The organism is Campylobacter showae, from assembly GCF_900573985.1.
GTDB classification, from domain to species: domain Bacteria; phylum Campylobacterota; class Campylobacteria; order Campylobacterales; family Campylobacteraceae; genus Campylobacter_A; species Campylobacter_A showae_E.
In genome coordinates this window covers 113,479-344,164 of record NZ_UWOK01000001.1, presented here as the reverse complement: position 1 = coordinate 344,164, position 230,686 = coordinate 113,479, and the positions used below count along the sequence as shown (strand labels likewise).

Below are 230,686 nucleotides of genomic sequence, written 5' to 3'. Positions count from 1 at the left end.
GGCAAGCACGCGGACTTCGGCAAGATAAAGATGGCTAGAGACGGCAAGCGCTCGGGCGTGAAATACGCGGAAAACGACGAGCAGGTAAACACCGTCTTTGCCAAAACTGAGTGGGCGATAACCGACGAGCATGCTTTGGAGGCTAGCGTATTTAACTACCACGAAAAATTCTCCTCTTCGCCTTGGCAGTCGCTTTTCTGGAGCGAGGACGCGGAGCTGCCTACCTCGGGACGGCTAAAACAGCGAGACTATAGCGTGATATACAAATACGCTCCGCTAAATAACAGATGGATAAATTTCTCCGCTCAGTACTACAACGCAAAAGCCCTAAATCACAGGATTAGAACAGGCTTTAGCAGAGGCAATCCCGTCTACATCGACTACAAAAACAAAGACGACAGATGGGGCGTTAGGCTCAAAAACGAAAGCCTCTTTGAAACCGGCATGCTAGAGCACAGGCTAGTTACCGGTATCGACTACGAACATAGAAAAGAGGACGCGATATTTTGGCACAACGGTGCGCTTAGCGACTTTGGCTCATTTCCGAATTTTTACAAAGATCTCGGTATCTACGCGCAGGATGTATTTAGCGTAGGTAGATTCGAGTTTACTTTGGGCGGCAGGTTTGATAAATTTAAACGCGGAGTCAAAAGCGGCGATCATAACTCATACTCGGAGTCTAGATTTTCCCCGAAACTCGGCCTTGCGTACGAAGTTTTTGACGGTATAAATTTACTCGCAGGCTACGCAGAGACATTTAGAGGACCGACGCCAAACGAAACGTCATCGGCCGGCCCGCTAAATCCGCACTACTGGTACATACCAAACCCAGACCTAAAACCTGAGATCGCAAAAGAGTACGAAGTGGGCTTTTCTGTCGACAAGCAGGGACTTTTGGGCGATGATGAGCTGTATTTTAAGGCTACCTACTACGACGGCAACATCAAAGATATGATAAATCTAAAAGCAAGACCAGATAAAGGCAATCCGCCGTTTGACGCCGAAGCGCCGGGCAGACGCTACGGTATGTACGAAAACGTCGATAATGCAAAGCGCCGAGGCGTCGAGATCGAGTCCAAATACGCGATAAACAACCTTACATTCTCGCTCGGATACGACCACACGAAAATTTACGACAAAGCGACCAAAAAGATACTCACCGTCTATGCTGATAAGCTAACTTTGGGCACGATGTATAGATACGAGCCGTGGGGGCTTAGTCTGGGCGGCGATATGACGCACTGGTTTAGACCTAACAACGACGAGAAATATTACGTCGTACGCGGTCAAAAATACGAATACGTAGACGAAACCTTTACTATCGTAAATTTTAAAGGTAGATGGGAACCGAAGAATTTTGACAGCTATCTGCTAAACAAAGGGCTAAAAATCAGCTTTGGCGTAAACAATATCTTTAACAAAGAGTACATTTTCGCAAACGGATTTAAAAATACGACCAGAGTGGGCAAAGGCAGGAACTTCTACGTAGATTTTGAGAAGACGTTTTAGCTTAACTCGGCAAGCGGACTAAATTTGGCTAAAACTAGCTTAAATTTGGTCCGCTTTAGCCGTTAAATTTACCATTTTTGACGGTTCGTTTTTGTCTAAATTTGAGTTTGCGAGAGCAGGGCGCTAACATCAAATTTACCTTTTCTTGCCTACCCAAATTTAACCCGCCCGCTCCCGCAAATCCGCTTCTTAATTTAAATTTGACTATAATGCCTTAAAATTTAAAAGGAGCAAATTTGCAAAATTTCGCCTTGAAATTTCGTCCGACGAGCTTAGACGAGATCTGCGGACAGCGCGAGCTGGTGGGCGTTTTTAAAAAATTTATCGAAAATAAAAAAATCCCACACAGCATATTTTACGGGCCGGCAGGCTGTGGCAAGACTAGCTTTGCTCGCGTCGTAGCGCGGTCGATGGAGTATGATTTTTACGAATTTGACGGCGGAAATTTAAAGATCGAGGAATTTCGCAAAATCCTAAAAAACCACGAAAACGCGCTTTCTAAGCCGCTATTTTTCATCGACGAGATCCACCGCCTCAGCAAAACGCAGCAAGAAGCCCTGCTGATACCGATGGAAAACTACCGCGCCGCTATCATCGGAGCTAGCACGGAAAATCCATATTTCACGCTAAGCTCAGGCGTCCGCAGCCGCTCGATGCTCTTTGAGTTTAAGCCGCTTGCGAGCGAGGATTTTGAAAAGCTACTTGAGCGCGTGAGGGGCGAGGTCAAATTTGATATCTCAGACGATGCCAAAGCCTATCTCGTAAAAAGCAGCGGAGGAGATGCGCGCGGGCTGCTAAATTTGCTCGAGTTTGCCGTGAGTCTGGGCGAGGAAATAACGTTAGAGAATTTAAAAACGCTGCGAGCTAACGCCGTTAGCGAAGGCGTTAGCGATGACGATGTGCATTACGGACTGGCAAGCGCATTTATAAAAAGCCTGCGCGGTAGCGACGAAAACGCCGTCATGTACTATCTAGCACGGCTTATCGACGCCGGCGAGAGCGCTGATTTTATCGCGCGAAGGATGGCGATATTTGCTAGCGAAGACATCGGTAACGCCAACCCTAACGCGTTAAATTTAGCTGCTAACGCGCTTGCCGCCGTTAGCAAGATCGGCTTTCCAGAAGCGCGTATAATCCTGGCTCAATGCGCGATGTATCTGGCTCACTCGCCAAAGTCAAACTCTAGCTACAAGGCCATAAATGCGGCGTTAGCCTACGTAAAAACTGAGCCGCCGCTAGCCATCCCGCCATATCTCATCAACACCGCGCCCGAGGCCAAGGACTATCTGTATCCGCATAGCTTCGGCGGCTGGGTAGAGCAAAAATACCTCGAAAAGCCACTTAAATTTTACGAGAGCAACGGTATCGGCTTTGAAAAAACGCTGGACGAGTGGCTGGTTAAAATAAAATCTAAGGGCTAAATTTGGAATGTTTGCGTTAAATTTACGCCGACTCAAATTTGCCCTGCCGGCTTATCAAATTTTACAAAAAGTATTGCAATTAAATTTGCTGCATTTTTAGTTTTTGGGTTTTATAGACTTGTTAAATTTTTCGGAAAAATCTCGTAAAATCGCCGCCAAATTTGCAAAGTCCCGTTAGAAGCCCAGCCCCAAAACAAAACCCGCCCCCCCCAAATCAAGAATATCCTTTAAAACCGCTCGCCTTGCCAAATTTAACTCAAATTTTACCTATATTTTTAAAATAGGCTAAAAAATTTTTATTATTTATTTTAGTTTTATATTTTTTTAAATATACTTGAAAAATTTTAAAAAATAAAGGCAAATCCATGCTCACCGACCTCGTAAGCTCTATAAATTCATTCCTTTGGGGGCCGTATTTCCTCATCGCGCTACTTTGCGGCACGGGGCTTTACTTTACGATTAGGCTTCGTTTCGTGCAGATTTTTAAGTTTAAAATGGGGCTTAATAGGCTTTTCGGTAACTTCTCATTGCACGGCGAAGCGGCGGGAAAATCGGGCATGAGTTCGTTTCAGGCGGTCGCCACGGCCGTCGCGGCGCAGGTGGGCACCGGTAACCTCGTGGGTGCCACAACCGCACTCATCATGGGCGGGCCGGGCGCGATATTTTGGATGTGGTGCGCTGCGTTTTTGGGCATGGCGACGAATTTTGCAGAGATCTGCCTCGCGCAAATTTACCGCACCAAAGACGACAGCGGCCATATGATCGGCGGGCCGGCGTTTTATATCAGTCGCGGGCTAAAGAGCCGCTATGCCAAGGTTTTGGCGGCATTTTTTGCGCTGGCTATTATTTTGGCGCTCGGATTTATGGGAAACATGGTGCAGGCCAACTCGATCTCGGACGGATTTAAGGGCGCGTTTGGCATACCGCAGTGGGCGAGCGGGCTGTTTTTGGCGGCGATTTGCGCTATGATCTTTATCGGCGGCGTCAAAGCCATCGCCAGAGTCGCTGAAAAGATTGTACCTATTATGGCGATCCTCTATGTGGCGGTCGGACTTGTGATCATTTGCTTTAATCTTGATAAAATTCCCGGCGTCATAGCTCTTATATTTGAAGCCGCGTTTAATCCGTCCGCAGCTTGGGGTGGCGCGACCGGAGCCACGATAGCTACGGCGATGAGATACGGTATCGCGCGCGGTCTGTTTTCAAACGAAGCGGGCATGGGCTCGACCCCTCACGCGCACGCTGCGGCCAACGTCAAACACCCCGTCGATCAAGCGGTGCTAGGCATCATGAGCGTGTTCGTCGATACATTTATCGTGCTAAACATCACTGTTTTTGTCGTGCTTAGCGCCGACGTGATACATTTTGAAAACGGCAAAGCCGTGCTAACGGGCATCTCGCTCGTGCAAGAGGCCTTCTCGACGCATGTTTTGGGACATGCGGGCGGCTATGGATTCGTGGCGATTTGCTTGTTTTTCTTTGCGTTTACGACGATTTTGGGCTGGTACTACTTCGCCGAGATCAATGTACGCTATCTTTTTGGAGCCAAATTCGTGCGAATTTTACAGATATTAGTCGTTGGATTCGTCTTTGCGGGCAGCTTGCTTAAGATAAATTTCGTCTGGGAGCTGGCCGATATGTTTAACGGTCTCATGGTGCTTCCAAACCTGATCGCCATCATCGTGCTTAGTCCAGTCGTGGTTAAGCTCCTAAAAGACCACGACGAAGGTAAAGAATACGATCCAAACGAGTATATAAGGAAGGCTTGAGCGCCGTTTAAATTTTACGGCAGTTGATTGCGCCGTAAAATTTGCTTCTTTTTAGCGGGAGAGAAATTTCCCGTGTTTATTTATGCTTCAAATTTGATCTACCGACAACTTTTACGGTATCAAATTTGAGCCAAATTTAAACCCTTTCCGCCGCTTCTAAAACCACGCTTTTTAGCAAATTTACCCCGTTAGCGATATCGCTCCAGCTGGAAAATTCTGCCGGATTGTGGCTGATACCGTCTTTAGATGGGATGAAAATCATCGCAGTCGGACAAAGTGCGCTCATGTGCATCGCGTCGTGCCCAGCGCCGCTTGGCATGATTTCAAAGCTAAGCCCGAGCTCTTCGGCTTTTTTGGCGGTTAGCTTGATGAGGCGGCCATCTAGCGCGCACGGCTCGTCGAAGGCTAGCTGCTTGATCTCGCATTTGACGCCGCGTTGAGCCTCGATGCGCGAGATTTCGGCCAGGATCTGCTCGTATGCCGCCTCGCGCGTGGCTAGGTCGATGCCGCGCAGGTCGATTAGCAGCGTCGCCTCGCCCGGCACGACGTTCATGACGCCCGGTTTTACCGTGCAGTTGCCTGCGGTCGCTACTACGCCGTTTACCGCATTTTCGCGCGCAACATGCTCGACAGCCAGCACTATCTGTGCCGCCGCGCAAAGCGCGTCGTGACGGTACTTCATCGCGGTCGTGCCGGAGTGCTGAGCCTGGCCCTGCACGTGCACGCTAAATCTGTGCGGCGCGGCGATGGCGCTTACTACGCCGATTTGGATATTTTCGTTATCCAGTAGCGGTCCCTGCTCGATGTGCAGCTCGAAAAAACTCTCGTAATTCGGCGTCAAATTTTTAGCCTTTTCGATGCTAGCTAGATCGATGCCAAACTCCGCAAAAATCTCGCTGATAGCTCGCCCCTGAAAGTCGCGCACCTCTTTAAGTTTTTCAAAACCAAGCTTGCCGCACATTACCTTGCTGCCAAGCGTCGCGATGTTAAATCTGCTTGATTCCTCGCACTCAAAGACGATCAGCTCGAGCGACCTTCGCGTCTGCACGCCCTCGTCGTTTAGTGCTCTAATCAGCTCTAGCCCGCCCAGGATGCCGAGAATCCCGTCAAATTCGCCGCCGTTTATCACGGTGTCTAGATGCGATCCAAATGCTACTGCTGGTAGTTCGGGCTCTGCACCCTCGCGCCTAGCAAAGATATTTCCGATGGCGTCTATGCGCACTTTTAGCCCCGCCTCTTTACAGCGCGCGATAAATAGCTCTCTGGCGGCCTTATCCTCGCGCGTATATGCTAGGCGGCTCATTCCCGCGCCGAATCCCTCGTCGTTGATCGCGTTTATCTCACTAAAAAGCACCTTAAGTCTATCTAAATTTATGATCATCGCCCGTCCTTCGTATTTAAAATTTACCAAATTCTAGCCAAGAAGCATTAAATTTATACTTTAATATTTTTATTTAATACAATATTTAATTTTTTGGATTTTAGATAATGTTTGGGATCTAAGAGCTAACAAATGCTAACGTTAGTTTTATTAAAATTTAGCGTTAAAATCGGCTTTTGCATATAAAATTTACAAACAGATAAAGTAAAAACTTTATGCTATAAAATACTAAATTTTACTAACAAATTGCCCGGTTTGAGATATAAATTCGCAGAAAACATAATAGTCAAATTTAAACAAAAGCAGTGGTTTTTTGAGGAGTACGGCCAACAACATAAATTTACCGTAAAAAAACTTTGGCTCACAATGTATTTACGAGCCAAAGTTAAATTTGCCTGCTTAAACTAGCTGTGCACCCCCGCCTTTTACGATCTCGCCGATGACGTAGCCGTCGGTATTTGCCAGCACAAAATCAGCGTTTTCTTTCGGAGCTACGATGATCATACCCACGCCCATGTTAAACGTCCTCATCATCTCGGCGGGCTCTACCTTTTGCGCGATGATTTTAAAGATTTCGGGCGTGCGGATCGCGGCATGCTCGATCTTCGCACCTAGTCCCTCCGGAAATACGCGCGGCAAATTTTCCACGATACCGCCGCCCGTGATGTGCGCGAGCGCGTGGATCTTGTCTTTTAAATTTAAAAAGTCGCCGACGTAAATCCTAGTCGGCTGCAAAAGCACGTCGATGAGCGCGCGACCGTCCACTTTGTCGTCAAATTTTAACCCCAGCTCGGCGATCACTTTTCGCGCGAGCGAGAAACCATTTGAGTGTAGGCCGCTGCTAGGAAGCGCGATGAGCACGTCGCCCTCACGGACGAATTTTGAGCGGTCGATCTCGTCCTCTTCGGCGATACCCACGGCAAAGCCTGCAAGGTCGAAGTCGCCTTTCTCATACATCGAGGGCATCTCCGCCGTTTCGCCGCCGATCAGCGCGCAGCGGGCGAGTTTGCAGCCCTCAGCGATGCTTTTTACGACCTCTTTGGCATCCGCGATCTCGAGTTTCGCCGTCGCATAGTAGTCGAGGAAAAATAGCGGCTCAGCAAAGTTGCAGATGAGGTCGTTTACGCACATCGCGACGAGATCCTGGCCTACGCCGTCAAATTTGCGCGCGTCGATCGCGAGTCGCAGCTTTGTGCCCACGCCATCGGTGGCGCCTAGGATCGCGGGCTTTTTGTAGCCTGCAGGCAGCCTCACCGCGCCGCTAAACGAGCCGATGCCGCCTAAAACGTGCGGAGTTTGCGTCGCTTTGACGAACGGTTTTATCGCGTTTACGAAGTTATTTCCTGCGTCTATATCGACGCCAGCGTCTTTGTAGCTTATCAAATTTTATCCTCCAAGATGGTATAATTTCGCAGATTTTAGCTAAAATCGAATAAAAACGCTATAAAGGCCCACCTTGAAATTTAAACACGCCGTCGTCATCACGGGCAGTATCGGCAGCGGCAAAAGCACGGTTTGCGAGCTACTGCGCGAGCGGGGATTTAAGATCATCGACGCGGACTCAATCGCTCATGAACAGCTAAATTTATGCGCGAGAGAGGTTGCGGCGGAGCTTGGAGACGAGATTTTAAGCGGCGGCAAAATAGATAGAAAAAAGCTCGGCGCGCTAGCGTTTAAGGATGCGGAAAAGCTAAAAATTTTAGAGCAAATTTTGCATCCGAAGATCAGGCTTGAAATTTTATCTCGCGCGGCAAGGTTAGAAAGCGCGGGCAGGACGTATTTCGTAGATATTCCGCTATTTTTTGAGGGTAAGAGGTATGAGTTTTTTGACAAAGTAGCGGTCGTTTATGCACCTAAAGATACGCTGATCGCACGCGTGATGAAGCGAAACGGGCTGGATCGCGCCGCCGCAAAGCACCGCGTGGAGTTGCAAATAGATATCGAGCAAAAGCGTGCCGTGGCGGATTTTGTTATAGATAATAGCGGAGATTTGGAAAATTTAAGAGACGAAACCAGGTCTTTTTTGGAAAAATTAGCTTAAATTTGCATATATAAGACTTTAAAAATAGCTTACCTTGCTATGGCACGGTATTTTTTGCTATTTGAACACTGCTTTAGTCGCTTGGCAACGGCAGTTTGTCGTCATGTCTAGCCCTGCTGCTACTTGTGACGCAAACTACGTTGATTATTTTGGTTTATTTGCAGTCTTTGCTTTCAAGTTTTACCCGAGTAAGCTCTTTGTCTTTTATATAATAAACAAAATCGACGCCGTCAGCTATCTCTCGTACCGCCTTTAACCGCGTATCTTCGCAAAATTCTTTTTTGAGTTCCTTTGTTTGCTCGTCTTTTAGCTCGGCTATATCTTTATCATTTAGCGCGTTTTCATCCATTTCTAGCCCTTTTCCAAGTGCATATTGATAAATGATGCGACGATTTTCACAGCTAATTTTTTCGAGCGTATTTATCTCATCTAGTTTTCTCGGGAGACCTGAATTTAGTCGCGCCAGCATTTCTTGCACATTTGATGCTTCGCATAGATTTTCTTTCATTTGTTCTTTTGCGTATTCTACTTTACTGCCTATAAAAACTTCTACGCCGATCCAGATCGCGACAGCGATGCCTAAGATAATAAATAAAAATTTGTTGAGTTTGTTTAGGTTTTGATTTAGTTTTTTTATATCCATTTTTGCTCCTTAAATTTGAGGCGGTATTTTATCGGAAAAAACGAAAAACAAAAATTAAAATTTGGAGCGGAATTTGTTTTATTGTGATTTTTTTGGGGGGGGGCGAACGATCAAATTTAACTAAAATAAATAATCAAAGAAAAAGGAGCGGAAGTCGCCCCTGGGTATTATAAAGCAGCCTTTGCTTTTGAAGCTAGCTCGCTGAAAGCTTTTGCGTCATTCATAGCTAGATCGGCTAAGATTTTTCTATCAAGCTCGATATTTGCTTTTTTAAGTCCCGCGATAAAGCGCGAATAGCTAATGTCGTTTAGGCGGCACGCAGCATTTATGCGCACTATCCACAAGCGGCGGAAGTCGCGTTTCTTGCGGCGTCTGTCGCGGTATGCATAGACCAAACTTCTTTCTAATTGCTCTTTAGCTTTTCTAAAGTGTTTGTGTCTAGCACTGAAAAAACCTCTAGCTAGTTTTAAAACTTTTTTATGGCGTCTTCTTCTAACTACGCCTGTTTTTACTCTTGCCATATTTATCCTTTACAAATCGGCGCTCACTGAGTGAGTCTTGCCCCAAATTTGGGGGAGTTTGGAATGACTTTTCGTCAAAAACTTAAATTCCGAGCATCGCTTTGACGCTTGCGACGTTTGTGCTGTCTACGTATTGAGGCGAGCGTAAATCTCTCTTGCGGTTGCGAGATTTTTTGGTCAAAATGTGGCTTCTAAAAGCAGAGCCTCTTTTGATCTTGTTTTTGCCCACTTTAAAACGTTTAGCAGCGCCGCGAACTGTCTTCATCTTAGGCATACTAATCCTTTTAAAATTTCTTTTACGCCTTACGCGTAAGAGTGGGATTATACCCAAAATTCCTTTAAGAAATTTAAATTTGATAGAGTTGGCAGCAAAACACAAAACAAATTTACAATACAATCTTGAAAACAGCTTAAATTTTAGATTTAATTAATATTTTTAGTCCTATAATTTCACTTAGATTTATTATCTCAAATCAAGGAGTAACGATGAAGATAAAGTTTCTCGCCTCTGCGGCGGTAATAAGCGCGATGTTTTGCGCAAACGCGTTAGCTTGCACGACTATTTTGGTTGGAGAGGGAGCCTCAGACGACGGCTCGATGCTGGTAGCTAGGAGTGCCGATAGCAAGGCGATAAAGGCGCAGGTATTTTTGATACACCCAAAAAAAACCAATCAAAAAGGCGTCCACAGCTCAAAGGCGCACGACGGAGCAAATGATTTTACCTATCCGCTGCCAAAAGAGGGCATGAGATACACGACGATAGCAAACTCCCACACCAAGCTTCACGGCGCGGTCGGCTATAATGACGCAGGCGTTGGTATCAGCGGCACCGAGACCATATATGCTAAAGACGAACTGCTAAAAATCGATCCGTATAACGAAGCGACCGGCATCACGGAGGACGATATCCCAGATGTCTTGCTGCCTCGCATGAAAAGCGCAGCCGAGGGCGTGAAGCTGCTCGGCGAGATCGTGGAAACTACGGGCGCGGGAGAGGGTTTTGGCGTAGTGTTCGTCGATAAAAACGAGCTTTGGTACTTTGAAACTGGCACCGGTCATCACTGGATGGCGGTTAAACTACCAAAAGACGAATACTTCGTCTCCGCAAACCAAGGCAGACTACAAAACTACAAAGAAAACGATCCAAATTTCATGGGATCAAAGAATTTAATCAAATTTGCCCAAGATAACGGCGCCTACGACCCGGCAAAAGACGGCGAATTTCAGTTTACGAAAGCCTACACCAGGGACGACGAGAGGGATATGACATACAACTATCCGCGCGTTTGCTGGGTGCAACAGATGTTTAATCCCGAGCTAAAAGACAAGCAGACCCTCGACGGCGGCAACTATCCGGTATTTTTAAAACCGGCTAAAAAGCTAAGCGTGCAGGATCTAAAAACCGCGCTCAGATCCCACTATGACGGCACCGCCTACGATAACTACTCCAGCAAAGACGAAAATCAAAAAAATATCTACCGCGCCGTGAGCGTCTTTAGAACCTACGAGTCGCACGTAATGCAGGTGCGCCCGTGGCTACCGCAAGAGATCGGCAGAGTGACCTACGTGGCTCTGGGTATGTCTGATCTTGGCGTTTATTTGCCGTATTACTATGGCCTCGACAAATTTATCGACGGCTACGACAAGGGCTCGTATAAAGCCGACGACGAGTCGATTTATTGGACATATAGAAAGCTGCAAACTCTCGTGATGATGGATTACGATAAGTATTCGCCGGTAGTAAAAAAGGCCTACAAGGAGTTTGAGGACGCGCTAGCGGTCAAACAGGCTAAATTTGAAGACGAATACGTCAAACTCTACAAAAAAGACAAAGCCAAAGCAAACAAGCTGCTAAACGAATTTTCGATAAATATGATGAAGGAAGCCAAGGCTTTAACGCAAAATTTGACTAACGAAATCTTCACGATGCTAACGGACGACACTGACGCCAAGCTAAAATCGCTAAACAAAGGCAAAAAAGACTAGGCAAATTTAAGAGGCGGGCTGCGGCCTGCCTCAAATTTAGCCCGAATTTGATAAAAACTTCTTGATTTATTTTTTAAAAATCTTTATAATACGGCTCAAATTTGACCCCAAAGGATGAGCTTAATGCCTTGCCCCATGCCTGAGACTCTTTAATCTTAGCAAAAAAACCGCAAACGACTTTAAAAAAACAGCCAAATTTTTAAATAATTTCACGTTTTTAAACATTAATATAAATTTATTTCTATCGCCGCGAGGGGCGCATTGTAATTGCATTTTTAAAAACAAAGCGAAGCAGCATCTGAAATTTGGGCGAAATTTATTCAGTAGAGTTTTTTATAAATTTTATTTTAGTTTGAGAAAAAGCGGTTGCCACCCGCCTTTTACTTGCGCTCTCTTGGACGATTTTGACGGAGGCTTAAATTTGCTACCCGCGGCAGGCTACGTGCCTAGCCTTGGTCGCAAATTTGGGCGCCAACCGCCAAACTCGCCTCAAGATAACGCAATTAAAATTTAAATCCAAAAATCACAAAATTTAAAAAAAGGAAAAGAGAATGATAAAAAGTTATGTTACGGGTTTCCCGCGAATCGGAGAAAAAAGAGAGCTAAAACGCGCACTTGAGGGTCTTTGGGCCGGCAAAGAGGGCTTTAGCGAGGAGAATTTACTAAGCGTCGCTAAAACGCTAAAAAACAGACACTGGCAGTACCAAAAGGACGCCGAAATTTCGGCCATCAGCGTAAATGATTTTTCATTTTACGATCTTATGCTTGATAGCATCATAGCATTTGGCGCCGTACCGCCTAGATTTGCAAATTTGAGCGGACGAGAGCAGTATTTTGCCTGCGCTCGCGGCAACAAAACGGGCGTAGCGATGGAGATGACGAAGTGGTTTAACACAAACTACCACTACATCGTGCCTGAGCTTAGCGCCGAGACGTCGTTTAAGCTTGATGCATCAAAAATCCTTGCCGAATACGAAGAGGCAAAGGCTGCGGGCGTAAAAGGCAAGGTAAATTTGATCGGCCCTATCACGTTTTTGGCGCTTTCAAAGACCACCGACGGCAGCTGCCCGTTTAAAAATCTAAACGCTCTAGTCGCCGAGTACAAAAAGCTTCTTGAGCTACTTTCGACGCTTGATGACGAAATTTTGGTGCAGTTTGACGAGCCGATTTTTGTGACAGATAAAAACGAAGAAATCCTACTTAGCGTCATCGCCAAAGTATATAACGATCTAGCCGCAGCCGCAAGCAACGTCAAAATCGTGTTTATGACCTATTTCGAGCACGCGCTAAAAGCGGTCGCCGAGGTAGCGAAAACTAAAATTTACGGCATAGGACTTGATTTCGTTCACGGAAAAAGAAATTTCGAAGCGCTTGAAACTATCAAAAACAGCCACTTAACGCTATTTGCAGGCGTCATCGACGGACGAAATATCTGGAAAAGCAACATCGACGAAAAGGTAAATTTAGTCCGCGAGATCGGCGAGAAAATCGGCGGCAAAGATTTCTACGTCGGACCTAGCTGCTCGCTGCTCCACGTGCCATATACCCTAAAATACGAAGAAAAACTAAACTCCGAGGTCAAAAGCTGGCTGAGCTTTGCCGTAGAAAAACTAGACGAGATAAAAATCATAACCAAGCTAGCTAACGGCGTAGCGCTAAATGCGACGGAGAGCAAAATTTACGAAGAGAACAAAGCCGCGGTTAAAACGCGTGCGACGTCAAATTTGATCCACTCCTCAAGCGTCCAAAACCGCGTGAAAAATCTAGTCAAATTTGAGCGCGAAGATAAATTTGAAGATCGCATCAAAATCCAACGCGAAAGCCTAAACTACGGCATCCTGCCGACTACGACGATAGGCAGCTTCCCCCAAACCGTCGAGCTAAGAGTGCTTCGCCAAAACTTCAAAAAAGGTGAGATCGACGCGGCTGCATATGAAGCCGGCATCAAAAAATACATCGACGACTGCGTAAAATTTCAAGAAGATATCGGCCTAGATGTGCTGGTCCACGGCGAGCCTGAGCGTAACGACATGGTTGAGTATTTCGGCGAGCAGATCGAGGGGTATGCATTTAGCGAGAACGGCTGGGTACAAAGCTACGGCAGCCGCTGCGTGAAACCGCCTCTACTTTTCGGCGACGTGAGCCGCCCAAAAGCGATGACGGTCGAGTGGATGAAATACGCCCAAAGCCGCACTAGTCGCATAATGAAGGGCATGCTAACGGGTCCTGTAACCATGCTAAACTGGAGCTTTGTGCGCGACGACCTACCTCGCAGCGAGGTGGCTAAGCAGCTTGCGCTTTGCATATTTGACGAGATCGCAGACCTGCAAGACGCCGGCATCCGCATCATTCAAGTGGACGAAGCGGCGTTTAAAGAGGGCTATCCGCTACGCGCCGAAAACATCCCTGCGTACGAGAAATTCGCGGTCGATTGCTTTAAGCTCTCCGTTAGCTCGGCTGAGTCTAAAACGCAGATCCACACGCATATGTGCTACTCCGAGTTCAACGATATCATCAAGACGATCGAGGCGATGGACGCCGACGTCATCAGCATCGAGACCGCTCGCAGCGGCAACGAACTGCTAAAGATCTTTAAATCCGTCGGCTACAAACAAGAAGTCGGCCCAGGCGTCTACGACATCCACAGCCCGCGGGTTCCTAGCACCGACGAGATCGTGCGCCAGATCCGCGCGCTGCTTGAGGTTCTGCCAAAAGAACAGCTCTGGATCAACCCAGACTGCGGCCTAAAAACGCGCAAATGGGAAGAGGTCGAGCCGAGCCTAAAAAATATGGTCGAAGCCGTCAAAATCGTAAGAAATTCATAATTTCGACCGCTTGCGACTCGGCTAAATTTGCCGCTTTTGCCGTTTAAATTTGCGGTGAGAGCGGCTTTGCTAGCTCAAATTTTGGTTGGTTTAGAAAACCCGCTCAAATTTGACGCGGAGCAAATTTGTCGGTCGCGGCGAATAATTTATCCTGCGCACGCGCCGTCGCAGCGTAAATTTAACCGCAAACGGCGCTGTTTTCTACATTTTAATTTGGAAATTTCATGCTAAAAGAAAAAATTTTAAACAAAGAAAAGGGGCTCGTGCTCTACGGGCTAACGCCACCAAAGGCTGAATTTGACGAGGCTAAGCTGCGCGACATCTCGGATCGCTGGACGGGCAGGATAGAGAGCATAAACGCCGACGGACTCGTGCTCTATGAGGTGCAAGACGAGAGCGAGAGAAACGAAAGCGAGCGGACTTTTGAGTTCAGCGGCACGCTAAGCCCGGAAATTTACTACCGAGACTACCTAAACGTCGCGACGCCGAGCGTTTTTTACCGCGTAGCTAGCGGCTACGCCGAGGACGCATTTCGCGCGGCGATTGCGGCTCAAAGCTCAAATCTAAACGTGCTAGTCGGAGCGACGTCCAGCTCGCAAAAAGTGCGGCTAAATTTGGCTCGCGCGTACGAGATCGCTGGCGAATTTGAAAATTTGGCTGTCGGCGGAGTGTGTATCGCCGAGCGTCACGCCAAAAAGGGCGACGAGCCACAAAGGATGCGCGAAAAGATCGCGGCTGGGGCGAAGTTTTTCATCTCGCAGGCTATTTTTGACGCGGATATGACGCGTAAATTTTTAGAGGGCTGCGCGGCCGCAAAGATAACCGAGCCGATATTTCTCACGTTTTCAACGGCGGGCAACCCAAAAACGCTAGAGTTTATCAAGTGGCTAGGCGTTAGCGTGCCAAGCGCAGTCGAGGCGCGTCTAAACGCTGGCGAGGACTATCTGGCGCAAAGTTGCGAGATAATCAAAGAAATTTGGCGCGAGCTAAAGAAATTTGGCGACGAAAACGGGCTAAATTTGAGCGCGAACATCGAAAGCGTGATGGCTAAGCGCGCCGAGATCGAGGCGAGCCTAGAGCTAGCTCGCGAGTTTAGACTTCTTTAAGGCGAGCGCGGCGGTAAATTTGAGCGACAAGCACGCGAAATTTAGGTGTAAAGGTTGCGCCGCAAAGCAAATTTTACCTTCGCGCAGGTTTGTTTAAATTTGGGTTCATTTATTAAAATCCTAAATTCCCGTAAGGCGCTAAATTTAAAAGAGCGAAATTTAAACAAAAAAGGGCGACAATCGCGAGAAAAAAGCGCGGGTCGTTTAAATTTACAGGCAAGCGGGACAAAACAAGGCAGCGGATGGCTTAAATTTAATCAAAAATACGAAATCAAAAGCGGAGTAAATTTAAGCGCGAATGCGGACCGCGCGGCCTGGATTTAATTGTCGCGCCGAAATTTAACCGGGGCGGCTTTGGTTTGCGAGCCAAAAAGCCGTAAAAATAAGCGGCCAAACGCGTAAAGGAGTTAAAACGGAGACTTTATTTACCTTTATTTTCGTCGGCGCCATAGCCGTGCTTTTCGCGCTTCCCGCGGCTTCTAATCTTTTTGCGGCCTTAGGCGAAAAACCCGCCCGAGGTTTAAGCGAAAACGGCCAAAATACAGCCCAAAGCAATCTTTCGTCCGAGCTAAAAGAGCTAGAAAACGAGCGCATAAATTTAGTAGCCGCCGTCAAAAAAGCAAATTTGATCGGCATTGGCGTCGGCATTTGCGTGGGCGCGGCGATAGCGTATCTTTTAGACGCGATTTTTGGCGTGACGCTGGGCGCGATCTCATATGCTGCGACGACCGGCCTTTTGACTGCGTCTAAAAGGCGTGAATTTAGGGCGAATTTTAAGCGTCAGATCATAGAAAATATCGTAAAAAAACACGGTCTTAGCTACGATAAAGACCGCGGGCTAGGGCTTGATGATTTTTTTACGATTTACGATTGCAGGGTCGATGAGTGGAGCAGCGAGGATCTCGTTGAGGGCGATATAGATGGCGTCAGTGTCAAATTTAGCGACTTTTACGCGGCCAAAAAGGCGAAAAAGAAAAACAGCACCGAGACGGTCGTGCAGTTTCAAGGCGTGCTTTTTAAGGCCGATTTTAATAAAACCTTAAGCTCCATAACGCAAATCGCACATGTAAATTCAAGAAATTTAGCAATCTACGGCAAAAAGGCGAATATGGACGACGTGAGATTTGAGAAGATATTTGACGTCTATACGACCGATCAGATCGGCGCCAGATACGCGCTTAGCCCGGCGCTAATGGAAAATTTTACCCATCTTTGCCTAAGACTAGACGCGCCGGTAAACGCCGTTTTAAAGGATAGCCAAATCTTTATCGCAGTAGAGACCTGGCGCGACGACTTTGAGCCAGATATCCGCAAGTCCCTAATAAACAACGAAACCATAGCGCTTTACGAGAGCGAGATAGCAAGCTTTACCCAGATAGTAAAAGAGTTAAATTTAAACCGCAAAATTTGGTAATTTTGAAATTTGGACAGCTTTGTGGCTCGCGGCTCAAATTTGAATGCAATGATAAAATTTTACGTAAATTTAATCACGATATAGCGTAAATATTTTCTAAACATTAAAGCGTTTTTGTAGTATAATCGCTTTATAAATCCACACAAAGGAGTCGTCATGAAAAAGTTGATTTTAGCGATCTTTTTGGCGTGTTTGGCGTTGTCTTCGGCACAAGGAGGCCAAGAGTACGGTGATGGATTGAGAGCCGTATCCAGAGGAGAGTGGGCTAACGCAGTGCAGTATTTCACGGCAGCTTGTTATAACTATAACGATAACGAAGCAGGCTCTTGCAAAGAGCTTGGCGTGATATACGAGTACGGCAAGGGTGGTGCTGGTCCTCAGAGAGTGAAAAAAAATGACGCTCTCTCAAAACAAGCTTACGCGCAATGCTGCAAAAAGAGCGGTGGTCTCATGAGAGAGTGCTGCAAAAAGGTCGGCAAATAATCGCGGCTCGTTCTGGGCACTAGCTTTAAGTATGCGGTCGCTTTGGGCGTGGAATTTAGCCTTGGGCGGCTCGCATACGAAATTTACGTTTAGCGATTTTGGCTCAAATTTATCAAATTTACTTTTTTGGCGCCATTTTGTGCGCCAACTTGCAAATTTTATATTTGAGGGTTTAAATTTACCGAGCTTTTGGGCTTTTACTCGGTCAAATTTTGATCGGCGATCTGAAGTACTTTTTCTAGCTTTTTATTGTTTTTGCCATCTTTTTCAAGATATAGTCGCTGTTGTTCTTTTAGGGCTTTAAAAATTTGTGCTCGCTCTTCGCCGCCCGTTATTTCAAGTAGCGCTTGCGCCCAGTTTGCGGGATAGCCAAAGCCGTATTCGCCTATACCGGCAAGAGTTTTTTGCATTCGCTTAGCGTCGCTTATTAGATTATGAACGGGGTAGGTTGGGGTGATTTTTAGCGTTTCTCGCTCCGCTATTTCGCAGGAGATCAGTTCTTTTGCTAGCTCGATACGTATTTTTAAAATTTCTTTGATCTGATCGTTTGTGTAGCGATTTGACTTGCGCGAGTTTGCTTTTTGCATATTCGTTTTATCTATCTTTTCTTCAACATATTTTGCTAGCTTTACGCCCTTATTTATCTCTGCAAAATATGACTTGTTAACTATGGAGCCATCTGGAGATTTTGCATACTTAATGATTTCATTTGCACTTATTTTATTTGATAATATTTGCTTGCTAAATCTTATACCAAACAAATGTATCATGGCTACTCTTTCGCCGTCTTTTGCTGTAAAATACATATTTGCCAGCTCTTTTCCTAGCTCTTGTGCAGTCATAAATTTCCTTTGGTGGAATTTTAGGATAAATTTGAGCGATTTCTCGCCCAAATTTATTAAATTTTACCTCTTCGGCGTTACCAACATATTGACGTAGCGGCCTTCTAGCAGTGGCTCTTTATCGCGGTCGGAGACGTCTTTTACCATCTCCCAGACCTTTTGTAGCATCGCGACGCCCGCTTCCGGATTGCTCATCTCGCGACCTTTTAGAAATACGCGAAATTTGACGTGTTTGCCGTCCTCTAAAAACTCAAGCGCGTGCTTGACTTTGTAGTTGATGTCGTTTTGAGCGATTTTGACGGAGAGTTTGATCTCTTTTACTTCGATCGTTTTTTGCTTTTTCTTGGCCTCTTTTTGCTTTTTTTCCTGCTGGTAGCGGAATTTGCCGTAGTCCATTATTTTGCAAACGGGAGGTTTAGCGTCAGGCGCGATTAGCACCAGATCAAGCCCCATTTTCTCGGCGATTTTCAAGGCCTCTACTCTTGGGATGACGCCGTATGCTGTGCCGTCGTCCCCCACGCATCTTACTTCGCTCGCTCTGATATCTTCGTTGAGCAACACTTCGTTTTCTTTAGCCAATTAGTTTTTTCCTTTAAGTTGAAATTTGTTGATTATATCCAAAAATATTGTGTTTTTATTGTATTTTTCGTAGAAATTTATTGCGCCGTGACAATTTTTGCGGATTTTGGTAAAAGCCAGGCTTAGCATAAAGCCGCGCCTAGCTCAAATTTAGCGGATTTTCGCTGGGATTTCAAAAACTTACCTCGGCGAGTTTTGATTTTAGCAGCTCGACGAATTCATCCAGCTTCATATCTTTTTGCTCCCTGGTCGTGCGGTCGCGCAGAGCGATGGCGCTATTTGCCACTTCGTTGTCACCAAGTACCGCAATCATCGGCACGCGCTGTTTTTCTGCGGTGCGAATGCGTTTGTTTAGGCTCTCGTTTTTGCTCGCGATTTCGCTATCTACGCCGATTTTGCGAAGCTCTTTGGCGACGGTTTTGGCGTAGTCTAGGTGCGCGTCGCTAATCGGCACGATGACTACTTGCGTCGGAGCAACGAAAAACGGTAGCTCGCCGCCGGTGTGCTCGATCAAGATGCCGATAAACCTCTCAAAGCTTCCCAGTAGCGCGCGGTGTAGCATGACGGGCTGCCGGCGTTCGTTATTTGCGTCGATGTAGCCCAGATCAAAGCGCTCAGGCAGGTTAAAATCGACCTGGATCGTGCCGCACTGCCACTTGCGTTTTAGTGCGTCGGTGATTTTTATGTCGATTTTTGGACCGTAGAATGCGCCGCCGCCCTCGTCGATACCGTATTTAAATCCGTTTTCGTCAAGCGCTTCTTTTAGGGCTTTCGTTGCTGTTTCCCAAATTTCGTCCCCGCCGATCGCTTTTGCAGGCTTGGTCGAAATCTCCATCTCGTAGTGGAAGCCGAAATTTTCCATTATTTTGCCGGCAAATTTTAAGATTTCTAGGATATTTTCTTTTATTTGACTTGGCATACAAAAGATGTGCGAGTCGTCCTGGGCAAATTCGCGCACCCTAAAAAGTCCGTGCAAAACGCCGCTTTTTTCGTGGCGGTGCACGACGCCGTATTCGAAAAATTTAAGCGGCAAATCGCGGTATGAGCGGATGTCTGACTGATAGACCTTGATGTGGCCGACGCAGTTCATCGGTTTTATGCCGTATTCGGCCTCGTCGATCGTCGTAAAGTACATATTTTCTTTATAGTTTGCGTAGTGGCCGCTCTTTTTCCATACGTCGGCTTTTAGTAGCTCTGGTCCGCGCACTGGCTCGTAGCCGCGGTCGCGGTGCGCTTTGTATAAAATTTGCTCTAGTTTGGAGCGCAAGCGTCCGCCGTTTGGCAACCAGATCGGTAGGCCGCCGCCGACCTCTTCGTCGAAGGTAAACAGCTTCATCTCGACGCCAAGCTTTCTGTGGTCGCGTTTTTTGGCCTCTTCGATGATGCGGATGTGCTCTTTTAGGCTCTCTTTATCGGCAAATGCCGTTCCGTAAATGCGGTTTATCATCTCGCGCGTCTCGTCGCCGCCAAGATACGCTCCAGCTACGCGGGTTAGTTTAAAAAATCTTAAAAATTTGGTATTTGGCAAGTGCGGTCCGCGGCACAAATCCTCGAAATTTCCTTGCTTGTAGCTGCTGACTTCGCCTTCGGGGATACGTTTTAGCACCTCTTGTTTTAGCTCGTCGTCTTTAAATTTATCGCTCATAAAGGCTTTTGTGGAGCTTGCTTTGACGATATCAAGCTTCGCTTCGGCTAGCTCTTTCATCTTGGCTTCTATCGCCTCTAAATCCTCGTCGCTAAGCTTGCTGTTAGCCTCATCGACCTTAAAATCATAATAAAATCCGTCCTCGACATTTGGTCCGACGAAAAATTTAGCCTGAGGATAAAGCTCTTTGATCGCTTGCGCCATGAGGTGAGCACAGGAGTGTCTGATGACGTTTAGCGCGTCGGGGGAGTTGTCAAAATAAATCGGCTCTGCGGCGTTTTCTCGCCCGTTGATACTCTGAGTATCGACTATGTTTCCATCTAGTTTGTATGCGATGATATCGCTCATTTTATGTCCTTTTTATCGAAACATCTTTCTTACGCTGAAAGAATTGGGCTTGATTTTAGCTAAAATGTTTTTAAGCTTTACTTAATGTTTTATTTGATTTGGGTTTAAACGGCGGTCAAATTTGAGTTTTGAATATAGTAGAATATATTGATTAAAATTTAAATATTGTTAAATCGATAATATTCTCAATATAGTTTATTATATTTTAAGAAAACTAACGCTAATATTTCATCGAATGAATCATGCATTTATCTCGTCTTTGCATTGTTTTGATTCATTTTTCTCCCAAAATTGCGCAAAGGAGTGGTTGCCTTTGCGCTTTAATCTTTAAATTTATTCCCAAAAAACCTGCACAAATTTGACGCTATCGAGTTAAAATTTAGAAAATAAATACATTTTGGCTTTAGCTGGCAAATTTGACGTTTGGATTTAGGGTGCGAAATAAGTAAAATTTGATGAAATTTGAATCAAAAGAAGCGAAATGGTGGCCCCGAATGGACTCGAACCATCGACCACTACCATGTCAAGGTAGTGCTCTACCAACTGAGCTACGGGACCGAAAAATGGAAATTTACCCAAAATAATATTGAAATTAGCTTAAATTTTGCTATTTTTCGTAAAAAGCAAAATTTGAACGCAATCCTATTTCGTCAAATTTGCCCCTGCCTGGCGATCCTAAAATAAAAATACATAAAGATTAGAGTTTAATAGAAAAGTCTTGATAAATCTTAAAAATAAAATCTCATAAATTCATATCTTCTCGGTCAAATTTGCATTAAATCCCCTAAATTTAGGGATAGCTTTGGTAGAGTAAATTTTTAATAAAACTCACAGCAAACTCACGATAATATAATTATAATGCCATCATGATATTTCATTCAAAGGAGAATGTATGCAAGAGCAAATGTCAAGACGCGACTTGTTAAAGCTAGGTATGGCGGGTGCGGGCGCGCTCGCGCTAGGTGCGGTAAATGCGCAAGCAAGCGTGCTAAACGCAAAGGACGTCAAATTTGACGAAGAGTGGGACGTGATCATCATTGGCTCGGGCTTTGCGGGACTTGCGGCAGGCTTAAAAGCGGCGCAAAAAGGCAATAAGGTACTAATCCTAGAAAAAATGGGTCGCATCGGCGGTAACTCCGTAATCAACGGCGGCGGCATGGCGGTCGCAAACAACCCGGTGCAAGCAAAAACTAACATCAAAGATAGCAAAGAGCTATTTATCGCCGACTGTCTAAAAGCCGGTCTTGGTATCAACCACACAGAGCTTTTGGAGACTTTGGTCGATCGCGGTATGGACGCGTATAACTTCCTAGTTGAAAACGGCGTTCAGTTTAAAGAGCACTGCGCGCACTTCGGCGGTCACACGGTCGCTCGCTCGCTGCTAACCACAAACGACTCGGGTTCGGGCTACATCCAGCCGATGCTTGAGAAATTCGAAGCGCTAAAAGACAAAGGCTGCGAGCTTCGCCGCCGCGCCAAATTTGACGACTTCGTGCTAGACGACAGCGGCCGCGTCGTGGGCGTGACGATCAGAGAAGAGTATAGGTTCGACGATAAGCTTTACAGCGACGACCTAGAAAACACGAGCGGCACGAAAAAAACGCTAAAGGCAAACAAAGGCGTCGTTCTAGCAGCCGGTGGATTTTGCCGAGATAAGGCGTTTAGAAAGCTCCAAGACCCGCGCATCCCTGATGACGTCGATAGCACGAACCACCCCGGAGCTACTGCGGGCGCGCTGCTAAAAGCATTTGAGATCGGCGCGTATCCGGTGCAAGTAGACTGGATACAGTTTGGTCCATGGGCGAGCCCGGACGAAAAGGGCTTTGGCACCGCTCCGATTTTGACGCAGCAAGGTACCTTTAAATACGGTATCGCGGTCGATATCCGCACCGGCAAGCGCTTTATGAACGAGCTAGCCGACCGCAAAACCCGTGCGGACGCCGAGTTTAAAATTTTACGCGAAAAACCGGGCGCGTATCCGATAACCTTCGCCGACACCAAAATGGCGTTTAAAGACCTAAGCGAAGAGATCATCCAAAAAGGCATGGGTAGCGGCAAACTAGTGGGCGAGTGCGCTACGCTCGATGATATCGCTAAAAAATACGGCGTACCTGCCGACGCGTTAAAAGAAACCGTAAAGAAATATAACGAAGGCGTAAAGGCTAAAAAAGATGAATTTGGCAAACAAGAAAGCGCGCTAAGCGAGATCAACGAGGCAGGACCGTTCTACGTCATCCGCCTATCGCCGAAGCCTCACCACACCATGGGCGGCCTAAAGATCAACGCCAAAGCCGAGGTCATCTCAAGTAAGACGAATAAACCGATCCCTGGCCTATATGCCGCAGGCGAGATCACCGGCGGTACGCACGGCGCGAGCAGACTCGGTACGGTTGCGATAACCGACTGCATAGTGTTTGGGATGATAGCTGGAGAAAATCTAGCTTAAATTTGGTAAAACGAAGTTCTCGCGAGCGCTTTTAAATGATTTCGTAAATTTCGCCCTGCGACAGACTATATGTCTAGTCTTGGGACGAAATTTACTTCAAAACATTTAAAATCATCTCGCGATAATCCGTTTTAATTTCGTATCGCAGGTTAAATTTAAGATTAAATTCGAGGATTCGGCTTGCGATACTTTTAAATTTGATGGTAAATTTATAAAATTTACTTCCCAAACTGCGACGCTTTGCGTCAGCAAAGCTATGTCGCCACCTTAAAAGCGTCGTAGGGGGAGGGGGATTAAAGGGGGCGGGGAGCTCTTTTGCATCGCTACGCTTGCAACTGCAAAGCAGAGCGCAATTTAAGCCCCCACCCCCTTTACAACAAAGTAAAAAACAACCGTTTGAGGTTGTTTTTTACTTAAAGAGTTAAATTTAAAAACCAAATTTGCCCCTCAAATTTAAAGGTAAAAGAGTATATCTCTTTAACTCCTCATAGAAAGGAATTCGCATGAAACACAAAGCGTTTCTCGCCTTGTGCGCATCTATGCTACTATGCTCTTTTGCATTTAGCGCAGGAGCCCCAAGCGCAAAGATAACGTCTTTAGTCGATCTTAACGTCACCGACGAGCTGCGAGCCAAACACCCTTTAAAGCCTCATCACGAAAAACTAAGCTTCACCTGTCTTGATTGTCACGAAGGACAAGGAAACGACGCTAGTAAATTTAAATCTATCGGCGATAAAGGCTGTTTGTCCTGTCACGGCGACAAGAAAAAGATAGCTAAAAGACTAGAATACATGGATCTGCTAAAAGCAAATCCTCACAACTCGGTTCACGACGGCCCTACGCTATACTGCGACGAGTGCCACAACGAGCATAAAAAATCAACCAATATGTGCACGGAGTGCCACGAACACGAAGTTCCGCAATGGATGGGGGTAACGCCATGAAAATTTCAAAGAAAGTACTAGCGCTTATTATATTAGTAAGCGGCATTATAGGGTTTTTAGTCGTACTTCCCGTGCATTACGCCCTAGAAGAAACTAGCGGAGAGAAGTTTTGCGTAGTGTGTCACGAGATGGATCCTATGGTTATAGCTTATAGTAACGACGTACATAGCGGCAAAGGCAAAAGCGGAGTAAGGGCTAAATGCGTAGACTGCCACATACCTCACGACAACCTAGCTAAATACGTCCTAGTTAAAGCTAAAAACGGATTGATGGAGGGATATATTCATTTCTTTAAAGACCCTGAGGCTATAGACTGGCATAAAAACAGAGAGAAAAGAGAGCACTTCGTATTTGATAACGGTTGCGTTAGCTGCCATACGAATTTGGTGGATAATAAGCTAACCTCAGCCCAAGCTCAAAAGATGCACGCTCACTATCAAAGCTTGCTAAATACGGATAAGCAACTAACCTGCGCTAGCTGTCACGCCGAGGTAGGCCACAGCGGGCTAAACAATATGCTAAACTACTGGAAGCCTGAATACAAAATCTACGAAAAGAAAGCCGCAATCAAAAAAGAAGAGATAAAGAAGGCATATTTCGGGGAGGATTATGTGGGGCCGAAGGTAGAAAATAAAGAAGGCAATGCCACCAAAAAGTAGGCTAAAATGAAGAAAATTTTGCTCGTTAGCGACGACGTGGAGATGCAACTAAACCTCAACGCCGCGCTTTACCGCTTTAACATCCGCATAGTTCGCTTTGAAAATTTAAGCGAGCTAAAAGAGGATTATTACAACGGCAACCGCTACATCTTTTACGTCATCGACGTAAAGACGAAGGATCTGGCAAATTTTGAGTCGGTCAAATTTCTGCGAGATAACGGGAGCCTAACTCCCGTTATGATCCTCGTAGATAAGGCTATTCCTGCGCTTTACAAGAAAATTTACTACGCCAAATACGACGACTTTATGGTAAAGCCTTTTTTGCCGGAGGAGTTTTTGTTTCGCGTGTTTAGAAACTGCCGAATTTTGCTTGGAAGCAAATTTGAGCTAAAAAACGGCGCTATCTACGACAAAAACAGCCTCACGCTACACATAAACGGCACAAGTATAATGCTGGGCAAAAAAGAGGGGTTGTTTTTAGAAATTTTGGCCAAAAATGCCCCGCACGTAGTAACGATCCAGGAGCTTGAGTGGAGTATCTATAAAGACGAAAACGTCTCGTCCGATCGCCTGCGCTCGCTCGTGCGTCAGCTACGTGCGAAGCTACCGTTTGAGCTAATAAAAACCGTGCGCAGTATCGGGTATAGTTTAGAAGAGTAGCTAGAGCTTAGGCAGGATCACTTCTTTTTGCGCGAGCCTCTCAAAGGTGCAGACGTCGCCGTAAATTTCAGTCAGCAGCTCGTCGTTTAAGACCTGTGCGACGCTGCCTTTTGAGACGATCCGCCCGTCGCGGAATACTATCACTTCGTCGCAAAACCAAAGGATGTGGTTTGGCTCGTGCGTGCAGATGACGATCGTCTTGCCGCCCGCAGCGATCTTTTTTAAAATTTTCCAAAGCGTGATCTGATTTTTAAAATCAAGCGCAGACGTCGGCTCATCAAGCAAGATGAGCGGCGTATCCTGCGCGAGCGCCCTGGCGATAAAAACGAGCTGCCGCTGCCCGCCGCTAAGCTCGTTCATCTTTTTATCCGCCAGATGCGAGATACCGATAAACTCCATCGACTCGCTCACCGCCCTTTTGTCGTCTTTACTAAAGCCAAATAGGCTCTTTATGTGCGTGGAACGCCCCATCAGGACGATGTCTCTTACGAAAAACGGAAAATGCAGCTCGGTGTGCTGCGCGACGTAGGCGATGTTTTTAGCCATCCACGCGGGGCTTTTGTGCTTCGTGTTTTGCGAACCAACGTAAATTTCGCCGCCTTTGATACTTAGAAATTTCATACAGCAGTTAAAAAACGTGCTCTTGCCGCTGCCGTTAGTGCCCAAAAGCCCGCATATACTGCCTCTTTTGATCTCGATGCTTACGTCTTCGAGCCCAAATCCTCCGTAGCTGAAGGATAAATTTTTGGTTTGCAGTATCATTTTAGCAGCTCCTTTGCCTTGCTTCTTAAAAGTGCGATGAGAAAGGGCGCGCCCACCAAAGAGGTTATGATGCCTACGGGTATCTCAGCCATCGCTACCGTACGCGCGAGCGTATCGCATACGAGCAGATACAGCGCGCCTATGAGCCCCGATAGCGGCAGCACCCATCTGTTATCAGGGCCGCTTATGAGGCGCGCGACGTGAGGCATGATGAGCCCGATCCACGCGATGATGCCCACGTTTGCCACGCACACTGCGGTCATCAAGGTAGCGATCGTTATAAATATGAGCTTGTATTTTTCGGGATTTATGCCGAGGCTTCTTGCCTGATCGTCGCCCAGGCTTAGTAAATTTAACTTCCATGCAAGCGTGCAAAGTGCTACAAAGCAAACTCCCGTGACCGAGGCGATCTCGCCTAGGCTTTGCCATTTGGAGTAGTATAGCCCGCCCATCATCCAAAAGGTGATCTCTCTTAGCTGCGCGTCCTCGCTGACGTATTTTACGATCGATACGCACGCCGAAAATATCGAGCTTACGATGACGCCCGACAGGATAAGTCCCACCACGGGCACTATGCCGCCGTTTTTTGCGAGCGTATAGGATAAAAACACCGCAAAAAACGAAAAAGCAAACGCGCTTAAAGCGATATTAAAAAATATGCCCGAAAACAGTATCGCTAGCGCCGCACCCAAAGCCGCGCCCGAGCTAGCCCCCAGTATAAAGGGCTCAACGAGCGGGTTTTTAAAGCAGGCCTGATATATCGCGCCCGCGTTTGAAAGCGCGAAGCCCACTATCACGGCGGTTAAAATTCTAGGCATTCTGATTTTAAAGATGACGGTTTGATCCATTTTTGAGATGCCTGCGGCGGGGATGTCAAAAATTTTCAAATTTAAAACGTCTAAAATTTTAGCGATCGAAATTTTATAATCCCCGAGCATGAGCGCCGCGATCATACAGAGCAAAAGCGCGCCCAAAAGAACGAATAAAAATAGTAAATTTGACTTAAAAGCGCCGGGCTTAAAAGTCATTCTCTACCGTCCAGTCTAAAATTTGCTCGCTTCTAAGCGCCTTTGCCTGCTCCTCGCTCACGCCGTAAACGTCTTTGTAAAAATCAAGGACGAATTTATGAACCTTGATGTCAGAAAAGAGCTGCGGATAGGCCGCTTTTGCGATTATTAGGATATCTATCGGATACTCCACGCGGCGCGCGCAGTTCATCGGCGACCACGGCATGGCGTAAACGCGCTTGTTTTTGATTGCTTTTAGCTCCTCTAGCTTTTCAAAATCTGCTGAATTTAAAAGCTCGCTTGCAGGATGGTAGCCGTTTGAGGTCGGTAGCACGATGACGTCGGGATCTATCGCGTAAAGCTGCTCGGTACTTAAGATCACGTTTGAGCCGTCGCCTCTAAAGGCGTTTTTAGCGCCTGCGATATTTTCGATAATGAAGGATTCGGGGGTATTTACGCCGTAAGCACTCGCCACGCCGCCGTTTTTGCGGATGTTTGGATTAAGCCCCATGTAAAGCATGCTGACCTTTTGATCCTCTTTTAAATTTGCCGTGCGCTCCTGAACGAGTTTTTGGGTTTTGTCGAGGTATTCAAAGAGCTTTAACGCCTTGTCCTTTTGCCCGAATATCTCTCCCAGCACCCGCATCTCCTCTTGCATCGTTGCGATTTCAGCGCCTCTTGGAGCATAGATCACGGCAAGCGGGATGCCTAGAGCTTCGATAGTGGCGATCGTTTTTTCTACGGCGTCTTTATTTGAGCCGCGCAGCGTGCAGTCTCCGATACGAAGGATCACTAGCTGCGGGTTTTCGTTTGCTAAAGCCTCGAAATTTACGACGTTTCCTTGCGGAGAATTTACGCAAGGCAGGTCATTTAGCCACGGATGTAGATACTTCATTACGTTCCATCCGCGAAGAGTGTAAGCTTCGCCCGCTTTGGTGGTGAAGTCGTATTTGTAGTCTCTCTTCATAGACCACGAGCCGATGAGCTTGACCTTGGCGATCACGCCAAGATGCGTCATGACGCTCTCTACAAACCCGTCGTCGATCGTAGCGACCCTCTCAAGCGGAGAAGCGATCTTGACCTCCGCGCCGCGCATATCTTTGACGCTAAACTCGCTGCCAAACGCCAAGCCAAGCGCAAGCAAAAAGCCGAGTAGAAATTTCATAAAAGCTCCTTTTTAGAAGGTAAATTTATCTTTGTCATTATAGCCTAGTATGATGAAATTTAAATTAATATTACCGACGAGCTACAAAAACATAAAATTTAAAATAAGCCGTTTTCGATATAATTTTCAAAAATTTCGGAGCGGAAAATGGGTAGAAAAGAGCTTCTGGGCGGCGCAAAACGTATCGTCGTAAAAATCGGTACCTCAACGCTTACCAATGCGGACGGTTCGCTAAATGAGCGGCTCATCAAAAGTCTAGTCGCGCAAATTTGCAAGCTAAAAGATGCGGGCTTTTGCGTGGCTTTGGTAAGCTCGGGCGCCGTGGGCGCGGGCATGGGGCTGCTCGGTATCGCGCAAAGACCTAAAATTTTAAGCCGCAAGCAGGCTCTAGCGGCGGTCGGACAGGTCGCACTGATGCATCTTTACGAGCGGCTATTTTGGGCGCATGACCGCATTATCGCGCAGCTGCTGTTAAGCCGAGGCGATTTTAGCGACAGGGTGCGCTATCTTAGCGTGCGAAACGTCTGCGCGGAGCTACTCTCGCGCGGCATCGTGCCGATCATAAACGAAAATGATCCCGTCGTAGCAGATGAACTGAAAGTGGGCGACAACGACACGCTAAGTGCGCTAGTAGCGGGGCTAATCGATGCTGATCTGCTCGTGATTTTAAGCGATATCGACGGGCTGTACGACAAAAATCCGAGTGAGCACGCGGACGCAAAACTTTTAAGCTTTATCGAAAAAATCGACGAGCACGTCGTCAAAATGGCAGGCGGCGAGGGCAGTAAATTCGGCACGGGCGGCATGGCGACCAAGATCGCGGCGGCGCAGATGGCAAATCAGATCGGCACTAGCCTGATCATCGCAAACGGGCGTACGGACGGAATTTTGCTTAAAATAGCGGCGGGCGAGGAGGTAGGCACCCTCTTTAGCGCGGGCGCGGCGCGGCTTAGCTCGCGTAAATACTGGCTCGCATACGGCGCGATTAGCAAAGGCGCGGTGATTATCGACACGGGTGCGGCAGAGGCGATAAAATCGGGCAAAAGCCTGCTTGCGGTCGGGATTGCCGAGGTGCGCGGCGAGTTTGAGCGCGGCGAGATCGTAAACGTCTGCGCGACTGACGGCAAGCTGCTGGCGCACGGCATTAGCAACTATTCAAGCTGCGAGCTTGCGCGCATAGCGGGGGTAAAAAGCGATGATATAGAGCAAGCTTTGGGCTACAAAAGCGACGATGACGCGGTCCACGCGGATAATATCGCGCTGCAATGAAATTTTAGCCGTGTTCGCGCGTTTAAAATTTTAAACGGGGGACGTAGATGAAAAAGATTATATTTTTTGCGCTACTTTTGACGGGCGCGGCGTGGGCGTACAAAGAGGCAAATCCCGCTAGAATTTTTATAGCGGCTAACGACGAGGATCAAGGCGGCACGCTAAACCGCGCCGAGCGGGAGAAAGCGGTAGCCCCAAAGAATATTAAGTTTAAATTTTCGGCGCAAGGCGCGGCGTGGACGGCAAAATTTGACGAACCGGACGCCGATAAAAACGGCAAACTAGACGTTCTTGGGCTGTGCGGATAGGAGCCGGCGGATTGCGTAAAAGCACTATGCGCGAATTGGAATGAGAAGGTTGGGCATAATGCCGAGAAATAGCTAAAGAAGGGATTTATGGCATGAGTTTGGCTGATAGTAAATTTACAGCATAGGGAGAAATCTTTGAGAAAATGAATAAAAACATACTTTACAATACTGCCACAAGTACGGCAGTGGCGATATTCTTTGCTAGACTAGCCCGCGTAGCTTGCGATTTTTTATAAGTCAAGGAAACAAAATGAGTGAAATTTTGAATGAAAATATAGAATTTGGAGTGTCTTTCCTTTCGGATACTCACTTAATTCATAGCGATGAGACCTCCAAATTGGTACCATTATAACAAAAGATGATTAAATGTATCTTGAAAGTGTAATCTGTAAAAAACTATGTGAAAACTTAGACTGTGATGCAACGAAAATGCCGGGCTTCGGTAAACTTAAAAATTCTATTGCACTGCTTCACAATAAATATTTGTTGGGTGCTTGCAAAGAAGCTGCCGTCATTATTAAAAAATATGCCAAAAATAATGTTGACATCTTTGATTTAGTCATTTCAATCTATAATAAACGCATAAAATCGCACCACGAAATGTTTTTAATCATCCATATTTTTGAAACGGCATTGCGTTCTAAAGTTGCACTAGTACTATCTGAAATTTATAGTTCAAATTCTAACGCCGACGACTGGTTTTTATACGGAAAAAATGCGAAGCTAATAAAACAAGCTGCCCATATAGCGCAGACCAAAAAGGTTAATCTAACAGAGCAAATGAATAGCTTTGATGTGCTTGATTTATTTACGCTAGGTGATTTGCAAAACATCATAGACTCGAATTGGAGCGATTTCAGAGATATTTTTGCAAGCGTGTGCGAATACAAGGGGCAAAAGTTGCCAGAATACGGCACAAAAAATAGTCTTTTAAATGTATTTTCTATGATTCGTAAGTCACGCAATGATATCTTTCACAATAATCCGCCAAAAACCAAAGCAAAATCAATAACTGTAAATATTGAAATTTTGCTATTACGACTGGGGTTTAACCTAAATGATGCATTTAAAAATATATCAAATTTAAACCATATGGTAAACTTAAAATATAAATATGATTAAGGAGTAAAAATGAATGAAATTTTAGATATCTGTAAGCGCGCGAAGGCCGCTTGCAGCGAGCTTTTGAGACTTGATAGCAAGGCTAAATTTGAAATTTTAAACGCCGTGGCAGACGAGCTGCTCGCGCAAAAGGACGCGATAAAAGCGGCAAACGCCAAAGACATTGCAAACGGTGAGAGATCGGGGCTTAGTGCGGCGCTGCTGGACCGCCTAAGGCTAACCGACGCCCGTATCGAGGCTATGGCGCAGGGCGTGCGCGAGGTGGCGGGCTTCGCCGAAGTCGTGGGCGAAAATCTAGGCGGCTGGAGCCATCCAAACGGTATGCAAATCAGCCGTGTGCGCGTGCCGCTGGGGGTGCTCGGTATCATCTACGAGAGTCGCCCAAACGTCAGCATCGACGCGGCGGCTCTGGCGCTAAAAAGCGGCAACGCGGCGATCCTGCGAGGCAGTGCTAGCGCGCTAAATTCGAACATCTTTTTAGTAAATTTATTTAACGAAGCGGGGGCAAAATTTGGCCTTCCAAAAGGCGCGGTGCAGCTTATAGAAAGCCCTGAACGCGAAGTAGTGGCGCAAATGGCGAAAATGAGCGAGTATATCGACGTTTTGATACCGCGAGGCGGCAAGAGCTTAAAAGATTTTATCGCGCAAAACGCGACCGTGCCGATCATCATGACGGGCGCGGGGGTGTGTCATATCTTCGTCGATGAGAGCGCGAATTTAAAGCAGGCCGCGAGGATAGTCAAAAATGCCAAAACCCAGCGCCCAAGCGTTTGTAATGCCGTAGAGTGCGTGCTTTTGCACGAGCGCACAGCGGGCGAAATTTTACCTGAGCTTGTGCGCGAGATGCTGGGGGTCGAGTTTCGCGTGAGCGAGCAACTGCTAGATGCGTGCGAGTCGGAGTTGTGCGGTTTGGTAAACGTCAAGGCTGCCGACGAGAGCGACTTTGGCGCGGAGTTTTTGGATCTCGTTTTGGCTGTACGCGCCGTGCGGGACGTAAGCGAGGCGATCAGCTTTATAAATGCGCATTCTAGCGGGCATTCGGACGCGATTTTAAGCGCCGATTACGCAAACGTCGAGCGATTTTTGAACGAAGTCGGTAGCGCGGTCGTCTACGCCAACGCCTCGACTCGTTTTAGCGACGGTAGCGAGTTTGGATTCGGCGGTGAGATCGGCATCAGCACGCAAAAGCTGCACGCCAGAGGGCCGATGGGGGTGAGGGAGCTCACGACTTACAAATATATCGTCCGCGGAGGCGGGCAAATTCGTTAGCGGCTTGTCTTTTTGTCATATACTTCGTTTGATTTCGCTGCGGGCTGCAGTCACGTATTATATATACGCTCCTTTGCCCTTGCTTATCCGCCTCGTCTATGACGAAAATACTTCGCCTTATCGTTTTACGTTCAAATTTGGAGTCAAATTTAAAGCCGAATTAGTATTTTTTCGGTGCGGCAAAACATCGAAATTTGCGATACCCGCGGCGACTTTTTCGGCGATGAAATTTGACCCGTCGCAGGTCGCCGCTCGGGCGTAGAAAGGCGAAATTTATGCTAAAATCGGCGCAAAATTAAAGGGAACCGATGAAAAAACTAAAATTTATCATTGCTCTTGCCGCGGCGTTTATTTTTAGCGGTTGCTACGAGACGACGCTGCTTACTCGCGTGCCGATCTCTGCGCTTGTTTCGGACAAAGGCGCGGACGTGAAATCCACTCTCGTGCTAACGGACGTAACACCGCAGACACACGACGAAAAAGTAGTAACGGATAACGTGCGTGTTTTTGTTCCCGACGCAAAATTTAAGGATTTCCCGACCGGGCAGACCGCCTACGAGATGAGCGTGAGCGTCGGTATGGGCGACAAAGGCGGCAAAAACTCGGACAAGCGCGCCGTACGCATCTATCTGGACGAATTTGGCGGCATCTACGGCAAGCTTAGCAAAAATGTACTCGAGCAGTACGCGGGCGCGGCAAAACAGGGTGAAGCGCCGACGCTAAAAGCGGCGATAAAATTTGAAAACGACACTAAGGATACGTACGAGATGATCTTGGGCAACGACTTTAAGGCTAGCGATGAGACCGAGACGGGCGGCGTTTATATCTTGGCGCCGGGGCAGGTCACGGGTGCCATCTGGGCGGAAAATATCGCGATACGCGAGGCACTTGCCGGCAAGGCGGTCAAAATCGGAGCTCTAAGAAAGGCGGCAAAATGAAAAATCCTAAAATCGGCTTTATCGGCGGCGGAAATATGGGTGGCGCGATGATCGCAAATTTGGCGCAAAGGCTGGGCGGCGAGAGTGTGTTCGTCTATGCGAGGAGCAAAACGGCGGATCTGCGCGAAAAGTGCGGCGTAAGTGTCTGTGAGAGCGAGGCTGCGGTCGCGTCGGCGGCCGATATCACGGTGCTAGCGACCAAGCCCGCGGCGTATGTGGATATATTAAATTTGATAAAAGACTCAGCGCGAGGCAAGGTTGTAGTCACGCTCGCGCCGAGTTTTAGCCTAGAGCAAAGCGCACAAATTTTGGGTGCGCAGGCCAAGATCGCGCGCGCGATGCCAAATACTCCGGCCGCTATCGCAGAGGGCGTAAGCGCGCTGTGCTTTAACGAAAATTTAAGCGCGGACGAGCGGGCGGCGGTACGAGAGATTTTTGAAAATTTCGGCGCCGTTTATGAGCTCGAGGAGGCTAAATTTGCCGCATTTACGGGTATCGCGGGTAGCTTACCGGCCTATGTTTTTATGTTTATCGAAGCAGCGGCCGATGCCGGAGTGCTCGAGGGGCTGCCTAGAGCATTGGCGTACGAAGCGGTCGCGGCTAGCGTCGCAGGCTCTGCGCGGCTCATGCTAAAAAGCGGCAAACATCCAGCAGCCTTAAAAGACGAAATTTGCTCACCCGGCGGCACGACGATAGAGGCCGTAAAGGCGCTGGAAAACGGCGGGTTTCGTGCGGCGGTGATGGATGCAGTGGGTGCGTGCGTGAAAAAGGCGCGCGGGTAGTTTTGGCGGTTTTATCTTTTGCGTTTCTAAAAAGCATAAATTCACCGATCGCTTACGCTGCGCCCGCGGTAAATTTGCCTGAGCTTTAATCGTCAAATTTGAGCGTTTGAAGTTTTGATCCCGCCGATCTTTGCGGCGCCTTATGGAGTCCAAAAGGCTTGGTTAAATTTGCGAATTTTATCGTGGCAGTAGATTTTTGTATTTTTGGGAGTAAATTTGACTGTGCGGTCCCGAGGCAAAGCAGGTTCGCTCCGCCTCGGGGCGCGTATTTATCGCGGTTAAAACGGCTTATACACCATCATCCAGATGATGATAACCATCGCGATGGTCGGCACTTCGTTGTAAGCGCGAAAGAACATGCCGCTTTTCTTACAGCGTTTCTCGCGCAGCTGCACCATATAGCGGCCAAGATCTAGGTGAAATACCGCGAGGATAACGACGACGGTGAGCTTGACGTGCACGTAGCCGCTACGCAAAAGCTCAGGCATCGCGACGATGATCAAAATACCCGTCAAAAACGTGCCGATCAGCGCGACCCAGCCGATGTAGTGGTACATCTTGTACTCCTGCACCTCGACGACGCGTACGAAATCAGGCTTGTCCATATTCTCCGCGTGATAGACGTAGAGGCGCGGCTGATAGAACAAAAACGCCATCCACGAGATGAAACACAAGTAGTGGAAGTACTTGATGAGGTTGTAATACTCTGACATTTTTTCTCCTTTTAGTTTTTTATTTTAGCGGCTTGTCTCGCGAGTGCTTTTCCGAGATTTTGCAAAATTTTCGCTCCGCAGGCTATATGCCTAGTGCACGCTCAATTTTGCTTCTTCTGCTTGCAGCTGCGAGCCTACGAAGCAGAAAACTCGAAAAATCATCTCACGATACTTCGCCTTATCTTTTTACGTTCAAATTTGAAGTCAAATTTGCAAATTTGATTCACCGAGACCCGCGTCTTGAAAATGCTAAATTAAATTTGCTGCCCAGAAAGGACGCTTTTGCGCAAAGAGTTAAATTTGAATATATCAAATTTAACCGAGCCTCACCCTAGCAAAATTTCTTTTCTAGCTTCAAATTCCTCTTTGCTTATCGCGCCGCTCTCATAAAGCTCGTAGAGGCGTCTAAGCCGCTCCTCGAGGTCTTGTGCGCGCAGTTTGTCTTTTAGCGCTTCTTTTTTCTGATTTTTCTCGACGGCCGCGCCGGTTAAGCGCAGATCAAAGAGCCACCACGCGCCCCAAAGCGCCCAAAATACGTAGCCGACAAGCGCCCACGCCAGGCTATATCCGATGAAAAACAGCGCCATCATCGCAAAACCGCTCACGAATTTACCCAAATAAAATCTGTGCCCGCCAAACCAGCCCGTAAGCAGCCAAAGCGCGTAGGCTATATAAACGTTATCGCCCATTTTTAGCCCCTTTTCGCCCCGCGGCAAAGCTCTGCCAGAGTATGAGTACGACTCCGACGTCGATCATAACGTCTGCGAGGTTAAAGATCGCAAACTCAAACCACTTGTGCCAGTAGACGTAGTCCACGACGCCGCCGTGAACGAAGCGATCGAGCAAATTTGAGCTGCCCGCGCCTAGGATTATACCCGCTCCTAGTGCGTGCTCCTCTAAAATTTCCTTTTTTTCGCCGTTTACGCTCAAATTTGGCTCCGTTTTAGCCACGATCTGCGCGTCAAATTTACGCTTTAACCGCCAAAGTAGATAGCCGCAAACGCCAGCAATCAGCGCTAGCTGGATAAATTTGAGCCACTGCCCAAGAAACGCAAACATCGAAAACGCCACGCCGCGGTTGTATGCAAGCGCTAGCGAAAAATACTCGCCCTGCCACGAAAATCCGCCCAAAAATATCTGCTTGACCGCCTGATCGAGCGCGAAAACGACGAAAAACGCCGCAAAAAAAACGCCTAAAATTTTAGCCATTTAGCGCTTTTACGAAAAATTTCTCGACCTCGTCCATGCGGGTTTTTAGCGCGTCGGCGCACTTGCCTTCAATCAAAAGCCTGATGAGGTTTTCGGTGCCCGAGTAGCGAAATAGCGAGCGGATACCCTCTTTTGCGAGGCTTGCTTCAAGCTCTTTTAGTCCGGCGATGCTTTCAAGCGGCTTTTTCTCGGTTATCTTTAAATTTAGCAAAATTTGCGGGTACGGTTTTATCTCGCTTAAAATTTCGCTCGCTTTTTTGCCTTTTTTTAGCACCAGTGCCGCAAACTGTAGCGCCGCTACGAGCCCGTCGCCAGTCTTTGCATAGTCGCTAAATATGATGTGACCGCTCTGTTCGCCGCCAAAATTCGTGCCGTTTTCTTTCATCTTTTCAAGCACGTATTTGTCGCCGACGTTTGCTCGCAGGAGCTTGATTTTGTGGGATTTTAGATAGTCTTCGAGCGCCGCGTTACTCATCACCGTAGCCACGACCGCGCCGCCTTTTAGGGCTTTGTTTTCCTGTAAAAATGCGGCCATGACGCCTAGCAAACTATCGCCGTTTGCCACCTCGCCGCACTCGTCGACGACTACGAGCCTATCGGCATCGCCGTCAAACGCAAAGCCCAGATCGGCCCTTAATCGTACGACCTCGGAGGCTAAATTTTGCGGATAGAGCGCGCCGCAGTTTAGGTTTATGTTGCTGCCGTTTGGCTCGTCGTTGATGACGATGGTTTCAGCTCCTAGCTCGCTAAATATAGTCGGAGCGACCTTGTACGCCGCGCCGTTTGCGACGTCTAAAACTACGCGCAGTCCGTGCAGGCTTAGGTTTTTAGGAAATGAGTTTTTGATCTGCACGATATAGCGGCCGATGACGTCGTCGATGCGCTTTGCGGCGCCGATTTCGAGCATTTGCTTTTGCGATCTTTCGATAAGCGCGTCGTCAAAATAAATCTTTTCTATTTGCGCTTCGGCTTCTTCGCTCAGTTTGTTGCCTTCGCTGTCAAAAAATTTGATACCGTTATCGTAGTATGGGTTGTGTGAGGCGCTGATCATGATGCCCGCGTCGCAGCGCATATCTTCGGTGAGAAACGCGATCGCAGGGGTAGGCATCGGGCCGATCTGACGGACGTTGTAGCCCACGGCCGTGAGCCCCGCGACGATGGCAGTCTCGATCATATAGCCGCTTCTGCGCGTGTCTTTGCCTAGTAAAATGGTGTTCGTATGCGACGCAAACTGCCTAAAATATATCCCCGCAGCCATAGCAAGGCGCATGGATGTGACGGCGGAGAGTTTTTCGCCGGCTTTGCCGCGGACGCCGTCGGTGCCGAATAGTTTCATTATTTTTCCTTTTATGGCTTATATCGGCTTGTCTTTTGAGTGTTTTTAAACTCATTCAAATCCATCTCAAAATACTGCACCGCAGAATTTGCCAGACAGCTTTTGCTTGGCAAATTCCATAAATTTATTAAATTTTCGACCTATTCTATCAAAAAATATCCAAATTTAAGTTGTAAATTTCCTCGCTTTAAATTTTACTTAAATTAAGCGGATTTTAAAACTGATTTTTATATAATCACGGACTAAAATTATGACAAAAGGGACATTATGGCAAACCATAAATCTTCTGAAAAAAGAGCCAGACAGACTATTAAAAGGACTGAAAGAAACAGATTTTACCGCACTAGGCTTAAAAATATCACTAAAGCCGTGCGCGTAGCCGTTGAGGCAGGCGATAAAGAAGCCGCGCTAAACGCGTTTAAAGTGGCAAACAAAGATTTCCACAGCTTCGTTAGCAAGGGCTTTTTGAAAAAACAAACAGCTTCTCGCCGCGTAGGACGCCTCGCAAAACTCGTAAACAAACTATCTGCTTAATCTAAATTTTAATGTTAGCCGACAAACTGCAGCCTTTTTTGGATCGCTACGACGAGCTCTCTCGTCTGCTTAGCGATCCGTCTATCACAAACGATATCGCAAATATGACCAAGCTCTCAAAAGAGCAATCAAATTTAGAAGATATCGCTTCGGCTGCAAAGTCCTATCTGCAAACTCTCGCAGACATAGAGGAGAACAAAGCTCTACTCGATGACGCCGAACTTGGCGAACTAGCCAAAGACGAACTAAAAAATCTCGAATCCCAAAAAGAAAATCTCGAAGAAGAGATCAAAATTTTACTCCTTCCAAAAGATCCAAATGACGATAAAAACGTATTTTTAGAGATCCGCGCGGGCACCGGCGGAGACGAAGCTGCGCTTTTTGCTGGCGATTTGTTTAATGCCTACGCCAGATACGCCGAGCTTCGCGGGTATAAATTCGAGATCGTTAGCCAAAGCGAGGGCAACACGGGCGGCTTTAAAGAGATTATTTTACTGATAAAGGGCAAGGGGGCGTACTCGAGGCTCAAATTTGAGGGCGGCACACACCGCGTCCAGCGCGTACCCGAGACTGAGAGCCAAGGCCGCGTGCACACCTCGGCCGTCACGGTCGCTATCATGCCCGAGGTCGAAGATAGCGAGATCGAGATAAATCCAAACGACCTTCGTATCGACGTCATGCGCAGCTCGGGCCACGGCGGACAGTCGGTAAATACGACGGACTCGGCGGTGCGAATTACTCATATCCCGACGGGCATAGTCGTCACGAACCAAGACGGCAAAAGTCAGCACAAAAACAAAGAAGCCGCGATGAAGGTGCTAAAAGCGCGCCTTTATGAGATACAAGAAGAAGAGCGCCTAGCCAAAGAAACCAGCGAGCGCAAAAGCCAAGTCGGCACGGGCGACCGCTCGGGACGTATCCGCACCTACAACTTCCCGCAAAACCGCATCAGCGACCACCGCATAAATTTGACGCTTTACCGCCTCGACGCGATAATGGCGGCGGGACTTTTTGACGAGATTATCGAACCGCTGATTGCGCATTATCAAGCCGAAGCGATCTCGGACGCCGATCTATAAATTTTAAAATTCACTCAAATTTCGGCATTTTTAACGCGATATTTTCGTTAAATTTGGATGCAAATTTTGCTGCAGACGGAGTCGTCATGCAGGTTAAATTTGAGAACGACTTATCTTTGCTTTTTAGGTAAAATTTCTGAAAAATAGTTGCAAATTCGGATCTGCTTTTTTAAATTTAGCTTTAAAAATATCAAATAAAAAACCAAGCCGAAATATATAAACCGATAAATTTTTAGTCGCCTTTAACCCGTCCAAATTTATCAAATTTTTAGCCCGCCACGCCGTCAATATGTAAAACAAAAACTGTTTGTCAAAGTCAATCGGCGCTCGAAATCGGGTTTTATTAAAATAGCAAAACCCGTAAATTTCTCAAATTTAATAAACAGACACAAGGCGTCTAATTTATTGCAAGCGGCTTTGTAAAATTTAAGTGAAGTTTTGTAGCAAATTACCCAAATTTAATAACTAGAAATAATTTAAAATTTCACGCCGAAACTAAATTTAACATCGCACCGGCGTATCCGTCATGCGCAAAATCCGTCTTTATTCGACTAAAAAACAGCTTTATTTCGCTAGTTCAAGTATATTGCACGCTCGTTTGGAGCCCAGCTCGCAGGCCTTTTTGAGTCGCTCGCCCGATAGCTCGAAGCTCTGCTCTGCGATGTCGCCTTTTAGATAAAACACCGACTCCTCGTAGCAGCTCTCCGCGCTCCCGGCGGCGCAGGCGTCTTTGTAGATCGCAAATGCCTTCGTCCCGTCCTTGTAGCCCGTTAGCCCTTTGGCGTAAAACTCCGCGGAAAAATAACAAGCCAGCGCGTCGCCGCCCGAGCAGCTTTTTTCTAGCGCGGCGAGCGTTTTTTCGCAGCTTGCGGCGTCGCCTTTGTTTATGCAGGCATTTAGTCCGGCCTCGTTTATAGCGGCATTTGCGAGCACAACTGCGACGGCTAGTATCCAAATTTTCCTCATTTTTTATCCAACTCTTTTAAATTTTTAAATCTATAAATCCCGTTTTTCACTCGCTCGAAAATTTTGCGATTTTCAAGCAGCTTGATGGTCTGCGTGACTGTGGGCTTGCTGGCGTCCGTCTGCTCGCAGATATCTGAAATTTTAACTGTTATGAAGCCGTTTTCATCCACATTTTGGGCTAAAAACAAGATGATCTCCATCTTTTTCTCGCCCAAAATTTGACCGAAAATCTCCCTCTCTAACTCCGTCATCGCGCTAAATTTACTTGTATTCTAGCAGTTTAAAGTATTTTTTCGCAATAGGATCGAGAAAAAAGGCATCGTATTTATTGCCCGGATCCTGCCCCATAAGTTCCGGTCTCATGTTGTATTTATACATTTCTCGACCATTTTCATTTTCGTCTTCATGATAAACGTAAAACGCGCCGTCTAGGACGACTTGTCCAAATTTACATTTTTTGCTCTCGCTTTCTTCATTAGGCCATTCGTATTCCCATTTGTATATTTGCCCAAAATTTGAATTTCCGACTTTTAAAAATATATTTTTGAGGTGATTGCTGTTAGGCTCGTCCAGCATTAGTTCGCCGTATTCAATGCCTGTGTTTACATCTCCGTCATATCCTTCGCCAAAGTCGTAATTTTTTCCTTCGTAGGTTATTTTGCTGCCGTCCGCCATAACGAAATTTTCGCCCAGACGACTATAGTTTTCGTCCTCTTTACGCTTGCTTGCCTCGGCTTCTAAGTATTGCATACTGTTTTCATTGACGCAGTAGCTGAGTTTTAGCTTTACGATATCGTTTTTATTCTTTTTTAAAAACGATTTTAACGCGTGCATAGACTTGACGTCTGACAAAAATATCTTGGCAGTATCTATCTCTTTCGCACCCAAAAACGCGGCAAGCGCAAGCGATAAAACGATGACTTTTTTCATTTTTTACTCCTTAAAATGATCCTAATTTTACTAAATTTTAGCTTATTTTACGGCTCTTGCGATACAATACGCCAAATTTAACAAAGGATCAAATTTGAAACTAATCAGCTGGAACGTAAACGGACTGCGCGCCGTCGCCGCTAAAGACGGTTTTGCTTGGCTGGCGCAGCAGCAGCCCGATTTTTTGGGACTTCAGGAGATAAAGGTGCGCGAGAGCGACGTGCCCGCCGAGATTTATAAGCTCGGATTTAACGAAATCAGCGTAAATTCGGCAGCTCGCGCTGGGTACTCGGGCGTGATGAGCCTAGCTAAATTTAGCTCCGTTACGCAAAAGGCGGCGTTTTTTGACGACGATGAGGGGCGGGTTTTGGAGCATAGATTTGGCAACGTCGTACTTTTTAACATCTACTTTCCAAACGGCCAAAAAGACGACGCGCGCCTAGCCTACAAGATGGATTTTTACGCTAAATTTTTAGCCTACGCGGACGAGCTCGTAAAGCAGGGTAAAGACGTGATATTTTGCGGCGACGTGAACACCGCGCACCGCGAGATCGACCTCAAAAACCCAAAAGCAAACGCGAAAACCTCGGGCTTTTTGCCTATCGAGCGCGCATGGCTAGACGAGGTCGTCGCACGCGGCTTTATCGACACATTTCGGCACGTACGCGGCGACGAGGCGGACGCGTATTCGTGGTGGAGCTACCGCTTTAACGCCCGCGCCAAAAACGTCGGCTGGAGGATCGATTATTTTTTCATTTCGGCAAGCCTCAAAGACCGCCTAAAAGACGCGTTTATCCTGAGCGATATCACGGGCTCCGATCACTGCCCCGTCGGTATCGAGATCGATCTGGACGGGCTTATTTAAATTTGTTTTTTTAGCGGCGCAGGCTAATTTTGACTAAAATTTACGCTTTTTACTGCGAGCAAAACTGGGGTCAAATTTGACTCGCCGCGCGATTTGCCAAATTTAAGTCCAAATTTTACGCCCGCTTTTTAAAAACCAAACGCTTAAATTTAAGCCGCGATATATGCGTATATAATTATAATATCTAACGAAAAAAGCGACAAATAGGCGAGCCAAAAGGCTTTTACGTAATCAAATTTAAAGGAAAAACATGATGAACAAAACTATCTTATCGGCTATTTTAGCCGGAGCTACCGTTTTAACCCTAAGCGGTTGTTTTGATTCGGGAGCTAGCGGAAGCAAAGAAACCAAAGTCGATAAACCTAGCGGAAAGATAGCAAAGAGCCTAAAAGAGGTTTGCGATAACCCAAATACTAAATACGACGCTTTAGTAGCGGATTTAAAAGTAAAAATGCTTGACATAAATGATAAAGCCGATAAATGGGTATTCTTTTACGATAAAGATAGCCAAGATTTTAAAATTACGGCAAGAACTACGACAACGGATTATCAAATTCAACACCTAGTTATTCCACGTATAGAATTTTTAAACGTCCATTTAGAAATGCAAGAACCTGAATGCAGAAACGAATCAAATCCGTATAAAGAAAAAATACTGAAAGATAAAGACATAACGCACAAAGAAGCGGCGGAATATGAAAAAGTAATTCCAATAAGAAAAATAATACAAGCAAAAGAAATATAACTTATCTAAAAATAGGAAATTCATGCAAGAAACGATACAAGTTACGATAAATTTAACGCCTTAAGCTGCTTGCGTTGTCTGTTTTGCCTTGCGGTTTGCACGAACGGCAAATTTAACAAAACGGCGCTTGCCGCAAGGCGCCGTCAAATTTAGCTCAAAAACCCATGATCTAAAAGGTGCGTGATTAGGATTTTAAAACCTAGTGCGATGAGGATCGCGCCGCCTAAAATCAGTGCCTTTTGCTCCAAAAACTCTCCAGCGAATTTACCGACGTAAAACGCCGCGACGCTAAGCGCGAAGCAAACTATCCCGATCACGGCGGCGCTAAAGTAGATGTCAGCGGCCGCAAAGCTCAGCGTCACGCCCACGGCTAGCGCGTCGATGCTGGTGGCAAATCCGCCTGAGAGCAGCATCTTCGTATCAAGGCTCACGGCCTGCGCAGGCTCGTTTCTACAGGCTTCGCGGATCATCTTTACGCCCAAAAAACCCAAAATCGCAAATGCGATAAAATGATCGATCTGTGCGATAAATCTCGCAAACGCAGCACCGAAAAAGTAGCCCGCAAGCGGCATAGCCGCCTGAAAAAATCCAAAAACTGACGCGATAAATAAAATCTTTGATAGCGCGAGGTTTCGGTATTTCGCGCCGTTTGCGATGCTAAGCGCAGCCGCGTCCATAGCAAGCGCGATAGAGAGAAGTAAAAGCTCCATTTTGCCTTTTCAAAAAGGCTAATTTTAACTCAAAATTTGCCTCTTGCGGTTAATCTCGTTCAAATTTGCGGCTAAATTTGACGCCCTAAATCGCTCGCCAAAAAGATGATCGCAACTTATAAATTTGAGCTTAAATTTAGCCCTTAAATCACGGCTCAAATTTGCGATTTAAATTTTGCAAATTTAATCCTCCGCGCCGTAAAAATGCGGGTAAATTCGCTCTAAAAAGGACAAAATTTACCCGTTTAAAAGCCGAGTTTTAATATCATAACCGCCGAATTTTACTTTAAGGAAAAATCGATGAAGAAAAGTTTGATCTTATGCGCGGTTTTACTCGCCGCTTCGGCGCAGGCGGCAGGCTGGCAAGAGACTCTAAATCAAGGCGCGCAGGTACTGGGCGCGGCAAACTCGGGCGACTACAAAAGCGCGGTTAGTTCGGCTCTAAACGCGGCCGTTAAGGAGCTGTCAAACGGGGGATTTCTAAAAAACGCCGCGGCTAAAATCCCGCTGCCAAAGAGCCTGGAAACGGCTGCAAATTTGGCTAAAAAAGTAGGCGGCGAAAAGTGGGCGAACGAGCTCGTAACCTCGATAAATAACGCCGCGAGCGCAGCCGTGCCGGGAGCTGCGGACGTATTTTCGGGCGTGATAAAAAACATGAGCGACGCGGATGTGAAAAAGGTGCTAGAAGGCGGCAAGGATAGCTTTACAAAGTTTTTGCAACAAAACTCGAGCCAGAAGCTGCAAGCCGTATTTAAACCGATCATCACCAAAATGATGAGTGACAATACCTTTGCCACCGCATATAACGGGCTAAATTCGCTCGTCGCGGGTAGCGCGCTGGCAAAATCAGACGCCGCAAAGCAGCTAAAAGGCATCGCAACTAGCATGGGCGCTGGCGAATACATCCCGCAAGAGGACGAGGATCTAAACGACTACATCACGCGCAAGACGCTAGATGGGCTCTTTAACGTGATGAGCGAAAAGGAAAGCTCGCTACGAGGCGGTGCGGTCGAGCAGGGCACGAAGATCCTGCAGGGCATTTTTAAGTAAAAATAAGGGAGAATAGTGAAAAATAGTTTGGAATTTCGCGCCGACGTAGGCATGATATTTGTTGCGATAGTCTTTGGTCTAGGCTATCTGCCTACCTCGCTCGCGCTTGCGACTAACGGAGTTTTCGGCGTTTTGTTTTGGAGATTTTTGCTAGCGGCGATCATAGCCGGGGCGATTTTTTACAAAAAGCTAAAAAACGTAAGCGCGTCTGATATAAAACCCGGCGTGATTTTGGGTCTGTTTTTGTTCGCGGGATTTGTGAGTCAGACTTTCGCGTTTAAGTACGCCGACACCTCGTCCGTGGCCTTTATCATCGGGCTAAACGTGGCTTTGGTGCCTTTTATTGCGGCGGGGCTTTTTAGGCATAAAATTTACTCTTACGCATATGTGGGCGTGGCATTTGCGGTGGCGGGACTTTATATGATAGGCGATACGAAGGTGGGCTTTGGTCTAGGCGAAATTTTGGCTCTAGTTTGTGCCTGCGCATACTCCTTTCACATCGTGCTAACGAACCGCCTAGTGCAAAAATGCGACCTCGTAAATATGGTCTATTTTGAAATTTTAACCCTAGTCGCGCTTTGTTTTGTAGCTATTTTGGTTTTTGAGGACGCTAAAATCGCGCCGGTCGTGGACAAGGCATTTATCATAGCGATGCTGGTCGTGGGCGTGCTGGGCACGGCGTTTGCGTTTTTCGCGCAGGCGCTTATGCAAAAATTTACCACGCCGGTTAAAACGGCGATATTTTTCACCCTAGAGCCCGTAACCGCAGGAGCGATGGGGTATTTCATCGGCGCGGAGGACATCAGCGCGTACAGGCTTTGCGGCGCGGCGCTCATCTTGGTCGGAGTTTTGATCAGCGAGATAGGCAGCTACCTGCGCGCTAAAAAGGAAAATTTAGCCTAAATTCGGGCGAGTTTTGCTTGGCGTTTTGCTCAAAGCGCCGACCCGCTGTAAAATCAAATTTATAAAATCGCCTCTAATTTTACTCTCGCGGCGATTTTGACGCAAATCTTTTAAAATCGCCTCTTAAATTTAGCTTTAAATTTATCGCCGTTTCGCTCGCTAGCAAGACGGCGACGACTTTTAAATTTGACGCAATAAAGCCCGAATTTAGTCAAATTGCGTTAAATTTGCCCCTTAAATTTAGCTAAAGAAATCAGATGAAAAAATCAACCGAATTTAAGGCCGACTTTGCGCTATTTGTGATCGCGGTGGTCTGGGGCGTGACGTTTTTGCCGATGGCGCAGACGCTAAAGACCAACGGCGTTTTTACGCTTTTGTTTTGGCGGTTTTTGATCTCGGCCGTCTTGATGGCGCTCATAAGCCTCAAATTTACGCGCAAGATCGATCCTAATTCGCTAAGATTCGGCGCGTTTTTAGGCGCGCTTTTGTTCGTGGCCTTTACGCTTCAGACCTTTGCCCTAAAATACGCCCCAAGCTCTACCGTCGCCTTTATCACGGGACTAAACGCGGTTTTTACGCCGTTTATCGCGCTCGCGTTTTTCGGGCAAAAGGCCGCCAGTTACGCCTTTATCGGCGCGTTTTTGTCGGCGGCGGGGCTTTATTTGCTAACGGGCAGCGAGCTGGGTTTTGGTATCGGCGAGGGGCTTAGTGTCGTTTGCGCGCTAGGCTTTGCGCTGCATATCATTTTCACGGGTGTTTTGGTGCGCAGGTGCGAGCTGTACTGGATGGTGAGTGCGCAGTTTGCGGTCGTGGCGGCGCTTTGTCTCGTCGCGGCGCAGATTTTCGAGCCTCGCGGCGTCGTACCCGTTTTGGACGAGGCATTTTTCGTCGCGGTTGCGGTGACGTCAGTCTTTGCGACGGTTTTAGCGTTTTTCGTGCAGACGGCGGCGCAGCGCTACACGACGCCCGTTAAAACTTCGCTCATCTTTACCTTTGAGCCCGTGAGCGCCGGGATCGTGGGGTATTTTTTTGGCGGCGAGATACTAAGCGGCGTGCAGATAGCAGGAGCTGGACTCATACTCTTTGGCATCGTTGTTAGCGAGGTGGGCAGCTACTATAAAAATAAAAGATCTCGGGAAAATTTGAGCTAGCGGTTTTTGCATGCTTAAATTTGGGGCGGCCGAATTTTACGGTTAAATTTAAGGTTTTAACGGCGAGTTTGAGTGCTAAATTTTGCTCAAATTTGTGCGCATCGAAAGCAAAGTTTGACGTGCGCGGCCCAAGCTTGCGTTTAAATTTATTTCGGCGTAAATTTGACCGCAAAAAGGAAGGGGAAAATGAACGAGGATGAAAATTTAGCGGCGCCAAAGTGGATGGAGCTTGACGCCGACGAGAAAATTTTGTGCAAATTTGAGCTCGCGCACACCATCCACAAAGAGGTTAGGATGGCGCTTTGTCTTTTGATACTGCTTTTATACGCGGACGACAAGGACTTTGACGTAGGCGTCTTTTGGGTCGCCATGACGGCGGGCTGCGTGTTTTTCTTTTTTATTTTCGCACGGCAAAGCGTAAAGACTGCCAAAGTAAAAAAATTATACGTCACAAACAAGCGTTTTATAACTGAATGCGGCGATACGGTGGGTATCGGCGACGTGTATTTTAGGTATCTAGAGACTAGCGGCGGCGATATCATAGCCTTTAAAACCCAGATTTATTTTTATGAAAATAAAAGATTTTTATTTTATTGCGTTGTGGACAAGGAAAGCGACGAATATAAAAATTTGATAAAAACGATATACGATATTTCAAAAAACGAGCATATTTTAGGGGAAAGACTGCCTTATTTTGTAAAGCGAAAGCTAGTTAATCCCTAAATTTAGCCAAATTTGGGAGGCCGCGCAGTCTGTCGCCTGCGGGGTCACAAGCCAAATTTGATCAAATTTAACCCAAAAACGCCGAATCTACCGCCTTTTTATCGCCGTAAATATAAAAAAGCAAATCGAAGCGATGAGAATGATACTTGCGCCGCTGGTTAAATTTGCCTCAAAGCTCAGCCACAACCCGCTCACGCAAAACGCGGCCGAGATGAGCGCCGCGTTTAGCATCATCGTGCCTAGGCGGCTCGAGACCGCGCCCGCGATATATGGCGGGATCGTGAGTAGCGCGATAACCAGGATGAGCCCGACCGCGCGTATCGTCATCACGACGCTTAGCGCCATCATGCACGTTAGCGCGTAGTAGAGCAGCGTCGTGCGCACGCCGCGCAGCCTGGCAAACTCCGCGTCAAAGCTAAGCGCCTCAAACTGCCTGTAAAATAGCGCGACGGACGCGAGTATGACGCAGTTTGCGATCGCCATGAAAACAAGATCGCCCTGCGGCACGGCCAAAATCGAGCCGAAAAGATAGCTCATTAAATCGACGTTGTAGCCAGGCGCTAGGTCGGTGAGGATGATGCCAAACGCCATGCCAAACGCCCATAGCGCGCCGATAACGGAGTCCATCTTGCTTTTGTCTTTGAGCGTTATCGTAGCGATGAGTAGCGCCAAAAACAGCGAAAACAGACTCGCGCCCAGCAGCGGTTCGAGCGAAAAATAAAACGCGATGCCAAGCCCGCCGTATGCGCCGTGAGCGATGCCGCCTGCGATAAAAACCATGCGGTTTATGACCGTGAGCGTGCCGATCACGCCGCAAGCGATGCTAACGAGGATGCCCGCCAGCAGGGCGTTTTGCATGAAATTTAAGCTAAGAGCTTCTAGCATTTGTTTCCTTTTTTTACTTTTTTCGGCGTTTTTGGTGTTACTATGCGAAACCCGCACCTTTAAGGTGTTAAATTTGGTTTGGTTAAATTTAGCGTTGCGCACTAAATTTAATCTTTCTTGTTAAGGGGGAAGGGGCTTGAATTACGAGGTCGCTCCCTTCCCCCTTAACAATCCCCCATCCTCTACGACGTGAGAGGTTGCTGCACTGCGTGCAGGTTTATTTGGCGCTGTCGCGCCGCAAATTTAGATTTACATTTTTGCGGTGCGGGTCTCGGCGACTCAAATTTAAAAATTTGACTTCAAATTTGAACGCAACAATGATAAGGCGCAGTTTTTTTGAGATGATTTTTGGGGTTGCACAGGTAAAATTTAGCGTAGGCTAGACATATAGTCTGCCGAGCTAAATTTTAGCCAGCTCCGCAAAAAGCGCTCAAAAGACAAGCCGCCGCCAAATTTAGTGACGTCCGCAGCCGCACTCTTTCAACGCCACCTCCACATCGCAAAAATGCCTATGATCTCTCGCCAAATGCTCGATAAAATCCTGCTTTGAGCCGTGCGAGATCTCGTGCATAAAAAGATCGTGATTGACGTAGGCGACTTTGGTGGCGAAATTTAGCGTCAAATTTACGTCGTGGCTGATGAGCACGACGCCCGTGCCCTCGGCGTTGATCTGTTTTAGCAGCTTATAGACGTCCGCTTGGCCTTTCGTATCGATACTGGCGGTTGGTTCGTCTAGCATCAAAATTTTAGCCTTCGCGCAAAGCGCGCGCGCGATATAGACGCGTTGGCGCTGTCCTCCGCTTAGCTCGCCGATCTTTCGCCTCGTAAATTCGCCCATCCCGACGCGCTCGAGCGCCGCCTCGGCCTCTATCTTGTCGTCCTTGCCGTAAAATCCAAACAGCTTTTTATCTATCCGCCCCATCAAAACGACCTCGAGTACGCGCATCGGGAAGCTTTGATTTATTGGGATATTTTGCGGGACGTAGCCCACGGCCTTGCTCACGCTAGCGGGCTCCTGCCCAAACACTTCGATCGTCCCGCCGCTTGGCTTGTTTAGCCCTAGCAACAGCTTTAAAAGCGTACTTTTGCCGCCGCCGTTTGGGCCGATGATAGCTAGAAAATCTTTGCAATCGTATTCTAAATTTATACCCTCAAACACGAGGTTTTCATCGTAACCAAAGCTCAAATTTCGCACCGAAACGTCGCTCATAAAACGCTCACCTTACCCGAAATATAAAACATAAAAACGCCAAGCCCGAGCATAACCAAAAGCGCGGCAAACTCGCAGAAAGTCCGCAGCGCGCGAAATCTCATCGCGCCCTTTAGCTTAAAGCCGCAAACGGCCGCCAGAAATATCACCGCGCCCATGCCAAGCCCCATAAATACGCCGCTAGCAAGCCCCGCCGCGTAGCTGTTTAGGCTAAATGCTAGCACGAAAACTAGCAGCGTACCTGGACACGGCACTAGCGATCCGGCTAGCACCACGAGCCACTCGCTAGCAGTTTTTGGCATCTCGGTAGAAGCCCTACAGGCTGCGCAGCCGCACTCGCTCTCGTGAACGGTAGGGCTAAATTTGACCGATTTTGCGCTCAAATTTGACGCGGAGGCTAAATTTGAGCCAAAAACTTTACTCGCTCCATTTGCGCCTTTTTCGCCAGAAACGGACGCGCTAGCAAAGCTAAATTTAGGCTTTAGCGCCGTTTTTTTAAGCTTAGCGTAGATCATATAAAGGCTCACGCAAACGATCGCTACGGCCGAGATTTTCGTCATCGCGCCCGCTATGTCGCTGACCTTGTCCGTCAAAAACGCGTTTAAAAAAACGTAGCTAAAAAGTACGAGCAAAAACGCCCCCGCCACGTGCGCGAACCCGACCTTCATCGCAAAAACTAGAGCGCGCGAGTAGCTGCCGCCGTTTGCGACGAAGTAGCTGGCCGTCAGCATCTTAGCGTGACCCGGACCCGCGGCATGCAAAAAGCCGTAAAAGAAGCTAACCGCGGCTAGCAGGGCGAAATTTAGCGCGTTTAGCTCGGCGCTATTTATCTTGATGAGCTCTTTTAGACGCTCTAAAAACTGAAGGCTCATGCCCGAAACCGAGTCAAATTTAGCCTTATCCGCCGCGTCGATTTGCTCTAAATTTTGCTTATTTTGCGCCTTAACTAGCGAGCTTAGCTCGGGTTTTGCGGGTTCTATTTTAGGCGCTTTTGATGTCATTTCAAAAAATGCCGCGCTCAAATTTACGTTTGGCACGAGATAAATTTTATCGGTGAGCGCGTAGGGCTCGGGCGAGCTTATTTTAAAGTTAAAAAATCCCTCGTGGTCAAAAACCTCGACCGTGACGACGCGGCCGTCCTTGACCGCCAAATTTAGCTCTAAAATATACTCGAAATTTAGCCTGCCCTCATCCAGATAAACCCGCTGCGAGAGCGTTTTGGCGTGCAAATTTACGGTCTCGCCCGCGCCATCGTAGTAGCCCACGCTAGTTAGGTAGCCGCGCGGCACGATGTAGTCGAGTAGGGATTTTTGCACCTTCCACGCTTCGTTTTTACTAAGCGCTTTGTCGGCGTTTTCGTCGTAGCTTTGTAGCGTGAGTTCGGTGAAATTTTCAGAAAATGTCCAGGTTACGGCGACCGTTTTGATCGTCTCGCCTTGCAGGTTAAATTTAATGTCGGCATGCGCGGTCGGAGTGTAAAGCGCGCAGAGCGCACAGGCATGCGCAAAGCTAAAAAAGGACGCAAGAAGCGCTAAAACGGCGAGTATGCGTCCAAATTTCATTTATAGGCTCTTTGCGAAAATTTGCGCCGTTTTGCGTAGCTCGGCGTCCCAATCAAGCGGCAGTTGATCGATCTCTACGACGCTAGCGCCGCTTTCTTTGGCGACGGTTTGCGCGGCTTTTTTAGAAAACTGCGGAGCGACGAAAATCACCTTCACGCCGTGCTCTTTAGCCTCCTCGATGAGTTCTTTTAGCTCGGCCGGTTTTGGTTCTTTGCCATCCACTTCGATCGCGATTTGCTCTAGATCGTAGCGTTTAGCAAAGTAGCCCCAAGACGGGTGATATACGATAAATTCGCGGTTTTTGACGTTTGCTAGAGTGCTTTTGATAAAGCCGTCAAGCTCGTCGAGCTTAGCTTCAAATTTAGCCAAATTCGCCTCGAAAAGCGCCTTGTTCTCAGGATATTTTTCGCTTAGTGCGGCGGCGATATTTTTAGCTTGGATTTTTACGGAAACGGGATCTAGCCAGATGTGCGGGTCAAATTCGCCGTGGTGATGCTCGTGATCGTGGTGATCGTGACCTGCGTGCTCGTGTTTATGATCGTGGTGAGCGTGTTCGTGCTTAGCGTCATGGTGATGATCGTGGTCCGCGTGCTCGTGGTGACCTTCAAATTTGATCTTTTCCACGCCCTCATCGGTTTTTACGATTTTGAGATTTGGATAAGATTTTTGAAATTTCGGCAGCCAAGCATCTTCAAATTCGATCCCGATAGCAAAATAAAGGTCGCTTTTTTCAAGCGCGGTCATTTGTTTCGGTTTTGGTTCGTACGTGTGCGGATCGGCTCCCTTGCCCACCATTACGTTTACCTCGACCGCGTCGCCCGCGATTTGCTTGACGAAATACTCCTGCGGCAAAATACTGACGCTAACTTGTCCTTTGGCGTATAGCGCGACTAAGCCCAAACATAAAAACGCGAAAATTTTTCTCATTTTTATCCTTTCCGTGTTAAAATTTGGGCGAAATTATATCAAAAGCAACTTAGTTGCAAATTAATTTTTCTCAGGGTATAATACCCTAAAATTCTTAATGCGGAGGAAAAATATGAGCGAAAATTTGGAAGAAAAAGCCGGTTTTGAGGAGCTTTTAACGAAAAATGATATCAAAATCACTCCGCTTAGACTTGAGATTTTACACATTTTACACGCCGCCGCCGCACCGCTTAGCTATGATGAAATTTTAGCCCAAATAGGCGCAAACAAAACCACGTTTTACCGCTGTATGGACCTTTTTGAAGCTAAGGGTATCGTGCTAAAAAGCGAAAATAATCGCAAGAATTTCTACGAGCTTGAAAGCGGAGCAAAGGCGTATTTCGTCTGCGACGTCTGCCACAAGATGACAAATATCGACATGCCGCGCCTAAAACAAAATCACGTAAAAAGCGTCGTGGTTAAGGGCGTTTGCGATGACTGTTTTTAAAATTTACGCTCAAATTTGATGGTAAATTTGCAGCTTAAATCCGCTTGCCGAGCAAATTTTATAAAAATACGATCTACTAAATTTAAAGCGACCGCTGCGTCAAATTTAAAAACTCAAATTTGACGCGGGCGCTATAAAACTAATCCTCGTAAAGCTTTGCGATCTCCGGCGGTATCGCGATCGGACGACCGCGCGCGAGATTATAAAATACGTAAGTCGTCACTGCGCTAGCAACTGGCGCTCCATCTTTACTAAACTCGTAAAAACGCTTCGAGCAGCTTCTTTTTTCGGGCTGCGTCCAGGTTTTCACGCGCACCTTATCGCCCAAAAATAGCTGCCCCAGATAGTCTATCTCGTGTCTGCGCACCATCCACGTGCGGTTTTGCGCGAGATTTGTCTCGATGAGATCGCCCACGGCGTTTGAGTGCGCGTTTGCCGCTTCTTGCATCCAGATGACGTAGTGAGCGTTATTTGCGTGATGGTTCACGTCGATGGCATCCTCGCCCACGATAAATTCGTAATAAAAAATTTTCATTTTCGCTCCTAAAAACGCTAAAATTGTAGCAAAAATTTAAAGGCAAACAAAATGAAAGAGATGTGGGACAAAAAGGCGTCGAGCTATACGAGATTTACGGGCGAGCCTAGCGTTTTTCAAAGGCAGCTATACGCTAAGATCGAGGAATTTGGCGTCAAATTTGACGGTAAATGCGTTGTAGATATCGGCTGCGGCACGGGCGTGCATACGCTACTTTTAGCGCAAATTTGCCGCGAGATAACCGGCATGGATATCTCGGGCGAAATGCTAAAAGTCATGCTTGAAGACGCGGCGAAATTTAATATTTCAAATTTAACCGCCGTTCAAAGCGATTTTAAAAACTTTAATCCAAACCGCGTTTACGACGTTGCTTTTAGCACGATGAGCCCTGCGATCGCAGACGAGGAGGATTTTAGTAAATTTATAAATTTGGGCGAAAAAAGGGTCTATCTTTGGTGGAACAAACCGCGTTATTCAAGCGTTTTGGAGCTTTTTTACGAAGGCTCGCAGAGAGGGTGCTTTAAAGAAAAGGCTAATTTTTTCGAAGAGTACTTGCGCCGCGAAAATATCATTTTTAACTCCTGCGTGCTCGAGGAGTCTCGCGAACAAAAACGCACGCTTGAGGAGATGACGCAAAACGCGCTTTGGCATTTACAGATAGCAAATTTTGCACACGAGGAAAACACGGTCAGATCGCGGCTAGAGAGTATCGCACAGGACGGCTTCGTGACGGAAAAAATCGTCTCTTCAATGAAGCTTTTAGTTTTTTAAGATATAATCGCGATATTTATTTAAAATTTAAAAAGGATTTTAGTTGCCGCGAGCGTTTTTGCAGATATTTTCGTGCGTTTTATGCTTCTTTTGCGTTCAAGCTTTCGCCGCTTCGCACGTTTTATCTCCGGTCGCTCAGCCGAAATTTGACGAACAAAAAGCCAGACTAGGCAAGGAGCTGTTTTTCGATGCCTCGCTAAGCCCCAGCGGAACGCTATCTTGCGATAAATGCCACAACCTTTACTGGGACTTAAGCGGTACGAGTAAAAAAACGTAAAAATCTCCGCCGACGAGGAGATTAGCCCGCCAACTGCGCTAAATTCGGCGCTAAATTTTATCTTTTTTAAAAACGGCGAAGTTAAGGATATAGCCGAGCAGGTAAAACAGAGCTTGACCGGCAAAAATCAGCTTGCTAGCGAGCCGAAATTTCTAGTCCAAAAGGTAAATCAAAACTCCGTTTATAGGAATAAATTTGAAGAGCTTTATGAGGATGGAGTAAGCTTTGAGGGTATCGTCGATGCGCTGGTAAATTTTGAAAAGGCCCTCGTTACGCCAAATGCCAAATTTGATAAATTTATCAGCGGCGACGAGAGCGTTTTTAACGAAGAGGAAAAGCGTGGATTTGAGTTTTTTAAAACAATCGGTTGCATAAACTGCCACAGCGGCGCAAATATAGGCGCAAATCTCTACTACGAGCTAAAATTTGACGCAGACAGCAACAAAACCGGCCGCTACAAAGTACCCAGCCTGCGAAATATCGAAAAAACTGCGCCGTATCTTTATAGCGGCGAGCTAGCCGATCTAAAAGAGGCGCTAAAAATGATCGCTAAAATGCGCATAAGCTACGATTTAAGCGACGAGCAGACGCACGCGCTTTATAAATTCTTGCTGACTTTAAGCGGCGAAAAACCGGAAATTTTAAAATGAAACACAAGATAATCTTTCATAAAATTTTATTTTTTACTATCGTTTGTATCGTATTTTTTGGAACCGTGATGACCTATAAGGCCACCAAGGACCTAGTAACCGCTTATGAGTGGAAGGGCACGATAGAAAAGGTGATGGACGCTAACGACGAAGCGAATTTCTTGCTCGAAAAAAGCCTTCTAGAGGCCGACTACGACGCGATCATGCGCTATACGGCGGAGTTTCAAAAGGCTCTAAAAAAGCTTGATTCAAGCAATCTAATATCCTTTGAAAAGCTAGCGTTAAACGAAAAAACTTTTAGCGAGCTAGAGGAAGCGGTTGAAAAAAGAGTCGAGCTAACGGATAAATTTAACTCCGTGACGATAATGGCAAAGCTCGTTTATAACGAAATAATCTTAAAATTCGAGGCTTTAGACGGGCTGTATTTTAACGAGCTAATGCCGCAAATTTTGATGTTTAGATACGACTTAAACACTGATCTAGCGGCACCTAAAAAGCTTTTAAACGAGTATTTAAAGAACCCAAAACTAACTAAAAACGACGCAGGATTTTTATCTAGCGCGCAAAAACTGATCGGCTACTACGAGCAGGCGCAAAAGCTTTACCGCGATATAATTTCGCTCGGAATTTACAATAAACTATCCGACCTCAAAGAAAGTAGCGAGCGCTACATACAAAACGTTCTGTCGAATTTACGCGGCACGATGGCCTTAGTTTTCGTATTGTTTGCGCTTGCGTCGGTATTTGTTTATATTTCGTATTCGAGGGCTAGAAACAACATCAGACTACTAAGCCGCTTTGAACAAGCCGTCGATAATAGCTTTAACGCCATAACCTTTACCGACTTGGATAGAAGGGTAAAATACGTAAATAAAATTTTCGAGCAAAATTTCGGATATAAATTTGAGGAGCTAAAAGATCAAAATATAAACATCATCAAGTCGCATCAACACTCAAATGAATTTTATCAAGATATGCTAAAAACGATAGAATCGGATCAAATTTGGCGAGCCGACGAGCTGGTGAGTAAAACAAAAAGCGGCGAACTCATATACGAGCAGGTTATTTTCTCTCCGCTTTTTAACGAAAGCGGCGACAAAGACGGCTATATGTCGATCAAATTTGATAAAACCAAAGAGATCGCGATGACAAAAGAGCTCGAAAACAAAAACAAAGAGCTGCAAAACGAAGCGCTAAAAGACAAGCTAACGGGACTTGGCAGTTATTTTGCTCTGACGCAAAGGATGGAGCAGGGCTCAGGCGGCATGATCATCTATATAAACATCAACAACTTTATGGATTTTCGGTTTTTTTACAAAACAAAGACCGTGGACGCCATCATCGCTTCATTTGCGACGACGCTTCAGCTTTGTATCGACACTTATAAGATTGATGCGAACATTTATAGAGTGCAGTTTGATGAGTTTTGTATCTGGTACGGCGGTGACGATGCAGAGCGGGTCGTACGTAAATTTATTGATTATTTTAAGGCAAATAATCTCTATATCACGGTTGAGGGGGCACGCGAGTTTATCCCTAATATCAAAATAACCATCGGCGTTAGCCTGCCTCAAGACACTCCGCAAACAAACCGCCTAACTCAAGCCATGCTAGCTCACCACGAAGCTAAGCAAAACGGCGAAACGGTGCAGTTTTACACCGAAAACAGCCACATAGAGCAGCAGTATTACCACAACCAAATCATGTCGCGCACCATCGAAAACGCGCTATATAACGATACCGTGATCGTCGAGTGTCAGCCGATCTACGACGTATCTGGCGAAACGGCGCGGGTCAAATACTACGAAGTGCTCGTGCGCCTCATCGACGAAAACGGCAAGATCCGCTATCCGGGCGAGTTTTTGGACATAGCAAAGAAAATTTCGCTTTATAACGAGATAACCAAAAAAGTCGTCGAGCACGTATTTAGGCTCGTCGAGAAGTTTACGAACACGAGCTTTTCGATGAATCTTTCCAGTAGCGACATCACAAACGAGAGCATAAGAGAGCTCATCGAGAAAAAGCTACGCGTCTGCTCAAGGCCCGAGCACGTGTATTTTGAGATATTAGAGAGCGAAGGCGTGGATGATTATAAGATCGTAAATGACTTCATCAACAAGATCCGCGCCTACGACTGCAAAATTTCGATCGATGATTTCGGTAGCGGCTACTCGAACTACTACCGTATATTGGAGCTTGATATCGACACGATCAAGATCGACGGCTCGATCATCAAAAAGCTGCCGTACGACAAAAATGCTAGGTATCTGCTGCAAACTATCATCGACTTTGCCGGAAGACAAGGCTATAACGTCGTAGCTGAGTTTGTGAGCTCAGAAGAGATCCTCGCCGAAATCAAGAAATTCGGCATAAAATACGCGCAGGGATTCTTGCTAGGCAAACCGACCTCGCCGAGCAATATCGAGGAGTAAGCGGACGCGGCTTTGAGCTGCTAAATTTAGCTCGTCTTAGTCAAATTTATCCGCTCAAATTTGACTACTCCTGCATCCAGACCGCCAAAAATCCGAGTAAAACTATAATCAAAAACAAACCCGCCTGAAAATAGAAATTCTTTTTTAAATTTTCGTTTATCAGAGCGCAAAGCTCGGAGATAAAGATGTATAGCTCGCTCACGCATATCCTTTGGCCTCAAATTTTACGTCAAATTTGCTGCTACTGCCTAGTCAAATTTGAGTGAACCGCTAAAAGCAGCTCAAATTTAGCTTGGATTATAAATTTGAGCTTGGCTCGTCTTTAAATTTCCTTCTAACAAAAGCGGTGCAAACCGCAAACGAAACCGCCGTCAAAGCGTAAAATATATAGCTAAAAATAGGATTTGCGCGCGTTTCGCTATCTTTTAGCTTTTTAACCGAAACGGCGTTTCTAAACATATCAAACATCGCGATGCGCCAGCCGTAGTATTTGATCTGCGCCCTGCCTTCGCCCACTAGACTCTGTGCGGCTGCTTGGACGTCGGCGGAGTTAAATTTAAAATAAAGCGGCAAGCCCCAGCCCGTGTCCTCATTTCGATACGGCATCACCTTCGTGCCGTTTAGCTCCCGCGTATAGATAAAGTACACGTCGCGCGTCGGGCCGTCGGCGGGATTTTGCGCGTCGATGAAGCCGTCTTTGTCCATGCGCTTGACCTCGCCGCCCGTGATGATCGCCTCGTCGTAGTGCGGAAAAGCGTAGTTTATCGCCGCAAACGCTAAGGCGTGCAGAGCAAACAGAAAGGTAATGATGGAAATTTGAAAGTATTTTTTAAATTTTTGCATTTTCGTCCTTTGGGGCGAATTGTACAAGATAGAAGTTTATAATAAGCTAAGCCCCTAAAGCAGGGGCTTAGAAGGGTTAGGCTTTGGCCTTGCAGCCGCAGCTTCCCGCGATAAATTTAAGAATCTGGATAAAGAAGCAAACGCCGCCGATGATAAAGATCGTATCGCCGATCATCCTTAGCCAGCGTAAATTTTGCAAGTGATCCATCTGCAAGAACTCCGCGCTTCTAGCGTACCACATGCCCACATCTATCGCAGCGACTGCCTGATAAAGACCGATCGGAAGTAGCGACGCCACGATCATCAGCATTAGTCCCGCGTTTAGCGACCAAAAGCCTACTTTCATCAGCTTGTCGTTAAACTCTTGCCCTTTGAAAAGGTAAAGCGCCACGAGCCAAACAAAACCTAGCGCCAAAAATCCGTAAACGCCAAACAGCGCCGCGTGTCCGTGCACCGAAGTGGTGTTTAGACCCTGGATGTAGAACAAAAATAGCGGCGGGTTGATAAGGAAGCCAAACACGCCCGCGCCCAGCATATTCCAAAACGCAACCGCGATAAAGCAGTAAAGCGGCCATTTGAGGTTTTTCGCCCAGCTTTGCGCAAACTGAAGCGAATACTGATGAAAGGCCTCTGCTCCAAGAAGCACCAAAGGCACGACCTCAAGCGCAGAAAAGCTAGCGCCCACCGCCATGATCGGAGTGGTAGTTCCCGCAAAATAAAGGTGGTGGAAGGTGCCAGGAATACCGCCGATAAGAAATAAGCTAGCGCTTGCCAAGGTTGAGTAAGTCGCAAATTTTTTACCCACTAGACCCAAAGAGGCAAACACGAACGCAAGCGACGCGGTCGCAAACACCTCGAAAAAGCCCTCGACCCAAAGGTGAACGACCCACCAGCGCCAGTATTCCATTACAGGTAGCGGGCTTCTTTGACCGTAAAATAGTCCCGCGCCGTAGAAAAGTCCCACCGCGATAGCAGAAGCCGTAAAGATAGCTAGCAGGTTTTTATCCCCATCAGCCTTAAATCCGCCGACGAATCCGCGAAGCACGAGCGCCATCCAGATAACAAGACCGACAAACAAAATAAGCTGCCAAACCCTGCCAAGCTCGATATACTCGTATCCTTGGTGACCAAGCCAAAAGCTAGTAGACGTTTCCATCTTACCCGCTATCGCCATGTACTCGCCGATAAAGCTACCCACGACTAGGAAAAGCAGTGCGTAGAAAAGCAAATCCACGCCTAGTTTTTGAAATTTAGGATCCTTGCCGCCGTTGATGATAGGCGCTAGGAAAAGCCCGGCCGCCAAAAAGCCCGTCGCGATCCAGAAAATGCTCGCCTGGATGTGCCAAGTGCGCGCCAAAGAGTACGGGATGTGCTCGGATAAATTTATACCGTAAAACTCCTGCCCCTCGACCGTGTAGTGCGCCACGAAGCCGCCTATCATGATCTGGAAAACAAATAGCGCGAGTGCTACGAAAAGGTATTTGCCAAGCGCCTTTTGAGACGGAGTTAAATTTAGCTTTGAAAGCGGATCGGCGTCGATAGGAGCGAGTTTCTCGTGATCTTTTTCGCCGTAGAAATTTGAAAACCAAACTAGTAAACCCACGCCCGCAACCAAAATTGTAACGCTAATAATCGTCCAAAATACGTTTTCTTGCGTCGGGACGTTGTCGATTAGCGGCTCGTGCGGCCAGTTGTTCGTGTACGTAGCTTCGCTATTTGGGCGATTCGTCGCCGTAGCCCAGGTCGCCCAGAAGAAGAAATCGTTTAGCTGCTCGCGGTTTTCCTCTTTTGCCAGCGTGTTGTTTTTCATCGCGTAGTTTTCGCGTAGCTTCTGGTATTTCGGATCGTTACCGAAAAGCCCGTTATACTCATCACGCACTACCTTTGCCGCCGCGATCCTCTCGTCGCTGATCGTTATAACGCCGTTTTTTAGCGTATTCGTGCGGTATTCGCTCTTTGTTAGAGCCTTGATGTTTGCTTGTTGCTCGGCGCTTAGAGCGTCAAATTTGGCTCCGTAAAGCTGATTTGCCTTTATATCCATAAACGCGACTAGCTCTTTATGTAGCCAATCAGCCGTCCAGTCAGGCGCTTGATACGCTCCGTGTCCCCACACCGAGCCCACCTGCATACCGCCGATGCTTTGCCAGGCCTCTTGGCCTTTATAAATTTGCTCTTGCTCGACTATTATTTTGCCGTTTTTATCGGCAAAACTCACTACCGGCGGCGCTTCGCGATAAACCTCTACGCCGTAATAGCCGAGTATCCCGAAGGCGATAGTAACAACAGCCACTAGCGCCCACCAATACTTCTTGTATTCACGCATACTTTGTCTCCTTTTGAAAAATTCGGATAAAGTTTATCCAAAATAAATTTTCGCAAAAATGATGTATATCAATAAAAGGATTAAATTTGTCCTTAAAATATGCCTTATATTAAAAAATGTATAATTTCAAAAATATATTTTAGGGGATTTTATGTTTAAATTTGAGATCGTTTATAAATTTTGCCTCATTTGCATGCTGATTTTGGGACTTTGTCTGCTCGCGTTTTCGGGGGTAAATTTCGCGCTCGGAGAGTACGGCGAATTTTGGATGGGCGCACATAAATTCGCGGGCTTTTTGGTTGCGCTCGCGGCCGTTTTGCACGTGATAAATCGCAAAAAAAAGCTCATCAAACTCGCAAATGAATTCATAGACGTCGTCACTCGCCGCAAAAACCCGAGCATGTGCAACATGGACCGCATCATCGCATCGCTCGAGCCCTATACGATCGCTGAGATCTCGCAAAGGCTTGGTTTTGACGAGACTGAGTTTTGCCGCACCTTGCGCGAAAACGGCGTCAAATTTAACGGTGCCGATCAAACTTTGCGCCAAATCGCTTTTTTAAACGACGAAAAGATATTTTTCGTGCTAGTTCTTATAGTCGAGGCGAAATTTGGCAAGAGATTTTGCGGCGAACTCAAATTTAAAGGCGCTAAATTTAACGGTGGTAAAAATGCGGCTTAAGCTTGGCCGCAAGCGACGCAGGGGTTAAATTTGCATTTTTGAAAGGACTCAAATTTTAAAAATAACCGAAATTTTAATCATAACTTTTAACATCTTGCTTTTTGGCGGGATTGCTTGGACGATATTTTGGCGCAACCCTAGCAAACTTAGCCGACGCCAACTCGCCGCCGTAAACGAAATCGGCGAAGAGGGCGCAATAAAAAGGCTTTCCGTGCGGCCGTTTTTGCTTTGGTTGGAGAGGTTTTTCATCTCATACGAGAACCTTTGGTTTGATCAAAACTACATCTACGTTTTTAGAGGGCAGGAGCTTGCGGCGAGGTATAAATTTGAGCAAATTTTAGCGCTTGAGGGCACGAAAACGCGCATCAATAGCGCTAGAATTTGGCGGATTTGTTTTGCGGACGAGTTTGAGCAAGACGGTTCGGCCGAATATAAATTCGCGCCCGCCGTTTCGATTTTTATGCCGAATTTTAAAGAGTTTTTGCAAATTTTACGAGAGAAAAATCAGGACGCGATCAAAACGAAGCCAAGATTTTGGGAGACCGTTTAGGCTAAATTTCGCTTTTAACTTAACGAAACGATTTGCATTTTGTCGCGTAAATTTGAGGGCAAATTTGAAATTTCACTTGCCAAAGCCGATATCGATAACCTTGTCAAAGATAAATTTAAGCTCCTCTTGGTGCGTAATCATCAGCACGCCAAGACTCGGAAAGTCGCGCTTGAGATTAACAAGAAGCTCTTTTGCCAGTGCGCCATCAAGCGCCGAAGTGGCCTCGTCAAGCAGTAAAAATGCAGGCCTAGCAAAATAAACCCTCGCAAACGCAAGCCTTTGCGCTTCGCCGCCGCTTAAAATCTTGCCCCAGTCTTTAACTTCGTCTAGCTCAAAGATAAATTTCTCTAGCCGTACGCGCCGTAAAATCCCCTCAAAATCGGCATCGGCGCCTTGCAAATCGCTAGGATACGCGATAAGCCGCCTTAGACTCATGCGCGCTAAAAACGGCTTTTGCGGTACGCTCATAGTCCCGCACGGTACGCAAACCTCGCCCGAGCCGTGACCCCAGATGCCCGCGATATACCTAAATACGCTGCTTTTGCCCGTTCCGCTAGCTCCGCGTAGCAGCACCCATTCGCCGCTTTTTACGCTCAAATTTAACCCGCAAACCAACCTTTCGCCGCTCGGGGTAAAAATTTGTAAATCTGTACACCTTAGCTCGTTTTGTTCGCAGTTCTCGTCAAATTTAACGCTCTTAAATTTATCTTGTGCCAAATTTGCCGCCGTTGCCTGGGCGGATTCGTTCACTCCGTCAAGGTTGCTGTTTTGCTCTCTAATTTTAGCGCCAAATTTGACCTTGGAGTCCGCTGCCTGCGCGATCTCGATGAATTTATACACGCGCTCTACGCTTGCTGCCCACTCCATGATCTGTTTATAATAGTCCATAAACCACGCAAAGCCGTCCTGCACGCTATAAAACGCCGAGCGCGCCCGCATCATATCGCCAAATGTCATCGCGTGCGCAAAGTAAAGGGGCAAGCAGGCGAAAATCGGGATGAGATTCGTGACCTTTAGATAGCTTGCCGAAAAGCACTCGAGGCGAAACTCGGTGTTCATGATGACGCGCCAGTTGCGCACGACCTCGCTAAAGCTCGCTCTAAAGCGCGATTTTTCAGCGCCGGCACCATTCATCAGCGCGACGGCTTCGGCATTTTCGCGAGTGATGAGCAAATTTGCGCGGTAGTCGGCCTCAACCTGCTGTTTTTCGTAGTTTAGGCGCTTTAGGCTGCGGCCTATGAGGTGCGTGATTAGCGAGCTAATGAGCGTATAGATGAGCGCGACGTAGACCAAAAAGCCCTCCAGCGCAAACTCGAGTCCAAACGCGCTAAAGTGCAGTACCTTTGATGCTTCCCAGAGGATAAAGGTGAAGGCAAAAAGCTTGGAAAGGTTGTAAACCATGGATTTTATTAGATTTACGCTTTTGTCGGCGAGCAGGAGGCTGTCCTCGGCGATACGCTGGTCCGGGTTATCAAAGCCCGCGACCGCGGATAAGCGGTAAAAATTTGCGTTTTTTAGCCATAAATTTTCCATCTCTTCGCTTAGACTTTTGCGCCACGAGATTACGAGTAGCTTTTTAAACCAGTTTCCGATCACGATAAAAAGCACGATAACGGCGGTATAGACGAGAAATTCGCCCACAAGCGGGAGCATGAGATCTTTTTCAAATTTTTCGATCGCGTCATAAAATTTTTTATCCCATGCGTTCATTAGCGTCGCGACTTTGACGATGGCTAGGCTAGCTCCCAGCGTCACGACCAGCATCGCCCACGCCGTTAGCGAGCGCTTGCCCGTCCAAAACCAACCCGCGATGATGAAAAATTTCTTTAAAATTTGCAAATTTAGCCTTTTTTTAATTTTATGTTCGTCTGCCTTGCTTGACGGCGCATTATGACTTTTGCGCAGAAATTTATCTTTCGAATTTTACCGCAAATTTAATCGCGCTTTACGGACGAGTAAATTCGTATTCCGCAAGCCGAGAAAGGTTAAATTTGAGCAAATTTAGCTCCGTAAATAAGCAAGACAAATTTACGCTAGAGGCTCGTATTTATAAATTTTACGAGCCTAGCTAAGTCCGAAAAGCAGGTGCGCAATAGCCTGATTAGTATGCGTAATTAAACGTCACCATAAAGTTCCTAGGCTCACCGTAGAAGTTATTTTGTCCGGCCACGCGGTTATTTTGATTGATAAAATACTTCTCGTCGGTTATGTTTTTGACGGATAAATTTACGTTAAAGTGCTTGTCGTAATAATACGCGATATTCGCATCCCATAGCGCGTAGGCCTTTTGGTCCGGGATGTCGTTAGCCGGATAATACGCGCCGGTCGTGATATTGTATCTTGAGTACATGTTGTTGGTCTTGGTCTGATAGCGTACGCCCGTGCCAAAGACTAGCTTTTGCTGCGCGACTAGAGGCAGCTCGTAGCTTGTGTAGACCTTGACAATATGTTTTGGTATCCAAGGCTTAGCATTTGCGCCTTTGCGGTAGTCGACACTTGTAGGATTGTGCGTTTCGTCTTTCATGTATTCGCTTTTATTATACGTATATCCGCCGAAAATTTTCCATCTATCGGTGATCGCGCCGTTTGCTTCGATATCAAGGCCGCGGCTTCGTACTTTACCCTCGGCTACGCTTCTGTTTTTATTCGTGGCGACGTAGTACTCGTAGTCTTGTATCGCGCGATTTTCTTGCTCGATCTGAAACAGCGCTACAGTCGTGTTTAGCGCGCCGTCAAAAAACTCGGACTTTAGACCGATCTCGGCGTTGTAGCCCACGATAGGCTTCAGTATCTCGTCATTTCTATCGGTAGCAGTTTGGGGCTTATATATCTCGGTGTAGCTGGCGTACAGCGAGTGATCTCTGGCAAAATCCCACGTAAGGCCGATATACGGCGTTAGTTTGTGCTTTTTGACCTCTTGCGCGACCGTATGCGTGCCTCGGCGGTAGTTATCGGTAGTGCTATTTCTCTTTAACCACGAGTATCTAGCGCCAAGGAGTAAATGCCAGTCGTCGCTAAAGTTATACCTAGTGCCGATCGTAAACATTTGTTGGTAAATTTTAGTGTTATAGTGTAGATTGTAGCAGTTGGTACCCAGCGCGCAAAGAGCCGTCATATCTCCCCAGTTTGGTTCGTTATTTATGAGGCCTTTGTTGAAGGTATTATAGGTGAGATTTGCCGCGCCCGTAAATACATCTCTGTCGTGCTGCGTGAAGGTCTCGCGAGACATCGTAATGCTGGTGAAAAAGTCGTGATTTTGACCAAATAAATCATAGTTTGCGTCGATACCGGTTTTAAAGCTAAATTCTTTACTTGCGTTGTAGTATCTGTCGTAGCCGATATATCTGGTAATCGGATCGCGATTTACTCCGTGCCAGCCGCCGAATTTGAGAGTGCTTTTGCTATCGGTATAGTTAAATTTGGCATAAGCCTTGATGCTGTCGTTAAAATAGTGCTCAAGATCTAAAAATAGGTTATATTTTTCGTAGATCGCGCGACTCCAGTCTGATATAAAGGTCGTTTTGCGGTTTAAATTTAACTCCTCGCCATTCTTGCCTACAACCGGTACGCCAAACGGATCGTAGACGCCTCTACTTTTTTGGTAGATTATCCCGGCAAGCGCGTTCGTGGAGTCGCCTATGTCGGTTTCTATCATCGCAGAGACTGCGCCTCTTTTGTTGCCTTTCATATCCCTAAACGACCCATCCTTGCCAAGAGTGCCGATTACTCTGCCTCGGACGGAGCCGTCGGAGTTTAGCCCGCCCGTCACGTCTGCTACGCTACGGTATGTATCCCAGCTGCCTATACCTAGGGATAAATTTGCTCCGAACGTCTTTTGCGGACGCTTTCTAGCTAAATTTATCGTGCCGCCGGGCTCGCCGTTACTCTGTGTCAGACCCGCCACGCCGCGAAGTACCTCCACGCGGTCATAAAACGCCATGTCGGTATGCTCTTTGGACTGGCCATAGAGCCCCTGCGCAGCAAGCGCGGTGGTGGACTGCATGCCGTCTTCTTGGATGTTATCGATGTTAAAGCCTCTAGACATCGGTAGATTCATGCCAAACCTGCTCGTAGTCGTAATGCCCGGCGCATAGCTTAGCGCCTTATCTACGTCGTTTAAATTTAGATCTTTAACGAGCTGATCGGGGATAATGGTGACGGTTTGCGGCGTTTCGCGGATAGTTAAATCAAGACCCGTCGCAGTGTTCATGTTTTGCGTCGTATATGAGCCCGTACCCTCGGTGGCTGAGATGTCTGTTTTACCGTAGGCGGTCACCTCGCCGAGGTTCGCATCGACTGCGTAGAGTGAGCAAGCAAGGCACATAGATAAACCTACAAATTTGCATTGAGCGTTCAAAATTTTCTCCTTAATATTGATAATGATTAGGCGAATTATATATCAAAATATTTAAGAAAAAATAAAGAGCAAACAAGCGCTAAATCAGACAAAACAGGGGTTAAATTTGAGCGGATAAATTTAGTATTTTGGGTTAAGCGATATAAATTTGGATCAAATTTTAAATAGCGAGCGCCATAAAACGCTCGCTACTGAAAGAATTAAGCACCTATAATAATATGGCTAGCTTTGATGATAGCAGTTACTTCATCACCTGCTTTTAGAGCTAGGTTTTTAGCAGACTCGTTAGTGATGATAGCGCTTAGCTTATCTCCGCCAGCTATCTCGATATCTACTTCAGCGTTTACCGCACCCTCTACTACTTTTACTACCTTACCTTTTAGTTGGTTAGTAGCGCTTAGTTTTAGACCGTTCTCGCCTTTAGCTACTATGATAGAAGAAGCTTTAAATAGATAAACTACCTTTTTACCCGCTACTAGATCTAGAGCCTTTTGGCTATCTACGGTTACGGTTGCTTTTACAGTCTCTCCACCTTGTAGCTTTGCTACTACTAGAGAGTTTACCGCTCCCTCTCTTACCTCTGTGATTTGTGCTGACAGTTGATTTCTTGCGCTAAACATTATGTTTTCCTTTGTGATTAAATTTGATTTCGTATTAAAATCTGAGCGAATATTAACAACTTATACTTTCATAAAACTTAAAAAACAAATATGCAAAAATACAACTTTATTACTAAAAACGCATACATTAACGATTATCGGAATTTTAGGTATTTTGATAAATGAAGTAGAAAAAATTAATTTCGTAAATTGGAATTCGGGGCAAATGGGTTTTGGGGTAAATTTGAGTGAAAATAGAGCAGGGCGGCTAAATTTAACCGCCCGAATTTAATGCAAATTTGAGCCCTAAGCCGCGTCAAATTTGCCGTCTAAAGCAGATCAGATAGGTAGGACGCGGATATTTGGGCTGAGGTTTTCTTGAAGCACGTTTTCGATCGCATATAGCGTGCCGGTCGCACCGCTCGTGCAGCCGCTGCAAGCACCCATATATCTTATATAGACGTCAAATTTACCCTCGGCGTCTTTTTGCAAATCGAGGATTTCCATATTACCGCCGTCCATCATCAGCATCGGGCGAATATCTCTATCTATGACGCTCTCGATGGCCTTTAGCTGACCCACGACGGTCATGCTCTCAAAGCTCACGTCATCAAATTTGCCCGAAACCTGTGCGTCGATGACGGCTTGCTTTTTCTCCTGTTCCATCTCGGCTCTGGTGTCTGCGAGGATATCGACGAGATAATACTCGCGCTTTTCGTGTCCGCCCGGGCGCACGCAGGACTTGCAAAAGGCGCCTGCTTTGGTGTATTGCGTGATCTCCTCGACCGTGTGTAGATCGTTTAGGCGGATGACCTCTTTGATCGTGCCTAGGCTCACGCGCGCGCACTCGCACACGATGATCTCGTCCTCGAAATGCTCCGGATCTACGCCCTTGTACTGCGCCGCCGCGGCCTTAATGACGTCGTAGGCCATGACCGAACAGTGCATCTTTTGCGGCGGAACGGCTGGGACGTCTGGGGTATCGCGCATGGCTTTTTCTACGTCGATGTTTGTGATTTTGACCGCTTCGTCCACGGTCTTGCCGATGCAAAGCTCAGCCATCGTATCTGAGCTAGCCACCGCCGTACCGCAGCCAAAGCTCTTAAATTTAGCGTCCATGATGCGGTCGGTTTTCTCATCCACGAGCCAATACAGCCTCACTGCGTCGCCGCAACTCTCCGCGCCAAAATCCGCCACGATAAGCTTGCCGCCTCTTGCTTTTGCCTCGTCCTGCGTTATCTCACCCATAAATTTGGGATTGTTCATGCGGTTTTGGACGTTTTGAGAATACTCATCCCAAATCGAACCGCCTATTAGATTATTTTTTGCCATTTTATTCCTTTTTTGCGCTTCGTCTTTTGAGCGCTTTTTGCGGAGCTGGCTAAAATTTAGCTCGGCGGACTATCTATCCAGCCTACGCTAAATTTTATCTACGCAACCCCAAAAATCATCTCAAAATACTTCAGCTTGCACTTTTTATTTAACTCAAATTTGAACTTCTAAAGCTCAAATTTCAATCAAATTTAACCTCAAATTTGAATGTAAAACGATAAGGCGCCGTATTTTTTCTTTAGACGAGGCGGAAATGAGCCGAGCGAGGGCGCGTATATGAAATACGTAACCGAGCTTCGGCGAAATTTCTAACGACGTATAAAGGAAAAGACAAGCCGTTACTTGCCGTTAGGGTTATAGGCGTACGTGCTTGAAATACCCCTTAGCCTCACCACCGCCTTTTTGATATGCTCTATCGCATACTCGATCTCTTCTTCGGTATTAAACCTCGACAGCGACAGCCTTAGCGCCGTATGCGCCAGATCGCTGCTAGCTCCGATTGCTTCCATTATCGGATTGCTCTCTAGTGTCTCGGACGCGCACGCCGAGCCCGTAGACGCCGCGATACCTGCCTGATTTAGATCCCACAGCATCGCCTCGCCCTCGACGCCTTTTATGGCGGCCAGGATGGTGTTTGGCAGCCTGTGAGCGCGCTCTCCCACGACCGAGACGTCGGGTAGCTCTAGCAGCGCGTCCTCGAGCTTGTCGCGCAGACGTCTAACGTGCAGATTTTCAAACTCGATTAGCTTGTTGCTGTTTTCCAGCGCTTGCGCCATGCCGACGATGCCAGCGACGTCAAGCGTCCCGCTGCGTCTGCCGCCCATGTGTTCGCCGCCGTGAAGCAGGCTTGTTAGCTTTTGCGAGTCCTTGATATACAGGCCGCCTACACCCTTTGGTCCGTGAAATTTATGCGCCGAAAAGCTCATAAAGTCCATGCCCATCTCGCGCACGTTTATCTTGATCTTGCCGACGGTTTGGGTCGCGTCGGTGTGAAATAGCGCGCCGTGCTCGTGAGCGATCGCCGCACACTCTTTTATCGGGAAAATAGTGCCCGTTTCGTTATTTGCCCACATGATGCTAACGAGCGCGGTTTTGTCGTCGATGAGCTTTCTTAGGTCGTTTGGATCGAGCAGGCCGTTTTCGTTGACGGGCACGCGGCTCACGCGCACGCCGTACTTTTTGAGAAACTCGAAAGTCGCCGAGATCGCCGGATGCTCGACGGCGCTAACGATGACATGATCTTTGTCTTTATTTAATATATGATCGAAAAATACGCCCTTGGCCACCCAGTTGTTGCTCTCGGTAGCGCAGCCCGTGACCACGATGTCGTCGTTATCGCTCGCGTTTATGCCAGCATAGAGCTGATCCATCGCGCGGCGAAGCGCTGGGTGCGTCTCGGAGCCGAACCTATGAAGCGAGTTTGGGTTACCGTATTTTTCGCAGAAAAACGGCTTCATGAGCTCGAAAGCTTCGGGATCGACCATCGTCGTGGCATTGTTGTCTAGATATACTCTCACGCTTGACCTTTATCAATTAGGATATATTTTATCCCTTTTATTTTCGTGACGATAATATAACAAATTTTATAAATTTTTGATTAAAATTTTAGCTTAGTTTTTTCAAATTTAAGCGGTTTTTGATAGAGTTTATATATTGAAATTCCTTATCAAATAAGCAAAACATCGCCGTTTCGGCCAAATTTGATATAAAAAGATAAAATATATCCTAAACTTAGTTTGATTTCTTAAGGTTTTAGAAAATTTAAAAATTAAAATTTTCGCATCTTGAGTGAAAATTTGGCGAAAATAATCCAAATTTTGCACCGACTCGGGATAAATTTGTATCTTTGCTCAGTTAAATTTGACGCGTGATAAAGACGAGAACAAGCGTCAAATTTAAATCTGTTGAATGTTTCTGGCATCGTAAAATTTGATCGTCCAATGCGCGTCCGCGATATCGGAGCCCAGTTTCGCCCTAAAATACTCCCGCACCGCGGCGTAGTCTGATTTTGAGATGAAATAAATATTTATAACGCTCGTTTGGCTAAACAGGGCAAGGTTGCAAAAGTAGCTTAAATTTACGTCTTTGTCAAAGGCTCTGAGCACGCATTTGGCGAAAAAAATCAGTGCATAAAAAACAAATGCGGCCAAGACGAACATAAACGGGATCACTATCGAGGAAAGCGGATTTTTCGGTATCGTTCCTAAAATTTGATAGGGCGATTTTCGCATTTCGCGGACATCCGTCAAATTTATCGTTACTCCCTTTTTGGTTTGGAAAATTTTATCTTCGTAAAGGTAAACGAGCGAGGGATTTTTGAGTTTTTTGATTAGGTCGGCGGCTAAAATATTCATAAGAATACCGCTACCAAACATCGAAGCAAACCTAGGGTCTCGCATTGCCTCTGCCCTAAAAACTTCCCAAAATGAGCCGCTTTGCCAATCTACCATGCCGCTAAAAAATATCAGAAATATCAAATGATAAATAAAAATGCGCAGCCGACCGCGATGCGGTAAAAATCATCCTGTAAAATCAGCGGGTTTGCGTCGTAGTTTCTGTTCAAATTTGATCCTGTATCGCTTGCGCAAATTTTATCTTAAATTTAATGCTTTTTAATCTGCCAGATTAGATCCGGCTCGTTAAATTTGACGAAAACGGATACGCTTAAATTCATTTTGGCGGGGCAAATTTTACGGCAAAAGCATAAATTTGAGCTTCAAATTGAGCCGCAGACCGCCGCGCTTGGATAAAATTTGGAGCAAATTTATAAAAATCTCGGCAAATAGGTCAAATTTGAGCTACTCGTAAATTTGACTAATTTATCCCGCTTAATAGCTCCTGCGTCTGCTCGAAGCTAAAGCCCTCTTCGGCGTCTTGTTTTAGGAAGTTATCTATAAATTCTTTTTTCGAGATGGCAAGGTCTAGCTCTTTGTCGCTGCCTTTTTGATACGCGCCGATGCGTAGCAACACTTCGTTTTCTTTGAGGAGCGAGTAGAGGCGCTTTAGCTTGGCGGCGTTTGCCCTGTGCTCTTTGGTCGCGATGTCGCTCATTACGCGCGAGGCGGAGTTTAGGATGTTTATAGGCGGGTAGATACCAAAGTCCGTCATCTCGCGGCTAAGCACGATGTGGCCGTCTAGGATCGAGCGACTCTGGTCGGCTATCGGATCGCTCATATCGTCGCCGTCTACAAGCACGGTAAAAAAGGCCGTTATGCTGCCCTTGCCTTCCTCTTTGCCAGCGCGCTCCATCAGCTGAGGTAGTAGCGTGAGTACGGATGGCGGGTAGCCCTTGGACGTCGGCGGTTCGCCTAACGCCAGCCCGATCTCTCGCTGCGCCATGGCAAACCTCGTCACGCTATCCATGATAAAAAGTACGTCTTTGCCTTGGTTTTTGAAGTATTCTGCCACGCTCATCGCGCAAAAGGCGCCGTATTTTCGCATCAGCGGGCTATCGTCGCTAGTGGCTACGATGACGACGGTTCCGCTTAGATCGCCGCGTAAATTTTTCTCTATAAACTCCGGCACCTCGCGGCCGCGCTCGCCGATGAGGGCGACTACCTTGATCGGAGCTTGCGAGTTTTTTACGATCATGCCCATGAGCGTGCTTTTACCTACGCCAGAACCCGCGAAAATGCCTAGTTTTTGGCCTTTACCGCAGGTTAGCAGCCCGTCGATGCTTTTAACCCCGACGCTAAAAATTTCATCTATCAGCCCGCGCTTCATAGCATCGATCGGAGCGCGCATTATCGGTGCGTACTCGGTTGCGGCGATCGCGCCTTTGCCGTCTTTTGGGTTCATAAAAGGATCCACCACTCGGCCCAAAAGAGCGTCGCCCACGGGGATTTTCATGCCTTGGTCGCTTTGATAGACGAAGTCGCCGATTTTGTAGCCCTCTACGAAGCCAAAGGGCGAGATGAGCGCGGTATTTTGCCGCACCTCGGTCACCATCGCTAGCCCGCTTTTGCTCTTGTCTTTAGCGCAAATTTGCACGATATCTCCGATGCTAGGGCGCAGTCCCGAGATCTCTATCGTCGTAGCAGAAATTCGCTCGATCACGCCAAAGACGCTAGAAAGAGATAAATTTGCCCCCAGTTTTGATTTTAAGCTATCTAAATTCACTAAAATCTCACTTCTTTGTGCGAATTTATAAGGGAGAAAAACTCACGTCTAGTCTCGCTACTCTTTAAAAAGCAACCTCGCAGTGCCGACGTGGTCGTGGTCGAGTTGATCTTGCCCACGCCTCGCATCTCAACGCACATGTGGCGCGCCTCGATGACGACGCCCACGCCTTTTGGCTTGATGACGTCTTGCACGGCTTCGGCGATCTGCTCGGTGAGCTGCTCTTGGATTTGCAGGCGGCGAGCGAAGATATTTACCATACGCGGGATTTTGCTAAGGCCTACGACCTTGTGATTTGGGATGTAGGCCACGTGCACGCGCCCGAAAAACGGCAACAAATGATGCTCGCAAAGGCTGTAAAATTCGATATCGCGCACGAGTACCATTTCGTTATTTGAGCTATCAAACAGCGCGTCGTTTAGCACGACTTTGGGGTCTTGCGAGTAGCCGCTCGTTAAAAACTCATAAGCTTTAAAAACGCGCTCGGGAGTTTTAACCAGCCCCTCTCTGTGCGGGTCTTCGCCGACTAAATTTAGCATCTGCTCGACGCAGCTTTCAAACTTTTCTTTTTTTAAATTCTCATTTTTTAAATTTTCTTGCATTTGCGTTCCTGATTAATTTCGTTATTTAAATTTGATAAACGATTTTACTGAAATTCGCCTTTCGCGCGCTTAAATTTATACTATGAATAAGGAAAATTTTGCTACACTCTAGGAAATTTTTATTTTTTAAAGGAATTTAATGCAAATCAAAACCAAGGCGATCGACGCCGTAAACGCTTCGCTAAGTGCGAAAATACCGAGCGCGGACGTACAATCCAAACTCGAAAACGCTGCTAAAAAAGCTGCGAAAAATATGAAAATAGACGGATTTAGAGCGGGCAAAGTGCCTGTAAACGTAGTTCTAAAACGTTACGAAAAAGAGCTAACCGCCGATGCCGAGCAAGACGCGCTAAAAGACGTCATAGACGCTGGACTAAAAGAGCTAAATAGAAAATTTGAAGAGGTTATCGGCGAGCCGATCGTGACTAAATTTGATAGAGGCGAAAACGAGATAGACGCGGAGATCGAGCTATCGTTTAAACCGGTTATAAACATCGACGGCTACGAGGAGTTGATAGAAAGCGTCAGCACTCCGCGCGTAACTAAAAAAGAGATCGACGAGAGAAAAAACGAAATTTTAAAAATGATGGCTCCGCTAGAAAAAGTGGAAAAAGAGGCGCTTGAAAAGGGAGATTTTGCTAAATTTGACTTCGAGGGCTTCGTAGACGGCGCTGCGTTTGAGGGCGGCAAAGCCGAAAACTACCTGCTAGAAATCGGCTCAGGTCAGTTTATACCGGGCTTTGAGGACGGCATGATCGGGCTAAAAGTCGGTGAAGAGCGTGACGTGAAGGTTAAATTCCCGGCCGAGTACGGCGCTGCACACCTTGCGGGCAAAGACGCGACGTTTAAAGTAAAGCTACACGAAATCCAAGGCAAAAAAGTGCCTGAAGAGATCGACGAAGAGACGCTAAAACGCATCATGCCGGGCGAGGAAAAGGTAAGCGTCGAGCTATTTGAAGAGAGACTAAAAGAGCAGATCAAAGCCGAGAAGCACGCTAAAAACGTAAACGAGGAGCTAAAGCCTAAATTTGCTGACGCGATCGTGGCTAAATTTAACTTCGACGTGCCGAAAAACATCGTAGAGCAAGAGATGGATATGCAGTTCCGCGGTGCTTGGAGCAGCTTTACGCCTGAGCAGATGGCTAAATTTAGAGAGGATAAAGACGCTCTAACTAAACAGCGCGAGACATACCGCGACGACGCCGTAAAAAGCGTGAAGCTGACGTTTATAATAGACGAGCTAGCGCGCCGCAGAGATATCAAAGTAAGCGATCAAGAGCTGATCCAGGCGGTGTATTTTGAAGCGTATCGCTCGGGCGTAGATCCGAAACAGCACCTTGAAAACTATAAAAATCAAGGAATTTTACCTGCGATCAAAATGTCGATGATCGAGGAGAAGCTATTTAACGAGATGTTTGCGCTAAAGAGCGATAAGAAAGAGAAAAAGGCGGAGTAATGAGCTACTACATCCCCTACGTCATCGAGCGCACGAGCAAGGGCGAGAGAAGCTACGACATCTACTCGCGCCTGCTAAAGGACCGCATAATAATGCTTAGCGGCGAGATCGAGGACGGCATGGCGTCTGCGGTCGTGGCTCAGATGTTGTTTTTAGAGGCTGAAGATCCGGATAAGGACATATATCTATATATAAACAGTCCGGGCGGCGTGATAACGAGCGGATTTAGCATTTACGATACGATGAACTACATCAAGCCCGACGTCTGCACGATCTGCATCGGTCAGGCAGCGTCTATGGGCGCGTTTTTGCTTAGTTGCGGCGCGCAGGGCAAGCGTTATGCGTTGCCAAACTCGCGCATCATGATCCACCAGCCTTTAGGCGGCGCGCGCGGACAGGCGACGGATATAGAGATCCAGGCGAAGGAAATCTTGCGTATGAAAGAGATTTTAAACGCGATCCTAGCTAAAAATACGGGTCAAAAACTAGCTAAAATCCAAAAAGATACCGACAGGGACTTTTTCATGAGCTCTGCAGAAGCCAAAGAATACGGGCTTATAGATAAAGTTTTGGAGAAAAGCTTTAAGTAAAGAGTAGAATTTGATAAAGTTAGACAACAAAAAAAGCGAAAACGTAGCGGCAAATAACGCGTCTACTCAAAAAGTAGGCGCAAAAGCTAAAAAGGACGAGTTTAACATTTACGGTTTTTCCGAGGCGATCATAAAAGAACTAACCGAGGAAAATATCCCATCGATCCCGAAAAACTACACCGTTTTTTTTGAAAAGATGCTTGAAAAGCAGTCTGACGACTTTAAGAAAAAAGTCGGCGAGATCATAAAGATCGAAGACGAGATCGGCAAACTCGAGGACGATAGACAAATCAATATCGAGCGCGAGGTCAAAAATAGCTTTATGCAGATAAAAAGCATGCTACAGGCCGTTGCGCTCATATATAAAAATTTGGGAGTTTTAAAAACTATTATTAAAAAACGCTCGGAAAGCCTAGATCCAAATGTAAATTTAATCACGATCCAAAGCGTTTTTAACTCCTTTAACGAAGACTTAAGCAAACTAAATTCGCTAATGGATAAACATGTAGAAGTTATTAAAACGAGCTACGAAGAGATTAGTAAGGTTTTTAAGCTGGTTGAAGAACAGTCTATATATGATGAAAAATTTGACGTATATAATAGAAAATTTTTCCTCAAGACGCTCGGTATCGAGTCTGAAAATATAAAAAAATACGACTATAAATCCTCCGTAATGTTGCTAAAACCAAAGGATAGCGCGCTGGACGGTATCGGATCAAAAGGCAAGTTGGCCGTTTTAAAAAATATCTCTCGCATGTTGCTTCGTACATCGAGGCGCAGCGATATCTTGTCGCATTACGGTGGCGGATGTTTTGCTATGCTGATGAAGCATACCGACATAAGCGGTGCACAAAAAGCCTGCAAGCGTATAACAGATATGTTTTACGACACCTCTTTCATGCTAAATGGAGAGAAATACGAGTTTGATATGGAAGTAGTCACTTTTGATCTAAACATGACAAAAACTATCGAGGAGATGCTATCCTTGGCGCTTGATTCGCTTGTAAACACCGGCAGAGACGGCGAACACTTTTTTGTACTAGAGGACAAGACTGAAAAATGATACTAGAAATCCTAACCTATCCGAACAAAAAACTCTTCGTCAAATCGCTTGAAGTGAAAGTTTTTGACGAAAATTTGCATAAATTTTTAGACGATATGTATGAGACCATGATCGCTAAAAACGGCATCGGACTAGCTGCTATCCAGACGGGCGAGGCTAAGCGAATTTTGATCATAAATTTAGTCGACGAAGAGAGCAAAGAGCAGCGCAAAGAGGATCTGCTAGAAATCATAAATCCCAAAATTTTACGTAAAGAGGGCGAGATAATCTATCAAGAAGGCTGTTTGAGCGTACCTGGATACTACGAGGACGTAAAAAGAGCCGAGTTTATAACGCTAGAGTATCAAGATCGCTTCGGCGAGCGCCAAGAGCTCGAGGCTGACGGGCTTTTGTCGGTCGCGATCCAGCACGAGATGGATCATCTCGACGGGCACCTTTTTATCGAGCGTATCGGCTACAACAAACGCAAAAAATTTGACAAAGAGTATAAAAAGCAAAAAAACGCATGAAAGCCCTAAAATGCGCCACTTATAATGACGAATTACGGCTTGTGGACGTCGAGTCCAGCTTTAACCGCGGTTTGCCCTCATTTAATATCGTGGGTCTTGCGGGTGCCTCGATAAAAGAGAGCGCCGAGCGCGTAAAATCGGCGCTTTTGTCGTTAAATTTCTCCTTCCCTGCGCAAAAAATCATCATAAATTTATCCCCATCCGATATGCCAAAATCAGGCAGTCACTTTGATCTGCCTATCGCGCTTTTAATAGCCTTGCAAAAAGAGCGCGACTTTGAGCCTATTTTTGTATTCGGCGAGCTTGGGCTTGACGGCGGCGTCAAAAGCACGGCGAGCCTGTTTTCTATCCTGCTTTTTTTGAGCGCGAAAGCGCCCGGCTCTCGCGTGCTGATCCCGCAAGAGATAGCGCAAAAAGCCGGCGCGATACCGAATTTAGAAATTTACGCCGTTTCAAATTTAGCCGAGGCGATCAAATTTTTTCTCGAGCCAGAGTTTGCCGCCTCGCGCAAGGTCGGCGCCGTTCATCCGCTTTTTTCAAATTTAATCAAAATCGGCGAAAAAAGCTTCGTAAAAAACCAAAATTTCGAGCTAAATTTTAGCGACGTAAAAGGCCAAAGCAGAGCAAAAAGAGCCTGCCTGGTGGCTGCTTGCGGTATGCACAACGTTATCTTTGAGGGCAGCCCCGGATGCGGCAAGAGCATGAGCGCCAAGCGCCTGCGCTACATTTTGCCGCCGCAAAGCTTGGATGAGATTTTGCTCAGCTGCGCTTATAGCTCGCTAAATCAGCAGGAGAGCGAATTTTCCGCCCTTCGCACCTTTCGTTCGCCTCATCACACGAGCACGCGCAGCTCTATTTTTGGCGGCGGATCGAGCTCGGCTAGGATCGGCGAGGTTGGGCTGGCTAACGGCGGGATACTATTTTTCGACGAGCTTCCGCACTTTGCGCCGCAAATTTTAGAGAGTCTGCGCGAGCCGCTGGAGGATTATAAAATCAACATCTCGCGCGTAAATTCAAAGGTCACGTATGAGACCAAATTTATGTTCGTAGCCGCGATGAACCCGTGCCCTTGCGGCAATCTGCTTTCTAAAAATCTAGAGTGTAAATGCTCGGAGTTTGAGATCAAACGCTATAAATCGCGCATCTCGGCGCCCGTGCTAGACCGCATCGACCTTCACGTACAGATGGACGAGGTGGCCGCAAGCGACAAAAGCGACGTCACGAGCGAATCTATGCAAGATACCGTGCTACGCGTCTTTGAGGCGCAAATCTCGCGCTCTCAAAGCGAGCTAAACGGCAAGCTTAGCGACGAAGAGATTGCTAAATTTTGCATTTGCGACGACGAGGCGAGCGGCGTGCTAGATAATGCAACGCAGAGGTTTTCGCTCAGCCGCCGCGCTATCAATAAAACCCTAAAAGTCGCTCGCACGATCGCCGACATCGAGGGCTCGCGCATCATCAAAAAACCACATATTTTGGAGGCTTTGAGCTACCGAGTGAAGCAGGAGGGCGCATGAAAAAGCTATTTTGGGATACGGCAGAGCTCGACGCTAGAGCCGTGAGCGAGTTTGGGCTTAGCACCGAAGTTTTGATGCAAAACGCCGCTAATGCGTTAGCTAACGCTGTGCGAACCAGGTTTAAAAAATCCTCAAAAAAACGACGTAAAATTTTAGGCGTTATCGGTAGCGGAAATAACGGTGCAGACGTACTTGCTGCGCTTCGGCTTTTGCAAGGCAAATTTGATTGTTTTGCTTTGTTAGCGAGCGACAAACAAAACGAAATCTCAAAAATAGAACTAACAAGGGCGCTAAAATGCGGCGTAAATTTGATCTCAAATTTGACGGAAGTAGGCGAATTTGACTGCATCATCGATGGGATTTTCGGAACCGGACTTGGCCGCGAGTTAGACGATCGGACGATAAATTTGATAAATCTACTAAACGCAAAGCCCGGCTACAAGCTCGCCTGCGACATCCCAAGCGGACTTGATAAAAACGGTTTGTCGCAAGGATCGGTTTTTAAGGCTGACACGACCGTGACGATGGGCGCGCTAAAGCTGGCGCTTTATAGCGACTTTGCAAAGGATTTCGTCGGGCGCGTAAAGGTCGCAAATTTGGGCCTTCCCCGCGAGCTGTACGAGACGGGGACGAGCTTTTATAAACTCGGTAAGAGCGATTTAAATTTGCCCTTTCGCACTAAGCAAAACGCTAACAAGGGCGACTTTGGCCACGTGTTTGTCGTTAGCGGCGAAAAGGGCGGAGCGGCGCGTATAGCGGGACTTGCCGCGCTAACTATCGGTGCGGGACTTGTTAGCGTCGTGGGGAAAAATTTAAATATTGAACCCGTTTTAATGCAAAGCGAGCGCATAACGCCCAAAATGCGAGTCGGAGCCGTCGGCATGGGGCTTGGCGAGCTTAACGAGGCGCAAAAGAATGAGCTTTTTAGCGAGCTAAAAACAAAAGACGCGCTCGTTATCGATGCCGATCTTTGCCACGAGCCGCGCACGCTTGAGCTTTTAAATAGCAAAAACGTCGTGATAACGCCGCATCCAAAGGAGTTTGCGAGTTTGCTAGAGCTTGCAAATCTTGGCAAATTTGACGCTAGCGAAGTGCAAAAAAATCGCTTCAAACTCGCTCAAATTTTTAGCAGAAATTTTAAATGTGTGCTTGTGTTAAAGGGCGCAAATACGCTAATCGCGCAAGGCGGCGAGGTTTACGTCATGACGCACGGTAGCGCCGCACTCGCAAAAGGCGGTAGCGGAGACGCGCTAAGCGGTATCATCGCGGGGCTACTGGCGCAGAGTTACGACCCGCTAAATGCCGCGATCAGCGGGACGCTGGCTCACGCGTTAGCCGCCCGCGAAATCAAAATCAACGACTACGCGCTCACAGCCGCGGACATCATCAAAGGACTCAAATGCTTACGAAAAAAATAGCGGTTTTATTTAGTGGCGGCGGCTCAAATTTGGAGGCGATTTTAGAGAATCTGCACGGCAAAGTTTTTGGCGAAACCAAGATCGAGGTCGCGCTAACGCTAACAAATAAAGCTAACGCAGGCGGCATAGCAAAAGCCGCAAAATACGGCCTGCAAAGCGTCGTTACCGAGCACGTTAATTTTGCCTCGAGAGAGGAGTTTGACGCCGCGGTCGTAGAGGAAATCAAGCGCGCAAACGTCGATCTAACGGTGCTTGCTGGCTTTATGCGCATCCTTACGCCCGTTTTTACGAGGCAGATTCGCGCGATAAATTTGCACCCGTCGCTGTTGCCGCTTTTTAAGGGCGCGCACGCGATAAAAGAGAGCTTTGAGAGCGATATGAAGGTGGGCGGCGTGAGCGTGCACTGGGTGAGCGAGGAGCTAGACGGCGGCAAAATCATCGCTCAGCGCGCGTTTGAAAAGAGCGCGGGGATGAGCCTTGAGGAATTTGAAGCAAAAATCCACGCGATAGAGCATGAAATTTTACCTGAAACTATCGTGCAAATTTTGACGGGTAAAGAGTAAAATTTAACGACTAAATTTATGAGCATTTTAAGTCTTGCTAAAATTTAAAATTTTGCACTCGTTTTTACACTGCGTCAAATTTAAGAATGTAAATTTGCGAAATCATCGCGCGTTGCAAATTTTGCTTGGCGGTTAAAACATCAAAAACGTTAAATTTGGCCGATTTTGCTCTAATACAGTATTTTAGCGGCGCTTGCTAAAATTAAAAATCAAATTTGGCGGCGGGTGTTTGCGCTAAATTTGATCTCGAAATACGTCTGCAAATTTGATCGCAATTTGCCTTCTTGCTTGCAAGTATTGCTAAAAAACCGTAAATTTTAAGCGACAAATTCGTAAAATCCGCAAAATGTGTACTCTGGAAAAAATGATGTAAATTTGACCGACTTTGCGCGTCGCTCAAATTTGAAACAAATTTACGTCTTTGAATACAAATAATTTATCTAAGGGTTGCGTCGTACGCCAATAGAAAAATCAAGCACAAAATTTGAAGTAAAACAAGTAAAATTTAGCCGAAACAACAGCTAAAATTTAAAAGAAAGAGGCGGAGAATCTCCGCCAAAAAGTAAAATTATTCGGCTTTAAATCCGCCGCCAAATGCCTTGTAAACGTCCACGACCGAGTCGATGAGGCTCAAATTCGCCGCGATGTCTTGGAGTCTAACCGAGAGTAGGTTGCGCTGCGCGTCGAGTAGCTCCAGGTGCCCCGTATAGCCTTCTTCAAACTGATCCTTGGCTAGCTTATAGATTTTTTCTTGCGAGTTCAGGAGTTCTTTGACTTGATTTAGCGTTAGTTTGGCGTTTTTACGGTTGTTTAGCGCGTCTCTAACTTCTCCAAGAGCCTTTTTGATCGCAGCTTCATAGGCTACGGCCGCGATTTGTTCGTTTGTTTCTGCTATGCGGACGTTGTTTTTGGTTCTGCCGTAGTCAAAAATTTTCTGCACCAAAGAGCCGCCTATGCTCCACGTGTTGGCGTTGCTGATAAAGATATTTTCAAAATCCACGCTAGAAAATCCAAAAAGCCCCGTTAGCGATATGGACGGTAGATAGTCGGCCTTTGCGACGCCGATTAGCGCGTTGGTGGCGTTTAGATCGGCGTATGCTTTAGCTACGTCGCTCCTTCGCAGTAGTATGTCCGCACTCACGCCAGCACTCACTTCAGGCTCTTTAGGTAGCATTTTAGCGCTCTGCACGGCGCCGCTTAGGATCTCGTCGTTTGATTTGCCCGTTAGTATCGCTACGGACGTTAGAGCCTGAGACAGCGAGGTTTGCACTTCTAGCAGGCTTACTTTTGCGCTTTCGACGGCAGCCTTGCTTTGCAGATAGGTCGTCTCGTTTATGCCACCTAGATCAAGCTGCGTTTTGCGAAGCGCTAGCGTCTCCTCGTAGGTTTTTAGCGTATCTTTTAGCACGGCTTCGCGCATATTTAGAGCCACGAGCGCGAAGTAGCTTTTAGCCACGCTAGAGCTTATGCTAAGACGCGCGGTGGCATAGTCGAGCTTGGTCGCGTTTAGGCTGGCTTTAGCCGACTCGATGCTGTTTCTCACCTTGCCCCACAGGTCTATCTCGTAGCTTAGGCCTAAATTTACCTCAGAGTTTCGGTAGCGCGTTTGAGGCTGTTTGGTGTAGGTTTCGCCACTGCTTTTTGCTTTTGTGTAGCCGACGTTTAAATTTACGCTAGGAAAAAGATCGGCTTCCGAGATGCCTAGGCTTGCGGCGGCTTTTTGTAAATTTAAATAAGCCGTGCGAAGGTCGGTATTTTTTTCTAGCGCGCTAGCTACGAGGGCGTTTAGATTTTCGTCGCCAAATTCCTTCCACCACTCGTCTCTGATGTCGCTAGTTTCAAATTTATACGTAGATTCAAATTTCGTATCGACCTCGGGTATCTCGGGGCGAAACGAGCAACCGGCTAAAAATAGCGCCGCGGCTAAAGTTAAAATTTTATACATTTTTGATCTCCTGTGCTCCGCTTGGTTTTTTATCCCAGACTTTGTTGTTTAGCTTTTCTAGCAGATAGTAAAACATCGGTATGAAAAATATCGCTATCGTAGTGGCCGCTATCATGCCGCCGATCACGCCCGTGCCTAGCGAGTGGCGAGACGCAGCGCCAGCACCCGTGCTGATAACCATCGGGAAAACGCCCAATGTAAACGCGAGTGAGGTCATGACGATCGGACGGAAGCGAAGTTTGGCTGCATTAACGGCCGCGTCAAACACGCTCTTGCCTGCCTGCCTTTCTTGCATCGCAAATTCGACGATAAGGATCGCGTTTTTAGCCGATAGACCGATGAGAAGCAGTAGTCCGATCTGGAAGTAGATATCGTTTGTTAGCCCTCTAGCCCAAACGGCGACTAGTGAGCCAAAAACCGCGAACGGAACGGCCGTGATAACGGCTAGCGGGATGAGCCAGCGCTCATACTGCGCCGCTAGGATCAAAAATACGAAAATCATACCGAATATAAACGCCGTCGCACCCGTACCTTGCGAGCTAACCTCCTGATACGCCGTGCCCGCCCAGCTGATGGAGTATTCTTCCATATTTAGCGTCTGCTCGACAACCTCTTGTATCGCTTTTATCGCATCGCCCGATGTGTAGCCAGGTTTCGGGTCGCCTTGGATCTTAGCCGCCGGGAAAAGGTTAAATCTATCCACGATATCCGGGCCTAAAATTCTAGTTAGAGTGGCGACAGAGTTTAGTGGTATCATCTCGCCGCCTTTTGAGCGGACGTAAATTTTACGCAAGTCTTCGGGGTTGTTTCTAAAGCGGTCCTCGCCTCTGGCATAGACGCGGTAGGATTTACCGAAAAGGCTAAAGTCGTTGATATAGTAAGAGCCGAAAGTCGAACCTATCGCGCTAAAGATTTCGCTCTCGCTCACGCCAAACATCTGGGCTTTTTGCCTATCGACGTCGATTTTAAACTGGCGGTAATTAGTCTCTAGCGTCGAGCGCACGCTGGTTAGATCCGGGCGAGCGTTTGCCGCGGCGACTACTTTTTTTACGTCGGCTTCGATCTGGGCGTAGGTTTTGCCGCTTTTGTTTTGCAGATACATCTCAAAGCCGCCCGTCATCGAAAGACCCATGATAGGCGGGACGTTTACGACAAAGCTCATCGACTCCTTCGAGCCCCAAAGCATACCGTTAAAAGGCCCAGTTAGCGCGCCTGCTTGGCTATCTGGCGTTTTTCTCTCGCTCCAGTCTTTTAGCTTGATAAAGCTGATGGCCGAGTTTTCTCTAAGCGCACCCGCAAGCATATCGTATCCCGCAAAACTCATCATAAACTCGACATTTGGGTTGCTAAGGATGGCTTGGTTGATATTTTGAACTTCTTTTTTGGTTTTTAGCATATTTGACGACGGCGGGAGCGAAGTGATAACCATCAACGCTCCTTTATCCTCGGACGGTACGAGGCCGCTTGGGACTTTTTTAAACAGCTCGTAAGTCGCAAAACCCATAACGCCTATCAAAATAAGGCTGATGATAACGTGGCGAAGTACCGTTGCGACGCCTGCAGTAAAAATTTTCGTGCTCCAGTCGAAAAAGTCGTTAAATTTCTGCACGAACCAAAACGGCTTGCTCTCTTGTTTTTTTAGCATAACGCCGCAAAGCGCAGGAGTAAGCGTAAGCGCCACAAAGCCCGAGATACAAACTGAAGTAACGAGCGTAAGCGCGAACTGGCGCTGGATCACGCCGACAAAGCCCTCCATAAAAGAAACGGGGATAAAAACGGCCGAGAGAACGAGTACGATCGAGATGACGGGCGTTTGCACCTCCTCCATCGCCTTGTAGGTTGCTTCTTTGACGGTTATATTTTTATCCTCGTGTAAAATTCTCTCCACGTTTTCGATAACGATGATGGCGTCGTCCACGACGATACCGATGGCAAGTATGAGCGCAAAAAGCGTGATCAAATTTATACTAAATCCCATCGCGTATAGTCCGCCAAACGTGCCGATGATAGACACGGGAACGGCTAGTATCGGGATGATAGTGGCACGGAAGCTCTTTAAAAACATATACATAACGATGATAACTAGGATCATCGCCTCGATGAAAGTTTTTATAACTTCTTGGATAGAAACTTCGATAAATTCGGTCGGGTTATATGCGATCGTGTGTTTAAAGCCTGCGGGGAAATTTTTACTTAGCTCGTCAAGCTTTGCGTTTACTGCTTGCGCGGTGGCTAGGGCGTTGGCGTCGTTTTGCATAAAGATTAAAAGCGGGATGGCGTCTTGGCCGTTTAGCATCGAGTCAGATGCGTAGTTAGCCGCTCCTAGCTCCACGGTCGCTACGTCTTTTAGCTTTAGCACCGCTCCGTCGGCGCTTTTGATTACTATATCGCCAAACTGCGCCGCATTTTTTAGACGGCCGTCTGAGCGAACGGAATAAACGTAAGGATTGTCGCCGTCTGAGGGCTGCTCGCCTATTTTGCCGGCGGCGTATTGGCTGTTTTGGATTTTTACTTGAGCGATGACGTCGCTAGGAGTTAGCTTGTAGTAGGCTAGTTTGTCCGGTTTTAGCCAAATTCTCATCGAGTACTCTTTACTGCCGATTAGCGCCGTGTCGCCCACGCCGTTAACCCTTTTGATCTCGTCCGCGATGTTTAAATTTACGTAGTTATACAGCTCGACTAAGTCCATGTTTGAACTCGTAAAGCCGACTACCTCTAGGATCGAGCTGCTGCGTTCGCGCACGGTTACACCCATGTTTTGCACCTCTTGAGGCAGTCTTGAGAGTGCGGCTTGGACGCGGTTGTTTACGTCGATCGTGGCTTGCTTAGCCGAGGTGCCGATTTTAAAATAAACGTTGATATTTAGCGAGCCGCTCGAGCTTGAGGTGCTTTGCATATAGAGCATGTTTTCTACACCGTTTATCTGATCCTCGATCGCGCTGGCTACGGAGTCGGAGATGGTTTGAGCGTCGGCGCCCGTATAGACGGCGCTAACGGAAATTTGAGGCGGAGTTAGCTTAGGATACTCCTCGATAGGAAGCCCCTTTATCGCCATCGCGCCCGCGATAACTATGATGATAGATACGACGGTGGCGAATATCGGGCGATTTATAAAAAATTTAGAAAACATCATTTAGCCTTTTCTTGCTCGTTTTTAGGCTCTAAATTTGCGCCTTTTCCAAAGCTTTCGGTTAGGTCCTTATCTATCTCGACGGGTGCACCCACGCCGATTTTTAGGAAGTTGTTCATTATGATTTTATCGCCTTCGTTTAGCCCTTCGCTAACGACTGCGGCGTCTTTGGTTTGGTAGGTGATTTTTACGTCCTTGGAGGCTACTTTACCATCCTCTACGACTAGTACGTAGGTCTTGACGTCGGTTTGTTGGAGTGCTACTTGAGGGATTTTAAAGCCGTCTTTTTGATAAAATCCACCCATCGTCACGTGGCCGAACATGCCGGGTAGCAGCTTGCCTTCGTCGTTGTTAAATTCGGCCTTGGCTAAAACTGTGCCCATATTCGTATTTACGACGTTATCGATGAAATTTACCTTGCCATTAAACTCTCCCGGGCCGACTTTAAGCACGGCGTCCGAGTTTGTTTGCGCCCAGAGGCCGCTTTCTTGCATTTTGACGCGGTTTAGGTTATCGACGTCGGAGATGTGGAAGTGGGCCTCGATCGGGTTGATTTTGGTTAGGCGCACGAGCTGAGTCGTGTTTGCTACGACTAGCGAGCCCACGTCTACTAGGTTATCGCCCAAAACGCCGTCAAAAGGCGCGATTATGCTTGTGTAGCCTAGATCTATTTTGGCGTTTTTAGCGTTTGCTCTAGCGCTTAGTAAATTTGCATTTGCGATCTCGAGCGCCGAAACGGCCGCATCGTACTCTTTTTGCGAAACGGCGTTTTTCTTATATAAATTTGAGATTCTGTTAAATTCGGTCTGAGCGTTTTTTAAATTTGCGTTTGCTACGCCGATAGCGGCCTCAAGCGCGTCGTAGCTGGCTTGGTATTTTTCGGGATCTATCAAAAATAGCTTGTCGCCTGCTTTTACGTTGTCGCCTGCTTTAAAAAATTGCTTGGTTATCGTGCCGCTTACTTTTGGATATATGATTACGTCTTGCTGGCTCGTTAGGGTCGCGGTGTAGTCAAAGCTGATCGGCACGTCTGATTTTTTGGCTACGAATACATCAACCTTTGACGGCGGCATTTGCCGTTGTTGTCCGGCTACGGCCGCACTTTTTTTATCGTTACTATCAAAGCATGCCGTAAAAAGCAGCGACGCCAATAACAAAACAGAGATATTTTTAAAATTTCTCATAAATTTGCCTTTATTTTTTAGTTTTTATACGAAATTTAACTTGTAATATTTGTTACAAGTAAAGTCGGCTATTTTACTCTTATTTAAATGAAAAGTCAAATTTTTGAGGGACGAATTTAGTGTTTTTTTACACCGTGCAAAAACATATCTATGCGCGTTTTTACATGCTCTTTGCGCTCTTCTGCGCTTAGCGTTATGTCCTCGTTTAGCAAAATAGCATTATAATGATAAGGCTCTCTAACGACTGCGGCAAACGCCTTGGCTGCGACGTAAGGAGAGATACATGGATTTAGTTGGACTCTTATGTCTTCGCACTCGAAAAAATCGATTAAAATTTTATCGATTTTGCTTAAAATTTGATCCAAAAACTCTTTACCTAAAAGGCCGTCGTTTTTCGCGCCTTCGCTCATCATTACTCTTGAGATTAGCGTGGTTTTCTTTTCACAGATTATGTCGAAAAATATCATCGCAAATTTGGTTAAAAAATCATCCAGCTTATGCGGCAAATTTAGATCGATTTTTTCGTCTATCTGCATTCTAAAGTCGTCAAATCCGCGCTCTACGATAGCGCGAAAAAGCCCTTCTTTGTTTTCAAAAAATTTGTAGATGCTCGCTAGCGACCCGCCGCTTTTTTTGATGATATCCGTTAAACTCGTGTTTTCGTAGCCGTTTTCGAGGAAAATTTCAAGCCCGGCCTGAATGAATTTCTCTTTTCTCTCAGCGCTTCGTTTCGTCGGTTTCGTATCCATTTTTATAGCCCCCAAATTTTAAAAAATCTTAAAGTATGATTATACTATAAAAAAATAATTTTTTACTCGCTTGGATGGGCAAAAATAGTCCGTCTCTTAACATTTATTTTTTCTTTGTTATCCGCTGCGTAGGCTGAGATTTCTATCTTTGTTGTTTGTTCGTTTGTGCCGGCAAATGCCGCTTTAGGCGCGCTTAGCACGACTACGACTCTCTTTTTTTCGCCTGCTTTTAACGAAATTTGAGTCTTTGGGCGCTCGATTTTTATCGGCGCTTTAGCTCTGTCCGCGCTAACGTCAAAGTAAAACTCATGCGCGTGCGCGTCGGTGTTTTCAAACAAAAATACGTAAGCGTTTTCGATTTCGCCGCTTCTATTTACCTTATATAGCTCGCTTGTGCGGTTAATATTTAGCAGCATACTCTCTTTTTTGGCGCTCATTAGCGTTAGCGCGGTTGCAGCGATAGCGATGATGGCACAGTAGCCGATGGTTTTAAAGCGAAAATACCGCACTTTTTGCTTGGTTTTTAGGGAATTTGAGCTAGTCCAGCTAATTAGGCTAGGCAAATTTAGCCCCGACATTGTTTTCGTGCAGGCATCCACGCACTCTAGGCAGTTTATGCACTCTAGCTGCATGCCTTTTCTAATGTCGATGTGCGTCGGGCAAATTTTCACGCAGGCTTCGCAGCCGGTGCACTCGTTTTGTGGATCGGGCGGCTTTTTCCAGAGTTTGGTTTGCCCGTCGTAAATTTTACCGCCGCGCGCCTCGTCGTAGATCACCTGCACGCTGTCAGAATCGATCATCACGGACTGCACTCTGGCGTACGGGCAGACGTAAACGCAAAAATTTTCGCCCAAAAACGCGACGTCAAATATCAAAAACGCCGCGATAACAAGCCAAGCTCCGAGTAAAATTTTATGCTCGGCAGGGTTTGAAATTTGAGCGAAAAAATCTTGCGGCGGGACGAAAAACCAGAGAAAATTCGCCGCCGCGACAAAGGCTAAAACGCTCCAGATTGCGACTGCAAGAGCCTTTTTGGCGCCGCCCTCGGCTTGCGTTTGCTTATTTGAAACGCTTTTGCGAATTTTTAAAATTTTAGTTTGTATGAGGTCGCGGTAAATCGCGCGAAATATCGTCTGCGGACAGCTCCAGCCGCACCAGACGCGGCCGCCCAAATTCGTCATAAAAAATATAAAAATAAAAAAAATGATGAGCACGAAAGGCATCAAAAATAGCTCTTGGACGTTAAATTTGGCAAAAAGCAGATGTAGCTCGCTGCGCTCAAAGCTTAGCAGGAAAAACTGATTTCCGCCGATAGATATAAATGGTAAAACGAGCGCGGTACAGGTAATCAGGATGTAGGCGATATAGCGTTTGCTAGCAAATTTGAAATAATTTTTATAGTCTTCTTTTGTCATAATTCATCCTGATTACAAAGTAGTGATAATTTTTATAAATTATAGAGTTAATGCTATTAATTTTTTATAAATTCTCAAATTTACTAAATTTCTGCTATAATCGCCGTCTATTTTAATTGAAAGGTGGTGAGGACGTTGCCTGGTATTAAGGTACATCCTAACGAGTCTTTTGACGAAGCTTACAGAAAGTTCAAAAAGCAAACCGACAGGAACCTTGTCGTGACTGAAGTTCGCGCAAGACGCTTTTTCGAGCCTATGACCGAGATCCGCAAAAAACAAAAAATCGCGGCTCGCAAGAAAATGCTTAAACGTCTATATATGCTTAGACGCTACGAGTCGAAGCTCTAACCAAAAGGGTCGCTTCGGCGGCCTTTTCTTTTTTCAAACTCCCGTTTAACTCGCATCAAAGCCAAAATTTGCCATAATCTACGCCAAATTTAACGATCAAAGGAAAAATATGTCCAAAGTGCCCGTGAGCGAGGCCGCGGAAATCTTAGGCGTAACCAAGGAAGCCGTCTACAACCGCATTCGTCGCGGAACGCTAAAAACCTTTGAAAAAGACGGCGTAAAATACGTGGTTTTAGAAGGCTACGAGCCTCAAACCGCACCCAAATCAGCGCCCAAAACTTCAAAATCCGCTAAAAGCTCGGAGTCAAAAAAAGCTGCGAAAGCGGGCGAATTTGACGTGAATCAATTTCTACTCTCGCAAATTGGCGAACTAAAAGAACAAAATCAAAATTTGCAAGCCGATAAAGATAGGCTTTTTCGCGAAAAAGAGCAAATTTTGCTAAACAATAAAACCGAAATAGCTCAAATTTACCGTGAAAGAGACGAGAAGCTAAGAGGATTTTTAAGTATGCTCGAGCGTCCGCTACTGGCTCGCCAAAATGGCGAATACGTAGCGCCCATCGACGTAGAATTTGTCGAGAGCAAGCCTGAAAACGAGGGCAAATGGACGAGCCTGGCCGAGTTTTTAAAATCGCAAAATTTAAGCGGCAAGAGCCTCAAAAAAACGCAAAATAAAATCATAAAAAATATCGGAAAATCAAAATTTATCAAATTTAAAAAAGGCGTGATAATGGTAAAAAGTAAGAAAATTTCAAAGGAGCTAGATAAAAAATGAGAGTTTTTAAAGGCATAAAAAAAGTAGCAAGCTACGCTGCTGTGGGCGGCTTTGGCGCGGTCGTGATGGCGGGATTGGCCGGCTGCGGTAGCAGCGATAACGGCGGAGCAAATAACAATGACGGTAGCGCTCTAAAAGAAGCGGCGCAAAAAACGGGAGCCTTCGTCATCATCGAAGAAACCGCGCCCGGCAAATATAAAGTTCTAGAAGAGTATCCGAGCAGCGAAACGCGCGTTGTGCTAAAGGACATCAACGGCACCGAGCGCGTGCTAAGCAAAGAGGAGATGGATAAGCTAATCGCCGAAGAAAATGCCAAAATCGACGCCGGAACGTCGAATCTAACCGGCTCAAACGCTCAAAACGCGCAGCTAAGCAGCGGCGGTATGAGCCTTGGCGAGACGCTTCTAGCCTCGGCTGCGGGCGCGATCATAGGCAGTTGGATAGGCAACAAACTCTTTAACAATCCCGGCTATCAGTCGCAGCGCCAAAGCGCGTATAAAAACCCAAGCGCGTATTCAAGGAGCGTAGATAGCTTTAACAAAGCCAAAGCCGCTAGCTCGGCTAGTAAACCAAGCGGCGGAAAGAGCGGATTTTTCGGCGGATCAAGCTCAAGTTCAAGCTCAAGTTTCGGAGGATAAAATGATAAATTTAAAAAAAATCGAACCGCTAAATAGCGAATTTTTAGGCGAGATCGGCTTTACCTGGCACACCGATCCGGACGGCAGCGACTACGTAGCAGACGAGCTAGTCGAGGTTAGCGAGGCACAGGCCGAGGCCTACTACAACGCCGCAAACGAGCTATATGATATGTTCGTCGCGGCCGCCCAGTACGTCATCGACAACAACCTCTACCACGAGGTCGGCATCCCGTTTAACCTCGTAGATCTAGTGCGCGAAAGCTGGGAAAACGACGTGCACTGGCATCTTTACGGTAGATTTGACCTTGCAGGCGGGCTAGACGGCAAGCCGATAAAACTCATCGAATTTAACGCCGACACCCCGACGGCCGTATTTGAGACGGCGATCATTCAGTGGGCGGCGCTTAAATTTAACCGCATGGACGAGAGCGCGCAGTTTAACGACCTTTATGACGCTTTGAAGCAAAATTTTAGGCGCCTCGTGACGCTAGATGAGGAGACCGAGAGCTTTAACGAGCACTACGAGGGCTGGAAAATTTTATTTAGCTCGGTTGCGGGTAGTAGCGAGGACGAGCAGACCGTGAAGCTACTGCAGTATATCGCCGAGGAGGCGGGCTTTCACACGGCGTTTGCTTACGTCCACGAGGTCGTATTTAACGACGAGGAGGGCGTGTTTTTTGACGGAGAAAACTACGAATACTGGTTTAAGCTCGTGCCGTGGGAGGACATTGCCGTAGAGGAAGGCGAGCTAGCCATCATCCTAAAAAACATCGTCCAAAATCAAAAAGCCATCATCCTAAATCCCGCATACACGCTGCTTTTCCAAAGCAAAGGTATCTTGAAAATTTTATGGGATCTCTATCCGAATCACCCGCTTTTGCTCCAAGCTAGCGATAAGCCGTTAGCTGGTAAAAAGTGCGTGAAAAAGCCGGTTTTTGGGCGAGAGGGCGCAAACGTGAGCGTAATAGAGGCGGACGGCAGCATTAGCTCGCAAAACGGCGGCGACTACGGAGCAAACCGCGCGATCTATCAGGAATTTTACGAATTTAACAAAGACGCCGCCAATAACAGCTATCAAGCCGGCGTATTTTTCGCCTACGAGGCGTGCGCGCTAGGATATCGCAGAGGCGGCGAAATTTTAGATAACTACTCCAAATTCGTGGGGCATTTTATCAAATAAGGACGCAAAATGAAAATAGTCTGCCTCGATGCCGCGACGCTTGGAAGCGACGTAAATTTGGACGTTTTTGGGCAGTTTGGCGAGTTTGTTAGCTTTGAGACGACCGCCGCGGACGAGCGCATAGAACGGCTAAAGGGTGCGGACGTCGTCATCACGAACAAAGTCGTCATCGACAAAGAGACGATGGACGCGTCAAATTTAAAGCTAATCTGCATAAGCGCGACGGGTATGAACAACGTCGATCTCGCATACGCCGCAGTAAAAGACATCGCGGTAAAAAACGTCGCAGGCTACTCGACGGCTAGCGTCGTGCAGCATACGTTTGCTTGCCTTTTTGCGCTGACGAATCGCATCAAATTTTACGATAACTACGCGCAAAGCGGCGAGTGGGCGAAGAGTGAAATTTTTACGAATCTAGACCGCAGTATCGGCGAGATAGCGGGCAAGAGCTTTGGCATCATCGGGCTTGGCGAGATCGGCAGAGGCGTGGCGCGCATCGCGGCGGCATTTGGTGCGAGCGTGAGCTACTACTCAACCAGCGGCGCAAACGCAAGCGCGGAGTTTAAAAGGCTAAATTTAGACGAGCTTTTAAGCGGCTGCGACATCGTGAGCATCCATGCTCCGCTAAACGAAAAAACGCGAAATTTGATCGGAGAGCAGGAGTTAAATTTGATGAAAGAGGGCGCGATTTTGATGAACTTCGGACGCGGCGGTATCGTGGATGAGAGCGCCGTAGCCCGCGCGATAGATGGGCGAAATTTGCGATTTGCCGCCGATGTGCTAGAGACCGAGCCTATGCGCTCGGATCATCCGCTGCTTCGTATCAAAAACAAGGAAAATTTGATACTCACTCCGCACGTGGCTTGGGCGAGTTTTGAGGCTAGAGAGCGGCTCGTAACGATGATCGTAGAAAATATAAAAGAATTTTTGAAAGGATAAAAATGGCAACTGAGCATAGTTTTGATATAAGCGCGGCGGTCGATATGATGGAGGTCAAAAACGCGCTAGAAACGGCTAAAAAAGAGATCGCGGCGAGATATGATTTTAAGGGGCTTGCGGCTGAAGTAGAGCTAAACGAAAAGGAAAAAATCATCACGCTTCTTAGCTCTAGCGACAACAAAATCGACGCGCTAAAAGACATCGTGATCTCAAAGCTCATCAAGCGAAACATCCCGCCGGTAGCCGTGACTGAAAGCAAACGCGAGAGCGCGAGTGGCGGAAATATCAAGGCAACGCTAAAGCTAAACGACACCCTAGATAGCGAAAACGCGAAGAAAATCACCAAAGCGATCAAGGACGCAAAGCTAAAAGTAACTGCGGCAATCCGCGGCGAAGAGGTGCGCGTGAGCGGCAAAAGTATCGATGATCTGCAAGAATGCATAAGGCTCGTGAAGGGGCTTAATTTGGAGTTACCGATTAGCTTTAAAAACTTAAAATAGCGGGCATTTTCGCGAGCGCCTTTAAATGAGCTAGAAAAATTTCGCTCCACAGGCTACATGCCTAGCGCACGCTCAATTTTTCGTCGCAAGATTTAAATTCATCTCGCGAAATCGTCGCTTGACTTTTGTATTCAAAATTTGACGTTCGTCAAATTTAACCGCAAATTTAACGTATCGAAATTTTAACTCCCAATCTAAAAATAAAGAAGGATTAAAAATGGGCTTTTTTAAGAAAATTTTCGGCAAACAAGTCGATCTTGGCGAGCAAATGCCGATTTATTTCGCAAGCAACGAAGAGGACTATATGCAGCGTGCATTCGAGCAGGCGCGCGAGAGTTTTAGGTATTTTTGGCGCGAGCTTTACTGGGAGCGCCACAGGGTCGTGCCAGGGCTTGATTTTGCGATGGTTAAAATTTGTTTTTTAGACGTCGTGAACGGCGAAGAAGTCGGCGAGCATATGTGGATAAACGACGTGGATTTTGACGGCGAGACCATCTCGGGCACGCTCGTAAACGAGCCTGACGCCGTACAAAACGTAAAAAACGGCGACCGCGTGAACGCAAAGATAGACGAGATGAGCGACTGGATGTTTGCGGTGGGCGGACGCGCGTACGGCGGATTTAGCGTGCAGGCGATGCGTTCGCGTATGCAAAAGGGCGAGCTAAAAGAGCACGATAAAGCGTGGGGGCTTGATTTTGGCGATTTTAACGACATCTTGGTAGTTTACGAGCAAAAAGAACACCCGGAAAATTTGACCGAGCACCCGATGTGTAAAAATGTGCGCGAGAAATTTGAGCAATACGTAAAAGAAAACCCAAGTATCCTCACGGACGCCGATGAGGAAGGATTTACGCAGCTGCACCACGAGGCGCTCGCGGGCAATCTAGCGCTCGTAAACGTACTGTTGGCAAACGGCGCGGATAAAAACTTACGTACGAAAAGCGGTAAAAGAGCGATTGATTTAGCCGAGTATTTGGGCTGGAGCGAAATCGCAAAGGCACTTAGATAACTAAATTTATAAATTTTAAATAAGATAGGTAAAATTTGAGCTACCAAGATATTTTAAACCAAAAAGACGAGAGCATTAAAAACGCTAAAAAATTTGTAAATTTCTTAAAGGCGAATTTTTCATGTTGCGAGATAAGAAATAGCAAACAAGCGCGTTTGATCGATCTTTTAAATGAAGAGAGCGATCTTTTTGATAGGCTAAATAGAACAAATTTTGCTGAAATTTCAAAAAGGCTCGCCGAGATAAAAGAGCAGATCGTTCTTATTGTCTTAGACATAAAAGACGAGATCAAAAAAGACTTTAGCGAGCAAAACTATGAATTTTACAAAGGAGCGCTATCAAAGGAGTCAGACGAGCTTGAAAAGGTCAAAAACGAGCTACTTTTAAACTCATTTTTCGAGAGTCGTTTGAGTGAGCACTCGGCAAATTTAAAGGCAAATTTCATAAAAGAGTGCGTTGCTTTTTTCTTTAGGCATTCAAATTTCATCGTGCCGATTATTAGTGTACTTTGCTACTTTTTGTATTTTGGCTCCGAGATCGGATATTTCCCGAGCTTAGATAGTTCAGAGATGATATTTACGGGCATTTTGCTCTTTTGTGCTACCGCATTTGTCACCTTTTTTGAGATATTAGTCCTGGTTTTTATCTCATTTTTATACCAAAAAGACGATAAAAAGTACAAATTTAAAAAGCCAAAATTTCTATTTTTTTATAACTCAAATTTCATCTACGTTTTAACGCTCGTCTCATTTGCCGTTTTAGCCCTTGCAGCCTTCAAGCTAAACTACGGCTGGGGAGCTATTTTATCGCTATTGTTACTCTCCTACGCCGGAGTAAATTTGGCAGTTTTCTTTAAAGATAGACCAAATTTTATCATCTATCTTTTGTCGTTTCTCATGATTTTACTCTTTATCATTTCGGTTGTTATCTCAAAAAATAGCGAATTTTTGGCGCTTTGGATGCTATTTTGCTCATTCATGCTCTCTTTTATACTGGGCGCTGCTAGCATCAAAGAAACCAAGGACTTTTCGTTTGTATTTTACGCTGCACTCACTCTTATGATAGTTTCAAACTCGCTTTTGTTTATCAAATACTCAGCCAAAATATTTAATATAGGCGATGTGGATTATAAATTTCTACTAGTTGATAAAAGTGCGCTAAATGCCCTACCAAAGTCTCTTTGCAAGGCGAAAGGCAAAGATCAAAGACCTTGTGAGATAGATGAAAAGACGGTTAAAATTTATGGCATTAAGTCGCTTTGCAATATCGGTAAATTTTACTATCTGCAGGCAAAAGACGGAGTGAAATTTGAGCTTGACTCGAGCAAGATCATCTCAAGGGCTAAGGAGTAAAATCCTTAAGCTTTGGGATAAAATTAACGCAGCTTATATAAAAAGATATATAAGCGCAAACGTAAATTTCTCTGGCAAAATTTACGTTAAATTTATTTAAATAGGTTAGACTAGGGCCTTAAAATTTTATTTTAAGCAAAACCTAAGTAAAATACGCGATAAAAATTAAGAAAAGGAATTAATTGTGGGATTTAAGAATATTATAGAAAAATTTGCGGTAAATTACGCACATAATTCTATTCAAAAATCACTATACAACGAATTTAACATAGATATTTTGACCACAACTTACACCAAAACTCCAAAAAAAGACAAAAAGTACATGCTCTACGCTCACGTGCCTTTTTGCCATACGTTTTGCCCGTATTGCTCGTTTCACAAGTATCACTACGAACAGGAGCTTGCGAAAATTTACTTTGAAAATTTACGCGAGGAGATGAGGCAGGTCAAGGAGGCCGGCTTTGACTTTAGCTCGCTTTATGTCGGCGGCGGCACGACGCTTATCAACGAACCCGAGCTTGAAAAAACCCTAAAACTTGCAAAAGAGCTCTTTAGTATCGAAGATATCTCGGCCGAGAGCGATCCAAACCACATCTCGCCGGAGAGTCTAAGCCGTTTTGACGGGCTTATCGACCGCTTAAGCGTAGGCGTGCAAAGCTTTGATAACGAGACGCTAAAAAGAGTCGGCAGGTATGAGAAATTCGGCTCTGCAGAAGAGACGAAAAGAAAGCTCGAGAAAGCTCTGGGCAAAATCCCGGTCATAAGCCTCGATCTCATCTTTAACCTACCAAACCAAACAAAAGAGCAGCTAATAAACGACATAAACGTCGCAAAATCGATCTCTCCGCAGCAGATCACCTTCTATCCGCTCATGAAATCGGAGCTAACGAGAGAGAACATCGCTCGCTCGCTCGGCGTCTCAAACGTCGATAACGAGCGCGAATTTTACGAGATCATCGTGAGCGAATTTGCCAAAGGCGGATATAAGCAAAGCAACGCTTGGGCATTTTCAAACGAAAAAAGCGCAGACCTTCGCGACGAATACGTGGGCTCAAATTTAGAGTACGTTGGTGTTGGCAGCGGGGCATTTAGCTTTCTTGACGGCGAGCTTGTGATAAACGCATTTAACCTACTTGATTACGGCAGAAAGATCAAGGGTAGGCAAAGTCCGGTCATCGCAAAATGCGCATTTAGCAAGAAAGAGAGACTAAAATATACATTTTTAACAAGGCTTTTTGACGGTGCCGTGGATATCAAAACCTACAACGAGCAAAACGACGCAAACATCAACAAAGATCTGTTTGTCGAGCTTAGCTTGCTAAAGCTAGTAAACGCGATCTACGAAGAAAACGGCGTTATCAAACCGACGTTTTTCGGCGAATACATCTGCGTCGTACTCATGCGCGACTTTTACGCGGGCATGGATAAGGTGCGCGCGATATTTAAGAATGACGCGAAGATTAAACGTAGCAAAGTGCTTCGCATCATGAGCGAAGACACCGAGCAAAAATTTGAACAAAACATCATTCAGCCGCGAGCCGCTATGTAAATTTGAGTAAATTTGACGCGATTTTGCCGTCAAATTTATCTCTCCTGCGAACTGCCTTAAATTTATCGCGAAAATAACCCGCCGCCCAAGCTTGTTTAAATTTAATTTATGCTAAATTTCGCACCGAAAGCGACCTTGCGGGCGCAAATTTTACCAAAGGCGAAGCGGTGGACACGGATAAATTTTTAAGCGAAATTTGGGGCGCTCTTAAGCTATTTTTAGACCCCAAGACGCAAATTATCGCAGACGAGCGAAGCCTCGCCGTTTTACTCGCGGCAGATGCTGAAAATTTCGATAGATTTATGGCGCTAAAGGAGTTTAGGGATATCCTTCACGCGCTTGGGCTAAAGGCCGACATATACAGCCTCCAGTGTGCCCAGCTAGGCGCGATAAACGCTCTAAAATCCGCAAAAATCTCAAAATCAAAACTCCTCGCCGCATTAGAAATCCTGCAAACCGAAAACATAATCTCCGCCGCGCATTTTAGCAGGCTTGCGGAGTTTTTGCGCTCTCTTGGCGCAGATTTGCCCGCAGGGAACGAACAAGAGGACGCAAATTTTAAAAAATCAGACGTCTTTCATCAAAAAATAGACGCGCTAAACGATATCTGCAAGCGTATTTTGTCACTAAACCCGTATGCGCACGTAGCAAATGCGGCGACAAAAGCGCGCCAAAAAGTGCACGAGCTAGAGTTTAATGTCGCGGTTACGGGTGTCATAAATGCGGGCAAATCAACCCTGCTAAACGCGCTACTGGGCAAGAAAATCCTAGGCGCCTCAAACGTACCCGAAACTGTAAATTTAACCGTGCTAAAGTATGCACCCGAGCCTTTTGCAAGGGTAAATTTTTGGAGTAAGGCGGAGCTAAAAGAGCTTGGTATAGCGCAAGATCAAGATGACGAAATAGCCGAAATTTACGGCGGCGCGGGCGTCAAATTTGAGAGCGAAACGGCGCAAAATTTAAACGTCAAATTTAACGCGGAGGGTGAATCGGAACCTAAATTTGAAAGCTCTAGCGTGAGTGAGATTTGCTCCGAACCGCCGGCTAGCAAGACCGTCAAAACGGACGAGATCAAGCGCTACACCTCGGCGGACTCAAAATACGCCAAATTCGTAAAAAGCGTCGAGCTTTACGAAAATTTGGAGCTTTTAAAGGATAACGTGCGCATCATCGATACGCCCGGCATCGACGACGCGGTGGCTCTGCGCGAGGAGCTGGTGCGGAGGTTTATGCGGGAGTGCGACTTGATGGTGCACCTTATGAACGTCTCGCAAAGTGCTACGCAAAAGGATCTGGACTTTATCGTCTCAAGCTTGCAAAACTCGCACGCCGTGAGGCTCGCCGTGCTGCTAACTCACGCCGACGTGCTAAAAGAAGGCGAGCTAAACGAGGTCGCTGCCTACGCCAAAAAGAGCGTCGAGGAGCGCACGCGGGAGCTGGGTATCGGGGCGGAGTTTTTCGCCGTGAGCGCTAAAAGCTACTTTGAGGGTAGGCAAAACAGCGGCGTCGAGGAGTTTAAGCAGTATCTTTACGAAACGCTTTTTGGCCCTAGCAGCCAAAAATCGCGCCTTGGCATCGAGGCATATAAAAAGGAACTCGGTCGCGTCTGCGCGCAGTTTGCGGCGGATACGCAAAGCGAGATTTTAAAGCTAACGGACTCAAATTTGAGCTTGTCGCAAAAGCTTTCTGAGCTAAACGAGCAAAAAGCCGCGCTAGCTAGCCGCCTAGAGGACGTGAGAGACGCGGTAAAAGAGGAGCTAGGGCGCCTAGATACGGCTAAGACCGCAGCTAGCTACGAGCTTGGGCTAAAATCTCTAGTCCAGACGCTAAAGCAGCGCGTCGCGGATGACGTAAACTACGCGGCCTCTAAAAAACAAAAGATCGATCCGCAACGCCTCTCGCGCATCGCGCAAACGACGATCAAAGACGGCGTTGCCGCCTTGATGCGTCAAAATCGCAACGAAATCGTGCGGCAAATCGCCGCGTGCGCGCAAAATATCGCGCTAAAATTTGGCGAATTTGATGGTAAAACGGCGGCCGCTGAGATCTTTAGTATAAACGACTATCTACAATCAAAAGGGATAAATTTAGAGTGCGCCCAGGTCGCGGACGCGGTGACTAGCGCGGCAAACTCGGGCGCGCAAGCCGTATCCGAGGCTGCCAAGGTAGCTGCGGAGGAGTTTTTGGGCGCCCAGCGGATCAAAAATTTCGTTTTCGAGCTTAGCGAATTTGAAAAAAGCGAGTTTAAAAAGCGTATCGAAGCCGCGCTAAAAGAGCAAGAAAAGGCGCTCGCAATCAGCGAAGAAGCCCTAAAAAACAAGCTTGCCCAGCTAGCAAAAACTAGCGGAGCGAGCTCGCGGGAGCTAGAGCGACTAAACTCGCAAAGCGAGGCGATAAATGCTATAAATTTGGAGCTGCAAAGTGTTTGAGGAGTTTATAAACGCGTATAAAACGCGGTATTTTAAGATATTTTCGGACGATTTTCACGGGCGATTTAGGCGGCTGCAAAACGAACTAACCGAGCCTAAATTTCACCCGAGCGCCGAGCTAAAAGAGGAGCTAAATAAACTCGATCTGTTTTTATCCAGCCCGCTTACTGTCGCCATCGTCGGCCAGTTTTCTAGCGGCAAATCGACGTTTTTAAACGCTCTTTTGGGTAGCGAAATCTTGCCATCAGGCCTAACTCCCGTGACTTCAAAGCCGACCTTTATCAGATACGGCGCCGCGCCCGGACTTAGCGTGCTTTACGAAAACGGCAGAGAGTTGTATCTGGGCGTCGAGGAGATAGGGCGCTTCGTCGATCAGCGCGTGTTTGGCGATGATGTGAGTAGACTTTGCGTTTACGCGCCCTCTGAAATTTTAAAGCTGGTAAATTTCGTCGATACGCCTGGGCTAAACTCGCTCTCAAAGACCGACACCGCCGTCACGCACGAGGTGCTAAAAGACGTCGCAGGCGTCATCTGGCTAAGCCTGGCCGATAATGCCGCGCGAGCTAGCGAAGCCGCGCAGATCGAGGAGTTTTTAGCAGATGGGGGCAAAACGGCGATCTGCTTGCTAAATCAAAAAGATAAGCTAAGCAAGGGCGAGCTTGAGCACCTCAAAACTCACGCGCAAACGACCTACGGGCGATTTTTTGAGCGCATCATCGCGGTTTCTGCAAAGCAGGCCGTAACGGCGCAAGCCGCAGGCGATGCGGCGCTTTTAGCAGAGTCGAATTTTGGCGCGGTGATAAGCGCTATCCGCGAGCTTTTTGGCGGAGAAGAGATAAAGGAAAAATTCGTGCGTGAAAAGTGCGCTAGGCTGGTTGCCGTAAACGCTGCTCAGCACGAGCAAATCGCTAAAATTTACGAAAAAGCTGGCGAGATAATCGCTAAATTTGACGCCGAGCTGGAGTCAAATTTAAGAGCCGTGCAAGAAAATTTTAAGCCGAAAATCGAGCTAGCCTTTAACGAGCTAAAGCACGTCGCAAAGCTCGTCGCAGACGAGATCCTAGCCAGCCTAAAAAGCGTGAAAAAGTATAAATACTCGCCGCGAAAAACGCTGCTAAAGGGCGAGTATTTTGAAGCTAGCTCGTATGAGGCGGTGGATTTTGATAGCGAAGATGTGTTTTCAAAACTCATCTACAACGACGTGAAATTTGCCAAATTTTTTAGGACGTATAAGCGCGGCCTAAGCGCGTTGCAAGAAGAAATCGGCGCTGCGCTGGATGAAATTTACGCTCGGCTGGAGCGCGAGTTTATGATTTATAAATCAGAATTTGAAAACGCGCAAAAAGAGGACGAAACGCACTCCGATACCCTGTTTGCCGACGTTAGGACGTATGCGGGGCAGGTGTATAGGACGTTTTTGCGAGATTATGAGACGGCGAAATTTAAAGGACTGCAAAAGACGGCGCTGTTTTTTGAAAAGCTAAACCTCAAAGTCGCCGCAAATTACGAAAATGCCGTCAAGATCGCCGTGTATTTTCTAAAAGAAAAGATAGCGGGCTCGATGCGTGCTCATGAGCAAAACGGCTTTGCGCTCTTTATCCCGAGCTTTGACGAGGTACAAGATCGCGTTTTGTTGTCGTTAAATTTATACGAATTTGAAAACGAGATGCTTGGTAATGCGTCGTTTTTAAATAAAATTTTATCGGCTCTAAAGAGCGAATTTGCGCAGATAAAGGACGAAAAACTAGCTAAAATCGCAGCTCTATCGGCAGAGCACGAGAAACTAAGGGATGAAATTTTAAAAGCGGACGAAGGGTTTGGTGGGTAAAATCCTGCTTTGAGCGCGGGGGTCTAAGCGATATTTGACAGCCAAGTTAAAATTTGCTCCCAAACGGGCTTTTTGTCGTTGTTTTTAAAACCTAATAGCAGTTTGATAAATTTAAAAATAAAAATGACGAGTAAAACGGCGTAAAGGACGAAAGCGCCGACCAAAATCTAGTCGAAATACTGAAGTAGACAACTGCACGCTACGCCGCGCAAACGGCTGCGACACCTAAAAATGGCTTGGCTTTGCGTGGTAAATTTTGCCCGTGTTTGATTAAATTCCCTGAAATTGAGTTGCAAGAATCGCAAAATTTGAATCGCTTGCCAATTTTGCACCCGTCGAGCTACAAATTTAACGCTCAAATTCGCAAGAACGCGCGGCAAAGCAGAGTAGGTAGCCCAAATTTAGTGCAAGCGCTATAAAGTCCAGTCAAATTTGACAAAAATGTTAGACAAAATTTGACTAAATTTAATCCGCTGCACTCCAAATTTAGCCGAATTTATCCGTCAAACCCGACCTTTTTATCCTCGCCGAAATTTGAGCTCATCTCGCGTTTGATCTCGCTTTCAAAATCGCTCATCGTAAATATCCCATCCTCGCGCACGGCGACTTTTAGTGCGGTATTTTTAAGCGCCAGCATGATTTGCGCGCCGCTTAGCTCAAATTTAGCCAGCTGTTTGACGTCAAAATTCTCCTCAAAGCTCGCATTTTCGGGCAGCACTTTGCGCCAGATCGCAAGACGAGCGGCGAGGTCGGGCTTTTTAAACTCGATCTTATAATCAAATCTGCGAGAAAACGCGATATCTAGGCTTTGCAAGAAGTTCGTCGTGGCGATGAGTACGCCCTCAAATCGCTCGATTTGCTCCAAAAATATATTTTGCATTTGATTGTGCATTTTATCCGCGCCGCTTCCGCCCTCGACGCGCGTGCTTAGAAACTGATCGGCCTCGTTTAGCAGTAGCACTGGCTCGCTCTTGCTTTTGGCGCAGATTTCTTTGTAGGTGTCGAAAATTTTACGCACGTTTTGCTCGCTTTCGCCGACGTATTTGCTCAAAATTTTAGAACAATCAAAGCTAAGAACCTGCTTTTTTAGGCTCTTTGCGAGGCTTAGCGCGCTCATGGTTTTGCCCGTACCCGGCGGTCCGTAAAAGATGATTTTGGCGTCTACGTTTTTGCGCGACTTGATCCCCCAGCTAGATAGACGCGCCAGCACGCGGCGATCTACTTGCTTTAGGATCGCGTCCAGGAGCTCCTTTACCTTGACGTCCAGCACGACGTCGTTTATGTCGGTCGATGGCTCGATGAGCTCAAAGATTTCCTGCTCTTTTACGAGAGTTTCTAGCGCTAGTTTTTTACTTTTGCTCTCGGTTTTGGGGTGCATTACGCTTTGTAAAATTTCGTCGGTTATGTAAAACGTCCTGCTAAAGCCGCCGTAAGCGTTTAGCGACTCGTCGTAGTCGATGAGGCCGTTTTCGATTAGTTTTGAGCCTTCATCCAGTAGGGCGCGGTTTTTTATTCGTTCAAATTCGTCCGCGCTTAAAATCCCCACAAGCGCGTTTAGATCGCGGTTGGCGTCCGTTTCGCCGACATACTCTTCCTTTAAAAGCGCGAGGAAAATCAGCTGCTCTTTATCGTTTAGCGCGTTATCTTTGAAAATTTGCTCGACGGAAATCGAAATTTTGCTTAAATTTAACCGTTTTTCGATGATGGTTTCTAGCTCTTTTACGTCTTTTTCGAGGCGGCTTTTGGCGTCGCTTGATACGTTTTTGCTAAAAAACGAGAGCTTGCCGTAAAGCTCCACGCGCAAAAACTGATCTTTTAGGTAGTCGAGGTGATCGGCGTAGGGCGCGACTGCTGGCAGCATGAGCCCAAACTCGCCCTCTTCTAAAATTTTAAGAAAAAGCGGCGATAGCGAGATCTCACTGTGAAGTAGGCCTAGTAAATTTGAGCCTGCGCCGTCTGCGCCCTGGTTTTTAAATATAGAAAAGCCTTGCACGATCCAGCCGCTTTCCAGTAGATTTTTTACGTCTGCAAGTCCTGCTAGAAATTTATACTCCTCGCTGCCAAAAACCGCGCAAAGTACGTCGTAGACGCTACTTTGCGGAGTGCCTTCGACGTAGCCTTTGCTTAGATGGCGTAAAATTTTCGCCTCGTTTTGGCTGCATTTTATGAGCGAGGAAATTTTAGAATTTTGCTCGCCGCCGATAAACTCTATCAAAAACCGCACTAAATTTCATCCTTTATCTGCTCTTTTAAAACGCGCTTTAACACCTTGCCCGTCGCGTTTTTAGGCAGCTCGTCTTTAAAATAAATCGTCTTTGGAATTTTAAAATTCGCCAAGTGCTTTTTGAGGTGCGCGCGGATATCTTTTTCGTCCAAGCTCATATTTTCTTTAAACTGGATAAACGCCGTAACCTCCTCGTCCGCGTGTTCGTCTCTGACGCCGATAACCGCGGCGGCTTCGACTTCTGGCAGCTTAAATAGCACCTCCTCGATCTCGCGCGGGTAGATGTTGATACCCTTTGAGATGATGAGGTCTTTTTTGCGGTCGACGATAAAGATATAGCCCTCCTCGTCGATCTTAACAAGGTCGCCCGTGCGCAGCCAGCCGTTTACGATTGTCTCGTCGGTGGCGTCTGGCATATTTAGGTAGCCCTGCATCACGCAGTCACCTTTTACGATTAGCTCGCCGACCTCGCCTGCGGGCAGCTCCATCATCTCGTCGTTTATGCATTTTACTTCATAGCCCGGCAGCGGCAAGCCGACGCTTGAGATTTTTTGTTTTTGCATCGTATTTGCCGATACGATAGGCGAGCATTCGCTAAGGCCGTAGCCCTCTATCAGCACTGCGCGCGGAAATTTGACGCGAAAATCGGTAATAGTCTGCTCGGCCAAAGGCGCTCCGCCGCTGATGAAAATCCTAATGCAGTTAAACCAGCGAAAATACCACGGGATTCTAGCTTTTCCGATAGCCGTATAGATCGCCGGTACGCCTAAAAATACGGTCGCGCGCTTGAGCAGGACTTGTTTTAGGACGTTTGAAAACGGGAAAATGGACTTTACTAAAATAAGCGAACACGCCGAAAATATCGGTAGCAGCACCATCGCCGTGAGGGTAAAGCTGTGAAACATCGGCAAAAACACGGCAAATCTATCCTTCGTGCGTACGTGAAAGACCTCTTGCGCGCCCTGGACGTTTGAGATGAGGTTGCGGTAGCTGATCATCGCGCCCTTTGGCTTGCCCGTGGTGCCTGAGGTGTAGATGATGTGGGCTAGGTCGTCGATACTCGGTCGGTCGGTCAAATTTAGCTCGATTTTACAGTTTAGAGCGTGCGCGTAGCTGATGTTGTTTTCGTCAAATTTGGCTCTATCTCCGATCCAGACGATCTTTTTGATCGCCGTTTTGCTATCTAGCCCTTTTATCTCTTTTGCGAGTTCGACCGAAGCAAAGAGAAATTTCGCCCCGCAGTCGTTTATGATGTATTCGAATTCTTCGTATTTTAAAAAGGTATTTATCGGCACCGCCACGGCGCCAAGTAGCGTGGTGGCAAAGTAGCTGGCGATAAACTCCGGCGAGTTGTTTACGATCATCGCGACTCGGTCGCCTTTTTTCACGCCCATACCTTGCAAAAACGCAGCCAGCGTAAAGGCGTTTGTGCGTAGCTGATTGTAGCTAATCTTGCCAGTTTCTGTATAGATCGCGATGCCGCCGCCGTTTTTATCGACCGCGGCGTTTAGCATATCCTCGAAATTTTCGTAAGGGTAATTCATGGCCGCGCCTTAAAATTTATATTTCACGTTCAAATTTATAGCTTGAGCGTTGCCGCGCTCAAATTTGCCGTTTGGATAAAGTCCCGACGCGTTTGAGTAGTAGTGCACGTCGCGCGCCTTTCTGTCTTGGTAGAAGTAGCTAGCTCCCAGCTCCAAAGCGTCCGTAAATTTGTAGTTAAAGCCCGCTGCATAGATGACGGCCTTGGTGTCTGGCAGGTCAAAGCCCGTAGTATCGGCTCTAGAGGCGGCCTCGTCAAACGTAACCGCACCCATCAGGCGGAGCTTATCCGTCGCGTCGTGCGCTATGCCGATGCGGTAGGCGTTGCTGTCCTTCCAGTCGCGCTTTTTAGACGCGTCAAATGCCGCAAAAAACGGGTTGCGGTAGTGAGCGGCCGAGGCGCCCGGGTAGTTGAAGTCAAGCTCTTTCCACGCCGACCAATAGGTTCTTTCAAAGTCAAATAGCAGCGTGGTGTTTGCGATTTTGTAAGATAGGGCTAAATTTAAGCTCGCAGGTAGCGGTACGGATAGCTTTGCGCTACCGCTATAAGAGCCGCTCGGAAATACCCCTCTCGGGTGCGCCGGCGCGCTGATGTCGGTGTCGCCTTTTAGATTCATATTTACTTTCGAGCGGTAGGTGGCCGCTAGGCTCAAATTTGAAGTCGGTTTATAGGTGATCGCCGCGTTATAGCCGAAATTTACGCGGTCGCCTTTGATGTCTTGCGAGGCGGGCAGGGCGCCAGGCACCTCCTGCACGGCCTCTCCTCTAGCGTAAACGGCGCGAAGGCCAAAGCCTAACGCAAAGTTGTCGGTTAGCGCGTAGGCGACGCTAGGATTTACCTCGATCACTTTTAGGTCGAATTTTTTAGAGGTGGCTTTAGGCAAATTTTCGTCCCATCTCATCGACATTCCCGCAGGCACGACGACCGAGAGGCCAAAGCGCCAGTCGCCAAAATGCGGCGTCACGAAGTGAAACGTAGGTACGAGCGCGGTCGCTCTTCTAGACGTTAGTTTGTCGCCGTTAAAGTGTCTATACTTCGTCTTTGACATGCGCAGATAGGTTAGCGAGCTCTCTAGGTAGTGTCCGCCGTCTAAAAATATCATATTTGCCGGGTTGTTATAGGCTGCGTCGGGTCCGAAGCTCGTCGCGACGTTTGAGTTTAAAAGCGCGATGCTATCGCCGCTTTGCTCGGGGATTTTAAAGCCCGCCGCATTTAGGCAGCAACAAGCCGCTAGGCAAACGCCGATATATTTTCTCATTTATGCTCCTTTAAAGTTTCTTAAAATTTTTATCTCATCCGCCCAGATACTCTCGTCGATAGTCTCTAAAACTAGCGGGATATCGTCCGTGCGGGGGTCGTTTATGATGTTTTCAAATGTTTTTAAGCCCAAAAAGCCCTTGCCCAGGCTCTCGTGGCGGTCCTTTTTGCTGGCTAGGTCAAATTTCGTATCGTTTATATGCATGCCGCACAGCATATCGCGCCCGACTATCTCGTCAAATTCGCTCATCACGCGCCGGTAGTCGTCTCTGATGTCGTATCCTGCGGCAAACGTATGGCAGGTATCCAGACACACGCCGATCCTGCTTTTATCGATGCAGCGTTTGATGATGTAGGCTAGGTGTTCAAATTTAAAGCCCAAATTTGAGCCTTGACCTGCGGTGTTTTCGATGACTAGCTTTACGTTTTGGCTGTTTTCGAGTAGGAAATTTACGGAATTTGCGATATTTTCGAGGCAAATTTCGGGCGAAATTTCGTTTAGATACGAGCCCGGATGAAAATTTATCATCACTAGACCTAGCGCTTCTACGCGGTAAATTTCATCCAAAAAGGCGTTAATGGACTTTTGACGCTGCTCGGCGCTCGGATGGCCTAAATTTATAAGGTAGCCATTGTGCGGCAAAACGTGCCTGGGCTCGATATGGGCGGCTTTTAAATTTTGTTTAAATTTGGAGATATTTTCTGGGGTTAGCGGCTTGGCTTCCCATTGACGCTGATTTTTGACGAACATCGCAAAGGCGTTCGCGCCGATATTTGCCGCATTTAGCGGAGCGTTTTCTACGCCGCCCGCGATGCTGACGTGCGCGCCGATAAATTTCATTGAAGCTCTTTTATGATGATTTTTATGCGGTTTTTAGCGTCGAAAAAGCTGATATTTTTACCGCAAACTTCGTATTTTATTGAATATTTACTTATATCTTGTATAAAACCGCACGAATTTGTCATTACATTTATGCCGTCATATAGCGGTTTGCGCTCCAAAATTTCCGCGAAAAAGTCGTCGTATCTCTCCTCCAAAAAGAACTTTTTGTTAAATTCTTTTTTCTCAAAACACGCGCCGTTCATACAAATTTTGTCGTTTATTTTGAGATTTACCGTATTTACGCCCGAGCTGTAAATTTGCAAATTTAGCTGGTTTGCGCTTTTGTGTAGGAAGCCCACATCGTTGATTTTTAACGGCGGAGTGAGGATGGTGACGGTAAATTTGTCTGATGATTTTTGGCTTTGTAGCGCGGCACAGCCGCTAAATGCAAGGCATGCGAGCGCAGCTAAAGCGAAGTTTGAAAATTTTTTCATGATTTCTTATCCTTGGTTTAAGCTATTTTTTATTATCTTTAATGTAAAATCCCATTTCCGCTAATTTGTGGCCCCTTCGTCTAGCGGTTAGGACATCGCCCTTTCACGGCGGTAACACGAGTTCGAGTCTCGTAGGGGTCACCACTTCATTTTAAATTTCACAAAAGATTTTAATTTTATCCGCTTATCGCTTAAACGCCCTTTATTTAAGATAATTTTTTAAATTTGGTTTTTCTAAAAATTTATCCGCAGAGCCGTTTGCGGCGTATTTTGCAAAATCAAATTTAATCGCGGCAAATTTAACCGCTGCCAAATAAACCAAAATCCGTCAAATTTAATCGCCTCAAAACGCAAATATTCGTGCGCTAAAATCGTCAAATTTGATTCCCAAATGCCCACTCCCGCTCGCTCAATCAAATTTAAACCCGTTTTGGCTATAATCGCGCCCTAAATTATAAAAAAGGAAAAAAATGTTTGATTGGATTTTTTCGCCCGAGGCGTGGCTGTCGCTCGTGACGCTAACGGGGCTTGAGATCGTGCTTGGTATCGACAACATCATATTTATCGCGATCCTAGTCGGCAAACTCCCGCCTGAGCAGCGCGACAAAGGCCGCATTTTAGGGCTTTCGCTCGCGATGCTAACGAGGATTGCGCTTTTGCTTTCGCTATTTTGGATTATGAAGCTTACCAAGCCGCTATTTAGCGTGTTTGACTTTACGATCACTGGCCGCGATTTGGTGCTGATTTTAGGCGGACTTTTCCTCATCGGCAAGTCCACGCTCGAGATCCACTCAAGCGTCAGCGGCGAGCATGAGGAGCACTCGGCGAGCAAAGGACATGCGAGTTTTTGGGTCGTTATCGCAGAGATCGCCGTACTTGACATCGTCTTTTCGCTCGATAGCGTCATCACCGCGGTGGGCATGGCAAATCACATCGAGATCATGATTCTAGCCGTGATACTTGCGGTGGGCGTGATGATGTTCGCGTCTAAGGGCATATCAAATTTCGTCGACAACAACCCGACGATCAAGATTCTAGCGCTTGCTTTCTTGATTCTGATTGGTTTTACGCTAGTAGGCGAGGGGCTCGGTATGCACGTGCCTAAGGGCTACGTTTACTTTGCGATGGCGTTTTCTTTGGGCGTGGAGCTCATCAACATCTACGCTCGCAAAAAGTCGGCAAAACGCGCGCAAGAGGCTCAAAAGTAAAATTTGAGCCTTTAAAATTTGCTTTTAGGCGCGCAGGGCGGCAAATTTGACGCTTCGGCTTTTTGGGGCGTCAAATTTAAGCAGGACGAATTTGAGCAGTAAATTTGAAAAGAAAAGGAGCTAGCGTGGACGTAAAAGGCGAATTTTTAGAGATTTTAGAGGGGCTTAAGAGCGAAAAGCTGGCGGCATTTTCGCAAAAACTCATCAAAAGCCCCGAAATTTTAGGCGTAAAAACTCCCGAGCTAAGACGCCTGGCAAAGCAAAATTTTGCTCGGCTAAATTTAGAACAGATCGCTGCTTATGAGCCGTTTTTTCACGAGGAGTTTATGCTAAAGGGCTTTTTGATAATGCTCATAAAAGACGACGAAGCTAAATTTAAGCTAGCTAGCGAGTTTATCAAAACGATGCCAAACTGGGCTGTGACGGACGGCTTTGAGCCTAAATTCAGCGATGCGCGCTACGTGGATGCGCTACTAAAGCAGGCTCTCAGCTCAAATTTAGAATACGAAAAGCGCTTTTTCTACGTTTATTTTATGCGCAATTTTGGGGCGGTTTCGCTGGAGCGGTTTTTTGAAATTTGCGCCGAGGAAAAGGATGAGCGATACTACGTGCAAATGGCGGCTGCTTGGTGTTTAGCTGAGATTTTTATTAAATTTGACGGCGCAGGGCAGCAGCTGCTAGAGAGTGGGCGACTGAGTAAATTTACCCACAACAAAACGATCTCAAAGATCCGCGACAGCTACCGCGTGCCAAAAGAGGTAAAAGATGCGCTTTTGGAGCTCAAAATCAAGTGAATCTCACAAAAGAGCCCATAGATAAGCTCGTACTGCGCCTAGCCGCGCCCGCGGGCGTCGCGATGAGCTTTAACACGCTTTACAACGTGACGGGCGTATTTTTTGCCGCGCGCATCTCGACTCAGGCGCTGGCGGGCTTTTCGATGAGTTTTTTGCTCTATATCAGCGTCGTTGGCGTAGGGCTTGGCTTTGGCTCGGCGCTAACGGCGCTTGTGGGCAACGCGCTTGGCGGCGGCAAAGAAAAACTCGCTAAAATTTACGCCGCAAAGGGCGTGTTTTTCGTGCTTCTTTGCGCGCTTTTTATGGGGCTTTCAGGCTTTATTTTTACGCCGCATTTGCTTAAAATTTTAGGCGCAAACGAGGAGTTTTTACGCGAAGCCATGGCGTATAACCGCGTGATATTTCTTGCTTCGCCGTTTTTCTTACTCATAAAATCGCTAAACGGCGTGCTAGTAGCCGCGGGCGATACGAAGAGCCTGCGAAACTGGCTTTTTGCGGGACTTTTTATAAATTTGGGCTTTTGCTTTTTTTGCGTGGATTTTTGCGGGCTGGGTATCGGCGGGATAGCGCTGGCGACGGCTTCGGTGCAGCTTCTTGGTTCGCTTTTTTTAGGCGTCAAGGTCGCAAAAACGGGTATGATAAATTTTTTAAATTTACGCTCATTTGCGCCCGAGCTTGCCATCTACCGTAAAATTTTAGCCCAAGCCTTACCCGCGTGCCTAAACTACCTATCGATGTCGCTTGGCGGGCTCGTGCTTATGCATTTTATCAGCCGTTACGGCACGCATGCGGTCGCAGGTTATGGCCTAGCTCTTCGCATCGAGCAGATCGTCATGCTGCCCACGACTGGCATCGCGTCGGCGGTACTTGGTATCGTATCGCAAAACTTCGGCGCGCGCGAATACGCTAGAGTGCGCGGCTGCTACGCCTATGCAGTCAAATTTTTAGCGCTTTACTGCATATTAACGGCGGCTTTTTGCCTTGGGCTCGGCGGGATTTTGGTCGGCTTTTTTGACGAAACGCCCGAAGTCGTAAACGCGGCAAAAAGCTATTTTGCGGTAAATTCGCTAGCGTTTATAGGCTACGCGCTCATAAATCTCTCCGGCTCGACGCTTCAAGGCGTAAAAAGGCCCGCGGCGGTTTTTGTTTTAAATTTTACTCGCCAGATAGTGCTACAAATAGCGCTTTACGCGCTCGTGGCATATGTTTTTGGCGGCGAGTTGCAAGATATTTTTAAGGCGATGTTTTTTAACGTTTGGCTGATCGGGCTAACTTTTTTCTTTTACACCAAATTTGTTCTTAGCCGAGTTTGCGCGGCTTGAAGCAAAAAATTTTGCAAATTTTCAAATTTAAGCTTATTTTTCTTGACATAGCGCATTTTTTTGGCTACAATGCGCCTTTTCAATAAGTAGGCTAAACTCGCAATGCCTCGGGGTGTAGCGCAGGCTGGTTAGCGCATCTGGTTTGGGACCAGAGGGCCGAAGGTTCGAATCCTTTCACCCCGACCATTTGTTAGATGGTGAGTGTAGCTCAGTCGGTTAGAGCATCAGATTGTGGTCCTGAGGGTCGTGGGTTCGATTCCCATCACTCACCCCACTTGGGCGCTCGTAGCTCAATTGGATAGAGCGACAGACTTCGGATCTGTAGGTTATGGGTTCGACTCCTATCGGGCGCGCCACTTTGTTTTTATGCGCTCATAGCTCAGCTGGATAGAGCAACGGCCTTCTAAGCCGTAGGCCTCAGGTTCGAATCCTGATGGGCGTACCATTTTATTATTGTTGTGCGGATGTGGTGAAATTGGCAGACACGCCAGACTTAGGATCTGGTGCCCCACGGCGTGAAGGTTCAAGTCCTTTCATCCGCACCATTTACTATTAAAAATCCCCTTTAAAACCCCTAAAATATGGCATTTGAAACACCTCTTAAGAATTGAAAAATATATCAAGTGTAACCTAAGTGTAAAAAATGGAGTAAAAAGCCCCTTAAAAAGCTGATATAGTCGCGTTTTGCTAATATATGGCTTTTTGTAACTCACAAGCCAAAACGAGAAAATACAAGATTATATGCATTTTAACCGCCTCTTTACGCGCGCGATAATCAAGCTGTAGAACGTAGGATTTTTAAAAGTGTAAATAAGTGTAACCTGCAAAGCCTATATTTTTAAAGTCGATTTGCGCCTATATCTCATTAAAAACATATTTCAAGTTATTTTAAGCAAAAAAGATATTATAATAGCGTCTTGAAACAATATGCCTTTATATACTAATATTTTTACTTAAGGTTATCCAAAAAAACTGTTCTTGTCTTGAAAATAATTGTTTTCAATACTACTTTTTTTAAAACATCGATTTTACCGCACTTTCGGCGCATATAGCCCGCTGTTTTCAATAGTAAAAAATCCCGTGAAACTTAAGCGTGTGAAAAATGATATTTTTTGATTGTATTTTTTAAGTTTTGAGCCATTTTTTTTAAGTTTCACGAAAAATATATTTTACAATTTGCGATTTCTTAATTTAAGTTTTGAAATGCTTTTGAGCTGAAAATATATTTTACTTTTGATTGCTTTGCTGTTTTGTGTATAAAATTTTACTCTTTTTTGATACACAAGCATTTTTTAATATTGAAATTTTATAAGCTATGTGTATTAAAGTTCTTTAATTTCTTGTTGCCGGCCTTATTTCCTGCTCAAGCTCGAGCTGTGTTCAAGCTCCCGGATTGGGTTAAATTTGCTTGATTTCTTGTTGTTGGCTCTATTCTGTTGAGCTCGCTTGATTTGTTGCTACAGGCCTTATTCTATGCAAGTTCCCGGATTTCTTACAGTTGGCCTTATTCTGTTGCGCCGGCCGGATTTCTTGTTGCCGGCCTTATTTCCTGCTCAAGCTCGAGCTGTGTTCAAGCTCCCGGATTGGGTTAAATTTGCTTGATTTCTTGTTGTTGGCTCTATTCTGTTGAGCTCGCTTGATTTGTTGCTACAAGCCTTATTCTATGCAAGTTCCCGGATTTCTTACAGTTGGCCTTATTCTGTTGCGCCGGCCGGATTTCTTGTTGCCGGCCTTATTTCCTGCTCAAGCTCGAGCTGTGTTCAAGCTCCCGGATTGGGTTAAATTTGCTTGATTTCTTGTTGTTGGCTCTATTCTGTTGAGCTCGCTTGATTTGTTGCTACAAGCCTTATTCTATGCAAGTTCCCGGATTTCTTACAGTTGGCCTTATTCTGTTGCGCCGGCCGGATTTCTTGTTGCCGGCCTTATTTCCTGCTCAAGCTCGAGCTGTGTTCAAGCTCCCGGATTGGGTTAAATTTGCTTGATTTCTTGTTGTTGGCTCTATTCTGTTGAGCTCGCTTGATTTGTTGCTACAAGCCTTATTCTATGCAAGTTCCCGGATTTCTTACAGTTGGCCTTATTCTGTTGCGCCGGCCGGATTTCTTGTTGCCGGCCTTATTTCCTGCTCAAGCTCGAGCTGTGTTCAAGCTCCCGGATTGGGTTAAATTTGCTTGATTTCTTGTTGTTGGCTCTATTCTGTTGAGCTCGCTTGATTTGTTGCTACAAGCCTTATTCTATGCAAGTTCCCGGATTTCTTACAGTTGGCCTTATTCTGTTGCGCCGGCCGGATTTCTTGTTGCCGGCCTTATTTCCTGCTCAAGCTCGAGCTGTGTTCAAGCTCCCGGATTGGGTTAAATTTGCTTGATTTCTTGTTGTTGGCTCTATTCTGTTGAGCTCGCTTGATTTGTTGCTACAAGCCTTATTCTATGCAAGTTCCCGGATTTCTTACAGTTGGCCTTATTCTGTTGCGCCGGCCGGATTTCTTGCTGTTGGCTGGCTAAAAATCGTCCGTTTGCGCTAGGCTCTTGCGCCTGCGCGAGACAATAAAACTCTCTAATGCTTGCTTTGAGTTAAAACGCGCGGTCGCCGGCTTTTTATTTAGCGTTCTCGCGTCCGTTAAAGCTTTGATTTGATAGAGCAAATAATCATCCTTAAAGCCCGCTATCCGTAGCCCTTTAGCGATTACGTCGGCTTTTTGGATAGCTTCGTCAAGCTCGGTTTTTATAAAGCTCATAAAGTCCGTTTTGCCTTTGGGTGTTAATGTTATTTCGAGGCGTTTCCACTCCTTAAGGCTTACGTGTAGCCTTTGTTTTTGGTGCACGGTTTGCTTTTTGTATTTGTCATAAAGTAGTATTTTATCAACGCCTTTTAGCGTCGTTTGGTTGCAGTATAGGCTATTTTGTTTAATAATATAGCTGTTGTCGCATACTTCGCCTAGCCTGCTTTTAAACTCCTCTTTGCGCCTGTAGTCGATATCTTTTGCGTCTTTATAGTCCGTCGCTACGTCGCAGTTTAAAAGCGTAAAGGTCTTGCGTTTTAAAAGTTTCGATATTAGTTTTACGGCTTCGTTGCTGATGTGCTTTGTCGGTTGATGTAGCCCCGTATATACGACTAAGCAAAACGTGTCTTTCGCTTTTTTGTGTGCAAGCGCGTGTTCAAAGAGTAGCGGGATATTTTTAATAATGATGATATAGTTACTTAGTCCGCTACCCTGTGAGATTTTGACATATTCGATAACGGGCTTAAAAGCCTCTTTTTTGTATCTGTTTTTCGGGTCATTTTTTAGGCTCTGTTCTATGCTCGCCAAATACGGATTTATAGGTAAATTTTTAAGTTCTGTTCGTATCGTAAGCCCGTGTTTGACTATGATATTTTTTAGCGTGGAATAGTGCGCGACTTGACGCACTGTATCGATACCGCGATTATTAAAAATGGTGTTTTCCACGCTAAATATCATAAAATTTAACCCTCTTTAGATATTCGCTAGCCGTGCGCGTATGCCCTCAAGTTCTCGCAAATGCTCGCCTATGCTCTCGCGCGCTACTTGCTTAATGCCTCTAGCGTCCGATTTTAACGGCTCGTCTACGTTCTCGTTGTTTTCCAGTTGAGATAAAAACGCGACTACAAGCGCGCTTAAGGCTTTGATTTTCGTCGTTTCGTTTTCTAATATTCGCCCTATAAAGCCGTTTTCGCTTGGTCGCTCTCGCCTTTGTATTCTTTGCGCCTCGTTTGCTATGGCCTCATTGATTATTTGATTTAATAGGTCGTATTCGCTCCAGCTCGCGCGTTCTTGCTTCGTTTTGCTTTGCTCGTCGCTCGATTTAAAACGCTCGATACTCTTATAAAAAGCCTTGTCGATTTCCAGCTGATTAATCATTATTCGCCCCTCGCTTTCATATTTTGGCGTATGCTGTTAATTCGTCCTCAAAGACGCTTTTTAAATCGCTCACGTTTTGAAAAATTGTGCCCTCGATAACAAAAAGCGCGTTTGCCGTCTCGTCTGCGTTCTCGCGCAGATACCGTGCCAAAGCCAGTAAAAGCGTCTGTGCGCCCTGCAAATTTTCTAAAGCCTGATTAAGTATTTCGATTTTGTCCGTATTATCCATTTTTACGCCTCGCTTTTGGTGTGTCCTATAGCCGACAATATGCCGTTTTTTATAGACGTAAGCTCGTCTATTTCCTCGTTTATAGCCTTTAAAAACACGTCCTGGACACCTAAAATTTCATTTTTAAATAGGTCGTCCTCTGACAATACGCCGACGTTTGCTAAATTTTTTAAATAAGCCGATATCATCGCGCCTAAGCCGTCTATTCTAGCTGTTGCGTTTTTTAGGCCGTAATCGGCGTAAAAGACTATCGCGCCCGCGTTGTCTTGATTTACGTGCTTTTGGCTCACGTTTGCCGTTAGGTTTGCTTCGCTCATTTTTTGCTCCTCATATTTATTATTTACTCTTTGAGTATTTTATAGGCGTAATTATATACTCTATTGATAAGATTGTCAAGACTATTTTTACTTTTTAGATAACTTATTGGCATTTTTATTTACTCTTTAGGTAATTTTTGATACTATCTTTATAAAAAGGATAGCAGAATGAATAAACAAGAGTTTGATAAAAAATTAAAAAGCCTTGGGTTGAGCAGGCAAGATTTTTGCGACTTGACGGGTCTTGCGTATAGCTCTGTTTCAAATTGGCGCGACGAAGTAAAGCCTGTTCCGTCGTGGGTATCCTCGTGGCTTGAAAATTACGCCAAAGCTCGCGACTTAGACAAAGCCGTAGCCATTTTTGAGCCTTACGTAAATAAAAAATAGTTGCTCGCGTCTCGTTTTCCGCTCTCATTCTTTAGCCTTTTGATTTTCCATTTCCTCTATAGTTTCCCTGATGTTTCGCCATTTTTGCGCGTTTTTTGGGTGCGCCAGCTTTGCCAGTGCGATGTTTTCTATTTGTCTCACTCGCTCTTGACTTATGCCAAGAATATGCGCTATTTCCTTATATGTATAAAACATCTTGCTAGCGTTTGCCATTGCGCCCGCTAAGCCTTTGCGTTTATTCTTGCTCTTATGCCGGCTAGTCGCGTTAAGGCTCTTTGACGCTCGCTCTCGCGCTCTGTGTCCTCTTGCGTTCGTCGCTCCTTGTCTCGCTCTTTTTGCGTTTTTAGTAGCTCCGCCTGATACTCTCGTTCGTCTTTGTCTAAGCTGTAGTATAAAAATCCGTGCCCAAATTTAGTCATTTTTAGCCCCTTTTACCGTTTGTTTCCGTGCTTTTGCCGTAAGCTCGCGCGCCGTAATGCGTAAAAAGTTAGCCGTTATTTCGGCTATCTTGTCGGCGTCACACCCGCAAAAATCCGCTATATCGCTAAGCGCAAAATCTTTTATATTTCCGCTTTTTGTCGGTAAGGTTACGGCGCATTCATTGCGCTCTCGCTCCGATTTTTGAATGAGCAAAAAATACTTAAGCGTGCCGTAGTCTATAAAATACGTCTTAGCTTTTAGGTTTTTTAACGCCTCTTTAAAGCCCGTTAAAACCCTGACGTCGCTTATAAGCTCACGGCAAAATATAAAAACGTTTTTACCTCTTAACTTACTTTTTAGCTCGCTCGTCGCCTCGCGTTTTAGCGTCTGTGCGTCCTTTGTTATTACGAAATTTAGCCCCGTTTGGCGGGTAAAATCCGCGCATTCTAAGCCGAAAAATACAAAAACGCAGCTTGACTTTGTAGAAAAATGTGTTATAATTTGGTCGCAATACGCTGATTTATGCGTTTCGCCCCTCATTATTTTATCTTTCTCACTCATCCAAAACCGCTTTTATAATCTCGTTTGGCTCGATAAAAACGCTCTTGTCTTTGATGATTTTGCCGTTTGCGTCCGTAGCTTCGCCTTTGCGCTCGTTTGCGTTTAGCACCGCCTCAAAGCACCTTTTAACCTTGTTTTCGTCTTTTAAAATCTTGCTCAAAGCTCCGATTTGAAATATAACGCTATCTATATAAGCGTCGATATCCCCCGCCGGCTCGTCGCCCCTTAAAAGCTCGCTTAGCTCCTCGGCTATAAATGACGCTTCACGGCTCTTTTTATAGCCTTTTTCGAGTAGTCCGCGCGATTTATTCCACGCAAAAACCCGCGATATGAGGTCAAGTCCGCTAAGCTCAACTGCGCCTAAATTTACGTAAAAATCCGTTTGATTTTCATCATTAAATAGCCTTACCTCATCGCTTGCGAGGTCAAGACAAAGCACTGCGTAACTTTTGCCGTCCGCCTTTAAAGTGGCGGTTAAATTTAACCCTCTCACGCCCAAACCTTAAAATACTTCTTGCGTATTGGCTAAAAACTTTGCCACGTCGTGAATAGCGAATAATACGCGCTTACGCATTACGCCGCCGCCTACAATCTTAAAGTTAGGCACGCCTTTGCCGTTTTTTACGCCGGCTCTTATCGTCCACGCGCTTACGCCTAGTTCGTCGGCAAGCTCGAAAATGGATAAGGCCTGCTTTTTGTATTTACCGCGTAGATTTTTTAAAATCTCGTCGTATGTGTCCTTTTGTAGCATATAAGCTCCTTTAGTGTGGATTAGTTGTAAGTAAAATGTGATATAATATAAAAAATAGAATATATTTATTTAATATAATATCAAATCTAATTTTATATAATATCAAATAAAATTTACCTTAATATAAAAAATAAAAGGTGTCATTGTGAAAACTTTAGTAAGTGAAAAACTGGAAAAAATACGCAAAGAGCGCAAAATAAGCCGTCGCGAGCTACACGATATAAGCGGGTTTAAACAACCTACAATAGTGAGCTATGAAAAAGGGATAAATCAACCCTCTAATGAATATTTGGATTTTGTAAGCCTCTACTTCGGCTATACAAAAGATAGCATACTGGACGATAAAACCCCTAAGCTTGAAAAAATGGATAAAATAGTTAATACCTTGCTTATGTATCAAAGTATTTTTAATTACACAGATGACAAAATGCAAAAACTCTTAAAAGGAGCTCTTTTTGTTACCGATATGGATAACTTTGACGAGAAAGAAAATCGCTATAAGATGAAACAAATAAGCTACAACGATTTTAAAAAGTATGGGAGAATATCTGACCTCGCAGATAATATTATAAGGATAGCTAAAGCCTTAAATGTTACGTATGACTGCTTAAGTGAGTTTAGGCTCATTGATGATATTCAAGCCGTAACAGATGATGAGGGCTATCAAAAATATAGCCATTATAAAAGCTTTTATGATGATATTAAAGAGAGTATGCAGTTTAAAGGCGAAATCGACTTACTTAACGCAAGCGGCTTAAACATAACCCCCGAATACTACGCAAGCATTATTAAAAAACGCAATAACCCCGAAACTATCACGCCCCTTAATGCACCCGAAAACATCTCACCTAAACATCAAGAGCTCTTAAGCCTGCTTCGTTTCGCGCCCGATAGCTTCACTGATGAAATCATCGCAAAACTTAAAGCTATGCAAAAGCTACAAAACCTGTAATAATGGGGGGGGGTACTTCCGTTCCCCGCAAAAATCCCCGTATGTCCTTTGCAAAACGTAAAAAATAAGATTTTTAAAATTTATCTACTAAACGCCGATAAAAACGATATTTTAGCCCCGTCTCGCTTTGCTTAAAATGAGAAAATAAAATGCAAAATTTGCAAAATCCGTGCATTTTTTAGGCATTCCGCGCTTTTAAATTTTTTTCCCAAATCGTCCGTTTTTCCCGATTTTCCCGACGCTCTGCGCCTCGTCTCACGCGCAAAGCCCATAAAATAGGCGATTTGCGAGCTACTATTTACGGCAAAATTATCCCAAATACGCTATTTAATACATTTTAATATAATTTAATATTTTAAATAACGCTTAAGGCTCGTCGTCTATCGCTCCTTTTTCCGCTTTTGTCAATTCCGACATTTTTAAAAACATCCATTTCCGACATTTTTTAATCTCTTTTTTTGTCTCAATTCCGACATTTTTTATTTTTAATTTCGCTCGCATTTCTCGCTCACTTTTAGCTCCGATTTTTGCCCGTTTATTCCTAAGCCCCTTAAATGCGCCGTTTGTCAGCTTCGCGCGGTAAAGCGTTTTTGAAATCCGACATTTTTTAATCATCTCGCTTCGCGTCCGGTTCGCCCAAAATTTAGCTCCGTTTTCGTCTCTTGTATTCCGCAAGCCAAAACGCACCGCCCTTAATAGTAATAAATATAGCCTGCCAGTTCCGTAAAATTTATCCATAAAAGACGTTTAAAAGGATGAAAATCAAAAAAGCTAAAAGTGTAAAGTTTTGTCTAGTGAATTTTTAGGTTTGAAGTTAGTTTAAATGTTGATTTAATGGGCTTTATCTTAAGAAAAAGATAAGGTTACGGACGAATGAAAAAACTTTACAAAATTTTACATTTTCTTTACATTTTTTTACATTCGTTTTACGCTTTTTGACAAATTGAGCCTTTGCTGGCGTTTTAAGGCGCGCTGTGAGCCGTTTGGCTTTTTGATGATGTTTGTATCGTTTCGGACTTAAAAGCTAAATTTACGCCCGCGTTTGTCTCCTGTGACCCCTTTGTAATATGCTCAAAACCTCTTTTTGATATTCGACTAGCTTTATATCAACTCGCACCAGCTCGCAAGTCTGGAAATTATGCCCGCACGCGCGACACTTTTTAAACCGCTCTACCCACAACCCGTTAATAGTCGCAACCGTAGCGACGTTCTCGCTTTTGCATTTAGGGCACATTGTATTAAACCTTTTTTGTTTTGGATTATATCTAAGCTCCGGATTTATTGCTACAGGCCTTATTCTATGCAAGTTCCCGGATTTCTTACAGTTGGCCTTATTCTGTTGCGCCGGCCGGATTTCTTGCTACAGGCCTTATTTCTTGTTCAAGCCGGTTACGTCTTGTCGCTAGTGGTTACTATTTCCCACTAATTGACATTTTAACGCTTATTTGTTATAATACGCCTACATTCAAGAGGCCACTTATCGGCCTCGCTTTCTTATAAATACTCCGACACATCATCGCCGAAACAAGCCAAAAAGTCATTAATAAACGCCTCAATCATCTCGGGGGCTACGCCTATAATTTCGTTGTTTAGCTTCGTTATAATGCGCGGTGCGCCGTTATCGTTTAGCTTGTATAGATTTTCAAAATGAAAAGCGCGGTTTCTTATCGTCAAAATAAGCCAGTAGCACGCGCCCACTTTTTTAAAGTTTGGAATATCGCTTTTACCCAGCCTGTTAAAACTTGAATATTTGCGAAAATCAACGGCTCTTAGGTTGATTAGCGCATTATGTATTTTTTCCGCGTCGATAGTCTTAACCCAGTAGCCTAAGCTTTGTTTTGAGATAAAATCATCATCCGTAATGTCTAAAATTTCGGCCACTTTGTTGCGCGTGATAATCTCTAAAATGCCGATTTTAGGGGCTATTCTTTGCATAAGTAAAAAATTATCCCTATGCTCTGCCTCGCTTGCGTATCCGCTTATTCTTTTAGCCGAAAATAGCTCTTTTAGTCTCTCGTTTGTCATTTTTAACCTTTTAAAATTTACTTATCGAATAGCTTTTTAGCCTCATCCGCTCCGCTTTTTGGCGATAGCTTAGCGTAGCGCGAAGTTTGCTTTATATCTTTATGATTTAAAAGCTTTTGTATGGTATAAATCGGCGTGCCCTGTATGGCTAAAAGGCTTGCAAATGTGTGCCGTAGAGTGTGAATTACTACGCGGTTATCTCTGTCGCTCCTCGCTAGGTCTTTATTAAAAAGCCTGTCTAGTATTGGCTTTAATCTGCGCTGTATTCGCTTTTTATCCAACTTTTCGCCGTCCTCGTAGCTGATAACGTAGTTGTTATCTTTAGCCCGTTTTCGGCTTTTTAGTATATTTTTAACCTCATCCGTCAAAGCTCCGGCGTATCTGTCCTTGCTCTTAAAGTCGTAAATGTTGATTAGCTCCGCGTTATAGTCTATGTCTTTATTTTGGATGTTTAAAACGCCCTCTAGCCTCGCGCCCGTAGTAACCGAAATCAAAACGAAAAGATATAAAACCTCATCGTTTTTAACGCTGTCTTTGAGCCTTTGCAACTCGTCTAAATTTAGATATCTTATGCGGGCGTTCGGCGTTTTCTTGTGCTCCACGCTTATAAAAGGATTTGCCGAATTATAAAGCCCCTGACGTATCGCATAATAAAACACTGTCGCGCCCAGCTGTAAAATATTGCCTATCGTGGCGTTTGCGTAGTCTGCTTTTATAAGCTCTCTTTGTAGTCTTATAACGTCCTCTTTTTTGATAGACGTTAAGGCTTTTTCGCCCAGCGTCTCGCGCAAGTGCCTGTTATATTTGCTTTTGCGCTCTTTTATACTGATAGTTTCGCCAGCTATCGCTTTGCTCTCAAAATATAGCTCTGCTATCTCGTTAAGCGTTGTTTTGTGCTGTTTTTTGGCTATGATTGGTATGCGCAAATCCTCGCCCAGCCTAAGTTTTGTTAAAATTTCCGCTCTTTTGTTGTGGCAATATGCCTCATTAAAGCCGTCTTTGTCGCTTCCGATTTTTAATCTGACGTTTTTGTCCTCGATTGGGTGCTTATAAATGATGTAATACGTCTTGCTTCCGTCGTCTAGCAATCTGTAATAAACGCCGGCGTAACGTTTTGATTTTATGTCTCTCATTTTTACCTTTTTTGGCTTGTATTTTTCAAAAGTGTAACCAAAAGTGTAACCAAAAAATGCTATTATTTATTTTAAAAACAAATTATTCTTTATTAACTTGTTAAAAATACACTCTTTTAAAAGCCCGTATTTATGGGCATAAACTCACTTTTTAAAATTATTTTTTATTATTTTAAGAAAACGCTATAAAACCGCTTTTTCAAGTCCTTTCATCCGCACCATCCAAAATCTATTTAAATTTTCTTTTCAATATCAATCCCTTTTCAAAATACAGTTTATTTGTTTAAAAGCTTTCCGATTTATTTTATGTACGCCACATTGTTTACTTTTAAATTTTTGTACCAAATTTGACTAAATTTACGCTGCAGTGCGTTATGTCCGGGTTGTTTTTTTTCGGACATAAAGCTAAGTAGCGGTATTTGCGACGTGAGTTACACTCTGCTAAAGTCCTTTTCGGAGGCCGTTTGCTGTCCGTCGCAAGCCGCGGTAATGCCAAATTCCGGCAACATCTGCGGCAAAAACATAAAAACTCTTCTAAAAGATTTATCTAGCGATAGCCCTATCAAAAAAACCATCGCCGTAGCTGCTCTAAACGCGCTTTCGCAGACATGTTATGAGCGCTCTGGTAGTTCGTATGCGACCAAATTTAAGGCTGATCCATTTGATGAGCTAGCTATCAAGCGCAGCTCGTTTAGCGTGATCGCGGGCGTGCTGGCGTCTTGCGTTAAATTTATAATAAAAAATGGCCTGATTTTTGCGTTATGAAGCTTGATAAGGGCGCGCTAAAATGTTACGAGCTTGAGTATTCTGTCCTGCAGGGGTAGGCTGCGGATGCGATCAGAACGGCTAATAATATCATCATAACCGGCGTCACGCTACTAAACGACACGCTGGAGGAGATCTTGAGTCTAAAAAGGGGCGGGGCCGAAGTCATCGTCGTCGGACCGACGGTTTCGATGTCGCCTAAGACTCTTTTTGATAGAGGTGTGAGCTATGTGGGCGGCGTCTATACTACGCATGCGGACGAGCTTTTAGACGTGATCGCGCAGGCTGGCTCGGGGTATCATTTTTTCGGCAAATTTGCGGAAAAATTCGTAATGAGTCGTGAGAGTTCGACTTCTAAAATTTGGAAATTTAACGATCCGAATGCATAAAACTAAATTTAGTCAAATTTGCGGGATAGATGAGTGATCCCGTTTGGCGTAAAATCACCGGCTTGATATTAAATTTAAAACGAAAGTAGATAAAAATCAGTTTTAAATTTGTGCGAATTTATAAGAATTTTGTCGAATCCAAAAAAGGGCCGAGCAAATCGCCCGACCCAAAGTTGCATTAAGCGAAATTCTAATAAAACGAACTAACCTTGCCCGTCAAATTTACCATGATATTTTTCATCTGAGTGTAGTGCTCAAGGATGATTTTGTGCGTTTCGCGGCCGATGCCCGAGCTCTTGTAGCCGCCGAACGGGCTGCCCGCCGGGATCTGGTTGTAGCAGTTTATCCACACGCGGCCCGTCTCCATCGCGCGAGCGGTGCGGATGGCGCGAGTGATGTCCTGTGTGAAGACGCCGCCGCCTAGGCCGTATTCGCTGTCGTTTACCATTTTTATGAGTTCGTCCTCGTTTTTAAATTTGATCACGACGCCTACCGGGCCGAAAATCTCCTCTCTGGCCACGCGCATATCGTTGCTCACGTCCACTAGCAGCGTCGGCTCGACGAAGCTATCTCCCGCAGCCGCGAGCTTGCCTCCGACGGCGATTTTGGCGCCTTCTTTGACGCCGATATTGATGTACTCGACGATCTTGGCGGCTTGTTTGGCGTTGATCTGAGAGCCCATCTGCGTCTTTGGATCGAGCGGATCGCCGACTTTTAGATTTTTGAATTTCTCCACAGCCGCGGCGATAAATTTGTCGTAAATTTTCTCCTCGACAAATATCCTACTGCCCGCGCAGCAAACTTGCCCTTGGTTAAACAAAATACCCATCTGAACGCCGTCTAGAGCCAGATCGAAGTCCGCGTCGGCGTAGATGATGTTGGCTGATTTGCCGCCTAGCTCGAGCGTTGCGGGGATGATTTTTTCAGCCGCCGAGATAGCGATCTCGCGTCCGATCTCGGTCGAGCCGGTAAATGCGATCTTGTCGATGCCGCTATGTTTTTGCAAAAACGCTCCGGCGCCGCTGCCTTTGCCCGTGATTACGTTTACGACGCCTTTTGGCAGCACGTCTTTGATGAGGCGCATTAGCTCGAGCACGCTCAGACTCGTTTCAGACGACGGCTTTAGCACGCTCGTGTCGCCGGCTGCGATGACCGGAGCTAGCTTCCACGCCGCCATCAAAAATGGGAAATTCCATGGTACGATCTGCGCTACGACGCCGATAGGCTCGCGCAAGATTAGCGAGAGGTGCTTTTCCTCGAGTACGTTTGCGCTGCCCTCTTCGCCCTGGATCACGCCGGCAAAATACCTAAAATGCTCCGCCGCGTACGGCACGTCCACGTTTAGCGTCTCGCGGATAGGCTTGCCGTTGTCCATCGTCTCGACCGCGGCCAAAAAATCCTTGTTTGCGTCGATTATATCGGCGATTTTGAGCAAAATTCTGCTTCGCTCGCTCACCGTGCTATGGCGAAACGTCTTAAACGCTTCTCGAGCGGCCTTGACCGCGGCGTCCACGTCCTCTTTGCTTGCGTCCGCGATCGCGGCTAGCTTTTTGCCGGTGGCGGGATCAAAGGTGTCTAGCGTCTTGCCGCTGCTTGCGGGGACGAATTCGCCATTTATAAAAAGGTCGTATTTTTCTTGTAACTTAACCATTTTTTCTCCTTGAAAGATTATTTAATAACTGAAATATTACTCCTTCATTATAAATATTTTGATAATTAGAAAATAATCGTTATCAAAAATTTGAGCGGAAATTTGACGGGGGTTTAGGTTAAATTTGCGGGGAATATTTTAAATTTGACGCACCGAGACCTGTATCTTTACGGCGCTAAATTTGATTTGGCTAAATTTAGCATTGCGCATTAAATTTAATCTTTCTTATTAAGGGGGAAGGGGCTTGAATTACGCTCTGCCAGCAGTTGCGAAGCGTAGCTAAAGCAAAAGAGTTCCCTTTTATATCCGACTTTTCTTTTTCTTTGGAGGCGGAAGGGGTTTCTACTTACGAAGCGTCGCCCCTTCCGCCCCCAAACCCCCACCAACCCCACTGCACGTTAGAGGTGGCGACACTGCTTTGCTGACGCAAAGCGTCGTGAGTTTAAATTTTGCATTTTCAGGGTGCGGGTCTCGGCGGGTAAAATTTGAAGCCGAAATTTACAAATTTGACTTCAAATTTGAACATAAAACGATAAGGCGAAGTATCGTGAGATGATTTTAAATGTTTTGAAGTAAATTTCGTCCCAAGACTAGACATATAGTCTGTCGCAGGGCGAAATTTACGTTCTGCTTACAGTTGCGAGTGCAGCGAAGCAAAAATCATTTAAAAGCGCTCGCGAGGCAAGTCGCCAAGCAAATTTATTTCGCTAGATCGGCGAGAACCTTTGCCGCATGCTCCTTCGCCTTCACGCTCTTATACACCTTCGCGATCTTGCCGTCTTTGCCGATCACAAAGGTCGAGCGCGCGATGCCTAGATACTCTTTGCCATAGTTTTTCTTTACCTGCCAGACGCCGTAGAGTTTGGCGACTTCGTGCGCGGGATCGCTTAGTAGGATGTGCTTTAGGCTCTGTTTTTGCGCAAAGCCCGCATGCGACTTGACGCTATCGGGACTAACGCCCACGATCACGGTGTCTTTGGCTATAAAGTCGTCGTAAAGCGAGCTAAATTCGCATGCTTCGGTCGTGCAGCCCGGGGTATTGTCTTTCGGATAAAAGTACAACACGACGTTTTTGCCGACGAAGTCTTTTAGGCTGACGCTTACGCCGTCGCTGTTTTCTAGGCTAAACTGGGGCGCCGTATCGCCCGCTGCTAGCGTGATTTTTCGCTCCAAATCCTCTTTTGAAAATTCGCTCATTTTTGCTCCTTTCTAATCTCCTCAAGCGTCTTGCCGCCCGAGCCTATCGAGCTTGCGTCGTATGTTTCGATATAAATTTGCACTCGCTCGCGATTTTTGCCCAGCACGCGCACCATGGTGTCGGTCATCTCCTCGACCAGCTTTTGCTTTTGCTCTTTTGTCGGCTCCGGGCCTGCCATTTTTACGTTTATGAAAGGCATTTTTTCTCCTTAAATTTGATAAAATCGGGCTAATTATATCAAAATTTGACTCGTTATCCGACTCGACCTCATTCTAAAATTTAAGCCTTTATATTAATATTTATCTTTAAATTTGATATTTAAGTAAAATTTAAATCTAGTATGATTATTGCGTGATTCGGTAGTGGTAAAATTAGATAAATTTACCCAAAAGGAGCGAATATGCGTAAGAATTTTTTCGGTTCAATCGTTTTGGCTGCGGCCTTGGCAAGCGGTGCGTTTATAGCGGTGCCTCAGACGGCGAGTGCGGGCGTTTTGGCGCATCAGGTGAAGGTGCAAGGCGAACTCGGCTCGGTGTTTATCAACCCATACGACGTGGCGCCGCTGACCGCCGTTATCGATAGGGCGGGCAAGGACATCAAGGATATCCACGTGCGGGTGCTGGGTAAACCGGGCGGCGGTATCGACATCGCCTACAACGTCTCCGAGCATGCGCTGCTGACGCACGACGGCGTGCCGATCTGGGGGCTGTATCCGGACTATCTAAACGAGGTTGAAGTGAGCTACGTTTTTAACGGCGAAAAGAAGGTCGAAAAGTATAAAATTTACGCTCAGCCGATCGTGACGTATAGCCGAGATTATAGATTTAGCCACATGCAAAAGATGAAGGTCAAAAAGGTCGATCCTGCGTTTAAAAACAGGCTCTATCTCATCAACAACACCATTACGAGCGTCTATAAACCGCTTGATTGGAAAAACGGGGGTGCTGCTAGCTGGAATGATTTCACCGAAAATTTCGTCGTCGATACGCAGGGCGAGGTCAGATGGTATCTGGACTATCAGAAATTTTACGATCGCAGCGAGCGCAGGGTGATGGACGGCGGCATGATGATGGGCTTTCATCAGCTGCCAAACGGCGATCTGAGCTGGGGTATGGCGCAGCGATATATGCGCTACGATATGATGGGCAAAGAGGTGTATAATCGCGAGCTGCCGCGCGGCTACATCGACCTTAGCCACGAAGTAATGCCGCTAAAAGGCGATCACTTGCTGCTTCGCGTCGGTAAATACAACTACCACCACGCAGACGGCAGGCTCTCGCACACGATCAGAGATCACATCATCGAAGTGGACGGCAGCGGCAAGGTCGTGGACGAGTGGGATCTGAATGAAATTTTCGGCAAAAACGTCTACCGCAGCAACCTCATCAAGGCTCTTGACGCTCGCGCCGTGTGCCTAAATATCGACATGGACGCCAAAGAGATCAAAATTAGCGACGATCTGCCGTTTGGCGACGTGACCTCGACCGGCACGGGACGCAACTGGGCGCACGTAAACTCGATCTCATACGATCCTAGCGACGACGGTATCATCCTCTCGCTTCGCCACCAAGGTATCGTCAAGATCGGTCGCGACAAAAAGGTAAAATGGATCCTCGCAAGTCCTGAGGGCTGGAGTGCGGACTTTAAAGAAAAAGTGCTAGTGCCCGTGGATAAAAACAGCAACAAAATCAAATGCGAAAACTCAAAATGCGAGGGCGACTTCGACTGGTCGTGGACGCAGCACACCGCGTGGCTCACTCCGCGCTACGATAACAAGGGCAGCGTAAAGCACATCAGCGTATTTGACAACGGCGACGGCCGCGGCATGGAGCAGCCTGCGCTAAAAGAGGAAAAATACTCTCGCGCGGTCGAGTACAAGATCGACGAGAAAAAGGGCACGGTCGAGCAGACGTGGGAGTTTGGCAAGGAGCGCGGATTTGACTTTTACAGCGCGGTTACTAGTATCGTCGAGTGGCAAAAGGATAAAAGCACGTACTTCATCTCAAGCTCGAACGTCTATCTGCTAAAGCCCGATAAGACGATCAAAATGGTGCTCGTGGAGATCGATCCGAAGAGCAATGACGTCAAATTTGAAATGGACGTAGAGTCTGCGTCTAGAGACGACGTGGCCTACCGCGCGATGGTGATCGATCCGAATATCTTTGAGTATTAAAATTTGACCTTTCCGGTTTAGTTTTTCTAGCCGCCGCTAAAATCGGGTGTGTGGCTGGATTCGGTAATTACGCGGCGAGTTAAATTTGAAATGAAATTTGACTCGCTGCTTTATTTAAATTTAACTTGCTTGCCGAAATTTTATCCGCAGCGCCGTCAAATTTAACCCGTCAAATTTGCCTGGCTTAGCTCGCTTAATCTCAAATTTACCCTTTCTTTTATACAATCTTTAAAATTTACCGCAAAGGAATTTTATGAAAATCGCTAAATTTTTAAGAATTTTAGCCGCCGTTTGCTTGATTAGCGTAGGTGCAAACGCGCTGGAGGAGGGCACGGACTACCAAACGCTAGAAAAGCCTCTAAACGTACCAAAAGATAGCGTAGTAAAGGTCTTTAGCTACGAGTGCGTCCACTGCTACAAATTTGACCGAAGCGTCACGCCAAAGCTATTTGGCGAGCTAGACGGAGTCAAATTTATCCCGTATCACCTAAAAACCAAGGGCAAGCTCGGCGAAACGGCGAGCAAAATTTTTGCCGCAATGATCGTTTTAGACGAGGCTAGCGACGTTAGTTTGCTTAGCGACAAGTCTAAATTTAAAAAGGCCAAATTTGCGATCTACAAGGCCACTCACGACAAGGATGATGATTTTAACGGCGGCAAAGACAAGGCGAGATTTATCCAGACGGCTCTTAGCGCGGCGGGCGTGAGCGACGCAGACTATGACAAGGCCCTAGCCAGCCAGCGCGCGCAAGAAATTTTAAAAGCGTGGGACGATAGCTACGACGTGGCCAAGATCCAGGGCGTGCCTGCATACGTGGTCGGCGGTAGGTACCTGATCAACGTGAAGGCGATCGGCTCGGTAGACGCGATGGCGGCGGCAGTGAGGGAGCTGCTAGCAAAATAATGGACTACAATATCGAAAACAAGGGCTTTGTCTGCTTTGTTTATAACTTGCAGCGAAGGCGGGTATTTTGGGCGGCGTTGCTTGCAGTTTTGGCGATCAAATTTATCTTGTGCGAGCTGTTTTTGGGCGGTGCGGTTGCGGACGCGCTTGTTGTGAAGCTACGCTTTGCGACGATATTTGCGGCGTTTGGCGTGTGCGTGGCGATGTGCGCGCCTAAGGTTTTTGGCGTCAAGCTTGCGGGATTTTTCCTAATTTTTTTAGGCGTGATATTTGGGCTTGATTACTCTACGAGCGATTTTAGCGGCGTTAGCGAGATTGGCTTTCCTTTTGCGCTACCGTTAAATGAAATTTGCCCAAGCCTTTTTGCGCCTGATTTTAGCGCGGCAAACGAGGCGGGATTTATCAAAATTTACTCGTGGGCGAATTTTGCGTTTTTTGCGGTGTTTGGGGCGTTTTGTCTTGTGATGATACTAAGCTGGTTTGTGTATAACGCGCGCAGTAGCGAAATCAATCAAATTTAAATTTGGGATTCCCCGCGCTTGACGGATTTCAAAAGTAGTTTTCGGCTAGGATACTCGGGTCACGGACGACCAGTCCGCTCCCGTCGTATCCGCCAAAAACTATTTAAACTACACACAATCCGTCTGGAATATTTATCTCATAGCTTACTAAATTTGCAAATTTGACGTTTTCAAGATGCGGGTCTTGACGAGTAAAATTTGAGCTAAAATTTACAAATTTGACTTCAAATTTGAACGCAAAAGATAAGGCGAAGTATTTTGAGATGGATTTGAATGTTGTGCAGAAATTTTAAGTCAAGGCTAGACAGTAGTCTGCCGCAGACTTAAAATTTCAAACTCATTCAAAGACGCTCAAAAGACAAGCCGCCAAATTTAGATTACTCGCCGCTTAGCAGTATGTACCCACTTTCACTGATGTTTTTAAATTTAACTCCCAGCTCCCGCTTCAGCCTTAGCACGACGTTTTGTATCGCGCCCTTGCTAGTTTGCTCGCCCTCGTAGACGAACTCCTCGATCATCTCGTAGCTCACGAGCTTGTTTAGATTATACGCAAAGAGCCAAAAGAGCTTGTTTTGTAAAAAGGAGAGGTAAATTTCCTCGCCGTTTTTGTAGATCTTTTCTTTAGCGAGATTTATGCTAGTTTGCGGGCCCAGACGCACGAGCTTTTCGTCTTTTTCGTAGGTTAGAGCCACGAGCAGGCGGCACAGGGCGGCGATATCGACGGGCTTTTTTAGAAACGATGCCGCGCCGTGCTCGATGCTTCTGATGAGGTTGTCGTCGGTGTCGTAGGAGGTAAAGACGATAAATTTTTGCGCGGGCTTTATGCGCATCATCTCCTTCATCATCTCAAAGCCGTTCATTGCGGGCATGTGGATATCGGTGATGACGATGGCGGGAGCTAGCTTTTTAAAGCGCTCCAGCCCCTCTAGTCCGTCGCCCGCGCCCCAGACGCTTAGGCAGTATGGCTTTAGCCCGCCTATTAGCAGCTCTCTTGCGATCTCGTCGTCCTCGACGATGAGGACGGTTAGGTCTTTAAGTAGCTTTAAGTGCTCTTGCATCTCACTCCTTTAAATTTATCTCAAAGCTTAGCTCAAACGTCGTCGGATCGCCCGCGCTTAGTAGCTTGATATCACCCGCGAGCTTTTCATTTGCGAGCTTTTTGCCAAAATACAGCCCGATACCGCTTCCTTGCCTTTTGGTAGTTTTTGGCTGGGTCAAAATTTTATCCCGAAGCTCCTTGCTCACGCCGCTGCCGTAGTCCGTGACGGCTATCTTGCACGTGCCGTTTTCAAATTTGACGTCAATAAAAACCTGCCGCTTGGCGATCTCATCTTTGTATCTCTCCACGACCGCGTCTTTGGCGTTGTGAATGAGGATGAGTAAAATTTGCTGCACGATGCCCATCCGCTGCGTGGCCTCTTCGTCTTTAAATTCACTCAGGCTTACCGCGACGTTTGCTTTGCTAAGCTCGGTGTGCATGAGCTTTAGCAGGTCTTTTATGCAGCGCTGCACGCTAAATTTTTGCGGGCTGTCGCTACTTTTGTAAAAATTTCTAAAAATCTCGATCGTATCGCTTAAAAGCACGGTCGCAGCCTGCCCCTTTTGCAGCATACTCTCTAGTGTCGCGGCGTCTAGCTTGCCGTCTTTTTGCAGCATGAGCAGGCTTGAGATCATCAAATTTAGCGAATTAACCGGCTGAATAAACTGATGATTTATGCCGCTTATTAGCTCGCCGGCTTCGCTCATACGGGCTTTGTGCTTGAGCAGGGCTTCGTAGTCGTCTTGCAGATTTTTGATTTTTGAGTACATAAAGTTATGGAGGAAATTTGCCACCAGCGCCAGCGCCGCGAACGCAAAAAGCAAGATGAGGGCGTTTTTTAGCACGGAGTTAAGCAGCGCGGCAAGCTCTTTTTCGTTATCGGTGCCGGCTCCTATGAACCAGTTTAGCGTGGGGATCTCGGCAACGGAGATGAAATTTGAGCCGATATTTAGGCTCGTGATGTCCTCGTCGCGCAGGAAAAGCTCTTTAAATTTATCCTCGATCTGCTTTTTTAGCGCCGCGTCCTTCATTGGCGTTAAAATTTCGCCGCCGTGAGTAACGATAAAGGCGTAGGAATCGGGCGCGAGTTTAAATTTCTCCATATTTTTTAGTATGTTTTGTAGTTTCACTACGCCGCAAAACACCCCCGCAAACGAGCCGCCGTCCAGCACGGGCACGCATAAATTTAGCGTCGGCTCGCCTAAAATTTTATGGCGCTGCATAAAATTTACCGTGGGTGCGAGCGTGCTTTTGGTCTCCTCAAACCACACAAGTCCCGTGCGCAGGTTCTTTGGCATCGCTTCATCGTCGCCCAGCTCCTTGCCGTCCACGAAGATCTCCCCGTCCTCGCGTAAAAACTGCAAGGCGTCGAATTCTACTGAGTTTTCTTTAAAAAGCCGTATGAGGGCACCCAGCTTTTCGCTATCTTGCGCGATGCCCGCGTTTTCTATAAATTTAGCCGCGCGCACCAGCGAGTGCAGTCGCTCATCCAGCCAAAACGAGAAATTCCCGACCATATTTTCGCTCGCGGCGATCTTGTTTTTATCCGCAAGCGCCGTGATCTGCGCCTTGGCGTCCTCGTAGTTTTTCACGCCCAAAAGCACCACGAAAAGGCTCGCGAAAATGATGATGAAGTAAATTTTAAAATTATGCTCGCGTAAGGCTCTCATGCGGCGAGTATAGCAAAATCGGTCTAAATTTAGACCGATTTAAGCTTTTTTCAGAGTTAAAATTTTGCAAACGGACATCGCGGCAAGCACGAGGAAGCAGACGCCAAAGCCTATCAGCGTGCAGTCCGCCATCGACATAAATTTACTTGATGGGATCAGATACCAGCCGTCTTGATAAAGGTCCACCAGATACTTCTGAAAGCCGTCTAGCGTGACGCCCTCGGGCACTAGCGGATTATCGTAACCGCAGTCGCCCGTAGGCAAGAACCAATCAGGCGCCCACCGCTCAAGCGGCAGGCCGAACGGATAGTGCGGCTCGGTTGAGCAGCCCTGCACGCCGAACGGATCGTCTCCGTGCACGGCGTCGTGGATCTTGGCGAGCTTGACGCTATACATTATGCCCTGAATCGCGCCCCAAAAGGCTAACAGGTAGCCGACCGCCGCGAGGAGCAAATTTTTGGGATTTATGATCGCGACCAGGCCTCCCAGCGCCATGCACAAAAAGGCAAAGCGGATATAGACGCACTGCTCGCAAGGGGGCATATAGACGTAGTTTTGAAACAGCGAGTGCGCGAGGATCACGAGTCCCACGCTCACCACTATGAGGATCGCCCACGGCAGGCGGCTATCTGCGAATTTCGCTATTTTTTCCGCAAATTTCATGCCCGCGCCCTATTTTTTGAGCAGCTCTTCAATTAGCTGCGCCATGCCGTCGATAGAGCTGATGGACTTCGTCATGATGAGGTATTTGCCGTTTACGACGAACGCCGGCACGCCTTGGATTTTCGCTACGTCGTAGCTCTCGTCCCATTTTTTAAGCAGTTCGGCGACTTTTGGATCCTCTAGCTTTTTTTGATAGTCCGCCTCGCTGATGCCTGCCGCATCAAGTCCCGTCTTTAAAAACGCAGCCTCGTCCTTGCCATCGCTCCAGCGCTGCTTTTGATCGTGATAGGCTTTGTAGTAGGCAAATTTAGCCTTTTTAAACAGCGAGTTTTCATCTAGCAGGCTAACGCCCTTTTCCTCGTCCATCACGGCTAAAACGGCTAAAATTTTACTTCCGAGCTCGCCGTATTCGCCCTTGGTTTTTAGATGAAACGGCACGTATTTTAGCCCCGCGACCTTTTCTACGACCTTTGGCGTGACGGTTTTATCGTATTTGTAGCAAAACGGGCATGCGTAGCTAAAGACCTTAACTAGCGTGTTTTGCTCCACGGATAGCGGTTTTTGTAGCTTTACGTAGTCCTCGCCCTCGGTAAACGCAGCCGCGCTAAGGGCGCCGAACATCGCAACAGCTAGAAAGCCTTTTGTAAATTTAGAAAGTAGGTTCATGGAGTGCTCCTTAAAATGATTTCGTTTGCGTTAATTTTATATCCTCTCGCCGCCGCAAAACTCACGCTAAGATAAATTTTAGATTAAATTTATAAAATTTCGACTAAATTTTGGTACAAAAGCCAAAATTTGAAATTATTTTTTATAATTAAGCAAGTCTTAATAAACGCGTGATTTCTACGTTAGCGAGATTGATTAAAATTACGATATCAAACCAATTCAAAGGAGAATAAGATGAAGCGAACTCTTTCTTCATTTGCGCTAGCTGCGGCGCTTTTAGGCGGTCTAAGCACGGCTGCGCTCGCTATCGGCGGACCTAGCGGCGCGCACATAGACTACGGCATTCCGGGCAAGATCGGCGAAGTAGTCGTAAACCCATACGACATTGCGCCTCTAACGGCGGTCATCAAAAACGGCGGCTACACGCTAGCAAACGCAAAAGTCGCTATCGTGCCAAAGCCCGGCGGTCAGGTTATCAGCTATAAAGTCGCCGATAAACACCTTCGCACGCACGGCGGAATCCCTGTTTTTGGACTTTACCCTAACTATCAAAACACCGTCGAAGTCGAGTACGATAAAATTTACAAGGGTCAAACCGAGCACGTAAAAGAAACCTATAAAATTTACGCTCCCGCGATTTATCTAGAAAGCTCTGGCATGCCGTCTCAAAAGGGCGCGCTGTTTGATAAAATCGAAGTCGTGAAGGCTCCGAGCGCGAAATTTGCCAACCGCCTCTACTACGTAAATAACTTCGTAAATAAAACCGGCAAGGGCACCAAAGTCGTGTGGAACAACCCCGCAGGCGGCGCGATCGAGTGGAACTACAGCCCAAACAACTTCGTGCTGGATACCAAAGGCGAAGTACGCTGGTATCTGGAGCCGAGTAAAATTTACGACCTCAAGCAGCCTTTTAGCGCGGGCGTTATGATGGGCTTTAAACAAAACGACGACGGCGCGATGACGTGGGGTTACGGCCAAAGATACGCAAAATACGACATAATGGGACGCGAAATCTTTAACCGCGAGCTACCTGCGGGATACAACGACTTCTCGCACTCTATGGACGTGGCGCAAAACGGGCACTATTTCCTACGCGCGGCAAACGCCAACTATAAGCGCGCCGACGGTAAAAACGTCCGCACGGTCCGCGACGTCATTGTCGAGGTCGATCGTGACGGCAACGTCGTGGATGACTTTAGGCTATATGAAATTTTAGATCCTTACCGCGACATCGTGCTAAAAACGCTCGATCAGGGTGCTGTGTGCCTAAATATCGACGCTAGCAAGGCGGGCCACACCGCGAGCACGGACGAACTAGCCGCGATGGATACGAACGAAAAATGGGGCGACATCGTGGGCTCGGGGCCCGGACGCAACTGGGCGCACGTAAATAGCGTGGATTATGATCCAAGCGACGATAGTATCATCATCTCCAGCCGCCACCAAGACGCCGTCATCAAGATCGGCCGCGACAAAAAAGTCAAATGGATAATGGGCGCGCACAAAGGCTGGAAGGATCAGTTTAAGGGCTACTTGCTCCAGCCTGTAGATAAAGACGGCAAAAAAATCGTCTGCGAGGACGAGTATTCAAAATGCCCGGGCTACGAGAGCGAGAAGGGCGGATTTGACTGGCAGTGGACGCAACATACGGCATTTCGTATCGATAGCAAGTCCAAAAAGGGCGCCCTTTATCTCACCGTCTTTGACAACGGCGACACACGCGGTATGGAGCAGCCTGCGATGGCGGGTATGAAATACTCCCGCGCGGTCGTTTATAAAATCGACGAAAAAGCTAAAACCGTCGAGCAAGTCTGGGAGTACGGCAAACAGCGCGGTAGCGAGTGGTACAGCTCGGTCACTTCGCTAGCGCAGTATCAAGACGACCTTGATAGCGTGATGGTTTACTCGGCGGTCGCGGGCATGCAGTTTGACATCGCCAAAGGTCGCCCGGTCGGCGTGCCTAGCCCTCACATCAACGAGTTTGAGTGGGGAGCAAAAGAGCCGTCAATCGAAATCAAAATGACCAACGCGATGGGCTATCAGGCGTTTCCGTTTAGCCTAGAAAAGGCGTTTGAGAAGTAAAATTTAGCGGCTCTCGGCCGGTGCGCTTCGGGGCCGCTTTTTGGTAAGTTTGGATTTTTGCGCTTGCGGCCGGGTTAAATTTGGCTGGTCGCAGGCTTTAAATTTAGATCAAATTTGACGCCCTCCGGCACTCGCTCGGATACGGCAAATTTGACTGCAAAAGGTAAAATTTAGGCTCGCGTTTCCATCCTTTGCGCTAGTCTAAATCTTACCTTTTCCTGCCAGGCGTTTGGGAAAATAGGACTCCGAAAGACAATAGCAACGCCTAAACGCTTGGATTTTTACTGCTGCTTAAATTTACCCGTTTGCTTCATAAATTTCGCTCCGATTTTTAAAATTTACACCCTTGTTGCCGTAAAACCGATATAATCAACAAAAACGACGGAGGCGAAATATGCAAAAATTTGTCGAGCAAAAATTTATCGGCGAGCGCGCGATGTTTGGCGCAAAGGACGCGGAGTTTGAGCGGTGCGGGTTCGCAGCAGGCGAGTCGCCGCTAAAGCACGGGCAAAATTTGCGCCTAAAAAACTGCACTTTCGAGTGGAAATATCCGTTGTGGTACACTAAAAACGTCGCCGTTGAGGGCGGATTTTTGATGCAGATGGCGCGTGCGGGCATCTGGTACGCGCGAGACGTGGGCTTTAAAGATACGCTAATCCAGGCGCCAAAATCCTTCCGCAGGTGCCAAAACGTGAAGCTAGAAAACGTAAATTTGACCCAGGCCGAGGAGACGCTGTGGAGCTGCGCGGACGTGGAGATAAAAAACGTCTGCGCGCGCGGGGATTATTTTGCGATGAACTGCGAAAACGTGCGCGTTTACGGGCTAAATTTGGACGGGAACTACGGTTTTGACGGCTGTAAGAACCTGCTCGTCGAGGATAGCAAGCTGCTTAGCAAAGACGCCTTTTGGAACTGTGAGAACGTGACCGTGCGAAACAGCTTCATCAGCGGCGAATACCTCGCGTGGAACAGCAAAAACGTGACCTTTGAAAACTGCGTGATAGAGAGCCTGCAAGGGCTTTGCTACGTGCAAAATCTCGTACTGCGCGGCTGCCAAACGCTAGATACCACGCTAGCCTTTGAATATTCAAGCGTGGACGCCGAAATTTTAGGCGGCATAGCTAGCGTGAAAAATCCGCTCTCAGGCATTATAAGAGCAAGGGAGATAGGCGAAATAATAATGCAAAAAGAGTGCGTAGATCCTGCCGCGACTAGGATAATTTTAGAAAAATAGCAGTTTTGCCGGCGGCTTTTATGAGTTTTTGCTTCGTTTTACTTGCAACTGCAAGCAGAGGTCTTTGCGGCAACCTACATAGCTAGCCTTGGCCACAAAAACCGTAGCGACGTTAAAAATGATCTCGCGATGCTTCACCTTTTTTCTTACGCTCAAATTTGGAATTAGCTTTTAAATCCAAGCAACGCTTCAAATTTGACCCCAAACAAGAAATTATTATTTCGTTTAAATTTTGCCGCCGGCTAGAGTCGCTTATATATAGCTCCTTTATCCTTGCCCATCTACTTTGCTTGCGGCATTATCGCTCTATGTTTAAATATGAAGCCGAATTTTGAGATTTAAGCCGTTTTTGGCTTAAATTGCCCCTTTAAACTAAAGAATTAAATTATTTAAAAAGGAAAAAATATGTCGTTTTTTGAAAAATTAAAGCTAGCTTTTTACACGATTTGTCGCCCTGAAAAGCTTATTTCGTTTAGGCTCGAAAAGCCCGATCCGCGCTACACGCGCGAAGCGAATTTTACCCTAAAATACGGCGTCCTTAACGCTCATCAAAATATGAACGCCGTCACGATCGCATATAATCGCTTGTGCGAGCAGCATACGGGATTTAAGCCGCTTTTTATCATCGAAAACGCCCCGCAATGCGAATACACGAATATGCACGCAAGTTCTAGTTTCGAGATGCTGGACGAGGAGGAGTATAATGTGCAAAATCCGGATGCGCGCAACTTTCCCGCTGCGGAGTTTCGTTTGATGCTGGACATCCTAAACGATCCCGAGTATAAGGCTGAAGTGAGCGAATTTTACGGTAAATTTAGCCTAAACTATCCCGATAAATTAAAGGCTTTAGAATACCTAAATACCCGCGACTACAACGCTCTTGACGAGGATATCGACGTTTATCTGTGCCCTTGCGAGCGCAGTACGGACGTATTTGCGAGAATGATTCAGGGGTATTTTACGGACGATTTTGAGCCTGAGCAGACGTATGCGTTTATTTTGATGATGAACGAGCGATTCGGGTTTGAGTTTATCGGTATCGGCGCGACGTTAATGCTATTTTATCGCAGCGAAAATTTAAGCGACGATAAGGCCGAGGAGCTACTGCAAGAGCTGGCTAAAATTTACGATACGCCTTACGAAGCGATCAAAAAAGCCCTGTGGCATAGTGCGTTTGGCTCTAATAAGACGCTTGTGCTGCCTTTTGCTGAAAACATCGAGGACGTCGTAGCCGATGAGCTCTAAAGTCGGGGTAAATTTTGCCTCGCAAGCTCAAAATTTTAGACCGAAATCTTAAACATTACAAAATTTTAAAGAAATTTTAGCTACACTCAGCAAATTTTATAAAAAAGGATACTAAATGAACCCTTCCGAATTTATCTGGATGGATGGAAAATTAGTCAAATGGGAGGACGCTAAAGTCCATGTCCTAACTCACTCGCTTCACTATGCAAACGCCGTATTTGAGGGCACAAGAGCCTATATGACGGATAAAGGCTTAGCGATATTTCGCCTTAGCGACCACACCGCGCGCTTACTAAAATCAGCCAAAATGACGATCCTAAACGTCAAATACACGCAAAAAGAGCTTGAAGACGCGCAGGTCGAGCTACTTCGCGCAAATAAATTTAAATCAAACGTCTATCTGCGCCCGATCGTTTACCTAGGCTACGGCATCATGGGTCTAGCTCACACAAAAGCTCCCGTAAATACGGCGATCGCCGCATGGGAGTGGGGTGCGTATCTAGGCGAAGAGGGGCTAAAAAAAGGCATCCGTGTGAAAATTTCAAGCTTTGCTAAACTAAACGTCGGCGGTCAAATGAGCCGCGCAAAATCAAGCTCGAACTACCTCTGCTCGCAAATGGCAAACTACGAGGCCAAAGAGGCGGGCTACGACGAGGCGCTGCTACTTGATAGCGAGGGCTACATCTCAGAGGGGCCGGGCGAGTGCTTTTTCATCGTAGAAAACGGCGCGCTAATCACTCCTCCAAACGACAGCAGCCTAGCTAGCATCACGCAAGACACCGTCATCAAAATCGCTCACGATCTAGGTATCGAAGTGCACAGGGAGCGCATCACTCGCGACCGCGCATACACTGCGGACGAGGCGTTTTTCACGGGTACGGCGGCCGAGGTCACTCCGATAAGCAATATCGACAACCGCGTGATCGGCGCAGGCGAGCGCGGTGCGGTAACCAAACGCCTACAAGACGCGTATTTTGACATAGTTTACGGACGCAATCCAAAATACGCCTCGATGCTAACTTACATTTAAGGAACGAAATGCCAGCGGATTTGAACGATTATTTTAATAAAAAACGAGGCTCCGGCGGCGGAGACGATAGCGGCGACGAGAGCAAAGGACCGAAAGTAAATTTTAAAACGCCTGATTTTAAAGGGTTCGGCAAAATTTCGGCCTTTGCCTACGTCATCATCGCGCTTGTGGCCGTGATTGCGCTCACGCAGCCTTTCGTTACGATAAACTCGGGCGAAGTAGGCATCAAGTCAAATTTGGGTAAATACGACCCATCTCCGATGCAGCCGGGTCTGCACTTCTTTATCCCGTTTTTGCAAAAAGTCATCGTAGTCGATACGCGCGTACGCCTCATCAACTACACTTCGGGCGAAGATATGGGCGAGGCGGCGCAAAAGTACGGCGCGCAGGCTCAAGCCGGCATCATACGCAAAAACTCGATCTCCGTTTTGGACGCGAGAAACTTGCCTGTTAGCATCGACATCACCGTGCAGTACCGCTTAAATCCTGAAAACGCGCCTCAAACGATCGCGTCTTGGGGTCTTAGCTGGGAAAACAAGATCGTCGATCCCGTCGTACGCGACGTCGTGCGCAGCATCGCGGGTAAATACACCGCCGAGGAGCTACCGACGAAGCGAAACGACCTAGCCACGGCTATCGACGAGGGTATCCGAAAGGATATCGACGCTCAGCCAAACAAACCAGTCGAGCTGCTAACCGTGCAACTACGCGAGATTATCCTACCTGAAAAGGTAAAAGAGCAGATCGAGCGCGTACAAATCGCTAAGCAAGAGGCCGAGCGAACCAAATACGAAGTAGAGCGCGCAAATCAAGAGGCGCTCAAAAAAGCAGCCCTCGCTGAAGGTACGGCAAAGGCCGCTATCATCGAGGCTCAGGGTCGTGCGGATGCGGCTAAGATCGAAGCCGACGCGCAGGCCTATGCAAATAAAGAGGTCGCAAAAAGCCTCGATCAAAATTTGCTAAATTTAAAGCAGATCGAAACGCAGGCTAAATTTAACGAGGCGCTACGCGAAAACAACGACGCGAAGATATTCTTAACGCCCGGCGGAGCGGTGCCGAATATCTGGGTAGACACGAAGGATAAAGCAAAACAAAGCGCGATAACGCAATAACTTTTTCTTAAAGCGGCTCGTCTCGCGAGCGTCTTTAGCGGAGCTAGTAAAAATTTAGCTCGGCAGACTACCTTGTCTAGCCCATGCTAAATTTTTACGTCGCTTCTGCTTGCAGTTGCGACCAAAAGGGAAACAAAGCCCTTTCTTGCTTTAGCGTTACGATCATAGCGAAGTAAAAATCTATCTCGCGATACTTCGCCTTGATTTTTTATGCTCAAATTTGAAGTCAAATTTGGGATTTAAAATTTGCCCGCGCGCCGAGCTAAACCCGTAGCCGAAAGGAAATAAAAATGAAAATAGACTGGGAAAAAGTGGGCGGCCTTTTGCCCGCCATCGTTCAAGAAAGCTTGAGCGGCGAGGTTTTAATGCTTGCTTATATGAACGAAGAGGCGTTAAATTTGAGTCTAAAAACGGGCTTTGCGCACTATTTTTCGCGTACGAAAAATCGCATCTGGAAAAAGGGCGAGGAGAGCGGAAATACGCAAGTGATAGACGAGATTTTCCTGGACTGCGACAACGACACGATCTTGCTCAAAGTCGTTCAAAACGGCGGCGTAGCGTGCCACACGGGCGCAAAATCATGCTTTTTTAGAAAGATTTCGGGAGACGGCGGCGAGTCAAATTTAGCTAGCAATGATGGGCAAAATTTGACGCAAGAGCAAAATTTAAACCAAGCCAAAAAGCCGATCTACGGCATAATCGACGAGGTTTATCACGCGATAATCGACCGCAAGCTAAACGCCGATCCGCAGACCTCGTACGTCGCGAGCCTGTTTAAAAAGGGCGAAAACGCAATCCTAAAAAAAGTCGGCGAGGAGGCCACGGAGCTCGTGATGGCGTGCAAGGACGCCTCGGCGCGCAAAAATGAAACTGCACAGTTTAACTCTGCCGCAAATGGCGGTCAAATTTCGTCAAATTTAACCCAAAACGAAAAATTTGCTAAAATTTCAAACGAAAACGCCGCGAACCAAAACAGCCAAACCGAGACGCCTAAAAACCAAAAGCCGAAAACGCCGACCGAGGAGATCATCTACGAGGCGGCTGATTTATGCTTTCACTCGCTCGTTGCGTTAGCGCTACACGGAGTGCATCCTGACCGCGTCAAGGCCGAGCTCGCGCGCCGTTTCGGGCTAAGCGGTATCGAGGAAAAAAACTCGCGAAAAGGCTAGAGCGGTCAAATTTGGCACGCTTTATGCAGGCGGATTTCAAATTTGGCTCGCCGCAAGGCAAACGAAGCAAAGAGGCAAGATGATAAACGAACTAAAACAAGGCTTAAATTTCTATCTGACGCACCTTGGCTGGGTGGATTTTGCCGCCTATATATGGATGTTTTTGACCTTTTTAGCGCTCGTTTCGCTTTGCGTTTACGTCGCATCAAAGTCCTTTTTTGCGGGCTTTGCGCTGATGATCGTTACTATCGCGGGGCTTGGATGCGGGGCGTATTTTATGCCTAAGCTTTTAGATGAAAATTTGCGAACTCGCTCGCTCGAGCTAGTCTCAACCAAGCAGCTTGAGTACTCAAACACGCTGCTTGTGGATCTGCGCCTCACAAATCTCTCCAAAAAACCGTTTAACTATTGCGAAATCGGCCTTAGCTTTTACAAAAACTCGGGCAATACGCTGCGCCGTTACGCAAACGAGCTAAAGCCGTTTTTGAGAGAAAATATCGTGCTAAAAGAGGCGCTGGACGTAAACGCGACGCGCGAGATCACGCACGCGGTAAATAACTTTCGCGCGCAGGACTATAATATCACGACAAGTTCGGAGTGCTTTTGATGGAAGGGTATTTTAACGTATTTCACCTCATCGCGCTTGCGGTTTTGGCGCTACTTTCAATGCTTTTCGCGCTGATCGCCCGCAACGAGAAAAATCCGAAATTTTTTAAAATTTACGTCGCGATAAACGTCGTAGCGACGCTGACGCTTGGATATTTTTTCATGATGATCGTGGATAAATACACTAAAAAGGCCGTGCTGACGGAGTTTTCCGGCCACCGCGTGCTAAGAAACGAAACAATCGTGTTTAAGGGCTCGCTGCGAAATACGGGCGAGTTTAGCATCGCAAACTGCGATCTTACCGTCAAACTTATCAACAACCCCGTAAGCAAGGAGACGATCGCGGGCTCTATCTTTAAACCTAGCGGACTATCGCTATCTTCGCGCGGCGACGAGCGCTCAAACGTCGCGGAGATCACCACTAGCGTCGCTAAAAATATCGCGCCTAAACAAATACGAAATTTTAGCGTTTCGATGCCGTATCCATCGTACTTTGCCAATACCCAAACGATAACGAAGCTGGAGTGCAGGTAGGGGGGCAGGCAAATTTACTCGAATGCGATATAAAAACCCCAAAGGAGCTTTTCGTTGAAGGTAGTATAAATACAAAAATCACGATCTTGTCGATGTTCTTAAAAATAAGAAGCGTAGAGATAAAAAATAAACATATATAGTCCGTTCAAAAATTCCGAAAAAGAAATTTAGAGAAATTTTATAGTGTTTTTAGCTCGATATGGAAGTGGTATAAATAGCGGAGTTTATTAAAATTTCATAAAAAAATCGATAAAATAACCAAAAATATCAGAATTTTATGGCCGGCGTGCATGATACAATATTTAATTTTAGAATAGATTTCTGGCTCGTATGCCTATTTGGTTAAAAACCTACTACTTTATAACATTTCTTGGCTTGCAGTTGCTAGTAAAACGGCATACTAAAGTGCGACGTTCAAGTTTGTACTTATAGCCTAAAACTATTTTGCAAATGAATTGATGCCGATGTCGCCTAGGTGTAGCGACTTTAATCACTCGCTATCTATTCTGATTACCGGAAGGCTTACGATGGTTTGTTGAATTGCGGAGACGAGGTTATAGTGACACAAAGAACTCAAAGAATAATTTAATTGCGATGCGCTTACCGTTTGTTAAGACGAAGCTATAAGGATAGCGAAGTAGTGGTTAGATGTAATAACGGTAATATGTTAAATAGATTATTATATTCGCTTAACTGATCTTAATTTTAAAAATTTTATGAAAATAGAAAGGGCGAAGATCGCCCCTTGAAGTATAAAGTGTGATTATTTTGCGCTTTTGCAGCAGCCACATGCGCAGCCCATAACTTTATAGATGATAGCTCCGATGATCGCTCCAACGATAGGCGCAACCCAGAAAAGCCAAAGCTGCTCTAACGCCCAACCGCCTTGAAATATCGCAACGCCAGTTGAACGAGCTGGGTTAACTGATGTGTTTGTGATAGGTATCGAGATAAGGTGAATAAGTGTCAAACCAAGGCCAATAGCGATCGGCGCAAAGCCTTTTGGCGCACGCTCATCAGTCGTACCTAGGATGATGATAAGGAAAAACGCAGTTAAAACCACCTCGGCAACTAGCGCTGAAACTAGGCTGTAGCCATTTGGTGAGTGCTCGCCGTATCCGTTGCTAGCAAAACCGCTCGCAGCAGCGTCAAATCCAGCCTTGCCTGAAGCGATAAGATATAGCACGGCAGCAGCCCCGATCGCTCCGATAACTTGTGCGATGACGTAAGGCACGAAGTCTTTTTTGTCAAATCTTCCGCCAACTAGTAGGCCAACCGATACGGCTGGGTTAAAGTGGCCGCCGCTGATGTGACCAACTGCATAAGCCATCGTAAGAACAGTAAGGCCAAACGCTAGCGAAACTCCGACAAATCCGATACCAAGCTCTGGAAAAGCCGCTGCAAATACTGCACTGCCGCAACCTCCAAAAACTAACCAAAATGTACCAAAAAACTCGGCTAAATATTTTTTCATCTCTTCCCTTTTAGGTAAATTTAGAAGCGCGCGATTTTAGCATAAATTTGTAACTTTGCAAAATATTTTATAGTCTAAATCTATAACATAATGCCTCATGAGCTTTTTAGTATTTGTTCTGATTATTTAACTCGCGTCTCGAATTTGCTGAAAACTTAGCAGTACCGATATCAAGATTCTCCGAGCTTGGCGTGCTGCACCTAGCGTAAGCGCATATTTTTTACATTTTTGTTATTCTCTACGTACCGTTAAACCGATTATTTGCATATTTATTAGTTATCATCTAAGTTGTTAAATTTTACTCATAGACCACGACACGATCTATATACCGTCCGAAAAGAGCGTATTTGCTAAAACCGTCGCTGTTTTTCTCATAATTCAAAGCAAAAAGTATCCTTAAATATAAGCCTTTAAAATCAAAACAAAAATAAAAAACGCGAAGAATTATCTCGAACTAAATTGCGATAAGAGCCGGGTTGATCGTAAAAAGCTCCTAGACATTAAGTATTGGGGCTTTATTTGCCGCAATCAAGCCTGTAGTCATTTGACGGTTCTTTTGCGCTTATCGCTGAATGCGGCGGAAATATAGCCGCAGTTGTATGGTAAATATTAAAAAGTCGCATGGGCGACCGAAAATACTTTTAATCCAAAATCGTTAATCGCCCCTCTACGTCTTGCCGAATAGCTTTGTGCGTGCTTAAGTACTCTTCCAAAATATCTAAGCAAGAAGTAGCAATCATCTTGGGAGTACCGAAAGTTTTTACATGTTCAAAGCTAACGCCAAAAAAGCTTTCTAAATTACAGTAATGGTAGTTTTGTAGACCGATCGTGAAAATATCGTCATCTGCTATTTCTATTCCACGATAAGTTAGGCTAATGATTTCTCGGTTGGAGCGCGAATAGGCGAGTTTTAGCCCCTGCGATAACTTATAAAATTCCGTTGTTCCCAAAAAGGCGTCGTCTCGCAGTAGATAGCGCATCATTTGGCGGAAGGTTCGGCCGTCCGCTCTGAGCATATAAACGCCGTCATCATAAGGAAAAATTTCGGCCAAGCCCCCATACTCTACGATCGGCCCTAGCTTTTCGCCCCGAATACTGCCTGAGCCAAGCAACATAATATCTATGCCTAGGCTGTTTTTGAAGATATCGGCAAACAAATTTCCCAAAGCCGTTTCGGTGTTGCGCTGCGGGTGCGTTAGCGGACAGCTAAAACGGGTGATGACGCGAGTATATTTTTGATCGGTTACGCTCTTATATTTTCGAATCAAATTCTCTATTTGTTCATCGACTGGGCAGTACTTGTCGTTTATGGGGATACACTGCCATTTATAGCTTTCGATGCTGTTGGTGTCTGTATTGACCACGATATCAAATCGCCCGATCTGGTCGGTACCGACGCCTGCTTGCGCAATCAAAATATCATTGACGACGCAAGGCTGCTCCATCAAGGTATGAGAATGCCCTCCGATAATCAGATCGACGCCCCATTCCGGTCGCAACATAGCGGCTAGCTCTTTATCAGCCTCAAAACCGATGTGAGTTAGCAAAACCGTAAAATCGATATCGATTCGGTTGTAGGTGTTGCAGATTCGCCCGACCTCTTGTGCCGCCTCTTCGATTCCGATGAAAGAACCGATTAGGTGGTCTTGCTTGGCTTGCGCCAAAACTGCATCGGTGATGATACCGATAAAAAGGATTTTCATGCCGTCAAGCTCCATGATATAGCAAGGCGGAAATAGACGGGCGTGATTGGTTTTGATAAACAAATTTGTGTTTATGATTGGAAACTGGGCGCACTTTTCAATAAAAAGCAAATGCGGAATACCGTAATCTAGCTCATGATTGCCTACCGTAACGATATCGGGCGCTAAAGCATTCATGATTTCGATCGTAGAAATCCCTTTATACTCCGAATCGATAATCGAGCCGCGAAACATATCGCCGGCGATAGCGTAGATGACGTTTTTCTCGGTTTGGCGGACTTGATTTATATATCCGGACAGCATAGAGACGCCTCCTACTAGCTTGTCGTCCACTTTCTCAGCCAAAAAGTCTCCGTGCAAATCATTGGAGTGAAGTAGGGTTAATTTTTTTAAATTTGGCGTGGGATTCATCTGGTCGCCTCCTTAAAGGAAAAAGCAGTAAAAACGAAAAGAATTTTAAGCGGTAAAATAAAATGTTTGCAAACCATAAAACACTCTCCTTATAGAAAATTTTATTGGTTTCTGATTCTTTTTTATTAGATTGCTTTCTTTCATGTGTCTTGCTTAAACTAAAACCGTTTTTAGTAGAAAATTTCAAGTCGCATATTTAACTAAAAATTTCGCAATCTTTTAGTTTATTTGAGCCGAGCGCAAATTTAAACTCGGCTCAAATTTAAATTTATTTACGATTTTTTATTGTATCTAGCCACTTGCAGCCGTCCTGATCACCTTCATCGCAAGCCTTCTTAGCGACTCCCTCAATCATTCTGCAAGTTGCAGTATCACCTAGTTTGCATGCTTTGTATCCATATTCCATCGCTTTGTTATTATCTCCCCTTACGAGGTCTAAGGCATAGAGGCACGTATACGCGAGCCCGTATTCGCAACCTTTATCAAAAAAATACAGCTGATTTTTCGGATCGTAGTTGTAGGAGCTTGCTATCTGGAAGCAAGCTTCGCCGTCCTTTTTTCGTCGCAAGTAGATTTTTGTTTTTCTGAAGCTTCTTTTTGCTCGGCGATATTAGCAATCTGGCCGCAGGCACGTTCAAATCCGAATTCGCAAGCTTTGTTATAAAAATACAGCTTTTTTTCTAGATCGTTTCTGTAGTAGGTATCTGCCAGCTCAACGCAACTATAACCGCGCTTTTTTTCGGTACAAAAAACTCAAGCCTCTTGCTCGTGCCGCCTATCTTGTCGCATGTCGGGGCTTTTGGATTGTGTTTGCAAGCCATGGTATAAAGCTCTGTGGCTTTTTTATCGTCTTTCATGCCGTATTTATCGCTTTCATAGAGCGCGGCTAGATTGGCGCAGCCTTCCGGATATTTATCGTAGCAAAGTTTTTCTAAAATTTTCTTACCCTTTTTGATGTCTTGTTTCATGCCTACGCCGTCCGTATAGAAGTGGCTCAGGATAGTGCACATATTGTATATATCTCTATCACACAATCCTTCATATAGATTAAACGATTTTTTATAATCCTTTTCTACGCCCTGACCGTAATAATACATATAGGCAAGAAGTTTACAAGAAGTATCGTCTTTCCCAGCATCGCAGCCTTTTTTGCGTAATTAAACGACTTCTCATAGTTTTTTTGTCTGTGTGCGATGGATGCTAGCGTGCCACAACTTTTAGCATCTTTTGCTTTGCAAGCCGTATCGCGTTTTTCCTCAAGCTCTTTTGGATAGCCCTTGTCGCAGCATAGCTGGACCTTATTTTTTGAATAGTCGCAACACTTTTTGTAGTACTCCGTGACCATTTCCGAATCGCAAGGCATATCCGGTTTCGTAGTGTCGTAATGCTTCGCGAGTCGCTCACAAGATATCCAACTTTTCTCTTTCAGGCAACCTTCTTTATCGTAGGCGAGAGACTCTACGGCTTTGCCGGCTGATCTTAGTTGCTCTGCGATTACAGTACTGCTTTCCGCATGAGCGGATATTGTAAACAACGCAACAGAAAGGATAAAAACTAGTTTCTTCATAGCGATCTCTTTGTGTGGAATTTGTTTATTATTGGTTATACTATATTTTACTAATAACGAGGTTATTTTTAGGATAAATTTAATGATTTCTTCATCTGTATTATTTTTGCGAAATTTGACAAATATAAATATTTTATACTGAATTATTTTGAGTGCTTGCTGAGATTGACTGAAAGGATATATTTTTAAATTAGGCTCACGCAAGGGAGCGGTATGTTGCGTTTAGAACTGTATTCTTGAAAAGTAATGAGCGTAGCGAATAAGAATTTAGATATAACACTAAAAATGCACAGGAAAACTATATCATAAACTGTTGAAATTCATAAGAGAGGGGCCGTTTAAGTTTAATTGGGCCTAAAATTTATATTTGTATTTTTACTCAACCATTTAATATGTATGATGGTATATATGCTAATCATAATATATACTATTGCTATATGAATAGTTAAATTTTGAAAAACGCCCATAGCAAGTATCCCGAGTCTATCCGCTAGCCATTCTGAAAATATACTGCTATTTATTAAGTAGCCATTGTAATTTATATACAGAGTATATCCAATAAATATAACACAAAAAATAGTTATCATACGCTCTTTTTTACTGCTTTCAATTTTAATAAACTTTTTAGGAAATATTCCTTTATTAAGATATTCATATGTTCCAAAAAACCGCTTAGCCTCATGATTTAATTGTGGCGATTGCATAATACACCATATTGATATCATAAGACATACCAGCCATAAGTAGCTAAAATAAAATTCACATAATTCAGGTAAATTGCTTGCATTAGAATAATATTCTATATTTGGAAAAACATTTTTCATGATGTGTGTAAAAAATTTTAGTAAAGGCAGTAAGCTCATTATGTGGTTTGGTAAAATAAAAATAATAAGCAACAAAGCTACGTGCACATACAGTGAAGAAATAAAACATTTACCGAAATAGTTATTTTTTCTAAATTCAATATATTCTTCTTCTAATGTCTTATTGGGGTTATTTGGCATTATCAAACTAATCCAGTATAAATAAAAATAAAATGATTATACTACTTCTTAGCTTATTCTATACTTGGCACTCAATACTGATTGCGATGATTTTTGATTTAATACTATAATTGTTTGGTTTTACGGATTTTCAAGCTACTATCGGTTTACGGTCAAATTTATGTTATTTGGATTTAAATGAGTAAAGTTGCTAAGAAGTTTGCCGCCGTTGTCAATAATACGAGGATTACTGGAAAAATACTCAAAAACAAGCCATCCATACTCTTTCAGATGTTTCAGCTGATTTTAGTATCGATTTAGCAATCTCGGATCCTTTTGCTCTTATGAAAGGAGCTAAGAATTTAGGTAAAGCAAATAAGAAATTTGATGAGAGTTTAAAAGAAAATAATGTAAATAGTGATACTATTGTAAATTCTAACGCCAATTTAAAGCGCAACGAGCATAGTTTGAACAATAAAAATGGTAGTGTCCAGGCCGGTAGAGAGATTGGGGGATTAAGGAATAATGATGTTACGATACCTTATATAGGTAAAATAAAAGATGTATAATTGGCAAAAAATATAAATGAAACTATATGAGACATTATAAATAATCCGATAAAATCTAAAACTTAAATGAAAAAAGAAAATGGGATTGGCTTTGGCTCAATTAAACTTAAGCGGATTCTCTCTTATCAGTTTTAATAGTTTCTGATATAAGTTTTTCTGTGTATTTTTAGTATTATATCTAAATTCACATTCTTTTAAATGAAGCAGGAAGTTCTCTTTTTTATTCCTTTAAATTTAGATAATCTGTGTTTAGCATATCCCCAGAAATTCTCAATGCCATTTATATGGTTTTTACCATTAACGAATTCATTTTTAGAGTGTTTTACTCTGTAGTGTGCCTTGGCTCCATAATCCACTAATCCATCATAAGCCTTCCTGCAATCAGAGTAAATTACACTCTCGTCTAATTCGCTCTTGTGCTTGCACACTCTTTGAGAAAAACTCCTTTGAAAGTTTTTAACTTACCTTGAGCCTTATAGCATTAAAATAAAAGAGGTAGCTACGACAAAAAACTTTGAGCTTTTAAGTTTTACCTCAAAAGCCAAAATTTGAAGCATTTTGGGGAAGGAATACTATAAATTTACAAAAATGGAAAAAGGTGTGATAATTATGTGGTTTTTAAAGAAAATTCATCGAATATCCGATAGAAAATCAGCTAGAAACTCCGTCTGACAGGATTCAGGTCCTTTTTAAGAAGGTCTCTTCTTGCAGTTATGATGACTGCGAAGGATATGCTAATCTTGTAAACATCGAGAAGTTTACAGGCAATGCCCCAAAAATAAAGGTATTTTCAAAACCTAACGCATAAAACTTATAGTGTCCGAGCTTTTCGGACACTTTTTTGCAAATTTTTTTTAAATTATACTTTTATTATGCTTTTTATTTAAAATTACATTTATATTTTAAACTAACCACAAAATTTCACAAAGGAGAAAAGATGCAAAGACGAGATTTTTTAAAAGCCGCAGCAGCTACAGCCGCTGGTGCAAGTAGCTTAAACGCAACAAGTCTCATAAGTGACAACCTAATGAGCGACACGCCTGCAAAGATGAGCGCAAGCCATTTTGGTGCTATCAAAGGGCTAGTTAAAAACGGTAAATTTGAAGGTGTATTAGATGCCAGCGAGATTGACTTTTACCCAGTTAGTTTAACTCAAGGTGTGGTTGCTAGAACCTACGATCAAACTCGTATCGCACGTCCAAGCGTGCGTAAAGGATACCTAGAAAAAGGCTATCAAAGCGATAAATCAATGCGCGGTAAGGACGAGTGGGTCGAGATCAGCTGGGAGCAGGCTTTTAAACTAGTAGCCGACGAACTAAAACGCGTATATAAAGAGTACGGCGGTAGCGCGATATACGGCGGTAGCTACGGCTGGTATAGTGTGGGTAGCGTAAATAATCCACAACCCTTATTAGGCCGCATGTTAAACATCCTTGGCGGCTACACGACGCGCACGCTCACTTACTCTACGCATGCCATACGCGCCATCACACCTTACGTCAGCGGCACGGACGAGAGTGGTGCGCTACAAACGGCGTGGCCGACCATCCTAAAAGAGAGTGAAATTGTAGTCATCTGGGGTGCAGATCCGATAAATACCAACCAAATCGCATGGGGCGTGCCTGATCACGAGAGCTATATATATTTTAGAAAACTAAAACAAGAGATGAAAAAGCGAGGAGTTAAGGTTATCGTAATAGACCCCGTCTATAACAATACATCCGCCTATCTAAACGCTGAGCACATCTATGTAAATCCTACCACCGACGTAGCGCTAATGATGGCGATATGCTACGAGATGATGCAAGCTGGCGTAGCAGATGAAAAATTTCTAAAAAAATATACAAGCGGCTCAGAGCAATTTATTGCTTATCTAAAAGGCGAAGCCGAGGATAAAGTTGTAAAAAATGCGGCTTGGGCGGCAAAAATTTGCGGCGTAAGCGAGGCAGAGATTGTAAATTTAGCTAAAATTTTTGGCTCAAAACGTACTATGTTAATGGGCGGTTGGGGGCCACAGCGCGCACATCACGGTGAGCAGTTTCACTGGATGATGATAACGCTTGCTGCGTTTATCGGACAGATCGGACTACCAGGCGGCGGGTATGGTTTTGGCTATCACTACAGTGACGGCGGTTGCCCAAGCCCTGCAGCTCCGGTAGTTAACAATGCGCTAAGTCTATCGAGCGGCAAGGCTCAGTCTAGCTTGGCGTTCCCGGGTCTTGGCAGTGTGAGCATCATGCCAAGCATTGATGGCGAGTGGAAAAATAGAGAAAATATCGCCATTCCGGTTTCAAGGATTCTAGATTGCATAAATAACCCCGGCAAAGAAGTTGATTTTAACTGCAAAAAGATCACCTACCCAACTATAAAGATGGCATACTGGGCTGGCGGCAATCCATTCCACCATGCACCAGATACAAATTTAATGGCAAAAACTTTTGAAAAGCTTGATACGTTTATCGTGCAAGATTGCTTCTGGACAGCTTCGGCTCGCATGGCTGACATCGTTTTGCCGGCTACCACCGAGCAAGAGAGAGATGACATCATAAAATCTCATACGAACAAATTTATTATAGCTATGCACAAGATCGCTGAGCCATACGAGCAAGCTAAAAACGACTACCAAATTTACTGCGGCATTTTAAAAGAATTTGGCGATAAAGAGTACATGGCATTTAGCGAGGGCAAGAGTGAAATGGACTGGATCAAGCAGTTTTATAATGCCTCAAAGAAAAAGGGCGATGAAAATAACCTAAATATGCCTAGTTTCGAGGATTTTTGGAAAAAAGGATACGTGGAGTTTAAAATCCCTGATCATGCTTACGAATACGTTAATATGGCAGACTTTAGGAAAAATCCTATAATCAACAGGCTAGGAACGCCGTCTGGTAAAATAGAAATCGTCTCCAAAAAGATCGCAAAAGCGATGTACGCGGACTGCCCTAGCCATCCAACTTGGATGGAGCCGATGGAGTGGCTCGGGGATGCAGAAAAGACCAAGAAATATCCGCTAAATTTGGTCAGCCCACACCCAAAATACCGCCTTCACAGCCAACTAAACAACACATGGCTTAGAAACCTTGAAGAAGTTCAAGGCAGAGAGCCTGTATGGATGCATCCAAACGATGCAAAAGCTAGAGGTCTTGGAAACGGCGATGTGGTAAGAATTTTTAACGATCGCGGTCAAATTTTAGCAGGGCTTATCGTAACTAAAAACGTAAAACAAGGCGTTGTTAGAATGCAAGAGGGCAGCTGGTGGGATCCAGATAAAAACGGACTTTGCAGACACGGAAACGTAAATGTTTTAATACCAAACGAGCCAAGCTCAAGCCTTGCTATGGGAAATCAAGCAACTGCACTCGTGCAAATCGAGAAATTTGAGGGTGAATTGCCAAGCCTAGAGGTCTTTTCTCAGCCAAAATTTGCTAAAAAAGGATAAGAAGTGAAAAAAATAGTTATGTTTTTAGGGCTTAGTGCTGCGCTTTTTGCTAACGATGCCTATGTCGGTACGCCAGCTAAAATTTTAGATAAGGTTGGCGGCAAAGAGATCGGTCAGCTTTTTGTGGGCGCAAAAGTCAAGGTATTAAAAGATAGTGGCAATTTCGCCGAAGTCGAATATAACGGCTTTGTGCCCGGCGAGGGTAATACAGCTTATGCTAGACTAGGTATCCTAGAGAGCGATATAAGCGTTAAAAACGATAAAAATTTCAAGAAAAATGGTGTCCAAAAAGATGACTATGACAATGAGTGGATCAAGGTTAGCGTTAAGGGAGCGGTCGACAAAAAGGCCTTAAAATCAAATTTAGACGAGGTTTATAAGCCTGGCGAAGAGTTGTTTAAAGAGCGATGCGGGGCGTGCCATGCGCTACACGGATACGATGAGTTTAGTGTAAACGTGTGGCCAAGTGTCATAAAAACTATGATTGGCAACGCTGGACTTGATGAGACAGAAACGCAAACTTTGACTAGATTTTTACAAAGCAAAGCCCCAATAGAATAACTTTATTTTGTGCATCGTCTTGCATGAGCTAGAAAATTTCGGCCTTTGGTAGACTATATATCTACTCTTAGGACGAAATTTTCTTTACAACTCGCTTTTAGAAAATTAAATCATGGTACTATTATTTTTCAAATTTGACTTTTTGCGCTTAAATTTAAATTTTACACGCTGCTTTAAAGGCAAATTTTTAAGCTTCGTCATCAAGCGAGAGCTTGTAGCCAAGTCCTTGAACGTTTTTAATAAGTTGTGTATAGGTTTTGGTGCGTAGTTTGTTTATGTAGTTTCGTATCGTTTCAAATGACGCTACTTTACCGTTCCATGCGAAATTTTCTATCATATCAAACGATACGACTCGCTCTTTATTTATCGCTAAGATATGCAAAAGTCGCTGTTCGGTTCTAGTTAAAACGATAGTTTCGCTCTCTTTATAAAGTAATCTGCCTTGTGTATCGTAGCTAAATCCACGACCTAAATTTAATCGCTTGCTAGTTTTTGCACCGTTTTTTGTGGCCATTAATATCATGATTAAAAGTTGCTGTTTATCAAATGGCTTTTTAAGCAGGTTTGAATTTTGTATGTTGAGCGAGTTTTGTAAATTTTCATCGGTATCATAGGCTGTAATAAAAATGATCGGCACACGCTCGTCAAGCTCTCTAACTCGTTTTGCCATCGACGTTCCGCTCATATGGGTCATATTTATATCGGTGGTGATAACATCAATGTCGTTTTTGCTAAAGCTCTCAAGACCGTCTTGCCCGTTTTGCGCCTTGTAAATTTGCCCTACATATGGTGCAAGAAGTCCAGCCAAAACTCCTTGCAGCTGCGTGTCATCCTCAACCAAAAGTACATTTAGGTGCGCTAACTCTTTAAAAATTTCGTTCATTTTAACAGCTCTATTTCGAATTTTGTCGGGTTTTTGGCATTTGCAAGTCTTATGTCGCCACGTAGTTTTTTCTCAAAAATCAGCTTGCAAAGATAAAGCCCCATACCGGTGCCATCGTCGCCTTTTGTTGTAAAAAAAGGTTCAAAAATTTTATCTAAAAGCTCACTATCTACGCCATTTGCATTATCTTCAATAGTGATAATAAATTTGCTCTCATCTTGACGAAGATTTATTCCTACATAAGGGATGAAGTTGTCGGTACTTTTTGCCTTTTTGGCCAGCTCGTCTTTTGCGTTTGTGATAAGGTTCATAAGCACGTGTTTTATGTAGTTTGCATAGCTTTTGATCTTATAAGAGCCTTCGTCGTATGTAAAGCATAACTCGATATTTTTTACTTGAAGCTGCGGTCGGCAAATATATAAAACATCATCTAGCACGTCGGTTAGATCAAATTCTTTCTCACAAAAATCCTCTTTGTAAAAATCCCTAAAAACATCGATAGTTTCATTCATAAGCTCAACGTTCATACGTATATTTTCAATGTTTTTTAGTGCCATTTTATCGCCATTCTTGCCGCTTAACAGCTCATGAGTATCGCTTGCAAGAAGCAAAAGCGTATTTAGAGGTTGCTTGTATTGATGTGAGATCACGCCTATCATCTCGCCAAGTGCGGCCATTTTGGAGTTTTGCAGTAAAATTTGCTCTTGTTTTTGCCTATTTTGCTCCAAACTCACCTCATGCGTGATATCGTGCGACATAATAAAAACACCCTCAAATACGCCTTGCTTGTCAAGCAGCGGCAAAAACTCTGTTTTATAAAACAGCTCGCCCTTTTTTGAAGTCAGACTAAAGCTCTTAATTGGGTTGCTGCTGATTTGCGTAAATATACTCTGTGTGGTTTTATTCGAGCAAAAAATACTAGAGAGTTCTTTTAAATTTTTTCCAATATTTGCCTTAAATTTTAGGCCAAAAATTTTCTCGAATTCTTTATTGATAAAGGCGATATTGCCAGCTTTATCTACGATGACAAGTCCGCCTATTGGGTTTTTGGCAAAGAGATTTAGAAGGTGTTTGTTTTTATAAAATTTTCACTGCGCCACATAAAGAGTAGCAAAGGCGCAAATACCAAAAAATGCCAATGCCAAAAAAATACCAAGATCTTTTAGTGCTTTTTTGTTAATCTGATTGTAAATCATACCCTTGTCAAGCACGCTAACTAGCATCCATTTGCTATTTGCGAGCGTATCATATACAAAAATATAAGGCTTATTTTTGATAAAAATTTGCTCGTTTCCTTGTTTTTTAACTGAAATTTTTTGCAATACCTCTTTGGTTTGAGTGTCTGAAAAATCTAAAATTTGCCCTGTTTGATCAAGAATGTTTTTGCCATCCACCATTAAAAACGCTGAGCCATTTGCAAGCGGAAAGAGTGCGGCAAGCTCTTTTTGAAAAATTTCAAAGTCGAGATCGGCCGTCAAAACACCTATAAATTCGCCATCCTTCAAAAGCGGCGTTGAGACAGAGATGACATAGATGCCAAGCTGGCGGTCGATATAAGGCTCGGTAAAACTTGTTGCCATACTGCCTTTTGCCGCGACAAACCAAGGGCGGTCTGAGAAATTATATTGCGGCTCGATTTCGTTGCTTGCGACAAATTTGTAGCTATCCGGATAACCGGCATAGACTGCTAAAAAGCTACCCGTTCTAGCAACAATGCTAAGCACGCCTTTTATCGTAGCATAGTCTTTTATGTAGTCTTTTGTCTCTATAAATTTAGCAGTCTCCTCAAGCAGTCGCTTTTGTTGTTCGATACGCTCGTTTATTATTGCTTTGTATTTTTGTACCGTTTTTATCTGGCTTGAGACGGCAGAGTCGTATGTTTGTTGTTTGTTTTCATCATAGTTTGTAAAAACTAGATAAAAATATCCCACAGCAACGGCGACTAATAAAATGTAAAAATAATTTTGCTTGAATTTCATTTCGCTATTATAGAATTTTTAAGATAAAAGTGCACAATAACGATAGAAAATTTGTTGTTTTTCTATTTTATACCATTTGATCTTAATGATACAAATGTGGTCATAATTGTAAGTGGTGCATAGGTGAGAGCGATAAGCAATATAGGGTTTTATGTAGATGGGTTTGAGTGAAGCATTGAACTATCTTAATATAAATATCAAAATATTTTATTTTTGATATTATTTGCCAACAATAAACAATAGGATAAATTTGATCTTTTGGTTTAATTAGAAGATATTAGAGATAAAGACTAGATTTTTAAATATGAATCCAAAGTAATTTTATAGGATCTTTTTAGTAAAATAAAACAATTCTGAAAAATTGTACCACTTTTTATCAAAAGTGTACCATAGTTTAAGAAAAAATTCAAAGAAAGGGAAACTTCAAAAGAGGCGGTTTAAATACCGATAAATAGGGTATTTATGGTGTCACGGGGGAGACTTGAACTCCCGACCTCCGGCTTATGAGACCAGCGCTCTAACCAGCTGAGCTACCGTGACGTTAAAGTTCGCAATTATATTCAACGTTTGCTTATATATTGATAAAATATTTTCATTTTTGCGCAGTATGGCGCTCGAAATCAAATTTTAAAATTTGATTCACCAAATTTTGAGCACAAATTTCATCAAATTTAAATCTGTAAAAATCCAAATTTGAGGCAAAAGCGCTAAAAAGAAAATTTCACGTTTTCAAGATGTGGGTTCTGCCGCTCAAATTTGACGAGTTCAAATTTGACAAAATAGGTCAAATTTGAAATAGCAAAGGCCAAATTTACTTGATAAAATAATCCCCGTCAAAGCTAACCAGCGAGTATTTGCGCTCGCTGCCGATACTGCTAACCAGCTCGTCCACATCCAAAAACTCGAGACTGTCCGCGCCGATATATTTGCACACCTCTTCGGGTGTTTTGTTTGCGCTTATTAGCTCCTCGAAGCTCGGAGTGTCGATGCCGTAGCGCTCGGGGTATTTTAGCTCGGGGCAGGCGACCTTGAAATGTATCTCTCTCGCACCCGCGTGACGCAGTAGCTCGACGATCTTTTTAGAGGTCGTGCCGCGCACGATGCTGTCGTCCACGACGACTACGCTTTTGCCTTTGAGTAGGCTTGCCATCGGGTTTAGCTTGAGTTTGACTTTGAGGTTGCGCATCTCTTGAGTCGGCTCGATGAAGGTGCGGCCGACGTAGTGATTTCGCACGATGGCTAGCTCAAACGGTATCCCGCTGGCGTTTGCGTATCCTAGCGCCGCCGGAGTGCCGCTGTCTGGCACCGGCACGACGAAGTCCGCGTCGATCTTGCTTTTTTTAGCTAGCGTTTCGCCCATTTTTTTGCGTACTTCGTAGACGCTTTTGCCCTCGATTACGCTATCTGGGCGCGCGAAATAGATATACTCAAACGCGCAAACCCTAGGCTCGGCTTCAAAAAGGCGCACGCTCTCAAACTCGCTTTTGCCCTGCTCAAAAACCAACATCTCGCCGGGCTCCACGTCGCGGATAAAGGTCGCGCCCACCAAATCAAACGCGCACGTCTCGCTAGCTACGATATAGCCGCCGTCTTTTAGGCGCCCCAGCGAGAGCGGTCTCACGCCCCAGCGGTCGCGGATGGCAAAAATTTTATGTCGCGACTGGATGAGTAGGCAGTAGGCGCCTTTGATCTGTTTTAGCGCCGCTACGATGCGGTCTTGTAGATGTTCGCTGCGACTTCTAGCGATGAGATGCACGATGTTTTCGGTGTCCATATTGCTCTGAAATATCGCGCCTTCGGCGATCAGCGCGTTGCGGACTTCGTCTTTGTTTACGAGGTTGCCGTTGTGCACGATAGAGACTTGGCCTAGCGAGTAGTTTGCCGCGATGGGCTGGGCATCGGCGGCGGAGTTTTTGCCTGCGGTGGCGTAGCGGTTGTGGCCGATCGCCATATCGCCTTTTAGACTCTCGAGGTTCGTCTTGTCAAAGACTTCGGTAACTAGCCCGCGGCCTTTGACGGTTTCTATACGGCCGTTCTCGCATGCGCTGATGCCGCTTGCTTCCTGGCCTCGGTGTTGCATGGCAAATAGCGCATAATATGCCGTTTTTGCCGCATCTTTAGAATTAATCACTCCAACTATCGCACACATTTTTTTCCTTTTTTAGGGGTGTTATTTTCTGTCTTATACTTCGTTAAAATTTAAATTTCAAGCTCGGCAGACTTTATGTCTAGCCTGCGCTTAAAATTTAAATTTCGCCTCGCCTAAGTCAAAAATATCGCCGCCGATTTTCTGTAATTTTCAAGAAAATATTAAAATTTAACATAAAAAATAAGGTGAAATATCGCGAGATGAATTTGAAAGTTGCGCAGAAAATTTGGGCGAGGCTAGACGTGCGGTCTGCCGCAAGCCCGAATTTTCAAGCTCTTTCAAAGGCCGCTCGCGAGATAAGCCGTTATCGTTACAGCCCAAGGCAATCATCTATCCCGTACAACCCGCTTTGCTGTCCTGCAACCCAAATAGCCGCCTTTATAGCACCCTTGGCAAAGGTCGCACGGCTAGTTGCGGTGTGATTTAGCTCGATAAACTCGCCCTCGTTGTAAAATCCGACCGTATGCCTGCCCACGACGTCGCCGCCTCGCGCGGCTAGGATCGCGATCTCGTCCTTGCTGCGAGCTCCGACTAGCCCGTCTCTGCCCGTTACTAAAACGTCTTTTAGATTTAATCCTCTAGCCGCTGCTACGCGTTCACCAAGTGTCAGCGCCGTGCCGCTTGGAGCGTCTTTTTTGTGCCTGTGGTGCTGCTCGACGATCTCGGCGTCAAATTCGCGCAATGCCTTTGACGCAAGCGCTGTCAATCGGTTTAAAACCGCTACGCCAAGGCTCATGTTGGTGGCGTAGAGTATCGGCATCGCCGCGCTTGCGAGCTTGAGCAGGTTCGCGCCGTCCTCGCCAAGACCCGTCGTGCCGATAACTAGCGGTTTTGGGTCGGTGCGGGCGTAGTTTAGCAGGTTTATCGCGCCATCTTTGATCGTAAAGTCGATAACGACGTCACAATTTGCGAAAAGCTCGTCAAATTTATCCGTGAGGATGGCGTCCTGGGGCAGCGCAAAGTCAAGCGGCTCTATCGTATAAGCCGCGCTGAGTTTCGCGTTTGGTTCGTTTTTTAGGCACTCGATGATCATACGTCCCATTTTACCGCTTGCGCCGTGGATTCCTATTTTTACCAAAATTTATCCTTTAAAATTTGGCCTAAATTTAGCATAAATTTTATAAAAAATAAATTTAGCACGGCCGCCGTCTTCGCCGCGTGCGGGCAAAAATATTAAAAATCGCGCTATATAATCGGCTTTTTAAATTTAAAGGACGACGATGAGAAAAATTTTATTTTTATTTCTAGCCGTTTTTGCAGCGAGCGTTTTTGCTAAACAAGCGCCGGTCGGACAGGTGGCTAAAACGCAGCAGGCGGACGCGAATTTGAGCGCGTTAAATTTAACGGCGAAAGATAAAACCGCGCAAAAGCTAAATTTGGCCCAAGATCCCGCTATAGCGAGCGGCGAGCTAGCAAACGGCCTAAAATACTACGTCAAGGAAAACAAGCAGCCCGCAAATTCGGCCTATTTTTATCTAGTCGTAAACATCGGTTCGACCGACGAGCGCGAAAACGAGCTGGGGCTGGCGCACTTTACCGAGCACATGGCCTTTAACGGTAGCCGCGAGTTTAGTAAAAACGAGCTGGTGAAAAAACTAGAGAGCCTTGGAGTGGCCTTTGGCGCGGATCTAAACGCGCAGACTAGCTACGATCAGACGGGCTATCTGCTAGAAATCCACGTAAACGAGCAAAATTTAAAGGACGTTTTCCGCGTTTTTCGCGACTGGATCGACGGCGTGAGCTTTGACGCGGCCGAGCTGGATAAAGAGCGGGGCATCATCGTCGAGGAGGAGCGCGCCAGAAACACGCCCGCGTATAGGTTTTACATCAAAAACCGCGTGCCAGAGCTATATGGCGATAGCATCTACGCCAAAAGGTCGCCCATCGGCGATATGAATATCGTAAAAAACGTCGACGTAGCGACCATAAAGGGCTTTTACGGCAGGACGTACCAGCCTAGATTTATGAAATTTATCGCGGTCGGCGACTTTGATAAAAAGCGCATCGAGGAGATGATAAAGCAAAGCTTTAGCTCGGCTAAAAACACGAACGACTATGCGAGCCCGGGTAAAACTATCCCTATAAAAAGCGGCTTTAGCGTAAACAACTACGACTCCGCCGAGATCGGGCTAAACTCGTTAAATTTGATCTTCACGCAAAAGTACAAATTTGACGGCGAGATCCAAAGGCTCAGGCAAAATTTGCTCGTAAACTACATCTCAGACCTAGTCGCCATGATATACGAGCAGCGAAATTTAGCTCTGCGCGGGCGATTTTACTCGCCGATAATCGAAGACCAAAACGTGCTTTACGCCTTTGAGATAAACGCCGTCGAAGATGATTTTAGCGGCGCGCTTAGCGATCTGGCGGGCGTTTTAAAGGGCGTAGAAAAATTCGGCTTTAGTCGGGCGGACTTTGAAAGCGCAAAAAAAGATTTTATAAACTCGGCTAAAAATGCTTATTTGCAAGCTGGCAACAAGCGCTCAAGCGCGGTCGCGGCAAATATCGAGGAGACGACTAGGATCGGCGGCGTGTTGCTTGGTGAAAAAGACCTGCGCGACGTTACTTTGGCGCTGCTTGATGAGATCAGCCTTGAGGACGTAAACGCTGAATTTAGGCGGATACTGGGCATCGACGCAAAAACTTTAAATGTGATTAGCGCCAAAGGGGCGAAGCTAAGCGAGGCTAAATTTGATCAAATTTGGGCAGAGGCAAAGCCATACGATACGCTGGCCGCAAAGCAGGCAAAGAGCGAGCTTTTCGACTATGGCGCGCTAAAACCTAAAAATTTCATCTCCAAAAAACATAACGAGAAGCTTGATTTTTACCTTTATGAGCTGCCAAACGGCGCGCGCATCGCATTTAAGGAGATAAAAACTAAAAAAGACGTCGTCTGGCTAAGCGCTGTTAGTCGCGGCGGCATGTCAAATTTGGCCAAGCCAAAGCAGGGCGCGCTAGCCGTAGAGGTCTCAAACGAGAGTGGGGCAGGGGAGTTTAGCAACTACGACCTGGCTAAAATCCTAAGCGGCAAGCAGCTAAGCTATAGCAAATTTATCGATCAGCTTTCGCAAGGATATAGCGCAAGCTCGGCGAGCGCGGACTTTGAGTGGCTTTTGCGTGCGCTGTTTTTGGAGTTTAGCGAGCCTAGATTTGACGAAAACGCGCTAAAAAAGACAAAAATCAACGAACTTGAAAAGCTGGAAAAAACCAAAAATCTGCCCGAGCGCAAATTTAGCGACGAGTTTGCGAGATTTTTCTACGAAAACAACCCGCGAACGAACCCGCTCGAGGCTGCGGATATAAACGAGCTGCAGATGAACGACGTAAAAAAGATAGTGAAGGATAAATTTACCAACGCGGCTTCGTATGATTTTATCGTAGTCGGCGATATAAATTTGACCGCCGCCGAGCCGCTCTTGCAAAAATATCTGGCAAATTTGCCGGCGCGCGCAGGACGCGAAAATTTCGTAGATGACGGCGTAAGATCGATCGCGGGCGAGCGGGAGTTTAAGCGTAATTACCAAACCACGCAGCGAAGCGACGCCGCGATGATAATGAAAAACGAAAACATCAAATACTCGCGCCCGGAGCTACTGCGCGTAAACGCCCTATCTGCGGTGCTTTCGATGATGCTGCGCGAGGACGTGCGCGAGGACCGCGGGCAGGTTTACGGCCTGGGCGTGCATATGAATCTCGCAAAATACCCGTACGAAAGCTTCGCCGCGCATTTTGGCTTTACGGCTGCGCCTGATAACGTAAACGCCGTGCTAGGCGAGATAAAATCAAACATCGCCGAGCTAAAAGGCGGCGCGGACATCCAGCGCTATCTGCAAAATTTCAAAAAATCAGCGCTCGTAAAAATGCGCCAATCCTACGTTCAGGGCGAGTTTTGGACGCGCGCGGTCATGCGCGAGCTGGTTTTTGGCGATGAGGTTTTGAGCCTGGACGAGTACGAAAAGGCGGTAAATGCGCTCACCGAGCAGGACGTAAAAGACGCGGCGAAGCTCTATCTAAACGAGAAAAACGTCGTGATAAGCGTAAATAATCCCGCCTCGGCGAAGTAAAATTTAAGCCCTGGCGGTAAATTTGATTTGCTGCCCGGGCGACGAGTAAAATTTGGCTTTAGTTGGCTGAGGGCTGTTAAATTTGAAGCTAAATTTACCTCTCGCCAAACGAAATTTGAGTTAAATCATCTCAAATTTAACTCAAATTCCCCTGACATTTTATCTCCTTTTATCTATTTGTTTTGTAAATTTGAGTTTGAGTCTGATTTACTTCGGTTGCTATCTACGTAAATCACCTGGGCCATACCGCTTTCGGCTCTACCTATAGCGCTATTTATCCCGTCTCGTTTTTCCATTTCATTTGCCCATTTGATGAAAGTTCTAATGTCTTTAAACGTAGCATTTTGATCAGGGCAATGCGGATTATAGAAATTTATTTCTTTGTCAAATTCTTCTATCTTTTTCGGGTCTATCGGCTTTGGTTTGTATTGTAAAAGGCCGTCTTGATATATGTGCCAGTAAGGAGCATGTTTGTATTTATTATTGGTCCTTTGTATCTTTTCTTCGGCCTCTTCGTCTCTACCTTGATTCATTTTATAGATATAGTTTTCTTTATAATCAATCCATCCCTTGCGCTTTTTATAGCACTCCTCATACGCCTTCTTTAGTTCCTCTTTCGTAGGTTGCCCTACGACGTCGTATTTTAAAAGAAGCTTTAGCATAGGTTCGTAGTTTGGGATGGTATCTAGCAAGATATATAAAGATCGCATAAAATTAGAATCGTCTCTTAGCCCGTGAAAAAACGTATTGTGATGATCGTCTAGTTTTGGTCTATATCCGCTAGCAAGGGCAAGCTCGGTCATCTCTACGTAGTTATGGGTTACTATATATCCTATCGGATCGTTTACGTCTTTGGATTCTTTATTGACTTGGTAATTATCTCGAAATACTATCTCTACGTCGTCTCCGTCTATGATAAGTTTTTCGATATTGTAGTAAAAAGGAGTTTTTCTATACCACTGCACCGCCTTTACTTCATCAAATTTAACCCCGCTATCAAGCAAGAGCTTAGCGGTCTTTGTAGAGTTGTTTTCTATGGCGTAGGCCAGGGGCGAGAGTTTGTAATTATCTTTCGCATGAGCGTTTGCGCCCATATCTATAAGTCTTTTTGCCGTGACTTCGTCGTCGTAAAAGCTAGCGTACATCAAAGGAGTAACGCCGTCTATGACGGGGGAGTCTATGCTAATGTTATTATCTTGCATAAATTTTAAAATTTGATCCGTTTGCTTTGATTTTAAAAGCTTGCGGAAATTTTCAGCAAATGCGTCGTCTTTTATCTGCTTATCTATATCCCAGTATCTAAAAGCAAAATCGTCTATCTCCTCTTGCGTTACGTATTTGCTTAGCTCCGAACCCGGGATTATTTTAGTATCGGCGGTAACGACGAAGCGGGTAGGCGAGCTAAATTTAGAAAACAGTCCGTACTTATCCGCCAAAAGATAAAGTCCTAAAAACAGTGCGGCGTATAAAATAGTTTTAAATATTTTTAGCAAGTCATGCAAATTCGATCCTTTTGCTTTTCTTAAATTTGCGAAATCTTAGCCAAATGGCGGTTAAATTTGAGTGAAATTTGGATGAGAAATTTGAAAAAGCGGGGAAATTTAAATAAAGGCAAATTTGACTAAATTTGAAAGGATAAGGCAAAACTCGGTAAATTTGAGTAAATTTGAAATATAAAGAGAAAATTTAGCCGAAAAACTCGGCTAAATTTGATAGATCTTAGTGAAGGTTCTCGATGTAGCTAAGTGCGCTAAGGGCCGCTACTGCGCCGTCTCCTGCGGCTACGATGACTTGCTTTGGCGCGTCTTTTCTGATGTCGCCCGCGGCAAATAGTCCCGGCACGCTAGTTTGCATCTTTAGATCGACGCTCACTTGGCCGCCGTCCTCGGTCTGGCATACGAATTCGCCGTTTTCTTGACGGAGAACGCCGTTGTTTACGTTAAGCCCGACAAATACAAAAACGCCCGGCACTTTTAGATCGCGCTCGCCATCTTTCGTGTTTATGATTAGACCTGCGAGGCCTGCTTTGTCGCCGTAAGCTTGCTTGATCGTGGCGCTTGTGATGAACTCGATTTTGGCGTTAGCGCGAGCCTTTTCTAGCGTTACTGGAGCGGCGCGAAACTCGTCTCTGCGGTGGATGATGTAGACGCGCGAGCAGATGTTGGCTAGATATAGGGCCTCCTCGATCGCCGTGTCGCCGCCGCCTAGAACCGCGACCTCTTTGTTTTTATAGAAAAATCCGTCGCAAGTCGCGCAAGTGCTCACGCCTCTGCCGAAAAACTCGTCCTCGCCCGCAAAGCCCGCGCGGCGCGGAGTGGAGCCTGTGGCTACTATGACTGCTTTGGCGTGCTCTTCTTTACCGCCTTCAAGCTTGACCGTAAAGCTGCCGTCGGCGTTTTTTACCACGCGCTCGACGCCCGCCATCTCATGCTTTAACCCAAAATGAGTACACTGCGCGACCCACGTGCTCATGAAGTCGATACCGCTCTCGCCGGGCGCTTTTTGGCCCGGATAGTTTTCTATCTCGGAGCTGCTCGTAATCTGGCCGCCGGGCATTCCTTTTTCAAACATTACGACGTTTTTTAATCCGCCTCTAGTGGCGTAAAGTCCCGCGCTAAGTCCGGCAGGACCGCCTCCGATGATCGCTAAATCTAACATATTTTTTCCTTTTAAATTTTATTTATTTTTGAATCTTGTTTATAAGCGCCGCCCTTTTGTGCCTTTAGCTCCACGCTTGCGGGCAAAGCCGTGATATTTAGGACGTGCATCAGCTTTAAAATCGTATTTATATCCGAAGCGACGAAATTTATATTTTCCTCGCTTGGCGCGCGTTTTTGGAGCAAGTCCACGGCGACGATTTTTAAATCCTTAGTCGAAGTTTTTAAAATTTCCTTCCAATCTGATTGGTTGGAGCTAAAAACCACGAGTAAAAATTTATCGTCTTTGGGTGCAAAAATTTGAGCCTGCTCGTAAAAAACCAGCTCGTTAAAATTTACGAATTTATACCGCGAAAATCTGTAATTATTGTAAGCAAATACGCCTGCTACCAGCGCTGCACCGATAAACGAAGCGAAAACGTACGTTAGGGGAAGCAAGCTTCCCCGATTTTTTAGCGCCATTAAAGCAGCGAATTTAGCTTATCGGATAGGACTTGCTTGGATTGCGCGCCTACTAGCTGATCGACTAGCTCTCCGTTTTTGAAAAACAAAATCGTAGGGATCGAGCGGATGCCGAATTCTACGGCTAGGTCTTGCACCTCGTCGGTATTTACTTTGCAAATTTTAGCTTTGCCCTCAAACTCCTCGGCTAGCTCGTCGATGACCGGAGCAAGCATACGGCAAGGTCCGCACCAAGGCGCCCAAAAATCTACTAGCGCAACGCCCTCTTTGACGACGTCGAAATTCGCAGTCGTTAGTTCTATGTATTTTCCCATTTTATTCTCCTTTTTAAAGATAGTCGTAATTATACACGAAAGTATTTAAATTTTAGCTAAATAAGAATTTTTACAAACTAATATTTTCTATCCACTTTATCTCGCTCTTTTTTATCGCGATCAAATCGACCTGAAAATCGGCGTTAGCGCCGTTTTGTAGCAGATAAAAGTCGATAGTTTTTAAAATTTTATTAAATTTAGCGGGCGTGAGGCGGTACTCTGCCTCGTAGTCGGCCTGCGTAGCTTTGATTTCAACGAAGCGCAAAACGCCGTCTTTTTTGGCGATGACATCGATCTCGCCGAATTTGGAGCTAAAATTTCTAGCCAGTATCTCGCAGCCGTTTTTTAGCAAAAACTCGCAAGCCAGATCCTCCGAACTCTTGCCGAAAAGATACGCTATAAGGCCCAAATTTTACTCTTCTATCCTCATCATAAAAGGCTTTTCTTTTACGAACTCTTGCTCTTGCAAAATTTCCATAGTGCGCCTTACGTCTTTTTCTACGCTCGTGTGAGTCGTGAAAAATAGCGTCGCATACGGACTTTCGTCCTTTGGCTTTTGCAGCAAGCTATCGATAGAGAGGTTGTTTTCGCTCATTAAATTCGTGATTTTAGCCAGCACGCCGACCTTGTCCTCGACTCTAAGCCTAAAATAATATTTCGTGCGAATTTCGCTCGGATCTAAAAGCTCGAGCGCATTTAGCTCAAACGGCGCCTTGTAGCCTAGCATCGGGGATTTGCCGTCTCTAGCGATGTCGATAAGATCGCTGATGACCGAGCTTGCCGTCGCCGGACCGCCCGCGCCCGGACCGTAGAACATCGTCTCGCCGACTGCATCACCCACTACGCTTACTGCATTTGTCACGCCGTCTGTTTTGGCTATCATTTTGTCTTTTGGTACGAGTGCGGGATGTACGCGTAGCTCGACTTTGTCGCCCGTTTTTTTGGCGATGGCGAGTAGTTTGATGACGTACTCGAAATCGTTAGCAAAAAAGATATCCTCGGGCGTGATGCCTTCGATGCCTTCTATCAGGATGTCTTCGGGGTTGCCGTGCACGCCGTATGCGATGCTAGCTAGGATCAGTAGCTTGTGCGCCGCGTCAAAGCCGCCTACGTCAAAGGTCGGATCGGCCTCGGCGTAGCCTAGCTCCTGGGCTTTTTTTAGAGCGTCCGCGAAATTTGAACCCTTGCTCATCATTGAGGTTAGGATATAGTTGCTAGTACCGTTTAAAATCCCGTTGATGCTTAGGATGTGATTGGCACTAAGGCCTTCGCGAAGGGCTCTGATGATAGGTATGCCGCCCGCGACGCTAGCCTCGAAACCAAACGGCGTGTTTTGCGCCAAATTTTGCAAGGCGTAGCGGTGATAGGCTAGTAGCGCCTTGTTTGCCGTTACGACGGCCTTTTTACGCTCTAAAATTTGGCTGACGACCCTAAACGGCTCCTCTACGCCGCCCATAAGCTCGACGAAAACGTCGATATCGTCGCGTTTTATGACGCCATCGATATCGTTCGTGAGTGGGATCTCGACGTCTCTTTTTTTGCTTAAATTTCTAACGACGCCGATAAGGGGAACTATCTCTTCGCCGCATCTTGCTGTGATCAGTTTTTTGTTTTGGAGTAAAATTTTAGCTACGGCTTCTCCGACCGTGCCGACGCCTAAAATGGCTATATTCATGCAAATTCTTTCAAGTATTTTTTGATATTTCGCGCTGCTTGGCGGATGCGGTTTTCGTTCTCGATGAGAGCAAGGCGCACGTAGTCGTTGCCGCCTTCGCCAAAGCCGATACCCGGGCTCACCGCGACGCTAGCTTTAGTTAAAAGTTGCTTTGAAAACTCGAGACTACCGATGTTTCCGACTTGCGGCGGGATTTTCGCCCAGATAAACATACTCGAGCTTGGCTTATGCATCTCCCAGCCCGCACTATCAAAGGCTTCTAACATCACGTCGCGGCGTTTTTCGTAAATTTGACGAATCTCCTCGACACAGCTTTGATCGCCGTCTAGCGCGACGGTTGCTGAGACTTGGATCGGAGTAAACATACCGTAGTCTACCCATGATTTTATCTTTTTAAGAGCTGCGCAAAGGCGCTTGTTTCCGCATAAAAATCCTACGCGCCAGCCCGCCATATTGTAGCTTTTTGATAGCGTATAGCACTCTACGGCGACGTCTTTTGCGCCCTCAACCTCGAAGATGCTCGGCGTCTTGTATCCGTCAAACGTGAGGTCGGCGTAGGCGATGTCGGAGATTACGTAAAAGCGCTCTTGTTTACTCATCGCCACTAGCTGCTCGTAGAAGCTCTTTTGTACGGTTACGGTAGTTGGATTGTGCGGGAAATTTACGACGACGTATTTAGGTTTTGGTGAGCTTGAGCGGATAGTGTGAAGCAGGTCTTCGAAAAACTTATTTTCGTCAAGCTCAAATTTGTCGTTGTATTTTAGCGGCATTTTCGCCACACTACCGCCGGCAAATAAAAACGCCTGTGTGTGAATCGGATATGCAGGATCTGGCACCACGGCGACGTCTCCCGGGTTTATCACGGCCTGGGCTAGGTGGACGAAACCCTCTTTGCTACCCATAACCGCGACGGCTTCGGTGTCGGGGTCTAAATTTACGCCGTATTTACGCTTGTACCAGTTGCAGATGGCTAGGCGCAGTTTGTAGATACCGGCGCTCGCCGAGTAGCCGTGAGTTTTGTCTTTTTGCGCGCTTTCGCAGAGTTTATCGACTATGTGCTGAGGCGTACGGCCTTCCGGGTTTCCCATCGAAAAGTCGATGATATCTTCGCCCGCTCGGCGTGCCGCCATTTTTATCGCGTTCACCTCGGCAAATACGTAGTTTGGAAGTCGTTCTATGGTATTAAATCTAATCTCGTCAAACATGAATTTCTCCTTACTCTAGGTAGATTTTGAGTCCCCGTTTGATATTTTCTAGGCTGACCGCATCGTCGATCATTATGTATTTTGTATTTTGAGGGAGCGAGACTTTTAGGCTATTTACGGCCTTGTTGCTTTGCTTTTCGTCGATCAAATTTAGATTTTTATCCAAAATTCTCACGACGGCGGACCAGCGATCCTCTGCGCTAGCGCTTATCGTCGCGCTCTTTGCGCCGCTAACGTCGACGAGATAGGGTTCGAGTGGCTTTGAGAGCTGAACTTCTTGCGAAAACTGCACCGGAGTTTGGTTTATAGATGAATTTGACGCGTCGATGACGTACTCGTAGGATAGCTCGCCGGGTCTATTTATGTCCGTTATCTCGGTGCCGCTTTCTTTAAGCGCGGCGTAGAGCGAGCCGGGATCTGGGATAAATTTGGTGTCGATCGTTACGCCCCAAAGAGCGCCGCCGGCGTTAGAAAATTCGCTCGTTAGGATGTTGTTGTAGCCAAGGCCGTTGAGAGCGTCTTTTGCGATTTTCATGATTAGTAGCGGGTTATTTTGGCGCGAGATAAATTTGATATTTACCTTGACATTTTGCTTGTAGGATAGGCGTAGGAGCGAATTTGACTTTAAAACGTTTGAAATTTTAGCGATGTCGGGCTTGCCGTTTGCGTTTAGATATGCCGAGCCATCGCCAAAGAGCTGAGTCGCTTTTGCACTATTTTGACCTAGCAGTCCGCCTGCTATATCCACCACGCTAGCCGCAAAGCAAAAAGCCGCACTAGCAGTCAAAAGTAAAAGCTTTTTTACCACGATTTACCCTTATTTAGAGCTACGAATTCGTCGTATGTGAGCGGCGTAACTTTATCTTTTTCTACCAAAAAGCGCTTTGGATTATCGCCGCTAAATTTGATATTTTGATCGCCGATTTCTAAATTTATCTCTCCGTGTCCGGTGACGATGAGTTGTTTTTTGCCTATTTCGATAGACACGGCATTTGAGGCATTTTGAGATTTCTTTTTGTTGTCGTCCAAATTTATCACGCCGAGCCAAACTTTTCTGCGCGGAACGACTTTTATCTCGCTTAGTCCGTTTAGTTGGTATACATCGCCGCTTTTAGGCGTTACTTGGACTGCGGTGGATGCATTTTCGTCGGTCAAATTTGAAACTTGCTCGCTTTGCAAATTTTGACTTACGTTTTGCTCTGCGGGTTTTGATTGCGTGCTTGTAGAAACCGTCACGTTAAACTCTGGCAGGGGTTGCTCTACTTGGGTAACGGCAAAATTTGAAGCGTTCTCTTCGATTTTATTTATCTCGTCTTCTTGCTTAGGGGCAGAGGAGACACTTATCGTGATATTTGCGTCTTTGATAGAGTCTAAATTTTTAGTCGCCTGTTGCACTACGTTTGTATCGGAGTAAGTCACGCTTTTGTTTTTGTCCTCAAAGAAACTCGAGAGGTCGCCGATGTATTTTTGAGGCTCGAAAAAGTAAATTAAAGCGCCGATCGCGCAAATAGCGATGATGCCGCCCAGCATACCGCCGTAAGACGATTTATCGTTTGCGGTATAGGCCGGAATTTTAGGCGATATGGTTATGGTTTTGTGCTTTAACTCGCTCTCGTGCTCGGCCATGAACGTCTCGTATTCTCGCATCCACGACGAAAAGTCGATATCAAGCTCGCGCTCCAGAATTTTAACAAAACCCTTGACGTTAAAACGTGCCAACTTTTCAAAATTTTTATCGGCGATATAGCCCAGATATTCTGCCTCGATGTGCGTTCTTCTGGCGACCTCGCTAAGCCCTAATTCTTTTAGCAAACTTATGTCATTCATTTATAATCCTATCGCAAAGTATGGCAAACGCAGCCGAGACGTTTAGGCTGTCCCAGTCGTTTTTCATTTTTATTCCTACTATTTCGTCGCTTTTGGCGAGGACTTTTTTGTGTAAGCCTTCGCCCTCGCTACCCATCACGAGCGCGACTTTTTGGTTAAATTTGACCTCATGAGCGTTTTTGCCGCCGCTTGCCGTGGCGTAAATTTTAAAACCGACCTGTTTTAATTCGTTCAGCAAGCTAAGACCGTCTTCAACAAGAGCGATATTTGCCTCGTAGGCCGCTCCACTACTAGCTCGCAGTACGCCTTCCATCGCCAAATTTTTAGCGACGACTACGATACCCCTGCAGCCCAGCGCATGCGCCGTTCGGACTATGGCACCGATGTTTCCGACATCATTAAGTCCGTATAAAATAGCTATAAAATTTTGTTTTTTTATCTCGTCGATACTTTTAAACTCAAACTCTTCGACTTCGGCTAAAAAGCCTTGGTGATTGCCGCCGCGCGCAAGAGCTTGGGCTTTTTGATTATCCACGCGCTTTATCGATGCGCCGACGCCTACGATCTGTGAAAATAGCGCCTTGTCGCACTCTTTGGCGAGATAGACTGTTTTGACGCTTTTTTTGTAGTTTTTTATGATGTGCAAAAATAGCTGTTTTCCGTATATTATCATCGCCTGATAATAGCTAAAAATCGGTAAAATTTAGCTAAATTTTTGGATAAATTCGCTGTTTGTTTGAGTCTACGAGTAAGTTTTAGCGCGTGAGCTCGGAGTAAATTTCTTTGACATTTCGGCCCGTGATTTTGGCTAGCAGTTTAGACTTGGCTTTGGGCGAAATTTCAAGTTCCAAAATATCGTTTTGAGTGATTTTCTCAAAGGTAAAATTTGGATTTTTCTGCACAACGACGCACCACTCGCCGCTTAAATTTGCCTCTTGTAGCTTTTGCGCGAGTTCGTTTGCCGTGGCTCTAAATTTGGTTTCAAATTTTTTTGTCGCTTCTTTTATGGCAAAAACTTCTCTATCCGGCTCAAGTTTAGCAAAGTCTAAAATGAGCGAAAGTATACGTTTTGGGCTTTCGTAGATGACTGCGGGAAACGGCGAATTTAGCGCATTTTGTACCGCTGCGGCTCGCTCTTTGCCATTGTTTGGCAAAAATCCTAGAAAGCAAAATTCTTTCTCGCAAAGACCGCTTGCGACGACGGCTAAGAGTGCAGCGTTTGATCCGCTTAGCACTTCGTATGTGATGTTGTTTTTTATCGCGAAATTTACGAGCGCAGCTCCAGGGTCGCTGATGCCCGGCATGCCCGCATCGCTTAAAAACGCGACGTTTTTATCAAAAATTTCAAGCTCGATTTTGGATAAAATTTCATCTTCGTTGTGCGTGTGTAGCGGGATAAATTTTTGGATATTTATATTTGCATCAAAACGCGTATTTAGCAGGTTTGTGAGGGATTTTGCGACTCTGGTATCTTCGCAAAAGAGTACCTCGCATTCGCGCAAAACGCTCAAAGCGCGAAGCGAGATATCGCTTAAATTTCCTATCGGCGTAGGAACGAAATATAGCAAAGGATTATTTTAAGTTATATTTTTTCTTAAATTTATCGACGCGGCCCGCGCTATCTACGATCTTTTCGCTGCCCGTGAAAAACGGATGGCACTCTGAGCAGATATCCACTCTGATCTCGTTTTTGTTTGACTTCGTAGTGAAGGTGTTGCCGCAAGCGCAAGTTACTTTGCACTCAACAAATTCCGGATGAATTTCTTTTTTCATTTTTTGTCCTTTTATCGTCTGATTTTTTAATTTTCATTTAAAGTAAGGCGAGATTATACAAAAAACTTCGTAAAAAATCAAATTTAAATTAAAATTTTAGCCGCTATGCCTAAAATCGCCGTTTGCGAGCGCAAAATATTTTTTGCTCTCAGCCCGTATTTTTTCGCGACTGCTTCTCGCTCGCTTCCGCTAAATCCACCCTCGGGTCCGATTGCTAAAATTTCCTTGCCCGCGTAACCGTCCAAATTTCCACCGTCAAAGTCGATGAGAGCGACGTTTGGATAAAATTTGACTAGCTCGTCCAGGCTTTTGTAAATTTCAAATTTCATCAAGTCGTTTCGCCCGCACTGCTCGCACGAGCTTATCAAAATACGCTCTAGGCGCGAAAAATCGAGCTTAAAGTTTTTTTGCGAAAACTCGCCGAAAAAAAAGATGATCTTCCCAACGCCCATTTCGTTTAGGCTTGGCAAGGTTTTTTCGATCGTTTTTGGATCGACGACGGCCCAGGCTAGCGTTAGATTGCTATTTCGCGCCTCAACATCGTGCGAAAATATCAAATTTAGCTCCGCGCCCCTTTTGTCCAAATTTACGATTTCATAGATGTGGTTTTGTCCGTCGGTCAAATTTCGCACGTCGATGCGCTCGCCAAGTTTTGCGCGCCGCGCCTTCAGGTGTAAAAACGCCTCGCCATCAAGCCTAATTTGCTCGTTTTTGGCCTCTTTTGAATATAAAAATTTCATCTCACCCCGCTTGCAATGAGTATCAAAACAAAATCAGCCGCGATTTTTAGGCGCATTTTGGCTCTAAAGGCGGCGAAATTTTTAGTTTTTATCGCCTTTTTTAGCTGCTTAAACTCCGTCGCCCCAAGCCCGATAAGCAGCGCCCAAACAGCGATCATAACGAGAGCTTTGAAGCTCGGATAAAAGTAAAAAACGCTCATCAAAAGCAGCCCCGCAAGCATCATTGCGGCCAAAAATGCGTAGTAGGTAGGCAAAAATAGCCTGATGCGTTTAGCGTAGGCTGGCGAATTTATACCGAAATTTATCAGGCAAAAGTTCGCCGCAACTAACGCTAAAAGCGTAAAGGCAAGCCCGATGTGGATGGAGCGCGCTAGCTCGTAGAGCTCCGAGAGATGCTCGTTAAATTTCATTTTTCAGGCACCGGCTCTGGCGGCATATTTTCGTCGATACTTACGTTTGCGTCGCTTTGCGCGATGGGTACGTCGCTAGGCACGGTGCCTCCAAGATCCAGTGATGCGGGCTCCTTTTTCTCCTCGCAGCCGCTAAAAAACAGCGCCGCCAGCGTCAAAATCGCAAAAATTTTCCTCATTTGCGCTAGACCTCCTTTGGATTTACTATTTTTTTGCCTAGCTTGATTTTCTCAAACAGCTCCGCGTCCTCCCACTCGGCTCTCACTCCCTCGGAAAAGACGATCTCGTTCAAATTTACCTCGCCCATTTTGGCGTTATACGCATCCTCTCTAAAGCACTGCGCATAGCCAGTGTCTGTCTCGTGGACGATGACGCTGTGAAGCTTCACTTCGCGCTCGCCGTTTTGCATCTGCGTGGTTTTTAAAAGCCTATCGATCATCACGAAAAATATCCTGCAAAACTGCTCTGCGGAGGGATTTAGCGGGATCTCGATCCAGCGCGCAGAGTGCTTTTTGAGATCGTTTTTATACTCGGCACCATCTCCGCTAAATATCGTCGTGCAGTGATCAAAGCTATCGATAATGCAGCCGATGTCGCGCTTCATCAGACCAAAATCATACACCATCCCTGCGTTATCGAGAAAATTTGACTCGAGTAAAATTTCAGCCCTGTAAGAGTGCCCGTGGATGCTCGTTTTGCAGCGTTTCGAGCTACAAAATCTAACGATGTGAGCGTTTTCAAATTTAAACATTTTTCTTATTATCATCTTAGCTCCGTTTATTAAATTTTTACAGTTTCGCGCCGTAAAGATGCGGGTGATGCCGCCTAAATTTACGCTTTAAACCCCTTCTTTTGCGCCCCAAAGCCTGATATGCAGGCGATCGGAGTAGCTAAAACCGTGCTTGATCGCAAACTGCGCGACGGATAGGGCGTTTTGCTCAAGGCTTATTTTATCATAACCTTGCGGCATACAAAAGACTTCCGCGTTGCAAAGCTCTAAAATACGCGAAATTTGCGCTATTGCCGAGCCGTTTTCTACGCTTTTTTTATCCAGGACGAATTTATAAAAACTACCTGTGGAGTTTTGTTTTATGGCTTTTAGTGCGGCCTGATTTATGCGCCTAGCCTCGCTCTCGCCGCTGTTTTCGAGCTTGACGCTGACGGCAAAGCGGCACTTTTTATAAATTTCAAATTTGGCGAAATCTACCTCGATCGTGCCGTTCGTCTCAAAATGCGGCTCGTAGCCCTCACTGATCGCAAAATTTAAAAAATCTAGCAAAATTTGGTTTTTGTGATGTAGTAGCGGTTCGCCGCCGGTGATGACGACGATAGGTTTGCGGCGTAAATTTGCGCTCAAATTTTGAGTGATTTTTATAAGTTCGTCGGCGCGGGTGATTTTTTGATACGAAAAATGTCCCGTAAAAACCGCGCGTATCGTGTCGCAGCCAGTTAGCGTTTCGCCGGTTTTGGGCGAGACGGTTCGCACTCCAAAGCCCGCGCAGTTTAGATTGCAGCCCGCAAATCGCAGGAAAATCGCCAAACGGCCGCTACTTGCGCCTTCGCCTTGGATGCTTAAAAAACTCTCGACTAGGTTTAAACTCAAATTTCGCCTTTTAAATTTTGGTCGATTATAGCAAAATTTGAAGGGTAGTTTTACGGAGTTAAGCGGATTTTACGTCAAATTTGAGCGGGTTTTGCTAAAAAACGACGGTAAATTTATGGGTAAAAATATAAAATTTGAACTTAGTTAAATTTGATTCAAATTTAATAAAAGCAGGCTAAATTTACGTCAAATCTAGCGTAAATTTAGCCCTAATTTCAGCCGCCTGTTTGGTAAAAGGCGCGGCTTGAGGTCTCATTTTGAGCGCCGATCGCCCATTTGTTTTCTTTGGGCTTATTTTGCAACACTTGACGCAATATCTCGCTAGCGCCCGCGATATCGCCTTTTCTAACGGCATCTTTTATGCTCATCGCATCCTCGAAATATAGGCACGGGATGAGATGCCCCTCGGCCGTGAGGCGGATGCGGTTACAGCTCTCGCAAAAATCGTGTTTATGCGGGTCGATGACGCCAAATGTATAGCCGTCCTCTAATCGGTAGATGCTGGCTGGGCCGGTCGGGATTTTTTCGGCCGCTTCAAAGCGATATTTTTGCGCGATGACATCCAAAATTTCAGCCGATTTCATGCCTTTTAGCTCGTCATTTGCGTGGACGTTTTCCATATATTCGATATAGCGAATTTGACAGCCCATAGAGCGTGCAAACTCTAGTAAAGATACAATCTCGTCGTCGTTTACGCCTCTTAGCGCGACGGTGTTTAGCTTGACTTTTAGTCCTGCCTCGAGCGCTGCGTCAAGGCCCGCTAAAACCTCGTGCAAAACGCTTTTTTGCGCGAGAAATTTGGCTTTTTCTGTTTTTAAGCTATCAAGCGACATGTTTATGCGCTTTAAACCCGCGTTTTTTAGGGCTTTTGCGTAGTGTTTTAGCATAAAGCCGTTTGTTGTGATGGCTAGATCGACGTCTGGGCTGTGCTCGTTTATCATCGCGATAAATTTGTCCAAGTCCTTGCGCAGTAGCGGTTCGCCGCCGGTTATGCGGATCTTTTTTACGCCTTCGTCTAGGCAGACTTTGACAAATAAAAACAGCTCCTCAAAGCTTAGTAAATTTTCTCTCGGTTCCCAGCTAAACGGAGTTTTAGGCATGCAGTATTTGCATCTAAAGTTGCATCTTTGCGTGACCGAAATACGCAGATAATCAACCGTCCGTCCGTGCCCGTCTATTAACATTTTTCGCCCCTAAAATTTATCAAAACCATTTAATTTTGATTTGGTTAAAAGGCATTATAGGAATTTAAGCTTTAAATTTTTTTAAAATTCGCGTATGAAAATAATGTTATTTTTTTATATTTCGCGCCTTGGTTTTAACACTAGATCAGCTCTCTCAGTTTTAGCGTCAGCTCGACCTTACCGACGCCCACGCACAGCTCTTTTGCGATGCTTTCGACGCTTTTGCCTTCGCTATACATCTGCACGATGCGCTTTTCGTCGTCCTCGCCGTTTGGAGCGGAGATCTTGCTAATGCTTTTGGTGCGCTCTTCAAGCGTAAATAGCCTATCTTGCTGCTGGCTTTGGAAGTTATCTATCGAGCTTTCGATGCCTTGGAGGGTGTTTATTATCGGGGTTATTTTTTGATTGATTTTTTCGTTTAGGCGCTGTTCGAGGTTGCTTTCTAGCTGCACTACGTCAAATTCGGCCGGCTCGCTTTGGCTAAAATTTGCAACCTGTTTTTTTACCGCGTGAAGCTCTTGTATCAGGCTTTCGATCGCTTTTTCGTATCTTGAAAATTTCCTTGAGGCCTCTAGATCTTTTATAAAAACCAGCACGAAAAGCACCGTCAAGATCAGCCCAAAAATAACAAATATTATCAAATCGTTACTCATCGTTCATCTCCTTTAGTTCTCTTATCATAGCGCGCTCTCTAGCCGTCACGTAGCCGTTGTAGTCGCTCTCGTCGCTCTCGTTTATGCGCGTGATTTTGGCGGTTCTTTCATCTAGCGCTTCAAAAAATATCGCCACATCTCGCTTTGGAAAAATAGGCATAAAAATGCGTCCATAGTAGCCGACGCCTTCTTTAAATTTAGCCTCTTTTATCCTAAAATTTTCAAAATTTATCCCGTCTAGCGCGCTAGAATATGCAAGCTCGAGCTTTATAAATTTTTCATTTTTTATATAGGCGTTTAGTTCGTCAAATTTGCGATGAAGCTCGACAAGTAGCGTTAGTATCACCTGATCGCTTTCCTTTGTGTCGCCCTTTGCTTTGGCGCGCTTCATCCATGCTCCCAGCGGATCGTCCTCGTTGCCGCTTAGTTTGTCGAATTCGCGCAAAAACTCGCTCTCTCGCTCGCCGATTTCCTCAAAAACTATGTCTAAATTTGCCGGAACCAGTCTCATAAGCTAGCCCAGACGAAAACGAAAAAAAGTATGCCAAGATAGCCGTTTAGTGTGAAAAACGCGCGGTCGATCTTGCTAAAATCCCGCCCAACGATGCGGTGCTCGGCTACTAGGATGCCACCGCAGAGCAAAATGCCCGCAAAGGCCGCCGTGCCAAGCCATCCCGCCCACGCAAAAAGCAACCAAAAGATCACGGCCGTGGCGTGAAAGATCGCCGAGATAAACATCGTAGCCTTTTCGCCGTAAACGCTAGGGATGCTAAAAAGCCCGTGCTCGCGGTCAAATTCGATATCCTGAAGCGAATAAAGCAGGTCAAATCCCGCCACCCAAAACATCACGCCAAGGCAGAGCAGCACGCTAAAAAGCGGTATCTCGCCGGTGACTGCTACGGCTCCGGCTATCGGCGCAAGCCCTAGCGAGAGACCGAGGACTAAATGCGCTAGCTCACTAAAACGCTTAAAAAGCGAATATCCGCCAAGTACGGCTAGGATCGGAAAGCTCAGCCAAAAGGCAAGCTCGTTTACTAGATAGGCGACGAGCACGAAAATGACGGCGTTTGCCGCGATAAAAATTTGCAGATTCGTCCTGCCGATACGTCCGTCCACGCTTGGGCGACTTGCCGTGCGCGGGTTTAGTTTGTCGATGTCCTCGTCCTTGTAGCGGTTAAACGCCATCGCAAAATTTCGCGCCGAAACCGCACAAAGAATGCCTAAAACAAGCAACTTCCAGCCAAACCAAGCCGTGCCGTTTACCTGCGCGCTCGCCGTTATCATCGCAGTAAATATAAAAGGTAGCGCGAAAATAGAGTGCTTAAAGACGATCAGTTCGTTAATATCTTTTAAAATATTTATAAATTTTTGCATAATCTTCCTGAAATTTTTGCTTTATTTTATCTTATAAAAGCGTAAATTGTGATAAAATTTGAGCAGATTCATGAATTTTAAGGTATTTTTATGAAAGAACTCGCCATCATCGGCACCACAGCTAGCGGTAAAACGGCGCTCGCGCTAAAGCTTGCTAGCAAATTTAACGGAGTGATTCTGAGTCTTGATTCGCTTTGCGTTTATAAATTTATCGATATCGCTAGCGCTAAGCCGAGTGCGGACGAGCTAGCCTCAGTGCCGCATTTTGGGGTAAATTTGCTGATGCCTGACGAGCATTTTGACGTCGGGATGTTTTTTGATGTTTATAAAACGGCTCGCGAATTTGCGCAAAAAAACGGTAAAAATTTATTTATAACCGGCGGCAGCGGATTTTATCTAAAGGCGCTTCTATCGGGACTCACGCCTAAATTTGAGCGCGTAGAGAGTGGCCTAAGCAACGCTCAAATTTACGAGCTAGTTTTAAGCCTAGATCCAGAGTTTGCCGCCAAATTTAGCGCAAACGACACCTACCGCTTGCAAAAGTGGTTTGATATCCACTCCTTTTTGCGCTCTAACGGGCATGGCGAGACTCCAAGCGCGTATCTACGCGAAAATACCCTAGCCCCCGTCGCGTCAAATTTGGCGATTTTCGAGCTTAGCTGGGATAGGGGCGAACTAAGAAGACGCATCAAAGAGCGCACTAGGGCGATGTTTGAGCAGGGTTTGTTGGACGAGGCGCGCGAGCTGTTTGTATGGTATCCTCAGCGACCAAAGCCGCTAAACTCGGTCGGTCTAAAAGAGTGCGGCGAGTTTTTGCGAGGCGAGATCAAAACCCAGACCGAGCTGGAGGAGCTCATCTGCACGCATACGGCGCAGCTGGCTAAGCGTCAGCGGACGTTTAATAGATCGCAGTTTGAGAGTAAATTTAGCGGCAGCGTCGGGGAGTGTGAAGAGAAAATAATAGAATTTTTGAGTTATTGATTCTGATTTGCGGCTTGTCTTTTGAGCGTCTTTGAATGAGCTAGAAATTTTCTCCCTCGATGAACCATATGTTCTATCTTCGGTCGAAAATTTCTTCGCAACATTCAAATCCATCTCAAAATACTTCGCCTGCGGCTCGCAACTGCAAGCAGGACTACTTACGAAGCGTCGCCCCTTCCTCCCCCAAGCCCTCTCTAGCCCCACTGTACGTTCTTTGTAAAGGCGACTTGTCGCCGTCTCGTAACGAGCGAAGCGAAGTTAAACAGGCGCGAATGCGCTAGCGCGCCGCATGTTTTTAAATTTAAGCCCCTAGCTTTAATAAAATTTGCAGTTAAATTTAGTAAAATCGGCAAAAATTATTCAAGACAAAATAGGCGTATTTTAATTAAGAGTGAGACACGCGACCGTCATGAATTTAAACGAAAAAGGCGAAGTATCGCACGGCTAGACTAGGCGGCTGAAAATTTTGCGACGGGAGTTACCGTGTGGGTAATGACCGAGCGAAATTTTAAGACAACGACGTATAGCGCCGCGAGACAAGCCGTAGAAAGGTAAAATGTTAGTTCACATCTGCTGCTCGGTTGACAGCCACTATTTTTTGCAAAGATTACGCACCGACCATCCGCACGAGCGTCTCATCGGCTATTTTTACGACCCCAACATCCACCCGTACAGCGAGTTTTTGATGAGGTTTCGCGACGTAAAAAGAAGCTGCGAAAAGCTAGGCGTCGAGCTCATCTGCGGCGAATACGAATACGAGGCGTGGCTAGGGGGCGCAAAGGGGCTTGAAAACGAGCCTGAAAAGGGCAAGCGCTGTGCGTATTGCTTTGATTTTCGCGTGGGAAATTCGGCCCAAAAAGCGCGCGAACTAGGCGAAAAATCGATCACTACGACGCTGCTGATGAGTCCGAAAAAGGACTTCTCGCAGCTAAAAAGCGCGCTGGATAAAGCAGCCGGCGAATACGGCCTCGAAACATTTGCCGTGGACTACCGCGCGGGCGGCGGCACGAACGCGCAGTTTGAGCTCGCTAAAAAAGATAAACTCTATCATCAAAACTACTGCGGCTGTATTTTCGGGCTTAGCAAGCAGCGCGAGGCTCAAAAACTGCCGCTTAGCGAGCTTATGAGTGAGATTAGCGGGCGCGTGATGCCAGGCGGCATCGAGGAGCGTCTGGAGCTCTACGAAAAGGTGCGCGAGTGCGAGGAAAATGGCGCGGCGTTTCATCTATCGCGTAAGTACTTCCTAAACTACCGCCTGCTGCGCGCCTACGTCAAATTTGGCGGTGCCGCCCTGCCGTCGTATTTTTTGCTTTATTCGCATTTTAAGCGCGAAAACGTCAAATTTAGCGTGAGCGAGGCGGCTCAAATTTGCGACGAGTTGCGAGACGGCGTGACGCTATTAAATTTAGCTAAATTTAACGAGCTCTCGGGTGAAAAATTCGCTAGCGTAAACGAGCTTTGCCGCGCTCCTATCGCCGTATCTCGCGAGCTGGAAATCCGCCGCGAGCTGTGCGGAGAATTTAGCCAAAATCCCATAATCGTGCTGGACGAAATTCGCGCGGGCAGATACGAGATCTACGCTAAAGACGAGCTTTATAGCGATAGTCGCGAGGTTTTGGTAACGCAAATTTGAGCTAAATTTAGCGCGCTCGAGATAAAAAGCGGGCGCGAAAATTTGGCGGCTAAATTTTGTCCCGGCCAAATCAATAATCTTTTTCTTAGCAAAATTTAGCTAAAATCGGCTTTAAATTTTACTCACAAGGTTTAAAGTGATCGACATCGTTGAAATCCAAAAAATACTCCCGCACAGATATCCATTTCTGCTAATCGACCGAGTTACCGAGCTCGAGCCAGCCAAACACATCGTCGCGTATAAAAACGTAACGATCGGCGAGCCCGTATTTCAGGGGCACTTCCCGGGTCACCCGATATATCCGGGCGTGATGATCATCGAGGGTATGGCGCAAGCAGGTGGCGTACTCGCGTTTAAGAGCATGAGCGACGAGCATCAAGCAAACATCGAAAATAAAGTCGTTTATTTTATGAGCATCGACGGAGCGAAATTTCGCCATCCTATACGCCCCGGCGACAGGCTCGAATACCGCCTCGAGGTGCTAAAACACAAAGGCAACATCTGGGTACTAAAAGGCGAAGCCTACGTGGATGGTACGCTATCGTGCGAAGCCGAGCTAAAAGCTATGATCGTAGATAAATAAGCGAGCTAAAATGAGAAATATCCATCCGCAAGCCGTCGTCGAGGACGGCGCCAAGATCGGCGAGGACGTAACGATCGAGGCCTATGCCTACGTCAGTAAAGACGCGGTGCTAGGCGACGGCGTACTCGTAAAACAGGGCGCTAGGATCGTGGGCGACACGCATATCGGCGAGGGCGGTAAAATTTACAGCTACGCTATCGTGGGCGACATCCCGCAGGACGTGAGCTACCGCGCCGAGGAAAACACGGGCGTTCGTATCGGCAAAAACGCGACGATCCGCGAGTTTTGCACGATAAACTCGGGCACGCACAAAGGCGACGGGATCACGCGTATCGGCGATAACGCATTTATCATGGCCTACTGCCACGTCGCGCACGACTGTGTCGTAGGAAACAGCGTCATCCTAGCAAACAACGCGACTCTAGCCGGTCACGTGGAGCTAGGCGACTACAGCGTCGTGGGCGGTATGACACCGATACATCAGTTCGTGAGAGTCGGCGAGAGCTGTATGATCGCGGGTGCTAGCGCGCTATCTCAGGACGTCGTGCCGTTTTGCCTGGCTGAAGGCAACCGAGCCTATATCAGAAGCTTAAATTTGGTCGGTATCAGGCGCAGGTTCGATAAAGACACGGTCGAAGAGATAAACAAGGCGTATAAATTTTTATTTAGAAAAAGTGGGGATCTAAAAGCTGCTGCTAGCGAGCTTTTAGCGGGCGCAGCGAACGAACAGGTGCGAAAAATGTGCGAATTTATCCTAAGCACTAAGCGCGGTATCCCATTAGCAAAAGGAAGAGAATAATGGCGAGAAAATGTAATTTTTGCGGCGAGGTAGAGTCTGCCGAGAGGAGACTGCTAGCCGATATAGACGGGACTGCGTTTATATGTGAGCACTGCATCACTGCCGCTTACAAGGTGCTTTACGGCGAAGAGAACCGCGAGCAGGAAAAAGAAGAACGAACTAGAGACTATCAAAATTTGACGCCAAAAGAGCTAAAGGCGGTGCTTGATAACTACGTAATCGGTCAAGATAAAGCCAAAAAGGTATTTAGCGTCGGCGTTTATAACCACTACAAAAGAATTTTTAGAAAAGGCGAGATCGAGGATGATACGGAGATCTCAAAATCAAATATCTTGCTTGTGGGGCCTACCGGTAGCGGTAAAACGCTGATGGCGCAGACGCTGGCTAAATTTCTAGACGTGCCTATCGCTATCTGCGACGCGACGAGCCTAACGGAGGCCGGCTACGTCGGCGAAGACGTGGAAAATATCCTAACTCGCCTTTTACAGGCCGCGGACGGCGACGTAAAGCGCGCCGAGCAGGGCATAGTTTTCGTCGACGAGATCGATAAGATCGCTAGGATGAGCGAAAACCGCTCGATCACGCGCGACGTTAGCGGCGAGGGCGTGCAGCAGGCGCTTTTAAAAATCATCGAGGGTAGCCTCGTAAATATCCCTCCAAAAGGCGGCAGAAAGCATCCTAATCAGGAATTTATCCAGATAGACACCTCAAATATCCTATTTGTTTGCGGCGGCGCGTTTGACGGACTGGCCGACATCATCGAGCGCAGGATCGGTAAAAACGTGCTGGGATTTGGTCAAGATAAACGCTCTAAAGACGATAGGGAAAATTTGCTAGACGCGCTTGAGAGCGATGATTTGGTGCATTTTGGACTAATCCCGGAGCTAATCGGCAGGCTTCACGTGGTCGCTACGCTAAATAAAATCACGCAGGACGATATGGTGCGAATTTTAACCGAGCCTAAAAACGCGATACTAAAGCAGTACCAAAAGCTTTTCGCGATAGATAGGGCAAATTTAAAATTTGACGACGAGGCACTAAAAGAGATCGCAAGGCTAGCCATCGAGCGAAAAACGGGAGCTAGGGGGCTGCGAAGTATAATGGAAGAGGTGATGACCGATATAATGTACGAACTGCCGGAGCTTGCCGGCTACGACGTAGTGATCACCAAAGAGGTCGTAAACGGTAAAGAAAAGCCGATTTTCGTAAAAAACAATAAAATAAGTGCATAAGGATACAGATGATTTTAGACCAGTTAATAGGATTTTTTTCAAGCGATATGGGTATCGACCTAGGCACGGCAAACACGCTAGTTCTAGTAAAAGATAAAGGTATCATCATAAACGAGCCCTCCGTCGTTGCGGTACAACGCGAAAAATACGGCAAGCAAAAAATCTTAGCCGTCGGCCACGAAGCAAAAGAGATGGTGGGTAAAACTCCAGGCGACATCGAGGCGATCCGTCCGATGAGAGACGGCGTTATCGCGGATTTTGATATGACGGAAAAGATGATCCGCTATTTCATCGAAAAAACTCACCGCAGAAAAAGCTTCCTGCGCCCTCGTATCATCATCTCCGTGCCTTACGGCCTAACTCAAGTCGAGCGTAAAGCCGTGCGTGAAAGCGCGCTAAGCGCGGGAGCTAGAGAGGTATTTTTGATCGAGGAGCCGATGGCTGCGGCTATCGGGGCAAATTTACCCGTGCGCGAACCGCAGGGAAACCTAGTCGTCGATATCGGCGGAGGAACGACGGAGATCGGCGTAGTGTCTCTAGGCGGCCTAGTCATCAGCAAGTCTATCCGCACCGCCGGCGATAAAATCGATATGAGCATCGTAAACTACATAAAAGAAAAATACAACCTCCTAATCGGCGAGCGCGCGGGCGAAGATATCAAAATCTCCGTCGGCTCGGCGATTCAGCTGCCTGAGGAGCTTAGCATAGTAGTAAAAGGTCGAGACCAGATCAGCGGCCTGCTAAGCCGCGTGGAGCTAACGAGCGAGGATGTGCGCGAGGCTATGCGCGAACCTCTAAAAGAGATCGCAGACGCCCTAAAAACCGTGCTTGAGATGATGCCGCCGGATCTTGCCGGAGATATCGTGGAAAACGGCATCGTGCTAACCGGAGGCGGAGCGCTGATCCGCGGCCTTGATAAATATCTAAGCGATATCGTTAAGCTTCCCGTTTTCGTTGCGGACGAACCGTTGCTGGCCGTGGCTAGAGGTACCGGTAAGGCTCTTGAGGAGATTAAATTTTTACAACAACTCGTAAATGAAGAGTAAAATTTTATTCGTCGCTCTTATAGGCGCGCTGGTATTTTTTTCGCTTGATAGGGGCGCGCTCATCTCGGGATACGTCGTAAATTTAAACAACCGCATAGTCGCCGCCTATGACGACGCGGTCAAATTTGTAAAAGACGGCGTAAACGAGCACTTTAGGCAGCGCGAGGAGATAAAGCAGCTTCGCGCTCAAAACGCCGAACTGGAAAAATCGGCGGCTTTGCTTTCAAGCTTCGCAAAGGAGCTAAATGAAATTTTGGTCGATAAAAACTCGACTGCCTACGAGCCTAGAGTCCAGCTCGTACGCGCCCTTAGCTACGTAAATATCAGCGACTACGACAAGGTCTGGCTGGATAAATTTAGCGGCTACGACGAGTCTAAAATTTACGGACTCATTTACCAAGGCAAGAGTGCTGGCATCGTCGTGAGCAAGGACGGAAATCCAATGGCCTTGCTACAAAACGATCCAAAAAGTATATTCGCCGTATCAATCGGCGAGGAAAAGATCCCAGGCATAGCGCACGGGAGCAAAGACGGAATAACGGTGAAATTTATCCCACAGTGGCTCAGCCCAAAGGAGGGCGACGAGGTCGTCACGAGCGGGCTTGACGGGATATTTTTCAGCGGGATTTCAGTGGGCAAGGTCACTGGCGTGATCCAAGAAAGCCTATATAAAAGCGCGGCCGTAAAGCCCTACGTAAGCATCACCATCCCCTCATATCTATACGTCGTAACAAAGGAAAAATAATGCCAAAAAGAACCGATATTAGCACCATTTTACTCATCGGCAGCGGCCCTATCGTCATAGGCCAAGCGTGCGAATTCGACTACAGCGGCACGCAAGCTGCAAAGACGCTAAAGCAGCTTGGCTACCGCGTCGTACTCATTAACTCAAACCCGGCCACCATCATGACCGATCCTGATTTTGCCGATGCTACATACGTCGAGCCGATAACCAAAGAGAGTATCAAGCGCATCATAGATAAAGAAAAAGTCGATGCCATACTGCCTACGATGGGCGGCCAGGTCGCGCTAAACGTCGCAATGCAGTTATATGAGGCGGACATGCTAGGCGGCGTCAAATTTCTAGGCGCGAACCCGCAAGCGATCAAAAAGGGCGAGGATAGGCAGGAGTTTAAAAAGGCGATGCAAAAGATCGGCATGGACTTGCCGCAAAGCCAGTACGCCTACGACATGGACGAGGCGTTAGCCGCAGCTGCAAACATCGGCTTTCCGCTCATCATCCGCGCCAGCTACACCCTAGGCGGTGCAGGCAGCGGCGTGGCGTATAATATCGACGAATTTAAAGAGTTAGCCCAAACCGGCCTGGACGCCAGCCCGATACATGAAATTTTGGTCGAGGAGAGCTTGCTAGGCTGGAAAGAGTACGAGATGGAGGTCATCCGCGACCGTAACGACAACTGTATCATCGTCTGCTCGATCGAAAATTTTGATCCCATGGGCGTGCACACGGGCGATAGCATCACGGTTGCGCCCGCTCTTACGCTAACTGATAAAGAGTATCAGGCGATGCGCGACGCTAGCTTTAAAATTTTACGCGAGATCGGCGTGGATACGGGCGGTAGCAACGTGCAGTTTGCTATAAATCCAAAAACCGGCCGCATGATCGTGATCGAGATGAACCCGCGCGTTAGCCGCAGCTCGGCGCTAGCAAGTAAGGCTACTGGCTACCCGATCGCCAAGGTCGCGACGCTGCTAGCGGTGGGCTTTAGCCTGGATGAGATCAAAAACGACATCACGGGCACGCCTGCTAGCTTTGAGCCGGTCATCGACTATATCGTGACCAAGATCCCGCGCTTTACGTTTGAGAAATTCCCGGGCGCGAACCCGTATCTGGGCACCGCGATGAAGAGCGTGGGCGAGGTGATGGCGATCGGAAGGACGTTTAAGGAAAGCATCCAAAAGGCGCTTTGCTCTATGGAAAAGGACTATTACGGATTTAACTTCGTAAATTTGGAGAAAAACGCGCTTGTTTACGGGCTTAGAAACGCGAACGAAAGCCGCATTTTATACGTCGCGCAGGCGTTTCGTGACGGGCTTAGCGTAGCCGAAGTGCACGAGATGAGCAAGATCGACCCGTGGTTTTTGGATCAAATTTGGCAGATAGTTAAATTTGAAGAGCGCATCGATATGGACATCCTAAACGACGAGCCGCTGCTAAGAGAGGCCAAAACGATGGGCTTTTCGGACAAGATGATCGCGCATCTCATAAATTTAAAAGACAACCTTGATCTGAGTCAAAACGACATATATTTTGCGCGCGAGAAAATGGGCATAAACCTCGAATACAACGAGGTAGATACCTGCGCGGGCGAGTTTAAGGCGCTCACGCCGTATCTTTACTCGACGACGAATATCACGAAGCTGCCGCATCTTGCGTCAAATTTCGCAGAGCCAAATTTGAGCTCAAATTCGGCGCAAAAAGAGAAAAAAGTGATGATCATCGGCGGCGGTCCAAACCGCATAGGCCAGGGCATAGAGTTTGACTACTGCTGCGTGCACGCTAGCTACGCGCTGCGCGATATGGGCATCAAAACCATAATGTACAACTGCAACCCCGAAACCGTCAGCACCGACTACGACACGAGCGATATTTTGTACTTTGAGCCGATTGATTTCGAGCACGTTAGAGCCGTGATCGAGCACGAAAACCCGGACGGCGTGATAGTGCATTTTGGCGGCCAAACGCCGCTAAAATTCGCCAAACGCCTAAGCGTAGCGGGCGCAAAAATCATCGGCACCAGCGCGCGCACGATCGACGTCGCCGAGGATAGAAAGAAATTTAGCGAGTTTATCTCTAAAATAGGCGTCAAACAGCCGCGAAACGACACTGCGACAAGCGAAAAAGAGGCGTTAGAAAAGGCCGCCGCTATCGGCTATCCCGTACTAGTGCGCCCTAGCTACGTGCTGGGCGGCCGCGCGATGAGACGAGTGCATAGCGACGAGGAGCTACGCCTATACATGAGCGAGGCAGTCAAGGTCAGCAACCACTCGCCCGTGCTGATCGATAAGTTTTTACAAGACGCCGTAGAGCTCGACGTAGACGCGATCAGCGACGGCAAGGACGTCTATATCGGCGCCGTGATGCAGCACATCGAGGAGGCGGGCATCCACAGCGGCGACAGCGCGTGCATACTGCCTCCGCTAAATTTGACCGCGCAGATGATCGAAAAGGTAGAAAACCAAACCCGCGACATCGCGCTAAATTTAGGCGTCGTGGGGCTTATGAATATCCAGTTTGCCATCTATGGGAACGAGCTTTTCATGATCGAGGTAAATCCGCGCGCCAGCCGCACCGTGCCGTTTGTTAGCAAGGCCACCGGCGTGCCGATGGCAAAGGTCGCTACGCGCGTGATGTGGCAGGGAAATTTGCGCGAGGCGCTTAAATTTTACGATAACTACGGCACGGTTTACGAGGAGCGCGGCATACTCAAGCCTTGCGTGAGAAACCACGTCTGCGTAAAAGAAGCCGTATTTCCGTTTAACAAGCTATCAGGCGCGGATCTAATCCTAGGTCCTGAGATGAAAAGTACGGGCGAGGTCATGGGCATATCAAGTGATTTTGCAAAGAGCTTTGCAAAAAGCCAGATCGCTGCTAGCAACTCGTTGCCTACAAGCGGACTAGTCTTTTTGACACTAGCCGACGCGGATAAAAAATACGCCGCAAATTTGGCGCACGAGCTGATAAATCTAGGCTTTAAAATCATCGCCACGGGCGGAACGTATAAAATTTTAAACGAATCGGAGGTAGAGAGCGAGTTCGTCTATAAGATCAGCGAAGGCCGCCCAAACGTCGAGGATAGGCTCAAAAACGGCGACATCGCGCTCGTCATCAACACCAGCGATAGCAAGTCAAACAGCGAGGACGGCAAGAAAATCAGACAAAACATCATGCGATTTAAGATTCCGTATTTCACGACGATGTCGGCGGCTCTTGCGGCGGCTAAATCGCTAAAAAGCGTACAAGACGGCAGCGCGCTCGAAGTAAAAAGCTTGCAGGAGTATCTGGGCGGGAAGTGAGGCTAAACTAAAATCGTTAAATTTGCCCTCGCGCCCAGTTTTTGTGTTAAATAAAAGCTTAAATTTAGCTCTCTAATTTCACGGCTGGAATTTGTTTAGATGAGATTAAATTTTACTTCTAGCGTTTTGGGCGATGCGAAATAGTAAAATTTCAGCTAAATTTTACCCAGCAAAAAGGAGCGAAAATGTTTGATTTTAAAAAAGAGTTTAAAGAGCTTTATGCGCCAAAGCAGACGCCGCAAATTTTAATCGTCCCGCCCGCAAATTTCGTTTGTATCCGTGGCGAAGGCGACCCAAATGAGTCCGGCGGTGCGTATCAGCGTGCGATAGAGGTACTTTACGCCGTGAGTTACGCGCTAAAAATGAGCTACAAAACCGATTATAAAATAGATGGCCTTTTTGAATACGTCGTACCGCCGTTAGAGGGATTTTGGCGGCAAAGCGGCTCGGCTTGCGGCGAGGCAGACTACGCTAGAAAGAGCGATTTTAGCTGGATTAGCGCGATTAGACTGCCAGATTTTATCGCGCGAGAAAATTTCGACTGGGCGGTAGAGCAAGCCGCAAAAAAGAAAAAGATCGACTGCGGCGCGACGGAGTTTTTGACGATAGATGAGGGGCTTTGTGCGCAAATTTTACACATAGGCAGCTTTGACGACGAGCCAGGGAGTGTTGCTAAAATAGACGAGTTTATCGCCGCAAACGGCTATGCAAAGGACTTTGGCGAGCAAAGAGCGCATCACGAAATCTACCTAAGCGACCCTAGAAAAATCGACCCGCAAAAATGCAAAACGATAATTAGACTGCCGATTAGAAAAATTTAGCGGACTATTGCGATAAGTGCAAAAATAAATAGAAAACAATGAAAGAATTTGAAGTAGAGATCGTCGAAACCTCGGCGAGAAGAGTCGTTATTAAAGCGAAAAATAAAGAAGAAGCGTGTAAGATCGTCCGGGCGGCTTACGAAAATTGTGAGATCGTTTTGAGTGCAGAGAACTTCGTCTGCGCGGACTTTAAAGCGACGATCGCGGACGAGCCGAAAACTGAAATTTAGGAAATTTATGGAACCAAATTTAACGAAATTCGATGACTTTTTACGTTCGCTTAGAAAAACAAATGCAAGCCTTGACTACTTTACCGACTTTGAAAAATGCGGCAAAAATCTAAAAGCCGTTTCTATCAAGCTCCACACGCTTGATTTTTTACTCGGTTCAAAGGATTTGAAAACAGATATTTTCACTTTTAAGATACTCTGAAATCGTTCGCACGAAATTTACGCCTCCGCGATTTTTTCGCGCGTTCGTATCGAGCCCGACTTCCACGCCAAACACGTAATCGTGCAAATTCTTTATCTTTGCGTCCATAAAAATTTTATCCAGTCCCGTTTCTTTACAAAACTCGTAAATTTTTTCGGGACTTTCAAAATATGTTTCAAGCTTCGTTAGTTTGCCGCTTGCCGCGACTACGTCCGTATTTTTATCTCGAACGGCTATGAGCAAATTTAGCGTATCAAAGCACTCTTTATTTTGCTTAAAAAGAGTGAAAATATCTGCTTTCAAACTGAAGTTAGCAGCAAAAAATTCCCTCTAAATTTAGGAAGCGATCAAAAGATTTTTGATTTCGTTATAGCCGCGGGCGGCGTAACGTATCTGATAGAAGCTAATTTTTACAGCACGGGCGGCTCGAAGCTAAATGAAGTCGCAAGATCTTATATCGAAATAGCGCAAAAAATCTCGCTTTGCAGCGGATATAAATTTGTCTGGATAACGGACGGACAGGGCTGGCGTGCCGCTAAAAACAAGATTGAAGAGGCCTACAAAAGCGTTAAAATTTATAATCTTGCCACGCTTCATTATTTCGTAAAAGAGCTTAAAAATGTTTAAGCTATCCGATGATTTTAAGCTTTTTAAAGGCGATTGTTTTGAAATTTTGCCTAAATTTAAGGGAGAGTTTGACCTCATTTTTGCCGATCCGCCGTATTTTCTCTCAAACGACGGGCTTAGCATCCAAAGCGGGCAAATCGTAAGCGTAAACAAGGGCGAGTGGGACAAAAGCTACGGCATCGATGAGATAGATAAATTTAATCTCAGATGGCTCGCTCTTGCCAAAGATACGCTCACGGACAACGGTAGCGTAATGATAAGTGGAACGTATCACAATATTTTTTCGATCGGGCGCGCTTTGCAAAAGTTAGACTATAAAATTTTAAACATCATCACTTGGCAAAAGACCAACCCGCCGCCAAATTTCAGCTGCCGATACCTCACGCATAGCACCGAGCAAATAATCTGGGCAAGAAAAAGCGAGAAATTTAAGCATATTTTCAACTACGAACTGATGAAAAAGCTAAACGACGATAAGCAAATGAAAGACGTTTGGAGCTTTCCTGCGATAGCGCCGTGGGAAAAGGCTTGCGGTAAGCACCCTACACAAAAGCCACTTTCTCTTTTGATAAGGCTTATATTGATGGCGAGCAACGAAAATAGCATGATTTGCGATCCGTTTGCCGGCTCTTCGACGACGGGTATCGCGGCAAATTTACTCGGGAGAAAATTCGTCGGCATCGAAAAAGAGCGGGAATTTATAGAAATTTCTATAAACCGTAAAAGCGAACTCGACGCGAATTTTGACCTTTTTAGGCGTAGGATTTTGGATATTAATAAGTTAGATTGATTAGGCCGAAATTTTTAGCTATAATCGCGCAATGAAAAATCTAGTAAAAAGCGAATTTTTTGGCGTATTTATCACGCTTCTTGGCGGCGTATTATGGGGATTTAGCAGTGTTTGCGGGCAGTATCTGTTCACGCAAAAAGGCGTCAGCGCCGACTGGCTCGTGCCCTACCGCCTAGGCCTCGCCGGGCTTGCGATGGTAGCGTATTATATCGCTCGTTCGCCGCGCCTAGCCCTCGCACCGCTAAAAGATCGCGCGCTATTGCCGCAGCTGCTCATCTACGCGTTTTTTGGGCTTATGATGACGCAGTATTCGTACTTTTGCGGTGTCGAGCTCTCAAACGCCGCCGTCGCGACCGTGATCCAGTACTCCGCGCCCGCGCTCATCCTTGCCGTCGTTTGCTTTTTAGAACGACGCGCGCCTAAAAAGGTCGAGCTCATCGCGCTCATTTTTGCGGTGCTGGGCGTCGTGTTGCTCGCCACTCACGGCGATCTTGGCTCGCTCGTTATCAGCGCAGAGGCGCTGGTTTGGTGCCTCATTAGCGCGCTTGGCGTCGTGATTTATAGTCTCATCCCGACTAAGCTAAATCAAAAATACCCCGTCGCGTTAAATTTAGGCTGGGGCATGGTCATCGGCGGCGGCGCGCTTGCGCTTTACACGCGGGTTTGGCAGCTGGGCGGCGTGAGCGACGCAGACGGCTTTGCGGCGCTTGTCGCGGTGGTGATTTTAGGCACGATATGCGCGTTTAGCTTTTACATGACGGGGCTAAAGATAATAGGCGCGAGCAGGGCGAGCATGATCGCGTGCATAGAGCCGGTGAGCGCGGCGGCGTTTGCCTATTTTTGGCTGGGGACGGAGTTCGTGTTTCTTGATTTTGCGGGCTTTACGCTTATAATCTCGTGCATATTTTTGCTGGCTAAAGATAGGAAAAAGGCGTAAAATTTAACGCGGCAAGGCGTAATCGCGTTAAATTTAATCAAATCATAAGCGCATCCTTTTTGTAAAGAAGAAAAAGCTCGAAGAAGCAATTTTTGCAAGCGAGGCGGCTCGGGTGTGATTGAAACTAGGCTTGGCCTAAGTTTTAGATAAAATTAGGTGCTGATTTGCGACGTTTTTATGCGCTCGTTTCGGGCAAAAATCGTAGTAAAATTTGTGGTAAGCCGGGCGCGAGCGATGTTTAAGAGATTAAATTCGGAGAAAAATATGATTTATTTGGCGCAGACCGATACGACGGCGGGATTTTTGAGTAAGGATTTTTGCGAGATAAACGCGCTCAAACGCCGAGCGGCGGACAAACCCTGCCTCATAACGACGGCAAAGCTTAGCGAGCTAAAAAATCTCGCTCGCGTGCCTGCTAAATTTAAAAATTTAGTGCGCCGTGCGAGAAAAACGACGTTTTTATATCCGAACGCCAAGGCTGTACGCGTAGTCAAAGGGTGCGCTCACGAGGAGTTTTTGAGGCAATTTGACTGGCTCTACTCTAGCAGTGCAAATTTAAACGGACAAAACTTCGACGAAGAGTGGGCGAGGGCGGCGGCTGACGAGGTCGTGGATCAAAATTTCAGCCAAAACGCGAGCTCGAAAATATATAAAATTTCAAAAACTCGACTAAAAAGATTGAGGTAACCTGCTCAAATTTACTCCTGCATTTTCCAAATTTCTCATCCAAATTTCACTCAAATTTAACCACCATTTGGCTAAGATTTCGCAAATTTAACGAAGCAAAAGGATCAAATTTGCACGTCTTGCTAAAAATATTTAAAACCGTTTTGTACGCCGCGCTATTTTTAGGACTTTATCTTTTGGCGGATAAGTACGGACTGTTTGCTAAATTTGTCAATTAAATTTATCGACTTGGCTTTGCCAAATAAATTTCGAGTCGAGAGCCGGATGTTAATTTTAATCGCTTTGTTTGGATAGGCGATATTTATAAATATTCATCCAAAAATATAACTCCTATTTCTTTATCCAACTTTTCGCAATCACAAAACGATTTCCAATTTATTTTGCCTCCCGTCGATAGGTTCGGAAACATATTGTAGTAATAGTTATGATACTCCCTTTTGTATGCGATTATCTCGGATGTTTTATTGTTTATCAGCTTGAATTCGGTAGCGATGAGAAAATTTGAGCTAAATTTATCTAGCTTAATCTCGTCAAATTTTGCGGTATAGTTCGTTTTTGGTATTTTATCTTTTGTAGTAGTTGTTTGTATGATCATTTTATTCCGAATCTCTTTTGATTTATTCATGAGCTTAAATATCGACTCTTTTTGTATATCAATTTTATTTATATACCTACTATGCTCGTCCGATTTATATTTTATTATTCCATCTTCAAGCTTTTTGCGTACTTCTTTTTCTAGAGTATCGCAGATGCCCATGGCCTTATCAAGCTCTTTCTCGGTTTCTTCATATTCTTTTAATTCGCTGGAATTCTCATTAAATGAAAAAACGGTCACGTTTCCGTCGGGCAAATTTAAAGCCAAAGTTTTTATATGGATACCGTCGACAAACCTCCCCTTGATCCAGTTTATGTTTGCATCCTCAAAGGGACGAACATTATCCTCAAAGTATATACTCTCCGGATACTCTACCGTCTCCTTTATAAAGGCCTTTGGAGCGGTAGCGCAGTAATACGCCCCAAGAATGTTTGTGATGATGATGTCGTAAGTGGGGATTAGAAATAGCGCGGCCGCTACTATGCCTCTGATCCAAATTTTCTTAGCGTATTTTACAGTGATAACCATAACTACAGTACTAACTGCCAAATAAGGAATAACGTAAAAAAGTAAGATTATCATACCCATAGCGTATCCTTTTTGGTTGTCGGCAAAATAGAGACGATACGTTTTGTCTCGTGCCTAAAATTTGCGGGTCAATAAATCCCGCAATCGCTTTAAATTTGACCGCTTAGCGTCTTTTGCAAATCATTGATAAAATGATAGTGCCGTAAGGCTTAAGGCGGAGTTAAATTTGAGCTTCGGGAAGTGCTAGCCGTCAAATATGACGCTTGTTTTACGAATTATAATATCGTAAATTTAACCTCGCAAGTCATTTTTTGTGATAAATTTGCTCCAAATTCGAACCTAAATTCAAAACAAAATTTAACCGCGCCAAAGCTGCCCGCACACTTACCGCAAAAGTAATCGGCCGTCAAATTCACTCGTTTTATAAAATGAAACTAAAATTTCAAATCTAATTTAGATATTTTAAAAACAAATTTCGGTAATATTGCGCTAGGCAAAAATTTTATCCGAAAGGAGCTGTTATGAGCGGTATTGCTCTCATTGTCTGCTTCGTCATCGCGGTCGTCGTTATGATCGTGCTGATTTCTAAGTTCGGGGTTCACCCCTTTATAGCGATCATGCTCGTTTCGCTAGCTCTAGCCGTCGTCGCGGGTATCGACTTGGTCAAGGTTCCCGCGATCATCGGAGAGGGATTTAGCGGGATATTTAAAAGCATAGGCATCGTCATCATCCTGGGCGCGCTCATCGGTATGGCGCTGGAAAAGACGGGCGCGGCGCTAAAGCTAGCCGACATGGTCGTGCGCTGCGTAGGCGACAAGCGCCCCGAGCTAGCCATGCTCATCATGGGCTGGATCGTGGGTATCCCGGTCTTTTGCGATAGCGGCTTTGTCGTGCTAGATCCGATCCGCCGCGCGATAAAGGAAAAGATCGGCGCCAACCCCGTAGCTATGGCCGTTGCGCTCTCGTGCGGCCTATACACCTCGCACGTGTTTATACCGCCGACGCCGGGCCCGATAGCGGCCGCCGGACTCGTGGGGGTAGGTCACAACCTACTGCTAGTCATCGCCGTGGGCGCGGTCGTTTCGATACCGGTTCTCATCGCGGGCTATCTTTTTGCTAAAACTATCGGCGCAAAAGTGAGCCTAAAAGATGATCTAGCCGAAGTGGGCAAGAGCTACGACGAGATCATCAAAGAGCACGGCAAGCTGCCTTGCGCGTTTTTGAGCTTGGCGCCGATTTTTATGCCGATTTTGCTGATGGCGCTGGGTTCGGTCGTCTCGATACTAAAGTTAAAAGGCTCGTTTGCAAATTTCGTTTTATTTTTGGGCAATCCGATCATTGCGCTCGGCGTGGGCGTGCTATTTGCCGTCATCTTGCTGGCTAAAACGGGCAAGCTTGGCGAATTTAACCTCATGACCAACGAAACGCTAAAGATCGTCGGACCGATCCTTTTCATCACGGCTGCGGGCGGCGTGCTGGGTAACGTCATCGCTAAGGCCGGATTTGTCGAGTTTATGAAGGCAAACGCCCATCTCATCGGCACCGTGGGTATATTTTTCCCGTTTGTTATCTCGGCTATCATTAAGACCGCTCAGGGTAGCTCGACCGTGGCGCTTACGACGACGGCCTCTATCATGGGGCTTTTCACCGATAGCGGCTCGATGATGAGCGCGTTGGGGCTAACTAGCGAGATGGGCGCGGTGCTAACGGTGATGGCGATAGCTGCGGGCGCGATGACGGTTTCGCACGCTAACGATAGCTATTTTTGGGTCGTTACGAACTTTAGCAAGATGTCGCCGGAGCAGGGCTACAAGACTCAGACGATGCTTACCTTTATCATGGGTATCGTAGGCATGGCGACGGTTTGGGTTGCGTCGTTGATTTTATTGTAAATTTGACGGCTAAATTTGAGTGCGGTTTTGGTGCAACCAGACTGCACTCTTTACGGTAAGAGCGGTAAATTTTCAAATTTATCCGCCCAGACCCACATCTTGAAAACGCCAAATTTGATTTGGTTAAATTTAGCGCTCGTAAAATAGAAAAGTAGATGCAAAGCGGCTTGAGGCGAGTTTGAGGGTTGTGACGTAAAAATGAGCGAAGATAAGACGCTTGGTCTATCGAGCGAAATTTTTACTAGCTCCGTCAAAATCGTCCAAGACGCGAGCTCTCAGGAAGGAAAATGGATGAAAATACTAATAGCAATCGACTCTTTTAAGGGCTCTCTGAGCTCCCTCGAGGCCGGCAATGCCGTAAAAGAGGGCATAGAAGCGTTAGCAGGTGAGATAGATGAGGTGACGGTTAAGCCCATCGCGGACGGCGGCGAGGGTAGCGTGGTGGCGCTAGCGGACGCGCTAGATGGCGAGTTTATCGACGTCATCGTGCAAAATCCTCTCGGCGAAAAGATCCCCGCCAGATACGCGCTAGCGGGCGAACTGGGTATCCTTGAGATGGCGTCTTCTAGCGGGCTCATGCTGGTGGAAAAAGAGCGCCGAAACCCGATGAAAACGAGCACTTACGGCTTTGGGCAGATGATTTTGCATGCTATTAGCAAGGGTGCGCGTAAATTTATCGTGGGTATCGGCGGCAGCGCTACGAACGACGCGGGCACGGGTATGCTAAGCGCGCTAGGATACGAGTTTTTTGACGAAAACGGCGAGCTGCTCGAGGGCAAAGGCGAAAACCTCATAAAAATCACAAAAATCTCGAACAAAAACGTAGTGCCCGAGCTGCAAGAGTGCGAATTCCTCGTGGCTTGCGACGTGGATAACCCTCTGTTTGGCAAAAACGGCGCGGCCTACGTCTACGGCCCGCAAAAGGGCGCGGACGAGCAGATGGTAAAGGATCTAGACGCTGGGCTTATAAGCTTTGCGAGCGCGACGAGCGAGCACTTTTCGAGCGAATTTTGGAACTTTAAGGGCGCGGGCGCGGCAGGCGGGCTAGGGTACGGGTTTGTTAGCTACCTAAACGCCAAACTAAAGCCCGGCATCGACATCATCATGGAGGAAATCCGCCTCGAAGAGGACGTGAAAAACGCCGATCTAGTCATCACCGGCGAGGGGCGACTGGACTTTCAAAGCTCGATGGGCAAGACCCCGACCGGAGTGGCGAAGATCGCCAAAAAATACGGCAAACCCGTCATCGCGCTAGCGGGCAGCGTGTCGTCTTGCGCGGGCGGCTGTAACGAAAACGGCATCGATGCGTTTTTTAGCGTATTAAACGAGCCTGTGAGCCTAGAAGAGGCGATGGATAAGCAAACTGCGACGCGCAATCTCAAAATGACGGCCCAGCAGGCTTTGAGGCTCTATTTGCTAGGGCGTAAGGGGTAAATTTACGCTTTGTTACGGCGACGTGCCGGCGAATTTATCTATTTGCCGGCTTGAGCTTTTTGTTTGCTCGGTATGATTAGCGAGTCCGAGCGGATGTTTTTTGCTATAAATTCGTCTTTTGGCGCGGCTGTTTCGCGGTTTTTTAAATTTGACATCGTGCTTTGACGCGTCAAATTTTAGTTTGAGTTTTTGCCGTTCAGGTTTTTGTGCCGTACGGGTTATCAAATTTACGAAAACTTAAAATTTAAAAACAAGCCAAAGCCCGAAAGCGGGCTTTAACCAGACTTATTTTTCCTTCGCTTCGATCTCGATTTCTAGCTCGACTTTGTCAGATAGCGTGATCTCTGAGGTGTCTAGCCCGATCTCAAAGAGCTTGCGTTTGGTCTCGCCCTCTAGGCTAAAACCGATTTTTTCCTTGCCGTTTTTATCCGTCGTAAAGCCGCCAAGCTCGAATTTCAGTACCACGGGCTTAGTGACGCCGTGCATCGTGAGCGTGCCCACGACCTTGCCTTCAGTGTCGCTTTCTTTTTCAAATTTGACCATTTTGTAGGTGATTTTGTCAAATTTGGCCGCGTTGAAAAAATCCGCTCTGCGTAGGTGTTCGTCGCGCTTGTCGTTTTGCGTATTTACTGAGGCGGTTTCGATCGTGGCCTCGAGCGCTTTTAGCTCCTTGGCGTTTTTGTCGTAGTCGATCACGGCGTCAAATTTGCCGAAATTTCCGTTCACTTTTGAGATGCTTAGATGTTTGATCTTAAAGCCGACGCTGCTGTGCGCCGGGTCGATCTCATAGACTGCGGCGCTTGCGAAGCTTGCTACTAGCGCTGCGGCTAGCGAAAATTTGATTAGTTTTTTCATTTTTTCTCCTTGCGATTTAGGTTTGAAAGTGTATTTTAAAAAAGTAAATATATAACTTTTTCGCAACATTTTGAGAAAAACTTGAGTTGTTTGGCTTGCCGCCCCAAGATCGTGCGATAAAAAATCAGGTTAAATTTAGCCCAAAATCTCCCCAACGAAAAACAGCGCAGACATCGCAAACGTACAGAGCGCGACGACCTTTAGCTGTCCGTCGAAATCGCGACACTCCCGCACCCGCGAAACGAAAAATAGGTGCCTAATAAGCGGCGCAAAGCTAATTACGTAGAGCAGTCTCATGCCCGTGTCGTCGCGCAAAAGTGAGTAGCAAAGCATCAGGCTCGCTCCGCCCGCGATCAGCGCGTAGTGGTAGAGCTTGGCTGCGCTCAGTCCGATACGAACGGGGACCGTGCGCTTGTCCTTTAGCGCATCGTTTTGGATGTCGCGCATGTTGTTTAGATTTAGCACGGCGGTGCTTAGTAACCCGCACGCGCACGCAGGTAGCAGCAGCGCCGCATCAAGTGAGTGCGCATATAAAAAGTACGAGCCCAGCACGCTTAGTAGTCCAAAAAACAAAAACACGAAAATGTCGCCAAGCCCCAGGTAACCGTATGCGCCGGCTCCCACGGTGTAGCGGATCGCGGCATATATCGACGCGCCGCCTAGCGCCAAAAATAGAGCCACGAGATAAAACCGCTCGCCAAACGCCAAAACGCTTAGCGCAAGGCTCGAAAGCGCCGAAAGCAGCGCCGTAACGACGATGACGCGCTTCATCTCGGTCGCGCTCACTTGTCCCGTTTGTATCGCGCGGCGCGGCCCCAGCCTGCCATCGTCGTCGGTGCCTTTTACTGCGTCGCCGTAGTCGTTGGCGTAGTCGCTGAGTACCTGAAACAGAAGCGTCGTAAGCAGTGCTAGCGCGAAAATATCCGTTCTAAACGCGCCCGCACCGTATGCCGCGCCACTGCCAAGCAACACGCCCGAGACGCTAAGGGGTAGCGATCTAAGCCTTGCGGATGCGTAAAGAGCCTTTGCGGTTATCATTTTTTGCCTTTTGTCGTTAAATTTATACGCCGAATTTACGGCAAATTTGAGCTCAAATTTAGCACCCGAATGCAAAAAATAATATAAATTTGAGCTGGTTTGGAGGTATAATTTGTAAATTTGAGATTAAAATTTGGCGGTGCTTGTCGCCAAATTTAGCGCCTTTGAAATCAGTCAAATTTGCCGCCAAAGCCGCTTGCGCTTAAAATTTAGCGCAAAAATCCTAGCTTTCCAGCATAAATTTATCAAATTTCAGCCATTTCTCGCCAAAACTCAAGCGCTTTATCATCGCCGGCTTGGACGAATTTAGCGATTTTTCCGCGCATGGCACGGCCTTTTTGCTTAGTCGCGCGATACCGATACTAGCAAGCGCTCTAAAAAATCTCTCAAAATCGCTCGCAACGCGCCTGCCGCAAAGCTCTTCGTCCCCGAGCAGCCACGCATAAATCGCGCCGTCCGCGCAATCAAGCAAAAAAATCCACGGATCGCCGACGGCAAAAACTATCAAATTTGCAGGACGCGTATCGCCGTGCCACCATTTGCCGCCGTATTCGTCGGTGCTGTTTAGCCGCACTAGCTCGCTAGCGTAGTCGCCGCCGGCGCCAAATCGTACGTTGCAAACTTCAAATTCGCCAAAGTCAAATTCGCAAACTAGCCGCGAGAGTGCAAGCGGAAATTTGACGCCTAGAGCCTCTTGCGCATTTTCTAGCGCCCGCGTGGACGCGTCGGCATCGCTTTGTGCTAGCAGCCTCATGCCCGTTATACCATCTTGTTCCAGAGGCAGGCATACCTCGTCTAGTCTGCGAGCGATCTCGTCTAGCTTTAAAAACATATTTTTCTCCGCTCTTGGTTTATCTGAGATTTTTTGTTTCGGTTTTTACGATTTCGCCGTTTTCGCCGTAAAATTTGGTAGTCGCCGCGCCCGCTTTTGCGTCGGTTACGACCTCTTTTACGAGCTCGCCTTTTTCGTTAAATTCTTTTTGTATTTTAACCGCTTCGCTAAGCGGCTTGCCTATCGTTTGGCGTTGGTCTATCACGCTTTTTAGCTTGCCGCTCGGGTAGAAAAACTCAAAATACGCAGACTCGCCGCCTATCTGGTATGCGCGGCTATGCAAGCGACCGCTCTCGTCGTATTTTTCAAAAGTCGTTTCCTTTTTACCCGTTCGGACGCTGGTAAATTCCTTATACGATGGCTTGCCGTCTCTGTGGTATTCGGCTATGTTGTTTTCGAAGAAAAAGCCTAAATTTGCATCAAAACGCTTGGTTTTTCGGTACAGTTTTAGCACTTCGCCCGCGTCAAAAAGTTCTAGTAGCTCCTTTTCTAGTCCGCCCCACGGGCATCTCTCGGCCGTGAACGCAGGCGCGTCTCGGTGCTCTTTTGAGTAGACTTCTAGCAGCACCCAGCGCTCGTTTTTGCGGACGACGAGTGAGATTTTTAGCTTTGTGGAGGGGTTGTCCGGGATCTTGCGCTTGTACTTCTCGTCCGCTTCGTCGATGACGTAGCGATCTAGCTGCGCGCCGCTCGCGTCTAGCCAGGTGAGGTAGAGTCTGTTGCGTATTTTGCCGCTCGTCTTTTTGCTGCTCGGGCACGTATTTGCCGCCTGCTTGCAGCGAGGTCGCGTAGGTTAAAACGATAAAAAGCTTTAATAAATTTTTCATCTATCTTCCTAAATTTGACGAATTTTGCGCTTGCATTGCGGCGGCGACTTTTGCGGCGACTTTGCGTAAATTTAAAGGATCGCGCCGCGCTTGTCTGTGCGGGCAAATTTGACTTTCGTTTATGTCGTTTTTGCTGAGATTTTGCCTTGTTGCCGCCGCCCGAATGCGGCAAGCTTTTATTTTAAAATCGCGAAGCCGATACCGACTTTATCGGTGTGGCGGTTGTAGTCGATGAGGCTCTCGCCGTATCCCGTAAAGTACTTCACGTAGCCGTAAACGCCGCTTTTTCCAAACGGAAACAGCCACCCAAGCTCGCCCGCGCCTCGGTTTGTTTTATCAAAATGCAGGTTGTTTCGCACCATCGCCGTAAAGATATGGCCGCGGTAAGGCAGAGCGAAATTTATATCCATATTGCCGAGGTATTTTTCGATGTCGGGATTGTCGTCGCTGCCTTTGCTCTCAGGGATGCGCGCCCACGCTCGCGGGATCACGACTAGACTACCGGCGTAAAGTTTAGCCTCGAGATATACGCGGTTCCACGAGCGAGACTTCTCGCCGCCCTGGCCGTTACTCTCGTGCAAAAGCCCCGCGCGTAGGTAGTCAAGACTCGGTAGCGCCTCAAATCTCATCGGAACGGTTATGAAAATCTCCGGGCGGTAGTTGGTCTCGCGAAACGGCGTAGAGCTCTTAGCTGTCTGCCACCACGAGCTTTGCGAGTAGCCTGCCGAGATCGTTTCATTCATATCAAACACGTCGTAAAGTAGCGGCTTTTGCAGGCTGATTTGAAAAGCGGTCTCAAATCTGCGCCTGCCTTCAACGTCGTTAAATGCGTAGGTTGCAGGCAAAAGGTAGTTTAGGTGGTGCATTTTTAGGCCCAAAATTTCATCCACGTCGTATGCCTCGCCGCTTTCAAATTTCGCTTTCGGGCGCTCTTTAGAGGCGATCTTTTGCTCCTCTACGGGCGCGTCCGCTACGCTATCTGACGGTGCGATCACGGAGCGCTCCATAGCGGCAGTTTCGCCGTCCTCGTCCGTAAATATCGCCTTTTTAGCCGCTAGTTTATAAAGCTGAAGGGCTCTTGTTTTGTCGCCTTCATGCTCGAGCTTTGCGGCGGCTTCGTAGAGGCGCTTGGCTTCGTCTTTGGCGGTCGGTTCGGTCAAATTTTCAGCCGCATTTTCAGGCTGGCCGGCTAAATTTTGCTTCGCCGTTGCAGGCTCGCCGGCTGGTACGAAATTTAACAAAACCGCCAGTAAAACGATAATTTTTTTCATATTTTTCCTTCTTTTAAAGCTTGTTCGTAATCGGCTTGATAGTTGATGTTAAAAAACTCGTCTTCGCGCGCGAATTTTACGATCTTGCAGCGGCAACGGTCGCGCAAAAGCCCGATCTTGTGCTCGCCCTCGGCAAAAAGCTCGCCCGCCGCGTCCGCTAAATCCCCACTAAAAAACCCGCAAAGCGAGTGCGTATGCGACTCGTCCGCAGCGATGACCATGTCGTATTCGCCGGTAAATTTATATAGTTCGCGCACGCAGTTTTCGCTAACAAAGGGCATATCGGCCGGGACAATAAAGACGCTTTCGTTAGGGAAGTTCTTAAGGATACTGTAAAGCGCTAGCATCGGAGAAAAGGCTAGCTCGCTCAAATTTGACGTATCTTGCGCGAAAATTTGAGCTGAGTTTTTTGGCGCACCCTCTTTGTTGCTCGCCTCGGTCAAATTTGACCGCGAGATTTCCTCTGCGTCGGCGTCTTTGATGAGCGGCAGGGGTGGGTTAAATTTTTCAAATTTGGAGCTAACGAATACGCGCTCAAAAATCCGCCCGAATTTATGCGCTCCGTAGTGCGTGAGCGTCGCAAATCCGCCAAAAGGTAGCAGCGTTTTGTCGCGGCCCATTCGCGAGCTTTTGCCCCCGGCAAGGATGACGCATGTTTTCATTTTTTTCCTTAATTTAAGTGCGGTATAATAGCATAAATTTGTTTTAAGCGAGCGGTTAAACTCGCCCAGACTAATTAAAATTATTTATCGCTGATGATTTTTCTAACCGCTAAAGCAGCTAAATTTAGCCCAAAACACGCCGTTACACCCATAAAACTGCCCAGTTTCACGCACCTTGGCAGTTCGGTCGAAAACACGACGTCAAATTTACCTTTAAAGCCCGCTTTTTTAAGCTCGGTGCGTATTTTTTTAGCAAACGGATCGTTGCAGGTTTGCCAAACGGAGGCGACCTTGATCTGTGTCGGGTCTATGCGCTTTGCGCCGCCCATCGAGCTAATGAGCTTTTCGTGCGTTTTTAGCGCGAGCGCGATCTTGGCGGGTACGTCGTCGATAGCGTCGATCACGAGATCAAAGGGCGAGAAATCAAAATTTGCGATAAGCTCGGGCGTCATTAGCTCCTGCAGCGCCGTTACGCACTCGTATCTTTTGGCAAATTCTCCCACTTTAACGGCTCCAACTACTTCGCTGTAAATCTGACGGTTTTGATTGGTTATATCAAAAATATCTTTGTCGATGATGGTAATTTTACCCACGCCCGCGCGAGCTAGCGCATCCGCACAGACTCCGCCCACGCCGCCTACGCCACAGATTAGTACGTTTGCGTTTTGAAGCTTTTTAAAATCATCGCCAAACAGCCAGCGAGATCTCGTAAATCGGTCATTTTGATCCAAAATTTCCTCGCTCAAATTTGATCCTTTAGCGCGGTTTTTAGGCCCTGCAAGCTCGCGTGCGCGGTCATATCTAGCATGATCGGAGTTAGCGAGGCAAAACTCTCGCTAAGCACGCTTATGTCGGACTCGCTGTTTTGCTCGTAGTCTAAATTCGACGGCTGTCCGAGCCAGTAGTACTCGACGCCACGCGGGTTGCGGTGGAGCATCGCGTGCGTGGCGTAGCTGCGCCTGCCTGCGGGAACTATGCGGTAGCCTCTAAATTCGCGGACGGAGACGGCTGGGATATTTACGTTTAAAAATTGGCGCGGCGGTAGGGATATTTCACCCTCTAGTACGCGCGGAACGATAAATTTGACGGCTTGCTGCGCGAGCGAAAAGCCGAGTTTTTCGATACTGTCGTTTTTATAAAACTGCGAAAACGCGATACTTGGCACGCCCTGCAAAACGCCCTCCATAGCCGCTCCACACGTACCCGAGTAGGTGATATCTTCGCCCACATTTGCGCCGTGGTTTATGCCGCTGATTACGAGGTCGGGCAGTCTTTTATAAAGCGCATGAAGCGCGAGATAGACGCAGTCTGCGGGCGTGGCGTCGTCGAGTTTGTAAAAATCATCATCAAGCTTGATAAAGCGAAGGGGTCTAGTAAGCGTTAGAGAGTGCGCACAGGCTGATTTTTCGGTACTTGGAGCGACGATCGTAACGCGGGTATCAGGTAGCTCCCTTAGTGCGCTAGCTAAAGCATGAAGGCCGCTAGCCTCGAAGCCGTCGTCGTTTGTGATTAAAATTTCTTTCAAATTTATTCCTTTTTATCACGATTAGCTCAAATTTGACGAGCCCATAGCTTTCAAATTTTTAAAGAAATGATTTTAGCACAGCTTTTATTATTTAAATTTAAAGTTTTGGCCTATGTTAGATATTGTTTACTTTATATTTTTTAGTTTTTAAATTTTATTCAAATTTAAGATAGTAAATATATTATATTATATAATGCCGAAATAGATTGAAATCAGCCGAAATAAGTTGATAACAACTACTGTTATATTTACACAGTATAAAAATAAACTTTAGATTTAATTTTAATTATATTAGGAAAATAAATGAGAATTTAAGCGAACTAATAATAAAATACCAGCTTATAAATAAAGTTAAGTTTTATTTAAATTTACAAAGGAGGTTAGAAAGCCGATTATGGAAAACGCAAAGAAAAAAGCGTCTAAATGGGTCATAGCTTTGCTGGCGGTTATCGGACTTACTGGCGGATTTGGAATTTTCACATTCTTTTTTGCTAACGGTCCTCAGCATCTTACTCGCGATCCCGAAGCCTGTATAAACTGCCACGTCATGAACCAAGTCTATGAAGGCTGGTCTAAGGGCGGACATCAACACGTTACGACGTGTATAGATTGTCACATGCCTAAAGAATTCGTAAGCAAATGGCTGGCGAAAGCTAAATACGGCTTCTTGCACGGTTATGCGTTTACTTTCTTGGATAATCCCTTATCGTTTACAGCAAGCGATGAGCAAAAGGAAATCATACAAAACAATTGTATAGAGTGCCATAAGGATTATGCTGGAAATTCAGTCGATCCAAGAGCTATAGGTGATAGCTTGCCAGGCAAACACGGGCAGTATGCTAATGCCAACGAGCCGTTAAAATGCGTATCTTGTCACAGACAAGCCGGACACGCACATAACTTTTAAAATAATTCTAGGAGGAGAATAATGAAAAAACTGTCATATATAGTTACTTTTCTAGTAGCTATCGCACTTGGTGCGGGCGTACTTGCTCTTTATAATGACATAGCTCATAAAAAAGAAGAGTCAAAAACCTACCCGCTAATGCTCAATAAAGTGAGCGAACTTGAGCCTGATTTTGAAAAATGGGGCGCAAATTTCCCAAATCAGCTCGATGCTTACAAAAAAATGGAGCATAAAAGCGACGCAAATCCAAAGGGAAGCGAATTTGTAGAAACGGCTTTCGGCGGAGATTTACCTTATAGCAAGATTATTCGCTGGCCTGCGGCTACAGTGTTTTGGAACGGCTATGCATTCGGCGTAGATTACAGCAAACCTAGAACTCACTACTACTCTCAGATAGATCAGATCGAAACCAAAAGAAACGATAAAGAGTATCTAAACGCTCACGGGCTTCCTGCATTTAAGGGTCAGCCAGGATATTGCGTCAATTGCCACACCGGATATTTAACCGCGCTTCAAGTTGATGGCGATTATAACCTAACTGCCGATCCTACGCCTGCTGCAACTAAGCCTATGCCGTTTTTCGACGTAATGCCTAAAGAGGAAGGCGAAAAGAGAAAAGCCGCGTGGACGAAGATGAACTCTATTCCGTATTTTGACGTCATGAAAAAGATCGCGGCTAAACACGGCGAGAGTATCCACGGCTCGCACTTAGGTAGCACCTGTGCAGACTGCCACTCGCCAGATGATATGAGTCTAAGAGTTACAAGACCCGCATTCGTAAACGCAATGGTCGCTAGAGGCTACCAAGCCGACGCAAAAAGCGGTATAAAGGCCACCAGACAAGAGATGAGAAGCTATGTTTGTATGCAGTGCCACGTAGAATACTATCCTGCAGGCAAAGAATCCGTTTTAACCTTCCCTTGGAATTTCTGGAAGAAAGACGAGCCGTTTAAGATCGAGAATTTCGACCAATACTATGACGATCAGTTAGCCAAAGAGGACGGGTTTAAATTTGACTACATCCACAAAGATACCGGCGCTAAAATCATCAAGATGCAGCACTCAGAGGCTGAGCTAAGCTCAACCGGTATCCACGGAAGAAGCGGCGTAACGTGCGCTGATTGTCACATGCCGTATAAACGCGCCGGAGCTCAAAAGATCACCGAGCATGAAATTTTAACTCCGCTTGCCGATATAAACGCGGCTTGCAAAACTTGCCACCCGCAAAGCGAACAAGTGCTAAAAGATAGAATTTCATTCGTACAAAATCGCCACGCTTACGAGCTAAGAAACTGCGAAAATGCGCTACTTTCTTTGATCCAAGACGTAAAAACGGCCAGAGCCGAGCTAGCTAAGCATGAGAAATTTGCTTCGATCGCCGATGAAAAAGAGAGAAAAGAAGCTATCAGTAAGGCTCTTGAAAAGACTCTTTACTTGCACCGCAAAACTCACATCCGCTGGGACTTCGCATTTAGCGAAAACAGCTACGGCTTCCACGGAGACGAAGAGTCGGCTAGAATCCTAGGTCAATGTAAAGAATTTGCTCGCCAAGGACAAACCGAGCTAGTTAACGAGCTTGCGCCTTACGGCATCAGCATCAAGCTAACTCAAGAGGCTACTCCGGTTCCTGCGCCTGCTTCTTTAGGACATAAATATCCTATCGGCGTAGCGCCTACCGAAGCTATGAAAAAAGCCGACGAAGACGTTAAGAACCTAAATTTTAAATAAACCCCAAAACCCAAGGCCTGCGGGCTTTGGGTTTTTAAATTTACGCATTTATCTTTCAAATTTTTAAATCCGAATTTTTCTTATAAATTTAAATTTTATTGTTTATTTAGCCGTTTTAGGCGATAATTCCCGTTAAATTTAAAGGGTAAAATATGCTTAAAAAATTTATTTTTGCTGCTTTTGCGGCTAGCCTCGTTTTTGGTGCGCAAGAACTTGCGATAAAGACAAAGCCTTCGTCAAATTCGCCGTCGAATTTAGAGACGAATCTGGAAGAAAGGGACGAATCGCAAAAACGCGTAGATGAATGTATGCAAAAAGATAGCTCCATCGCCGGTATGGTAGGGTGTATAAATGCCGAATTCGCCGTTCAAGATAAAATTTTAAACGAAAACTATAAAAAGGCTATGAACGTACTAAACGACGAAAATAAAAAAATCCTAAAAGATATACAGCGTAAGTGGGTTGCTTATAAAGAGGCCAAATGCGCTTTTTATCCTCAGCAAGGCTCGATTCACCGTCTAGACGCGGCCGATTGCTATTTGCAGATGACTAAAGAGCGTGCGACCGAGCTTGCGGATATAGTTGGCGAATTTGAGGGCAATCAGTGAAGCTACTCGTCTCTTGTTTAGAGGCCTCTGCAAATTTGCACTTCGAGCAGGTTTTAGAGCACCTGCCAAAGTGCGAATTAAAAGGCATTTTTGATGAGAAATTCGGCGAGCCTTTTATGCCAAGCTCGGAGTTTTCCGCGATGGGCTTCGTGGAGGTTTTGCCGCTTTATTTTAAGGCAAAGCGTGCGATAAAAGAGATGACGCGCCTAGCTGCGCAGTGCGACGCCGTGCTACTTATCGATAGTCCCGCCTTTAACTTGCCGCTAGCTAAGGCAATCAAAGAAGCGGGCATCAAAAAGCCCGTGACCTACTATATCTTGCCGCAGGTGTGGGCGTGGAAGGCCGGACGCGTGGCGAAGGTTGAGGCCTACTGCGATCATTTGGCGTCGATTTTGCCGTTTGACGGGATGTACTACAATCGCTCACATTATGTCGGACACCCGCTGCTTGACGAGCTGCGAGTACGAAAAAACGAGCTTTTACAAAGCGGTAAGATCGCTTTTATGCCGGGATCCCGCCGCGCCGAAATTTCGCGGTTGATGCCGATTTTTCGCGAGGTGGCGAGCCAGATAAAAGACAAAGAAAAACTACTCGTCGTACCGCCATTTTTAGCAAACGATATGCAAATTTACGGCGACGTGAGCGACTTTAGCGTGGTTACGGACGCGCCGCGCGCGCTTTTGCAAAGCGAGTTTGCCTTCATCTGCTCAGGTACCGCGACGCTGCAGGCCGCGCTCGTGGGCACGCCGTTCGTGCTAGCCTATAAAGCTAAAGCAATCGATATAATGATCGCGCGGATGTTTGTGAAGCTGCGCCACATCGGGCTTGCAAATATAATGTTTGATTTTATGGGCGAAGAGGCGCTGCACGAGGAGCTACTGCAAGAGGAAGTAACGCCCGGCAATCTAATAAAAGCCTACGAGAGCTGCGATAAAAAGAAATTTATCGCCGGCTGCGAGGAGCTGCGAAAGTACTTAAAACACGGCTCTGCCGCAAATGTAGCGCAAATTTTAACGACTAAAAAGGATGAAAAATGACCGAACCTATGACGCTTTTCGGGTATGAAAAAATCACGAACGAACTAAAAAACCTAAAGACGGTCGAAAGGCCCAATATCGTCGAAGAAATCGACATCGCGCGCAGTCACGGCGACCTAAAAGAAAATGCCGAATACCACGCCGCACGCGAAAAGCAGGCGTTTATAGAAAGCCGTATCGCCGAGCTTAGCGACATAGTAAGCCGCGCTAAGGTAATCGACCCTGCAGAGTACGAGCACGATAAGGTAAAATTTGGCTCCACGGTCGTCATCATGGACGTAGAAACCGAGCTAGAAAAGACCTACACGCTAGTGGGTACGCCGGAGAGCAACCTAGAGCGCGGTCTCATCTCTATAAACTCGCCTCTAGCCAAACAGCTAATCGGCAAGAGCGAGGGCGACGAGGTCGCGCTAAATTTACCAAACGGCAGAAGCGACGTCGAGATCGTATCCGTTAGCTACAAACCGATCAAATTTTAAGCCGATGAGCGCGTTTAAAACCGTTAAATTTACGAGCTCGGCCGGTAAATTTGAGCCGTCAAATTTAACTATGGCGTTTGCTAAATTTAAAATCCATAGCCGCAAATTTGGCGCTACAAAAAAGTAAAATTTGATGCCTGAGCAAATCGTCGTAAAAAGCGGTGCGATCTTTATCGCCGACTCGCACGAAAACGAAAATCGCGAAAATTTCTGGCATTTTTTGTGCGCATTAAAAAGCGGCGAGATAAAGACGTCACAGCTATTTTTGATGGGCGATATGTTTGATTTTTTGGCGGGCGAGTGCGAGTTTTTCGTCAAATTTTACGAGCGATACGTCCGCGCGATCGACGAACTGGGCGAGGAAATGGAAATTTATTATTTCGAGGGAAATCACGACTTTAACCTCGCGCCTCTGTTTAAAAACGTCAAAGCCTATCCGATCGGCGCTCAGCCGGTTAAATTTTCCTCTGAGTGCGGACAGAGCGTGCTTATCGCGCACGGAGATATATTTTTGCCTTTTGTCGCAAAAAACGCTTTGAGATTTTTACGCGTCAAAATTTTTTTAAAAACGATGAATTTTTTCGATAAATTTTTAAATTTTAGACTCTCGAAACGAATTTTAAATAAGCTTAAACGAAAAATTTTAGATTATAAAATACCGAATTTTAAGAATTTAGTCGAAGCAAAAATGCGCCGATATAACGTATTTTACGAGGCTGACATCATCATCGAGGGGCACTATCACCAAGGCGAACAGTACACGATAGGTAAACAAAAATATATAAATGTTCCATCTTTTGCATGCGAGCAAAGCTATTTTGTAGTAGAATACGGCCAAAATATTAAGTTTGCTCGAAAGAGCGTAAAGGTTTAAAATGCTTAACAACGGCACATTAAAAACCGGTTCAAATGAGATGGAGCTTGTTGATTTTCGTATCTTTAAGCAGTCGGGGGACAATGTATACGAGGGTATATACGGCGTCAACGTCGCTAAGGTACGCGAGATCATCAAGATGCCTAATTTAACCGAACTTCCCGGAGTACCCGAGTATATCGAGGGGATTTTTGACCTTCGCGGCGTAGTGATACCTGTCATAAATTTAGCCAAATGGATGCAGATAAACGAGCCTAAGGGCGGAGCTATCAAGCCTCGCGTTATTATCGCCGAATTTAGCGGGATATTGATAGGCTTTATCGTCCATGAGGCAAAACGCATTAGGCGCATAAGCTGGGCGGATATCGAAGCGGCGACTTTTGCCTCAAACGCCGGAACGCTGGATAAAGGCAAGATAACAGGCGTAACTCGCATCGAAAACGACGAAGTTTTGCTCATACTAGACCTTGAAAGCGTCGTCGAAGAGCTTGGCATTTATAGCCCGAAAATGGAAGTAGAGATTGATCAAAGTAAGCTTTTGAGCGGTTTAGCACTAGTGCTAGACGATAGCTCGACGGCAAGAAAACTAGTAAAAGATATGCTAGAAAAAATGGGACTAAAAGTAGTCGAAGCAAAAGACGGCGTAGAGGGGCTTGCTAGGATGGAGGATCTTTACGAGATGTACGGCGATAAGTTAAATAACTTTTTAAGAGTGATTTTGAGCGATATCGAGATGCCTCAGATGGACGGATACCGCTTTGCATCGACGATAAAAGACGATCCGAGATATACGGGAATTCCTATCATATTTAACTCTTCTTTAAGCAACGACTATAGCGAAGCTCAAAGCAGAGAGGCCGGAGCCGCAGCATATCTAACCAAATTTGACGCATCGCTATTTTATAACGAGGTGCTTCGCGTGATCGAAGCGCACAAGAAATAAGGGGGAAAATCATGGATGATATGAGAGAAATAATGGAAGACTTCCTGGTTGAAGCCTTCGAACTAGTAGAACAAATAGACCATGACCTTATAGAGCTTGAGTCAAACCCTGAAGATTTAGAGCTTTTAAATAGAATTTTCCGAGTTGCACATACGGTCAAGGGGTCATCGAGCTTTTTAAATTTCGATATCCTTACTAAGCTTACTCATCATATGGAGGACGTGCTAAACAAAGCTCGCCGAAATGAACTAAAGATAACTCCGGATATCATGGACGTGGTGCTGGAGTCCGTAGATATGATGAAGGGGCTACTCCACGGTATCAGAGATAGCGGTAACGATACGGACGTAGGCATAGAGATAGAAGATATCTGCAAAAGACTAACCGCGATATCTGAAGGCGAAGCCCCGAGTGCGGCCGCTAGCAAGCCTGCTCCCGCAGCGCCAGAGCCTGTGGTAGAGACGCCGAAAGAGCCTGAGCCCGAACCCGTTAGCGATGAGAATTTATCAAATTTAAGCGACGACGAGGTCGAAGCTGAGATAGAAAGACTGCTGAAAGTAAGAAAGGCCGAGGATCAGGCAAGACGGGCCCAAAAAGCAGCAGCAGGCGAAGCGCCAAAACCTGCAGCGCCTGCCGCACCTCAAGCTTCTGCACCGTCAAATTCAGCTCCGGCTCCAAAGCCCGCTCCAGCAAAGCCTGCCAACAAAAAAGAGGACAAAAAAGTACCCGCTCCATCAAGCGGAGCTAGCGCGGACGAGCAAACTATACGCGTCGAGGTTAAGCGCCTAGATCACCTGATGAACCTGATCGGCGAGTTGGTGCTTGGCAAAAACAGGTTGCTCAAAATTTACGACGACGTCGAGGAGAGGTACGAAGGCGAGAAATTCCTCGAGGAGCTAAATCAAGTAGTGTCTAGCCTAAGCCTAGTGACTACCGACATACAGCTAGCCGTTATGAAAACGAGGATGCTACCTATCGCGAAGGTGTTTAATAAATTCCCTCGTATGATCCGCGATCTAAGCCGCGAGCTAAATAAGCAAATCGACCTTGAAATCACGGGTGAGGAGACAGAGCTTGATAAATCTATCGTCGAGCAAATCGGCGATCCGCTGGTGCATATGATAAGAAACTCGTGCGACCACGGCATCGAAGACGGTCCTACCAGACTAGCCGCGGGAAAACCGGAAAAAGGCACTATTCAGCTAAAAGCCTACAACGAAGGCAACCATATCGTAGTCGAGATCACCGACGACGGTAAGGGACTAGATGCCGATATGCTAAAGGCACGCTCGATAGAAAAGGGCATCATCACCGAGCGCGAAGCCGATACTATGAGCGATAAAGAGGCGTTTGGGCTTATATTTAAGCCGGGATTTTCGACTGCGGCTAAGGTAACTAACGTAAGCGGTCGCGGCGTGGGAATGGACGTCGTAAAGACTAATATCGAAAAGCTAAACGGCATAATCGACATCGAAAGCGAAGTGGGCAAGGGCACGACGATGAAGCTAAAGATCCCGCTCACGCTAGCTATCATCCAGTCGCTTTTAGTAGGCGCTCAGGAGGAGTTTTTCGCTATTCCTCTAGCAAGCGTTTTAGAGACCGTGCGCGTACCGATCGACGATATCTATACGATCGACGGTAAAAACGTACTTAGACTACGCGACGAAGTGCTATCGCTAGTTAAGCTCTCAGATATCTTCGGCGTCAAGCAGGTCTTTGACGGCGGCGATCAGACATACGTGGTCGTTATCGGCGTAGCGGAAGCAAAGCTTGGCATCATCGTAGATAGCCTCGTAGGGCAAGAGGAGATCGTCATAAAATCAATGGGCGATTATCTGCAAAATATCCCTGGAATCGCGGGCGCAACGATAAGAGGCGACGGCCGCGTAACGCTCATCATCGACGTAGGTATGATGATGGAGATGGCAAAAGATATAAAAGTAGACATAAAAGCTAGCATGGAATCCTCAAAAAGCGTCAAAGAAAAACCGAGCGATTATAAAGTGCTGATCGTCGACGACTCGAAGATGGATAGAACTATAATGCAAAAATCGCTCGCACCTCTTGGCGTAACCATTATCGAGGCTACTAACGGCGTTGAGGCTCTAGCTATCGTAAAATCGGGCGAACACGCGCTTGATGCGATGCTAATCGATATCGAAATGCCGAGGATGGACGGCTACACGCTAGCGGGCGAAATTAGAAAGTATTCAAAATATAGAAATTTGCCGCTTATTGCGGTAACCTCAAGGACGTCAAAGACCGACAGGCTAAGAGGAGTGGAGGTAGGAATGACTGAGTACATCACCAAGCCGTATTCGTCCGAGTACCTTGAAAACGTAGTTAGAAAAAATATCAAACTAATAGGATAGAACATGAACGACAAACTAAATCAGGTTCTAAAAAGACAAAAAAGACAGGTGATAGACCCGAGCGAAAAAGAGCGCGAGGAGATCGTCCAGCTAGTCGGCTTTATTGTTGGCGACGAGGAGTATGCGATACCTATTTTAAATATCCAAGAGATCATTAAGCCCATCGAATACACTCGCGTACCTAGCGTGCCTGAGTATGTTTTGGGCGTGTTTAATCTGCGCGGTAGCGTCATCCCGCTAATCGACTTGAGAAAGAAATTTTCTCTAAACGCCGCAAAACCGAGCCCAAGCACGAGGTATATCGTGATGAAAGAGGGCGATAACGTCGCGGGATTTGTGATTGATAGGCTAACGGAGGCCATCAGAATACAGCAAAACAGGATCGATCCGCCGCCTGAAACGCTTTTAAAAGACAAAGGTATGATTTACGGTATCGGCAAAAGAGACAACAATATCCTTACGATTTTAAAAGTCGAAACATTGCTAAAGCGCGATTTCTAGGGTCAAATTTGATAAAGCTTTGCGTATTTGATTTTGATTCGACGCTGATGGACGGCGAGACGATAGATTTTCTAGCTGCAGCAAAGGGCGTGGGCGATGAGGTCAGTGAAATAACTGCAAAAGCGATGGCGGGCGAGCTTGATTTTTTTGAGAGCTTGACGCGCCGAGTGTCGCTTTTAAAGGGGCTTGAGCTCGCTAAAGTAGATCAAATTTGCTCAAATTTACCGCTCATGCCAGGAGCCGCCGAGCTGATCGCACATCTAAAAAGCAAAGACATCAAGGTCGTAGTTTTTAGCGGCGGATTTCACTCGGGCACCGATAGAGCGCAAGAAAAGCTCAAATTTGACGCTAGCTTCGCCAATATCCTGCACCACAAAGACGGCGTCCTAACTGGGCTTGTGGGCGGCGAGATGATGTTTGGCTTTTCAAAGGGAGCGATGCTTGCAAATTTACAAAATTTGCTTGGAATCTCAAAAGAGCAGACGATGAGCGTGGGCGACGGCGCCAACGACCTATCAATGTTTGAGCATTCAAATTTAAAAATCGCATTTTGCGCGAAGCAAATTTTGAGGCAAGCGGCAACTTGTTGCGTGGATAAAAAAGATTTGCGCGAGATCATAAATTTGATATAAAAAGGCGAGAAAATGTTTAATAACGATATAAATTTTTCATTGTGGTGTGACTTTATCGAGCGCGACTTTTTGCAGGACGAGTTTGAAAATTTGCTCCAAATCGGCGCGATTAACGGCGTGACCTCAAATCCGTCTATCTTTAAAGCCGCGTTTTTGTCGGACTCCTACAAGGACGTCATCGGCCAAATGAGCAAAAAATATCCAAAGGCGCTTTACGAGGCGCTCGCGGTGCAAGATATCAAGATAGCCGCGACCAAGCTTTTGAGGCATTACGCAAACGGCGACGACGGGTTTGTTAGTATCGAGGTCGATCCTAGCTTTTGCGATAACGCTGCAGCTACGGTGGATGAGGGCGCTAGACTGCACGCAGAAATCGGCATGCCAAACGTCATGATCAAAATCCCTGCGACAAAAGCCGGCTTTGAAGCTATGAGCGCATTAACCGCGCGCGGTATCGCGGTAAATGCGACGCTAATTTTCTCGCCGGAGCAAGCCGTAGCGTGTTTGGATGCTTTTGAAGAGGGCGTAAAGGCTTATGAGAAAAAATTTCCGCTAACGCCGCTACCAAAAAGCGTGATTAGCATTTTTGTTAGCAGGTTTGATCGCTTGCTAGATGAAAAAATGCGTAAAAACTCGCTACCGACGGGTCAAATCGGCATCATGAACGCGACTAAAATTTACAAAATCATAGAAAACAGAAGCTTGCCGACGACGCGCGCGCTATTTGCTAGCACGGGCGTAAAGGGCGATGAGTTGGCAAAGGATTATTACGTAAAAGAGCTTATGTATCAAAACGCGGTAAATACGGCCCCGCTTGATACTATCAAGGCCTTTATGGCGGGCAAAAACGAACCAAAAACAGCTGTTAGCGACGATAGTATAGAGAAATTTTTCGGCGTGGTAAAAAGAGCCGATATAGACATGGAGAAGGTTTACAAAGACTTGCTAAACGACGGCTTAAAGCAGTTTGTGACGGCATTTGAAGATATAATGAAAGCGCTTAAATGAAGCCTTTGAGATTTACTTCGTCGCAGCAAGAAGATGCAATGGACTACGAGCCTATCGGTTCTAGTATTAAATTTGACACTCAAGACGACGAACTTGAGCGTATCATAAATCTAAGAGCGAATGCGGTAAAAAACGATATACAAAAAATAAGAGATAAAAATAAAGAAGATTCGCAAGAAGAGCAAATAATAGAGCTAAAATCTGAAAAAGATGAGCAGAAGATCGGTGAAGTTACAGATAAAAATTTGAGCGATCATGAGCCCGTGTTTAAATTTGGACAAAATTTTGATTTTGAGAACCTGCCTGCGCTCAAACCCATAGACGACGAGCCCGTAAAAATCAAAGAAGCGGCGGAAACCGTCAAATTTGACGGTTTTATCGAGCCCGGTGATTTGGAGGCAAAAAAACACGAGTTAAGCGAAAATCTCCAAGCTATCAACGAAGCACTGAGCGAAATAGACGCACTGGACGAGATGTCGCCAAAAAAAGATGAGTTTGACGAGACTACGAAAGCTACGGCGCAAGAACAGTCGATTTGCGATGAAACGCCGGATATAAAATTTGGCGGAGATAACGTAAGTTTGGATGATTTGGGTATTAAATTTACGCAAGAAGAGGTCGGCATGCAACAGCACCCTAGCGAAAAGGATCAAATTTTAGACTTTTTTCAAAACGAATTTAGCATAGTTCAAGATGAAGAAAATAAAGATATAGAGGATAAAATCGGCACAATCAATGACGATGGCGCCAGCGACAAAAACGAGATAAACGCAATCCCTGCGCAGCCGAATTTAAACGTTGGTTTTGGAGACGATCGGCAAAATAAAGAGCAAAAAAATATCGACGAATCCATAAATTTGCGCGAATCGCAAGCGCAAAATTTAGAGCCGAATTTCGCACAAATGCAAACTGCCGCAAATAAAGTTGCGGCGCAAGCGCAAACTATAAACGATAAGCAAGAAAACCAAACAAATACGTTAAAAAAACCTGAAGCGCGACCGGTTAAATACAAGGACAGGGCGGCGCTTTTAGCCGAGCTTGGCATCGGTATGGAAGATGAAACTTTCGGGACGCCGATTAGAACCACGGTGCCGCAGAGCGACGAAGAGAACGAAAAAAAAGCCGAAATGAAGGTTATACTGGATGGGTATCTAGCAAAACTTATCGAGCTTGGCGGTAGCGACTTGCATGTAAAATCCAACAAAGTAGTTCGCGGTAGATTTAACGGCGAGATATTTACGATGGGCGATAAAATTTTAGATTACGACAACTCGATACTACTTGCAAAGGAGATTTTAGGGGCGAATTATTACAATCTTATGAAAAGAAAGAGCGTGGATTTTACATATAAATTAAACGACGACTACCGTTTCCGTTCAAACGTCTTTTTGCAGATGGATGGCGTATCTTTCGTATTTAGAACGATTCCGACGAAAATTCCTACGATGTCCGAGCTTTTATTGCCGCCGGTTATTGAAAAGCTTTGCAATAAAGTAAATAGAGGTATCGTCCTAGCAACGGGACCTACCGGTAGCGGTAAAACTACGACGTTAGCTAGTATGATAAATCACCTAAATCACACGAAAAACTACCATATCGTCACTATCGAAGATCCGATCGAGTTTATCTACAATGACGACAAAAGCGTAATAAATCAGCGCGGTATCGGCCAAGACGTAGATAGCTTTGCCGACGCGTTAAGAGCCTCTTTGCGCGAGGACCCGGATGTTATATTTGTAGGCGAGATGAGAGACCTAGAGACTGTTAGAACCGCGATAAATGCAGCAGAAACAGGACACTTGGTGCTTGCTACGCTTCACACCCTTGATGCTAAAGAAACTATCGGCCGCGTCATAAATATGTTTCCTAAAGAGGAGCAAAACCGCATAAGGATGACCTTTGCCTCGGTTGCGGAGGCTATTATATCTCAGCGCCTTGTCGTAACTACGGCAGGCAAACGCCGCGTCGCTTGCGAAATAATGGTAAAAAACATAAGAATAAGAGATATGATCTTAGAAGATAGAGATAGCGAAATTTACGACGCGATAGAACAAAGTAAAAATACATACGGAATGCAGACCTTCGAGCAGCATTTGCTTGACATGTATACTTCGGGAATTATTACAAAAGAAGAAGCGCTAAAAAGCGCTAGCAGAAGAGAAAACCTCGATATCAAAATCAAGAGCGCCGACCTTGCTAAAAAAAGAGCGATGGTTGCCTCTATCGAAGAGGACGCCGATCTCTTAAAAGAATTTCAAAGCGAAGTTATTGCGCTCAAAGATATCAAGTAAGGCGAAATTTATATAAATTTGGGTATCATCGGCTTCTATTTTTCAAGAAAGGAAAACGATGTTAGAAGGTATCGTTAGAGAGAGTATCGGTAAAAAGGCGTCAAAAGCCTTGAGAAGAGATGGTTATCTAATCGCCAATATTTACGGCAAGGGATTAGAGAACGTGCAGGCCGCTTTTAAAATCAATGATTTTATAAAAGAGGTTCGCAAAAAAGAGAGCCTTGCGTTTGACGTAAAAGTAGGCGGAAAAACCTTAAAAGTCGTAGTAGTCGAATACCAAAAAGACCCTGTGACAAACGCGCTAAAACACGTTGATTTAAAGGTTGCGCTTCCAGGCGTCGTCTCAAAATATATGATCCCGGTTAAACCTTACGGAACTCCTGTGGGTCTAAAAAATAAAGGCGTTTTGATCGTCTCAAAAAGACGCTTAGCCGTAAAATGCACGGCTGAAAATTTGCCGAATTCATTTGACATAGACGTTAGCGGTCTTGATATAGACGACACTGTCCTAGTGCGCGATATAACCGTTCCTGCGGGCGTTACTATGATCGATGCTGACCGCGTAGCGGTTCTAGGCGTAATAAAAGCTAAATAAGGCTACCCTTGATACTCATAGTCGGACTGGGAAACCCTGGTCCCGAGTACTCCAAAACAAGACACAATGTCGGCTTTATGCTGATAGATAGACTCAAAAACTCAAATTTTACGGATGTAAGCTCGGCCAAATTTCAAGGCGAGCTGTTTAAATTTCAAAATATACTTTTTTTAAAGCCAACTACTTTTATGAATCTAAGCGGACGAAGCGTGAAAGCCGTCGCAGATTTTTACAAGCCTGAGCGTATTATCGTGATTCATGATGACCTTGATCTAAATTTCGGCGTCGTTAAATTTAAAAAGGGCGGCGGAAATGGCGGACACAACGGGCTAAAATCAATCGACGCATTAATGGGTGCAGACTACGAGCGCGTACGTATCGGTATCGGTAGAAGCGCGCACAAAGGCGAAAGCGCGGTAACCGGCCACGTGCTTGGCGAATTTAACGCAGAGGAAAAAGAGGGGCTGGAAAAGATTTTGAACTACTGTGAAAACGCGCTAAATGAGCTTATAAAAACCGACATCGACGCCGTTTCGCAAAAATTCTCAACCAAAAAAGGTATTTTGTGAGAGGGTTAAATTTGGTATTTGCGACTTTTGCGGTTTCTCAAATTTTGCGGCTTTTTAAAGCGCTAAAAAATCGGTTAAATTTAAAACATAAATTTAAAACCGTACGCCAAATTTTCTTTACCGCAAATTTTATAAATTTACTTCAAAATTTTACTAGCAAATTTATAAAATTTACGAAAAAAACGGTTTTTTCACAGACTCGCCTTTTATCCAGAGCTGTATTTTTATTAAATTTCACTCAAAAAACAGAGCTGTTTAGATTTGATACTTTTGAGAGCGTCGCTCTTGTCCGCCACCCCGCGTACGCAAAATTTGATTTAAAAGGCCTCAAATGAACCTTTACGCGCGTTACGTCGGCTGGCTTTATTTTAAATATTTCATGATTTTATTCGTCGCGCTCACGCTTTTTTACATCGGCATCGACATCCTAACCAACCTAAAAGACATGCCCGCAAGCGCGAACCTAAAGCTACTTTATTTTGGCCTTACCTCGCTCACGGCGGTAAACTACGTTCTGCCTCTCGCGCTCATTTTTGCGCTTATAACTAGCAAATTTAGCATGATCCGCAGTAACGAGCTAGTTAGTTTTTACGCGCTGGGTATCGATAAAAATCGCCTGATCAAGCCGCCTTTTTATATCGCGCTTGCCATCACGTTTATTTACGTCGGGCTAAATTTCACACCTTTTGCCTACGCCTACGAGTATGGGCGAAACATCGTGAAACTCTCGAATTTATCGCGTACGAGTTCGGATATTTTCTTAAAATTCGAAGGCAAATTTGTCTATGTGGATAGCCTAAATCCTATTAGCGGCGAGGCAAAAGACGTGCGGATATTTGACATAGACAGCAGCAACTTGCGCAGCGCTACCTTTGGCGAAAGCGGGAAGTTTATAGACGATGCGTGGCTTTTAAAAAATGCTAAAATCGTAAATTTGCCGCAAAATATTAAGCTTGGCGAAAAGGGGCTTGATATCAAAACGCCAAGCGAGCTAAAAACGCTTGAAAATTTTAAACCAAAAACAATAGAAAGCGCGTCAGCGGAGAGCTCGGCGATCACGATTCCTGATGCAGTGGATTATATTTTGGCGTTTAAAGACGAAGGTATCGGGCTAAATTCGACCAAAACTACGCTTTATAACCTCGCTTTTGCGCCTTTTTTTGCGCCGTTTATGGTGCTCATTATTTACTATTTTTTGCCGATTACCGGACGATTTTTTAATCTCGCCTTAAAAAGCTTTATCTTCACAATCGCCTCGCTTTGCGTCTGGGGTGCGCTTTTTGTGATGATGAGATTTGCTAGAAACGGCGTCGTCTCGCCCGAGGTCGGCGTGCTTTTACCGATTATTTTACTTGGTGCTTACGCTTTTTATCTGCGTTTTGGGAGTCGTTAAGAGAGATTTAGGCAAAATTTCTGTAAAATCTAACTATTTTTAAACAAGGTCGGTTATGGATTTTACGAATTTAGCGCAAAAATACGGCACCCCTCTTTACGTTTACGATTTTGACTACATGGCACACCGCTACGAAGCGCTAAAAAACGCGTTTCACGCTAGAAAATCTCTCGTATGCTACGCCGTTAAGGCAAACTCGAATTTAAGCGTTTTAAAATTTTTAGCCGGGCTTGGAGCCGGGTTTGACTGCGTGAGCGTGGGTGAAGTTAGGCGTGCGCTGCTAGCGGGCGCTAAAAGCTATCAGATCATCTTAAGCGGCGTGGGCAAGCGCGACGACGAGCTCAAATTTGCGCTGGAAAATGAAATCTTGATGATAAATTTAGAAAGCGAAGCTGAGATGAACCGCCTGGAGGATATCGCAAAGCAGCTGGGCAAGCCCGCTCGCATCAGCATCCGCGTAAATCCAGACATCGATGCCAAGACGCACCCCTACATCTCAACCGGACTAAACGAAAATAAATTTGGCGTAGATCTGCAAACGGCGAAAAAAATGTATCTACACGCTAAAAACTCGCCGCATCTCGAGCCTGTGGGCATCCATAGCCACATCGGCTCGCAGATAACCGACATAAAGCCCGTTATCGAAGCGGCAAAGATCGTGGCAAATTTGACTAGAGAGCTAAAAGCCGCGCAAATCGACATCAAATTTTTTGACGTCGGCGGCGGCATAGGCATCGTTTACGGCGACGAGAGCGAGCCTGATCTATACGAATACGCGCAGGGCATTTTGGCAAATTTAAGCGGCCTGGACGTTACGGTAGTTTGCGAGCCGGGACGCTTTATCGTCGGCAACGCGGGGTATTTTCTAACTAGCGTTCTTTACGAGAAATTTAATAAAAACAAGCGCTTTGTGGTCGTGGACGGCGCGATGAACGACCTTATCCGTCCGAGTCTCTATCAGGCTTGGCATAAAATTTTTGCTATTAGCGGCGGCAAGACTCTTTGCGAGTGTAAGACCGAGCAACTTCGGGAGCTCAAATTTAGCCCTTGCGACGTGGTCGGACCGATCTGCGAGAGCGGCGATTTCCTCGCAAAAGACCGAAATTTACCGCCTCTAAACCCAGGCGATCTCGTCGTTATCAAATCAGCAGGTGCATACGGCTTTGCCATGAGCAGCAACTACAACACTCGTGGGCGCGTCGCGGAGGTTGCGGTAAAAGGCGGCGAAGACTTTTTGATAAGACGCCGCGAGAGCTTTGAGGATGTAGTGGCGCTGGAGCGAGAATTTTTAGGCTAGGGAGCGAAAATGCAAAACATAAACGACCTTAGAAGCGAGATAGATAAGATCGACGATGAGGTGCTAAAGCGCCTAAACGAGCGCATGAATTTCGTGAGAAAGATCGGCGAACTAAAGCAAACCAGCGGCAGTGCGATCTACCGCCCCGAGCGCGAAAGAGCGATCCTAAACCGCCTCGAGGGGCAGGACTCCACATTTTTAAATAAAGCCGCGATCGAGGCGATTTATCTTGAAATTTTTGCCGTCAGTAGAAACCTCGAGATGCCCGAAAAAGTCGCATATCTAGGGCCTGAGGGCACCTACACCCACCAAGCCGCAGAGAGTCGTTTCGGCGCAATGAGCGCGTATTTGCCGCTAGCTAGCATCGAGGCGGTTTTTACCAAACTAAAGCACAAAGAGGCCAAATACGGCGTCGTGCCGATAGAAAACAACACCGAAGGCGCGGTGGGCGCGACGCTAGACTGCCTCGGGCGGTTTGATAGCGTCAAGGCCGTGGCTGAAATTTACATGGATATCCACCATATTTTTGCGAGCAAGTGCGAAAATTTAAAGGATATTAAACGCATCTACTCGCACCCGCAAGGCTACAATCAGTGCCGCAAATTTTTGGACGATCATATGCTCTCAGCAGTCGAGTTTATCCCGGCAAAATCGACCGCACAGGCCGCGCAACTAGCTAGTAGCGAGCCAAACTCGGCCGCTATCTGCTCTAAGATCGCTGCCAAGCTTTACGGCGTGCCGATTTTGTTTGAGACGATCGAGGATAACGCTGCAAACCGCACGAGATTTTTTATCTTAAGCGATTTTAAAAACGAGCGCGCGCAAAAAAACAAAACATCAATCCTAGCAAAGACCGAGCACCGCCCCGGCGGGCTAGTGGAGCTATTACTAGCCTTTAGAGACGAGGGTATAAACATAACCAAATTAGAGAGCCGCCCGATAAAACAGCGCGAATTTAAAGCGAATTTTTATATAGATTTCGAGGGGCACATCGACGACGACAACGTCCAAAAAGCGATACAAAAAGCGATAAGCTACGGCCATGAGATCGCATGGCTAGGAAGCTACGTCGCGTGGGAGGAATGAGATGAAATTTAACGAAAATTTGGCAAATTTAGTGAGCTACGAGGCGGGCAAACCTATCGAGCTCGTCGTGCGCGAATACGGCATCGACGCCAAAGACGTCATCAAACTAGCCAGCAACGAAAACCCGTATGGCACGAGTCCTGCGGTAGTAAAAGCGGTCAGCGAGATAGTAAATAAAATGCATCTTTATCCCGACGATAGCTACTTTGAGCTAAAGGCCGTGCTAGCTAGTAAATTCGGCGTTAGCGAAAAATCTATCGTAATAGGCTCTGGAAGCGATCAGATAATAGAATTTGCCGTGCACGCAAAAGCAAACGCAAAGAGGGGAATTTTAACTGCGGGCATAACATTTGCGATGTATGAAATTTACGCTAAAGCAGCGGGCGCAAAGGTATTTAAAACCCAGAGCAAAGAGCATGATTTAAGCGAGTTTTTGCAAATTTACAAGGCAAACAAAGACGAGATCGGCGTGATATTTTTATGCGTGCCCAATAACCCTCTAGGAGGCTGCCTAGACGCCGAGGAAATTTATAAATTTTTAGAGCAGATTGACGCCGATACGCTCGTGGTTATCGACGGCGCGTATCAGGAGTTTGCTAAATTTAAAGACGCGAAAAAAGAGATAAAGCCGAAGGGACTCATAGCTAAATTTCCAAACGCGATATATCTAGGCACGTTTTCTAAGGCTTACGGTCTTGGCGGTATGCGCGTAGGATACGGCATCGGCGAAGTAAGCGTGATGAGCGAGCTGGGCAAACTAAGAGCACCTTTTAATATAACGACGCTTAGCCTAAAAGCGGCCATAGAAGCGCTAAAAGACGAAGAATTCGTAAAAATGACGCTTGAGACGAATTTTGAAGAGATGAAAAAATATGAAGATTTTGCTGATAAGCACGGCATAAAACGTCTGCCGAGCTTTACGAATTTTATCGTTTTTGAGTTTGAGCGTCAAAGCGCTAGCGAGCTTGCTCAAAATCTGTTAAAAAAAGGTATAATTTTACGTGATCTAAAAGCTTACGGATTAAACGCGGTTCGCATAACGATCGGACTGCCTAGTCAAAACGACGTAGTTTTAAAACAAATTGGGGGAAATTTAAAGTAAATGGATTTCAAAACCGCAATTCAACAAATCGGACAGGTCTATCACAACCTCTCGTTAAGGCAGCGCCTAGTCGCCGCAGGCTCGGTCGTGCTCGTGGTCGGTTTTTTAGTGTTTTTGAGCATTCACAAAAGCTCAAACGAAAACTACGACGGCTATAGCGTACTTTTTGAAAACACTTCCGCCGCAGACTCTGCGCTGATAATCCAGCAGCTTGAAAAAGATAAGGTAAAGTATAAAATTTTAAACGAGGGCACGATTTTGGTGCCAAACTCAGACGTTTACCGAGAGAGGATCTCGATCGCGTCGCTTGGGATTTTAAAGGACGGTAAGGTCGGATTTGAGATTTTCGATAAGCAAGAATTTGGCGCGACGGATGCCGAGCAAAAGGTTAAATTTCAGCGTGCTTTAGAGGGCGAGTTAGCTCGTACGATCGAAAGTCTAGCGCCGATAAATAAAGCCATCGTGCGTATCGCGATACCCAAAGAAACGATTTTTACCGAGCGAGCCACGCCGCCAAGTGCGTCTATCGTGTTAAATTTAAAAGACGGGCAGAGCTTAAATTTAAAACAAATCACGGGCATTAAAAATTTAGTCGCCGCAGCGGTGGCAAATTTAAAACCCGAGCAAGTAAAAATCGTAAGTCAAGACGGAGTGCCGCTTGGCGAGGAGGACGGCGAATACGATAGCGATCAGATCACGCAACAAATCCGCTACAAACGCGACGCCGAGCACAATCTCGAAGAAAAAATCATAAACGTCCTATCGCCTATCGTGGGTGGCTCGGATAAGGTCGTAGCCAAAGTAACGATAGACTTTGACTTTGCTAGAAAAGATAGCCAAAGCGAGACCTTTGATCCAAACTCCGTAGCTAGAAGCGAGCAAAACGTCGAAGAAAAACGCCAAGGCAGTAAAGAAGCCGAAGTGCAAGGCGTGCCGGGAGCCGTAAGTAACATCGGTCCGGTCGAAGGCCTGCAAGACGGTAAAATGAAAGAGCTGTACTCAAAAAGCTCATCTACGACAAACTATGAAATCTCAAAAAAAGTCGAGCGCGTCAAGGATCAGTTTGCTAAGATAAACCGCCTAAGCGCCGCTGTCGTCGTGGATGGAAAATACGAAAATAAAAAAGACGAAAAAGGAAATCCAACTAGCGAAATAGCCTACGTACCGCTTGATAAAGAGCAGCTAGCGCGTATAGACGCTCTTATTCGCCAGTCTATCGGCTTTGATCAAAACAGAGGCGACGAGGTTACTGTTAGTAACTTTGAGTTCCAGCGTCAAGACGGACAGACGCCGGCTAGCAAAGTTCAGTCCTTTTTCGAGCTTTACATAGTGCCGTTTTTACCTATCTTAAAGTATCTTTTTGTAGCGATCTTACTATATGTATTCTACAAGAAAGTCATTACGCCGTTTATGACCAAAATGCTTGAGGACGTAAAAGAAGAAGAGATCGATCTATCCGAAAACGAGGTTCAGCTTGAGGATAGCGAAGATACGCTGGAGAAATTTCAAGCAGCTAGGAAAAAGGTTGAGGAGCAACTGGGTATCGGAGATAACTTTAACGAGGACGACCTGCGCTACGATGTATTACTAGAAAAGATGAAACTAGTCGTTCAAGATCGCAGCGAAGAGATAGCCGTATTGCTTCAAGATATGATAAAAAACGATTCTGACTTTAGCAACCGTAAGGACTTTTAATGGCAATAAAGTTAAATGAACAACAAAAGATGATTTACGACGACCTTTCGATGCCCGAAAAGGTCGCTATTTTGCTTATTCAGCTAGGCGAAGATGTCACGACTCTGCTTTTTTCGCATATGGAGGTTGACGTCATAACCGAAATTTCGCGCTATATAGCTACCGCAAAGAGTACCGACAAAAGCGTAGCTGCTGCGGTTTTAGAAGAATTTTACGCTCTCATGCAGTCAAATCAGTATATGAGAAGCGGCGGCTTAGAGTACGCGAAAGAAATTTTATACCGCACCTTTGGTCCTGAAGCCGCGCAAAAGATACTCGACAAGCTCGCAAAAAGCATGGAAAACACAAAGAGCTTCGGCTATCTTACTAAGGTCAAGCCTCAGCAGCTTGCAGACTTTATCGTTAACGAACATCCGCAGACTATCGCGCTTATTTTGGCGCATATGGACTCAACCAGCGCAGCCGAGACGCTTTCGTTTTTTAATAACGAGCTTAGAAGCGAGGTCGTCGTGAGAATGGCAAATTTGGGCGACATTAGCCCGTCTATAATCAAACGCGTTTCAACGGTACTAGAGGGCAAACTAGAGAGCCTCACGTCCTACAAGGTCGAAGTCGGCGGCCCGAGAGCCGTGGCGGAGGTGTTAAACCGCCTCGGACAAAAGGCGTCCAAAGCTACGATCGAATATATCGAGGACGTCGACGACAAGCTCGCTACGACGATCAAAGAGCTTATGTTTACCTTTGAGGATATTAACACCCTCAATCAAGCAGCTATCCGCGAAATACTTAAAAACGTCGATAAAAAAGACCTCATGGTCGCTCTAAAAGGCAGCGGCGACGCATTGAGAGATAAATTTCTCTCCAGTATGTCTCAGCGCGCCAGCGATTCGTTTAAAGAAGAAATGCAGTTTTTGGGAGCGGTGCGCGTAAAAGACGTCGAAGAGGCGCAGCGCCGCATAGTAGAGCAGGTTCAGGCCCTAGCCGAAAGCGGGGCGTTCCAAATAGGCGAAAGCGATGAGATGATAGAATGAAAAGTAGCGTAATAACAAACGAGCGCTCAAAAGAGCACTTCGTAAAAAACTATCGGTTTAAAATTTTAGGTCAGGAAAAAAGAAGCGATGATGCGCAAGCGGCTCACGAGAGCGGGACTCGCCGCGCGTCAGAACATAAAGGTGAGCGAGCTTTAAACGGCGAGCAAGAGAGCTCAAATTTAAACGACGCAAAAGAGCAAAGCGCGCATTTTAAGCCTGAATCAAGCTTCATCGAGGAGCTTTTGAAGCGCACCGACGAAATGAGCGGCAGTATGATAAAGCTGCAAATGCAAATCGAAAATCAAGAAAATGAATTTGCTAAACGCCTAGAAAGCGAGATCCAGCGCGCCAAAGAGGACGGCATAAAGCAGGGTAGAGACGAGGCGGCGGCTAAATTTGACGAGGAGCTAAGAGCGCTTGAGAGCAGGTATCTTGGCTCGATAAATAAGCTAGAGGAGCAGGCGGCTAAATTTGAAAGCCTCATCGCATCTAGCGAAGCGCAGCTGCCCGCTACCGCAGTTGATATAGCCAAAGAGGTCGTAAAAAAAGAGATTTCTCTAAATTCGGCAAACATCGCCGCAGCAATATGTAAAGAGCTTTTTAGCGAGATAAAAGACGCCAAAGAGGTGCAGGTTAAAGTAAATCCGAAAGATTACGAGTTTATCAAAGAAAATTTCTCCGGTCAAAACGTCAAAATCTCCGCCGACGAAGCCATCAGCGCAGGCGGAGCGATCGTGCTTAGCGACGCGGGCAACCTCGAGGGCACGATCGAAGCCAGACTAGAAAAAATCAAAAAGATAATAGGACAATGATAGACGTAAAATCTATGAACATGGAGGAACTCGAAGCGCTTTGCGGAAAGCTCCGTGATAAAATTTTACAAACCGTCAGCGCAAACGGCGGGCATCTTAGCTCAAACATCGGCGCAGTCGAGCTAATCGTCGCGATGCACTATGTTTTTGACGCCGCAAAAGATCCGTTTATATTTGACGTTAGCCACCAAAGCTACGCGCACAAGCTAATCACCGGACGCTGGGATAAATTTGACACGCTTAGAAAATTTGGCGGTATCAGCGGCTACACCAAGCCTTCCGAGAGCAAATACGACTACTTTATCGCCGGTCACAGCTCCACCTCTATCTCGCTAGCAGTCGGCGCGTCAAAGGCGATCAAACTAAAGGGCGAGGATCGCATCCCCGTGGCCCTCATCGGCGACGGATCGATGAGCGCGGGTATCGCGTACGAGGCGCTAAATGAGCTAGGCGATATCAAAAATCCCTGCGTCATCATCCTAAACGATAATGAAATGAGCATCAGCAAGCCTATCGGCGCCTTTAGCAACTACCTCTCGCAGATGATGGCCGGGCCGCTGTATCAGAAGTTTAAAAGCCGCGTAGAGAAATTTTTAAGCTATATGCCGGATGGCGCCGCGTATATGGCGCGCAGGATGGAGGAGGGTATCAGGATCTTTACGCCCGGGATGTTTTTCGAGGAGCTGGGGCTCGAGTACATCGGTCCCGTAAACGGCCACGACGTGAAGGCGCTCATCGAGGCTTTTAGCGTCGCAAAAGGGATGAAAAAGCCCGTCGTCGTGCACGCTCAGACGCTAAAAGGCAAAGGTTACGAAAAGGCCGAGGGACATCTAGCCAGCTGGCACGGCGTGAGTCCGTTTGATCTGCAAAGCGGCGAGGCTATCAAAAAACCAGCCGCCAAATCGGCTACCGCGCTATTTGCGGAAAATTTGACCGAGCTAGCGAGCGAGCATAAAAATATCGTCGGAGTAACCGCCGCGATGCCTACTGGCACGGGTATAGACGCTCTGATGGAGAGATTTCCGGATAGGTTTTGGGATGTCGCGATCGCCGAGCAGCACGCCGTGGCCTCTATGGCCGCGATGGCTAAGGAGGGCTTTAAGCCCTTTATCGCGATTTATTCGACATTTTTGCAGCGGGCGTTTGACCAGGTCGTGCACGACTGCGCGATCATGAATCTAAATGTCGTTTTTGCGATGGACCGCGCGGGCATCGTCGGCGAGGACGGCGAGACGCATCAGGGCGCGTTTGACGTGAGCTATCTAAATTTGATCCCGAATTTGACGATTTTCGCGCCTCGCTGTGCCGATAGTTTTAGGCTCGCGATGCGCTACGCCTACGCTCACGAGGGGCCTTGCGCTTTTCGCTATCCGCGCGGAGCTTTTTCGCTGGCGCAGGGTGAATTTGAGGCGCGAGAGCTAAAGCTCGGCAAGGGCGAAGTTTTAGTCGAAGGCGGCGGCGAAGCGGCATTTATCGCTTACGGCAACGCCGCGGGCAAGGCAAATGCCACGCGCAAAATTTTGCTTAAAAAAACGGACGGCAAATTTGACCCAAGCCTCGTTGATCTAGTGTTTGTTAAGCCGCTTGACGGCGAACTCTTACAAGAGCTCGCGCGCAGGCATAAGATTTGGTACGTCTTTTCCGATACTGCAAAAAAGGGCGGCGTAGGCGAGATTTTGGCTGCGTTTTTGCAGGAACGGTGCATTTTTGACGTACGCATCGTTAGCTTTGAGTTTGACGACGCATTTATCCCGCACGGCGCTACGGCCGACGTTGAAAAGGCTCTTGGTATCGATACGGCAAGCATTTGCGAGAAAATTTTAGCCCAGAGGACGGATCAAATTTGAGCTGAAGCATTCTTGTGCGTTTTGGCGAGAGTATTTGTGCATAAAAGGTACAAATTTGAGCTAAATTCACCTTTTACGCTCGGTCTTGCTGCTTTTACCTTTAAATGATGCGGGCAAATTTAATTAAAACAAAAGATCAAATTTAGCAGAACACACTAATCCCAAAAATCAAAATTTGACTTCAAGAATCACGCCAAAATTTATAAAAAGTGCAAATTTAAACCCAAAACTGACATAAATTTTAGTAAATAATAATTTATATTACCAACTATAAAGAAGTTTTAAATAAAATTTTTGTATATTTAGTAAAAAATATCAGGAAAAATTATGAACTATATGGAACTTCTCAAAACTCACGGCCTCAAAGCCACCCCGCAGCGCCTCAGCGTGCTCAAGATCCTCGACCGCCACACGCACCCGACGATCGATGAGCTTTACGAAGAGATCTGTGCTGAAAACCCGTCCGTATCGCTCGCGACGGTGTATAAAAACCTAAATATGCTAAAGGACGAGGGGCTCGTCGTCGAGGTCAATATGCCAAACCAAAAGGCGCGCTACGATATCTTTAGCTATCCGCACATCCACGTCGTATGCGAGAGCTGTGGGCACGTCGAGGACTATAACTTCTGCGAGGCGCTGAGCGAGTACAAGGAAAATTTAGAAAGAAAGCTCGGAAATTTCATCGAAAAGATGAATGTGCTCGTAACCGTGAAGGACTGCCAAAACTGCCGCCATTAAGCTTTTTGCTCGCTTTTTTGGCGAGCTAAATTTTCTCTCGTTTATAGCTTTATAATGAATTAAATTCGGGATTATGCCGATAAAATTTGCCGCTGTTTTTGATCCTGCAAGCGAGCTTTTATCAAGAATAAATTATACTCGCAAGAGCTTTGGTAGTGCCAAAACAGCGATATATTGCATCTTAACCTACTTAAATCATACTAAACCTCACTTCGCGACGCGATTTACCCAGATCAAAAACTCATCGCTCGGGTTCTCGTCGTCTAGATGCGCGGGAGTGACGAGCTCAAGCGCGGTCTGCGGGATCGTCGTTTTGAACGTCTCCGTTACCCACTGCTGAAATTTCAGGTTTGGATGCACGATAAAGTCGTCATTCTCGCTGTTTGGCGGCGCACTAAAATCCTCGTCCCAGCAAATTTCATCGTATCCAATCGCAAGCAATCGCAAAAAATCAAGCCCGCTATGAGCCAAAACGCATGTCATCGTCGAGCCCGAGCCGGAGCCCATATGCACGATCTTTGTTTCCCCTGCATCGTCCAGCCACAGCGCGCACATCGAGCCCTCCGAGCCGCTGCCTGCGAACACGCAAAGCCGCTGCTTGATCTCCGCGGCAAGCTCGCGATCCTCGCCGTAAAACCAATACCTTAGCTCCTCGTCGCGATTTTTCGGCTCATCCGTGAAAAATACGATGTCCGTGCCGCCCTCGCGCTCATCGTCGCTCCAGCTCTGCCGTAGCCGATCCTGCGGGTAGAGATAGCCGCGTCTGCGCCCGCCAATGTCGTCATAAAAGCCGTTTGCCTCGATCCACGCATAAAGCGCCTGGGTCTCGCTCGGTACGTGCATGCCCTGCGGTAGTGCCTCGCGCAGCTGCGCTAACAATAAATTTTCCACGATCACTCCTTTTGCTAAATTTGCCGCTCGAATTTTACTGCGTTTCGGCTAAATTTACGGATATTTTGTCTGATATTTGCGGCGTTTTACGCGCCCCGTCGCCGCAAGCGCAAATCGGGCCTTTAAAATTTAGCCGATTTTGGTTGCGATACGCATGCCGCAGAGATGAGCGTATTTTGACGGATGGAAATGCGTCAAATTTCACGATATAAATTTTACTACTTTAAGGTCTCTTAGAAATTTTCTGTTTTAAATTTATCGCGTTTATAATATACCGGTGATACCGTCATCAAATTTGGTTTTAGCGTTGCTAAAAGTTGAACGCAAATTTCGCCACCGTTTGATCTAACGGGCGAAATTTCGTCTAAATTCCAAGCTCGGCTCTTACGAGCGCTTCGTTTTGCGGCGTCAAAAAGCCCGCGATATCCTGCCACATGGAGTGAAAGCCGTATCCGCCGTCTATCATCTCGCTGCGCGCGGCATCCAGGCTCCAGCCCTGATAGATCACGCGGTACATCGCCACCACAATCCCCGTGCGATCGGCTCCGTGATAGCAGTGCACAAGCACGGCGCCCTCCTTTTGGCGCTCGCGAATGGTGCGCAAGACGTCCGCGATCTGCGCGGGCCTTATCTCCCAGCTTTGAAGCGGCTTGTTCGCGAGCCAAAATTGATCCCCAAACGCCCTTCTGTCGCCGCCTCTGCTAAAATGGCGCAGATTTACGATGCTTTTGACGCCAAGCTCGTGCAGCTTTGCGGCGTAGCTTCCGTCAAGCTGAGCGCTGCGAAACAGCAGCTCGTCCACGCGGTAGAAATTTTTCGCTTCGTCGATGAGGGTTACTTTTTGCGATGAGTTTGTGCTATGCGCCGCGGTATCTGCGTTTTTAAAATGCGCGCGTTGAAATTTGGCGTCTTTTGCGTCCGCTAGATTTAGCTCCGCGCCGCTCGTTGTTTTGGAATTTATAGAATTCGCTTCTGTCGCAAGCTCTGCATTTACGCCGGTCGCAAAGAAAAACGCGACCGCTAGCGCAAGGGTTTTAAATTTCAAATTTCATCCTTTAAATTTGGCTAAATTTTATGATTTTTGTAAAATTTAACGCCAGACGGGTCAAATGCAAAATAGCAAGCGCGCCTTAATTTAACGCAAAATTTGATCGTCAAACCCGCCAAAATCGCCGCTAAATTTTGCCGCGAGCCAGCAAGCTGCGTCGTTAAAATTAAAATTTCGTTTTAAAATTTCCCCGTTCCCGCCCTGGGTATCGCTAGATCAGTACGCGGTAGTTACATTACGTAGTTACATTGCCCTTGTAAATTTACTGAAAATAAATCGTAAAAGGGGTGCGCCGTTTCCGCGAGCGCTGCCATATTTTTTTATACTCGCCTCTTGCGATACTTACCCGAAATTTAAATTTTACGCTTTTAGCCTTCGATCAGATCGGTCTGCCAGTTCGCGCCTTGCAGCGTCGTATCAAGCTGTCTGATCTGCCTAGCTAGCTCGTCCACCTGCTTTTGCAGCGCCGCGACGTCGACCGTGCTTAAAATTTTAATCTCGCTGCGAGAATAAACATCCACTTTTT

Annotated in this window: 227 protein-coding genes, 8 tRNA genes and 2 pseudogenes (2 of these 237 running past the window's edge); 125 read left to right on the top strand and 112 right to left on the bottom strand. The window is 46.1% G+C overall.

The genetic code is table 11. The annotated features are described in order from the left end of the window. The 3 genes from EE116_RS01790 to EE116_RS01780 form a co-directional block, all read left to right on the top strand. Positions 1-1,509: the 3' portion of a TonB-dependent receptor domain-containing protein gene (locus tag EE116_RS01790; RefSeq protein ID WP_122872988.1), read on the top strand. The gene continues 645 nt to the left of window position 1, outside the view; only the last 1,509 of its 2,154 coding nucleotides appear in the window; its start codon lies beyond the left edge, outside the window; it ends in the stop codon at positions 1,507-1,509. A gap of 236 nt (positions 1,510-1,745) precedes the next feature. Then, positions 1,746-2,930: a replication-associated recombination protein A gene (locus EE116_RS01785; RefSeq protein WP_122872987.1), complete on the top strand. Its 1,185-nt coding sequence runs from the start codon at positions 1,746-1,748 to the stop codon at positions 2,928-2,930. A gap of 365 nt (positions 2,931-3,295) precedes the next feature. After that, positions 3,296-4,699 carry an alanine/glycine:cation symporter family protein gene (locus EE116_RS01780; protein WP_122872986.1) on the top strand — a complete coding sequence of 468 codons (1,404 nt, stop codon included), beginning with the start codon at positions 3,296-3,298 and terminating at the stop codon, positions 4,697-4,699. A gap of 136 nt (positions 4,700-4,835) precedes the next feature. On the opposite strand, the gene EE116_RS01775 is transcribed toward EE116_RS01780, so the two are convergent. Then, positions 4,836-6,080 (bottom strand): M20 family metallo-hydrolase, encoded by a 1,245-nt coding sequence (locus tag EE116_RS01775; protein WP_122872985.1) that lies wholly within the window; start codon positions 6,078-6,080, stop codon positions 4,836-4,838. A 399-nt stretch (positions 6,081-6,479) separates the two neighbouring features. Next, positions 6,480-7,463 carry a phosphoribosylformylglycinamidine cyclo-ligase gene (gene purM / locus EE116_RS01770; RefSeq protein ID WP_122872984.1) on the bottom strand — a complete coding sequence of 328 codons (984 nt, stop codon included), beginning with the start codon at positions 7,461-7,463 and terminating at the stop codon, positions 6,480-6,482. 73 nt (positions 7,464-7,536) lie between these two features. Between purM and coaE the strand changes: the two genes are divergently transcribed. After that, positions 7,537-8,121: a dephospho-CoA kinase gene (gene coaE, locus EE116_RS01765; RefSeq protein WP_122872983.1), complete on the top strand. Its 585-nt coding sequence runs from the start codon at positions 7,537-7,539 to the stop codon at positions 8,119-8,121. Positions 8,122-8,275: 154 nt separating this feature from the next. On the opposite strand, the gene EE116_RS01760 is transcribed toward coaE, so the two are convergent. The 3 genes from EE116_RS01760 to rpmI form a co-directional block, all read right to left on the bottom strand. After that, positions 8,276-8,764, bottom strand: coding sequence for a hypothetical protein (locus EE116_RS01760; RefSeq protein ID WP_122872982.1), 489 nt, complete (start codon positions 8,762-8,764; stop codon positions 8,276-8,278). Positions 8,765-8,931: 167 nt separating this feature from the next. After that, on the bottom strand, positions 8,932-9,285 hold the full coding sequence (rplT, locus tag EE116_RS01755) for a 50S ribosomal protein L20 (RefSeq protein ID WP_002944116.1): 354 nt from the start codon (positions 9,283-9,285) through the stop codon (positions 8,932-8,934). 82 nt (positions 9,286-9,367) lie between these two features. Next, positions 9,368-9,559, bottom strand: a complete 192-nt coding sequence (rpmI, locus tag EE116_RS01750) for a 50S ribosomal protein L35 (RefSeq protein ID WP_002944195.1) — start codon at positions 9,557-9,559, stop codon at positions 9,368-9,370. Between the two features lie 212 nt (positions 9,560-9,771). Here rpmI and EE116_RS01740 point away from each other — a divergent pair, with 212 nt between their 5' ends. The 6 genes from EE116_RS01740 (at position 9,772) to EE116_RS01710 (ending at position 17,099) form a co-directional block, all read left to right on the top strand. Further along, positions 9,772-11,271 (top strand): C69 family dipeptidase, encoded by a 1,500-nt coding sequence (locus EE116_RS01740; protein ID WP_122872980.1) that lies wholly within the window; start codon positions 9,772-9,774, stop codon positions 11,269-11,271. A gap of 551 nt (positions 11,272-11,822) precedes the next feature. Beyond that, on the top strand, positions 11,823-14,096 hold the full coding sequence (metE, locus tag EE116_RS01735; RefSeq protein WP_122872979.1) for a 5-methyltetrahydropteroyltriglutamate--homocysteine S-methyltransferase: 2,274 nt from the start codon (positions 11,823-11,825) through the stop codon (positions 14,094-14,096). Between the two features lie 224 nt (positions 14,097-14,320). After that, the gene (locus tag EE116_RS01725; RefSeq protein ID WP_122872977.1) at positions 14,321-15,202 is read left to right on the top strand and encodes a methylenetetrahydrofolate reductase; all 882 of its coding nucleotides are present in this window, start codon (positions 14,321-14,323) and stop codon (positions 15,200-15,202) included. 54 nt (positions 15,203-15,256) lie between these two features. Continuing rightward, positions 15,257-15,526: a hypothetical protein gene (locus EE116_RS01720; protein ID WP_122872976.1), complete on the top strand. Its 270-nt coding sequence runs from the start codon at positions 15,257-15,259 to the stop codon at positions 15,524-15,526. Positions 15,527-15,656: 130 nt separating this feature from the next. Beyond that, complete coding sequence (locus tag EE116_RS01715; RefSeq protein WP_122872975.1) at positions 15,657-16,616, top strand: DUF3137 domain-containing protein; 960 nt, start codon at positions 15,657-15,659, stop codon at positions 16,614-16,616. A 156-nt stretch (positions 16,617-16,772) separates the two neighbouring features. Continuing rightward, entirely contained in the window at positions 16,773-17,099 is a 327-nt protein-coding gene (locus tag EE116_RS01710; protein ID WP_122872974.1) for a hypothetical protein, read from the top strand. A gap of 197 nt (positions 17,100-17,296) precedes the next feature. On the opposite strand, the gene EE116_RS12555 is transcribed toward EE116_RS01710, so the two are convergent. The 4 genes from EE116_RS12555 to EE116_RS01685 form a co-directional block, all read right to left on the bottom strand. Then, the gene (locus tag EE116_RS12555) at positions 17,297-17,941 is read right to left on the bottom strand and encodes an HTH-like domain-containing protein (protein ID WP_206159225.1); all 645 of its coding nucleotides are present in this window, start codon (positions 17,939-17,941) and stop codon (positions 17,297-17,299) included. Positions 17,942-18,004: 63 nt separating this feature from the next. Beyond that, positions 18,005-18,520, bottom strand: a complete 516-nt coding sequence (gene infC / locus EE116_RS01695; protein WP_122872973.1) for a translation initiation factor IF-3 — start codon at positions 18,518-18,520, stop codon at positions 18,005-18,007. A gap of 172 nt (positions 18,521-18,692) precedes the next feature. Further along, positions 18,693-20,513 (bottom strand): threonine--tRNA ligase, encoded by a 1,821-nt coding sequence (gene thrS / locus EE116_RS01690; RefSeq protein WP_122872972.1) that lies wholly within the window; start codon positions 20,511-20,513, stop codon positions 18,693-18,695. A 482-nt stretch (positions 20,514-20,995) separates the two neighbouring features. After that, positions 20,996-21,071, bottom strand: a tRNA-Val gene (locus EE116_RS01685). A 334-nt stretch (positions 21,072-21,405) separates the two neighbouring features. Here EE116_RS01685 and EE116_RS01680 point away from each other — a divergent pair. From EE116_RS01680 to EE116_RS01665, 4 genes are all read left to right on the top strand, one after another. Further along, positions 21,406-22,959 carry a flavocytochrome c gene (locus EE116_RS01680; RefSeq protein WP_122872971.1) on the top strand — a complete coding sequence of 518 codons (1,554 nt, stop codon included), beginning with the start codon at positions 21,406-21,408 and terminating at the stop codon, positions 22,957-22,959. A 503-nt stretch (positions 22,960-23,462) separates the two neighbouring features. Next, the gene (locus tag EE116_RS01675) at positions 23,463-23,903 is read left to right on the top strand and encodes a cytochrome c3 family protein (RefSeq protein ID WP_002947156.1); all 441 of its coding nucleotides are present in this window, start codon (positions 23,463-23,465) and stop codon (positions 23,901-23,903) included. Then, the gene (locus tag EE116_RS01670; protein WP_122872970.1) at positions 23,900-24,562 is read left to right on the top strand and encodes a cytochrome c3 family protein; all 663 of its coding nucleotides are present in this window, start codon (positions 23,900-23,902) and stop codon (positions 24,560-24,562) included. The genes EE116_RS01675 and EE116_RS01670 overlap by 4 nt, the downstream gene beginning before the upstream one ends. A gap of 6 nt (positions 24,563-24,568) precedes the next feature. Further along, entirely contained in the window at positions 24,569-25,222 is a 654-nt protein-coding gene (locus EE116_RS01665) for a response regulator transcription factor (RefSeq protein WP_122872969.1), read from the top strand. Here EE116_RS01665 and EE116_RS01660 read toward each other — a convergent pair whose 3' ends face one another. The 3 genes from EE116_RS01660 to EE116_RS01650 are packed head-to-tail and all read right to left on the bottom strand — an operon-like array spanning position 25,223 to position 28,156. Continuing rightward, on the bottom strand, positions 25,223-25,984 hold the full coding sequence (locus EE116_RS01660; RefSeq protein ID WP_122872968.1) for an ABC transporter ATP-binding protein: 762 nt from the start codon (positions 25,982-25,984) through the stop codon (positions 25,223-25,225). Then, positions 25,981-27,012, bottom strand: a complete 1,032-nt coding sequence (locus EE116_RS01655) for a FecCD family ABC transporter permease (protein ID WP_122872967.1) — start codon at positions 27,010-27,012, stop codon at positions 25,981-25,983. The genes EE116_RS01660 and EE116_RS01655 overlap by 4 nt, the downstream gene beginning before the upstream one ends. After that, positions 27,002-28,156, bottom strand: a complete 1,155-nt coding sequence (locus EE116_RS01650; protein WP_241091612.1) for an ABC transporter substrate-binding protein — start codon at positions 28,154-28,156, stop codon at positions 27,002-27,004. The genes EE116_RS01655 and EE116_RS01650 overlap by 11 nt, the downstream gene beginning before the upstream one ends. 147 nt (positions 28,157-28,303) lie before the next feature. Here EE116_RS01650 and proB point away from each other — a divergent pair, with 147 nt between their 5' ends. The 6 genes from proB to proC all read left to right on the top strand — a co-directional run bounded on the left by proB (position 28,304) and on the right by proC (position 33,844). Beyond that, positions 28,304-29,425 (top strand): glutamate 5-kinase, encoded by a 1,122-nt coding sequence (proB, locus tag EE116_RS01645; RefSeq protein ID WP_122872966.1) that lies wholly within the window; start codon positions 28,304-28,306, stop codon positions 29,423-29,425. Positions 29,426-29,472: 47 nt separating this feature from the next. Then, positions 29,473-29,733: a hypothetical protein gene (locus EE116_RS01640; protein WP_122872965.1), complete on the top strand. Its 261-nt coding sequence runs from the start codon at positions 29,473-29,475 to the stop codon at positions 29,731-29,733. Positions 29,734-30,099: 366 nt separating this feature from the next. Continuing rightward, positions 30,100-30,855, top strand: a complete 756-nt coding sequence (locus EE116_RS01635; RefSeq protein WP_122872964.1) for a CAAX protease — start codon at positions 30,100-30,102, stop codon at positions 30,853-30,855. A 9-nt stretch (positions 30,856-30,864) separates the two neighbouring features. Beyond that, positions 30,865-32,124 (top strand): glutamate-5-semialdehyde dehydrogenase, encoded by a 1,260-nt coding sequence (locus EE116_RS01630; protein WP_122872963.1) that lies wholly within the window; start codon positions 30,865-30,867, stop codon positions 32,122-32,124. 308 nt (positions 32,125-32,432) lie between these two features. Then, positions 32,433-33,062, top strand: a complete 630-nt coding sequence (locus tag EE116_RS01620) for a hypothetical protein (RefSeq protein ID WP_122872961.1) — start codon at positions 32,433-32,435, stop codon at positions 33,060-33,062. Further along, positions 33,059-33,844, top strand: a complete 786-nt coding sequence (gene proC, locus EE116_RS01615) for a pyrroline-5-carboxylate reductase (RefSeq protein WP_122872960.1) — start codon at positions 33,059-33,061, stop codon at positions 33,842-33,844. The genes EE116_RS01620 and proC overlap by 4 nt, the downstream gene beginning before the upstream one ends. Positions 33,845-34,122: 278 nt before the next feature. Here the strand turns inward: proC and hemJ are convergent, their stop codons facing one another. The 4 genes from hemJ to glmM form a co-directional block, all read right to left on the bottom strand. Next, positions 34,123-34,557 carry a protoporphyrinogen oxidase HemJ gene (gene hemJ / locus EE116_RS01610; protein ID WP_122872959.1) on the bottom strand — a complete coding sequence of 145 codons (435 nt, stop codon included), beginning with the start codon at positions 34,555-34,557 and terminating at the stop codon, positions 34,123-34,125. 326 nt (positions 34,558-34,883) lie between these two features. After that, entirely contained in the window at positions 34,884-35,246 is a 363-nt protein-coding gene (locus tag EE116_RS01600) for an NINE protein (protein WP_122872958.1), read from the bottom strand. Then, positions 35,236-35,766 (bottom strand): signal peptidase II, encoded by a 531-nt coding sequence (locus tag EE116_RS01595; protein ID WP_122872957.1) that lies wholly within the window; start codon positions 35,764-35,766, stop codon positions 35,236-35,238. The genes EE116_RS01600 and EE116_RS01595 overlap by 11 nt, the downstream gene beginning before the upstream one ends. Continuing rightward, entirely contained in the window at positions 35,759-37,102 is a 1,344-nt protein-coding gene (gene glmM, locus EE116_RS01590) for a phosphoglucosamine mutase (protein ID WP_122872956.1), read from the bottom strand. The genes EE116_RS01595 and glmM overlap by 8 nt, the downstream gene beginning before the upstream one ends. Before the next feature lie 267 nt (positions 37,103-37,369). Between glmM and rpsT the strand changes: the two genes are divergently transcribed. Both rpsT and prfA read left to right on the top strand, forming a co-directional pair. Next, positions 37,370-37,636: a 30S ribosomal protein S20 gene (gene rpsT / locus EE116_RS01585; protein ID WP_002949506.1), complete on the top strand. Its 267-nt coding sequence runs from the start codon at positions 37,370-37,372 to the stop codon at positions 37,634-37,636. 11 nt (positions 37,637-37,647) lie between these two features. After that, entirely contained in the window at positions 37,648-38,715 is a 1,068-nt protein-coding gene (gene prfA, locus EE116_RS01580) for a peptide chain release factor 1 (protein WP_122861782.1), read from the top strand. 564 nt (positions 38,716-39,279) lie between these two features. Here prfA and EE116_RS01575 read toward each other — a convergent pair. Genes EE116_RS01575 through EE116_RS01565 form a run of 3 tightly spaced genes read right to left on the bottom strand, consistent with a single transcriptional unit; the run spans position 39,280 to position 40,611 of the window. Next, on the bottom strand, positions 39,280-39,681 hold the full coding sequence (locus EE116_RS01575) for a tetratricopeptide repeat protein (RefSeq protein ID WP_122872955.1): 402 nt from the start codon (positions 39,679-39,681) through the stop codon (positions 39,280-39,282). Beyond that, the gene (locus EE116_RS01570; protein WP_122872954.1) at positions 39,678-39,932 is read right to left on the bottom strand and encodes a replication/maintenance protein RepL; all 255 of its coding nucleotides are present in this window, start codon (positions 39,930-39,932) and stop codon (positions 39,678-39,680) included. Before EE116_RS01570 ends, EE116_RS01575 begins: the two co-directional genes overlap by 4 nt. A gap of 10 nt (positions 39,933-39,942) precedes the next feature. Further along, positions 39,943-40,611 (bottom strand): hypothetical protein, encoded by a 669-nt coding sequence (locus EE116_RS01565; RefSeq protein ID WP_122872953.1) that lies wholly within the window; start codon positions 40,609-40,611, stop codon positions 39,943-39,945. Positions 40,612-40,705: 94 nt separating this feature from the next. Between EE116_RS01565 and EE116_RS01560 the strand changes: the two genes are divergently transcribed. After that, positions 40,706-41,476 carry an exodeoxyribonuclease III gene (locus EE116_RS01560; RefSeq protein ID WP_122872952.1) on the top strand — a complete coding sequence of 257 codons (771 nt, stop codon included), beginning with the start codon at positions 40,706-40,708 and terminating at the stop codon, positions 41,474-41,476. Positions 41,477-41,729: 253 nt separating this feature from the next. Continuing rightward, complete coding sequence (locus tag EE116_RS01555; RefSeq protein ID WP_163028010.1) at positions 41,730-42,221, top strand: hypothetical protein; 492 nt, start codon at positions 41,730-41,732, stop codon at positions 42,219-42,221. A 149-nt stretch (positions 42,222-42,370) separates the two neighbouring features. Here EE116_RS01555 and EE116_RS01550 read toward each other — a convergent pair whose 3' ends face one another. Continuing rightward, positions 42,371-42,931, bottom strand: a complete 561-nt coding sequence (locus tag EE116_RS01550; RefSeq protein WP_122872950.1) for a manganese efflux pump MntP — start codon at positions 42,929-42,931, stop codon at positions 42,371-42,373. 300 nt (positions 42,932-43,231) lie between these two features. Between EE116_RS01550 and EE116_RS01545 the strand changes: the two genes are divergently transcribed. The 4 genes from EE116_RS01545 to EE116_RS01530 all read left to right on the top strand — a co-directional run bounded on the left by EE116_RS01545 (position 43,232) and on the right by EE116_RS01530 (position 46,758). Next, entirely contained in the window at positions 43,232-43,981 is a 750-nt protein-coding gene (locus tag EE116_RS01545) for a DUF4197 domain-containing protein (RefSeq protein ID WP_122872949.1), read from the top strand. Between the two features lie 15 nt (positions 43,982-43,996). Further along, a complete protein-coding gene (locus EE116_RS01540) occupies positions 43,997-44,884 on the top strand; it encodes a DMT family transporter (RefSeq protein WP_122872948.1) in 888 nt (295 codons plus the stop codon). Positions 44,885-45,141: 257 nt separating this feature from the next. Continuing rightward, positions 45,142-46,035 carry a DMT family transporter gene (locus EE116_RS01535; protein ID WP_122872947.1) on the top strand — a complete coding sequence of 298 codons (894 nt, stop codon included), beginning with the start codon at positions 45,142-45,144 and terminating at the stop codon, positions 46,033-46,035. A gap of 186 nt (positions 46,036-46,221) precedes the next feature. Next, the gene (locus EE116_RS01530) at positions 46,222-46,758 is read left to right on the top strand and encodes a hypothetical protein (RefSeq protein WP_122872946.1); all 537 of its coding nucleotides are present in this window, start codon (positions 46,222-46,224) and stop codon (positions 46,756-46,758) included. An 87-nt stretch (positions 46,759-46,845) separates the two neighbouring features. Here EE116_RS01530 and EE116_RS01525 read toward each other — a convergent pair whose 3' ends face one another. The 4 genes from EE116_RS01525 to EE116_RS01510 form a co-directional block, all read right to left on the bottom strand. Further along, the gene (locus EE116_RS01525) at positions 46,846-47,700 is read right to left on the bottom strand and encodes a metal ABC transporter permease (protein ID WP_338120536.1); all 855 of its coding nucleotides are present in this window, start codon (positions 47,698-47,700) and stop codon (positions 46,846-46,848) included. Between the two features lie 397 nt (positions 47,701-48,097). Next, a complete protein-coding gene (locus tag EE116_RS01520) occupies positions 48,098-48,853 on the bottom strand; it encodes a metal ABC transporter ATP-binding protein (protein ID WP_122872945.1) in 756 nt (251 codons plus the stop codon). Beyond that, the gene (locus EE116_RS01515; RefSeq protein ID WP_122872944.1) at positions 48,850-50,415 is read right to left on the bottom strand and encodes a nickel/cobalt transporter; all 1,566 of its coding nucleotides are present in this window, start codon (positions 50,413-50,415) and stop codon (positions 48,850-48,852) included. Before EE116_RS01515 ends, EE116_RS01520 begins: the two co-directional genes overlap by 4 nt. After that, on the bottom strand, positions 50,416-51,342 hold the full coding sequence (locus EE116_RS01510) for a metal ABC transporter solute-binding protein, Zn/Mn family (protein ID WP_122872943.1): 927 nt from the start codon (positions 51,340-51,342) through the stop codon (positions 50,416-50,418). It abuts the gene before it with no gap. Between the two features lie 112 nt (positions 51,343-51,454). Here EE116_RS01510 and EE116_RS01505 point away from each other — a divergent pair, with 112 nt between their 5' ends. Then, positions 51,455-51,829, top strand: coding sequence for a Fur family transcriptional regulator (locus EE116_RS01505; protein ID WP_122872942.1), 375 nt, complete (start codon positions 51,455-51,457; stop codon positions 51,827-51,829). Positions 51,830-51,968: 139 nt separating this feature from the next. Here the strand turns inward: EE116_RS01505 and EE116_RS01500 are convergent, their stop codons facing one another. Then, positions 51,969-52,364 (bottom strand): acyl-CoA thioesterase, encoded by a 396-nt coding sequence (locus EE116_RS01500; protein ID WP_122872941.1) that lies wholly within the window; start codon positions 52,362-52,364, stop codon positions 51,969-51,971. 51 nt (positions 52,365-52,415) lie between these two features. Here EE116_RS01500 and EE116_RS01495 point away from each other — a divergent pair, with 51 nt between their 5' ends. Genes EE116_RS01495 through EE116_RS01485 form a run of 4 tightly spaced genes read left to right on the top strand, consistent with a single transcriptional unit; the run spans position 52,416 to position 56,494 of the window. Continuing rightward, positions 52,416-53,135: a class I SAM-dependent methyltransferase gene (locus EE116_RS01495; RefSeq protein WP_122872940.1), complete on the top strand. Its 720-nt coding sequence runs from the start codon at positions 52,416-52,418 to the stop codon at positions 53,133-53,135. 43 nt (positions 53,136-53,178) lie between these two features. Further along, positions 53,179-53,412 (top strand): cytochrome c peroxidase, encoded by a 234-nt coding sequence (locus EE116_RS12975; protein ID WP_277418937.1) that lies wholly within the window; start codon positions 53,179-53,181, stop codon positions 53,410-53,412. A gap of 2 nt (positions 53,413-53,414) precedes the next feature. Next, on the top strand, positions 53,415-54,062 hold the full coding sequence (locus tag EE116_RS12680; protein ID WP_338120535.1) for a cytochrome-c peroxidase: 648 nt from the start codon (positions 53,415-53,417) through the stop codon (positions 54,060-54,062). Beyond that, positions 54,059-56,494 carry an EAL domain-containing protein gene (locus EE116_RS01485; protein ID WP_122872939.1) on the top strand — a complete coding sequence of 812 codons (2,436 nt, stop codon included), beginning with the start codon at positions 54,059-54,061 and terminating at the stop codon, positions 56,492-56,494. Before EE116_RS12680 ends, EE116_RS01485 begins: the two co-directional genes overlap by 4 nt. Before the next feature lie 64 nt (positions 56,495-56,558). Here the strand turns inward: EE116_RS01485 and EE116_RS12375 are convergent, their stop codons facing one another. From EE116_RS12375 to EE116_RS01475, 3 genes are all read right to left on the bottom strand, one after another. Further along, on the bottom strand, positions 56,559-56,696 hold the full coding sequence (locus tag EE116_RS12375; protein WP_163028009.1) for a hypothetical protein: 138 nt from the start codon (positions 56,694-56,696) through the stop codon (positions 56,559-56,561). A 95-nt stretch (positions 56,697-56,791) separates the two neighbouring features. Beyond that, positions 56,792-57,337: a DUF1523 family protein gene (locus EE116_RS01480; RefSeq protein ID WP_122872938.1), complete on the bottom strand. Its 546-nt coding sequence runs from the start codon at positions 57,335-57,337 to the stop codon at positions 56,792-56,794. Between the two features lie 76 nt (positions 57,338-57,413). Beyond that, entirely contained in the window at positions 57,414-59,660 is a 2,247-nt protein-coding gene (locus EE116_RS01475) for a nitric-oxide reductase large subunit (RefSeq protein WP_122872937.1), read from the bottom strand. A 151-nt stretch (positions 59,661-59,811) separates the two neighbouring features. Between EE116_RS01475 and EE116_RS01470 the strand changes: the two genes are divergently transcribed. Then, a complete protein-coding gene (locus EE116_RS01470; protein ID WP_122872936.1) occupies positions 59,812-60,342 on the top strand; it encodes a chemotaxis protein in 531 nt (176 codons plus the stop codon). Positions 60,343-60,553: 211 nt separating this feature from the next. Further along, complete coding sequence (locus tag EE116_RS01465) at positions 60,554-60,892, top strand: hypothetical protein (protein ID WP_122874416.1); 339 nt, start codon at positions 60,554-60,556, stop codon at positions 60,890-60,892. Positions 60,893-60,964: 72 nt separating this feature from the next. Here EE116_RS01465 and EE116_RS01460 read toward each other — a convergent pair whose 3' ends face one another. The 8 genes from EE116_RS01460 to folE all read right to left on the bottom strand — a co-directional run bounded on the left by EE116_RS01460 (position 60,965) and on the right by folE (position 71,901). Then, a complete protein-coding gene (locus tag EE116_RS01460) occupies positions 60,965-62,731 on the bottom strand; it encodes an ABC transporter ATP-binding protein/permease (RefSeq protein ID WP_122872935.1) in 1,767 nt (588 codons plus the stop codon). Positions 62,732-62,993: 262 nt separating this feature from the next. Further along, positions 62,994-65,249 carry a TonB-dependent siderophore receptor gene (locus EE116_RS01455; protein WP_122872934.1) on the bottom strand — a complete coding sequence of 752 codons (2,256 nt, stop codon included), beginning with the start codon at positions 65,247-65,249 and terminating at the stop codon, positions 62,994-62,996. Positions 65,250-65,449: 200 nt separating this feature from the next. Then, on the bottom strand, positions 65,450-65,869 hold the full coding sequence (locus EE116_RS01450; protein ID WP_122872933.1) for a TOBE domain-containing protein: 420 nt from the start codon (positions 65,867-65,869) through the stop codon (positions 65,450-65,452). Positions 65,870-66,187: 318 nt separating this feature from the next. Then, positions 66,188-67,180: an iron-sulfur cluster assembly scaffold protein gene (locus tag EE116_RS01440; RefSeq protein ID WP_122872932.1), complete on the bottom strand. Its 993-nt coding sequence runs from the start codon at positions 67,178-67,180 to the stop codon at positions 66,188-66,190. A 338-nt stretch (positions 67,181-67,518) separates the two neighbouring features. After that, positions 67,519-68,697, bottom strand: coding sequence for a NifS family cysteine desulfurase (locus EE116_RS01435; protein WP_122872931.1), 1,179 nt, complete (start codon positions 68,695-68,697; stop codon positions 67,519-67,521). Between the two features lie 378 nt (positions 68,698-69,075). Then, positions 69,076-69,579, bottom strand: a complete 504-nt coding sequence (locus tag EE116_RS01430; protein WP_241091611.1) for a hypothetical protein — start codon at positions 69,577-69,579, stop codon at positions 69,076-69,078. A gap of 415 nt (positions 69,580-69,994) precedes the next feature. Then, a complete protein-coding gene (fliI, locus tag EE116_RS01425) occupies positions 69,995-71,299 on the bottom strand; it encodes a flagellar protein export ATPase FliI (protein ID WP_122872930.1) in 1,305 nt (434 codons plus the stop codon). Beyond that, the gene (gene folE, locus EE116_RS01420) at positions 71,299-71,901 is read right to left on the bottom strand and encodes a GTP cyclohydrolase I FolE (protein ID WP_122872929.1); all 603 of its coding nucleotides are present in this window, start codon (positions 71,899-71,901) and stop codon (positions 71,299-71,301) included. The genes fliI and folE overlap by 1 nt, the downstream gene beginning before the upstream one ends. Before the next feature lie 139 nt (positions 71,902-72,040). On the opposite strand from folE, the gene tig reads away from it, so the two are divergent. From tig to purN, 7 genes are read left to right on the top strand one after another with little or no spacing between them, the layout of a single operon-like run. Continuing rightward, the gene (tig, locus tag EE116_RS01415) at positions 72,041-73,357 is read left to right on the top strand and encodes a trigger factor (protein WP_122872928.1); all 1,317 of its coding nucleotides are present in this window, start codon (positions 72,041-72,043) and stop codon (positions 73,355-73,357) included. Beyond that, positions 73,357-73,947, top strand: coding sequence for an ATP-dependent Clp endopeptidase proteolytic subunit ClpP (gene clpP / locus EE116_RS01410; RefSeq protein WP_122872927.1), 591 nt, complete (start codon positions 73,357-73,359; stop codon positions 73,945-73,947). Before tig ends, clpP begins: the two co-directional genes overlap by 1 nt. A gap of 10 nt (positions 73,948-73,957) precedes the next feature. Next, positions 73,958-75,010 (top strand): GGDEF domain-containing protein, encoded by a 1,053-nt coding sequence (locus tag EE116_RS01405; RefSeq protein ID WP_122872926.1) that lies wholly within the window; start codon positions 73,958-73,960, stop codon positions 75,008-75,010. Further along, positions 75,007-75,519 (top strand): peptide deformylase, encoded by a 513-nt coding sequence (gene def / locus EE116_RS01400; protein WP_122872925.1) that lies wholly within the window; start codon positions 75,007-75,009, stop codon positions 75,517-75,519. Before EE116_RS01405 ends, def begins: the two co-directional genes overlap by 4 nt. Further along, a complete protein-coding gene (locus EE116_RS01395; protein WP_122872924.1) occupies positions 75,516-77,036 on the top strand; it encodes a YifB family Mg chelatase-like AAA ATPase in 1,521 nt (506 codons plus the stop codon). Before def ends, EE116_RS01395 begins: the two co-directional genes overlap by 4 nt. Further along, complete coding sequence (locus EE116_RS01390) at positions 77,033-78,454, top strand: NAD(P)H-hydrate dehydratase (RefSeq protein WP_122872923.1); 1,422 nt, start codon at positions 77,033-77,035, stop codon at positions 78,452-78,454. The genes EE116_RS01395 and EE116_RS01390 overlap by 4 nt, the downstream gene beginning before the upstream one ends. Then, a complete protein-coding gene (gene purN / locus EE116_RS01385) occupies positions 78,436-79,017 on the top strand; it encodes a phosphoribosylglycinamide formyltransferase (RefSeq protein ID WP_122872922.1) in 582 nt (193 codons plus the stop codon). The genes EE116_RS01390 and purN overlap by 19 nt, the downstream gene beginning before the upstream one ends. Positions 79,018-79,585: 568 nt before the next feature. Here the strand turns inward: purN and EE116_RS01380 are convergent. The 5 genes from EE116_RS01380 to ccoG form a co-directional block, all read right to left on the bottom strand. Next, positions 79,586-80,962, bottom strand: a complete 1,377-nt coding sequence (locus EE116_RS01380) for an efflux transporter outer membrane subunit (protein WP_122872921.1) — start codon at positions 80,960-80,962, stop codon at positions 79,586-79,588. After that, positions 80,955-84,092 (bottom strand): efflux RND transporter permease subunit, encoded by a 3,138-nt coding sequence (locus EE116_RS01375; protein ID WP_122872920.1) that lies wholly within the window; start codon positions 84,090-84,092, stop codon positions 80,955-80,957. Before EE116_RS01375 ends, EE116_RS01380 begins: the two co-directional genes overlap by 8 nt. After that, positions 84,092-85,276, bottom strand: coding sequence for an efflux RND transporter periplasmic adaptor subunit (locus EE116_RS01370; RefSeq protein ID WP_122872919.1), 1,185 nt, complete (start codon positions 85,274-85,276; stop codon positions 84,092-84,094). The genes EE116_RS01375 and EE116_RS01370 overlap by 1 nt, the downstream gene beginning before the upstream one ends. A 116-nt stretch (positions 85,277-85,392) precedes the next feature. Next, a complete protein-coding gene (locus EE116_RS01365; RefSeq protein WP_122872918.1) occupies positions 85,393-86,025 on the bottom strand; it encodes a TetR/AcrR family transcriptional regulator in 633 nt (210 codons plus the stop codon). Positions 86,026-86,087: 62 nt separating this feature from the next. Then, entirely contained in the window at positions 86,088-87,440 is a 1,353-nt protein-coding gene (gene ccoG, locus EE116_RS01360; protein WP_122872917.1) for a cytochrome c oxidase accessory protein CcoG, read from the bottom strand. Between the two features lie 135 nt (positions 87,441-87,575). Between ccoG and rpsU the strand changes: the two genes are divergently transcribed. The 11 genes from rpsU (at position 87,576) to EE116_RS01305 (ending at position 99,987) form a co-directional block, all read left to right on the top strand. Further along, positions 87,576-87,788, top strand: coding sequence for a 30S ribosomal protein S21 (gene rpsU / locus EE116_RS01355; RefSeq protein WP_002951513.1), 213 nt, complete (start codon positions 87,576-87,578; stop codon positions 87,786-87,788). Between the two features lie 109 nt (positions 87,789-87,897). Continuing rightward, on the top strand, positions 87,898-88,563 hold the full coding sequence (locus tag EE116_RS01350; RefSeq protein ID WP_122872916.1) for a MerR family transcriptional regulator: 666 nt from the start codon (positions 87,898-87,900) through the stop codon (positions 88,561-88,563). Next, a complete protein-coding gene (locus EE116_RS01345; RefSeq protein WP_122872915.1) occupies positions 88,560-89,201 on the top strand; it encodes a UPF0323 family lipoprotein in 642 nt (213 codons plus the stop codon). Before EE116_RS01350 ends, EE116_RS01345 begins: the two co-directional genes overlap by 4 nt. 1 nt (position 89,202) lies before the next feature. Further along, positions 89,203-90,381 carry a glutathionylspermidine synthase family protein gene (locus EE116_RS01340; protein ID WP_122872914.1) on the top strand — a complete coding sequence of 393 codons (1,179 nt, stop codon included), beginning with the start codon at positions 89,203-89,205 and terminating at the stop codon, positions 90,379-90,381. A 9-nt stretch (positions 90,382-90,390) separates the two neighbouring features. Further along, complete coding sequence (locus tag EE116_RS01335; RefSeq protein ID WP_122872913.1) at positions 90,391-91,320, top strand: D-2-hydroxyacid dehydrogenase; 930 nt, start codon at positions 90,391-90,393, stop codon at positions 91,318-91,320. Positions 91,321-91,322: 2 nt separating this feature from the next. After that, positions 91,323-91,820 carry a YajQ family cyclic di-GMP-binding protein gene (locus tag EE116_RS01330; protein ID WP_122872912.1) on the top strand — a complete coding sequence of 166 codons (498 nt, stop codon included), beginning with the start codon at positions 91,323-91,325 and terminating at the stop codon, positions 91,818-91,820. Positions 91,821-92,037: 217 nt separating this feature from the next. Continuing rightward, complete coding sequence (locus EE116_RS01325; protein ID WP_122872911.1) at positions 92,038-92,829, top strand: DUF2314 domain-containing protein; 792 nt, start codon at positions 92,038-92,040, stop codon at positions 92,827-92,829. A gap of 35 nt (positions 92,830-92,864) precedes the next feature. Beyond that, on the top strand, positions 92,865-94,181 hold the full coding sequence (locus EE116_RS01320; protein ID WP_122872910.1) for a hypothetical protein: 1,317 nt from the start codon (positions 92,865-92,867) through the stop codon (positions 94,179-94,181). Positions 94,182-94,365: 184 nt separating this feature from the next. Beyond that, positions 94,366-95,730, top strand: coding sequence for a coproporphyrinogen III oxidase family protein (locus EE116_RS01315; RefSeq protein ID WP_122872909.1), 1,365 nt, complete (start codon positions 94,366-94,368; stop codon positions 95,728-95,730). Positions 95,731-95,897: 167 nt separating this feature from the next. Beyond that, entirely contained in the window at positions 95,898-98,159 is a 2,262-nt protein-coding gene (locus EE116_RS01310; protein WP_122872908.1) for a dynamin family protein, read from the top strand. Continuing rightward, the gene (locus EE116_RS01305; protein WP_122872907.1) at positions 98,152-99,987 is read left to right on the top strand and encodes a dynamin family protein; all 1,836 of its coding nucleotides are present in this window, start codon (positions 98,152-98,154) and stop codon (positions 99,985-99,987) included. The genes EE116_RS01310 and EE116_RS01305 overlap by 8 nt, the downstream gene beginning before the upstream one ends. Positions 99,988-100,483: 496 nt before the next feature. Here the strand turns inward: EE116_RS01305 and EE116_RS01295 are convergent, their stop codons facing one another. The 5 genes from EE116_RS01295 to EE116_RS01275 are packed head-to-tail and all read right to left on the bottom strand — an operon-like array spanning position 100,484 to position 106,328. Beyond that, positions 100,484-102,211, bottom strand: coding sequence for an ATP-binding protein (locus EE116_RS01295; RefSeq protein ID WP_122872906.1), 1,728 nt, complete (start codon positions 102,209-102,211; stop codon positions 100,484-100,486). Beyond that, entirely contained in the window at positions 102,211-103,755 is a 1,545-nt protein-coding gene (locus EE116_RS01290) for a fatty acid--CoA ligase (RefSeq protein ID WP_122872905.1), read from the bottom strand. The genes EE116_RS01295 and EE116_RS01290 overlap by 1 nt, the downstream gene beginning before the upstream one ends. 9 nt (positions 103,756-103,764) lie before the next feature. Beyond that, entirely contained in the window at positions 103,765-105,012 is a 1,248-nt protein-coding gene (locus EE116_RS01285; RefSeq protein ID WP_122872904.1) for an OmpP1/FadL family transporter, read from the bottom strand. Beyond that, a complete protein-coding gene (nfo, locus tag EE116_RS01280) occupies positions 105,013-105,852 on the bottom strand; it encodes a deoxyribonuclease IV (RefSeq protein ID WP_122872903.1) in 840 nt (279 codons plus the stop codon). It abuts the gene before it with no gap. After that, the gene (locus tag EE116_RS01275) at positions 105,849-106,328 is read right to left on the bottom strand and encodes a hypothetical protein (RefSeq protein WP_122872902.1); all 480 of its coding nucleotides are present in this window, start codon (positions 106,326-106,328) and stop codon (positions 105,849-105,851) included. Before EE116_RS01275 ends, nfo begins: the two co-directional genes overlap by 4 nt. 69 nt (positions 106,329-106,397) lie before the next feature. Between EE116_RS01275 and EE116_RS01270 the strand changes: the two genes are divergently transcribed. The 9 genes from EE116_RS01270 to EE116_RS01230 all read left to right on the top strand — a co-directional run bounded on the left by EE116_RS01270 (position 106,398) and on the right by EE116_RS01230 (position 110,197). Then, positions 106,398-106,472: transfer RNA gene (locus EE116_RS01270), tRNA-Glu, on the top strand. Positions 106,473-106,798: 326 nt separating this feature from the next. Then, the gene (locus EE116_RS01265; protein ID WP_122872901.1) at positions 106,799-107,536 is read left to right on the top strand and encodes a TerC family protein; all 738 of its coding nucleotides are present in this window, start codon (positions 106,799-106,801) and stop codon (positions 107,534-107,536) included. A 104-nt stretch (positions 107,537-107,640) separates the two neighbouring features. Beyond that, a complete protein-coding gene (locus EE116_RS01260; protein ID WP_241091610.1) occupies positions 107,641-108,330 on the top strand; it encodes a DNA alkylation repair protein in 690 nt (229 codons plus the stop codon). Continuing rightward, the gene (locus tag EE116_RS01255) at positions 108,327-109,652 is read left to right on the top strand and encodes an MATE family efflux transporter (protein ID WP_122872899.1); all 1,326 of its coding nucleotides are present in this window, start codon (positions 108,327-108,329) and stop codon (positions 109,650-109,652) included. The genes EE116_RS01260 and EE116_RS01255 overlap by 4 nt, the downstream gene beginning before the upstream one ends. Before the next feature lie 108 nt (positions 109,653-109,760). After that, positions 109,761-109,838: transfer RNA gene (locus EE116_RS01250), tRNA-Pro, on the top strand. A gap of 11 nt (positions 109,839-109,849) precedes the next feature. Continuing rightward, positions 109,850-109,926, top strand: a tRNA-His gene (locus EE116_RS01245). A gap of 5 nt (positions 109,927-109,931) precedes the next feature. After that, positions 109,932-110,008: transfer RNA gene (locus EE116_RS01240), tRNA-Arg, on the top strand. A 12-nt stretch (positions 110,009-110,020) separates the two neighbouring features. Further along, positions 110,021-110,097: transfer RNA gene (locus tag EE116_RS01235), tRNA-Arg, on the top strand. Between the two features lie 15 nt (positions 110,098-110,112). Then, positions 110,113-110,197, top strand: a tRNA-Leu gene (locus tag EE116_RS01230). 1,949 nt (positions 110,198-112,146) lie between these two features. Here EE116_RS01230 and EE116_RS01225 read toward each other — a convergent pair. Genes EE116_RS01225 through EE116_RS01210 form a run of 4 tightly spaced genes read right to left on the bottom strand, consistent with a single transcriptional unit; the run spans position 112,147 to position 114,072 of the window. After that, positions 112,147-113,106, bottom strand: a complete 960-nt coding sequence (locus EE116_RS01225) for a hypothetical protein (RefSeq protein ID WP_122872898.1) — start codon at positions 113,104-113,106, stop codon at positions 112,147-112,149. 15 nt (positions 113,107-113,121) lie between these two features. Further along, positions 113,122-113,526 (bottom strand): hypothetical protein, encoded by a 405-nt coding sequence (locus EE116_RS01220; protein ID WP_122872897.1) that lies wholly within the window; start codon positions 113,524-113,526, stop codon positions 113,122-113,124. 16 nt (positions 113,527-113,542) lie between these two features. Beyond that, on the bottom strand, positions 113,543-113,755 hold the full coding sequence (locus EE116_RS01215; RefSeq protein ID WP_122872896.1) for a hypothetical protein: 213 nt from the start codon (positions 113,753-113,755) through the stop codon (positions 113,543-113,545). A gap of 2 nt (positions 113,756-113,757) precedes the next feature. Further along, positions 113,758-114,072 (bottom strand): hypothetical protein, encoded by a 315-nt coding sequence (locus tag EE116_RS01210; RefSeq protein ID WP_122872895.1) that lies wholly within the window; start codon positions 114,070-114,072, stop codon positions 113,758-113,760. Between the two features lie 168 nt (positions 114,073-114,240). On the opposite strand from EE116_RS01210, the gene EE116_RS01205 reads away from it, so the two are divergent. Then, positions 114,241-114,459 (top strand): helix-turn-helix domain-containing protein, encoded by a 219-nt coding sequence (locus EE116_RS01205; RefSeq protein ID WP_122872894.1) that lies wholly within the window; start codon positions 114,241-114,243, stop codon positions 114,457-114,459. Positions 114,460-114,483: 24 nt separating this feature from the next. Here EE116_RS01205 and EE116_RS01200 read toward each other — a convergent pair whose 3' ends face one another. From EE116_RS01200 to EE116_RS01180, 5 genes are read right to left on the bottom strand one after another with little or no spacing between them, the layout of a single operon-like run. Further along, on the bottom strand, positions 114,484-114,672 hold the full coding sequence (locus tag EE116_RS01200) for a sigma factor-like helix-turn-helix DNA-binding protein (protein WP_122872893.1): 189 nt from the start codon (positions 114,670-114,672) through the stop codon (positions 114,484-114,486). A gap of 8 nt (positions 114,673-114,680) precedes the next feature. After that, positions 114,681-114,878, bottom strand: coding sequence for a hypothetical protein (locus EE116_RS01195; protein ID WP_122872892.1), 198 nt, complete (start codon positions 114,876-114,878; stop codon positions 114,681-114,683). Continuing rightward, positions 114,871-115,440 (bottom strand): hypothetical protein, encoded by a 570-nt coding sequence (locus EE116_RS01190; protein WP_122872891.1) that lies wholly within the window; start codon positions 115,438-115,440, stop codon positions 114,871-114,873. Before EE116_RS01190 ends, EE116_RS01195 begins: the two co-directional genes overlap by 8 nt. Next, entirely contained in the window at positions 115,433-115,933 is a 501-nt protein-coding gene (locus EE116_RS01185) for a hypothetical protein (RefSeq protein ID WP_122872890.1), read from the bottom strand. The genes EE116_RS01190 and EE116_RS01185 overlap by 8 nt, the downstream gene beginning before the upstream one ends. Before the next feature lie 9 nt (positions 115,934-115,942). Next, positions 115,943-116,191, bottom strand: a complete 249-nt coding sequence (locus EE116_RS01180) for a helix-turn-helix domain-containing protein (protein ID WP_122872889.1) — start codon at positions 116,189-116,191, stop codon at positions 115,943-115,945. Between the two features lie 145 nt (positions 116,192-116,336). Here EE116_RS01180 and EE116_RS01175 point away from each other — a divergent pair, with 145 nt between their 5' ends. Beyond that, on the top strand, positions 116,337-117,143 hold the full coding sequence (locus EE116_RS01175) for a helix-turn-helix domain-containing protein (protein ID WP_163028008.1): 807 nt from the start codon (positions 116,337-116,339) through the stop codon (positions 117,141-117,143). A 366-nt stretch (positions 117,144-117,509) separates the two neighbouring features. Here EE116_RS01175 and EE116_RS01170 read toward each other — a convergent pair whose 3' ends face one another. The 3 genes from EE116_RS01170 to EE116_RS01155 form a co-directional block, all read right to left on the bottom strand. Then, positions 117,510-117,881 (bottom strand): hypothetical protein, encoded by a 372-nt coding sequence (locus EE116_RS01170; protein ID WP_122872887.1) that lies wholly within the window; start codon positions 117,879-117,881, stop codon positions 117,510-117,512. A gap of 756 nt (positions 117,882-118,637) precedes the next feature. Beyond that, positions 118,638-119,168 (bottom strand): ATPase, encoded by a 531-nt coding sequence (locus EE116_RS01160; RefSeq protein WP_122872885.1) that lies wholly within the window; start codon positions 119,166-119,168, stop codon positions 118,638-118,640. 17 nt (positions 119,169-119,185) lie between these two features. After that, the gene (locus EE116_RS01155) at positions 119,186-120,301 is read right to left on the bottom strand and encodes a tyrosine-type recombinase/integrase (RefSeq protein WP_122872884.1); all 1,116 of its coding nucleotides are present in this window, start codon (positions 120,299-120,301) and stop codon (positions 119,186-119,188) included. Between the two features lie 426 nt (positions 120,302-120,727). Between EE116_RS01155 and EE116_RS12675 the strand changes: the two genes are divergently transcribed. Further along, complete coding sequence (locus EE116_RS12675; protein ID WP_241091609.1) at positions 120,728-121,066, top strand: DUF4213 domain-containing protein; 339 nt, start codon at positions 120,728-120,730, stop codon at positions 121,064-121,066. Between the two features lie 71 nt (positions 121,067-121,137). After that, positions 121,138-121,455 (top strand): Rossmann-like domain-containing protein, encoded by a 318-nt coding sequence (locus tag EE116_RS12670; protein WP_338120534.1) that lies wholly within the window; start codon positions 121,138-121,140, stop codon positions 121,453-121,455. 190 nt (positions 121,456-121,645) lie between these two features. Here EE116_RS12670 and EE116_RS01145 read toward each other — a convergent pair whose 3' ends face one another. The 3 genes from EE116_RS01145 to EE116_RS01135 form a co-directional block, all read right to left on the bottom strand. Then, positions 121,646-123,106, bottom strand: a complete 1,461-nt coding sequence (locus EE116_RS01145; protein ID WP_122872883.1) for an aldehyde dehydrogenase family protein — start codon at positions 123,104-123,106, stop codon at positions 121,646-121,648. Between the two features lie 699 nt (positions 123,107-123,805). Continuing rightward, positions 123,806-124,303, bottom strand: coding sequence for a thioredoxin-dependent thiol peroxidase (gene bcp / locus EE116_RS01140; protein ID WP_122872882.1), 498 nt, complete (start codon positions 124,301-124,303; stop codon positions 123,806-123,808). Next, complete coding sequence (locus EE116_RS01135) at positions 124,300-124,503, bottom strand: tautomerase family protein (RefSeq protein WP_002949321.1); 204 nt, start codon at positions 124,501-124,503, stop codon at positions 124,300-124,302. Before EE116_RS01135 ends, bcp begins: the two co-directional genes overlap by 4 nt. A 201-nt stretch (positions 124,504-124,704) precedes the next feature. Between EE116_RS01135 and EE116_RS01130 the strand changes: the two genes are divergently transcribed. The 3 genes from EE116_RS01130 (at position 124,705) to EE116_RS01120 (ending at position 127,902) form a co-directional block, all read left to right on the top strand. Then, the gene (locus tag EE116_RS01130; RefSeq protein WP_122872881.1) at positions 124,705-126,477 is read left to right on the top strand and encodes an aryl-sulfate sulfotransferase; all 1,773 of its coding nucleotides are present in this window, start codon (positions 124,705-124,707) and stop codon (positions 126,475-126,477) included. Between the two features lie 253 nt (positions 126,478-126,730). Then, positions 126,731-127,381, top strand: coding sequence for a thiol:disulfide interchange protein DsbA/DsbL (locus EE116_RS01125; protein WP_122872880.1), 651 nt, complete (start codon positions 126,731-126,733; stop codon positions 127,379-127,381). Next, positions 127,381-127,902: a disulfide oxidoreductase gene (locus EE116_RS01120; RefSeq protein WP_122872879.1), complete on the top strand. Its 522-nt coding sequence runs from the start codon at positions 127,381-127,383 to the stop codon at positions 127,900-127,902. The genes EE116_RS01125 and EE116_RS01120 overlap by 1 nt, the downstream gene beginning before the upstream one ends. Before the next feature lie 377 nt (positions 127,903-128,279). Here EE116_RS01120 and EE116_RS01115 read toward each other — a convergent pair whose 3' ends face one another. From EE116_RS01115 to EE116_RS01100, 4 genes are read right to left on the bottom strand one after another with little or no spacing between them, the layout of a single operon-like run. Next, the gene (locus EE116_RS01115) at positions 128,280-128,960 is read right to left on the bottom strand and encodes a response regulator transcription factor (RefSeq protein ID WP_122872878.1); all 681 of its coding nucleotides are present in this window, start codon (positions 128,958-128,960) and stop codon (positions 128,280-128,282) included. Between the two features lies 1 nt (position 128,961). After that, complete coding sequence (locus EE116_RS01110; RefSeq protein ID WP_122872877.1) at positions 128,962-130,611, bottom strand: sensor histidine kinase; 1,650 nt, start codon at positions 130,609-130,611, stop codon at positions 128,962-128,964. 39 nt (positions 130,612-130,650) lie between these two features. After that, positions 130,651-131,274, bottom strand: coding sequence for a protein-disulfide oxidoreductase DsbI (gene dsbI / locus EE116_RS01105; protein WP_122872876.1), 624 nt, complete (start codon positions 131,272-131,274; stop codon positions 130,651-130,653). Positions 131,275-131,283: 9 nt separating this feature from the next. Then, complete coding sequence (locus tag EE116_RS01100; protein ID WP_122872875.1) at positions 131,284-131,940, bottom strand: thiol:disulfide interchange protein DsbA/DsbL; 657 nt, start codon at positions 131,938-131,940, stop codon at positions 131,284-131,286. Between the two features lie 234 nt (positions 131,941-132,174). On the opposite strand from EE116_RS01100, the gene EE116_RS01095 reads away from it, so the two are divergent. From EE116_RS01095 to EE116_RS12370, 9 genes are all read left to right on the top strand, one after another. Further along, complete coding sequence (locus tag EE116_RS01095) at positions 132,175-134,022, top strand: aryl-sulfate sulfotransferase (RefSeq protein WP_122872874.1); 1,848 nt, start codon at positions 132,175-132,177, stop codon at positions 134,020-134,022. Positions 134,023-134,416: 394 nt separating this feature from the next. Further along, entirely contained in the window at positions 134,417-135,256 is an 840-nt protein-coding gene (locus EE116_RS01090) for a DUF3737 family protein (protein ID WP_122872873.1), read from the top strand. A 405-nt stretch (positions 135,257-135,661) separates the two neighbouring features. After that, a complete protein-coding gene (locus EE116_RS01085) occupies positions 135,662-136,501 on the top strand; it encodes a hypothetical protein (RefSeq protein WP_122872872.1) in 840 nt (279 codons plus the stop codon). A 115-nt stretch (positions 136,502-136,616) separates the two neighbouring features. After that, positions 136,617-137,531, top strand: a complete 915-nt coding sequence (gene ilvE / locus EE116_RS01080) for a branched-chain-amino-acid transaminase (RefSeq protein WP_122872871.1) — start codon at positions 136,617-136,619, stop codon at positions 137,529-137,531. An 8-nt stretch (positions 137,532-137,539) separates the two neighbouring features. Further along, the gene (locus tag EE116_RS01075; RefSeq protein ID WP_122872870.1) at positions 137,540-138,643 is read left to right on the top strand and encodes an SPFH domain-containing protein; all 1,104 of its coding nucleotides are present in this window, start codon (positions 137,540-137,542) and stop codon (positions 138,641-138,643) included. 284 nt (positions 138,644-138,927) lie between these two features. Beyond that, on the top strand, positions 138,928-139,812 hold the full coding sequence (gene hisIE, locus EE116_RS01070; RefSeq protein WP_277418954.1) for a bifunctional phosphoribosyl-AMP cyclohydrolase/phosphoribosyl-ATP diphosphatase HisIE: 885 nt from the start codon (positions 138,928-138,930) through the stop codon (positions 139,810-139,812). Positions 139,813-139,891: 79 nt separating this feature from the next. Then, on the top strand, positions 139,892-140,419 hold the full coding sequence (locus EE116_RS01065; protein WP_122872868.1) for a DUF2393 family protein: 528 nt from the start codon (positions 139,892-139,894) through the stop codon (positions 140,417-140,419). Next, positions 140,419-140,952, top strand: a complete 534-nt coding sequence (locus tag EE116_RS01060) for a DUF2393 family protein (protein WP_122872867.1) — start codon at positions 140,419-140,421, stop codon at positions 140,950-140,952. Before EE116_RS01065 ends, EE116_RS01060 begins: the two co-directional genes overlap by 1 nt. Continuing rightward, the gene (locus EE116_RS12370) at positions 140,943-141,092 is read left to right on the top strand and encodes a hypothetical protein (protein ID WP_163028004.1); all 150 of its coding nucleotides are present in this window, start codon (positions 140,943-140,945) and stop codon (positions 141,090-141,092) included. Before EE116_RS01060 ends, EE116_RS12370 begins: the two co-directional genes overlap by 10 nt. A 623-nt stretch (positions 141,093-141,715) precedes the next feature. On the opposite strand, the gene aqpZ is transcribed toward EE116_RS12370, so the two are convergent. From aqpZ to EE116_RS01035, 4 genes are all read right to left on the bottom strand, one after another. Beyond that, a complete protein-coding gene (gene aqpZ, locus EE116_RS01055; protein ID WP_122872866.1) occupies positions 141,716-142,426 on the bottom strand; it encodes an aquaporin Z in 711 nt (236 codons plus the stop codon). A 641-nt stretch (positions 142,427-143,067) separates the two neighbouring features. Next, positions 143,068-144,540: a bifunctional metallophosphatase/5'-nucleotidase gene (locus tag EE116_RS01050; RefSeq protein ID WP_122872865.1), complete on the bottom strand. Its 1,473-nt coding sequence runs from the start codon at positions 144,538-144,540 to the stop codon at positions 143,068-143,070. Between the two features lie 680 nt (positions 144,541-145,220). Continuing rightward, positions 145,221-145,637 (bottom strand): tetratricopeptide repeat protein, encoded by a 417-nt coding sequence (locus tag EE116_RS01040; RefSeq protein WP_122874414.1) that lies wholly within the window; start codon positions 145,635-145,637, stop codon positions 145,221-145,223. Next, on the bottom strand, positions 145,613-146,107 hold the full coding sequence (locus EE116_RS01035; protein ID WP_163028007.1) for a hypothetical protein: 495 nt from the start codon (positions 146,105-146,107) through the stop codon (positions 145,613-145,615). Before EE116_RS01035 ends, EE116_RS01040 begins: the two co-directional genes overlap by 25 nt. A 1,327-nt stretch (positions 146,108-147,434) precedes the next feature. Between EE116_RS01035 and EE116_RS01025 the strand changes: the two genes are divergently transcribed. Next, the gene (locus tag EE116_RS01025) at positions 147,435-147,659 is read left to right on the top strand and encodes a hypothetical protein (RefSeq protein ID WP_122872861.1); all 225 of its coding nucleotides are present in this window, start codon (positions 147,435-147,437) and stop codon (positions 147,657-147,659) included. 96 nt (positions 147,660-147,755) lie between these two features. Here EE116_RS01025 and EE116_RS01020 read toward each other — a convergent pair. Beyond that, positions 147,756-148,075 (bottom strand): annotated as a pseudogene (locus tag EE116_RS01020) (transposase); the annotation flags it as partial. 521 nt (positions 148,076-148,596) lie between these two features. Here EE116_RS01020 and EE116_RS01015 point away from each other — a divergent pair. Further along, positions 148,597-151,098, top strand: coding sequence for a molybdopterin-dependent oxidoreductase (locus EE116_RS01015; protein WP_122874413.1), 2,502 nt, complete (start codon positions 148,597-148,599; stop codon positions 151,096-151,098). Between the two features lie 3 nt (positions 151,099-151,101). Beyond that, positions 151,102-151,659: a hypothetical protein gene (locus EE116_RS01010; RefSeq protein ID WP_122872860.1), complete on the top strand. Its 558-nt coding sequence runs from the start codon at positions 151,102-151,104 to the stop codon at positions 151,657-151,659. 187 nt (positions 151,660-151,846) lie between these two features. Here the strand turns inward: EE116_RS01010 and EE116_RS01005 are convergent, their stop codons facing one another. The 7 genes and pseudogenes from EE116_RS01005 to dapB all read right to left on the bottom strand — a co-directional run bounded on the left by EE116_RS01005 (position 151,847) and on the right by dapB (position 157,748). Next, complete coding sequence (locus EE116_RS01005) at positions 151,847-152,542, bottom strand: response regulator transcription factor (RefSeq protein ID WP_122872859.1); 696 nt, start codon at positions 152,540-152,542, stop codon at positions 151,847-151,849. Next, the gene (locus EE116_RS12970; RefSeq protein WP_277418953.1) at positions 152,539-153,054 is read right to left on the bottom strand and encodes a sensor histidine kinase; all 516 of its coding nucleotides are present in this window, start codon (positions 153,052-153,054) and stop codon (positions 152,539-152,541) included. Before EE116_RS12970 ends, EE116_RS01005 begins: the two co-directional genes overlap by 4 nt. 216 nt (positions 153,055-153,270) lie before the next feature. Then, positions 153,271-153,594 (bottom strand): annotated as a pseudogene (locus EE116_RS12965) (PAS domain-containing protein); the annotation flags it as partial. Positions 153,595-153,630: 36 nt separating this feature from the next. Further along, on the bottom strand, positions 153,631-154,473 hold the full coding sequence (locus EE116_RS00995) for a cache domain-containing protein (protein WP_163028006.1): 843 nt from the start codon (positions 154,471-154,473) through the stop codon (positions 153,631-153,633). Between the two features lie 511 nt (positions 154,474-154,984). Next, positions 154,985-155,061, bottom strand: a tRNA-Met gene (locus tag EE116_RS00990). Positions 155,062-155,332: 271 nt separating this feature from the next. Beyond that, complete coding sequence (gene purF / locus EE116_RS00985; protein ID WP_122872856.1) at positions 155,333-156,670, bottom strand: amidophosphoribosyltransferase; 1,338 nt, start codon at positions 156,668-156,670, stop codon at positions 155,333-155,335. 310 nt (positions 156,671-156,980) lie between these two features. After that, a complete protein-coding gene (gene dapB, locus EE116_RS00980; RefSeq protein WP_122872855.1) occupies positions 156,981-157,748 on the bottom strand; it encodes a 4-hydroxy-tetrahydrodipicolinate reductase in 768 nt (255 codons plus the stop codon). 142 nt (positions 157,749-157,890) lie between these two features. On the opposite strand from dapB, the gene EE116_RS00975 reads away from it, so the two are divergent. Continuing rightward, positions 157,891-160,734, top strand: coding sequence for a M16 family metallopeptidase (locus EE116_RS00975; RefSeq protein WP_122872854.1), 2,844 nt, complete (start codon positions 157,891-157,893; stop codon positions 160,732-160,734). A 173-nt stretch (positions 160,735-160,907) separates the two neighbouring features. On the opposite strand, the gene EE116_RS00970 is transcribed toward EE116_RS00975, so the two are convergent. The 21 genes from EE116_RS00970 to mqnP all read right to left on the bottom strand — a co-directional run bounded on the left by EE116_RS00970 (position 160,908) and on the right by mqnP (position 176,611). Continuing rightward, positions 160,908-162,236 carry an ankyrin repeat domain-containing protein gene (locus EE116_RS00970; RefSeq protein ID WP_241091607.1) on the bottom strand — a complete coding sequence of 443 codons (1,329 nt, stop codon included), beginning with the start codon at positions 162,234-162,236 and terminating at the stop codon, positions 160,908-160,910. 217 nt (positions 162,237-162,453) lie between these two features. Further along, entirely contained in the window at positions 162,454-163,392 is a 939-nt protein-coding gene (locus tag EE116_RS00965) for an NAD(P)/FAD-dependent oxidoreductase (RefSeq protein ID WP_122872853.1), read from the bottom strand. A gap of 11 nt (positions 163,393-163,403) precedes the next feature. After that, positions 163,404-163,853 carry a hypothetical protein gene (locus EE116_RS00960; RefSeq protein ID WP_122872852.1) on the bottom strand — a complete coding sequence of 150 codons (450 nt, stop codon included), beginning with the start codon at positions 163,851-163,853 and terminating at the stop codon, positions 163,404-163,406. Beyond that, positions 163,853-164,167 carry a thioredoxin gene (gene trxA, locus EE116_RS00955; protein WP_122872851.1) on the bottom strand — a complete coding sequence of 105 codons (315 nt, stop codon included), beginning with the start codon at positions 164,165-164,167 and terminating at the stop codon, positions 163,853-163,855. Before trxA ends, EE116_RS00960 begins: the two co-directional genes overlap by 1 nt. Positions 164,168-164,237: 70 nt before the next feature. Further along, a complete protein-coding gene (locus EE116_RS00950; RefSeq protein ID WP_122872850.1) occupies positions 164,238-164,576 on the bottom strand; it encodes a YraN family protein in 339 nt (112 codons plus the stop codon). A 3-nt stretch (positions 164,577-164,579) separates the two neighbouring features. Continuing rightward, positions 164,580-165,842, bottom strand: coding sequence for a homoserine dehydrogenase (locus tag EE116_RS00945; RefSeq protein ID WP_122872849.1), 1,263 nt, complete (start codon positions 165,840-165,842; stop codon positions 164,580-164,582). Beyond that, the gene (locus EE116_RS00940) at positions 165,839-167,047 is read right to left on the bottom strand and encodes an LL-diaminopimelate aminotransferase (protein ID WP_122872848.1); all 1,209 of its coding nucleotides are present in this window, start codon (positions 167,045-167,047) and stop codon (positions 165,839-165,841) included. Before EE116_RS00940 ends, EE116_RS00945 begins: the two co-directional genes overlap by 4 nt. A gap of 10 nt (positions 167,048-167,057) precedes the next feature. Next, the gene (locus EE116_RS00935; protein WP_122872847.1) at positions 167,058-167,855 is read right to left on the bottom strand and encodes a hypothetical protein; all 798 of its coding nucleotides are present in this window, start codon (positions 167,853-167,855) and stop codon (positions 167,058-167,060) included. Beyond that, positions 167,849-168,874, bottom strand: a complete 1,026-nt coding sequence (locus EE116_RS00930; protein WP_122872846.1) for a helix-turn-helix domain-containing protein — start codon at positions 168,872-168,874, stop codon at positions 167,849-167,851. Before EE116_RS00930 ends, EE116_RS00935 begins: the two co-directional genes overlap by 7 nt. Next, positions 168,867-169,547 carry a 23S rRNA (guanosine(2251)-2'-O)-methyltransferase RlmB gene (gene rlmB / locus EE116_RS00925; protein ID WP_122872845.1) on the bottom strand — a complete coding sequence of 227 codons (681 nt, stop codon included), beginning with the start codon at positions 169,545-169,547 and terminating at the stop codon, positions 168,867-168,869. The genes EE116_RS00930 and rlmB overlap by 8 nt, the downstream gene beginning before the upstream one ends. Positions 169,548-169,629: 82 nt before the next feature. Continuing rightward, positions 169,630-170,442, bottom strand: coding sequence for a 16S rRNA (cytidine(1402)-2'-O)-methyltransferase (gene rsmI / locus EE116_RS00920; RefSeq protein WP_122872844.1), 813 nt, complete (start codon positions 170,440-170,442; stop codon positions 169,630-169,632). 4 nt (positions 170,443-170,446) lie between these two features. After that, positions 170,447-170,647 (bottom strand): 50S ribosomal protein L31, encoded by a 201-nt coding sequence (gene rpmE / locus EE116_RS00915; protein WP_002947184.1) that lies wholly within the window; start codon positions 170,645-170,647, stop codon positions 170,447-170,449. An 83-nt stretch (positions 170,648-170,730) separates the two neighbouring features. Further along, a complete protein-coding gene (locus tag EE116_RS00910; RefSeq protein ID WP_122872843.1) occupies positions 170,731-171,387 on the bottom strand; it encodes a 16S rRNA (uracil(1498)-N(3))-methyltransferase in 657 nt (218 codons plus the stop codon). Beyond that, the gene (locus tag EE116_RS00905) at positions 171,384-171,797 is read right to left on the bottom strand and encodes a hypothetical protein (RefSeq protein ID WP_122872842.1); all 414 of its coding nucleotides are present in this window, start codon (positions 171,795-171,797) and stop codon (positions 171,384-171,386) included. The genes EE116_RS00910 and EE116_RS00905 overlap by 4 nt, the downstream gene beginning before the upstream one ends. After that, complete coding sequence (locus EE116_RS00900) at positions 171,794-171,976, bottom strand: hypothetical protein (protein WP_122872841.1); 183 nt, start codon at positions 171,974-171,976, stop codon at positions 171,794-171,796. The genes EE116_RS00905 and EE116_RS00900 overlap by 4 nt, the downstream gene beginning before the upstream one ends. Positions 171,977-171,981: 5 nt before the next feature. Beyond that, on the bottom strand, positions 171,982-172,563 hold the full coding sequence (locus EE116_RS00895; protein WP_122872840.1) for a 6-pyruvoyl trahydropterin synthase family protein: 582 nt from the start codon (positions 172,561-172,563) through the stop codon (positions 171,982-171,984). Positions 172,564-172,635: 72 nt separating this feature from the next. Further along, the gene (locus tag EE116_RS00890; RefSeq protein WP_122872839.1) at positions 172,636-173,400 is read right to left on the bottom strand and encodes a 7-carboxy-7-deazaguanine synthase QueE; all 765 of its coding nucleotides are present in this window, start codon (positions 173,398-173,400) and stop codon (positions 172,636-172,638) included. Positions 173,401-173,615: 215 nt separating this feature from the next. Continuing rightward, complete coding sequence (gene moaA, locus EE116_RS00885; RefSeq protein ID WP_122872838.1) at positions 173,616-174,584, bottom strand: GTP 3',8-cyclase MoaA; 969 nt, start codon at positions 174,582-174,584, stop codon at positions 173,616-173,618. A gap of 140 nt (positions 174,585-174,724) precedes the next feature. Next, positions 174,725-175,237 carry a DUF6115 domain-containing protein gene (locus tag EE116_RS00880; RefSeq protein WP_122872837.1) on the bottom strand — a complete coding sequence of 171 codons (513 nt, stop codon included), beginning with the start codon at positions 175,235-175,237 and terminating at the stop codon, positions 174,725-174,727. Beyond that, positions 175,230-175,748 (bottom strand): hypothetical protein, encoded by a 519-nt coding sequence (locus EE116_RS00875; protein ID WP_122872836.1) that lies wholly within the window; start codon positions 175,746-175,748, stop codon positions 175,230-175,232. The genes EE116_RS00880 and EE116_RS00875 overlap by 8 nt, the downstream gene beginning before the upstream one ends. Then, positions 175,745-176,611 (bottom strand): menaquinone biosynthesis prenyltransferase MqnP, encoded by an 867-nt coding sequence (gene mqnP, locus EE116_RS00870; RefSeq protein ID WP_122872835.1) that lies wholly within the window; start codon positions 176,609-176,611, stop codon positions 175,745-175,747. The genes EE116_RS00875 and mqnP overlap by 4 nt, the downstream gene beginning before the upstream one ends. Positions 176,612-176,701: 90 nt before the next feature. Between mqnP and miaA the strand changes: the two genes are divergently transcribed. From miaA to EE116_RS00815, 11 genes are all read left to right on the top strand, one after another. After that, the gene (gene miaA, locus EE116_RS00865) at positions 176,702-177,592 is read left to right on the top strand and encodes a tRNA (adenosine(37)-N6)-dimethylallyltransferase MiaA (RefSeq protein WP_122872834.1); all 891 of its coding nucleotides are present in this window, start codon (positions 176,702-176,704) and stop codon (positions 177,590-177,592) included. A 556-nt stretch (positions 177,593-178,148) separates the two neighbouring features. After that, positions 178,149-179,225, top strand: coding sequence for an epoxyqueuosine reductase QueH (locus EE116_RS00860; protein WP_122872833.1), 1,077 nt, complete (start codon positions 178,149-178,151; stop codon positions 179,223-179,225). A gap of 136 nt (positions 179,226-179,361) precedes the next feature. Continuing rightward, a complete protein-coding gene (gene fabZ, locus EE116_RS00855; RefSeq protein WP_122872832.1) occupies positions 179,362-179,808 on the top strand; it encodes a 3-hydroxyacyl-ACP dehydratase FabZ in 447 nt (148 codons plus the stop codon). Positions 179,809-179,818: 10 nt separating this feature from the next. Then, complete coding sequence (lpxA, locus tag EE116_RS00850; protein WP_122872831.1) at positions 179,819-180,607, top strand: acyl-ACP--UDP-N-acetylglucosamine O-acyltransferase; 789 nt, start codon at positions 179,819-179,821, stop codon at positions 180,605-180,607. After that, positions 180,607-181,839 (top strand): ATP-dependent Clp protease ATP-binding subunit ClpX, encoded by a 1,233-nt coding sequence (gene clpX / locus EE116_RS00845; protein ID WP_122872830.1) that lies wholly within the window; start codon positions 180,607-180,609, stop codon positions 181,837-181,839. The genes lpxA and clpX overlap by 1 nt, the downstream gene beginning before the upstream one ends. Before the next feature lie 8 nt (positions 181,840-181,847). Next, on the top strand, positions 181,848-182,885 hold the full coding sequence (locus tag EE116_RS00840; protein WP_122872829.1) for a rod shape-determining protein: 1,038 nt from the start codon (positions 181,848-181,850) through the stop codon (positions 182,883-182,885). Then, complete coding sequence (mreC, locus tag EE116_RS00835; protein WP_122872828.1) at positions 182,875-183,630, top strand: rod shape-determining protein MreC; 756 nt, start codon at positions 182,875-182,877, stop codon at positions 183,628-183,630. Before EE116_RS00840 ends, mreC begins: the two co-directional genes overlap by 11 nt. Further along, entirely contained in the window at positions 183,630-186,923 is a 3,294-nt protein-coding gene (gene carB / locus EE116_RS00830) for a carbamoyl-phosphate synthase large subunit (RefSeq protein WP_122872827.1), read from the top strand. The genes mreC and carB overlap by 1 nt, the downstream gene beginning before the upstream one ends. A 185-nt stretch (positions 186,924-187,108) precedes the next feature. Further along, positions 187,109-187,744: a GyrI-like domain-containing protein gene (locus tag EE116_RS00825; protein WP_122872826.1), complete on the top strand. Its 636-nt coding sequence runs from the start codon at positions 187,109-187,111 to the stop codon at positions 187,742-187,744. 38 nt (positions 187,745-187,782) lie between these two features. Beyond that, a complete protein-coding gene (locus EE116_RS00820) occupies positions 187,783-187,974 on the top strand; it encodes a DpnD/PcfM family protein (protein WP_122872825.1) in 192 nt (63 codons plus the stop codon). A gap of 7 nt (positions 187,975-187,981) precedes the next feature. Continuing rightward, positions 187,982-188,176, top strand: a complete 195-nt coding sequence (locus tag EE116_RS00815) for a DpnII family type II restriction endonuclease (RefSeq protein WP_122863220.1) — start codon at positions 187,982-187,984, stop codon at positions 188,174-188,176. On the opposite strand, the gene EE116_RS00810 is transcribed toward EE116_RS00815, so the two are convergent. Next, on the bottom strand, positions 188,132-188,479 hold the full coding sequence (locus EE116_RS00810) for a type II restriction endonuclease (RefSeq protein WP_241091605.1): 348 nt from the start codon (positions 188,477-188,479) through the stop codon (positions 188,132-188,134). The two genes, EE116_RS00815 and EE116_RS00810, sit on opposite strands and share 45 nt — an antisense overlap. Here EE116_RS00810 and EE116_RS00805 point away from each other — a divergent pair. From EE116_RS00805 to EE116_RS00790, 4 genes are all read left to right on the top strand, one after another. Further along, the gene (locus EE116_RS00805) at positions 188,447-188,803 is read left to right on the top strand and encodes a DpnII family type II restriction endonuclease (protein ID WP_122872824.1); all 357 of its coding nucleotides are present in this window, start codon (positions 188,447-188,449) and stop codon (positions 188,801-188,803) included. The two genes, EE116_RS00810 and EE116_RS00805, sit on opposite strands and share 33 nt — an antisense overlap. Beyond that, complete coding sequence (locus EE116_RS00800; RefSeq protein ID WP_122872823.1) at positions 188,796-189,593, top strand: DNA-methyltransferase; 798 nt, start codon at positions 188,796-188,798, stop codon at positions 189,591-189,593. Before EE116_RS00805 ends, EE116_RS00800 begins: the two co-directional genes overlap by 8 nt. Before the next feature lie 31 nt (positions 189,594-189,624). Then, positions 189,625-190,530, top strand: coding sequence for a DMT family transporter (locus tag EE116_RS00795; protein ID WP_122872822.1), 906 nt, complete (start codon positions 189,625-189,627; stop codon positions 190,528-190,530). Positions 190,531-190,794: 264 nt separating this feature from the next. Beyond that, a complete protein-coding gene (locus EE116_RS00790) occupies positions 190,795-191,217 on the top strand; it encodes a Sua5 YciO YrdC YwlC family protein (protein ID WP_122874411.1) in 423 nt (140 codons plus the stop codon). Between the two features lie 301 nt (positions 191,218-191,518). Here the strand turns inward: EE116_RS00790 and EE116_RS00785 are convergent, their stop codons facing one another. Beyond that, the gene (locus tag EE116_RS00785; RefSeq protein WP_122872821.1) at positions 191,519-192,400 is read right to left on the bottom strand and encodes a hypothetical protein; all 882 of its coding nucleotides are present in this window, start codon (positions 192,398-192,400) and stop codon (positions 191,519-191,521) included. Positions 192,401-192,861: 461 nt separating this feature from the next. Between EE116_RS00785 and EE116_RS00780 the strand changes: the two genes are divergently transcribed. The 3 genes from EE116_RS00780 (at position 192,862) to EE116_RS00770 (ending at position 195,666) form a co-directional block, all read left to right on the top strand. Beyond that, positions 192,862-194,232 carry a GntP family permease gene (locus EE116_RS00780; RefSeq protein ID WP_122872820.1) on the top strand — a complete coding sequence of 457 codons (1,371 nt, stop codon included), beginning with the start codon at positions 192,862-192,864 and terminating at the stop codon, positions 194,230-194,232. Positions 194,233-194,247: 15 nt separating this feature from the next. Then, positions 194,248-194,379, top strand: a complete 132-nt coding sequence (locus EE116_RS12960; protein ID WP_277418936.1) for a hypothetical protein — start codon at positions 194,248-194,250, stop codon at positions 194,377-194,379. 144 nt (positions 194,380-194,523) lie between these two features. Then, entirely contained in the window at positions 194,524-195,666 is a 1,143-nt protein-coding gene (locus tag EE116_RS00770) for a glycerate kinase family protein (RefSeq protein ID WP_122872818.1), read from the top strand. Positions 195,667-195,951: 285 nt separating this feature from the next. Here the strand turns inward: EE116_RS00770 and EE116_RS00765 are convergent, their stop codons facing one another. The 9 genes from EE116_RS00765 to surE form a co-directional block, all read right to left on the bottom strand. Then, positions 195,952-196,521: a YceI family protein gene (locus tag EE116_RS00765; RefSeq protein WP_122872817.1), complete on the bottom strand. Its 570-nt coding sequence runs from the start codon at positions 196,519-196,521 to the stop codon at positions 195,952-195,954. A 135-nt stretch (positions 196,522-196,656) separates the two neighbouring features. Next, positions 196,657-197,559 carry a 1,4-dihydroxy-2-naphthoate octaprenyltransferase gene (gene menA / locus EE116_RS00760; protein WP_122872816.1) on the bottom strand — a complete coding sequence of 301 codons (903 nt, stop codon included), beginning with the start codon at positions 197,557-197,559 and terminating at the stop codon, positions 196,657-196,659. Between the two features lie 223 nt (positions 197,560-197,782). Continuing rightward, positions 197,783-198,391 carry an SMI1/KNR4 family protein gene (locus tag EE116_RS00755; RefSeq protein WP_241091604.1) on the bottom strand — a complete coding sequence of 203 codons (609 nt, stop codon included), beginning with the start codon at positions 198,389-198,391 and terminating at the stop codon, positions 197,783-197,785. Positions 198,392-198,410: 19 nt separating this feature from the next. Beyond that, positions 198,411-198,959, bottom strand: a complete 549-nt coding sequence (locus EE116_RS00750) for a toxin-antitoxin system YwqK family antitoxin (protein ID WP_122872815.1) — start codon at positions 198,957-198,959, stop codon at positions 198,411-198,413. After that, positions 198,856-199,218, bottom strand: coding sequence for a hypothetical protein (locus EE116_RS12365; protein ID WP_163028005.1), 363 nt, complete (start codon positions 199,216-199,218; stop codon positions 198,856-198,858). The genes EE116_RS00750 and EE116_RS12365 overlap by 104 nt, the downstream gene beginning before the upstream one ends. 176 nt (positions 199,219-199,394) lie before the next feature. After that, positions 199,395-200,489, bottom strand: a complete 1,095-nt coding sequence (locus tag EE116_RS00740; protein WP_122872813.1) for a phospholipase A — start codon at positions 200,487-200,489, stop codon at positions 199,395-199,397. After that, positions 200,486-201,151 carry a molybdenum cofactor guanylyltransferase gene (gene mobA / locus EE116_RS00735; protein ID WP_122872812.1) on the bottom strand — a complete coding sequence of 222 codons (666 nt, stop codon included), beginning with the start codon at positions 201,149-201,151 and terminating at the stop codon, positions 200,486-200,488. The genes EE116_RS00740 and mobA overlap by 4 nt, the downstream gene beginning before the upstream one ends. Before the next feature lie 80 nt (positions 201,152-201,231). Beyond that, positions 201,232-201,897: a tRNA threonylcarbamoyladenosine dehydratase gene (locus EE116_RS00730; protein ID WP_206159223.1), complete on the bottom strand. Its 666-nt coding sequence runs from the start codon at positions 201,895-201,897 to the stop codon at positions 201,232-201,234. Next, positions 201,894-202,676 (bottom strand): 5'/3'-nucleotidase SurE, encoded by a 783-nt coding sequence (gene surE / locus EE116_RS00725; RefSeq protein WP_122872811.1) that lies wholly within the window; start codon positions 202,674-202,676, stop codon positions 201,894-201,896. The genes EE116_RS00730 and surE overlap by 4 nt, the downstream gene beginning before the upstream one ends. A gap of 394 nt (positions 202,677-203,070) precedes the next feature. On the opposite strand from surE, the gene nrfH reads away from it, so the two are divergent. The 25 genes from nrfH (at position 203,071) to EE116_RS00605 (ending at position 228,221) form a co-directional block, all read left to right on the top strand. Continuing rightward, a complete protein-coding gene (nrfH, locus tag EE116_RS00720; RefSeq protein WP_122872810.1) occupies positions 203,071-203,583 on the top strand; it encodes a cytochrome c nitrite reductase small subunit in 513 nt (170 codons plus the stop codon). A 21-nt stretch (positions 203,584-203,604) separates the two neighbouring features. Beyond that, positions 203,605-205,311 carry an ammonia-forming cytochrome c nitrite reductase subunit c552 gene (locus EE116_RS00715; RefSeq protein ID WP_122872809.1) on the top strand — a complete coding sequence of 569 codons (1,707 nt, stop codon included), beginning with the start codon at positions 203,605-203,607 and terminating at the stop codon, positions 205,309-205,311. A gap of 152 nt (positions 205,312-205,463) precedes the next feature. Further along, a complete protein-coding gene (locus EE116_RS00710) occupies positions 205,464-205,919 on the top strand; it encodes a lysozyme inhibitor LprI family protein (RefSeq protein WP_122872808.1) in 456 nt (151 codons plus the stop codon). Next, the gene (gene lpxB / locus EE116_RS00705) at positions 205,916-206,956 is read left to right on the top strand and encodes a lipid-A-disaccharide synthase (RefSeq protein ID WP_122872807.1); all 1,041 of its coding nucleotides are present in this window, start codon (positions 205,916-205,918) and stop codon (positions 206,954-206,956) included. The genes EE116_RS00710 and lpxB overlap by 4 nt, the downstream gene beginning before the upstream one ends. Beyond that, entirely contained in the window at positions 206,953-207,435 is a 483-nt protein-coding gene (greA, locus tag EE116_RS00700) for a transcription elongation factor GreA (protein ID WP_122868651.1), read from the top strand. The genes lpxB and greA overlap by 4 nt, the downstream gene beginning before the upstream one ends. Positions 207,436-207,439: 4 nt before the next feature. Further along, positions 207,440-207,562 (top strand): hypothetical protein, encoded by a 123-nt coding sequence (locus EE116_RS12955; RefSeq protein ID WP_277418935.1) that lies wholly within the window; start codon positions 207,440-207,442, stop codon positions 207,560-207,562. A 6-nt stretch (positions 207,563-207,568) separates the two neighbouring features. Next, a complete protein-coding gene (locus EE116_RS00695; protein WP_122872806.1) occupies positions 207,569-208,309 on the top strand; it encodes a UDP-2,3-diacylglucosamine diphosphatase in 741 nt (246 codons plus the stop codon). Position 208,310: 1 nt separating this feature from the next. Then, positions 208,311-209,252 carry a chemotaxis protein gene (locus EE116_RS00690; protein ID WP_002947271.1) on the top strand — a complete coding sequence of 314 codons (942 nt, stop codon included), beginning with the start codon at positions 208,311-208,313 and terminating at the stop codon, positions 209,250-209,252. Between the two features lie 11 nt (positions 209,253-209,263). After that, on the top strand, positions 209,264-211,624 hold the full coding sequence (locus EE116_RS00685; protein WP_122872805.1) for a hybrid sensor histidine kinase/response regulator: 2,361 nt from the start codon (positions 209,264-209,266) through the stop codon (positions 211,622-211,624). Between the two features lie 3 nt (positions 211,625-211,627). Continuing rightward, positions 211,628-212,125: a chemotaxis protein CheW gene (locus EE116_RS00680; RefSeq protein WP_122872804.1), complete on the top strand. Its 498-nt coding sequence runs from the start codon at positions 211,628-211,630 to the stop codon at positions 212,123-212,125. 8 nt (positions 212,126-212,133) lie between these two features. Further along, positions 212,134-212,757, top strand: coding sequence for a phosphoserine phosphatase SerB (gene serB, locus EE116_RS00675; RefSeq protein WP_122872803.1), 624 nt, complete (start codon positions 212,134-212,136; stop codon positions 212,755-212,757). A 12-nt stretch (positions 212,758-212,769) separates the two neighbouring features. Beyond that, positions 212,770-213,765: a transaldolase gene (locus EE116_RS00670; protein WP_122872802.1), complete on the top strand. Its 996-nt coding sequence runs from the start codon at positions 212,770-212,772 to the stop codon at positions 213,763-213,765. Then, the gene (locus EE116_RS12550; RefSeq protein ID WP_241091603.1) at positions 213,762-216,056 is read left to right on the top strand and encodes a type IV pilus twitching motility protein PilT; all 2,295 of its coding nucleotides are present in this window, start codon (positions 213,762-213,764) and stop codon (positions 216,054-216,056) included. The genes EE116_RS00670 and EE116_RS12550 overlap by 4 nt, the downstream gene beginning before the upstream one ends. A gap of 58 nt (positions 216,057-216,114) precedes the next feature. Beyond that, positions 216,115-216,651, top strand: coding sequence for a 50S ribosomal protein L25/general stress protein Ctc (locus tag EE116_RS00660; protein ID WP_002947279.1), 537 nt, complete (start codon positions 216,115-216,117; stop codon positions 216,649-216,651). A gap of 8 nt (positions 216,652-216,659) precedes the next feature. Further along, positions 216,660-217,220, top strand: a complete 561-nt coding sequence (pth, locus tag EE116_RS00655) for an aminoacyl-tRNA hydrolase (protein WP_122872801.1) — start codon at positions 216,660-216,662, stop codon at positions 217,218-217,220. Beyond that, positions 217,217-217,555: a hypothetical protein gene (locus EE116_RS00650; protein ID WP_122872800.1), complete on the top strand. Its 339-nt coding sequence runs from the start codon at positions 217,217-217,219 to the stop codon at positions 217,553-217,555. Before pth ends, EE116_RS00650 begins: the two co-directional genes overlap by 4 nt. After that, positions 217,552-218,613: an LptF/LptG family permease gene (locus EE116_RS00645; RefSeq protein ID WP_122872799.1), complete on the top strand. Its 1,062-nt coding sequence runs from the start codon at positions 217,552-217,554 to the stop codon at positions 218,611-218,613. Before EE116_RS00650 ends, EE116_RS00645 begins: the two co-directional genes overlap by 4 nt. Positions 218,614-218,668: 55 nt before the next feature. After that, positions 218,669-219,910 carry a diaminopimelate decarboxylase gene (lysA, locus tag EE116_RS00640; RefSeq protein WP_122872798.1) on the top strand — a complete coding sequence of 414 codons (1,242 nt, stop codon included), beginning with the start codon at positions 218,669-218,671 and terminating at the stop codon, positions 219,908-219,910. A 9-nt stretch (positions 219,911-219,919) separates the two neighbouring features. Beyond that, on the top strand, positions 219,920-220,996 hold the full coding sequence (gene pheA / locus EE116_RS00635; RefSeq protein WP_122872797.1) for a prephenate dehydratase: 1,077 nt from the start codon (positions 219,920-219,922) through the stop codon (positions 220,994-220,996). A gap of 1 nt (position 220,997) precedes the next feature. Then, positions 220,998-222,098, top strand: coding sequence for a histidinol-phosphate transaminase (gene hisC, locus EE116_RS00630; RefSeq protein ID WP_122872796.1), 1,101 nt, complete (start codon positions 220,998-221,000; stop codon positions 222,096-222,098). After that, positions 222,099-223,793: a flagellar basal-body MS-ring/collar protein FliF gene (gene fliF / locus EE116_RS00625; protein ID WP_122872795.1), complete on the top strand. Its 1,695-nt coding sequence runs from the start codon at positions 222,099-222,101 to the stop codon at positions 223,791-223,793. After that, complete coding sequence (fliG, locus tag EE116_RS00620; RefSeq protein ID WP_122872794.1) at positions 223,793-224,824, top strand: flagellar motor switch protein FliG; 1,032 nt, start codon at positions 223,793-223,795, stop codon at positions 224,822-224,824. Before fliF ends, fliG begins: the two co-directional genes overlap by 1 nt. Beyond that, positions 224,821-225,636, top strand: a complete 816-nt coding sequence (gene fliH, locus EE116_RS00615; RefSeq protein WP_122872793.1) for a flagellar assembly protein FliH — start codon at positions 224,821-224,823, stop codon at positions 225,634-225,636. The genes fliG and fliH overlap by 4 nt, the downstream gene beginning before the upstream one ends. Continuing rightward, the gene (dxs, locus tag EE116_RS00610) at positions 225,636-227,483 is read left to right on the top strand and encodes a 1-deoxy-D-xylulose-5-phosphate synthase (RefSeq protein WP_206159253.1); all 1,848 of its coding nucleotides are present in this window, start codon (positions 225,636-225,638) and stop codon (positions 227,481-227,483) included. Before fliH ends, dxs begins: the two co-directional genes overlap by 1 nt. A gap of 327 nt (positions 227,484-227,810) precedes the next feature. After that, on the top strand, positions 227,811-228,221 hold the full coding sequence (locus tag EE116_RS00605) for a Fur family transcriptional regulator (RefSeq protein WP_122872791.1): 411 nt from the start codon (positions 227,811-227,813) through the stop codon (positions 228,219-228,221). A 207-nt stretch (positions 228,222-228,428) separates the two neighbouring features. On the opposite strand, the gene EE116_RS00600 is transcribed toward EE116_RS00605, so the two are convergent. The 3 genes from EE116_RS00600 to EE116_RS00585 form a co-directional block, all read right to left on the bottom strand. Continuing rightward, a complete protein-coding gene (locus EE116_RS00600) occupies positions 228,429-229,112 on the bottom strand; it encodes an SMI1/KNR4 family protein (RefSeq protein ID WP_122872790.1) in 684 nt (227 codons plus the stop codon). A gap of 364 nt (positions 229,113-229,476) precedes the next feature. Further along, positions 229,477-230,157 (bottom strand): tyrosine-protein phosphatase, encoded by a 681-nt coding sequence (locus EE116_RS00590; RefSeq protein WP_122872788.1) that lies wholly within the window; start codon positions 230,155-230,157, stop codon positions 229,477-229,479. Between the two features lie 371 nt (positions 230,158-230,528). Then, positions 230,529-230,686, bottom strand: partial view of a DIP1984 family protein gene (locus EE116_RS00585; RefSeq protein ID WP_122872787.1) — the final stretch only. It continues 301 nt past the right edge of the window; the window shows 158 of its 459 coding nt (coding positions 302-459); the start codon falls outside the window, past its right edge — the gene reads right to left on this strand; its stop codon occupies positions 230,529-230,531.

Bases quoted from the DNA above. Each gene is read 5' to 3' on its own strand.
- nfo (WP_122872903.1), bottom strand. From the start codon at position 105,852: ATGAAATTTATCGGCGCGCACGTCAGCATCGCGGGCGGCGTAGAAAAC.
- EE116_RS01180 (WP_122872889.1), bottom strand. From the start codon at position 116,191: ATGCTACAAAAGGACACATACGACGAGATTTTAAAAAATCTACGCGGT.
- EE116_RS01335 (WP_122872913.1), top strand. From the start codon at position 90,391: ATGAAAATAGTCTGCCTCGATGCCGCGACGCTTGGAAGCGACGTAAAT.
- EE116_RS01085 (WP_122872872.1), top strand. From the start codon at position 135,662: ATGTCGTTTTTTGAAAAATTAAAGCTAGCTTTTTACACGATTTGTCGC.
- EE116_RS01565 (WP_122872953.1), bottom strand. From the start codon at position 40,611: ATGAAAAAAGTCATCGTTTTATCGCTTGCGCTTGCCGCGTTTTTGGGT.
- EE116_RS00795 (WP_122872822.1), top strand. From the start codon at position 189,625: ATGAAAAATCTAGTAAAAAGCGAATTTTTTGGCGTATTTATCACGCTT.
- EE116_RS12970 (WP_277418953.1), bottom strand. From the start codon at position 153,054: ATGAATGAAACTATCGATGTTTTTAGGGATTTTTACAAAGAGGATTTT.
- EE116_RS01340 (WP_122872914.1), top strand. From the start codon at position 89,203: ATGATAAATTTAAAAAAAATCGAACCGCTAAATAGCGAATTTTTAGGC.
- EE116_RS01500 (WP_122872941.1), bottom strand. From the start codon at position 52,364: ATGAAAATTTTTTATTACGAATTTATCGTGGGCGAGGATGCCATCGAC.
- EE116_RS01780 (WP_122872986.1), top strand. From the start codon at position 3,296: ATGCTCACCGACCTCGTAAGCTCTATAAATTCATTCCTTTGGGGGCCG.
- purF (WP_122872856.1), bottom strand. From the start codon at position 156,670: ATGTGTGCGATAGTTGGAGTGATTAATTCTAAAGATGCGGCAAAAACG.
- EE116_RS12365 (WP_163028005.1), bottom strand. From the start codon at position 199,218: ATGAAAAATTTATTAAAGCTTTTTATCGTTTTAACCTACGCGACCTCG.
- EE116_RS00965 (WP_122872853.1), bottom strand. From the start codon at position 163,392: ATGTTAGATTTAGCGATCATCGGAGGCGGTCCTGCCGGACTTAGCGCG.
- EE116_RS01670 (WP_122872970.1), top strand. From the start codon at position 23,900: ATGAAAATTTCAAAGAAAGTACTAGCGCTTATTATATTAGTAAGCGGC.
- EE116_RS00910 (WP_122872843.1), bottom strand. From the start codon at position 171,387: ATGAAATTTTTATATTCAAAAGAGGCCAAAAACGAGCAAATTAGGCTT.
- EE116_RS01110 (WP_122872877.1), bottom strand. From the start codon at position 130,611: ATGAGAGCCTTACGCGAGCATAATTTTAAAATTTACTTCATCATCATT.
- rplT (WP_002944116.1), bottom strand. From the start codon at position 9,285: ATGGCAAGAGTAAAAACAGGCGTAGTTAGAAGAAGACGCCATAAAAAA.
- EE116_RS01220 (WP_122872897.1), bottom strand. From the start codon at position 113,526: ATGATTAATCAGCTGGAAATCGACAAGGCTTTTTATAAGAGTATCGAG.
- rpmI (WP_002944195.1), bottom strand. From the start codon at position 9,559: ATGCCTAAGATGAAGACAGTTCGCGGCGCTGCTAAACGTTTTAAAGTG.
- EE116_RS01775 (WP_122872985.1), bottom strand. From the start codon at position 6,080: ATGATCATAAATTTAGATAGACTTAAGGTGCTTTTTAGTGAGATAAAC.
- dsbI (WP_122872876.1), bottom strand. From the start codon at position 131,274: ATGAAATTTGCGGAAAAAATAGCGAAATTCGCAGATAGCCGCCTGCCG.
- pheA (WP_122872797.1), top strand. From the start codon at position 219,920: ATGCAAAACATAAACGACCTTAGAAGCGAGATAGATAAGATCGACGAT.
- EE116_RS00685 (WP_122872805.1), top strand. From the start codon at position 209,264: ATGGATGATATGAGAGAAATAATGGAAGACTTCCTGGTTGAAGCCTTC.
- EE116_RS01265 (WP_122872901.1), top strand. From the start codon at position 106,799: ATGTTTGATTGGATTTTTTCGCCCGAGGCGTGGCTGTCGCTCGTGACG.
- EE116_RS01005 (WP_122872859.1), bottom strand. From the start codon at position 152,542: ATGAACGAAATTTTTAAAGAGTTAGCGCACCTAAATGTACTTTTGGTT.
- moaA (WP_122872838.1), bottom strand. From the start codon at position 174,584: ATGTTAATAGACGGGCACGGACGGACGGTTGATTATCTGCGTATTTCG.
- EE116_RS00740 (WP_122872813.1), bottom strand. From the start codon at position 200,489: ATGAAAAAAATTATCGTTTTACTGGCGGTTTTGTTAAATTTCGTACCA.
- EE116_RS00905 (WP_122872842.1), bottom strand. From the start codon at position 171,797: ATGAAATTTAACGAGCATCTCTCGGAGCTCTACGAGCTAGCGCGCTCC.
- ilvE (WP_122872871.1), top strand. From the start codon at position 136,617: ATGAACCCTTCCGAATTTATCTGGATGGATGGAAAATTAGTCAAATGG.
- nrfH (WP_122872810.1), top strand. From the start codon at position 203,071: ATGGAAAACGCAAAGAAAAAAGCGTCTAAATGGGTCATAGCTTTGCTG.
- EE116_RS01015 (WP_122874413.1), top strand. From the start codon at position 148,597: ATGCAAAGACGAGATTTTTTAAAAGCCGCAGCAGCTACAGCCGCTGGT.
- EE116_RS00900 (WP_122872841.1), bottom strand. From the start codon at position 171,976: ATGAGGAAAATTTTTGCGATTTTGACGCTGGCGGCGCTGTTTTTTAGC.
- EE116_RS01190 (WP_122872891.1), bottom strand. From the start codon at position 115,440: ATGAGTGAGAAAGATAAAATAATGAGGGGCGAAACGCATAAATCAGCG.
- EE116_RS01535 (WP_122872947.1), top strand. From the start codon at position 45,142: ATGAAAAAATCAACCGAATTTAAGGCCGACTTTGCGCTATTTGTGATC.
- EE116_RS00660 (WP_002947279.1), top strand. From the start codon at position 216,115: ATGTTAGAAGGTATCGTTAGAGAGAGTATCGGTAAAAAGGCGTCAAAA.
- mreC (WP_122872828.1), top strand. From the start codon at position 182,875: ATGAAGAGTAAAATTTTATTCGTCGCTCTTATAGGCGCGCTGGTATTT.
- miaA (WP_122872834.1), top strand. From the start codon at position 176,702: ATGAAAGAACTCGCCATCATCGGCACCACAGCTAGCGGTAAAACGGCG.
- EE116_RS00860 (WP_122872833.1), top strand. From the start codon at position 178,149: ATGTTAGTTCACATCTGCTGCTCGGTTGACAGCCACTATTTTTTGCAA.
- EE116_RS01075 (WP_122872870.1), top strand. From the start codon at position 137,540: ATGCCAGCGGATTTGAACGATTATTTTAATAAAAAACGAGGCTCCGGC.
- EE116_RS12550 (WP_241091603.1), top strand. From the start codon at position 213,762: ATGAAGCCTTTGAGATTTACTTCGTCGCAGCAAGAAGATGCAATGGAC.
- trxA (WP_122872851.1), bottom strand. From the start codon at position 164,167: ATGGGAAAATACATAGAACTAACGACTGCGAATTTCGACGTCGTCAAA.
- fliG (WP_122872794.1), top strand. From the start codon at position 223,793: ATGGCAATAAAGTTAAATGAACAACAAAAGATGATTTACGACGACCTT.
- EE116_RS01510 (WP_122872943.1), bottom strand. From the start codon at position 51,342: ATGAGAAAAATTTTCGCGTTTTTATGTTTGGGCTTAGTCGCGCTATAC.
- EE116_RS00695 (WP_122872806.1), top strand. From the start codon at position 207,569: ATGCCTGAGCAAATCGTCGTAAAAAGCGGTGCGATCTTTATCGCCGAC.
- fliF (WP_122872795.1), top strand. From the start codon at position 222,099: ATGGATTTCAAAACCGCAATTCAACAAATCGGACAGGTCTATCACAAC.
- EE116_RS01505 (WP_122872942.1), top strand. From the start codon at position 51,455: ATGAGCGAAAATTTGGAAGAAAAAGCCGGTTTTGAGGAGCTTTTAACG.
- EE116_RS01640 (WP_122872965.1), top strand. From the start codon at position 29,473: ATGAAAAAGATTATATTTTTTGCGCTACTTTTGACGGGCGCGGCGTGG.
- EE116_RS00875 (WP_122872836.1), bottom strand. From the start codon at position 175,748: ATGAGACTGGTTCCGGCAAATTTAGACATAGTTTTTGAGGAAATCGGC.
- EE116_RS00710 (WP_122872808.1), top strand. From the start codon at position 205,464: ATGCTTAAAAAATTTATTTTTGCTGCTTTTGCGGCTAGCCTCGTTTTT.
- EE116_RS01760 (WP_122872982.1), bottom strand. From the start codon at position 8,764: ATGGATATAAAAAAACTAAATCAAAACCTAAACAAACTCAACAAATTT.
- rpsT (WP_002949506.1), top strand. From the start codon at position 37,370: ATGGCAAACCATAAATCTTCTGAAAAAAGAGCCAGACAGACTATTAAA.
- EE116_RS01530 (WP_122872946.1), top strand. From the start codon at position 46,222: ATGAACGAGGATGAAAATTTAGCGGCGCCAAAGTGGATGGAGCTTGAC.
- mobA (WP_122872812.1), bottom strand. From the start codon at position 201,151: ATGAAAACATGCGTCATCCTTGCCGGGGGCAAAAGCTCGCGAATGGGC.
- EE116_RS01125 (WP_122872880.1), top strand. From the start codon at position 126,731: ATGAAAATCGCTAAATTTTTAAGAATTTTAGCCGCCGTTTGCTTGATT.
- EE116_RS01350 (WP_122872916.1), top strand. From the start codon at position 87,898: ATGTCCAAAGTGCCCGTGAGCGAGGCCGCGGAAATCTTAGGCGTAACC.
- EE116_RS01595 (WP_122872957.1), bottom strand. From the start codon at position 35,766: ATGGCTAAAATTTTAGGCGTTTTTTTTGCGGCGTTTTTCGTCGTTTTC.
- ccoG (WP_122872917.1), bottom strand. From the start codon at position 87,440: ATGACAAAAGAAGACTATAAAAATTATTTCAAATTTGCTAGCAAACGC.
- greA (WP_122868651.1), top strand. From the start codon at position 206,953: ATGACCGAACCTATGACGCTTTTCGGGTATGAAAAAATCACGAACGAA.
- EE116_RS01680 (WP_122872971.1), top strand. From the start codon at position 21,406: ATGCAAGAGCAAATGTCAAGACGCGACTTGTTAAAGCTAGGTATGGCG.
- EE116_RS00670 (WP_122872802.1), top strand. From the start codon at position 212,770: ATGTTTAATAACGATATAAATTTTTCATTGTGGTGTGACTTTATCGAG.
- EE116_RS00945 (WP_122872849.1), bottom strand. From the start codon at position 165,842: ATGAATATAGCCATTTTAGGCGTCGGCACGGTCGGAGAAGCCGTAGCT.
- bcp (WP_122872882.1), bottom strand. From the start codon at position 124,303: ATGAGCGAATTTTCAAAAGAGGATTTGGAGCGAAAAATCACGCTAGCA.
- fliH (WP_122872793.1), top strand. From the start codon at position 224,821: ATGAAAAGTAGCGTAATAACAAACGAGCGCTCAAAAGAGCACTTCGTA.
- EE116_RS01630 (WP_122872963.1), top strand. From the start codon at position 30,865: ATGAATGAAATTTTAGATATCTGTAAGCGCGCGAAGGCCGCTTGCAGC.
- EE116_RS00690 (WP_002947271.1), top strand. From the start codon at position 208,311: ATGCTTAACAACGGCACATTAAAAACCGGTTCAAATGAGATGGAGCTT.
- EE116_RS00785 (WP_122872821.1), bottom strand. From the start codon at position 192,400: ATGGGTATGATAATCTTACTTTTTTACGTTATTCCTTATTTGGCAGTT.
- EE116_RS01450 (WP_122872933.1), bottom strand. From the start codon at position 65,869: ATGTTTAGCGCAAGAAATCAACTGTCAGCACAAATCACAGAGGTAAGA.
- EE116_RS01515 (WP_122872944.1), bottom strand. From the start codon at position 50,415: ATGAAATTTGGACGCATACTCGCCGTTTTAGCGCTTCTTGCGTCCTTT.
- EE116_RS00800 (WP_122872823.1), top strand. From the start codon at position 188,796: ATGTTTAAGCTATCCGATGATTTTAAGCTTTTTAAAGGCGATTGTTTT.
- EE116_RS12955 (WP_277418935.1), top strand. From the start codon at position 207,440: ATGAGCGCGTTTAAAACCGTTAAATTTACGAGCTCGGCCGGTAAATTT.
- EE116_RS01365 (WP_122872918.1), bottom strand. From the start codon at position 86,025: ATGGATACGAAACCGACGAAACGAAGCGCTGAGAGAAAAGAGAAATTC.
- EE116_RS01095 (WP_122872874.1), top strand. From the start codon at position 132,175: ATGAAGCGAACTCTTTCTTCATTTGCGCTAGCTGCGGCGCTTTTAGGC.
- EE116_RS01330 (WP_122872912.1), top strand. From the start codon at position 91,323: ATGGCAACTGAGCATAGTTTTGATATAAGCGCGGCGGTCGATATGATG.
- EE116_RS01290 (WP_122872905.1), bottom strand. From the start codon at position 103,755: ATGAATTACCCTTACGAAAATTTCGAGGATATGCTAAACGCCGCGGTC.
- EE116_RS00820 (WP_122872825.1), top strand. From the start codon at position 187,783: ATGAAAGAATTTGAAGTAGAGATCGTCGAAACCTCGGCGAGAAGAGTC.
- thrS (WP_122872972.1), bottom strand. From the start codon at position 20,513: ATGAGCGATATCATCGCATACAAACTAGATGGAAACATAGTCGATACT.
- purN (WP_122872922.1), top strand. From the start codon at position 78,436: ATGCTTACGAAAAAAATAGCGGTTTTATTTAGTGGCGGCGGCTCAAAT.
- EE116_RS01655 (WP_122872967.1), bottom strand. From the start codon at position 27,012: ATGACTTTTAAGCCCGGCGCTTTTAAGTCAAATTTACTATTTTTATTC.
- EE116_RS01050 (WP_122872865.1), bottom strand. From the start codon at position 144,540: ATGAATCCCACGCCAAATTTAAAAAAATTAACCCTACTTCACTCCAAT.
- EE116_RS01550 (WP_122872950.1), bottom strand. From the start codon at position 42,931: ATGGAGCTTTTACTTCTCTCTATCGCGCTTGCTATGGACGCGGCTGCG.
- EE116_RS01440 (WP_122872932.1), bottom strand. From the start codon at position 67,180: ATGGCAAAAAATAATCTAATAGGCGGTTCGATTTGGGATGAGTATTCT.
- EE116_RS01160 (WP_122872885.1), bottom strand. From the start codon at position 119,168: ATGACAAACGAGAGACTAAAAGAGCTATTTTCGGCTAAAAGAATAAGC.
- EE116_RS01120 (WP_122872879.1), top strand. From the start codon at position 127,381: ATGGACTACAATATCGAAAACAAGGGCTTTGTCTGCTTTGTTTATAAC.
- EE116_RS01090 (WP_122872873.1), top strand. From the start codon at position 134,417: ATGCAAAAATTTGTCGAGCAAAAATTTATCGGCGAGCGCGCGATGTTT.
- EE116_RS01040 (WP_122874414.1), bottom strand. From the start codon at position 145,637: ATGTATTATTACGGTCAGGGCGTAGAAAAGGATTATAAAAAATCGTTT.
- EE116_RS01470 (WP_122872936.1), top strand. From the start codon at position 59,812: ATGTTTAAATTTGAGATCGTTTATAAATTTTGCCTCATTTGCATGCTG.
- EE116_RS00680 (WP_122872804.1), top strand. From the start codon at position 211,628: ATGAACGACAAACTAAATCAGGTTCTAAAAAGACAAAAAAGACAGGTG.
- EE116_RS00880 (WP_122872837.1), bottom strand. From the start codon at position 175,237: ATGAGTAACGATTTGATAATATTTGTTATTTTTGGGCTGATCTTGACG.
- EE116_RS01665 (WP_122872969.1), top strand. From the start codon at position 24,569: ATGAAGAAAATTTTGCTCGTTAGCGACGACGTGGAGATGCAACTAAAC.
- EE116_RS01025 (WP_122872861.1), top strand. From the start codon at position 147,435: ATGAAAGGAGCTAAGAATTTAGGTAAAGCAAATAAGAAATTTGATGAG.
- EE116_RS01570 (WP_122872954.1), bottom strand. From the start codon at position 39,932: ATGACGGAGTTAGAGAGGGAGATTTTCGGTCAAATTTTGGGCGAGAAA.
- EE116_RS01205 (WP_122872894.1), top strand. From the start codon at position 114,241: ATGAATAAACAAGAGTTTGATAAAAAATTAAAAAGCCTTGGGTTGAGC.
- EE116_RS00790 (WP_122874411.1), top strand. From the start codon at position 190,795: ATGATTTATTTGGCGCAGACCGATACGACGGCGGGATTTTTGAGTAAG.
- proC (WP_122872960.1), top strand. From the start codon at position 33,059: ATGAAAAATCCTAAAATCGGCTTTATCGGCGGCGGAAATATGGGTGGC.
- metE (WP_122872979.1), top strand. From the start codon at position 11,823: ATGATAAAAAGTTATGTTACGGGTTTCCCGCGAATCGGAGAAAAAAGA.
- carB (WP_122872827.1), top strand. From the start codon at position 183,630: ATGCCAAAAAGAACCGATATTAGCACCATTTTACTCATCGGCAGCGGC.
- lysA (WP_122872798.1), top strand. From the start codon at position 218,669: ATGGATTTTACGAATTTAGCGCAAAAATACGGCACCCCTCTTTACGTT.
- hisC (WP_122872796.1), top strand. From the start codon at position 220,998: ATGAAATTTAACGAAAATTTGGCAAATTTAGTGAGCTACGAGGCGGGC.
- EE116_RS00605 (WP_122872791.1), top strand. From the start codon at position 227,811: ATGAACTATATGGAACTTCTCAAAACTCACGGCCTCAAAGCCACCCCG.
- EE116_RS01210 (WP_122872895.1), bottom strand. From the start codon at position 114,072: ATGAGCGAAGCAAACCTAACGGCAAACGTGAGCCAAAAGCACGTAAAT.
- glmM (WP_122872956.1), bottom strand. From the start codon at position 37,102: ATGAAACTATTCGGCACCGACGGCGTCCGCGGCAAAGCCGGCGAAAAA.
- EE116_RS00930 (WP_122872846.1), bottom strand. From the start codon at position 168,874: ATGAATGACATAAGTTTGCTAAAAGAATTAGGGCTTAGCGAGGTCGCC.
- EE116_RS01195 (WP_122872892.1), bottom strand. From the start codon at position 114,878: ATGACTAAATTTGGGCACGGATTTTTATACTACAGCTTAGACAAAGAC.
- EE116_RS01620 (WP_122872961.1), top strand. From the start codon at position 32,433: ATGAAAAAACTAAAATTTATCATTGCTCTTGCCGCGGCGTTTATTTTT.
- EE116_RS01275 (WP_122872902.1), bottom strand. From the start codon at position 106,328: ATGAAAAAATTTTCAAACTTCGCTTTAGCTGCGCTCGCATGCCTTGCA.
- EE116_RS01725 (WP_122872977.1), top strand. From the start codon at position 14,321: ATGCTAAAAGAAAAAATTTTAAACAAAGAAAAGGGGCTCGTGCTCTAC.
- EE116_RS00645 (WP_122872799.1), top strand. From the start codon at position 217,552: ATGAACCTTTACGCGCGTTACGTCGGCTGGCTTTATTTTAAATATTTC.
- EE116_RS01130 (WP_122872881.1), top strand. From the start codon at position 124,705: ATGCGTAAGAATTTTTTCGGTTCAATCGTTTTGGCTGCGGCCTTGGCA.
- EE116_RS01115 (WP_122872878.1), bottom strand. From the start codon at position 128,960: ATGCAAGAGCACTTAAAGCTACTTAAAGACCTAACCGTCCTCATCGTC.
- EE116_RS01495 (WP_122872940.1), top strand. From the start codon at position 52,416: ATGAAAGAGATGTGGGACAAAAAGGCGTCGAGCTATACGAGATTTACG.
- EE116_RS01380 (WP_122872921.1), bottom strand. From the start codon at position 80,962: ATGTATAAAATTTTAACTTTAGCCGCGGCGCTATTTTTAGCCGGTTGC.
- EE116_RS01480 (WP_122872938.1), bottom strand. From the start codon at position 57,337: ATGCAAAAATTTAAAAAATACTTTCAAATTTCCATCATTACCTTTCTG.
- EE116_RS01370 (WP_122872919.1), bottom strand. From the start codon at position 85,276: ATGAGAAATTTTAAAAATATCTCTGTTTTGTTATTGGCGTCGCTGCTT.
- mqnP (WP_122872835.1), bottom strand. From the start codon at position 176,611: ATGCAAAAATTTATAAATATTTTAAAAGATATTAACGAACTGATCGTC.
- EE116_RS00765 (WP_122872817.1), bottom strand. From the start codon at position 196,521: ATGAAAAAACTAATCAAATTTTCGCTAGCCGCAGCGCTAGTAGCAAGC.
- EE116_RS01650 (WP_241091612.1), bottom strand. From the start codon at position 28,156: ATGAAATTTCTACTCGGCTTTTTGCTTGCGCTTGGCTTGGCGTTTGGC.
- EE116_RS01475 (WP_122872937.1), bottom strand. From the start codon at position 59,660: ATGCGTGAATACAAGAAGTATTGGTGGGCGCTAGTGGCTGTTGTTACT.
- folE (WP_122872929.1), bottom strand. From the start codon at position 71,901: ATGCAAGAAAATTTAAAAAATGAGAATTTAAAAAAAGAAAAGTTTGAA.
- hemJ (WP_122872959.1), bottom strand. From the start codon at position 34,557: ATGTCAGAGTATTACAACCTCATCAAGTACTTCCACTACTTGTGTTTC.
- EE116_RS01375 (WP_122872920.1), bottom strand. From the start codon at position 84,092: ATGTTTTCTAAATTTTTTATAAATCGCCCGATATTCGCCACCGTCGTA.
- lpxA (WP_122872831.1), top strand. From the start codon at position 179,819: ATGAGAAATATCCATCCGCAAGCCGTCGTCGAGGACGGCGCCAAGATC.
- aqpZ (WP_122872866.1), bottom strand. From the start codon at position 142,426: ATGAAAAAATATTTAGCCGAGTTTTTTGGTACATTTTGGTTAGTTTTT.
- EE116_RS01170 (WP_122872887.1), bottom strand. From the start codon at position 117,881: ATGGATAAATTTTACGGAACTGGCAGGCTATATTTATTACTATTAAGG.
- clpP (WP_122872927.1), top strand. From the start codon at position 73,357: ATGAGCTACTACATCCCCTACGTCATCGAGCGCACGAGCAAGGGCGAG.
- EE116_RS01215 (WP_122872896.1), bottom strand. From the start codon at position 113,755: ATGGATAATACGGACAAAATCGAAATACTTAATCAGGCTTTAGAAAAT.
- clpX (WP_122872830.1), top strand. From the start codon at position 180,607: ATGGCGAGAAAATGTAATTTTTGCGGCGAGGTAGAGTCTGCCGAGAGG.
- EE116_RS00715 (WP_122872809.1), top strand. From the start codon at position 203,605: ATGAAAAAACTGTCATATATAGTTACTTTTCTAGTAGCTATCGCACTT.
- EE116_RS00940 (WP_122872848.1), bottom strand. From the start codon at position 167,047: ATGTTTGACGAGATTAGATTTAATACCATAGAACGACTTCCAAACTAC.
- EE116_RS01710 (WP_122872974.1), top strand. From the start codon at position 16,773: ATGAAAAAGTTGATTTTAGCGATCTTTTTGGCGTGTTTGGCGTTGTCT.
- EE116_RS01225 (WP_122872898.1), bottom strand. From the start codon at position 113,106: ATGATATTTAGCGTGGAAAACACCATTTTTAATAATCGCGGTATCGAT.
- EE116_RS01100 (WP_122872875.1), bottom strand. From the start codon at position 131,940: ATGAACCTACTTTCTAAATTTACAAAAGGCTTTCTAGCTGTTGCGATG.
- EE116_RS00960 (WP_122872852.1), bottom strand. From the start codon at position 163,853: ATGGCGCTAAAAAATCGGGGAAGCTTGCTTCCCCTAACGTACGTTTTC.
- rpmE (WP_002947184.1), bottom strand. From the start codon at position 170,647: ATGAAAAAAGAAATTCATCCGGAATTTGTTGAGTGCAAAGTAACTTGC.
- tig (WP_122872928.1), top strand. From the start codon at position 72,041: ATGCAAATCAAAACCAAGGCGATCGACGCCGTAAACGCTTCGCTAAGT.
- EE116_RS01660 (WP_122872968.1), bottom strand. From the start codon at position 25,984: ATGATACTGCAAACCAAAAATTTATCCTTCAGCTACGGAGGATTTGGG.
- EE116_RS01555 (WP_163028010.1), top strand. From the start codon at position 41,730: ATGAACAAAACTATCTTATCGGCTATTTTAGCCGGAGCTACCGTTTTA.
- EE116_RS01575 (WP_122872955.1), bottom strand. From the start codon at position 39,681: ATGAGGAAAATTTGGATACTAGCCGTCGCAGTTGTGCTCGCAAATGCC.
- EE116_RS01035 (WP_163028007.1), bottom strand. From the start codon at position 146,107: ATGAAGAAACTAGTTTTTATCCTTTCTGTTGCGTTGTTTACAATATCC.
- EE116_RS12555 (WP_206159225.1), bottom strand. From the start codon at position 17,941: ATGACTGCACAAGAGCTAGGAAAAGAGCTGGCAAATATGTATTTTACA.
- EE116_RS01485 (WP_122872939.1), top strand. From the start codon at position 54,059: ATGAAACACAAGATAATCTTTCATAAAATTTTATTTTTTACTATCGTT.
- EE116_RS00825 (WP_122872826.1), top strand. From the start codon at position 187,109: ATGTTTGATTTTAAAAAAGAGTTTAAAGAGCTTTATGCGCCAAAGCAG.
- EE116_RS00780 (WP_122872820.1), top strand. From the start codon at position 192,862: ATGAGCGGTATTGCTCTCATTGTCTGCTTCGTCATCGCGGTCGTCGTT.
- EE116_RS01430 (WP_241091611.1), bottom strand. From the start codon at position 69,579: ATGCGAGACCCTAGGTTTGCTTCGATGTTTGGTAGCGGTATTCTTATG.
- EE116_RS01520 (WP_122872945.1), bottom strand. From the start codon at position 48,853: ATGAGCGACGTTTCGGTGCGAAATTTGAGCTTTGGTTACGATGAAAAC.
- EE116_RS01325 (WP_122872911.1), top strand. From the start codon at position 92,038: ATGGGCTTTTTTAAGAAAATTTTCGGCAAACAAGTCGATCTTGGCGAG.
- EE116_RS01345 (WP_122872915.1), top strand. From the start codon at position 88,560: ATGAGAGTTTTTAAAGGCATAAAAAAAGTAGCAAGCTACGCTGCTGTG.
- EE116_RS01390 (WP_122872923.1), top strand. From the start codon at position 77,033: ATGAAAAAGCTATTTTGGGATACGGCAGAGCTCGACGCTAGAGCCGTG.
- EE116_RS01155 (WP_122872884.1), bottom strand. From the start codon at position 120,301: ATGAGAGACATAAAATCAAAACGTTACGCCGGCGTTTATTACAGATTG.
- EE116_RS01200 (WP_122872893.1), bottom strand. From the start codon at position 114,672: ATGGCAAACGCTAGCAAGATGTTTTATACATATAAGGAAATAGCGCAT.
- EE116_RS00770 (WP_122872818.1), top strand. From the start codon at position 194,524: ATGAAAATACTAATAGCAATCGACTCTTTTAAGGGCTCTCTGAGCTCC.
- EE116_RS01675 (WP_002947156.1), top strand. From the start codon at position 23,463: ATGAAACACAAAGCGTTTCTCGCCTTGTGCGCATCTATGCTACTATGC.
- EE116_RS00755 (WP_241091604.1), bottom strand. From the start codon at position 198,391: ATGTTTTTAAAGCTAGACGAGATCGCTCGCAGACTAGACGAGGTATGC.
- EE116_RS00895 (WP_122872840.1), bottom strand. From the start codon at position 172,563: ATGATAATAAGAAAAATGTTTAAATTTGAAAACGCTCACATCGTTAGA.
- EE116_RS01600 (WP_122872958.1), bottom strand. From the start codon at position 35,246: ATGGGCGATAACGTTTATATAGCCTACGCGCTTTGGCTGCTTACGGGC.
- EE116_RS01145 (WP_122872883.1), bottom strand. From the start codon at position 123,106: ATGGTTAAGTTACAAGAAAAATACGACCTTTTTATAAATGGCGAATTC.
- EE116_RS01395 (WP_122872924.1), top strand. From the start codon at position 75,516: ATGAAAGCCCTAAAATGCGCCACTTATAATGACGAATTACGGCTTGTG.
- EE116_RS01545 (WP_122872949.1), top strand. From the start codon at position 43,232: ATGAAGAAAAGTTTGATCTTATGCGCGGTTTTACTCGCCGCTTCGGCG.
- def (WP_122872925.1), top strand. From the start codon at position 75,007: ATGATACTAGAAATCCTAACCTATCCGAACAAAAAACTCTTCGTCAAA.
- EE116_RS00975 (WP_122872854.1), top strand. From the start codon at position 157,891: ATGAGAAAAATTTTATTTTTATTTCTAGCCGTTTTTGCAGCGAGCGTT.
- proB (WP_122872966.1), top strand. From the start codon at position 28,304: ATGGGTAGAAAAGAGCTTCTGGGCGGCGCAAAACGTATCGTCGTAAAA.
- EE116_RS01135 (WP_002949321.1), bottom strand. From the start codon at position 124,503: ATGCCTTTCATAAACGTAAAAATGGCAGGCCCGGAGCCGACAAAAGAG.
- EE116_RS01060 (WP_122872867.1), top strand. From the start codon at position 140,419: ATGGAAGGGTATTTTAACGTATTTCACCTCATCGCGCTTGCGGTTTTG.
- EE116_RS01740 (WP_122872980.1), top strand. From the start codon at position 9,772: ATGAAGATAAAGTTTCTCGCCTCTGCGGCGGTAATAAGCGCGATGTTT.
- rlmB (WP_122872845.1), bottom strand. From the start codon at position 169,547: ATGATAATATACGGAAAACAGCTATTTTTGCACATCATAAAAAACTAC.
- EE116_RS01635 (WP_122872964.1), top strand. From the start codon at position 30,100: ATGTATCTTGAAAGTGTAATCTGTAAAAAACTATGTGAAAACTTAGAC.
- prfA (WP_122861782.1), top strand. From the start codon at position 37,648: ATGTTAGCCGACAAACTGCAGCCTTTTTTGGATCGCTACGACGAGCTC.
- EE116_RS00840 (WP_122872829.1), top strand. From the start codon at position 181,848: ATGATTTTAGACCAGTTAATAGGATTTTTTTCAAGCGATATGGGTATC.
- EE116_RS01065 (WP_122872868.1), top strand. From the start codon at position 139,892: ATGATAAACGAACTAAAACAAGGCTTAAATTTCTATCTGACGCACCTT.
- menA (WP_122872816.1), bottom strand. From the start codon at position 197,559: ATGATAACCGCAAAGGCTCTTTACGCATCCGCAAGGCTTAGATCGCTA.
- EE116_RS00815 (WP_122863220.1), top strand. From the start codon at position 187,982: ATGGAACCAAATTTAACGAAATTCGATGACTTTTTACGTTCGCTTAGA.
- EE116_RS01285 (WP_122872904.1), bottom strand. From the start codon at position 105,012: ATGAGAAAATATATCGGCGTTTGCCTAGCGGCTTGTTGCTGCCTAAAT.